This is a genomic window from Methylocystis rosea, from assembly GCF_003855495.1.
Classification (GTDB): Bacteria; Pseudomonadota; Alphaproteobacteria; order Rhizobiales; family Beijerinckiaceae; genus Methylocystis; species Methylocystis rosea_A.
Genome location: NZ_CP034088.1, coordinates 1 through 218,994 on the forward strand (window position 1 = coordinate 1; position 218,994 = coordinate 218,994).

Genomic DNA, 218,994 nt, shown 5'->3' on the forward strand with positions numbered 1-218,994 from the left:
TGCAAATGAGGGACCCGAAGCTTGCATTCGGTCCTGACCTCGTAAAGCTCATCGCGGAAATCGATGAGTTCAAAGGCCGATGGGAGGCGCTCAAAACGCTCTCGCCGGACCGACTCAGCGCGCTCCGCAAGGTCGCAACCATCGAAAGCGTCGGCTCTTCGACGCGCATTGAGGGGGCGAAGCTATCCGACGCCGAGGTGGAGGATCTGCTCTCGCGCGCCATTTCCATAACGGCGTTCAGCACACGAGACGAGCAGGAAGTCGCCGGATATGCCGAGGCGATGGATCTGGTGTTCGAGGCGCATGTCGATATGCGCCTCACCGAGAATCATGTCCGCCAACTGCATCAGACTTTGCTGCGTCACAGCGACAAGGATGCGCGCCATCGCGGCTCCTATAAGACCCTGTCGAACAATGTCGTCGCGTTTGACGCCGATGGACGGCAAATCGGGGTCGTGTTCGAGACGACCGCGCCTTTCGACACTCCGCGGGAAATGGAGGCGCTCGTCGCCTGGACGCGAAAGGCGCTGGATGAAGAATCGCTGCATCCGCTTATCGTCATCGCCGTCTTCGTCGTGACGTTCCTCGCGATCCACCCCTTTCAGGACGCCAACGGACGGCTCTCGCGCGTGCTCACCACGCTGCTCTTGCTGCGCGCGGGCTACGCCTATGTTCCCTATGCCTCGCTCGAGCGCGTGATCGAGGAAAACAAGGACCTGTACTATAAGGCGCTCCGTCGTACGCAGACGACGCTCGAGAACGAAACGCCGGATTGGGAGCCGTGGGTCGGATTCTTCCTGCGCTGCCTCAAGCGGCAGAAGGACAGTCTTGCGGCAAGGCTGGAGCAGGAACGGCTTGCTGAGGGCGCCGACGCCAATCTGCCAGCTCTTTCGCTCGAAGTCCTCAAAGCTCTACAGGCAAACGAGCGCCTGACCATCGCGCAACTTGCATCCATCACGGGCGCAAATCGGAATACGCTAAAAGTGCGTCTGCGCGAGCTGGTCGCGGACGGACGTGTAAAACGGCGCGGCAAAGCGCGCGCCACCTGGTATTCGCTGTGAACCCCGGTAACCGATCAACGACCGTGCCGTCTTCTCACGCAATCGTTTTCCCGCGGGTTCACTGTCACGCGAGCTTCGATCCAACATGGCGCCGAAAAACACCCTCAACGCCCAAAACCTGGAAGCGCTCGGCGCGAAGCGACTGGCCGAACTGCTGATCGACATCAGCAGCGGTGACGCCGCCGCAAAACGACGCTTGCGACTTGCCCTTGCGGGGGCGCAAAGCCCTGCCGACGCAGCGCGCGAAATCCGCAAGCGGCTCACCGCCATTTCTCGCTCTCGAAGCTTCGTCGACTGGCAGAACCGCCGCGCGCTCGTCGAGGACCTTGAAACGCAGCGACGCGCGATTGTCGAACATGTCGGAAAGGCCGATCCGAAAGAAGCGCTCGATCTCATGTGGCGTTTCATGGCGCTCTCCTCCTCGGTGTTCACGCGTTGCGATGACAGCAGCGGAACGGTGATCGAAATCTTCCACGACGGCGTGAGCGATCTCGGGCGGCTGGCCGAAGCCGCCGAAGGCGACTCGCAAGAATTGGCCGATCGAGCATTTGAAGCTTTGATCGCCAATGACTACGGAGAATTCAACGGTCTTATCGCAACTCTGCGTCCTGCGCTCGGCAACGAAGGTCTCCAACATTTGAAGCAGCGCTTCGTCGCCCTGTCCAAGGAGCAGATCAGAAAGGCGCCCGAACAGGAGCGCCGAAAAATCGGTTGGGCGACCAGCGGTCCGATTTATGAAGACGAAATCGCCGACCGTCACCGCGCCCGCGTTATCGAGGGGGCGCTGCGAGACATCGCCGACGCGCTGGGCGACGTCGACGCCTTCATCGCGCAATATGATCCAGAAACCCGAAAGGTCCTGCGCATCGCCGCCGAAATTTCCAGGCGGCTCCTTGCCGCCGGCCGCGCGGCGGAAGCGCTGACGGCGCTCGAAGCGGCGGAACACAGGCGCGCCGGCTGGCCAGAACTCGAGTGGGAAGACGCGCGCATCGCCGCGCTTGACGCCCTCGACCGCCGCGATGATGCGCAGGCGGCGCGCTGGTCGTGCTTCGAACGATTTCTGTCGGCGCGTCACTTGCGCGACTATCTCAAGCGCCTGCCTGACTTCGACGACGTCGAGGCGGAAAGCCGCGCGCTCGATTTCGCAGAGAGTTTCGAGCCTTTCAGCGCGACGCTCTCGTTCCTCGCCGCCTGGCCAGCGCCGGATCGGGCAGCGAAGCTCGTACTCGCGCGCGCCGAAAAATTGGATGGCGATCGATATGAGCTTCTGACGCCTGTCGCGGAAGTGCTGGCAGGCAAGCATCCCTTGGCTGCGACGCTGGCGCTCCGCGCTATGATCGAATTCTCTCTCGATCACGGCAGGTCCAGTCGATACAAGCACACCGCGCGACATTTTCAGGAATGCACGGGTCTTGCTCCTACGATTCCGGATTTCGGACAGCATGAAACGCACGAAGCTTTTGTGGCGCGGATGCGCGGCAAGCACGGCAAGAAAAGTTCGTTCTGGAATCTTCTGCCATGAAAGTTCCCGCGCATCGGACCTCAAAACATAGGTCTGGAATCGGGAGGCAAACCGGTCTTTGCGTGACCCGACTGCTTGTGGGAACGATGCGCCACAACCTGACGTTCGAGAGGGACCGACAAGCGGACATCGCGAACGGTTCGCCCCTGCGCGCCGCCCGCACCGAAACCGCCAGTCCTGGTGATGGGAACAGGTTGCCGCGCCGTCGCATGGCATCAGGCGCCCTCGCCGCGCATCTGATCCGCCGGATCGACAACAACAAGGCTGTTCTTTCGCTCGTGCTCGCCAGTGCGGCAGTCGAGGCCGATCCGATCAAAGGCAAAACGGACTTCGACCTCAAGACTGCCTGCCTGGAGGCGATCGCGGCATTGCGCGCGATCACCGCGAAGCCGTCGCCGCAGCGGCGGCAGCTTGCTAGCCGACCCGTTGCGGGTTGATCGTGAAAGTTCCGGACGCCGGCCAGGGTACGCCGCGGTCGAGACGCATCGCACAGCGTGGCCTTTCCTGCAGGAAGCTCTCGAATTCCTTCCAGTTTGCCGCAGCCCCCACGCCTTCCCGAGTCGACGACGCAGGCGCCCTCCATGGAACTGCTCGATGCCGGCCGGCTGCCCCCAGCCAACCTGAGTCCGGCCGATCTCGCCCGAACAAATGTCGTTGCCGCATGGAAGGAGCGGTCAATCGCTCCGGATGGCTGACAGATAGCGGGGGCGCACCGGATTGGCAGAACCAGGCGCAGCGAAAGTCGACAAGGGAAAAAACACGATTGCGCGATACAAATCGCGGTTGAAAAGTTAACGTGACGTGCCGTTGGGCACGTAGACGGAGACCTGAGAAGAAAAGCCTATGACCACCGCCCGCCACATCGTGACGCTGCTCAAGAGCCATATTGCCGGTGATGAGGATCGCTTCCTCTCGACCGCTATGCAACTCGCTGCGCATGAAGCGCGTCAGGGCCACGGCAAGCTTGCTCAGGAACTAAAGGACCTGATTGACTCGGCGAAAAGCAGGGACGCTGGCATAGCCAAGAGCGCGCGGCCAGTCCCCCTCGCTCAGCCAAAGGGTGAGCTCGCGGGGCTCCTGCATGCCCGCTATCCGGACCTGCGGCTGACCGATATGGTTCTACCTGACAGCTTGCGGCATCGCCTGCAGCGCGTGCTCGACGAGCAGCGCCAGCAAGTCAGCCTACGCGAGCATGGGCTGATGCCTCGCCGCAAGCTTCTCCTCGTCGGTCCGCCCGGCTCTGGCAAGACGATGACGGCTTCGGCGTTGGCCGGCGAGCTCCATCTGCCGCTCTTCACGATCGTCCTCGATGGGCTCATCACAAAATTTATGGGTGAGACCGCCGGCAAGTTGCGCCTCGTGTTCGATGCCATCCAGACGACGCGAGGCATCTACTTCTTCGACGAGTTCGATGCCATCGGCGCACGTCGGGGAGAACGCCAGGATGTCGGCGAAATCCGTCGCGTGCTGAATTCGTTCCTGCAGTTTCTCGAGCAAGACGACAGTCAGAGCCTAATCATCGCGGCAACGAACCACCCCGAGCTCCTCGACAGGGCCCTGTTTCGCCGCTTCGACGACGTCATGGAATACGTCGTCCCTGACCGGCCGCTCATCGAGGCACTTCTGCGGACCCGACTCGATCGCTTCGACACCAGGGGGCTTGCCTGGAACGAGGCGATCACTCAGGCCGAGAAATTGTCCCAGGCGGAGATCACCCGCGCAGCGGACGACGCAGTAAAAACAATCATATTGCGGGGCGGGAAGCGGATCACGACGGAGGCGGTTCTAGACGCGCTGGCGGAACGCCGGCAGGCCTCGCTGTCTGATTAGCGATAGCACAGGTCATAATGGCAGACGACTTTCCGCGCGACCGTCCCCACATCCACCTCCTCAACAATGGCGTCCGAGAAGCGTATCGGCGGCCAAACCAACGCATCGAGCCATCGCCACTCCCTGCGCGTGACCGAGCAGGGCACGCAACCGCGCTTTTGCAATCGATTGAGCAGGCAGTGGAGGGTGCGCGCCAGCAGATTGCCGCGCGCAACGTACAGCTCTCGGTTGGCACCCCCGGCTTCTACCTTGAGATCGATCTGCCATCGTCGGAGCGAGCTGGCCTCGACCAGCTGGCCGATCGTCGGCAGCATATGGAGCTCGTGGCCGTCCATGAGCCGGTGCAACCCGGCGCACCGATCACGGCTTCAGTGTTCGTGCCGCAACGCGCAGAAGCCTACTATCAGCTAAAGGTGGAGGCGTATCGAGACATCGACACAGGCCGCGGCAGACCTCGGAACGAGCCGCTCGTCTCGCGCATTGAGACCGTGCGTCTGGCGACAGCGAGATCATTGTTCACCGATGAAGCGGTCCTGTTTCCTCAAGCCGCCGACGAGCAGGTTTGGTGGGAGGTCTGGCTGCGCGAGCGCGGGCGCGAGAATTTCGAGCGCATTGCCCAGGCGCTGAATCTAACTGTGCGGACGCATGCCGTCAGGTTTCCGGAGCGCATCGTCATGCTGGCCCTCGCCAGCGTGGCGATGCTTGATCGGCTGGTCGCGCACAGCGACGTCGTTGCAGAACTGCGACGCGCCAAGGACACGCCGTCCTTCTTCATGGGGTTGGGCGGCGCCGAGCAACGAGACTGGAGCGACGAGCTTCTCGAGCGCGTGACGCCACCGCAGGCCGACGTCGCGATCTGCGTCCTAGACAGCGGGGTTAGGCGAGCCCATCCGCTGATCGAACCTGCGCTTGCCGCCGAGGACTGGCACACGATTCGACCCGCCTGGGGCAGCGACGACACTCCAGCCTGGAACGGCCACGGCACAAGGATGGCAGGCGTGGGCCTGTATGGCGATCTGGTCCCCGTCCTGGCGGCAGGCGATCCGGTCCCACTGCCCTTTCGCCTCGAAAGCGTTCGCATTCTGCCGCCAGAGGAAGAGGCAAACGATCCGGAGCTCTACGGCGCCATCACCGGCGAAGCGATCGCGCGCGCCGAGATCCAGGCGCCGAACCGACGCCGCGCGATTGCCATGGCTGTGACCAGCGCAAATCCCGCGCGTGGAAGGCCGACCTCATGGTCTGCGGCCGTCGACCAGCTCTGTTTCGAGGAAGAACAGCGGCGCCTGATCATCCTTTCGGCCGGCAACATCGGTGACGACCTCATGCCGGCGGATCATCTGACGCGTAACGACCTTGAGGCTGTGGATGATCCCGCCCAGGCTTGGAACGCGCTGACGGTCGGGGCCTTCACGGAGAAGGTGGACATCGTCGACGCCGCTTATGCCGGCTACGCGCCAATCGCGCCGGCCGGCGAGCTTTCTCCACGCAGTCGGACGTCAGTCGTATGGGACAGGCAGTGGCCGGTGAAACCCGACGTTGTGTTCGAAGGCGGTAATCTCGGCCATGACGGAGCCTTGCCAGGGGAGCCGATCGACGATCTGCAGGTTCTGACGACGTTCTACCGTCCAGACCTTCGCCACTTCACCACCATCGGCGATACCAGCGCCGCGACCGCGCACGCGGCGCGAATGGCTGGACAGATCTTGGCGGCGCGTCCCGAACTGTGGCCTGAAACTGTCCGGGCCCTGATCGTCCACTCAGCCGAGTGGACACCAGCGATGCGCGCACGGATTGACGCATGCAATGGCGCGAAAGGTCAAATCCAGGCGCTGGTGCGGCGCTATGGCTACGGCGTACCAGATCTCCGGCGCGCGCTCCTGTCGACGGTGAATGACCTCACGCTCATCGTGGAAGACGAATTGCAGCCGTTTCACCGCGAGGCCGGGGCGACCGCGAAAACGCGCGACATGAAGTTACATCGCCTGCCATGGCCCAAGGAGCAGCTGGCTGCCCTCGGCGCGGCACATGTGGAGCTCCGCGCGACGCTGTCGTACTACATCGAACCCAACCCCGGCGAACGCGGATGGACCCGTCGGCATCGCTACGCCTCTCACGGCCTGAGATTCCGGGTTAAGTCGGCGACCGAAACCGTCGACGAATTTCGGGCTCGCATCAATCAGGCCGCACGCGACGAAGAGGAGGGAGCCCCGGTTGGAGGTGGAGAGGAATGGCTGCTCGGCACGTTTCGCGATCGTGGCTCCCTGCATAGCGATTTCTGGTCTGGCACCGCTGCCGATCTCGCCGAGCGAGACGCGATCGGCATCTTCCCGGTCGGCGGTTGGTGGAAGGAAAAACCTTACCTGGAACGGTTCGACGCGATCACGCGATACGCATTGATCGTGACCATCAGAGCGCCCGGCGCCGCGGTCGACATATTCACACCGGTGGAAGCGGCCGTCGCTGTGCCGATCGCGATCGAGACCTGACGGCGATGGCGCGGCGGGACATCGGGTCAATAGGCGAGAATAATTTTCTCAGCTGGTGCGAGCCCGAGGGATTTCGCGCGCAGAAATCTCACGTTGACCGGTTAGGTTGGGATTTCTTGCTTGAAAGCGAGCCATTGCGGACGCGGGACCGGCCCCTCGACGCCCAGAACGATCTTCCGAAATTCCTCATTCAGGTGAAGTCGACCGAGACCTCAGGCAGGGCGCCGCGGATCAAACTGTCCGCCCTGAAGCATCTTGTTGACGCCGACCTCCCGGCGGCGGTGGTCACGTTGTTTTACGCGAAGGGCGCCCGGCTACCCACACGCGGCTTGCTCGTTCCCGTCGATGACGCGCTTGTCACGGACACGCTCCGGCGCGTGCGCCGGGAGGAAGCACGGGGAAACCGTTCCATCCACAGAACCACCATTCCGGTCCCGCTGGATCGCGCCATCGAGATCAGCCCGACTGGGGAGGGATTGGCGAGAGCCCTTAACACGATGATCGGCGGCGCAGTGTCGACCTACATCGCGGGAAAAATATCTCATCGCCAGACCTGCGGCTTTGAGGACAAAGCGCTGGTTGGAACCTTTTTTGTCCCCGGCGAACAGGCTGCGAAAAAGCTCAGTCACCTCTTTCTCGGCGGACCGCGCGAGCTGCGAGTATTCGACCTCACGATCGAGCGCCGCCGGTTCGGCATCGCACTCGAAAACGACCGCGATCACTTTCGCCGGGCGGTCCTTGAGGTGGACGCACCGCCCTTGCTGACGTCCACCATCGAGCTCGCGACGATCGAGGGCGAGTGGATTTCGCTGCAGATGGACGGCTTCTTTCCGCCTCCGCTACAGCGAGACGTTAGTGGTCCGCTCCGGTTCGCCAACCGGTATCTCGAATTCGTTCTTAATTTCGACGATGAGCATGCAGGGCTGAGTTTTGATTATAATGGTGACCGAATCGTCCCTTTCGAAGAAGCGGTCAATATGGTCGAAGTCGGCTCAATTCTTGCGCGCCCAGAGAAGACTTTGACCATCCGTTTCAAGGGAGCAAAGCTCGACCTCGCCATGGGTCTGGAGGTGGGGCCATTCGGACGTTGGCTGCACGCCGCACCTACGCTTCGCAGGATCGTGTCGGCTCTCTCACGCTCGAAGCGTCATTACGCTTATCAAGTCGAGCTGAGGTCTTTTTACGAATGGATTGAAGCACACAACGAATATTTGGCGCTTCTGTCGATGCCAGGGGTGCACATGACCTTCCCGCGCTGGTCCGACGATGCCATCGTGGAGCACCAGGACGCAATATTGACGCCGTTCTCTCTCGTATTCGGTGATGCCGAATACACTGCGCTCATCGAGATCCCGATCGCGTCCGTGAAGCGCGGCGAGGACGCGATCACCGTAGTCGGCGGCCAGCCCAACGTCGTAGCAGATGTCGTCCGAAGGGCAGGTGCGGACACAAATGATTTCATTGAGTCCGCGATCGAGCAGTCAAAGCGCCAGAGGAAGAAGTTCGAGCCCGCGCTTGTTGCCGGCGGCTTTGAGAATTGGCGTACGGTGATGCTACCTGTGTCTCAAGTGGCGTGATGACGATCCAGCGGGCAGGACGATGAAAGAGAGACCCTTCACCAGGCCAACAATCGTTGCGGCAAACCAATTTCTAGCCGACGTGATCCGTACCCATACAATAGATCAACAAGATCGCATTGCGATTGTCACTCGAAGACGAGATTCCATCCGACACTGCTTTGGGAATCGAGAAGAAGTGTGACCGCCTTGGGCGCTTGTTCCTAGAGAGATCGCCCGACCCAATCGAAACCGCATCGATCGCCACGCGCCCAACATTCACCAACGGCGGCAATCTTGACCGTGATTCTGGCCGCTGAGAGCGGGAAGCCCGTTGATCTCAGGTGGACTTCGCCGAGACAGGCCGCTTGTCCCGGCGCCTCAGCTGACGCCGAACGGCCCCGCTTGGTGGGTGGGGGGTGGGGTTTTCGGGATCAGTCCGGTTCGGCCGGGACCAGATCAGCTGCAGGTCGATCTCGCCTTCGACCTCGACCAGCGTGGCGTAGATCGGAGCAGGGAAGCTCGGATCGTCTAGCCTCTGCCCGAGGCATAATTGGCCCATGCGTTGAGTGTGCAGGCCCGGTTGAGAACGGGGCGTCGCACCAAAACTGCAGGGGAGTTGCCGCAAAAGCGAACTGCCCAGGAGCGGACATTCGTAACGTCCGGAAGGGGTCAAGGTGAGCCCTCGAGGGAGAGCATCGGGAACGTCTGCTTTCTTCGAACTCCGTCATTGCAAGTGATTAACTAGCTGGCGCAGAAGATGCTCCCGTGTGACGCGCCGCAAATCATCGTTGAAATCCTTTTCTGTTGAAACAAACGTTTGCACTTTGACGCCGTCTGCTTTGGCGTCGTCAGCAAGCTTGTGCGCGGCGTTTTGTCCGGCGCGATCATTGTCTGCGGCGACGATCAGGGTATCCCTTCGGCGTGGGCCGCCTTTCGAATTTTGAGCAGGAACGCGATGCTGCGCAGCTAAGTCGGCTTTATGAGCGAGGCTAACTGCACAGCATGGGTCGGATGACATTGATCACGGGCGTCGAACGGCGCCGACGGTGGAGGGACGAAGATCGGGTTCGGATACTGGCGGCGATTGAGGAGCCCGGCGCGGTGGTCGCCGAGGTGGCGCGTCGCGAGGATGTCTGCACGAGCTTGGTCTACAAGTGGCGCCGAGCGGCGCAACGGAACGGAAGCATCGACGCTTGCGGGTTTTCGCCGGTAGTCATCGAGACGCCGCCGCCGCAATCACCGCCTCTGAACGACATCGACGCGAACGTCATCGAAGTGGACATAAAGGGCGCCCGTGTTCGGATTGGCGCCGGCGCGCCTTCTGCGACGATCGCCGCGACATTGAAAGCGCTGCGCCGATGATCCCGCTGCCGGCGGGCTGCCGGGTCTGGATCGCGACCGGCCATACCGACATGCGGCGTGGCATGCAGGGGCTGGCGCTTCAGGTGCAGGAGCAGTTGAAGCGCGACCCGCACGCGGGCGACCTGTACATCTTCCGCGGTCGCCGCGGTGACCTGGCGAAAATCCTCTGGCACGACGGGGTTGGCCTGTCGCTTTATGCCAAGCGTCTCGACCGAGGAAAGTTCATCTGGCCCTCGGCGAGTGCGGGCGTGGTGTCGATCTCGGCCGGACAGATGGCCTATATGCTGGAAGGAATTGACTGGCGAAACCCGCAACTCACCTACAGGCCGCAAAGCGCGGGGTAAGGCGTGAAAAAAGCTGGGGTCGACTGCATTTTGGGGCGCCACAAATCACTGGAAGTATGATTCACTTCGCGTCATGGACGCTGCGGCCAAAGCTCTTCTCGACGAAAACGCCGTGCTGAAAGCGCAGCTCGCCGTCGCGCTTGCAAAGGCGTCGGAAGACATGGCGCTGATCGCGGCGCAAAAGCTCCAGATCGCCAAATTGCAACGGCAGATCTACGGGCAGAAATCGGAGCGCTCTGCGCGGCTGCTCGATCAGTTGTCGCTCGAGCTGGAGGAGTTGGAGGCGAGCGCGACGGAAGACGAACTCGCCGCGGAGCGCGCCGTCGCGAAGACGACGACGGTCGCCGGCTTCGAACGCAAGCGGCCGGAGCGCAACACCTTCCCCGACCATCTGCCGCGCGAGCGCGTGGTCATCGAGGCGCCGAAGGCCTGCGCCTGTTGCGGCGGTTCGCGCCTGCGCAAGCTCGGCGAGGATGTCACGCGAACGCTGGAGACGATGCCGCGCCAGTGGAAGGTTGTGGAGACTGTGCGAGAGAAGTTCACCTGCCGGGACTGCGAGAAGATCACGCAAGCCCCCGCGCCGTTCCATGTCGTCGCGCGCGGCTGGGCGGGGCCGAGCCTCCTTGCGATGATCGCCTTCGAGAAGTTCGGCCAGCATCAGCCGCTGAACCGCCAGGCCGAGCGCTATGCGCTGGAAGGCGCGCCGATCGCCCTGTCGACCATGGCCGACGCGGTCGGCTCCCTCTGCTCCGTTCTCGATCCGCTGCGGCGTCTTGTCGAGGCGCACGTCCTCGCAGCCGAGCGGCTGCATGGGGACGACACCACGGTTCCCGTGCTGGCCAAGGGCAAGACCGACACAGGACGCTGCTGGATTTATGTGCGCGACGACGCGCCCTTCGGCGGCGCCGGGCCGCCGGCCGCGATGTTCTATTACTCGCGCGATCGGCGCGGGGAACATCCGCAGGGCCATCTGGCGGGATACTCCGGCATCCTGCAAGCGGACGCCTATGACGGCTACAACAAGCTGTATCTTGCAGACCGCGAGCCCGGCCCGATCCGGGAGGCGGCGTGTTGGACCCACGCACGGCGTCCGTTCTTCGCAATGGCGGACATCGACGAAAACGCGCGTCGCAGGGCGGCCGGGAAGAAGGAAATCCCGCTGTCGCCGATCGCCATCGAAATCGTGCGCCGGATCGACGCACTGTTTGCGATCGAGCGCACGATCAACGGCAAGAGCGCGGAGGAACGTCTTGCGGTTCGCCAGGCGTCGAGCCGCCCACTCGTCGACGAGCTCGAAAGCTATCTGCGCGAACAGGTCGCGAAGCTGTCGCGCGGACACGATCTCGCAAAGGCGATCCAGTACATGCTGAAACGCTGGACTGCCTTCACGCTGTTCCTCGGCGACGGACGCGTTTGCTTATCGAACAACGCTGCGGAACGAGGGCTGAGAGGCATTGCACTCGGCAGAAAAAGCTGGTTGTTCTGCGGTTCCGATCGCGGAGGCCAGCGCGCCGCGGCGATGTACAGCCTTATCGTGACCGCGAAGATGAACGGCGTCGATCCGCAGGCCTGGCTCGCCGACGTCCTCGCCCGCATCGCAACCCACCCCGCGCATCGGCTCGACGAGCTGCTCCCGTGGAACTGGCACAAGAACGACGCCGCGTCGGCGCTGGCGGCATAACCGCCGCGGACCTACCCTGCGGCCTACGGCGAAGGCTTACCGATCAGGCGACGCATCCCGGCCGGAATTTTCCACGCCGCGAGATGCCCCGCCGAAAGCGCCGCGACCATTGGGAGATGTTGCATTGCGCTCTTGAGCGAAAGCACGGTTTCGATTCCTTCGCCGATGATCGCGAATTCGTCGATGACTCCAAAGCGCACGCCATTGCCGAGAATGGCGCCGAGCGCGCGGCGCGGCGACGCGACATTTGCTTTTGCGTTCCGCACGGGGTCGAGGAACGTCCGATGAATGCCTGTGATCGCGCCGCTGTTGTCGGTGACGGCGGCGACTAGGGCCGGCAATTTGCGCGACGGCGAATTGCGGCTCTCGCGATAAATCAGCGCCGGGTGATAGCGCAGTGGCGCGTTGCTCAAATCAGCGGTGATTTTTCGCGCGCGCAGATAGGCCTCGGCTTTTGTGCCGATGATCGGCTGCGACGCCGCCCAAATTTTGCGGGCGAACGCGATCGTGTCGCATGCCTCTGAATTCCGATCGCAACTCTCGGTCGTCGTCTCACGCGGCATGCGCAAGAAGTGTCGCGCCTCGTCAAGCGTGTCGCGAAAGGACGTAAGCCCTTCTCGTTCGCGGATGAGATCGAGAAGGTCGCCATGTTGATCCGTCGCGCCATCCGTCCACTTCCCACGCGCGCCCTTGCCGGAGAGCGGACCTTTGAGCCGCACATAGAGACTGCGGCCCGCATTGTTGTTCACGTCGCCGACGATCCAGTAATTGCCGCAGCGACTACCATTCGAGAGATAATGTTTGCAAACGGCCTCGACATGTTCGGCGAGACTGCAAGACAGAGTCCGGGCGGAGCTTTCCATGATCGCCTCCCGCTCTTCACGCGCTGACGCGAGTCGCGGGCGCGACGCGGAGCAGGGGATAGAGGGCGAAAAGCTTCTCGACTATTCTTGAAGCCTCATCGCCCAGCGGCACGAAGAGGCGCAGCTTCCAGGCGATGATTTCGGAAACGAGACCCTGCGCCTTCAGGCGCTCGACCATCGTGTCGGAAAAGCCCGTGAGTTCGAGTCGATGCCGGTTCATCACCAGCGATCGCTTGAGCACCAGTCCCTCCGCCAACACGAGGCTCGCGCCATCCTGCAGGACCGCGGCGATCGCGGCGGCCGGGGCGAGAGTTGGCGCGCCGGCGCCTGTCGCCTCAAGGAGCATGGCGGCGCTTGCCGCCGAAACGAGCCGGCCAATGACGCGTTCGCCCTGATCGGTCTGCAGGCGATAGACCCGCGCGGCCTCGTCCGGGAGGCGGTTCCAGACCGGGAGCAGGAGTCCGGTCACAATATGAAACGTGCTCTCGGTCAGTTCGGGAAGGGAGGCGACCTCAGCTTCCCACGCGCGCTGAAATTCTTCTGATGATGCATCGCGCCAATGCGAGCGCTCCAGCGCGTCGACCGTGATCACATCGGCATGAATGGGCCGCAGCAGACGAACCCGCGGCAAAACCGAACCGTCGTCCTGCATCAATGCTGTTGCTGGCAATTTGACCGCCGCGCGGCCCGACTGGTCGTTGACCATCAGTCCCGATTTTTGTGAAGCCGTCGCATGGTCGAACGCCGCGTCAAGCGTTGTGATCCGCGTCTTGTCCTTGCGCAGGATGGTCAGCAGCTGTGTCTCCGCGCCGCTCCTGCCATGCACGGCGATGGTCTGGCGATTGGTGACGACGAGGCTCTCAGCCATCAGCGTCTCGACGCCGACATCGAAGATGCCGGCTTGAATCGCCGCCTCGACCTGCGCCGCCATTAACCCCTCGAACACGTCGAAGAGGAGATTTTGCAGAGCGATCGGCAGCGCGAGGATTCGGTTGAGGAAAGTCGAGATTGGCGGCAATTCCTCCTTGAGGCTGCCGTCCTGATCGGTAAGATCGAGACCGGTCGCTTCCATAAAGCCCGTCAATGAGCAGCCTTCGACCTTGCCGGCGAAGACGAGCTGATACAGCCGGCGCAGCGCCGCGCGTCCGTAGGGGGATTCGAGATTGTCCTCCGGCCGGAACAAGCCCTGGCCGCCGGTCTGGCGCTGACCGCGCGTGATCGCCCCGAGCGTGTCGAGCCGCCGGGCGATTGTCGAGAGAAAGCGCTTTTCTCCCTTTACATCGGTCGCGACCGGACGGAACAAGGGCGGCTGAGCCTGATTGGTGCGGTTGGTGCGCCCAAGCCCCTGAATGGCGTTGTCCGCCTTCCAGCCGGGTTCGAGCAGATAATGGACGCGGAGCCGCTGGTTTTTGGCGCTGCGCTCGGCGTGATAGGAGCGGCCCGTGCCGCCGGCGTCGGAAAAGACGAGAATGCGCTTCTCGTCATCCATAAAGGCCTGCGTCTCGCCCAAATTGGCGGAGGCCGGCCGGTTCTCGACGCAAAGCCGATCCAAGCCATCGGCATTGGTCTTGCGCACGATCCGCCGCGAGCGGCCAGTGACCTCGGCCACCATCTCCGTCCCAAAGCGCTGAACGATCTGGTCGAGCGCGCCCTGCACGGCGGGCAGCGCAGCGAGATGCTCGATCAGCCGGTCCCGGCGCGCCATCGCCTCGCGCGACTGGACGGGGTTGCCGTGCTCGTCGACCACGGGCCGCGAGTGAAGATCGCCATCCTCGTCGGAATAGACCTCGAAGAGCTGTGTCGGGAAGGAATGGGCGAGATAGTCGAGAACATATTCTGCCACGTTGCCCGATATGCCGAGTGGCCGTGACGACTCCCCGGTTTTGCGGGGGAAAGCTCGATGATTGCGCGGCATAATTTTTCTCCTTCTGTTGTGAAAAACCCCTCGGCTGGGGGCAGCCGAGGGGCGGTGAAGTCGGGCGAGGGTTTGGCGTTACGCGGTGTTTCGGACCTCGCCGAGCATCGCGAGCAATGCATCGGGCGGCGGTCGGAACTTGCCTTTCTGGATCGTGGGCGAAGCGTGCGCCGACAGCACCGCCAATTTCTCGGCGGGATCGGCCCGAAGATAGGCTTCCGTGCTCTGTATGCTCGCGTGGCCGAGCCAAAGCGCGACTTTCCGGATGTCGCCGGTCGCCGCGAGCGTGTGCATGGCGCAACTGTGTCGAAGCACATGCGGCGTCACGTGTTTATCTGCCAAGGGCGGCTGCGTCCGGGTGGCGGCCGCGACATGTAGCGCCAATCGATGCGCGAATCCGTCGCGGCTCATTCGTCCGCCGTTGCGATTGAGAAACAGTTCTGGCGCCTGACCGGACGGGCGAACCGCCAGCCATGCTCTCAACACGGTTTGTGTCTCGCGCCACAACGGCAGCACGCGCTCGCGCCGCCCTTTCCCGAGGATCTTCACCGTCGCAAGCGACGGCTGCGGAAAATCGTCGATGCGAAGCGAGAGCAGTTCAGAGACGCGAAGCCCTGCGGCATAGGTCAGATGCAGCATGGCGCGGTCGCGGGTTCCGCCCAAGCTGCGCGGATCCGGAGCCGCCAGCACCGCCTGGACCTCCTCTTTGGTGAGATGGTCGATGAGCGTCGCGTCGGTGCGCTTGATTGGAAGCGCGCGGATGCGCAGCGCCTGGTCGAGGCAGGCCGGCGCCTGGTATTCGAGGTATCGGAAGAATGTTCGGACAGCGGCGAGACGAGTGTTGCGAGTGCGCGCGCTGTTTCCCCGGTTTTCCTCGACATGATCGAGGAATTCCAGCACGAGCTTCGGGTCGATGTCCTCCACGGCGAGGTCGCTTGGCCTCCGCTTCAGGCGCGCTGCCGCGAAGCGAACCAAAAGCGTGAAGCTGTGAGCATAGGCCGCTACCGTGTGAGGACTGGCGTTTCGTTCGCGCGGCAGATGTTCGCGCAGAAACTTGGCGAGGTAGGGAGCGAGGGCCGTCATGCCGCCTCTCCCTGAAACAGACGTTCGTTCGCTTCGGCGATGTCGCGCATCAGAACGGGCGTCGCTTGCAGATACCAGTAGGTGTTCGCAACGTCCGCGTGACCGAGATAGACGCTGAGCGCCGCCATGTGACGCCTGACCGCTTGCCGGTCGTGCGCGCACGCTTCCAGTGATCGCACGGCAAAGGTGTGACGCAGGTCGTGCAAGCGGGGACCCTTGGTTCCGGTTCCGCCTCGAAATCCGAGTTTGCGCGCAAGCCGCACGAAAATGACGTGGACTCTGGTCTTGGTCGGCGGCCGGCCGGTTTTGACGACGAACAGATCGTCGCCGCTTCCGCCCAACTTGTCGCGGATCGCCAGGTAATCAAGCAATGCTCGGCGCGTGGTCGCATGGAGGGGCACAAGACGGCTCTTGCCGAATTTGCCGCGCCGGATGATCAGACCATCTCCGGTGAAATCTTGCCGTTGCAAGGCCAGAGCTTCGGAAATCCGCAGACCCGTCGCGGCCAACAAGCCGAAGAGGCAATGATAGGTGTGCGGACTGATCGAGTTCTTGGGCGGCAACTCCAGAGCGGCTTGCATGACCGCGCGTATTTGCTCGGGCTCCAGGATGTGCGGAGCCGGTCGCGGGCGCTTGCCGCGCCCGAGGGCGTTTGCGGGCGGGACCTCGTGTTGCGGGTCTTCGGCGTTGAGAAATGCGCAAAAACGCCGAACCGTGTCATACTTGGTTCTCGCCGAGTTCGGCGACGACGCGGACGCGCACCACTCATGGACGCGCCTGGTTTGAACGCAGACGTCTTCATGCGCCTCCGCGTATTCCGCAAAGAGCTCCAGAAGCCGCTCTTGCTCTTTGAACTCCAGCCCAAGACCTCGATGCAGGGCGACATAACGGGCGACATGATTGCTCAGCATGCTTCGCCTCCGAGCCAGGGCTGCGCGACGGCCTCGAGCATCGTGATGTCGACCTTCGCATAGATGGCCGTCGTGCTCGGCGAACGATGACGCAGGATCGTTCCGACCGACTCCAGATTCGCGCCGCCGCGCAACATGGCCGTCGCGAGTGAGTGACGAAACAGATGGGAGCCAGTGGGAACGCCTTCGATCCCTGTTCGAGCCACTGCCCGAGCAACGATGCCCGCGATCTCCGACGCGGACGCGAACGGCCTGAAGGGAGCCTGGACACGCAGGAACACATGCGCTTCACGGGCCGGCGGGCGTGCCTCGGTGAGATACGCCAACAGCGCGTCCCCGGCGTCCTGCGGCAAAGGCAACCGTGTCGGTTGTCGACTTTTGCCGTGGCGCAGGCAGAGGACCGCGTTCGCCCAATCGATATCGGCGAGCCGCAACCGCCAGACATCGCCGGCGCGAAGTCCAAGGCGCGCCAGGAGAAGCAGAATCGCCCGGTCCCGGACGCCGACAGGCGTGGACAGATCGTAGGAGTCGATGATCCGTTCGATCGTTTCCGGGCTGGCGTAGCGTGGAAGCGTCGCGAGACGACGCAATGCCGCGGGCGGCACGGCATGAATGAGCTCGGGTCGGCATTCGCCCTGCGCGGACAGGAATCGCAAATACACGCGCAACACCGTCACTGTCATTCGAACCGATGCACGTGAGCGCGATGGCGCTTGATCGAGCACGATGGCGCGGATTATCGCGGCGTCGAAGGCGGCCGGATCCGGGCCCAACGCCGACGCCCAGCGCGACGCCTCCTGGAGATAGCGCCGTATCGTCTCATCGGTCGTCCCGCGATGACGTTTGAGCCAAATGCGAAACGCAGAAAGGCGCGGGTCTTCGACGAATGTCGGTTCTGTGCTCACTGGCGGAATCGCGTCGCGACGCCGCAAGAAGTCGATGAAGCCACGCGCGCCTCGTCGGCGCCGTGCGAACCCCGTGCCCTCGACCACTTTGCCGCGCTTGCGCTTTATGGGGCAGCGGCAATCGTGCTGGGCGAAACGTTCGATTACGGCGTCGTCCACATCGCGCCACAAAACACGAGACAGGCGAAGCCACACCACGAGATGCTCCGCCTCTGACCGATAGCTGCGCCGACATTCTTGGCTATAACCAAGTGTGTCGAGATGACGCGCGAAATCGGCGAGATGCGTGTCGATGCATTCGACGTCTTTGACAACCTGAATTTGGTCGCGCTCCTCCAAAAAGCAGACGAAGCGACGAACGCGGCCGAGATACGTCGATGTTTTAAGTTGGCGCGCTCTGTAACGACCGCATCGACAGCGATGCCGCGCGAAACGTTCGACGATCGCTTCATCGACGCCACTCAACGGGATGCGGCTCTTGTGGAGCCACGTCGAAAAGTGACGCGCGGCGCTTTGGTCGATTTGCAACGCTCCTGAACGGAAACTTCTGAGGCTCTCAAGAAATGCAGACGCCAGAGCGTAGTCCGGCGCCGGCGCATCCTGCTCGCTGCAACGCTGTTCGGCGAGCGGGCGGTTTTTGGCTGTCATGTTGGTCCCTTCGTTTGAACAAAAACGAAGGACCGTAGCGAGAGGAGAAAAATTATGCCGCGCAATCATCGAGCTTTCCCCCGCAAAACCGGGGAGTCGTCACGGCCACTCGGCATATCGGGCAACGTGGCAGAATATGTCTTATCCCGAGATCGGGATAAGACATATTCGCGCGGGGTGATGTCGCAGGAGAGATCGCCCCATTCCGACGAGGGAATTTCCGCGAGACGGCGCTCCATCAGGGCTTCGCTGGTCGAGACGATCTGGATGACGGCGGCGCGACCCGCCTCCAAATCGCGCTCGATCGCAGCGATGAGGCTTGGGACCTTCATCGCCGTGATCAGATGATTGAAGAAGCGCTGCTTGTTGGATTCGAAGGCCGAGCGCGCCGCGCTCTTGGCGTTGCGATTATACGCCTTGCCGCCTTCGCCGGTGATGTTCGCCGCCTCCAGCGCCGCGGTCAGATTATTGTGAATGATCTCGAAGGCGCCGGCATAACAATCATAGATGCGGATCTGCTCCGCCGAGAGCTGATGCTCCAGCATCTCGACCTCGACTCCGGCGTAGGACAACGCGCGCGACGCATAGAGGCCGAGAGCCTTGAGGTCGCGCGCCAGCACCTCCATGGCGGCGATCCCGCCCGCCTCCATCGCCGCGATAAAATCCGGCCGCGTCGGGAAGGGCATGTCGGTCGAGCCCCAGAGCCCGAGACGCGTCGCATAAGCGAGATTGGCGACCGTCGTCGCCCCGGTCGCCGAGACATAGAGGATGCGGGCGCCGGGCAGGGCGTTCTGCAATCTTAATCCGGCACGTCCCTGTTGCGAGGCGGTCTTCTCGCCGCGCTCGCCCTTGTCGCCAGCCGCGTTTGCGAGCGCATGCGCCTCGTCGAAGACGATGACGCCGTCGAAATCAGGCCCGAGCCAGTCGATAATCTGCGACAGGCGCGAAGCCTTCACCGCGCCGTCTCGGCCCTGCCGCTCATCCGACCGCAGGGTCGAATAGGTCGTAAAGAGTATGCCCTCAGACAGTTTGATCGGCGCGCCCTGCTTGAAGCGGGACTGCGGGACGATCTGCAACTTTTCCTGCCCAAGCGCCGACCAGTCGCGTTGCGCGTCTTCCAGCAGCTTGTCGGATTTGGAGATCCAGAGCGCCTTGCGGCGGCCTTTCAGCCAATTGTCGAGAATGACGCCAGCGACCTGACGTCCCTTACCGGCGCCCGTGCCATCGCCGAGATAATAGCCGCGGCGAAAGCGGACCGCCTTCTCGGCGTCGTCCGGCGCAGCGGAGACCGTGTCGAAGCTTTCATTGACGAGGAAGGAGCCGGCGAGGAGGCTGCTATGGGCTTCGCCGGTATAGACGACGCTCTCGAGCTGCGCGTCGGACAAAAGCCCGGACTCAACAACGCTCTTCGGCAGATGCGGCCGATAGATTGGCTTTGGCGGCGCGACCGACGCCATGGCGGCGGATTGCACGAGCGTCGTCGGGTGCGGCTTCGCGCCCTCGATTACGATCGACTGCACCGCATAGGGCTCGTAGAGCCCGGCGCTGAGCGCGCCGCCCTCGGGCGCTTTCCAGTCGCGAAGCTCATGGGCGACTTCGACGATCTCTGAAGACACGCGCGGGGCAGGGGTCAGAACGCATGCGTTTGGACGCGCAGAATCCGCAAAGGCGAGACGCGGCGCGGCGCGACGCGTTGCAATGATCGGCGTGAGCAGATTGCCGGCCCAACCGACGCCGGCCTGGATAGGCGTATCGCCATTGCCCAGAGCGGTAGCAAGCGACACGCGCGGCGGAATCTCGCGCTGCACGAGCGCGAGCAATTCCGAAAGATCGGCGACCGGACCAAAGCCAACGACAAATGCTTTCGGCTTCTCGGCCGGCATTTTGTCGAAGACCGTCAGCCGGCTTTCGACGCTCGTCCCATGGCGCGCGAAAAATCCGCGCGCGAGCGACGCCGTGAACACGAGCCGGCCCTGTTCCTGCAAGCGCTGGAAACTTCCCCGCCAGCTGTTCGCGGTCGGGGCAAAACTCTCGCCCGTGATGGCGACAAGCCGTCCGCCGGCGCGAAGTCGCGCGAGAGCCGCGCGAACATGGTCGAAAGTTGCCGCGGCATGCCGCCCCTCGATCAAGGGCGACGAGGAGAAAGGCGGGTTCATCAGCACGACGGTTGGAACATGATCGGCGTCGAGACGATCGTGCAGCTGCGCGCCGTCGATGCGGCTGAGCGGCGCTTGGGGATATAGAAGTTTCAGGAGATCGGCGCGCGTCGCACCCCATTCATTGAGCAGGAGTTTTGCGCTGGCGAGCTCGGCGAAGATCGCCAGCATCCCCGTGCCGGCGGAAGGCTCAAGCACGACATCGCCGGCGCCGATCCCCGCCGCGAGGCTCGCGACATAGGCGAATTCCAGCGGCGTCGAGAATTGCTGCAGCGCCTGGCTTTCTTCCGAGCGGCGCGTTTCGCTCGGAAGTAGCGCGCCGACTTTCTTGAGCATGGCGAGAAGGCGCGCCGGATCATTCGCCGCGCGCGCAGCCATTGCCGGCCCATAGCGACGCAGGAACGAAACTTGCGCCGCCTCGACCGCCTCATCGGCGTCCTTCCAGCTCCAGGCCCCTTGCGAGTCGCTTGCGCCAAAAGCGGCTTCCATCGCCACGCGCACGGCTGGGGCGTCGATGACGCGTCCCTTCGCAAGATGCGCGACGAGCGTTTGCGCCGCCATGATCAGCGCATGCGGCTTGTCCGTCGCAACGAAGGAAAGTTCGGATTGTTCGCGGGGCGTAGCGGCGAGGATCGGGCTCATCGATTGTCTCCGGGATTGTGACCGGCCCGGGACGCTCTCTCTTTGCTCCTCCCGGGCTCGCCCTCCCGGCCAAGCCCTTTTCCTCTTCTCTCCCCCCGCCGTCGCGCCGACGATCAGCGCCGTGACGCCGCCGCCAATCCGTCAGAACGACGACGCCGATTTTTGTGATGACTTACTGCGCCGCGCGACGGCGTTCTCGCGACAGCGGGCGCGCCAGGCGATTGCGTAAGGCCGATCCGTCGGCGTCAACAGATCCAGAATGTCCTCGGGGCAGTCGCTCGCGCAGGGCCCCATAGCTTCGGTCATATCTTTGTAGCCGAAGATGAATCCTTCCGGATCACGCGGGTTGTAGTAGGTGAGGCAGACAAGCGCGAAGACCTCACGTGCGCCGTCGCTGCGCTGCTGCTCGAGGGCGGCGTAGTACGTGTCGCCAAGGAGCTTTGAGCACACAGGATCTTAGATCGGCCTTCCGCATTCTCGAAGCTGAATTGCGCGTCGAGATAGTCACGCGGTCCTGCATGACCGCCGAGTGATTGCATATAGAGCCAGCCCATGGCGGCGCCTTTCAAAACAGAGGGAAGATGCGCGCGTCAGGACGCGCGACGGTGTCGGGAGACAGAGATTCAGCGAGTGACGAATGCGCTTCTTGAGCGGGCGACGAAACGTCAGCGTCGACGCGGCAGATGCGGCGAAAGGCGGAACGGCGCGCGCCATCCCGCCGCTGAGCATCATTCCGCGGCCGTGGCGCGCGGCTCCTCTTCCTCGGCGTCGAGCAAAGCCGCGTCGTCGTCATCGCCCAGGAAATCCGGCAAGGCGTCGCTCTCTTGCTTTTGGACGATTGCCGCGTCAGCATCATCCATTGTCGAGCCGCGAAGCGGCTCGGGCAACCAGCCTGTTCCCTGGAGCAGACGCTGGGCCTCGACCGCCATGTCGGATTTTTTCAAATGATTGATCATCTGCGCGGCCGCTTCGCCCTTCGCTTCGCGCACCGCCGCGAGAATTCGCGCCTTGGTCACCTTGCCGAAATAGCTCTCAACAGTCGGCGTCCAGTGCGCGCTCATATCGAGCCCAACATGTTCGGCGAGTCGATCGGCATGATCCAGCGCCTTTGAGCGGCGTTCGTGCGGAAGCTGCAGCGCGTTGACGCTCTGGCCGACGCAGAAGGCGAAAAGCCCGGCTGTCGATTCGCGATCCGCTTTCACCAGCCAGTCCCAAAGATTGTCCGATTTCTTCGGCAGTCGCAACTGCCAATGGCCCTGCGCTTCATCATTCGCCCGCGCCGTAGCGCTATCGGCGAGGCCGGAAGCATAGCCGCCGAGCGGTGCGGATTTGGCGTCGACCTCAATGCAGCCGTCGAAGCGGCCGGAAGAGTAAAAACTCTTCAACGCCAGCGCGTGGGTCGCGGCAAGAAACGCCGCCTCCGGATCATTGGCGAGCGCAACGCGCAGCGCGAGCGTTCGGTGGGCGGTGAGATCGCTCATCAATCGGTCCGATAGTTTTGACGAGACTTCCGTCTCGTCCTGGTCGGCCGCGTCTCCATCGGGACTGCCGGCCGCACCGTCGCCAGCGCGTTTTGGAGCGGCCACCGATCCCGTGCGCTCGCCGGCGGCCGGCGCGCCTGCGGGCTCCTCATCCTCGGGCCGGACAAAGCCGCGCTCGACCTTCTGAGCGCCATCATGGTCGATGCAGACAAATATTCCGGCGCGCGAGATTTCGGTCGGATCGTAGATTGCCGGTCGCTCGTCAACCGCCACCATCTCCTTTTCGAGTTCCGCGAGCCGACGGTCGACCTCTTCTGGAAGATCTTCCGCGCCCTCATGTTCGTCCGACAACGCGTCATATTCGGCGAGCGCAACGTCGTAACGCGCCTGCTGTTCCTCCGAGACCGGCGCGTAGCTCGCCGGCAGCCGCCGCAGCCCATTCGTGTGACCATAGGGAAAATCGATCGCGATCTCCGACCATTTCCAGCCCTCAGTGCGAAGCGCGTCGGCGGCTTCCGCGAGCTTTTCCCGTGCGAGACGGTCGAGCAGCGCCACATCCTGCAGCCAGCCGCCATGATCCTGCTGGAAGAGATCGCGAAGGATGACCCCGCCCGCCGCCTCATAGGCTTCAACGCCGACGAAGACCACGCGCTTGTCGCCTGCCTTCACCGCGCCTTCGGTCAGCAGGCGCCGGATCGTGTAGGGCTCCTTGTTGTAGGAACGGGTGAGAGTCTTCCAAACTTCCTCTTGCCGCGCATGGTCGTCGGTGACGCAAAAGGCCATGAGTTGCTCGAGGCTCAATTCTTCGGCGACGTAAAGGTCGAGCAGCTCCTGGCTCGCCGCTGCGAGTTTCAGTCTCTGTCGCACCACCGGCGCGCCAACGAAAAAGCGCGCGGCGATCTCATCAATCGTGACGCCCTGATCCTGCAAATTCTTGAACGCCCGAAACTGATCGAGCGGATGCAGCGCCTCCCGCATTGTGTTCTCGGCGAGCGAATCCTCCTCCTCGATCCCGTCGGTTTTCACGATGCACGGAACGGGCGCGTTTTTCGCGAGGCGCATCTGCTTGACGAGCGATTTAAGCGCCGCGAGACGTCGCCCGCCCGCGCTGACCGCGAATTGACCCTTTTCGGCGCCCTGTTCGTCCACGATCGGCCGAACGCTCAAGGACTGCAACAATCCCCGCCTTGCGATATCCTCGGCCAGATCCTCGACACTCACCCCAGCCTTGATCCGGCGAACATTCGCGTCCGACGCCACAAGCTTGTCGAGCGCGATATCCCGCGCCGCCGTCAAAACAATCTTCGACATGTCCCTGAACTCCGCGACGGATGGGCGAGAGCCTCTCTCTCACCCTCTGCTCCGTCGAAAAGCCCAAAGGGCTCTCTCGCTCTCAGGTGCCGCCCCCAGCCGCCGCAACCGGGCACGTTCCGCACCTCGGCGCGCGCGCGTAAGCCTCGGCGACCGGGCAAGTGGCGCATAGGACAGCGCGCGCCAGGGCGGCGGATCGGCCGGCTTGCCGATCGCGATCATCGGACCGCGAATCGCGAGGTCCGCGACCTTTCCGAAATCGATCATGCGGCGATCGATCACGGGCAAGCCCGCCGCGATCGCAGCGGCTTTGACCGGCGCGCAGTCATAGCCGCTCAGCCAGCCGCTCCCGAAATGCAATGAAAACCCGCCCCTCCCGATAAAGAGATGCCCGCCTTGGGTGGCGAGGGCCTTGGCGATTGTCTCACCGTAATTGTCGGTCATGAGCGAAATCTTCGCGACGAGCGCGCGGGAGCCTTTCTCTCGCTGTCTGTCCCGTCGTGAAGCGCGCTCACCGCTCTCGCTCTTCGCAAAAGCAGCGGTGAAAGGCCCGGCGCGCGACCGGGGGCGGCATCCTGTCCTGCCTTCCGCGCTTGTCGAGCCACAGCCTTGCTTCGGATGCCGCGCGCAAAGCGCAAGCAGGCAAAGTCTAATAAACTGGCAAAAATTCCCGAATTGCCCTTGGCAGCCGCGCGAGAATCTATGACAGTGCTGGGGCGGTGTCGTGATTTTTCTGGGGCAAAATGATCGGCGGCGAGCCAAAGCGGTCGCGTAAGGCGGGTAAAGCGGGGGGGACGGCTCAGGCGGATCGACGACGCCGGCTCATGGTCGTCACGATCGCTGATCGGCTCGAGTCGCCCTATCTCGCAAACCTCTCGAACCGCCTGATCGCCGAACAGGCGAAGAGCGGCTTGTCGAAGCCGGAATTCGCCGAATTCGTCGGCATGTCAGGGTCGCAATTTCGCTATGTGCGTCGCCGGCTCGGGAACCCGTCCATCACAATGTTGGCGGAAATTTCAAAAAAGCTTCGCGTCCCGCTCTACGAGTTGCTCGAAGCCAAGCCGGTTCGCGATCGTAAGAATCCCTCCGGGGCGAAAATGGTCGAGACGATCGGCGCCGTCGTAAACGAGCGCTTCCGCAATAGCGGCCTGACCAAACAGGAATTTGCAAAATTTCTGAATGTTTCCCTGCCGCAGCTCTATCTCATCACCGACGGCGTATCGAACCCGTCGCTGCTCGCGCTCGTCGAACTCGCAGAACGATTGGACATCAGCTTGTGGCAATTGCTTGGCGTCGAGTCGCTACACAAAGCGGCGAGCGGCGCCAAACGCGCGGCGACCCGAAAAACTTCGCGAGTCGCGCGGCTTCCATCTCAACGAGGAGCGTGAGGAAAGAGCGCAGACGGACCATTCCTAGTTTTCGTTATCTGAGGTAGGTAACAAAATGACCTGAGCGTTAGGTTTAGGGTAAAAATCAGCGAGAACTACCGTGGAACGATTCATCCTGCTGTTGGTCGGCTGTGCCTCGTTGCTCTCCAACATAGCTCCATCATCGCCCCGGTGGCGGGGTTTAGCCGGTTCAGAGTAGTCGCGCGGCCCTGATCCTGTGCAAAGCGGGTACAGGGTAAGAATCCCTTTTAGTCTGTTCGTATATTGTTCTATAGTGCGCACATGGTAAAAACCATAACTCCGAACCAACTGCTTGGGCAGATTGGCGAGACCGCCGTTCAATTGCGATTCCTCACCATGGGCTTTCAGTTCGACGTGCGCTCGCGCCTCGAAACAGGAATCGATGGGATCGCCGAGGTAATGATCGAAGGCCAGCCAACCGCGCGAATGATCGCGGTGCAAGTGAAAGCGACCGACGCGGGTATTTACACGGGCGAAGATGCCAGCGGCTTTACCTACTTGCTGCGGAGTCAAGACCTCGCTTACTGGCGAGGCTCGAACCTTCCCATAATCATCGTCCTTTTTCGCAAGAGCGATGAGACCTATTACTGGAAAGAAATTTCAAGCGGTTCGGGGCCAGGCGAAAGGCGGCTGAGCTTCGACAAGAAACTGGACGTGCTAGACGCGAACGCTGTCGCTCGGCTCGCAGCTCTTACTATTCCGAAGACAGGCTTCGGCTACTACGTTCCGCCACTCGGCGGCGGGGAAGAAGCGCTGGTGAACATCCTTCCCGTAAGCCTGCCCGATGAAGTGTTCGTAGCGACAACGCCGTACACGGCTAAGCAGGCGATCGCGAGAATCCTCGACGCCGATGAACCTGCACGCTTTGATTGGGTGATTAAGGGTAATTCGTTCTGGTCTTTCCACGATCCGCGCACTTCATCGTGCGATCAGATCGTCGATCTGGATCAGGTCGAAGCGATCGAGATCGAGCACTTGGCCTTCCATGAAGACCTCAACGAGCGGAACAACTTTACCTTCCTTCTCAATCAGACGCTCCGTCATCAGGTACGAACCGATCTCGAATGGGACAAGGAAGGACGGCTTCTCTATTTCAGAGCACGCGCCGAGAACGAGTCCCGCGCATTCCACTATCAATCAGCGAAGAAGAAGGCTGAAGCAGACGTCGTCAACGTCGTTCGTAACAAGACGGACCTGACCCGCGTTGAGTTCGTGCGCCACCACGCCTTCGTGCCGAGATTCGAACTCCTGTACGATCAGTGGTTCTTGGTGATCAACCCGACTTATTACTTCACCACCAACGGGTTCATTCCGCACTCCTATCCGAGCGCTCTGTTGGCCGGAAAGAAGCGGTTGGACAAAAGCGCATCGCTTCGCGGTCAGGTGATCATGTGGCATCGCTTCCTCACAGAGGAAGAGCGCAAGGCGGATGATTTGTTCGCCGTTGCCAGCGCTGATCCGCGCCTCACATTCGGCGAGCCTCCAAGCGTCGAACTCCCCAAGAAGGTGCCCGAGGACGTGTGGGGGACGCCGAAGAAGACGGGCGAGGATGCCGATCTCAACCAAGACCTGCTGAGGTTCGCATGAAGTTCGAGACCAAGATCTTCGATGAACCGCTTCTCGAGTTTGGAAGCCAACATTACCATCCCGATCCGCGCCTAGGTCTGTTCGAAGCTGGGCCGCTCCAGATGCCGCTTGGTGATGTCATTAGGATCGCCGTCGTGGGGAGTGCGAAGACCGTCGAGGACGCTCGTGAATTCCTTCAAGCCGCTGCGGCCGGATTCGCAGGAAAATCGGAAAAGCATCCAAATCTGCACCCGCCGTTTCCGGGCCTCGGAAATCAGAACCCTTTCCGCTGCCGGTTTGAGATTCCGGATGGCGCGATTGCCGCGATCCCGCAGGCGCGCATCGAACGCATCAGGAAAGAACCCCATCACGGCAAAGCCGTCGAAATGGCAGTTGATGAAATCATCAAGCAGCTACAGGCGATCGATGAGGGCAGTTCACGGCCGGACGTCGCCATCGTCGCGCTGCCGGTTGAGCTGATCGAGCGCGTCTGGAACGCCAAGGTCGATTCTGACGCGACGGTGGAGCGGGAAGATAGCTCGGGCTCAGATGCCCCCAATTTCCGCGGCATGCTGAAAGCCAAGGCAATGCACTTTCGCTTTCCCATTCAGATCGTCTGGGAAGACGTGCTCGACGAGCGCGCCGTCATCCCTCTGAAGATCAAGGAGAGCAGCGCCCGACAAATTCAGGATCAAGCCGGCCGTACATGGAATCTCCTGACCACCCTTTACTATAAAGGCTCTGGGCGCGTGCCGTGGCGGCGGGCTCCCCAAGAGGGAGAGTTTTCGGCCTGCTACATCGGCGTGAGCTTTTACCGCGAGGCCGGTGGACAACAGGTCTTCACGAGTGCTGCTCAGATGTTCGATGAGCGCGGCAGAGGCTTCATCCTTAAGGGCAAAGGCGCGCAGACCGAAAGTCGTGGCAGACATCCCTTTCTGACCACAGACGATGCGAAGTCCCTGATTGCCGATGCTCTTGCCGCCTACAAGAAGCATCACATGAACTATCCGGCGCGCGTCATAGTGCTGAAAACATCGCGCTTCCGCGACGAAGAAGCGGCCGGGATTTTCGAAGCGCTTGATGAGGTCGGCACCGAACTGCGCGATCTCGTGTGGGTGCAGGAATCGTCGTTCGTGAAGGTGTTCAGGGACGGCAATTATCCCGTCATGCGCGGCACGTTCGTGGAACTTGACGGGAAAGGCTTGCTCTACACCAACGGCAGCATTCCCTATTATGGGACATACCCCGGCATATATGATCCAAAGCCACTGTTGATCTGCCCATATAAAACTAGCGATAGCACGGTCGCGCGGGTTGCGAACGAGATATTCGGTCTTACGAAAATCAACTGGAATTCCACACAGATGAATCAGAAGCTGCCGATCCCCATTCGTGCAGCACGCAAAGTAGGCGAGGTCCTGAAGTACATCACCGATGAGAAGGTGAGTTCCGACTACCGCAGATACATTTGACCGCAACCTGCCGTTGCCCGCCGCTCCGGCAGGCGCAGGCTGGGTCTGTATCATGCTCGACTGTAAACCGCCGGCCGGCATTCCTCCTCTCCATGGTCTCAAACGCAGAAGTCGGCTTTCAGGAAGCTGTAGTACAAAGCTCAAACTACCGATCTTGAGGCGAGAAGCCCAACGTTCGCTATCTGGCAACCGCCAAGCAGCCATTCATTCCTCGATGATGCGTTTCAGGGCTTCGGCGCGATCCCCAGCGACGGTCTTGTAAAGCTCGTCGAAGTCCTGACCCTCCGCGACGCAATAACGGATTCGAACCCCAATTTCAGGATGCGCGGCACGCAGTTCACGCGCGGCCTTGAGGCCGGGCCCATCGTTGTCGGCATAGATCGTGAGCCTCGTCACGTCGTTGGGCCAGTTGACGACGCCGAAACGGTCGGCGCCAAGCGTCGCCCATACAGGCTCGCCGAAAAGCAACTGCGCGGCCCATGCCTTCTCGAAACCCTCGGCGATGCCAAGCGCGGGAGCGGCCGGTGCGAGGCGGAGCATAGACGCGCCCAGCGGGCCGATCGCACGTCGGGGAAATTCAACATTTGCTTTGCGGCGGCCTGCCGGATGCAGGAAGGTGAGTTGGACGCCGACGATCTCGCGCGTCGGCGCCTGGGCGGCGGCGATAAGGCAGGGCAGGGCGCTGCGCGGCCGGCGCCTATGGTAGCGATAGGACGGCAGGAAGCGAATGGACGCCGGCGGCGTGGTCGGCAAGCCGCGCTCGCGCAGGACGTTTTCTCCGATCGTTCCGGGAACGCCGATCGCCGATCGCCAAAGACGACGCGCATAAGCGCTGGTCGTTTTCGGCGCGGGCTTCTCATTGAGCGCGGAGCGATCCGCTATCTCGCTGCGCGTGATGGGGGAGAGACCGTTAATCGCGGCGATCACGTCGCGTGGATCGCAACCGGCGAAGCAATGCAGGATCACGCCCTTGCCGCCGTCATTGACGCTGAGCGATGGGCGCTTGTCGCCGCGCTGCTTACCATGGGTCTTAACCGGGCAATGGCAGAGGTAGCCGCGCCCCTCGCGTCGTCCTCCGAGGATTTGAGCGGCGGCGTGGGCACTCACAAGCATGGCTATTGCGGTCGCGCTCCACGCGCCGCGTTCATGAGGATCCTGGACGGGTGCGGCAAATTGGACGCCGCCCATAGGCCGCGCTTCGCTCTGGACGCTTCGCTCTCGGCGACTGCGTATTCAAATTTCGTCGGCTTACCCGCGGTGTCGGTCGCCGCGAAGGCAAAGCCCTGTGTGATTAGCACGGTGCCGAGGTCGAGTGTGTTGTTCCCAATATGGGCGGCGCAAACCGCGAAAATCATGGGCGGCTCGGCGGCCTGTGCAATCGCGGTACATCGGGGCTTCGCGTCGCGAACAAGCGCAGCGAGATAGGCAACCGACGCTTCGCCGCAATCGGTTAGTTTCTGCGCAGCATTTGTGAAATACGTCCCGCGAATACAGCTCTGAACGCCATAGAGCCGAAAGGTCTGACCGTTGGCGGACCAAGTGTCGCCGGTCTGGAAGGTGACGCCGGCTTGCGGGAAGTTGAAGACGTGAAGCGCAGCTGGCTTCCAAGTCGGGGGCTGCGCGCCGTGCGACTGCCCAATGGCGGGCGCCGGGAGCGCGATCGACGCGGCGGCGATGGCGAGGCTGACGCGCATCGTCAGGCGAGGTTGGGCGGCAATTGCACCGGCGCGTTGCCGGGCGTCGGCGGGATGACGCCATTAGGCGTCGCCCCGCCGCTGGGGCAGTCGGTCCCGCCCTTGTTCGCCGGTGTTGTGCAGGCTTGAGCGAGTAAGGAAGGGTTGTTTTGCACTTGCGCGTCGGCGCGCTGAACGCCGCGCGCCCAGCCGGCTTGTTCGCCGGGACGCGGCGAGCCGTTGTAACGCGCGGACAGGCAGGTATAGTTGGTCGCGCCACAAGCATCGACCACTTGCTTGAGAACAGCCATCCCGCCCTTGATATTCTGCTCGTTGATGTCTCGATTGTAGCCGAGCGTTCGGGCTGTCCTTTGCGTGAGCTGCATCGGGCCTTTAACGCCCGTGTCCGAACCGGCGCACGAATTGAAGCCTTCGGACTCGTGGTAAGAGACGGCAAGGGCCAAGTTCGTAGGCACGCCGGCTTGTTCGGCGGCAGCAACGACCATGGCGACGTTGTTCGGTTGCGCTTGCATGGCTTGCGAAATCGAGCCCGGATTGAATTGCCCGAACCCTTTCGGGCAAAGGTCGGCTAGAGGCGTGTTGTTTTTCAACAGCGCAGCGCCGTTAGGGCAGGAAGCGGCGAACGCCGCCGTGGCCAAACTGGCGGTGAGTAGGGCGAGCAATCGACGACGCATCAGCGGCCTCCGCAAAAGCGGTATTTCACGCCGTTGAGATCAAAGGATCGTGAGGAAGTAACGACGATCTTCTGCGTCACCTGAAAGCGATCCGGCGAGGCGAGTACTTTGGACTCTGTCAGCGTCGAGAAGTCTTGACCCTGCGCCTCAACGCAAGTTGACTTGTAGGTGCTCGACGCGCTCGGCTGCGTGACGCACATCTGGTAGTGACCGGACAGATTCTTGCCGTCGAAGTCGACGGTATTCGCGCCGCCGATGAAGTCGCAACTCGTTTTCTCGGGCAGATAAAGGCCGGGTTGGAGCGAGCCGAGCGAATGGGCCTGCGCCAGCGGATGGGCGAGGGGGACCAGCAGGGCGATCGCGGTTGCGGCGCTCATGACGATTTCCTTCGCATTCCGAGCTAATGCGCTCGATGCGGCGCGACGGCGCGGCGGCGTCAAAGGCGCGAAGCGCCGACAGAAAATCCGAGGGTCGGCTTGCGGAGGCGGATTTTGTGATTGATGCCCATGGCCGCCCGCTCGCGCCATCATTCGCATTGTCGGGGTCAATTGCGAAGGAACGGCGATGTGCTCCATGACGTTGCTCCTTTTGTTCATCAGCCGTTGAGGGCGCGCTACCGCGTCGCATTTTCCGGGTGAAGTGCGACGGATTGAGCGCAACGGTCGATCTCCTGATGCGACACAATGTAGCGCAGGCGAATTGCGCGCGTCGGAATGTCGTAAGCTGCGTAAGTGACGGTCGCGGTCGAGTCCTCGACGGGCGCGCCTGACTCCTTTTCGACGAAGCAGGCAGCGCCGTCGATGACGCTGTAGCTGTTGTTTTCGAAGGTCGCGAGACGCGACGGGCAAATCTTGATTCGGATGCCCTTGGTCGGCGACGGATATTCGTCGGTGCAAAGGTGGGGCGTGCTCAGCACGCTAAGGGCGACAACTTTTGTCTGGAAATTGATCGAAAAGTGCCACTCGCTCGCGCCGCGATTGCCAACAGCGATGCTCGTATTTAGCGGCACGCCAGGATTGCTGGGTTCCGCCTTCTTGTTGCTCTCGTCGAGCCGGTCCTGCCAAAGCGACGCGTATGATTCGGCTTCGCCGCGCGGGAACGTAAGGTCCGAATAGGCGACAGGGCGCCATGTTCCGGGGTCCGCCGTGTAGGTCTGCGCCATTGTGGCGGCGGCGCAACAGCCGGCGAGAACGATGGTGCCACCAGTGCGCAAAAGCCCCCGACAACTCATTGCGGGCGCTTCGGCAGGACACGGCGCAACACGGATAACGCCCCGTTTGCAAGGCGATACAGAACGTAGCCCAGCAAAAGAATAGGAAGAGCTTCAAGCAGAGCGGCGCCGTTCTTTCGAACATGCGTATCAGCGCCGGGGAAAAATACGGCATTCAACGGAAATTCGATCGGAAAGAGAATCCAGCCAAGGACTTGCAAGGGTTGGTCGTCCAGCCACTGCACCTCCGCCATTGCGCCGACGATCATGACAATAATGGTGCCTTCAATGAGGCCTAACGATGGAACGGCAGGCTCGTAATAGTGGTTGTTTGGCTCGCTATTCGACATGAAACGCCCCGCCTGGTGGCTGTCGCGCGTGGTCGCGAAAGCGCGCGCCGCAACGACGCGCCTCGAAAGCTTAATAGCGCATTTTTTGGAGGTTGCCAATTTATTAGATGCACGTTACAGGAGGGCGACTCCAGAGGAGTGTCGCCATGCGGAAACTTTTGCTGCCTGCCGTGTGTTGCGTGTTCCCAGCGTTAAACGCCCACGCACAAGAACACGGCGCGCGCAAAAGCGCGCCGACCGTGGTGATCGCGAGGGCTGAAGGTGTTCATCAGGATGCGCCGACCAAAGTTGTGCCAGAGAGGTTCGGGCGGCTCGTCGCCGTTGACGCGGCGGCACAATCGGACGTCCCCGTCGCTCAGCCGCCCGCCAAGATGCGTCAGGCGTCGATCGACCCCGCGCTGACCGGCGAGGGTGCTCTTCCTGAGCGCTGTGAAAGTGCGGTGGACGACGCGCGCCTGCGTGAGCTCGTCGCGCGCGAGGCGGCAAGCATCGGCGTCGATGAAAACCTCGCCCTCACGATTCTCTCACTCGAATCCAATGACGGAGCGGACCTAAATTCGCGCAGGGGCGCACGCGGCCCCATGCAGCTGATGCCGGACACAGCGGCCCAATATGGCGTTCGCGACATATGCAATCCGGCTGAGAATGTGCACGGGGCGATGCAGTTCCTGAGAGACCTCAGCGCGCAATTTGGCGGGAACCTGATGCTGATCGCCGCCGCCTACAACGCCGGGCCTGAGCGGGTCTATCAGTCGCGCGGCGTGCCGGCGATTGCGGAGACGGTGCGCTACGTCGCGAACGCAACCAACAAGTATTACGGCCTTGAAGGGGCTTCGACGCGGCAAGCCGGGGGCGTGGCCAAGCAATCGAGATTTCACGCGCCGTCCATTCAAGAGACTACGGAGAAGCCAAAGGCTGATTCCAAAGGACCGCAATGGATCGGCGGCTCGGTGCTTTACGTCAGCAGCGACGATCAGGAGAACAGAAATGAACTTTTGGAGTAGGCGCGATTGTCTGTTGCCGAGTTTGACTATCTGCATTTTGATTTTTGCGGCAAGCGACCCGGCGCTAGCCTCCTCCGCAACCTTTCAGCCGCTCAACACCGCGCTGTCGAGCGTCCTCGATTTTATGACGGGGACCTTCGCTACCACAGCCGCAACGGTCGCCGTCGCGGCGGTCGGGTATCTCGCGCTCACATCGCGCATTCCGTGGGGATGGGCGTTCTCCGTCGTCATCGGCGTCGCGCTGATCTTCGGGGCAGCGCAGGTCGTCACGTCACTCACCGGCGGGATGGGGGGGCGCTGATGGCTTTTAGAAGGCCCAAACTAGACCCTCTCGTTGGCGGCCTGACGCGGCCGCCTATGATGCTCGGCGTTCCCTATGTGCTGTTTGTTCTTGAATGCTGCGTTGTCGTGCTGATCTTCATCAACACGAAGAATCTGCTGATGTTCCTGCTGTTTCCGCCGATCCATGCCGTGGCCTATGTGCTCACGGTTCGGGACAATCGCTTTGTCGATGTGATCCTGACGCGCTTCGGCAAGTGCCCGATTACCCGCAATCACCGATTTTGGGGCGGCGACTCCTATCAGCCATAAGGTGGCGACGTGGCGAAACTCGCAAAGCACATTCTGCGGTCTCTAACGTTCGGCGCGATCGAGGCGAAAGAGGCCGCGATTGCGAAGCATATTCCCTATCTGCGCCACATAGAGGAACAGATCGTCAAAACCAAAGACGGTCATTTCCTCATGGTCGTGAAAATCGGCGGTTTTTGCTTCCAGACGGCCGATCAGGCCGACATCGACATGCGGCTCTCTGCGCGCAACACACTCCTGCGCGCGATGAACGATAGCCGCTTCGCCGTCTATTGCCACACGATACGCCGGGAGGTCGTCCCCGAAATCGGCGGCGCTTTCGACAACTGGTTCTGCCGGGAGCTGGATCGCCGCTACATGGCGGGACAAGCGAACAAACGTATGTTTGTCAATGATCTCTATGTGACGATCATCCGGCGCGGCTTCGTCGGCAAGGTCGGTATGGCGGAGAGGGCCGCGACTCTCTTCCGCAAGGGCTTCGGCGTCGACACAAAGGAAATCGAGCGCGAGGCGATCCGCGAGCTGAAGGACACGACGGCGAACTATTGCCGGGAGATGGCGAGCTATGCACCGCGCACCCTCGGCTGTGTGATGCGAAAAGGCGTCGTCTGCTCTGAAATCGCCGAGTTCCTGGCGATGCTTATCAATGGCGGCGCGCCGCTGAGCCTTGCTCTGCCACGCATGCCGCTCGACGCCTATCTCCCGACAAAACGCGTCACCTTCGGCAAAAAGGCGATGGAGCTGCGCGGCGCGTCATCGGCCGATACGCGTTTCGGGGCCCTCCTCTCGGTACGTGAATATCCCGCCTATACGGGGGCCGGGATGCTCGACGGGCTGCTCCGCATTCCCCATGAGCTGATCGTGTCGCAGTCCTTCGCGCTCGAAGACCGGGCGCCGGTGATGACGCATCTTGCGAAGGTCGAGCGCCAGATCAAAGCCTCCGACGAGGCCGGAACGGAAGTCGAGGCGGCGATCACCATCGCCCGCAATGAACTGGTCACCGGCGCGACGGTGCTCGGCTACCATCATCTGACGGTCTGCGCGCTCGGCCGCACGATCCGCGAGATGGAATCCTGCGTGCAGGCCGCGACGCAGGAGCTGCAGAATTTCGGAACGATCAGCGTTCGCGAAGATATGAACGCGGAGCCGTGCTTTTGGGCGCAGTTACCCGGAAATTTCGGTTATATCGCGCGCCGCTCGCTGATTTCTTCGCGTAATTTCGTCGGCTTTGCGTCGCTTCACAATTTCGCTGTCGGTCAGAAGGACCGGAATCGTTGGGGACCGGCAATCTCGGTCCTGGAGACGACGAGCCAGACGCCCTATTGGTTCAACTTCCATCGACGGCAGGTTGGCAATTTTACCGTCGTCGGCCCGACCGGCTCCGGCAAGACCGTCGGGCTCGGCTTTCTGCTCGCGCAAGCGATGCGTGTCACGCCGCGCCCGCGCGTCGCCTTCTTCGACAAGGATCGCGGCGCCGATCCGCTGATCCGGGCGATGGGCGGCTCCTATGAGGTGCTGGCGCCGGGCGTGCCTACCGGCTTCAACCCGCTGCAACTGGCGGGGTTTGCCGAAGACCGCGCCTTTCTCCACGACTTGCTGAGCTTCATGGTCCGGCCACGCGATAGCTCGGACCTGTCGGCGCAGCAAATCAGGATTATCGAATGCGCGGTCGACCAGATTTTCTCGATTCCCGCGCGCGAGCGCCGGTTTTCCGACGTTGCGCAATTGCTGCGCGGCGCCGAACGAATGGGGCAGGACGATCTCGCGTCGCGCTTCGACGTCTGGACCAAGGCGCGCGGCTGGCTGTTCAATAATGACGTCGATCGCTGGTCGGCCACAAACGGCGTCTTCGGCTTCGACATGACGAAAGTGCTCGAAGACGACGATATTCGCACCGCAGCGCTCGGCTACATTTTCCACCGCATTGAAGCGATGATGGATGGCGCACCCATGATGCTGTTCATCGATGAGGGATGGAAAATCCTGACCGACGACAAGTTTGCGTCCTTTCTCAACGACAAGCTGAAAACCATCCGTAAGGCCAACGGCATTGTCGGATTCGGAACGCAGTCGGCGAAAGACATTATCCAGTCGCCCATGGGGCACACGCTCCTCGAACAAACGCCGACGAATATCTTCTTCCCGAATGCGAAAGCGGATCACGCGAGCTATGTCGAAGGCTTCAAGCTGTCGGAACGCGAATTCGAATGGGTTCTCAACACCCATCCCGACTCGCGTCAGTTTTTGATCAAGCATGACCAGGACTCGGTCATCGCGCGTCTCGATCTGTCGGACATGCCGGATTTTGTGAAAGTCCTCTCGGGCAATGTCGAGACCGTCGCCGAATGCGAGGAATTGCGCGCGCGGGTCGGGAATGATCCGCGCAACTGGGTGCCGATCTTCTGCGATTGGACCGAAACCCGAAAGGAGGTCGCCAATGCGGCTTAGTCTTGGCGTCGCCGTGGCCAGCTTCTTGTGCGCCGGCGCGGCGGGCGCGGCCGTGCCTGTGGTGGATCCACCGCGTGAAGGGACGGAAAAGAGCATCGCGGACTGCATGAAAAAGGCGCGGGTCTATAAGGACCAGACGCTCGATCCGGCGAAGGGGATCACGAAGAGTCACAAGACGCCCGGTTCAGCGGCCGGCTCCGTGCCGCCTGCGGGCGGCGCTGATGTATCGGGTTCGCGGGCCGACGCGTCCGGTGGTTCGCTCTCCAATATGGATCTGAGCAATCTGACGCCCGCGCAGCCGGCTAATGGCCCGGCGGCCTATACGCCGCAATCCCTGAATCTGAAGGCGTCGGCGCAAACGGTTTCATCGCTGCAAAATATGGGCTCGGCGCTCGCCTCAAACACGTCGGATCAACGCTATGGGTCGCTGGCGATCGGCGCGCTGCCGCTCGCGCAAGGCGCATGGGACCAAAACAGCCAAGCGAGATCGAATAACGGCGCGCTTTGGAACCAACTGATTATGGCCGGGTTTCTAACCACGCAACTTGTAAATCAGCGCAACGTCAATGTGACAGGCGGCAGCAGTTACGCCGCCAACATTTTTAGCTTCGACCCCGCACGGGCCACATTCGTCGACCCGCGTGTGTCGCCTCAATAGGGGAGTGCAAGCATGAAGACCCCGCTTTTGATTTGCCTCGCGTTGCTCGCCAGCGCGGACGCTGCCCATGCGCAAATGGCGGTGCATGACAATCCGACATTTAGCCAAGCGCAGCAAACCGCGTCGAACACGGCGCAGATCATGAATTCGAATGAGCGCATCCTGAACACGGTGAACGAGACGCTCGCCGCCGTCACCGGAAACCGGTCAACCAGATCGCTATCGTCGATGGGCCTTGGCGGCGGCTTCCAAATGTCAAGCGTGCCGGAGCTTGGTTCGCTTCTTGGCGGCGGCAGCCTGTCGATGAATGGCCTCGGCTCCTATGGCGCGCTGGCGTCGGATATCATCAACGGGCTCAATCTTGTCAAAACGCTTACCGGCGGATCGTCCGCCGCCACGCCGACTGATCAGGCCTATTCAGGCGCGGTCAACACATCCGCTGCGGTCACGGCGGCGGTGGCGGGCGGACAGGCGGCCTCGACCGCCCGCTCATCCGCCTTCCAGGGCGCGCAAGGCCACATCGGCTCGTCCGCCGACATCAAGGCCTCTGTGGATCAAAACTCGCAGATACAGACGCAGACGGGGCTGACGATTAACGAGCTGATCGGCTCCGTGAACCTCACCAACGCGTCGCTCAATGCGCAGCAACAGCAAGATCTGGCGGCGCAGTCGAAACTGTCGAACATGATGTCGTTCGATGCGTCAAAGGCGACGCTGGTCGGGCAATGAGAAAGGCAGGCGATGCGGCGGATATTTAGGAGAGCGGCGCTTCTCGCCGCCCTGGCGGTCGGGACGGTTGCGCTTTCGTCCTGCGCGCACAGGGATTTGATTGCGCCCTGCACGCGCGATAGCAGAATGACGTTCGGCGCCGCCTATGCCGACGATTGCGGGCCGATGCGCCCGGTCAATCGCTGAGGCCGCGCCACCATGGATATGGTGACGCAGCTCTTTCAGAGGGTCGACACGATCGCGGTTAGCGCCATTGAAGTGATCTACGATTCGATCGCGACCGAGCTGCTTCCCGTCTTCACCGTCGCGCTGACGGCTTACATCGCCTATTGGGGCTATGAAATGGTCTACGGCCGCGCGCCGCTAACAGCGGGCGCGTTTCTGTGGCGAATCTTTCGGATCGGCCTGATTTACGCCGTTGGCTTCTACTGGAGCGACTTTTCACAGATCGTCGTCGAGGTGTTTACGAAGACGGCGAACGGAATCGCGACGGCCATTTGCACGGGAACGGGAGGCACATCGTGCGGCGCGCCGGAAACGACCGTCGCGGCCCAGCTCTCGAATTTGTTTTCGACCGCGATGCAAGCGGCAAAGGTGATCGCCGCTTCCGGCGGATGGGGAGCCGCAATCGGACTTTCGCTAATGGCGATTGTCCTGGTTCTGCTCACAGTGATTTTCGTGGCGCTCGCGATCACCTACGTTTTGGTCGGCAAGATTGCGCTCTTCATTCTGCTCGGGCTCGCGCCGCTCTTTATCGCAATGGCGCTATTCGAGTTCTCGTCGGCTCTCTTTTCCGGCTGGCTGCGGACCTGCGCCCAATACGCAATCGTTCCCGCGATTGTCTATGGCGTTCTCGGCTTTCTGCTCACGCTGATGACGGCGACGGTCAACAATCTCAGCGGGATCACAGACGTGAGTTCAGGTCTGACGGTCATCGCGCCGTTTCTGATTTTGTGCCTTGTGGGATCGTTCATCTTGCCGCTCTCCCTGTCGATCGCCGCGTCGATCGCCGGCGGACATGCGTTACACAACGCCTTGCCCGGGACCGCTATGCGCGGCGTGAGAGATTATGCGTATTGGCGTATCGCGCGAGGCTGGCGAAATGGCGGCGGCGCGCGGTCGGAGCCGCCCGCGCTCCCGCCCCCACATGCAACCATAACCCAAGGGGCGGCGACGATTTCGCCCGGGGCGGGCAGTCGCGACTTTTCCGCCGATCCACGCGCCGAGCAAGTGGCGGGCGCGCTGATCGAAGCCCGCGTCGCGCAAGCGCGCGCCCGAAATCGTGAAGGCTGAGGCAGATGCAAATCGAGGCGGGAAACGGGGTCGACCAGCCCCTCGTGAACGAGTCCTACTTTCACGACGGCGCGCGCTGGGAGCGGGATATTTACCGGCGTCTCGAGATTTCAAGAAATGTCTGGCGCGTCGTCGCGGTCGCGGCGCTCGTTTGTCTTGCGATCGGGCTGCTGACCCTGCTGTCGCTGGTTCCACTCAAATCAACCGAAGTCGTGACGTTGCTCGTCGACAAGGCGACGGGTTTTGTCGAGGTCGCCAAACCGCTTGAGGAGGGCGGCCCGATCTCGCAGCGCGAAGCGGTCACGCAAGCGAATATCGTTCGCTACATCCGCGCCCGCGAAACCTACGATCCGCCCGCCCTGCGGGACAATTTCGAGCTGGCGTCGCTGCTCTCAGCCGGACAGGCCAGCAAGGATCTGCAGGAAGCCTTTTCACCGAACAATCTCCATAATCCGGTGAAGCTTTACGGGATCGGCGGCCGCATCCGCGTCATCGTCCATAGCGTGAATTTCCTGTCGCAAGGGTGGATGGAGAACCCCAAATCGCCGGCGACGGCGGCCGTGCGCTTTACCACCGTTCGCACAAGCGACCGCGAGCGGCTCGAAGAGCACTGGGCCGCGAATGTGCGCTTTCGCTACACGGCGGAGCCGATGAAGAACGAATGGCGTTGGGACAATCCGCTCGGCTTTCAGGTCATCGAATATCGGAAGGACCAGGAGACTGTCGCGCCAATCGTCGGCGCGGCCCCGGTCGAAGCGCCGACCGTTGCGCCACCGACGGGAGCGCCCGCGCCATGAGGGCGATCTCCATTCATCTGGTGATGGCTATGTTTGCCGCCGCACCAGCTTTCGCCGAACAGGCGCCGCGCGCGGTCATTCAGGACTCACGTATTCGAACCGTGCCCTTTCAACGCGACAATGTCGTCGTGGTGCATGGCGCGCTCGGCGTCTCGACGATGGTCGCGTTTGGTGACGATGAACGCATCGAAACCGTCGCGATCGGCGATTCCGTCGGATGGCAGGCTGTGCCGGACCAGTCGAAGCGCTTTCTCTTCATCAAGCCGCTCGAACCCCACGCCGTCACCAATATGAACGTCGTGACGCGAAAACGCATCTACAATTTTCTCCTGCGGGCCGTCGATAATCGGGCGTCGGTGGTGTTCAAAGTTCGCTTCACCTATCCCGATGTCGAAGAGGATCAGCGTCTTTTGGCGCTGGCAAAGGCAAAAGCCGCCATGCCCAATTATCGCGCGCTCATGTCGCGCCCCGGCACGAATTTCGACTACAGCTACAAAGGCCAGGTGACGGCAAAGCCCGATTTTGTCTTTGACGACGGGATCAAGACCTATTTCCGGTTCGGCGGAGAGGTCCCGGCGATCTTCCTCGTGAAACCCGATCGCAGCGAAACGCTCGTCAATTACCGCCGCGAAGGCGAGATTATCGTGGTCGACAAGGTCGCCGGGCAATTCACCATGCGTAAGGGCGACGAGACGGCCTGCGTGTTCAATCTCCGCGCCGAGTCCATGCCGGCGCCGGTCACGCAGGAAGCCGACGTGCAGCCGCATTATCAATCCGAACACGCGCCGCAACCGTTCTGGACGCAGATTTTGGCGCCGGCGCAGGCCGCGTCATCGGCGCAATAGACGGAGGGAAACCGACATGGCTGCGGATTTCGATGAGGAGGGACGCCTCGCAGGCGAAACCATCACGCGCCAGTCGTCCAATCCGGGGATGGCGCTGGGCGCGCTTTTCTTCGCCCTCGCCGTGCTTGTCCTCGGCCTGTTCTGGTATGCGTCCGCGCGCAAGCAGAACCGGCCGCAAAACGTCGACGAAGAAACATTCGCGACGGCGAGGTTGCAGCCGGGGCTCGGCTTCAACGCGACGCCGGCGCCCGCGCCGCCTCAAAACAAATTCGTGATCCCGCCGCCGGTCGTTGTGAATGATCCACCGCCCGCGCCGAAGGAGGAACCTTTCGACGATAGCGAAGCGAAGCGCCTCGCCGAACTGGAACGGCTGCGTAAGGAGGCGGAAGCGAAAATACAGGCGCGTCTGCGCTCGCCGATGCTGATCGTCAGCGACAAGGAAGGCTTCACGAATGGCGATCCGTCAAAAGTGACGGCCGAAGACAAGGAGGAAGATCCGCATCGGCGATTTCTTGCGAATTCCGAGCATCAGGTGACGAAGGCTTACGCGGAAGAGGTCAGGCGGCCTGATGCCCTTGTCCCGCAAGGCTACATGATCCGGGCGACGCTGGAGACCGCGATCCAGTCTGATCTAGCGGGCATGGTGCGGGCAATTACAACGGAAGATGTCTATTCCTTTGATGGCCGCCGCGTTCTGATCCCGAAAGGAACGATGCTCACCGGCGAATATAAATCGGGTCTCGCCTATGGGCAGACACGGGTTTTCGTCGTGTGGACGCGCCTGCTTCGCGCCGATGGCGTGTCGCTGATGCTGCAATCGCCGGGAACGGATGCGCTTGGTCGTTCGGGGCTAACCGGCGAGGTCGACACACATTTCCTGCAACGCTTCGGCAGCGCCACATTGCTGACGCTGGCCGGCGGGGCCGCGCAATTCGCGTCGGCGCTCGGCCAAAACTACAATCAGTCTCAGGGCCAGCAATTCGTTCTCGATCCGGCGTCGGGAACGCTGATTCCGCTCAATGCGGTGTCGCAGGGGCAAATCCTGCTGAACGCGCGCCAGATCGGCGCGCAGACGGTCGCGCAGAGCGTCACGCGCATGGCGCAGGAAGCCTTGCGCAACGACATCAAGGTTCCGCCGACAATCCATATCGACCAGGGAACGCCCGTGATCGTGTTTGTAAAACGCGATCTCGATTTCTCCGATCTCTACCCCGATCCTGTGAAAGAGGCGTTGTATGAACTTCGTCACCCCAAGTAAGCCGCAGGCGCTCGACGATGCGACGCGCCCGCTCTGGGAGACGCTGCCGGTCTACTTCCGCGAGGCTGCGCGTCCGATTCAGCGCTGGTTAGAAGATATTGACGTCATCGAAATCTGCGCCAACAAGCCGGGCGAAGTATGGGTAGAAGCGCTCGGCAAGCCGCATATGGAGCGTTTCGACGTTCCTGAACTGACCGAGGAGGCGATCACGCGGCTTGCAACGCATGTCGCGGCCTCGACGCAACAATCGGTCAATTCCTCGACGCCGCTGCTCTCGGCCGCGATGCCGCATGGCGAGCGCTTTCAGGGGGTGCTCGCGCCGGCGACGCCGCATGGCGGCTCCTTCTCGATCCGCAAGCAAGTCATCGCCAATATGACGCTCGCCGACTATCAGGCGCTCGGCGCGTTTGACGGCGTCAAAGTCCGTGGCCCCAGGACGTTTGAGGCCGACGAATACCCGGAAATCGAACGGGAGCTCGCGACTCTCCTCAAGGATCACTCGCTGGATGGCGTTCGCCGCGCGATCGAATTCGCCGTCGTCAATCATGTGACGATGATTATTTCCGGGGGAACGTCCTCGGGTAAAACGACGTTCCTCAATGCGCTGCTCAAACATGTGCCGGAGACGGAGCGCGTCGTATCGATCGAAGACACGCGCGAACTTAAACCGCCGCAGCCGAACTGGCTGCCGCTCGTCGCCTCGAAAGGCGGGCAGGGCCTTGCCGATGTGACAGTCCAGGAGCTGCTCGAAGCGAGCCTTCGTCTTCGGCCCGATCGGCTGTTTCTCGGCGAGATTCGCGGCGCGGAAGCCGCGACCTTTTTGCAGGCCGTGAATACCGGGCATCCCGGCTCGCTGACGACGCTGCACGCCGACAGCGCCTATGGCGCGTTTCAGCGGCTCGCTTTGATGACGCTGCAATCCGATCTGAAACTGACCAAGGCGGAAATCCTCGACTACGTCCGCTCGGTCGTTCCGATGGTGATTCAGCTCCGCCGGCGCCCGACGCGCGGCGTCGCGGAAATCTATTTTCGCGGCTACGGCGCGCAATAGCGGAAAGGGCGAGTCATGCGAGCTCTCGCCTATGGGATCATCGGGCTGATCGCCCTTGCCTGCGCCTTCTTCGCGTGGGAGGCGTCCTTCACGGCGCTAGTCGGCCTGCAAACCAAGTCCTGGGAGCTGTGGCGACGTTTTTCGCTTGGCTTTGAGCTGATCTTGCCCGCGCAAGTGGCTTATCAGCAATGGGCGTCTCCCGTAGTTCATCAGCTCGCGATCAAGGCCGTCCTCGGTGGTCTGATCGCGCTGGCTCTCGTGACGCTCGGATTGGCGCAGGCGTTGGGGTCGCTGGGCGGGGCGCGTAAGCCGTCCGGCGGCGCCCGGCTGGCGACCGAACGCGATTTGCGCAAGGCGGGGCTGCTGAACGGCCGGCCCGGCTATTCCGTCTTCCTCGGCCGCTTCAACGGCAAGGACATACGCTATAGCGGCGCCAGTCACATTTACCTCAACGGCCCGACGCGCTCGGGAAAGGGCGTCGGTTTCGTCCTCCCCAACGCGATCGAATGGCGCGGCTCCTTGATCGGCCTCGATATCAAACGAGAAATGTGGGACCAGATCGGCGCGGCCCGCGCCGCGCTGGGGCAGGACGTCTTCATGTTCTCGCCGGGCTCTGCGCAATCGCATTGCTGGAATCCGCTCGATCTCGTGTCGCCATGGCCGGAACGGGCGACCGATGTCGCGAATATCGCGCACAGCCTGATTCCGCTGCCGCAGTCGGGCGATCCCTATTGGGCGGAAACCGCGCGCGGGCTGTTTGCGGGTCTACTGGCCTATGTCCTTGACGCGCGCGAGCCGCCGATCGAAGGGCGCACGATCAAGGCGGCGCTGAAAATGTTCAGCCGGGGTCGGCCGCTCGTCGCGGAGATGGCGAATATTCTGGCGAATGAGCCCGAACTCAACGCGTTCGTTCAGGACAAGTTTCGCCAGCATATCAGCCGCGAAGAAAAGCAGCGCCAGTCATTCGAGTCGCACATCGTCACGGCGCTGGAGCCATGGAACAATAGCCTGGTCGACGCGGCAACAAGCCGGTCCGATTTCAACATTGCGGAGCTGCGCCGCCGGCCGTTCACGATCCTGATCGGAACGCCCGTTGGAAACTTTGCGGCCGTCGAAGCCGTCGTGCGGCTGCTGGTCCAACAGGTTCACGACGTTCTGCTGCGCAATCTGCCCGGTCTCGATGAGCCGCATAAGCTGCTGCTGATGCTCGATGAATTTTTTCAGTTCGGACGCATGCCTGAAATTGTCGATCGCGCGCCGCTCGTCGCCGGTTACGGCTTTCAGATCGCCGTCATCGCCCAAGGCCTGACGCAGCTCGACGTTCGTTATGGCAAGCCAACGCGCGACATGCTCATCGGCAATATGGACGTGAAACTGCTCATCGGCGTCGGCGATGAGACAACGGCGCGCTATTGCGCCGAGGAACTCGGAAAACACTACGTCCGCCGGGAAGGATGGGGAACGTCGGTTGGGGCCGGTTTCAGCGGATCGCAGGGCAGGGCGACGCGCACCACGCAAGGAAAGTGGGAGCTGGAGCCGCTGATGACGAGCGAGGCGATGCGCCGCCTCGATGTGACGAAGGCGGTGCTGCTGGTGCGCGGCGAATATGGCGCCGTTATCGATAAGGCGCATTTCTTCAAGGAAGCCCGGTTCAAGCGACTGGTCGAGGCCGCCGGGGGGTTCGCGCATCGGATCGCCATTCCTGACGTGACGGACGCGGACGGCGGCGAAATCGAAACGGTCGCCCCGGGCGCGCCGGGCGGGTTCAAGCATCTTGTGGCGAAAGATCGTGTCATGCGCGAAGCGCGGGCGCTCTATCTCGACGCATCGGCCTTCGAGGTGGCGCTTGTGCGCGCGATGACCGAAGCCGGGAACGCCGCTACGGCTGACCTGCTGAATGTGCTGCGGATGGCGCCGACGCGCTTGGGCGAGCTGCGCGCAACCCGAAGGCGGATATTCGCAAAGGCGCCTTCACCCGAAGCCGCGACAGCGGCTCTAAGGCAGGAAGTCTATTCGGCGCGGCGGCTGTTGAATGATGAACGCGCCCAATTGGCGCCAGCGATCGGCGCGGCGGCCACGCCACAAGGGGCAGCTGCTGTCGCTACGGCGCCCCTCGCCAGCCCCGGGCCGATACTCGAAGCGGTGATCGCAAATGGCGCGGCGTCCAGTGACAGCGGCTTGCCTGAGAGCCCGGCGGTTCGCGTTGGCGACGACATGCTGGACCGGTTGAATGAAGTAAAAGGACAATCGGACATCGCGGCTGAAGTCGCGAAGTCGGCCGCGACGCGCGCCGCGAAAGATGACGCGGCCAAACTCGGCGCGCTTGTCGACGCGCTAAGCGTTCAAGCGGAGCTGTTCATTGATACGCCGACGCCCGGCGATCTAGCGGCGCTGACCAGGGCTTTGGAGGCGGAGACCGCTGAGCAATAATCGAATGGTCTACGCCTGCGAGCGCCGCCGCGTTGTCATTCCGCCGATTGTTGATTCGGCGCCCTATGGGCGCTCGCCGACGAGGGACGTCAGATAATTCGCGGCCTGCTGCGCCTTGGAGGCGGCGGTGAAGATCGCCTTCTTGTCGAACTTGAGGACGGTCAGCCAATTGGCGATATAGCTGGCGTGATCGGGGCGAAGCGCCGGCGTGACGCCAAGATCCGCGCAAAGAAACGCCGCGCCAAGTTCGGCGACCAGCTCTTCCATCGCGTAAGCTTCCGAGCCGAAGCGGTTTTTGAGATCGCGCCCGCAGCGTGACGCATGGCCCGTCCAGTGCGTCTTATGCCGATATCGGCATAACGGTCATTATGCCGTAAGCCGGATTATGCCGCATGGCCAAGTTTGGCGGCGATTACGCCTGCTCTTGGCCATGCGGCGGTTCGGCATAATCAGAGCGCTTCGAGGAATGCGAGCAGTTCGTCGCTGGGACGATACCGCCCGGGATGCGTTTCTGGACTGGCGACCTTCGACAGTGCCTTTTGCTTCAGCCGCATGTCGGCGTGGATATAAATCTGGGTTGTTTCCACGGATTCGTGCCCGAGCCATAGCGCGATCACGGATTGATCGACGCCGTGATGGAGCAGCTCCATCGCGGTACTATGGCGCAGGGTGTGTGGCGTGACGCGTTTACCTGCGAGGCGCGGGTAGGCCCGCGATGCCGTGAGGCAATGCTTGCCTACCAGATGTTCCAGAGCATCACGGCTGAGCCGCTCGCCCCGGATCGACGGGAACAGCGGCCCGTCGCTGTCAACGCGTTCGCCTATCCAGACCTGGATCAGTTTGGCCGTATCACTACGAAGAGGCGTGCTGCGTTCTTTTCGTCCCTTGCCGATGCACCGGATGTGAGCCCCGGTGCCGAGGATCACGTCCTTGCAGCGCAGGTTGATCAGTTCGGACGCCCTCAACCCGGTCTGAAGTGCAAGCACCAGCAGGACGTGATCACGCCGCCCCACCCACGTCGTTCGATCCGGCGCAGCCAGCAGCGCCGCTATCTCCTCAGCGTCAAGGAACGTCACGCTTCGCTTCACGTACCGCTTGTTCGGCATTGAGAGAATGCGCTGGCAATGAAGAAGCCAGTTCGGGTTGGTCAATGCCACGTAGCGGAAGAACGAGCGGATGGCGGCAAGACGCGTATTGCGGGTGCGTGCGGTGTTGCCGCGCGCCGTTTCCATATGAGTCAGGAAGTCGGCAACAAGATCGGCATCGAGGTCTTCGATCGTCAGCCTCGTGGGCGGCTTTCCACATCGTGAGCTTGCGTACCGGATCAGCAGCCGGAATGTGTCCCGGTAGCCAGCGACGGTGTGGCGACTCGCTTCCATCTGCGTGCAGAGCCGATCGGTGAAGAAGCGCTGGATCAGCGCGGGGAAGTTGGTCGCTTTCATCGGGTTTCCCCCTCCGTCGCCGCGTCTGTTATCCGAGCGGAGGCCAACTCCAGCAGTTCCGGGACCGCTTCCAGGTACCAATAGGTATGGGCGGGGTTCGCATGACCGAGCCACGTCGTGAGCTTGATCATCTCGCGGCCGACGTCCTTGCCCGACCGATACCAGCTCAGCATGGTACGCACCGCGAAGGTATGGCGAAGATCGTGGATTCGTGGTCCACGGCCGTGCCGAAGATAAGGCTGCCGCTTTCGCAGCCCGATCTGCTGGCATACATGCGCGAAGTTGTAGCGCGCACCGCAATCGCCAAGACGATGCCCCTCGCAGGTCACGAAGAATGCTTCCGGACTACGTCCGAGCAGCCGGTCCCGCTCGCGACCGTAGCTTTCCAGTCGCTGCACGACACTCAGGTCCAGCGGCAGCAACCGCTCCTTGCCGAGCTTCCCCTGACGGACATGAAGCACGCCGGATTCGACATCGAGATCGGTAGGGTCGAGACCAAGAGCTTCGCTGATCCGAAGTCCGGTCACGGCGATCAGGCCGAAGAGCGTCGAGCAGGTCAGGCCACGCATGCCGTAGACCGATGGCAGTGTCAGCGCATGCTCGATAATCGCAACGATTTCGGCTTCACTATAGATATATGGATGCACGCGTTGAACGCGACCGGGCACCAGTCCCCGGGGCGGGGCTTCGTGCTTGGGGTCTATGCCATGCAACCATTCGGCAAATTGGCGAGCTACCCTGAAGCGTGTTGCCCGAGTTCCGGGACTGGCAGAGGGCAAGCTCTCGAGCCAGCGCATGATCAGGTTGGTATTGACGTACTTCACGTCGTCGCGGTCGGCGAAGATGGCGAAGCGACGTAGTATCCGCTCATCCGTGCTCAGATCGGCACCGAGCTGCCTTCTGACGGTCAGGTAGCGGTCGAGTTCGGCAAGGAAGCTCATCGTGCCACCTCCGCGACCGGCCAAGGCTGGGCTATGGAACGCAGGCCATCCGCATCAAGCTTCGCGTAGATCATCGTCGTAGCCCGCGATCGATGCCGCAGCAGATCGCCGATCTCTTCCAACGAGGCGCCGGCGCGAACCATGTTCGTCGCCAGGCTGTGGCGCAGAACATGCGATCCCACGTAGGGTGTCGGCGGCTTCACGCCCGTCGCCGCGAACGCCTCCTTCAAAATGGCGTTGATGACTTGGCCGTCCTTGAACGGACGGTTTGGTGCCCGATGCGTCACGAACAGCGTGCGCGTGGTCGTTGAGGTTCGCTCCTCCTGTAGATACCGGATGATCGCTTCGCCCACGTCTGGCGGGATCGGCAGTCGGTCATGGCGCTGCCCTTTTCCGCGAACCAGCAGTTCACCGGCGCGCCAGTCTATGTCATCCAGCTGGATAGCGATGACCTCTGGCGCGCGCAGGCCAAGGCGTGCCATCAGCAACAGCATTGCGTAGTCCCTGGAGCCATGCCGTGGATTGGTGCGCACCGAGGCCAGAACGGCCTCTACCTCACCCGGCGACAGATAGCGAGGGAGCCTTGCACCCCAAGGTTTGTGAGCCCTGGGGACGCACAGCGATAGATTTGTGGTCGTGAGGCCCTGTGCGAACAGATACTGGAAGAAGCTGCGCAGATGCGTTGCTGGTGTCTTGTCGCGGAACGGGCGCTTGAGAAGGTGCTCCATAAACGCCACGACATCCCGGGCATTCAGCGTCGGCAAATCGAGCATATGGTCGCCGAAGCGATGATGGAGAAAGCGATCCGCGAAGCGGAGTACATGATAGACCGAGCGAGGGCTGAGGCCGCGCTGCCGCAGAAGATAGGTTTCGAAGTTGCCAAGCAGTACGTGGCGTTCGGCCTGCGCGGGCGTAAGTGGTGGTCGTGTCGCCACTCCTATCTCAATGAGGTGCGCAACGAACAGCCTGGCAAGATTGGGAGTCTTGACCTGGCTCTTTGGTGTGGCCGGCAACCGCCGCCCCAACGCGACAGCAAGGTCTGGAGTCAACGCTGACGGCGCAATGCCCTCGGCTTCGAGCAAGCGACCGAAGCGTCGAAGCAGGTAGCGGTAATTCGTCAGGGTCTCGGGTTTGTAGTTTCTGGATGAAAGGCTTTCCTCGAACGATGCGAAGTAGGTATCGAGGCAGGTAGTCTGGTCGGATATTTCCATTTCTTGTGCTCCATGTTGTTTGGAGCGATAATCTTCACGCCAATGCCGTATCTTTTGACCAACTTTCGGCAGCTTGCGACACCGAAGCCGCCGTTCGGGCCGTGTGGGGTCTAATGGGCAACTGGCGCAACCTTCGAGAGGTGCGCCGGGACCGACTTCTCTAGCGTCTTTTCAGTTGCCGGCCGCAACCTTTGCGACGACTCTGCTCGTGCAAAGAATCACCGCTAAGAGGATCGGTCTTGAAGATCGCCGCCGCGCAAACCGTTGTTTCGAGGAATGTGCGCGCCAACGGCGCAACCATTCGCCAGATGATCACCGACGCGGCTGCCGAGGGCGTGCAGCTGATCGTCTTTTGCGAAGGCGCGCTTTCGGGTTACGCTAAGGCGCAGATTGCCAGTCCCGATGACTGGGCGTCGTTCGATTGGGCGGCGCAGGAGGCCGAATTACGCGACATTGCCGCGCTTTGCGGGCAGCGCGGTATCACCGCCGCCGTGGGTGGCGCGCATCGGCTCACCGTCACGCCGCGGCCGCACAACAGCCTATATGTTTTCTCGCCTTCCGGGGCGTTGCTGACGCGCTATGACAAGCGGTTGCTCTCGCACAGCGAGGTCAGCGACTGGTACACGCCGGGCTCGGAGCCAATCACCTTCGCGATCGGCGGCTACCGGTTCGGTTGTGCGATCTGCATCGAGTCGCAGTTTCCGGAGATTTTTGCCGAATACGAAGAGATGGGCGTCGATGCCGTGCTCTTCGCCTCCTACGGCATACCGGAGCATTTCCAGATCGCAATGCGCGCGCATGCGGGATTGAACTGCATCTGGATCGCCGGCGCCACGGCCGCGCGGAAAGCACATGAATGCCCCGCCGGCATTATCGGGCCGGATGGCGTGGTTTCGGCGGCGTGTCCGGCCGTGGCGGAATTTGGTTTTGCCGTGGCGACCCTCGACCGTGATAACCCGGCCTATGATGTGCCGCTAAACAAGGCGCGGCCCTGGCGCGCCAAAGCGCGGGCAGGCAATATCTATCGTGAGCGGTCGGTCGATGATCTGAGAAGCGCGCGCCGAGGCGAGTACTGAGCCGAGCGTGTTCGATTCGCGCTATCGTCTAAACCGCAACGTCCGCTTTCCACCCCCATACTCGCCGTTCCTGATGGCGCGGATTATGCCGAACTGCCGCATGGGCAAAAGCAGGGGTGAAAGCCGCCAGGCTCGGCCATGCGGCATAATCCAGTTCGCGGCATAATGCGTCAGCTCGTGCATGAGCGTCGCATAGAAGGCCTCGCCTGCGGACATGCTCTCGCTGCCGGCGAAGCGGATGCGATCGGGCATGAGGATGTCATCGGTCGAAGGACGGTAACAGGCCTTCGTGCCGGACTCGGTGACGCGGGCGCCGGTAGCGGCAAGGAAGCGCTCGGCCTCATCGATCGGAGAGAAGAGGGGAGTGGCGGGAAGCGTCTCCACGGGCGCCGCGTAGCCCTCCACCTGGTCGGCGTTGAAGACATAGCTCGCGCGCGCGAACAAGCGCTCGGACGTCTCGGACTCGGTAGGGACCTCTCGGTCGGTCTCGACGGTGAAGGTCTTATAGAAGACGACGAGCGAGGATTTCTCGCCCTTCCGGACCTGACAGCCCTTCTCCCGCCACTGGCGATACGTGCCCCAGATGGGCTGGGCGTAGCCCTGATGCAGGGCGGCCACCCAGAGGGCGAGGACATTGACGCCGTTATAGTGCTTGCCTGATGCGATATTGCGCGGGCGGCCGGACGCGCCGCCACGGTTCCACGGGAGCCGGAATTCGCCTGCGCCTTCTTCGATGGCGGCGACGATGCGGCTGGTGATTTCCTGATGGATGTCTAGTTTGGGTTCGCGGGACATGCGGCTTTCCTCTTCGGTTGGTCGGCCGCGACCGCCGCGACCTGATCGGTCGCCGAAGAGGCAGGGGGCAGCACAGTGCCGCACCCGCAGGGCTGAAACGAAGAGGAAGACGGCAACGCCGTTGCGGCGCGGGGATCCGCCTGCCAGGCATAGACCGATGAGTCAGGGCGGACGGCGCGGAGGAGCGCGAAGAGAAAACGGAAGGGCGTCTGCGAGCAGCGCGAGGGCCATGAAGGAAAGACGCGCTATCGGCGCGCGCTCAACGCTCAGCGACACACGAGGAAGACCTTTTTCGCGAAGGGAACCCGGTAGCTTCCGCGCCTGACGGCCCATTCGCGGTTGGTCAGCGTTGCCAAATCTGAAGCGCACGAGCAACGAGTTGCTCGCCGCGTGTGATCACTTCCTGCTCGCTCCACTCTGGCGTCTCGGCAAGGCTCTGATTGATCGGCAGCAAAGAGTGCGCCATCAAAGCGGGGCGCTTTTCGCTCCAGCCGAGATTGGACTGCGCGGCATTCAGGCCTGTGCTCAAGATCGTGAAATTGCCAAGCGTGTGAATGAGCGTTTCGCGCTTGCGCGTGGCAGCGGCTCTGGGGTCCTGCTCGTCTGCCTCGTAAAGCTCGAAAAGGTCCATGCCCTTCGATCCGTCCAACAGAGGCCAGTTAGTGACCCAATTCTGCGGCATGATGTGTTCGACCGAAAGAGTGGTTTGGAACTCGATCGCCTCGGACTTGGACGACATGAAGGTTTGGTTGAGGCGTGAGAACAGGTGTACGAGCTTCGGGTTATTGAGCGGTCCGTAAAGTGGCTTATGAAGCCAGGCCTCGCGGAAGGCTGTGTTGTCCGGCCATACGCCGGATTCGCCTGTCTGGGCCATCAGAAGCTCGCGTAATTTCGCCGCCGAAAACCCGTCTTTTCTGAGGTTCCTAGTAAGGGCGAGAAAGATGCGATTATAGTTTTTCGTGCCGAGATTGCAGACAGCGCGGCGAAGCAAATAAGACTCAAGGGTGCGAGAAATGTCCTGCCATTCCGTGTCCGGCAGGTCGGTGCCCATCAATGCCAGCAGCAATGGATAGGTGGTTCGGATGTCGAAAGCGTCGAGGAATGTGCATAGGTCGTAGATCACGTCGCCCTTTTCAGGGACGATGATGCGCCGGAAGTAACCTCCATGCCTGGAAAGTGCGTCCAGTTCAGCCGCAACATTGGGGAACGGCTTGGCGGTTTCGATCCAGTGCCTGTATTCGAGATAAAGATGCTTGATAGGAATGTCCTGCCCTTGGTAGCAGGCAAGAAAATGCTGCATAAAAAGGTCGCTGCGCGGTCGGTTCAAGCGACCTTGTTTAACCTCTTCGCGCCAGAACTCATCGTCGAAGCTCGCCCAATATTTTTTATAGGCATCCTCGACGTTCATGCCCTCGCGGGACGCACGGAAGAAAATGTAGTTTCGTAGCAAATCGGCGGGAAGCAGTGGCTCGCCGCGTGCGTTCAAGGTCTCGAAAATGACCTGCGGGTCATCGTCTTTTTGCAGGTCGATTACGACGACCATAAGCGCATTGCGGAGCGTCTGGAAGCATTCATCTATCCTGCTACTCAAGGGGAAGTCTGCGGCAAGGGGCGGCTCTCCGTCCTCGCCAAGAAAGAACTCCTTCAGCGCATCGAAAAAGAACAGATATGCCTCGACCATACGCGGCCTCGGATCGGGCTTCCGCGCATAGGGACGGCGACGAAGGGGATGGTGCTTTAATAGTTCGGCACGGGAGCGTGATGCGATAACGTCGATGAATTGCGGGCGGTCGAGTTGAGTGGGCCAGACTTTGAAGCAATCAACGGCCTCGTCTGCCATCATTCCGGTGTTGAAGAGAAACTTGTCGCACTCTTCTGCAAGTTTTTCGCACTCCTGTTCGCGGCAAAGATCGCGATAAGCAGAGAGGAAAATTTGAAGTGTTGTGAGCCGTTGCTGACCGTCGATCACTTGCCTAAGCACGACATGGCCGGTCGGGGTTTGCTTCTGATCCAGAACCATTGCGCCGAGGAAATGATTGGGCGCATCCTTTCGACCTTCGAGCGCTTCGGTGAATTTGCGTTCGATGTCTTCCCAAAGAGGAAGCCACTTGTCTTCTCCCCACACATATTGCCTCTGGAATAACGGCACTTCGAGGCGTTGCTTGGCGTCGAAAACAGCGAGCAGAGAAGACTTATGAACGTCCATGAGCAATCCCATGAAAAAGGGTAGCCTTGGCGGAGAGGATAGCTTCGCCGGAGAAGCGGTCAATCGGAAAAGGCAAGTTTCTGACGGGTCGTGCCGTTACGCGTTGACGCTAGAGTGCGCGTACACCGAAATCCCCTCAGCAAATTCGCTCGAACCTCTCATGCGCTCGCCCCGGCTGCGAAGCAGAAAGGGAACCGGGGGGTACGGTAGTCACGCCATCATCCGCTCCAGTCGGTCCTTTCGTTTGCGCCAATCAGGCAGAGTTCGATCCAGAAGAGCAAAAAAAGCCTGGCCATGGTGAGGCTCGGCCATGTGGCAAAGCTCATGGGTGATGACGTAATCGATCGCATCGATTGGGGCGTGAACCAGGCGACGATTCAGTATCAGCCGACCCGCCGTCGTCATCGAACCCCAGCGCTGCGGCAAGTGCCTGACGACAAGCGCGATAGGGGTAAAGGTTTCCGGCACCGGAAAGCGGTCGACTGAGACGGCGAGACGCTCGGCAAACTTGACCTTCGCACGCTCACGAAACCAACTCTCTACGATCTCCTGTGTCACCTGCGAATTCTTGGGACGAGGGGAATGCACAAGAAGGGAGCCTCGTGTAACGGAAACGCGCTGCTGGATATTTTCGATTATTTTCAGGCGGTATTGACGACCAAGATAGAGGTGGGTTTCTCCCGCGACATAGAGGCGCTCAGGCGTCCTGGGGATAAACTGCATGAAATATCGCTTTTGCCGCAGTATCCAGGCAGCGCGCTTGCGCAGCCTTGTTTCGACAGCCTCGATTGACGCATCGAGCGGAGCCACAACAGAAACGGTCATATCCGGCTCGACGGCGATTTCGAGCGTTCTTCTGGGCCGCCGTTCGAGGGTGCATATAATCCGGTGCTCCCCATACTCGATGAAAATTTGCTCGCGCATCATCCTGGGAACCGTGCGCGAGCAAGATCCATGATTTTCTGCTCAAGCTCGTCCATTGTCTCTACCGTCAGAGTGATGCCCATCTCGTCGCGCAGCACATCGAAGAAGTAATCGTCGATGGCGTTTCGCATGGCGTTCTGAGCCATTTCGTTCGACCAGACATCGACGATGTGGTGCTGCTTGACGATCTCGATGATGGCGAGGGCCACTTGCGCCGTGTGCTCTTCGTCGAGCGGCGTGCCGCCGGCGAATGTGAGCCGACCATTGAGAAGCCCGTGGAAGGCTTGACCGTCTTCATCGCCTTTGAGGATTTCGGGAACGCGTTGCCCGCGATCTTTGCGAGCGATTTTGCTCGCCAAGTCGATCACCCTTTGCAGGTAGTCCTTCTCCGATAGTCGCTTGGCGCGATACTCGCGGATGGTCTCTTCCAGCAATTCAGAGAACCGCCGGTAAAAGGACGGGTCTTCCTCCATTTTCTCGGTGATGACGCGGCGGGTCGCGCTGGCAATACGATCCGCCTTTGACGCCTGGGAAACGCCCTGTTCCTCTACAACGGCTTGAAGCGCGCCGGGATCATTGATATTCACCAGTTCGATGATCGTTTCAGCGGGCATGGCGACGACGTGATCGTCGAGCAATTTCTGGATTTTTGGCTCGAACTCCTTCACGTCTACGGTTTCCTGATAGCGCAGCTGGACGGATCGCTTCAGCTCCGTGAACTGTTTCCAATCCCGCTTCAGGGCGTCGATCTTCTGCTGATCGGACACGTCAAGCAATTTATCGGACGACAGCGAGATATGAAGGCAGCGACTGAATGCACGCAGACGGGCGTAGAAGTCTTGGCGAATAGCCTTGTCGGAGAGGAATTGCTCGAACTGCTCCATGTCCTTCTTGTTGCGCACGGGCTTGAAGAGGTCCCACAGCTGTTCGTGAAGCTGGGGGAGCTTCCTGATTTCCTCACGCACGTCATGCACGGTGCCGGCAAGATCGGCCGCGTCATACCCGTCGAAGGCACTGTAAGTAGAGAGAGCGCTGTCGAGCTCACCAAGGAGTCCCTCGTAGTCGATAATGAAACCGAACTCCTTCTCGGTTCCTTCCTCCTCGAAGAGACGATTCACGCGGGCGATGGCTTGTAAGAGATTGTGTTCCCGAAGCGATTTGCAGACATAAAGTACGGTGTTTCGGGGCGCGTCAAAACCCGTGAGGAGCTTCGATACGACAATCAGGATTTCTGGATCGCCCGATCCATTAAAAGCGTCGATTATCTGTCGATTATACTCGTCCTCGGTCTTGTAGCGCGCCATCATTCGGCCCCAGAAAGCCTTGACGAGGTCGCGCGATTCCTTGTCGATGTCCTCATTGCCTTCATTATCATCGGGCGGCGAGATGATGATCTCGCTGGTGACGTGGCCGATTTCGTCAAGGACCTCTTTGAAGCGAACAGCCGCCGCTTTGGACGGGGCAACTAGCTGGGCCTTGAAACCCGTGCCCTGCCAATGCTGACGAAAATGCTCAGATATGTCGAAGGCCTTGGCGCGGATCGCCTGTCCCGTCTTGGCCAGCACGTCCATGCGTGAGAACTTGCGCTTGAGGTCGGCCTTCTGCTGGTTGGACAGCCCTTCGCTGATTTTCTCGAACCAGCGGTCGATCACATCGCCCGTGATCTGCTGTTCGACGAGGCGGCCCTCATAAAGCAACGGGACAACCGCCCCGTCTGCAACAGCTTCGTCGATCGCGTATTTGTGGATCAGCCCGCCGAAGGTCGAAAGGGTGTTTTTGTCCTTCTTCATAAGCGGGGTGCCGGTGAAGCCTAGATAGCAAGCCTTGGGCAAAAGGCGGCGCATTTTCGTGGCGAACTGGCTGTGGCCGCCATAGCGCCCCGTCTGGGTGCGATGGCTTTCATCAACGAGCACAAACACATTGGCGTCGGTGTCGGGTATCTCTGGACCACGCAGCGCCGTGTCGAATTTGTTGATGATCGTCGTGACGAGGCTAGCGCGGTTTCGGATCAACCCAACTAGGTGCGAACCACTCGTTGCGCGGACCGGCTCAAGTTCGCAGGACTTGAACGTGTCCTTGATCTGCTTGTCCAGGTCGTCGCGGTCCGTGACAATGACGATCCGAGGATTGGAAATGGCCGGATCGAGCGCGAGGGCGCGGCCGAGCATCACCATGGTGAGCGACTTACCCGAACCCTGCGTATGCCAGATGACGCCCCCCTTGCGGACACCGTTCATATCGAACTGCTTGACCCGCTCGACCGCCTTACGGATGCCGAAGAATTGCTGGTGACGAGCAACCTTGCGCATCCCCCCGTCAAAGACGGTGAAGCGGCGGATGAGGTCGAGCAACCGCTCGGGACGGCACAGCGCATAGATGGCGCGGTCCTGGGCTGTGACTGCCCGCTCGCCCTCGCTCGCCAGGGCCTCGAAAAAGGGCCGCGCGTTCGCGAAATCTCCCGAAAAGACCTTGTCCTTTTCGGCGCATGAAAGGCCGCGGTTGGCAACCAAGGCGATCTGCGCGTCAGTGTCTTCGTCCTCGCGCCAGGACTGCCCGAACTTCTGGGGCGTGCCGACGGTCGCGTAGCGGGCCTCCCCCCGGTTCATCGTCATCAGGAGCTGCGCGAAATGAAACAGCTGCGGGATGTTGTCCTCGTTCTGGTATCCGATGAGCTGGCTCGTCGCCCTTTTCAGGCTTTCCGTGGGGCGCTTGTTCTCGATCACCAGAAAGGGGATGCCGTTGACGAAGGCAACGATGTCGCAGCGCTTCGTCTGGGTGCTCGCGGTGCGTTCGACCGCATATTCGGCCGTCACATGGAAGCTGTTGTTGGCTGGATTCTCCCAGTCGATAAAGCGGAAGGAATAGCTTTTCGAGTCGCCGTCGATGGTCTTGGTGATCGTGGTGCCGAGCACCAGCGTGTCATAGATGTCCTGATTGGTTCCGCGCAGGCCCTTGAGCCGGTCGGGCGTCGGCTTCAGGCGGCGCAGGGCCTCATGTGCGTCTTCCAGATCGAAGCCATATTCGCGGCCCCGGTGCGTGAAGCTGTTGAGCCGCAACAGACATTCGACGAGCACGTCGTCGAGCACCACATTGCGCTGGCGTCCGCCGCGTAAGCCAAGCGCTTCCGCCTGGCTCAACGGGGTGAAGCCGAGCGCTACAAGAAGCTGAAGCGCTGGAATCTGGGATTGATGTTTCTCCGCCGCCTCGAAGGTCATTTTGCCCCCTTTGCGTAGAAGGCCTCGACCCCGGAGCGCGCCACGACAGCGTCGATCTGCGCCTTTACGATTTTGTCGAGGTCCCCTCCTTCCGAGTAATTCGCGGGCGCGACACAATGGACGCGGCCATCTGCGATATAACCGTCGGCCTTGCCCCGAGCGCCCTTGGTGCTCGGCTTGTAAACGGCGATCGAGAGGCCGCCTTGCTCCTTGATTAATCGGAAGCAGGGGATGTCGGTGGACCCATCGCCAATGAAAATCATGTTTTCGAAGGGGATCGGCCGCTCGGATTTGGCGACGAATTTATTGACCGCGCTGTTATCGCTGAGGTCATGCGCGCCCTTATTGATGCGGAAAAGATATTGCGTCTTGGTCGTGTAGTTGACGGCGAGCGCCGGCCACTCCGCTACCCCGTTTTCGTCGAACATGAATTTCGACGCATAGGTATGGGCGAACTTGGGGGCGATCGCCGTGCCGGCGAAAATCTCGGCGTTGCCGGATGAAACCAGCACATGTTCGAGCTTCACGCACTTCGAGCGGGCATAGTCATTGATGCGGTCGAACCAGCCTTCGACACCCTCAAATAGAGCGATGGTTCTGCCGCGATCCTTGAAGTCCTTGCGGCGTACTGGAACGCTCGCCCCCCGGGCTTTCTTTAGCATCAGGTTCATATAGACGAGTACCTCGTCCGCCTGATGCTCCTTGGTGAGCCGCTTCACTTCCGCCCAAAAAGCCTTGGGCTTCATGCCGATGTCCGGCAGGAACTGGTGTTCCTGCATATTCCCGTCGGCAAGCGTGCCGTCGAAGTCATAGGCGATTGCCATTTCCATGTGTTTCTTAGGCATTGCCATCGCCCTTCGGTTCTTCAAATTTAGCTGGCTCGTCGACAGCCCGCAGGAAAACACCGAGCTGCTTGAGCTTTTCGAGCAGCTCGTCGAACGTCACGATCTCGACGTCCTTTGAGTTGCGCCGAAACAGTTCGAAAGATTTCTTCTGGTCGTCGCCGTCGGGCGTCCTGCCGATGACAAGGCAGCAATGCACGGCGTACGATTCGATGTCGTAGAGCCGTGAGTTGTCTTTGATCTGCGCAATCTGCCTCTGAAACTGATACTTCTGATCCAGCGCCTGATTGATCGACCCCGAAAGATCAGCGGATGGCGTAAAAACGCCGTCCCGGAATGGGGTCTTGTTGAGGATCGCGGTCTGTGGCGTCTTGATTTCGAAGATCGCAGTGTTGTTGGTCAAACTGTTCTTGACCAGAAAATCAGTGATCTTTTCTCCATCACCTGACAGCTTCCTACCGCCAACCGAGGCCTGGTCGCGAACCTTGATGACAGGATAACCGAAGGCCATGTTCAGGATGAAAGGATTCTCATTGAAGAACGCCTGCCAGCGACCCTCGACAAGCTTTTCACCGAGCATCTCGTCATATCGCTTGATCAACGCTTCGAGCGTCACAAGCTCGATGTCGCCGCGCAGTTTTGCAAGCTTTTCCGGCTGGACTTCGGCAATGCCGGCGACGTTCTTGCTGAGAGCGCCGATCACGGCGTTCTGGTCCTCCTCCGACAGCTCCTCCTTGCCCTGCGCCACTGCGGTAAAGAGCCTTCGATAGGGGTGCCGGCCCGCCTTTGGATCGAGCTTCGGCATGCCGAGTCGCTCTGCCAAAATGTTGTAGGCCGTAGTCTCCTTGACGGCACGGGCGGCGGACTGGGAGAGGTTGTCGATGCTATTCATGGCCCGACGCGCCTGCTCGAAATCCTTCTTAGCAATGTAGAATAGTTTATTGTCCTCGGAGTCGGGACCAGTGGCGTGTTCGCTGGTGACGACGAGCTCGGTGCAGTCTGACAGCTCTTCCACGGCATCGATGATGAATCGATACGGCTTCGCCAGGCCGAGGCCGTAGGCGTAATCTTTCGTAAAAGCAGAAGGCAGTCCTTCGAGAAGTTCCAGCACGCCTTCCGGCGTCGTCGGCACGCCACCATCGTCGCTGCCACGAAAGACGATGTCCATATCAGCCAGCGTGATCCGCTCGATCTGGTCATACTTCGGCTTCAGGAAATCGTCATTGTCTCCGAACGTGCTGATTGGATGGATTGTCAGAAATTTGCACTGGCCGTTGATGTCCAGCAGCTTTGTGCGGTAGCTCTTTGCCCGCGTCGGATCGAGCCCTGCCGCGAGCAAGCTGTGCTCCGGGGGCACGAAGTATACCTCCACGAAGTTCGGATGAACCTCCTCGATTTCGAGGGTGCCATCACGATCTGGGTCATGCTGACGAAAAACGGGCGCCATCAGTCGGCCTCCGCCTTCACTCGCCATTCGCCCGTCAACAGCTTCTGCATCAAGCCGCGTTTTTGACGGGCTATGACATCGAGCATTCGTTCCGTCGCCGCGATTTCGGCCTTGGCGGAGTTGAGCACGGCGATGATGGCGGCTTGTTCGTTCGGCTCGGGGAGCGGAAGATGCAGTGCCGCGAGATCGTCGTAATAGGTTCGCTGGCGAACGCTGCCGGTTCCGCCGCTGTTGACGTGGTGCAACCACCAGCGTGTTTGACGAATGTGGTCGAGGTAATCAGCTTCAATTCCGCCGGCATTGCAGGCGAACACCACATAATCCGGGCTGACGAGCACGGTTTGCTCGTCTCCGTTCATGGCGATGGAACCGACATTGATACGCATCGGATTGTACGCGAAGGCGCGGGGCGGCAAGAGTTTGTATCGCGAGATGTCGTCGGCGATCGTTTGCTCGCGCATCGGAACGATTCCGCGCGAATTGGTTATGCCCATGACGAGCTCTCGGGCGAGAACCATGTCATTGTTGCGCGTCGTCAATTCGCAAGTAACGTCACCGAGACGACGTAGAGGCCAGTCAGCGCTACGCCTCGCATTGCCCCTCGCTCCGAACAAGAGTTCGTCGCGAAACGCTTCTAGCCGGCGCGCTTTGAGGGCGCGCAGCACCTCCAGCTTTTCAATGGTCTCGTCCCATGTGCGCAGGATTTCGGCGATCTTGCGCTGCTGTGAAACGGGAGGTATGAAGACTTCAATGCCCTCAAGATCAGGTCGGTTGATCTTTGGCAACCCTGTTCGAAATGAGCGGGACGTAGCGTCGGCGACAAAACGTTCTGAGTTCATCACATAGAAGACGAAATCTCGAACCGCCTGCTGAGCATCGCGCACCCATATTGGGTACATATCTGCACTGCAGATACCATCGAAGTCGACTAGTGCAATTTTGTTGAGATTCGGCCTGATCTTTGAATAAAGGATTGCATCCTTATCAAATTCATACTTTCCAGAAATCTGTTCAAGCTGTCCTGCTGTTCTCAGACTCAGCTTGTCCAAACCTCCGCCCGAGCGAAGGTTCTCGGGCCCCACACTGAATTTATTAGCAACATCAGTATCCTTGGGGTCGACTTGGCCGGACGCGATACGCACAAGATCGCCAAGAGGCTTGAGTTTCCAGCCGTCAATCATCCAACGCCCCCTTCTTCCCCTTCTTCGTCGACCGCTCCATGTCCTCCAGCTCGGCAATATCCACCTCATCCGCCGCCAGCGCATCGGCCGCGCGTCGCTTGGCGTCGAAGGCCTCGAAGCGCTCGGCGGCGAGCTTCTGCGCCACGTCCATGCGCAGCCGTCCCGCATGGGTCAGCACGTCGCGTTCATTAAAGGAGAGAAAGGCGTCGAGCTTCTCTGACCATTCGGCCATGGTCACGGGCCTGCGACGCTTGGCCTGATCCTCGGCGTAGTCGAGATACATTACGACAATGCGGTTGAGTTCCTCGATCTCCTCGGCCGCGAGATAATTCTTGGCGGTGCCGACATCGCCCTTGCGGACGATGGCGCCTTTCCAGCTGGTCAGGCCCATGTTCGGCGCGTCCGCGTTGCTGCGGCTCTCGATCAGCTCGGCGGCCGTCTTTCCGGTGACGACCCAGAGCATTTTGTTCTGGACCTTTTTGAAGAAGAGCTGCGCTTCGTTCGAGCTTTTGTCGTAGTCGATGGCGGTAGTGTAGAGGTCCCGCACCTTCTGATAAAAGCGCTTTTCCGAGGCGCGAATGTCCCGGATGCGGGCAAGCCATTCGTCGAAATAATCCCACTGCTCGGCCTGTTTCAGCCGGGCGTCGTCCATGGCGAATCCCTTGACGAGATATTCACGCAGGACGGTCGTGGCCCAACGCCGGAACTGAGCGCCGCGCGACGAACGGACCCGGTAGCCCACGGCGAGAATAATATCGAGATTATAATGCTTTAGCTGGCGAGATACCTCTCGTGCCCCCTCCTTGCGAACTTGTAAGATTTGCTTACAAGTTGCCGCCTCGTCGGCTTCGCCGTCCTCATACACGGCGGCGATCAACTGCGTGATCGCCTGGGGCGAGGTTTGAAACAGCTCCGCCATCTGGGCCTGCGTCACCCACGCGGTGCCCTCGGCCGCACGCAGCTCGATTCGCGCGAGGCCGTCCTCGGTATTGTAGAGAATCAGCTCACCTTCAGACATCGACGCCAAGCTCCTTGAGATAACCGGCCATGCGGGCGCGGACCTCCGCCAGCTCGGCCTCGATACGCACGATGTCCTTTTGCAGGGCCGCGACGTCGATTTCTTCCTCCGGTTCGAAGGTGTCGACATAGCGAGGGATGTTCAGGTTGAAGTCGTTCTCGGCGATCTCTTCCGGGCTGGCGAGGTGAGAATATTTTTCGATCGCCTTGCGGGCGCGGTAGGTGTCGAGCACCTTGCCGATATGCGGCTCGCTCATGACGTTCTGGGTCTTGCCCGGCGTGAACTCCTTGCTGGCGTCGATGAACAGCACGTCGCGGCGCTTCTCGTTGGCGCCGCCCTGTTCGCGCGAGCGGTCGAAGACGAGGATGGCGACGGGAATGCCCGTGGTGGTGAAGAGATTGGCGGGCAAGCCGACAACGGCGTCGAGAAGGTTTTCCTCGATCAAGGCCTGCCGGATGCGCCCCTCCGCGCCGCCCCTGAAAAGAACCCCGTGCGGGACGATGACCGCGACACGGCCGCTCTGGCGTTTTGCGATCTCGATCATGTGGGTGATGAAGGCGTAATCGCCTTTGGATTTGGGGGGAACGCCCCGCCAGAAGCGCTTGTATTGGTCGCTATCGGCCGATTCCGCGCCCCATTTGTCGAGGCTGAAGGGCGGATTGGCGACGACCACGTCGAAGCGCATGAGGTGATCGCCCTCCACAAGCGCGGGGCTGTTGAGGGTATCGCACCATTCGATCCGCGCGGCGTCCTTGGCGTGCAGGAACATATTCATGCGGGCGAGCGCCCATGTCGCGCCGTTCACTTCCTGGCCGTAGAGCGCGAAATTCTCGGAGCCGACTTCCTGCGCGGCCTGAATCAACAGCGAGCCGGACCCGCAGGCCGGATCGCAGATGGTGTCGCCCGCTTTCGGAGCGGCGAGCTTGGCGAGCAAGGTCGAGACGGCGGAGGGCGTGTAGAACTCTCCAGCCTTCTTTCCTGCGTCGGAGGCGAAGCGCGAAATCAGGTAAATGTAGCATTCGCCGATGATGTCTTCGGTGACGCGCGAGGGCCGCAGGTCGAGCGCGGGTTTCGCGAAATCCTCCAGCATGTTCTTGAGCCGGCGGTTGCGGTCCTTTACCCGGCCAAGATTCGCTTCCGAATTGAAGTCGATATTGCGAAACACGCCTTCGAGCTTCGCGCGATTGGCGTCTTCGATCTTCTCCAGCGCGGTATTGATCAGCTCGCCGATATTAGCTTCGTTGCGGCGCTCATAGAGGTCGTAAAAGCTCGCGCCTTCGGGAAGGATAAAGCGTTCGCGCTCCAGCCGGCGCCGGATGCGCGCCTCGTCGCCCCCATATTGCTTGCGGTAGCTTTCGACGTGATCGTTCCAGAGGTCCGAAATGTATTTCAGAAATAGCATCACAAGGATGTAATCCTTGTACTGCCCCGCATCGACGACGCCCCGGAAGGTGTCGCAGGCCGCCCATGCGGTCTGGTTGACTTGCTGTTGCGTGATCTGATCGTTCATCGGGCGTTCCTTTCAATATTGGACTGGCCGGCGCGGTGCGCGCAGGCTGAAAGCACGAGATTGGTGAGGGCGCGACGCTTCTCGGCGAGCGCGAGCAGAAGGCGGCGCTCCCGCGCGGCAAGGCGGTCGATGGCCATCATGCGCCGCTGCGTTTCAAGGTCGGGGACTGCGATATGCAGGGCGTCGAGGCCGGCCTTGGGCACCATGCGAATGCCAGTGCCGCAAGCGATCGCATCGATTTGCCGCTGGGCTTCGGGCTGATTGAGGGACCAGGCCAAATAATCAGCCGTGATGACCCCTGGATTCGGCCGCAGGACGAATAGCGGTGAAATGGCTATCGCCGGCTCAGCGAACCCAGTTTCAAGGGCAATCGCAATGTTGCGATCCCCGCGAGAGCGAAAAACAACATCCCCGGCGGCGACGAGATAGCGGTCGGCAGGATCACTGATTGTGACCCGCTCCAGTTTCTCGATGTCGATCTCGCCCTCGGCACCGATGTCTCGCAACTGAACCACGCGAACACCCTCGGGCGCTGGCTCAAGCCGGGCGCGAGCGGTGTAGCCGGTCTGTATCTCGCAACACTCAGCGAGTGGGGCTGTCGATAGGGTTTTTTCTGCTGTATCCATGCTACAGCGCATAAACCGAGCGAGCCTGGGCCGTCAACAGACTTTTTGCTGTATACGAGTTACAGCATTTTTTATTGCCGGCTCGGTGGCCGCCTCGTAAGCCCCGGGTTCCGTCTCTGCCTCACGGCCTCACGGCACGGCGGCCGGGGTAAATTTTTGTGGCGCCGCTCCTCCCTCAGTACTCGCTGGGGAGGAGGATGACGCCTCCGGTCTCATAGAAGCGGATGCCCGGCTCAGGGAAGTCGGTGAAGGCGATGCGCTTGCGGTAGACGCTGCGCCCGTCGCCGTCCTCGCAGACAAGCTCGGCGGTGACGCCCGTATCGCACAAACTATCGACTCTCACCTTCGCCTTCCGGCCGCCGAGGCTGCGCCAGCTCGCGATTGATGCGCGCCGCGTTCTCTTGGTCGACGCGCCGCTGTTCTTCGTCCTGTTTCAGCACGCGCGACTGCTGCTCGCGAAGGTTCTGCATCTGCTCGCTCTGGCGGGGATCGGCGGGCATTTCGCGGCGGTTGTTGTCCTCCATGGATCGATCGGCTTCGCGCGCGCTCGCGGCCTCGGCGTGCGCGCGATAGGGCCTCTGCTCGTTCGTTTGCGCGTCATGGGCTTCTTTCGCTTCCCTGGCGCGGTAAGCCTGTTCCGTTTCGCGCGCCGCTTCGCGATCTACCCGCCCCCGAATCTCCTGTAGACGAATATCGCGCTCGGCCGCCGTCGAGGTGGGACCTTCGGCGCGGGCAGGCTCGTCTCGTTTGTCTCGCCGCTCCATCGGCGCGGCCTCGTGCCTTTCATCGGGCTGCGCCTGGCCTTCGGCAATCCGCGCGCGGTTTATTTCGATCTCGGCGCGCAGTTCGCGAATGCGATCCTGCATCTCGGGATTTGTGACTTTATAGCCATGCTCGGCGGCGAGCCGCGCAACAGTCTCCTTATAAGCGTCGCTCCCGGTGATGTTGAGCGTTTCCCACTTTTCGGACGCCACTTTGAGCGCGGCGTTGACGGAATCCGCGTTATTCCAGTCGCGAATATCGAGCTGCTTCCCATTGTCGACAAAGGCAAGGGTTTGCAGCGCGCCGGTCTCATCGTGTCGGTGGTAATGGATCTCGTCGCCCTTACGCTCGAACGTGATAATCGGCCCGAGGTCACGCGCGGGCTCCGGCTTCACGTAGCGGTCGCTCTGCACATCCGCCTTTTGCTGTTCGAGATTGGTTTGCGCGGCGATGGCTTCGTCGGCCTTGTCGAGCAGCCGACGCGACTGTTCGGCGAATTGCGCGCGCGCCTCATCGTCGGGAAGCGCCTTGTCGATTTTCGTAATCGTATCGGCCATGCCGTCGCGCGCGGCGATCATCGTTTCGGTTGTTCGCATGGGGCCTTTCTCCTCTGTGTCGGTCAACGGCGCGCGACCGCTTAGAGCGCTCTCGACGCGGTGCTGAAAATGCGCGATAGCGGCGCTCGGCGCGCTGTCCAATGGTTGGGTTAGAGCGCTGATGGCGCGGGGCACGACAAAAACCTTGCCGGGCTGCGTTCGCGAGGATTTCAGCTCGGTTACTCGAGCGGCCGGCACGTCCACATAAATTATCCGCGCGGCGACACCTGGCTTCGCATAAGCCGCAGCCGTCTCCATATCGGCGGCAAACAGCGCGCCGCGTCGATCGCCGCCGCTGTCGAGACGATAAAGGCGCACGGCGCCCGGCGCTGGCGGCGGCGATCGAGGCGGCGACAGGGCGGCGACGTTCCGCCATTGGCGGGCGGCATCCTGCGCGCGCCGCCGGCCTTCCTCGCGCGTCGGTCTGTGAATTTCACGGTTCTTCACACGCTCGACGCGCCGGCGAACAGTCGCCGGCGCAATCCCGCGCTCCATCATCTTCACGTCTTTGAGCTTGTAGGCTGGCGCGTGCGCCTGGTCGAACCGCCGGACATTCTCCATGGCGATCCCGCGGGCGCGGGCTTCGGCCGCGAGCGTGTCGCGCCAGCGCGCAAAATCCTGAATTTTTGGGTCGAGCCGCTTGCCGTCGTCCCGGACAAGTCGAACCGCCGCATGCACATGAATATGCTCTCGGTTCGTATGCATCACGAAAACATACTCATGTCCGGCAAACGCGCGCGCCAGGGTCGCCCGCGCGGCGTCCATAAACGCCGCTTTGTCCGTGCCGGGCTTGGCGCTCAAAATGACATGCGCAAAGTCGCGCGGCGCGCTCGATCGCATATGCGGCCGCCAGGATTTGGCGATTTCCAGGCTGACATTGGCCTCACGCGACGCGGCGCGCGGTGGGCGGTTCGGCAGCTCGCGCGCGAGGCGCTCGGCTTCATCTTTGAGCACACGGCCGTCCGGCCCAAATACCTCGATCTCACCGCCGCGGGTAAGTCGAGCCAGCGCCGTCGTGGCGCCCTCGACCCCATGCGCCCATTTCGGGTCGGTAAATTCGGCGTCCCGGCCGAATGCGCCCTCCAACCGATCGCGCAAACCGTCAATCGACCGCTGATTGTCGTAGATCCGGTGAAGCCGGCCGCCCGCATTGCGCTCGCGACTCGCGGCCGTCATGACGATGTCGACGCGGCTATGCGCGCCATGCTGCGAAAGCCGCCATGCATAGTGATGGCCGCGAAGAGCCTCCGTAAGCGCGTCTTGCGCCTGCGTTGCCTCCAGCCTGCGGTCGAACCGCATTGCGAACTGCAGCACGTCGTTGGACGGCGCGCGGCCATCTTCGGCGCGCCACGTGGCGGCGAAGTCGGCGACGGAGCGCTGCCCGGTGATCATCAACCCATCATGGCGCTCCAGCGTCAGTTCGCCCTTGTCGCTCTGATAGTTCAGAAGCGATTTCGCCCGTGCCGCGCCAGAACCGAAACTCGCGATCTTGACGACCGCCGCCTGCGAGCCGGCCGCAAGATTAGCCTTCGCGATCAAGGCGGACCGCACGGATGCGATCGCTGCGCCCGTCGCCGGCGCGCGGCCGCCCAGTGCCGGCGATGAGGGTCGCGCCGTTTGCGCAACCGCGGCGGGCGCACGCGCCGAGACGTCGGTCTGCGAAACGCTGCCCTTCGCTGCGACCGCGCGCTTCACGCGCAATTCATCGTCGGCCCGGGACTTCTCGCCTGGCGCCGGCGCGCGCGGCCCTGTGTCCGGCCGCTCGTCGTGTCGGGGCCGGGGCGCCGCGCGCGAGCTGTTGGCTGTTTGCGCGCGGTAACGCTCAGCCGATTGCACCGCAGCCGCAAGATCGTCCAGCGCCGCCCGATTCTTCGCCGCAAGACGACGCTGCAAGCCTTCCGTCAGAATCGAAAGATCAAGCGCCGCGAGAGTCGTCATGAGGCGCAGTCCTTCTCGATCGCCGTCTCGGCGCGTCTCCGCGCTCGATACGTCAATGACGCGTAGAGCGCGTCGAGCGTCCGCATGATCCCATGCGCTTCGATAAGCCACGCGCGCACATTCTCTCCCGGGAAAGCGTTGCCCGCGTTCATATGATGAACGGCTTGATTGAGATTAACGCCGATCGCGCGCAGCTGTCGCGTCAATTCGACGACTTCGACGCGTCCTTCGCCGTCAAACGTCGGCCCCATGTCGCTGGCCGCGCGAACCATGCGACGCAGCGCTTCTGTTGTCGTCAGATTCCTCGCTTCGCAGAATGACAGAAACGCCGCCGCCTCCGTCTCATCGACGCGGAAACCGATAAATCGCGTCTTGCGCCGATCGTAATGTCGCTTGTCCGCCATTCGTCGATCGTCCTTAGCGTCCGGTTTGCCTTTGGCAAACTGCCGGACGCGAACATGGCCGGCGCGGCGAGCGCACATACAGATTTTGTTTCACAAAATCCCTATCCTGCCACTCATCACCACTCTTCGCTTTGTATACGGCAAAACCCTCATTTTCTCAACGTTTTTCGAGGCTTTGTGCGGTTTTCAAAGCAGTCTCGGAACACTCTCAGCGCACTATCAAGAGAGTCTCACGAGGCTCTTAGATCAACATCGAAAGCGTCTCACACACAGAGACCCAGCGGACTCGCATAAAATTCTCACCGTCGCATCAGGCGCATATTAGCTCGATCTCCAAGATGCTCTCGCATCGTTGTCATAAAGGTCTTGCGTAAGGAAGGGAGTGGGTCTAAATAGTTGCCATTTTATTAGAGGCTCGCATGAAGCTCACCGGTGAGGACCTGCAGCGTCTGAAGGAGGGGATTAACGCGCTGAAGCCGAACCGTCGGCTCACGCTGCGCGAACAAATTGGCGCGATCTATGGGCCTTTGATGAAGGCGAAAGGCCGCGGACTGACGAATGCTCAACTTCTCGATTACCTCAGAGAGCAGGGCATTATGATTTCGGCTCCCTCGCTATTTCGGGTGCTGAGACAGCTTGCCGAACAAAAGGCCCGGCGCGGCTCTAAGCGGGGAAGCCATCCCTTCCGCGCGAATGGGAAAATGCGGGTGCCTACGTCATCGGAAATTACAAGGCCCGTATCCACCGGGACCATCGAGTCTGAACCTGTGCCGCGCGCGTCGTCCTTCCGCGTGCGTCGCGACCGCGATGAAATCTAGGAGATCGGCGAATGGATAAGGCGATTTACATGATCGGCGGCAGCAAGGGCGGTGTCGGCAAGTCCATGGTGACAATGGCGCTCATCCATTTTCTCACGGCGCGCGGCGAGGCGGTTGTCGTGGTCGATGCCGACACGTCAAATCCTGACGTCATGCAGAACTATGAGAAAGAGATCCCGTGCGAGGGTGTCAATCTGGACGATGCCGACGGCTGGATTCGGCTCGTCAATCTCTGTGACGAAAACGCGGACAAGACCGTTATCGTCAATACGGCGGCGCGCAACAACCAGGGGGTAGGGGCCTACGGCGTCACGCTGAGCGGCACCCTCGATGAACTGAAGCGGCGCCTGGTGACCTTGTGGGTCGTCAATCGTCAACGGGACTCCTTGGAGCTATTGCAGGATTTTCTCGAAGCGATCCCCAATTCGACCGTTCACGTCGTCAAGAACGGCTACTTCGGCGCGGATGAGAAGTTCGAGCTCTATAACGGCTCGAAGACGCGCAAAGCGATCGAGGGGAGGGGCGGCAAGAGCATCCTCTTTCCAGATATGGCGGACCGTGTGAGCGATGACCTCTACAGCAAGCGCCTCAGCATTCGAAAGGCGCTCGCCGATATGCCGATCGGCAATCGCGCCGAATTGAAACGTTGGCTCGCGCAGGTCGATGGCGTCTTTTCGGCGGTCGTGCCGAATGGCTGATGGCATGGAAGCCCACGACGCGACCGGCTTTGAAAAGCTGATCGGCCGGACGGCGACGGAAACAGAACGCCGACAGCTTCGTCGTGTGAAGGAAGTTCTCGGGCTTCGCGACAATGACGCGCTGTGGCTCGTCATCTTCGCGCTTCAATATTACGACAGCCTCTATCGCCAGTTCCCGAAGGCGATTGCCACCGAGGCGGCGGCCATCATGACGCGCACGCGCGAGACGGCGGACGCGCAAATGCGCGCCGGGGTCGAACAGGCCAAGGCCGACCTCGCCCGCGCCGTCGCGCTCGCGGCGCAAGACGTCGCGCGAGACGTGGCGCGACGGCAGGCGACGCAGTGGCTCGCCTATGGGATGGCGGTTGGCGCGGCCCTCGTCGTCACCGGAATCGCGATTGGGCGCGCGCTGGCGCCGTAAGAGGCGCCCCGGCTGTCATCGACAACGGGTTGCAGGGATGCGAACTCGACAGGGATGATGACCGAGGCCAGTCCGTACACCGTCGCTATTTTCCCGCCGCCGGCCTCCAGCCTGCCGCTGTCGCTTCCGCCACGGAGCAGAACATACGTTCTTCGGCGCCCGTGATGGTGACGCGGGCGTAGTCGCGACTGCCGGGTACGTGGAAGATTTTCTTGCCCTTGCGGTTGACGTTGCCCTTGATGGCGCAGTCCTTGGACGGCGTCGGCGCGTCCTTTGACGCCGGCTCGGCGTAAGCGGCAGAGTTGGGAAGCGGCCGGGAAACATTCCATAGCTGCTGGAAGCGCGCCTCGAAGGACTTCGCCGCAGACGGGTCGTGTAGAACGACGAGATCATTATCCTGCTGCCTGAGCCCGGAGGCCGACAGGTTGGCCGATCCCGACCGAAGAAGGCGCCCATCGACGGCATAGGACTTCAGGTGCATGTATGCGCCCGCCGGTTTCATCCGGACATCGTCGGCAATGGAGCGAAGCCGGTCGAGCGCGTGCTGCTGGCCTGGGTCTAGGACGATGCGGAGGGCGACCCCGCGCCGGCGCGCCTCGATCAACGCGTCGACGACGGCCCAGTCCGTGAGCGAGTAGACCGCCATGTCGATCTTCGCGCGCGCCAAGCGGATCAGGTCGACGTCGATGCGCTCAAGGTTTTCATCAGGCGCGTAGTGGATTTCCACATCGCCGGCGCGCACGGGCAAGAAGCCGATGCCGCAGAGGAGGGAAGCGCCAACAACGATCCGAAACCAGCGCCGGTGGATCACTGCCACTGGCTCCAGATGATAAAAATGAGGACGACGATGGCCGAGCCGATCGATGTGAATACAACCCGCCAGTTATAGCGCTCGCGGAATGGAAGCTGCCGCCAGCGCGCTTCCTCGTCGTCTTCTCGGTTTTGTTGTCCTCGCCAATCCATTGACGTATCCTTTGACGAGCAGATCCCGACCCGCCTCCACACGACGAAGTCACAATGGCAGGCGTGTTGTGGGAGCGGCAAGTCAGGACGACGGCTCCAATTTGTCACCGAAATCCAAAATATTTTCGCTGCACGCGGTCAACCATCTTCATCGCCTTCTTGCTCAACCGACGCAGCGCCACCCAGCGCGTCATAGCGACGCGACGCCAACCACTGAAGACGCAAGGCCTGTGTCAGCAATACGCGTCGTAATCCACCCTGGACCTTTCGCTCGGAGATCACCTGAGCAAGCCGCGAAATAATGAGCGCTCTTCGAGCGATCCGAAAATCGGGATGTGATCGGAGCTCGTAAACGCGATCGGAAACGATTCTCGCGCGCAAAGATCGGGGCGCTTCGACGACGAGCGACCCAGGCGGTGGATCCTTCTCGTTCAGGATCGCTTTGAACTCTGACCGATCAACCGCGCGCTGCGTGATCAATCGCTCCAAAGCATCCAGGTGCTTGCGCGCGTCAGCATCCTTGCCACTTGTCTCCTGATATTGTGGCAGCGGCCAGACCTCGATTTCGAGCACTTCGAACGGGTCAAGCACTGACATGGCAACAGCATCAGTGCGTTGATTGGTCAGGTGACGACGAATGCGCGTGCGTAGCATCTCATTCGTCTGCCCAACATAGATCGGTTCGCCGTCATAATCGAAGAAGGCGTAGACGCCCCATTTGTAATTCCCGACACGGCGAGTCTGCCCCACGGCCTCTTCGAACGATGTATCCAGAAACCTCGCCAGATTGGCTCGCAGATCCTCAGTCTCGAACGGTGGAAAGTTTATGAAATCGGGATCGCGACGAGGAGCGGGCTCGTTCGGATTAGGCATGTCGGATCGCCGTCATGTCGGAGGAATGCTCCACCACGCCTCCTCGTTCGATCGTCGTGCGCCGCATCGTCTCATCGCCGAGCGAGGCGATTTCGAAGCTGACATGATTAATCTCGTTATCGCGACCTCCAAAGCAGGAATGGAATGCAGCGAGGAGTTCGACGGTCAGCAGTGATTGCGCGCCGACTTTCGGCGCCTCAGCAGAGGGTATGGAAGACGGGAAAAGATAGATGCACGGCGGCGGCGCACAGAAAGGACCGATCACTGTCGTTCTGGCATCGCTCTCACCCAACAGCTTCGGACAGGCGCGTCCGATCGTTCCACACACCATATCCCAGATGACGAGGCCATCGACGCGCTGATTGCGCGCGATGATCTGAGCGCTTATGCGCGTATGAACCCCGGACCAGGCGTTGCGCCGCGGGTCGGCGCCGACATTGGTGCACAGGCTCCAAATGATAAATTCATCTGCGCCTTCCGGGCGCTCGAAAATTTTCGAGTTGTCGCCATCCAAACAGCCTTTCAGGTCGATGATTGCCGTTCGTCTGCTTGGTAGCGTCACAACATAGTCATGCAACACGCCGCGCTTGGCGCGGTCCCAGCCCGCGATGAAGCCTCGGTCCTCCATGTGATTGAGAACATGCTGGACGAACTCCCGCTTACCTCGCATCGCTGCGGCAAACTCTCCGCGCACCTGTTGAATAGCGCCGCGGAAAATCGGCGAGGCGTAGAAGTCTTTTTCCGCAAGCCCGTGGTCGCCGAGTTTATGCGCTTGGGTCTTGAGCACTTCAGCAAATTCTGCGATCTGCTGGCGCACGCTTGGGTCCTGCTCGCAAGGAATAACGCTCACGCGGCCTTCTCCGCCGGAGCGCACACGTCGAGAAGCGGTTCAAGCAGATAGCGCGCTAAATGCCGAACGACATCGACAGCGACGCCGTCGCCCGTCAAATGGTAAGCCTCGTTGTAATTTTTTGGCAGCTTATACGCGTCATCAAGTCCCATTAATCGGGCGGTCTCCCGCGACGAAATCAGGCGCGAACGAATCTTGTTTCCATCGACGACGACGATCGTCTGGCGGCTTGAACCGCCTGCGGGCGTCCGCAGACATCCCAAGATATCGTCAAACCGAATTTCCGCCCGTTGGACCTTGACGCCATTTTCGTCGAGGCGGGTGCGCTTATAGACCCCGCCCACCATCCGACGCCCCGAACGCTTGGCGGCTTCAACCTTCGCCTTGTTGACAGGCGACATCATCGCCAAAATTTGCTTGGTTTCAGCGGCGGTATGCCAGTCGACGCTCAAAGGATTTTCTTCGATGATATCGGCGAAAGAATTCTTGCGACGCGGCGGCGTCGGTAAATTCCACCACAGCATGTTCTTCCGGGCGCGGGAGGAAACGCTGTCAACGGCTCTGCGCAATCCCAGCGTATGAAATGGCTCGATTGGCTCCGGCGACAGGAGCGACGGGTCTATCGTCACATCGTCTCTTACGCCGATCACAAACAATCGTGGCCGGGATTGCGGCACGAACAGAGAGGCGTTGATGATCAAGGCGCCGTATCGATATCCGGCTTCGCCAAAGGTCTTGCAGATCGCTTCGAAATCTCGTCCGCCGTGGGAGGTCAGCGTGCCGCAAACATTCTCGATCGCGATAATCTTCGGCGCGCGATTGTCGTCGATCAGCCCCGTGATGACATCCCAGAACGGATAGAAGGTTCCAGAGCGCTCTCCCTTCAACCCGGCTCCGCCTCCGGCCAATGATAAATCCTGGCAGGGAAACGACCCCCAAATCAGGTCGGCGTATCCTGACAGCTCATCCACGGTGACCTGGCGAACATCGCCGACCTTGAGTTCTGCGCCCGTACCCCAGTTGGCTTGATAGGCGAGACCTTTTTTGTGATCGAAATCATTCGCGAACAGACATGTCCAATCGGACCCAAGCCCTGCCCGGGCCATCCCGCCACCGGCAAAAAACTCATAAAAATTAGGCATGACGCTTCCGCTCAATGGCTTGGTCGTCGACCAGAGCATCGTCCCGTTCGAGCTTTTCCTTGATGGCCTCGGCAATCCAGGTGTTTCTGGAGACATTGCCGGGACGCGCGCTCCGCGCTTGATCGATCGCCTCGAAGGTCTCGGGTGACAACCGAAGATTGATGCGATCCAGCGGACGAATCGCCTGATTTTTTGAAGAATCGAGCATGCAGCGAAGCTGGCGCCTTTTTGGCGCCATGTCCAGCATGTTCTATATATGTTCCGAACCGACGAGATAGCATATCGAGCCCATCTCACTTTAAATTTTCTCGTTTCCAGGTGACCTCCATGCGTTGGGCTCCGCGCTCGTTCCCCGTAAAGATCCATCGCCACCTCAATGTCGCGGACTTGGCCGACATATCGCCCGAGGAGCTCGATCAAGCGGAAGAGGAGGGCGCGCTCGCAGGCAATCGCTCCTACTGCGATCTGCGGGGCTGCGGCTGGGGCGTCGTTAGCACAGCCCTCGATATCGAGACGAAAGTGATTGACCGCCTGAAGATGGCGGATGACGTCGAAGCGGAAATGTCGGCCTTCGAAGAGGAGCGCGCGACCGCATTCGACGACGAACCCGCACTCTGGGGGCTGGATGTCGGGGTCGCCTCCGCGACAATCGCGATTTCGGCCTACGGCTCAGTCCCTGTGTCCAGCTGCAACGCAGGCGCTTTTGGCGGATGCCACTCAGCGCGCTATCCTTACGTTGCCTTTTTTCTTCCAAAGGAGTTGGCGCCTGAAATCATGCGTTGCGCCGAGGCCGCCGACATTGGGCTGCTCTGCGATGAAAGCGGACTCGCGCAAATTTATGGCCAAGGAGAAATGGATCTCGTCCGTTTCGCGCAAACTGCCTGGCAAAGAAGCGCGGCTGGCGAAGAAGAGGCCCGATGATGAATGTATTTGAGCGATCAGCGGCGCGTTAGCCTTTTTCGTGATCAAGGTGGCGACACGCCGCGCCAAGCTGATGCCGACAGAGTCTCTTGCGGCGAGCAGATCGCCGCGCCGATCAATGCGCGCCAGGCTTGGGCGCCGTCTGCTGATCGCCCCGACGAGCAATCTGAAGTTGTAAATTAGTCTGCATGTGATCGAGGGGCCGCGCGCGGCCCCTCGATCGCGTTTCAGCGGGACTTCTTGCCCTGCGGCTTCGCGGCGGGCGCTTCCGTCTTCTTCGCCGGCTTGTCGGCAAGGTGCTGAATATCCTCTACCGCGAAAGTGTAGCCGAACCGGCGCTCGCCATTAGCCGCTTTCCATTCGGTCTGCTTCGGGCGCGACGTCACTTGAACCAGGTCGCCGGATTCGAGTTTTTCGCGCGCCCATTTGATGCGCGAGTCCTGCCGGGCAAAGATCGTATGTTCGATCCACTCGGGATTGTCGATCCACTCGCCATTGCCGTTCTTATAGGGGTTGTTCGAGCAGACGGTGATAACGAGATTGGCGCCGACTTCCTTGAGCTGACCGACCCGACCGACCTGAATGTGCGTGTTGAGCTGCGACATTTCTCTCTCCTATCGTTGGGCCTCGGCCCGATGCGATGGCGGTCTGAAAGCGCCGGGGTAAGGAGACCACAGAGCCGCAAGGCCGTAAGGCTGCAGCGGGCAAGCAAAGCGCTGCGCGCCGGCCGCGACGGAGAATTTTGAAAGGGCGCGCAGCGCCCATGCGCGAGGAATTGCCGCATAGCGGCAAGGGGAAAATTCTTCGGCGCAGGCGCCGACGTGGCTCCGCCGGCGCTAGACAAGCCAGTAAAGAGCAACGGGCGAAGGCCCGACATGGCAAGAGAGATCTGTGCAAAGTTCGACACACAATCAGGTCAGTCGAATTGTCCGCCGAGCCTCGGGCCTCTTCGTTCTCACACCATCGCGCAATGCCGAGAATTGGCTTGGCCATGATCGATCCCGCGTGGCCGTATCAATAATGCCATGACGCGTCGTTCAAATGGGCTGATTATGAGAAGCCCGGCGCCTATTGAGTGACGGCCCCTACGCCGCGCAAACAGTCGACGCGGCTTGGGCGCGTGCACATCCGAAGCGTAAGGAAGCGAGTAAGAGACGAAGCCATGTCGCCGCGGGATGCGCCTGTTGCGCGCAATCGAAGAATGGGCGACGTTGCGCTTTGTCCGCGACGCGGGGGCAGGCGGCTATCCAAATATTGGTCGATCTTATGCATGGTGTTGCGATGAACGAGATTGTTTTAGCGGACGCCGATAGAGAAGGTGAAACGATGACGGCGCGCGTCATACGCTATGATCGGGAGCAACGTCGCCTCGAACTGGTGGTGCCCAACACGACTGTTGTTTTTACACTTTACGGCGATGGCGAACGCTTCACGGGAGCGCTCGGCGGCCGAAGCTTCTACTGGGATGCGCCGCGCGCCGAGCCTGCGAAAAAGCGGGTGAAGCGTTAGCCCCGGGGCGCATCCCAATTGTCGTCACGAATTCGGCATTTTCAGCAGCTCCTTATAGCCCTGCTGCGTCATCCATCGTGCGCGGGCATAATGGCTGTGATAGACGCGCCGCGCACGTTCACGGTCGACGTCGGGATCAATGTTGAGGACGATCCGGCTCGCCTCCTCCCAGCCGGCGCCATCGCGCGCCGCATCGAGCAGGCGGAGATATACGATCATATGCGAGAGATCGTAGTCGGTCAGCTCGAGCGTCGTCGGCGCTACCTCTGCGACCGTGTTGGACTGATTGGGGATCACGGTTGGCCTCCGTTAAAGCGCAGCCTATGCTTTGATCGCTCATCGTAAGGCTACAGCCGCAAGGTAGCCGATAGCGCCGATATGTGGCGGCATTCAGGGTGCGCGGAGCGACAAGCGCAGCCACGCGTCGCGACGCTATGCAGCGGCTGGCGAGCGATCGGGGCAAGCTGTGCGAACGACACGCGGCTCCTGTCGCGTACAGTAATCGAACCGCGACAGAGCGCCAGGATGGATAGCGCGACCGACTTGGTGGTCGCGAGGGGAGGTTCACGTGACAGGGAGCGAAAAGCGGAATGGGTGTTGGTCTCGTCCCGGCCGGAAATCTACGCGAGCGCATGAATGGCCATAGTCCCCGATGCGAGCGTAGAGACGCCAAAGGGCTATTACCCGGCCCGCCTTTCGGAAAATTGCGACCTCTGGTCCGAGTGAGCATAGCGACGGCGCGCCGCGCGCCGACACGAGGCCAGTGCGAGCCCGACAGGCGGGCGCTGTGATCGGCGCCGTAGCCGAGCCAACACGGATAGTGCTTGAATTCGCGCACACAATCATGCAGGCGTATCTCGTCGCACGTGAATTACGAAAATTAAACAACGATCAATGCCGGCTTTTCACCTGAACAGCAAGCGTTTGGCGAAAGATATCAACGACGCCTTGTTCGATACTCTTCTCGAAGGTCTGGTGCTTTGCAGCCGCTGTGCGACCGTCCTCAACGGAATGGTTCATGGCGCGCAACGCAATCTCCAAGCCTTCCCGTTTTGAGGTCGCCTGGATGCCCGACGTGTCGGCCGCAGCTGATTACGCGGCGTTTTCTTCACCCCCATCAGTCCGGCTTAAGAGGTCGAAAACGTTGGCGACGACGTCCACGCCGTAAATCGTCTTGCCGTCCTTCTCATAGGATGTTTCAGCAACGCGACATTCGGCGTAGATCGGCGCGCCCTTCCTGACATTCTTCAACACGAAAGCCGAGTCGCGCTCATTCAAGACGGTGACCGTAACCCAGTCGGTCTTCTCAATGCGCTCGCGCGATTTCTTGTCGGTCCAACTCCGGTTCGTCGCCACGCTGATCTTGGCGATTTTGCCATCATCGAACCCCTTGGGCTCTTGCCCAACATAGCCTCGTAGGATGAAAAGATTGGTTGTTCTCATTGCGTCTCTCCAATCATGCGAACTGATCATCGTCCGATTTCCACGACGGAAATGCCGCGCGCCGGTTAGCATTTTATTAGAAGCATGGCGATAATGTGATTGTCTCGAACAGGGATTTTGGCATTAACATAAAGCCGCGCGCAGCGGCAGGCTTCGTGCGCTCAGCCTGCGGGAAGTCAAACACGAACCCTTTGCCTCGACGCCGCCGCAAGGTCGGTCAAGAGGAAAGGCGCCGCCGGCGCCGATGCGAGGATGCTCGGTCGATCAGGGCTCGGCCCAAACGCGGCACGATCAAGCTGAGAAGGGACACGGCCGTTTGAAGGAACGGATTGATACGCTCGATGAATTGCGGGCTTTGGCGATCGGCGCTGTGATGCTGTCGCATTTCGCGCTCGCCTTCGGCTCGCAATCGATCGTCGCATTTTGGCTCAACCTTCCTGATCTCAGCGTCGGCGTCGATCTGTTCTTTGTGATTTCAGGTTTCCTGATCTTCCAGAATCTCGCCGATCTGGCAGAATCGGCCAACACTTTCACGCGAGTTGTCGGGGCCTTCTATGCGCGCCGGGTGACCCGGGTCGCGCTTCCGGCGTGGACGATCCTCGCAGTGATCGCGCTGGCCGATCTTGAACCCCCAGCGTCGAGCGCCAACGACTTTTGGGCGGCGTCGGCGTTCGTTGCCAACGTCCATTGGGCGCGATGTGAGATCGACGCCCGCTGCGGCGACGCGCTCGCGACATCTCACTTCTGGTCGCTGGCGAGCGAAGCACAATTCTATTTCCTGGCGCCAGCGCTTCTGCTAGCGCGAGCGCGCGCGCCGCTCTACGTGGTTATCACAGCCATTCTGCTTCTCGCGCTTATTCCCCACCCGCACGGCTCCCTGCTCTGGGCGCTGCGCCCGGAAGCGCTTTTGCTTGGCGCGGCGCTCGCCAGCGAGGTGCGGCGGCGCGCCACCTGGCTGGTGAAGGCGCCGCCGGTGACCGCTGGAGTGGCTGCATGGTGGAGTCTGGTCGCGTCCATGATGGCGCGAATTGCAATTGGCCCCTTCTCGGGGTTGGCGTGGGCGCTGGTCGCGCTGATCAGCGCCGGCGTTGTTCTGGGACGCCTTAAAGGCCCGCCCATCGCGGGCCCTGTCGGCAATGCCGTTCGTAGGGCCGGCCGGGTGTCGTTTTCGGTCTATCTCGTCCACCTGCCGCTGATCGGCGTCGCGGCGGAATCATTTGCCGCCAAGATCGGTGTAACGCCTGCTGTCTTTGGCGCTCTGGCCGCGATCGCCGCCGCGACGATCGTGGTCGAGTTCGCGATCGTACAGCCGGCGGCGCAGCTCGGCCGAGCCTGGAGCGCGCGCATCGCTCTTAAAGAAGCGCCAATGAGAAGCAGCCGCGCAAAAATTCGGTCGAGCGCCATGTGAGGGCGAACGCTCTTCTGCGGCAACGGCGCTTGCGAAAGTACCGCTGCAATGCGATCGCCACGGCTCAACAAATCTCGACGGAATGCGTTGCCGGTGAAGCGTACTCCCAGAATTTCAATTTGAGCCGCATGTCGCTCATCAGCACGACGGGCGTCCACGCATGTCGACAATCGCGTTCGACCGCAGATTTGTTCCACAGCTTCGAACACGTAGCCGCAGGCGCGCCGCCTTAGGGGCCTGGCATCGAACAATTGCCGAATTATCGCCTTAACAATTCGCAACGCTTGCAGCGCTTCCTGTAGCATACCGATCACGCGCTCAGAGCACGAGACGACCGGACATTTGGTTTGATGCGGCACAATGTGAGTTTGCGAAAGAGAAGGACTGACCATGGACGCGTCTGGTGTCCGTCGTTGCGCCTGTACTTCCCACGAATTTTCCGAGTTTCGCGGAAGGCCGCCAAAGGAGCGCGCCAAAAGGACCCGCAAACGCTCCAACATATCGCTTACACGCTTGATCCGAGCGCCATGGCGGCAATCCGTGGGTGCGTTGTCGATGAAATCGATCACCTCCACCACGAAGTATCGCATTCGCTAATCCTCCGATATCACTGGTCAAGATCGCTCGCCAGTTCTTATCTTGAGGGCGTCGAAGACGTCATGGACCCATGCAACAGCTCAGAACTTTTCGAAGTCGATGACGCGATATTCACGCTCACCGAGCGGCCGACGCGCGTGGACTGGCCAGCGCCGATGATCATCTATGTCGCAGAGATTTACGACACACAAAGTGAGATCTGCGCCGAACATTTTGAAGTTATCGTTGGTCCGGATGGACGGCCCGAGCCCCGAGAATTGCTCGGGGCATAATCGGCGTCTTCGCTACGATCTCAGCGAGCGCTGGCGAGGCGATCGAAGCGTCTTGGACATCGATGTGGACGGGGCTCGACGAGAGCGAGCTAATCCGATAATGCGGTTTTGGAATTATCCCAGTTGGGATATTCGACTTAACTAGATGCGCGGCTCGAAGCCGTTAAAAGTTTCTTCAGCCGAACTCCGTCTAAATCATCGAACCAATGGCCTGGGACGAGAGCATGAGCGAGAAGGCGGATCTTGAGAAAAAAGCCGTCGGGACGCTGCAGCGCTATCGCGAAGCATATGCCAGGGCCGAGGCGCTGGAACAGGAGGCGGCGGCGGCGCGCCAGGACGTTTTTACAAGGCTCAATCGCTTGGAAATCGCGAAGGCCAAGGAAGTGGCTGTGCGCGTGAGACCCGAAATCGTCGCTGCCGACCAGGCCGCCATTTGCAGGCTGACTGAAATCCGCATCGCCTTGAGCGAAGCGACCGCGGAGCTAGATTCGGCCTTCCGGACCCTCGCCGCCTTGGATGAGCAGTTGGGCTATATCCCTGGTGTCAGCGTCGCGAAACCTAATGGGAGCTACGTTGGAGGCAGTGCCGAAGAAAACGGCGAACTCCCTTGACCCACGGCTCTCGCGCTGCCTGCGATGCGGTGGGCTAGAGTCATTCTTGCATCCCCTAGGGGTTCCCGAAATTCTGCGCCCCTACAGGTCGCGGCGCCTTCCTCTTCGATGCGCCTTCGAATCCGCGTCCGTCCACACACGAAGACGCCCGCCTAGGCCGATGGCGGCACGGATCGAATATACACTCTTGCTAACCTGCGCGCGGCGTGGCGTCACGGATACGTCAATCCTGAAGCTGTTGCCTCGCCCCATACCGATCCGCCAAACGTTAGCCCTGCGGCGTGAACGCATCCGATCGGATGTCTTTCATGCTGGCTCCGCGCATGAAGAAATCACGCTTCAGCCGTTTCACCAGATTTTCGCCGCCACACAGAAAAATTGCGCTGTCCTTGACGTTTTGCTCTGCGTGCAGGGCTGTCGCCGCAACGTCTCCTCCGGCCGGAGCATTTGGATCAAGCAGGCATGGTCGGTAGTCGACATGCGCCCGCGTCCGGCTCAGCGCTTTCAGCTCTTCATCAAGATAGAGGCCATCACGGCTGCGTGCGCCGTGGTAAAGACGAATTGGACCGAGATGGCCCCGCTTCAGAGCGTCTCGCAACACGCCATAGAGTGGCGCAAGACCCGTCCCGGCGCCGATCAGCAGCAGGCGCTGCTCCTCGTGGACGCCTTCGTAAAAGCATGTCCCGGACGGACCCGCGACATGCAAGCGGTCGCCCGGCTTGAATTCTCCCAGCCGTCGGCTCATTCGGCCATTTTCATACAGTCGGATATGCATCTCGAGAAATGGATCGTCCTCGGGATGGCTCGCGAGCGAGTAATGACGTCTTAAATCGCCATCCGCGACAAGTTCGAGGAACTGCCCTGGCCGATACGCAAAATCATCTGCATCGACACGCAGTCGGATCACATCCGGCGCGAGCGGGTCAATCGCTCGAATGACTGCATCCCGACGCGCTCCGACGTCCTCCGGCCGCGTAATCGTCAGCGGCGACGTCGGCAAACAGACACAGGGCAGAAAAAAGCCGAGCGCCTTCTGACCCTCTGTCAAGCCAACTTGCGACTCTGGCGGAGGGACGCCTTCGACCGCGCGATGCAGACAAGTCTGACAATTGCCGGACCGGCACGACGAAGGCGCGTCGATGCCGGCGCGCTCCAGCGCTTCAAGCACAGTTTCACCTAGCCTGAGTTCGACCGAACGATCCTCGAACTTCAGCATCGGATCAACGGTTCAGTACGTCATCACGAACGGAATTTGCAATCGCCGCGACTTCCTTAACCTCTTTTTCTGGCACGCCAAGGTCACGGAGCGTGTAGTTCAGATTTTCGATTACCGCATCGACATGCGAATCATTGAGACCCTTCGCAACGAGACGCTTGTGCGCATTGCGCATGTCGGCTCCCGTGTAATTATTTGGACCCCCAAACGCCATGGTCAGGAATGATTTCTGTTTGGCGATTTGCTGATCGATGTCGACGCCGTCAAAAAACTGCGCGATGCGACCGTCCGCGAGAACCTTGCGATAAAAAAGCTCAACTGCGGCATTAACGGCGTTCTCGCCCCCGAGGCGCTCGTAGAGATTTGACATGCCTTGCGTTCTCCCTGTTGCCGACCTTAGCGAGCCAACTTTTTCGGCTCGGACGTCACTTAGACGCCGCGGCGCGGAGAATCTTACCTCGACCGGCGAGATTTTTTCGCTCGGAGAATGCCTCCCGCAGGAAATTCAATCATATAAGAAAAGCGTGACGAAATTCGTAATGTCGCCGCTGACTCGATCGATAAGCCCCGGGACGAGCGCGCCGGCTCACCCGCGATCGGCCGCCTTTTCGGCGCGCACAAGCGCCAGCAATCCGAGATACACCTCTTCGCATTCGGGACATTGATGCATGTGGTGACGAACCTCGGGGAGGGTGGCGGCGGCGTCCAAGCCGGAGGCTTCCAACTCGGCGTAGCGCGGTAGACTATCGAAATAATCCGTACACGACATCTCTTCCCCGCTTTTGGCGGCGAAGATCGTATCAAGCAGGCGGGCAAATTCCTTTTGTTTCATTCCTAGCTTCCGGACTCAACCGCATTTGAGACGCTCTGAGACGGGAAAATCTTACCATCATCGCTGAGATAAGTTTTGCGCTGGGGCGAGTCGAACGTAGCTATGATATCCTGATGCGTAACGCCTTCGGAAAGTAGCGCGGCCTTGAGGCGTTTTCGTGCATCATGAATAAGCTTGTATATGCTATTGCGATTGCCGCCGAGCCACTCGGCGACAAGATCAAGCGGCATGCACTGAAAAGCGTGAGCGACAAGCGCTTTTCGCTGGAGTGGCGTCAAAGAGTTCTCGATAAGGCGGACCAACAAAGCCCACGCTTGTCGCCGTTCCAGACTACGCTCGGGTTCTGGAGCATCGGTCGGCCAGACCGGCATATCTTCGCCAAGACGCGCGCTATTCACGACCGCCTTCCGCCAGCGTCGTCGTCGAAGCTCCCCAAGAGTGACGCGAACCGCGATCGAATAGGCCCATGTCGTAAATTTGCTCTCGCCACGAAATTGATCGAGCTTCGACTGAATGAGGATAATGGCCTCCTGGGCGCAGTCCTCCGCCGTTTGATGCAAATCGTGGCCGAGCGACCAACCTCCAGGCGTTTCATTTCGCGAGAGAAATTTGATGATCGCACCAAGCACGAGCTCACGCAGCTCAGCCAGCGCGACAGCCTGATTCTGATCGCCTGCCCGTAGGGCCAATAACCACTCGGCGTTTGATCGTTGTCTCATTTCGCAGTACGGATGACAGACAGGAAAACGGCTTGCGCGCAAAGGTTAGCATCAACATCGAAGCGACGCTATCCATAGGTCCTCCGACGCTTGGAGAGCCCTCTCCGGTCGGAAGAGATTTGGATCGGCGCTCGAGAAAAATCGCCCAGCGGTTGACGCGGTCCCGCACGCCGAGCGGATGAGCCCGTCTGAACTCACGATCAGATCGGGAGGCCTCCCCCCGACCGACCCGGGGCGCGCGTTATATTTGGCTCGGGACGCGGCCGGCGCCAACCCGACGAATGGCTGAAGACCAAGTGAGCTTGCAGAGTTCGACTGCCGGCGCGAAGTTTCAAACCTCCGGCCGGCAGTTAGTTGCTAAGCGCTTGAAGCAGCCCCAATTGGCCGGCACTGATCCAAGGAACGAGCAAGCACGCCGATTTGCCTCAACAGTTCTCGCGCTGGAATTCCCTCGGCGTCGATCGCTGCCTACTGCAGCCTCTCTGCAAAGGCGGTTCGGTTGAACAGTTTTTTTCTCGGTTTTTTCCGCGTGCTCAAATTTTTTTCTCATTATCGGGGCGTGGCGGCGGTCACGCCCTCGCTGGTTGCACGAATGGAATCCTGTTATAAGGGTCTTACCGGAAGCACGGCGATCATGCCCGGTATCAGGGCGTGCCGGTGAGATTGGCGGACACCGGCAAGCGGGGGCGGCGGCGACCTGGCTTTTTCGTGCGGAGCAGCTGGAGAACGGCGCGACCGTGGATGAACCGGCGGGGAGTCTTGCTCCTTATTTCTGCGCCGCTTCCAAATGGGTCAACGCCTCTATGGCGTGTCCGATTGCGGTGGTGGCGTTCTCTTTCTTGCCTTCCACAATCGATGCCTTCAACTGCATTATTCCTTCCTTAATGTGCGGATTGTTCATCGCCTTTTCGGCAGCTTCAGCATGCTTGAGCGCGGCTTCGGCGTGCGTCACCAACACATCCGCGTGACCTCGTTTACCATGGTCGATCGCTTCCTCGGTGTAGCTGATCGCCTCGGTCAAATGATCTTCGGCGAGCGCGAGGCGGGGCGCGAAGAATGCCGAGAAACCAAGACCCAGCGCGAGTGCGAAAATTCTGCGTTTCATTGGAAGTGTCTCCGTGAACATTCCGGAAGGGAATCATACTATTGATGACTGGCGCATGAATTCGAGATTGGGTAAGGGCTCCATCTCGCCGTCCTGGCCGCGCTTTGGCGGGGTGCCTGCCGCAGGTGACGAATGGATGGCCCGCGGGACCGATCGGGCAAGCCGGAAGGCCGTATCGATACCTTATGCTGAGCCTATCCGAATTTTGTCAGTCTTCCCGAAACCGCGACGCTACCTAAGAGCCGTGGAACGAGCGCCGTTCACATATTGGAGCGCAGGCTACCCGCGCCGCAGAAAGGGCCCAGAGATAGCGGCCAGGTAGATCTCATAGAATTGCATCGGATTGATCAAATCGTGCATGAGATCGAGCGGCTGCTTTCGCAGAGGGAAACTTCGGGGGCACGCGGAAGATCAAGCACCTATTAGGAGATGCGGGCTGCGTGGAAGCCTGGCCGGCCTTATTCAGAACTTTCTGAAAAAGCCCTCCGGCCCCCTCGAGGGTTGCTTTCCGTTTTGGAAAATCCACGAAATCTGACGCGCTCCTGCGGCGTCGCCGCGAAGACCCGACCGTGGATGCAACGGCGCGCAACGTTTTCCGCTTTAAGGAAGAGGAATCGTGTGGCAGTCGCATTGTTTCAATAAAACACGAAAAAATAGAGCGCTATCATAACCGAGTCTGGAACCGAGTTGACCCGCGACGAGCGGAGTTGAAAAAAGCCCGCGACCGTGAAGCCGCGGGCAAGAGGACTTACAGGAGCCGCTCGATACTGAACACGCCAAGCGACGCCGACCAAATAGGGCAGAAGCGCCTCTAGGCAAGCGTGGCAGGCCAGGCACCCGCAAGGACCCAACGATGACCAAAGCTGAGAAGCTAATACGAGGAATAGAATCGTTGCGTGAGACTATCCGGCGCGCGTGGTTAAGATCAGGCTGGCTGCTCTGACGCATGATGACCGACTTGCAATTTGAGAGTATATCGAACGCTGTCTCGCCGATCTGATCGGCGGAGCCCCTACGAGGAACTCCCCCCGGAGGCGCATGGCGAGTTGTGGGTATCGTGCGTCGCGCGGGGCGGCGGGGGCACCCGATGGCGGGGCGCGCTCAGGCGAAGAGCGTCTTTCAAGTGCACGGCATAGCGTCAGAAGCCAAAGCGGTCTCAGATCCCTCGGTCGCCGAATGAAATTTTTTGCAATCATCGTCTTGGCCCGGGGCTTAGCCACCAGAGGGGTTCGTCGATCCATTACGTTGTTGATGGTCAGATGGGATCGTGTTTCGTCCTGGCTCCTATGGCGTTTTGTCTCAGGCCGCAGTTGCGGCCAAAGCCTTTGCCGCCTGCAATTTTCCGCTGGCGCGTAAGAGCAAGGTAGCGTCGACGCTCGACGACTTCTTAATTCTGGCTTCCGCAAAGACGGAGAAGTCGGAACCGGACGAGGCCGACGCGGCTCAAAGGCATCCAGAAGAAGGCCACATGGGTTGGGCCTCTGCTAGCGCCCAGATCGTTCCAGCAATTAAGGGGCGTGAGACGCGTCGAAAGCTTCCAGCTCAGGGTGTTTTCTAGGGCCTGCTATTATGTCCTCACCCTAAGCTTAGCCTAGCTGAAATCTAATCCAGTAGATTCCGAATTTTTCGTATAGAAACAGTCGTTGCTCAATCTGGAATGAAGAGACATCGTCATCCTTGGGAGGAGGAGCTCAATGGCAACGAAACCCGCGGCTGTCCGGACGCGCGGCGTGTTGGGGCGCGAACGGGACAGTCAAAACCGTGTCTCAGACGATCAACTCCAGGAACTCCTTCAGGCATTGCAAGCCTTAAAGGAGGGCGACTTTGCCACTCGGTTACCGGGCCACTGGGATGGAGTGATCGGAAAAATTGCCGATAGCCTCAATGAGGTAAGCGCCACCAACTGCAGGATGGCGGTCGAACTTGAACGGGTCCGCCAAGCCGTGGGGCGTGAGGGGAAGACGCGCCAGCGAGTAAAATTCGCAAATCACGCCGGGGCATGGGGAGGAATGGAGTCGTCCGTTAACGCCCTGATCGACGATCTCCTTTGGCCGACCAACGAAATGACTCGCGTCATAGGCGCCGTGGCGCAGGGGGACCTTCTGCAATCAGTGCAACTGGAGCTTGAGGGACGCCCCCTGATGGGCGAATTCCTGCGTTCCGCGAAGATCGTCAACACCATGATCCGCCAGCTTCGCGAATTCACTTCAGAAGTGACACGGGTCGCGCGCGAGGTCGGAACCGAAGGAAAACTCGGCGGCCAGGCGCAGGTTCGCGAGGTAACGGGCGTATGGAAAGAGCTGACAGAATCTGTGAATTTTATGGCCGACAACCTCACTAGCCAGGTGAGAAATATCGCAGAGGTGACGATCGCCGTGGCTAACGGCGATCTTTCCAAGAAGATCACGGTCGATGTGCGCGGCGAGATCCTGCAGCTCAAAGAAGCCATCAACACAATGGTGGATCAACTTCGCTCATTTGCCTCAGAAGTCACGCGCGTGGCGCGCGAAGTTGGCAGCGATGGCAAACTGGGGGGCCAGGCGATCGTGCCGGGTGTCGCCGGTACTTGGAAAGACCTCACCGATTCGGTGAATGCAATGTGCGGCAATCTGACGGATCAGGTGCGCAACATCGCCCAAGTGACGACCGCGGTCGCCCGAGGCGACCTATCGCGAAAAATCACCGTGGATGTGAAAGGAGAAATCCTCGAGCTCAAGCAGACCATCAATACCATGGTCGACCAGCTGAACTCGTTCGCTTCCGAAGTCACAAGAGTTGCGCGAGAAGTCGGCACCGAAGGAAAGCTTGGCGGTCAAGCGGTCGTCGCCGGGGTCGGCGGCACTTGGAAGGATCTCACTGACAGCGTCAATTTTATGGCTGGCAATTTGACGGCGCAGGTTCGAAACATCGCCGAAGTGTCGACTGCTATCGCTAACGGAAATCTTTCGAAGAAGATCACCGTAAACGTGTCCGGAGAAATTCTGGAGCTCAAAGAAACAATTAACACGATGGTCGACCAATTGAACGCCTTCGCCTCTGAAGTGACGCGTGTGGCGCGCGAAGTCGGGACGGAGGGTCGTTTAGGAGGCCAGGCGCAAGTGATGGGAGTAGCCGGCACATGGAAAGATCTGACGGACTCGGTCAATTCGATGGCCGGAAATCTTACCGCGCAAGTTCGAAATATTGCTGAAGTGACTACCGCGGTTGCGCGCGGAGATTTGAGCCGAAAGATCACCGTCGACGTAAAAGGCGAGATTCTGCAGCTCAAGGAAACCATCAACACGATGGTCGACCAGTTGAACGCTTTTGCGTCTGAAGTGACACGCGTCGCGCGCGAGGTCGGCACGGAGGGCAAGCTCGGCGGACAGGCTCAGGTGCCGGGCGTCGCGGGGACATGGAAGGATCTCACGGACAATGTGAACTTTATGGCCGGCAATTTGACGGCTCAGGTACGAAACATCGCCGAGGTGGCGACCGCGATTGCCGATGGCGATCTTTCGAAAAAAATCACGGTCGACGTGCGCGGCGAAATCCTTTTGCTCAAGGAGACGCTGAACACGATGGTGGATCAGTTAAACGCCTTTGCGGGCGAGGTCACGCGCGTCGCGCGCGAGGTCGGCACGGACGGACGTCTCGGCGGCCAGGCTGTCGTGCCCGGTGTTGGCGGCACGTGGAAGGACCTGACCGAAAATGTAAACCTACTAGCCGCCAACCTGACCACGCAGGTCCGTAATATCGCGGAGGTGACGACTGCGGTCGCTCGCGGAGACCTGAGCCGGAAAATCACCGTTGATGTGAAAGGCGAGATTCTGCAGCTCAAGGAAACCATCAACACGATGGTCGACCAGTTGAACGCCTTCGCGTCAGAAGTAACGCGCGTGGCGCGCGAGGTCGGCACGGAGGGCAAGCTCGGCGGTCAGGCTCAGGTGCCGGGCGTAGCAGGCACATGGAAGGACCTAACGGACACGGTGAACGTAATGGCCGCAAACCTGACCGAGCAGGTGCGCGGAATCGTCAAAGTCGTGACGGCGGTCGCCGAAGGGGATCTCAGTCAAAGTCTTACCGTAAAATCCAAAGGCGAAGTAGCTGCGCTGGCGGACACCATCAATAGTATGACGCGAACTCTCGCGACCTTCGCCGTTCAGGTGACGACAGTGGCGCGTGAGGTCGGCGTTGAGGGCCGGCTTGGTGGCCAGGCAAATGTGCCGGGAGCAGCCGGCACATGGAAGGACCTGACGGGGAATGTGAATCTTCTTGCAGCGAATCTCACGACACAGGTGAGATCAATCGCTGACGTCGCGACTGCGGTGACGAAAGGCGACCTTACACGACTCATCCAAGTCGATGCGCGTGGAGAGGTCGCGGAGCTCAAAGATAATATCAATACGATGATCGACAATCTCAGGCTCACCACGGATCGCAATACCGAACAAGATTGGCTAAAAACCAATCTTGCCAAGTTTACCGCCATGCTACAAGGACAGCGTGATCTGAGCTTGGTGGGTCGCTTATTGCTTTCCGAGCTCGCGCCACTCGTCGGCGCGCAGCAGGGCGTCATCTATCAAATGCACTGCGGCGACGGTCCGCCAATTCTTAGTCTCCTCTCCGCCTACGCCGATGACCGAGAGAGGAGCCACCAGCTCCGCCTTAGTATCGGAGAAGGACTCGTGGGCCAGTGCGCGACTGACAAGCGACGAATCCTGATCAATGACCTACCCGCCGATGTGGCCCCCATACGGTCGGCGTTGTTCAGTTCGGCGCCCCGTAATATCGTCGTGCTCCCGGTGTTGTTCGAAGGACAGGTCAAAGCGGTGATTGAACTCGCAACTGTCGGCAACTTTAGTGAGCTGCAGACAATGTTCCTGGAACAACTCACCGCGTCGATAGGCATAGTTCTCAACTCGATTGAAGCGACGATGCAGACGGAAGCGCTCTTGGGGCAGTCGCAGCAACTCGCCGCCGAGCTTCAGGCCCAGCAGAGTGAACTACAAAAAACCAATGAGCAGCTTGAGCTGAAGGCTCAACAGGTAGCCGAGCGAAACGTTGAGGTCGAGCGAAAGAATGAAGAGCTGGAGCAAGCGCGCCGCGCCCTCGAGGAAAAAGCCGCCGAGTTGGCGCTCACCTCCAGATATAAATCTGAATTTCTGGCGAATATGAGCCATGAGCTCCGCACGCCACTGAATTCGATTCTTATTCTTGGCCAACAGCTCGGTGAGAACCCCCAGGGAAATCTGACCGAGAGGCAGGTAGAATTCGCACGAACGATTCATGGCGCAGGCACTGACCTGTTGAACCTGATTTCCGACATTCTAGATCTATCAAAAATCGAATCTGGCACGGTCACGGTCGAAGCGGAGGAGCTAGACTTCAAGAGTCTTATCGAGCGGGTAGCGCGACCCTTCCGGCACGAGGCTGAGAATCGCGGCTTATCATTCCAGGTAAACGTCAACGCCAACGTTGGCCGCAGCATCGTGACCGATTCCAAGCGGCTTCAGCAAATATTAAAAAACCTTTTGTCGAACGCATTCAAGTTTACTCCGGCGGGCGCTGTTTGGTTCGATGTGCGAGCCGCGACGAAAGGCTGGAGCGCGCAACACCCTTCGCTCTCGCAAGCGCATCTTGTCGTCGCCTTCAGCGTCCGCGATACCGGAATCGGCATACCTCAAGAAAAGCAGCCCATCATCTTCGAGGCGTTCCAACAGGCTGACGCTTCAACGAGTCGTCGATTTGGCGGCACTGGGCTTGGTCTTGCCATTAGCCGGGAGCTTGCCACTCTTTTGGGGGGTGAAATTCACCTGCGGTCAACCCCGGGAGAAGGCTCAACATTCACGCTTTGTTTGCCGATTGCCTATGCTGGTGCGGGCGCGTCGCGATCAGTCGATCCACAGCCCTTGATGCAAATGCCACAAGCGCCGTTTGGCAGCAGTTTCAGCATTGCACCACAAAAGGATGATCGCGAAAATATCACCGAAGACGACGGCGTCTTGCTGATCATAGAGGACGACCCGGATTACCGACGCATCCTCGCCGACCTAGCGCGGGACAAGGGTCTCAAAGTCATTATGGCTGCCACTGGTTCTGAGGCAGTAGCTTTGGCCCGTTCCTTCAAGCCAACGGCGATCTCGCTCGATGTTTATCTGCCCGATCTGTCCGGTTGGACAGTGCTCTCACGACTCAAACAGGATCCTTCATTGCGCCACATTCCGGTGCAGATGCTGACGATAGATCATGACCGTAAGCAAGGGCTGGCGCGCGGGGCCTATAGTTTTATTTCGAAGTCTGTTACAGCAAGCGAGCTAAGTTCGGCTATCGAACGTATTGTCGATTTCTCAAAGCCACGCCAGCGAAGGCTTCTCTTGATCGAGGACAGCGTGGTCGAACAATCAGCGATTCGCGCCCTTCTTGAATACGACGATGTGGAGATCGTCGTGGCCCAATCGGGTCAAGAAGCCTTGCACGCCTTAAGCAGCCAAAACTGGGATTGCGTCGTGCTGGATTTAGGCCTTCCGGACATGTCCGGTTTTGACGTCCTTCAGCAATTAAATGCCGAGAACGCAAGCGCGACCGTTCCGTGCGTGATCTTCACGGGCAAGAAGCTATCGGCTGAAGAAGATGCGCGCCTTCATACGATGGCGCAAAGCATAGTGGTGAAGGATGTTGAGTCGCCCGAGCGTCTGCTCGATGAAACCGCGCTTTTCTTGCATCGGGTGATCGGCGACTTGCCGCCCGAAAAACAAATTATGTTGGAGCGACTCCATAGTTCCGATGAAGACATGTCCGGCCGGACGATTTTGCTGGTTGACGACGATGCTCGGAACCTTTTCGCCCTGTCGAGTTTGCTCGAACGTCGAGGGATTAATGTACTTACAGCTGCCAATGGCGGCGACGCCCTCGACCTGCTTGAGAAACAAAGCTCGATCTCGCTCGTGCTTATGGATATCATGATGCCCGGAATGGACGGCTATCAGACAATCAAGGCAGTGCGCGAGAATCCGCGTTTCGAGCGTCTTCCGATTATTGCGCTAACCGCAAAGGCCATGAACGAAGATCGCGAGAGGTGCCTTGAAGCCGGCGCGTCCGATTATCTCGCCAAACCCGTAAACACTGAGCAGCTCTTGTCTACGCTGCGATTATGGTTCGCCAATGACGGAAGCTGATAGTTTCGCTGATGAAGGCAAAGTCAATATCCTCCTCGTCGATGATCAACCGGCGAAGCTATTGAGCTATGAAATAATCCTGAATGAGCTAGGTCACAATTTGTTGAAGGCGAATTCGGCGACTGAAGCATTTAAATTATTGCTGGAAAATCAGGTCGCCGTCATCTTGGTTGACGTCTGCATGCCGGATCTTGATGGTTTCGAGCTTGCGCAAATGATCAGGGATCATCCGCGCTTCACCGATACTGCTATCATATTCGTATCTGCAATAAACGTAACGGAAATGGACAGCCTGAGAGGCTACGAGCTAGGCGCGGTGGACTATGTTTCGGTACCCGTAGTTCCAAACATATTGCGTGCAAAGGTTCGGGTTTTCGTTGATCTCCACATCAAGACACAAGCGTTGGCTCGCATGAACAGCGAACTTGAACAGCGAGTGGCCGAACGGACAGCGGAGCTGGAAACGGCGATCGCACGTCAAGAGTTGCTAGCTCACGAAGTAGATCATCGGGCACGTAATGCTCTCGCGGTAATTCAATCGATAGTAGCGTTAACGCCAGCCGACGACGGTCTCTATTTTGCTAGTGCAGTAAGAGGCCGTATCCACGCCATGGCCACGGCGCACAACCTGCTTTCAGAGAGCCGCTGGAGTGGCGCCAATTTACTTAATCTCGTGAAGGAAGAACTCGCTCCATACGCTCAAAGCAGCATCAAGATTGCAGGGGAGGCGGTTTCGATCGCGCCATCGATAGCGCAGAGCCTAGCGCTTGTGCTGCACGAGTTGGCGACGAATGCAGCGAAATATGGCGCTCTGAAAGATTCTGAAGGCTCCCTGTCCGTCAGTTGGCAGTTGAGCGACGAGCGCTTGGAACTCAAGTGGCGCGAAGAAGGGAACGCGGATGTCGTCCCCCCATCTCGCGCGGGATTCGGCTCCAAGGTCATCGAAACGAGTATCACGGGACAACTGCAAGGTCAGATCGAGCGCGAGTGGAAGGCGAGTGGTTTGGTATGTTTGATCCGAATTCCGAGCGAGCACTTTCTGGTGTCCGGGCCTAGCAGGGGCGCGTCTGAAGATAAGCGCCGCCGTCAAGGTGACGCCCCACATGTCCGCGGGCGCAGCATTCTCGTGGTGGAAGATGAAGCCATGGTCGCCATGATGACATGTCACGTCATCGAGGATCTCGGCGCCAAGGTGATTGGTCCTTTTGGGCGAGTGGAGGAAGCTCGGAAGGCGCTATCCGAATATCTCGACGCGGCGGTGCTCGATGTAAATCTCGACGGCGAACTCGTGTATGAGCTAGCGGATGAATTAAGAAATCGCGGCAAGCCGATCATCTTCGTCACAGGTTATCATGCCGCCGCGATCGCTCAGGAGTTCGGCGATGTGCCGGTGCTAACAAAGCCGATAGAGCCAGACGAACTTGCCGCGGCGTTGGCGGAACTATTCGTGGAGTAATATCGGGCTTCGGACGGAATTCGGCCGCGTCGCTCGACGACTGGCGCCTCGCCGATTGCGTCTATCGTCTGCGGCGGCTGATGGAGGCGCGCATGGGGAACAGCGGGCACCGCGAGTTCATCCAGGTGCTGCGGCTGATGGAGGACTTCCATCAACATCTCGTCGAACAGGCCATCGCGGAGGCGCTGCGTCTTGGCGCAATCAGTTTTGACGCGGTGAAGATGCTCCTGCTCGCCAAATTGGAGAACCGGCTAGCCTGGCTCGATCTGACATTCTACCCCTATCTGCAGTGGCGACGGTCGGCGCGACAGACCCGCGCGCCTATCTCGGGCTCGTCCCCAACGCAGCCGCTATCGAGCCAAGTGTGCGAGTTTCGGCATGAGCGCCTCGCAGGAGTCGACCTCCCAAATGATCGTCGCGCCGCAGGTGCTGCTGGGCAATCACCTCAAGGCGTTGAAGCTTCCCACCTTCGCGCGAATATGAGAAAGTGGCGCTGGAATCGGCGCAAGATCGCGCCGATTATCCGCGCTATTTGCTGCGCCTGTGCGAACTGGAGCGCATCGATTGCGAGCGGCGCAATGTCGAGCGTCGCATTCGCTTGGCGCGCTTTACGCAGATCAAGAGCCTCGACACATTCGACTTCGCCGCGCAGCCGTCACTCAACAAGCCGCTGGTTCTGGAGCTGGCGCGGTGCGAACGGATAGAGAAGCGACAGAACTGCATCGCGCTGGGTCCATCCGGAACCGGCAAGACTCACCGCGCTCGCCCGTGGGCTCGCCGCTTGCTAAAAGGCCTTCAGCGTCGCTTTCACCTCGGCCGCCGCCCTCGTGCACGAACTCATGGAAGCGCGCGACGAGCGCCGCCTGCGGGCGCTGCAAGGGCATCTCAACACCATCAAATTGCTGATCGTCGAAGAGCTGGGCTACGTGCCGTTCACGGCGGTTGGTTCTGAACTGCTCTTCGAGGTCTTCAGCCAGCGCTATGAACGTGGCGCCACGCTGGTGACCAGCAGTCTGCCATTCGATGAATGGACGTCGGTGTTCGGGTGGAACGGCTCACCGGCGCGCTGCTCGATAGGCTCACCCATCATGTCCACATTCTGGAGATGAACGGCGACAGCTATCGTCTCGCGACAGCCAGATATCCGACGCTAACCGGACGCCGTCTCTGGCGGGAGATCAAGGAACGCGGATATGCCGGCGGCTACACTGCGGTCACCGACCTCCTGCGCGAACTTCGGCCCCCGCGCGCGAAAGGCTTCGAGGAGGCGCCGATCACGAAATCGTCTGATCGCCATCCCGCCAGACTGGGGAATTTTACTTCGGCGCTTCTGGGGAAATCGAAATCGGCATTTACACAGCGTTAACTACAGAACCAAGGGAGAAGCCGACGCAGCCATTTAACCGCCGTTGACAATCGTCTCGCTGGAGGCAAAATTCTTCCAAGGCCTCCTTTCGGCGCACAAGGCGCCGCGTCGATTGAGGGAAGTCACACCTTATGTCGCACACTAACCGTGCAACGCGCGATCCCACACGCGAATTGAATCCATCCCGCTGGTGGATGCGCAGCGCGGCGCTTCGCCGGAAGTCGGAGCGAGCAGCAGGTAGCCGCCGTCTCGATTGCTCTTGCACACGAACAGCTCGGGAATTGGACGCCACTATGTTCAATGTGGTACAAGAGCTACGCTGCTCAACGCTTTGAACCCCTCGAGAATGGCGCTAATCCAGCAACCAGAGCGATACAGTTTGATGCGTCCTAGCCCCAGCTTGTCTCAGGTTCACTTACACGAGCCGTTGTTGGCTGCGCTGGTGGACAATGCCTTGGACGGCATCATCACGATCGACGAAGCTGGAACGATCCTGTCATTTAATCCTGCCGCGGTCGCATTGTTTGGATATGCGGCTGACGAAGTTATCGGGCGAAATATCCGCGTGCTGATGCCCGAGCCATATCGCAGTCGGCATGATGACTACCTGAGCCATTACCTCCGCACCGGCGAAGCCAAGATTATTGGCATCGGTCGGCAGGTCGAAGGACAACGCCGAGACGGGTCGGTCTTTCCCATAGAGCTTGGAGTTGCCGCAGTAGAAGCCGAGGGCGAACGCTACTTTGTCGGATTCATACATGATTTAAGCGAGCGGCGCAGATTTGAAGCTCGAATGCATGATCTGCACGCGGACCGTCTCGACATTATCGAGAATATGACAGTCGGACTCGCCCATGAACTCAAACAGCCGCTCTCGGGGATCAACGCCTATCTCCACATTGCAAGCAGGCTCCTTAAGAAGGGGGATTTAACAGAAATAGAGCAGGTCCTCGACAACGCCTCCAAGCAGGTATTTCGTGTTTCCGAAATAGTAGACAATCTGCGCCAATTTATCGCGCGGGGCGAAACGATCAAAAGCCTCCACCATTTAAACGAAGTCGTCCGAACCTCGTGTGAATTTACCGACTCCATCGCCAAGGAATGCGGCGTCGCGACAGCGGTGAATTTGGATGCGCAAACGGACCAGGTGCTCATCAACAGAATTCAAATCCAGCAGGTCGTCGTCAATCTGAAACGAAATGCGATCGACGCGATGGAAAATTGCGAGAGGCGCGAATTAGTCGTGTCGACGCGACTGATCGACGATAATGAGATTCGGGTCGATGTCGCTGATACTGGTTCAGGCATTTCGGAGGCGATCAAAGCCAAATTGTTCGAAGTGTTTACGACCACGAAGCCCCATGGACTGGGCGTTGGATTGTCTATCTCACGCTCGATTATCAACGCGCATCACGGACGGTTGTGGGTCGAGCCCAATCCTGGCGGCGGTACGATCTTCAGTTTCGTATTGCCGTTGGCGAAACAACATCAAAAGCTCGCGGAAGCCTAACGTGTCTCGAAAGCGACCGAAAGAGCACCACCAGCGTTTGATTGAGGCCGCATAAATGGGTTGGCGAGGCAACACAACAGTGACAAGGACGAAGCGCGCGAGTGCGCAAGCGCCCTCTGTCAGGCACCGTGATCGGGCGGGCATAGCAATTTTGTCATTCTATTGGGTAACGTTTATTTATTTTTGCGTCGCGCTTCTTTTACTCTTGGCTCGCTGCCGAACATCCTCTTTTGCCGCGTCGCGTAGTTCGGCGCGAAACTGATCGCGTTTTTCGTGGACGGAAGCGATAACGTATCCTGCTGGAATGCCCAAACCTACCAGCGCGGCCTCCGAGATTTGAAGACTGGCCTCGACCGTCTCGGGCACGGCATCAGTTACTCCAATTGCGTAGAGGTGCCGTGCGTGTTCGGTATCCCTAGCACGCGCGACGATCAGGACGTCAGCCCTGAGTTTACGGACGCCAAGAACGATCGCGTCTACATTCGAGTGCGAACCGACGGTCACAATGACAGCGGCGGCCTCCATTATTCCACACGCTTTCATAAACGCGGCATGTGTCGCGTCCCCGAAGTACACTTCATGCCCGTTCTTTCGTTCTTCTGTCACCGAGGCTGCATCTCTGTCAGTGGCGATATAAGGAATATTATGTTCCTTCAGGAAGGACGTGACGACCTTGCCGACGCGCCCATGACCGACGACGATTGCATGCTTATGCTGTTCGCGGGGCGCCGCCTTCAGCGTCGCATCAATCTTCTTTGGCGGTTCCATTCGAGAATTAATTTGTCGTGCGGCAGCGGACAATGCCGGAATGAGAACCATCGTAAGCGACGTGACCGCAAGAACGAATGAGGACAGTACAGGATCGATAAGCCCCAAACTTTTCGCCAGTCCTATCGCGACGAAGGCAAACTCCCCGCCGGGGCCAAGCAGGAAACCCGTTTCGATAGCGACGCGCCACGATTGGCCGAATGCCTTCGACAGCGCAATGATGATCGCCGCCTTGAAGGCGATGAGGCCGGATACGAGCGCCAAGATGGTGAGCGGATCGCGTGCGATCTCCCTCACGTCAATGGTCATCCCCACCGTGAAAAAGAAGATACCCAGCAACAGGCCCTTGAACGGCTCGACGATAGCTTCCACGGCCTTACGATATTCAGTTTCGGCCAGAAGTAGGCCCGCGACGAACGCTCCAAGCGCCATGGACAGACCCTCGACGGCGGCCAGCACGCCCGTGCCAATGATGACGAACAGAACCGCCGCCGTAAGTAGTTCAAGAGATTCCATGGATCCAACAAGACGGAAAAGAGGTCGCAGCACTACTCTTCCAACCAGAACGATGAGCGCAATGGCCATCGCCGCATGGGCCAGTGTTATGCCAATGTTCGTCGCAAGCGAACCTTCAGTGTTCGAGCCGATGATCGAAACGAATATAAGTATCGGAATCACCGCCAGGTCCTGCGCCAGCAGGATAGAAAAGCTCGCTCTGCCTGCCCCTGTGGGCAGCTCGCCGTGTGCCGCAAGAATTTCAAGAACGATCGCGGTCGAGGATAACGCGAGGCAGGCTCCAAGGATGACTGCGACTGATGGCGCTTGTCCAGTCCAGGCGATGATGAGGGAAAGCAAACATGATGTGATAACGACCTGCGATCCGCCAAGCCCGAAAACGAGTCGCCGCATTGAAAGCAGCCGATCGTAGGAAAGCTCCAGTCCGATAAGAAACAAAAGAAAAACGACGCCAAGTTCGGCGATACCGCTAACATTTTTTGCATCGACGACGGTGAACCAATAGAGAAACGGCAGCTTGTCGATGAATGAACCTAGCCCGAGGGGACCAAGGAGCGCGCCCGCTCCCAAATAGCCCAGTACCGGGTTCAACCCGAGATAGCGTACCAGGGGAATGACGACGCCGGCAGTCCCTAGAACGACGAGCGCATCGCTATAGACCGGTATGTTGATTGTCGGAGCCAAATTACCTCCAGAGTTGCACGGTGAAGGAGTACGAAACTCCTTAAGCTTCATATACCGCAGTTGGGCCTTCGATCGGCAATCTCAGGGCTCGCGGCCAGAGTCGCGAGCGCTAGACCTTAGCGATGACCAAGCCCTTCGGCTTTCGACCCCCCCGGGGGCCGCAAGCCTGCTTGCAGGAGTCTCGATCGTTGGGCTCCAAGGACGAGCCATGCTGGCATGGCTCCAAGGCAAAACGATCGGTCAGAACCGCACGCGTTTCAGCGAACTCGCCTGCGTCATGCTTAGCATCTCAGCGTAGTCCTAGGCACTCACATTTTTATGGCGCAGCCCATTATCGTCGTTCTAATATGCCACAAACGCCGACGTTGCGTCTCGACCTGCGCTGAACAAAAAATCCCCTTTGATGGCAGGATCGAAGTCTGCGTTCGCCGAGCTAGAATGCAGGCACATTCGGGCTTTCGGATGCGTCAAGGGGGCTTCTATTCTAATGCCTGGCGAGCGAGTTGCGCACTTCAATTCAATCTTGCGCGAGCACATTTCTTCCGCACGGGCTCGCGCGGCAGCGAGCGCCTGCATATGATCGTTACGTCCGTCGGGACTTCCGTAGCCGTTCAGGCCTGCTCGTCAACTTGCCGGCGTCGCTGAAAGCAAAGCCTGCATTGCCAACCCTGTAGCATACATACATGCGATACTTGTCGCGTGTGATCTTCTCGCGGTATCGAGAGTTTGCTTCTCTCTTTGGCGAGACAGATCTGCCGCGTCCTGGAGCTGGGTTATTCCGACCTCGGGCAGGAAGTAATGGTTGTGCATGTCGACACGAAGGCTGTGAGAGGTGCAACATGGGATTTGTCGGTGATTTTATTTTAATGAACGAATTGCGTGCGACGAAGATCGCGTTTGCAAACCTTCCTCCCTATTCACAGCAGATAGCACTTCGGGAATTTCGCCAACTCACATCTAAAAGTGAATCGTGCGACTCGAAAGAGACGCTTTCGGCGAGGGTGTTCGAAGCGGCACTTCGCCGCCAAGAGCTTGGTCATACTGCAAACGCAATACCTGAGTGGGTTGGAGCTTGCTTAGCCGAAAGTCATTTGCTTATGCGGCAAAAGGCCTGGAGCAGCAATTCCAAATGGCAGTCCAAACTCGCTGAGGTTGAAGCGTGGATTGAGCAAGCAACCTCTGGCGTCCCAAAAACTGATGGATGACACGATTGGAAACACATACATTTTCAACGGAATTCTTGCTCCAGCGGGCCTGCGGGGCCGTTCGAGGGCGTCTGAATTGGTGTTATCGGACTTGCTACCTTCCCAAGAGCAATGCCGGCGATTTTGCGGTGACGATGGCGCCGGCGCCGTTGGCGTTTGGGGCGGCGAGAAGATCATCGTTGGTGCCGATGTGGAAGCTGCGGCGCTGACGCGGGTGATCAAGGCGTTGCGGCGATGACCCCGATCTCGCCGGACGCGCGGGTCTGGATCGGCACCGGGCCACACCGACATGCGCAAGGGCTATGCGAGCCTCCGTAGCCTGAGTGCTATGTCCGCGCGAGCATGCCGAATGGCCGGTCCACCGGCGGAGACATAGAAAAAATGAATATTTCGCATAGCCGGCTGCAGTTGGCGGGAGCATGTCCTATTTTCTTCTGGTCCTATATGGGGGCGGTCCTTGCCGTAGAATATAGAAGGAGCGTGGTGTGAATCGCTTAAACTACCAGCACCTCTACTATTTTTGGGTCGTTGCTAAACATGGGGGCATAACTCGCGCATCCGAACGATTGGGGCTCGCACAGCCTACCATCAGCAGTCAACTGTCAACCTTTGAAAGAAATATGGGGTCTCGTCTTTTCCAAAGGGACGGACGCAGGATGTCCCTGACATATGTCGGCGAGCGCCTCTTTCGCTATGCCGACCAAATCTTCAAGCTCGGAGAAGAGATCCATTTGTCGTTGCAAGAGGCACGAGCGCTGAGCGTTAGACGCCTGATTATCGGCGTTGTAGCCTCGCTTCCGAAGTTGGTGGTTTATCGCTTGTTGAGCCCGGCATTCGAGGTGGGTTCTCCGGTGCAAGTGGTCTGTCATGAAGATAAACTCGAACGGCTTATGCCAGAACTCGCATTGCACGACATCGATTTGGTAATTTCGGATGTGCCAGCAACGACCGCGGCCGGCACCCGGGTATACAATCATCTTCTCGGACAATCCCAGATTGCGGTGTTCGGCTCGAAGAAGTTGGGGCCTTCATACTGCGAGAACTTTCCAGTATCCCTGAACGGCGCGCCCCTGCTATTGCAGACAACGAATATCGCGCTCCGGGTATCGCTCGACGAATGGTTCGAGGAACACAACATCCGACCTAATATAGTAGCCGAAATTGAAGACAGCGCGCTGCTAAAAACGTTCGCCGCTGAAGGGGTTGGGCTGGCAATCGCGCCATCGATCCTGGCCAACGCGCTGCAGCGCCAACATGACTTGAATGTCATCGGCGAGCTCGAGGGTCTATCCGAGCAATTCTATGCGATCACAACGCAGAAAAAGTTCAGAAACCCCATGATTTCAGCCATTATCAAAGGGCCGGACCGAACCGACAGCGATTGCGCCACGGAAGATTTGGAGCGTCAGAATGGATATTCCAGACCTTGGCTCATGAAGCTCTTGTCCCTAAGTTACATCTGGCTAAATCTCCCCGAAGCCTGCGAAGCAACCGCCTTGTTGTGCCTCTGACGTCACACGAAAGTTGAACAGCGTGCCGAGTCGGCGACGCGAGGTCGCGGAGGTGCCGCATCTCGAGACGCTGCTCGATATTGGCACGGATACGCAGCCCGGCGTCATCATCGACGACAAGGGCTATTTCAGCAAGGACGATCGCCGCATATGCAAGATCGCTCGGCGATGCGCCCCCGTCCCGTAGGTCAATGAAAAAGACCCCCTTTTTTCTTCGCGCACGCTCTATAAGGCGCGTTCGCGCGCCGAGCAGGGCTTCGGTCGGCTCAAATGAATTCAAAGTGCGTCGCTCTACGCTGCGAGACGGCCGCCTCTCTGTTTGATCAAATTACCTCTCCTTGAGAAATGAAATATATTGCCATTGAGGGGCGTTGGCACCGACTCGCCGATGCTCCTCCCGTTGGCGGAGGGCGTTCTTGTGCTCGCCGACAACATGCTCGGTAAATAGACCGCCCATTCGGCATTCGTCGAAGAGCATCGATGCGATCTTCAACATTGAGCGCGAGATCAGGACTGTCTCGGAAAGGAGCATCTGACCAATTGTCCTCTTGAACGTAAGCGCTGTTTTGACCGCACCTTTTCTGGGGCTAGGGACGGGGCGATATTCGGAGCGTTGAGGAGCTCCGACACATGTCGATTTTAGAGCATAAGCACGTGTCGGAGATTGAGGCGGCTCCGCCACGACGTGTCGAGATTTTTACTGGGGCCGGTCGCCGCCGCACGTGGACGGCGGAAGAAAAGGCGTCGATCGTTGCGGAGAGTTATGAGGAAGGCGTCCACGCCTGCCAAGTTGCTCGCCGACATGGTTTGACGCCACAGCAATTGTTCACGTGGCGGCGCGCGGCGCGGGAAAGTTTGAAGGCTGTTGACGCCGAAACTCCCTCAGCATTTGTTCCTGCGGTTGTTGAAGCGACAGCTGTGAAAGCAACGCCTGCCGAGCCGGCCGACGCCCAAGCGGCCTCTGTTCGGCCGCCGATTATCGAACTTGAGATCGGCGGTTCGCGCGTATGGATATGGCGCGGGGCGGAGGCGGCGCTGGTGACCGCGATCGTCGGCGCGTTGAAGGACGATAAAAGATCGGACTGCGCGTGATCGGCCCGACGGGCGCGGTCCGCGTCATGGTGGCGACGAAGCCCGTCGACTTCCGTAAGGGCGCGGAGGGTCTCGCGGCGCTGGTGCGCGAGACGATGCAGGCCAATCCCTTCGACGGCGCGATTTACGTTTTCCGCGCCAAGCGCGCGGATCGGATTAAACTCGTGTTCTGGGACGGCACGGGCGTATGCCTCTTCGCCAAGCGACTGGAGGACGGCGAGTTCCGCTGGCCCAAGATCGATGACGGCGTCATGCGATTGTCGGCGGCGCAATTGTCGGCGCTGCTCGAAGGACTCGATTGGCGGCGCGTGCGCGCGGCGAAAGAGACGCCGGCCCCCGCGTTGCCGGGATGAGCTGCGACACAGTGAATCAGGGCCTCGAAGAGCGTCGAAAGACGGCAGAAAATATGGTGTTCTGCGGCTATGGCGCAGGCGATCGAGAGGCTTCCCGACGATCCGAACGAACTGAAGGCGATGCTTCTCGCCGAGCGCGCGCGCAACGAGCGCCTGGTTCAGATCATCAAGGAGATGCAGCGCCATCGCTTCGGGCGGCGCGCCGAGACGCTTCCCGAAGACCAGATGCTGCTCGCGCTTGAAGAGGTCGACCAGACGGAAGCCGGCGCGGCGGCGGCGGCGGAAGCCAAATCCGCCGCCGAACGTGAGAAGGCGGCCAGAAAGCGCCGCACGAACCGTGGCGCGCTGCCTGCCCATCTGCCGCGCATCGAGACCATCGTCGACATCGACGAGAAGGCCTGTCCCTGCTGCAAGGGCGCGCTTCACCGGATCGGCGAGGATGTCTCCGAGCGGCTCGACATTGTGCCGGCGCAGTTCCGGGTGCTGGTGACTCGGCGTCCCAAATACGCCTGTCGCGCCTGCGAGGGCGCGGTCGTGCAGGCGCCGGCCCCGGCGCGGCTGATCGAAGGCGGACTGCCGACCGAGGCGACCGTCGCCCACGTGCTCGTTTCCAAATATGCAGATCACCTTCCGCTCTATCGGCAGGCCCAGATCTACGCCCGGCAGGGCATCGCGCTCGACCGTTCGACGCTCGCCGACTGGGTTGGACGCGCCGCCTGGCATTTGCGGCCCGTGCATGAGCGACTTCTGGAACACATAAGATTGTCGACGAAAATCTTCGCCGACGAGACAAAGGCGCCGGTGCTCGACCCCGGACGGGGGCGCACCAAGACCGGCCAGCTCTGGGCTTATGCGCGCGACGACCGGCCTTTCGGCGGCGCAGATCCGCCGATCGCCGTCTATGTCTATGCGCAAAACCGAAAATCCGAGCAGCCGCTCACGCATCTTGCCGGCTTCACGGGCGTCGTGCAGGTTGACGGTTACGCCGGCTATCGTGCGCTGGCGCAGAAGAACAGCGTGTCGCTCGCCTTCTGCTGGTCGCATGTCCGCAGGCGATTTTACGAACTCGCCGCCGCCGGCCCTGCGCCGATCGCCAGCGAGGCGCTCGAGCGCATCGGCGCGCTCTACGCGGTCGAGAGCAATATCCGGGGTCAGAACCCGGATGACCGGCGCGCGGCGCGACAGGAAAAATCCCGCCCCATCCTCGACGCCCTCGAGCCATGGCTGCGTGAAAAGCTCACGCTGATCAGCCAGAAGACCAAGCTCGCCGAGGCGATCCGCTACGCGCTCTCGCGCTGGGACGGCCTAACGCGCTTCGTCGACGACGGGCGCATCGAGATCGACTCCAACATCGTCGAGCGCGCCATCCGCCCCATTGCCCTTAATAGGAAGAACGCTCTCTTCGCGGGTTCCGATGGCGGGGCTGAGAACTGGGCGATCGTCGCATCGCTTATCGAGACCTGCAAGATCAACGGCGTCGATCCGCAAGCCTATATGACCGACGTCCTCACGAAGATCGTCGACGGCCATCTCGCCAGCAAACTCGACGAACTCATGCCCTGGGCCTACGCGCAGCCGGTCGCACTCAAAGACGTGGCCTGAAAACAGCGGTTACTCTTGAACCGACCATGCTGTTGCTCATTCGTCAATCTCTGCTTCCCTTGTTCAGGAGACGGATACAGTAAGAGGTAGGCGTCTCGGCCTTGTCAGGAGACGCGCTAGAGATTTGATGTCCCTTCTCGATCGCATTGAGGATATGTGTCTGACATGTCAGAAATTTGCGTTGGCAGGCGGTCTCGACCGGCGGCGGCAACTCTCAGGCTTTGTCCATGCCAAAGAAGAAAGGGATCGTGTCCCTTGGCGTGGTGTAGCTGGTTGGCGTGATCGCCACGTTCGCCGGGAAGCCGGGTTGATCAGGCGGCTACAACGGGCAGCCCGACGATGGGATCATCGCTCAAGGGCGCGATTGTTTCCAGTGTCATGTATCGGCTGCGCTGGACGGCCCATTCGTCATTCTGTTCGAGCAGGATCGCGCCGACGAGGCGGATGATGGCGGCCTCGTTGGGGAAGATGCCGACGACCTCGGTGCGCCGCTTGATTTCGCCGTTCAGCCGTTCGATCGGATTTGTGCTGTGCAGCTTGGCCCGGTGCGCGGCCGGGAAGCTCATATAGGCGAGCACGTCGGTCTCGGCGTCGTCCATGAGGTTCGCAAGTTTCGGCAGCTTGGGCCGCAACTGGTCGGCGACCTTGCGCCGTTGGCCTTTCGCCGCTTCGGCGTCGTCCTGCGCGAAGGCGGTGGCGATGAAGGCGGAGACGACGCGCCGTCCGCTCCTTCCGGCATGAGCGAGCGCATTGCGCATAAAGTGGACGCGGCAGCGCTGCCATGTCGATTGCAGAACCTTGGCGACTGCGGCCTTCAGCCCTTCATGCGCATCGGACACAACGAGCTTGACGCCACGCAGCCCTCTCCGGCGCAGTTTGCGCAAAAACTCGGTCCAGAAGGTCTCGGCCTCCGAAGGGCCGATATCCATGCCGAGCACTTCGCGCCTGCCGTCGTCGTTGACGCCCACCGCGATGATCGTCGCCAGCGAGACGACGCGGCCGTTCTGGCGCGCCTTCACATAGGTCGCGTCGATCCAAAGATAGGGCCAGTCGCCTTCGATCGGCCGCTCGAGGAAGGCCGTCACCCGCTCGTCGATCTCCTCGCACAGCCGGCTCACTTGGCTCTTGGAGACGCCGCTCATGCCCATGGCCTTGACGAGATCGTCGACCGAGCGCGTCGAGACGCCCTGGATATAGGCCTCCTGAATGACGGCGGTCAGCGCCTTCTCGGCCATCCGCCGCGGCTCCAGAAAACCGGGAAAGTAACTGCCCTTGCGCAGCTTGGGGATACGCAGCTCCACGGCGCCGGCGCGCGTTTCCAGGTCCGCTCGCGATAGCCGTTGCGCTGGGCGAGGCGCTCCGCGCTTTTCTCGCCATAGGCGACGCCGGTCAGAGCGCCGACCTCAATCTCCATCAGCCGCTCGGCGGCAAAGCCGATCATCTCGCGCAAAATATCCGCGTCGGGGGCCTTCTCAACAAGCGCGCGCAGGGTCATCATCTCGTCGGTCATCGGCAGTTCCTCGGTTGCGTTGGATGTTTCGCAACCCGATCCTACCGGCGAATCGTCGATGACCACCGCAAGCCGATCGCTCGCTACGGCGCTAGCAAAAGCGCGCGTCGCGAGCGGCTTGCTCCCACTGAGCTACACCATCACTGGGGGCACGACCAAGAAAGGCTTCCGCTGCCGCATATCAGCGCATAAGCGCTGCGACGCACCTAAGAGCTTCGAGGTCTCGCCGGGATTGGTGAACAACTTGTTCCCGGGAGTTCGATTCTGGAAACATTGACAAATCAACACCGAGACCTAGCTCCACGCTATGCTGCCGCTATTAAAGGAAAAATTACTGGAGGTGCTCAAGGCCGTCGCGCCGCTGTTCATTATGGTGTGCGTGCTCCAACTGACGCTGGTCAGCGCGCCAACGACAATTTTCATCGATTTTATCGGGGGATTGGTGTTCATCGTCGCAGGGATGCTGTTTCTTTTCGCCGGCGTGGACTACGGCATCCTACCGATGGGAAAATACATCGGTTCCGCCTTGCCGGAGAAAGGATCCATTGTACTCGTCGTCGCGGTCGCCTTCGCCTTCGGCTTCGCGACGACGGTCGCCGAACCCGATGTGCTCGTCCTCGCCAATCAGGTGAACCGCGTCACGAATGCGATTTCCCGGCAGGCCGTGCTCTATGCGATCGCTTTGGGCGTGGCGGTCTTTACCGCTATCGCAATGTCTCGCATCGTTTTCGGATTTTCGCTGCGCGGCCTGCTGACGGTCACCTATGGGGCTATGATCGTCCTCTCTTTCTTCGCGCCGGCGCAATTCGTCCCCCTCTCTTATGACGCCGGTAGCGTGACCACGGGCGTTTTGACAGCTCCGGTGGTCATTTCCATCGCTATAGGCTTAAGTTCCGTTCTCGCCGGCCGCTCGGCCATCTCCGACGGCTTTGGGCTCCTAGGATTCGCCTCGGTCGGTCCAATCTTCGTCATGATGGTCATAGGGATGTTTCTGCGGTGAAACTAGCTTCGCTGCTCGACGAATTCCGCGTCGTCGCGGAAAGCGTCACCGAGGCGGTGCTGCCGCTCCTCGCGCTCTTCCTTGTCTTCCAGGCGTTATTTCTAAAGCTGCCCCGCCGGAGCGTGTTGGATATTCTAACCGGTACACTCATGGCCGCGGCGGGGCTGCTTCTTTTCCTCGTCGGCGTTGAGATGAGTTTCATGCCCTTCGGCCGCTCAATCGGTGAGGCGATCGGCGCAATGCCGGAAAAGTGGCTGCTTGCGCCAATCGGCTTCTTGCTCGGCTTTGTCACCACCTGGAGCGAGCCGGCGGTGCGTATCTTCGCCGATCAGGTTGAGGAAGCTTCGACCGGCTCGATTTCGGCGCCGACCGTGCTCTATACGGTCAGCATCGGGGTTGCGCTGTCGGTCGCCCTCGGGCTTTTTCGGATTGCCTACGGCATTCCGCTGCTCTTTCTACTTGCGCCTGGCTATGTGCTGGTCATCGTAATCATGTGGCTATGCGAAAAGGACTTCGTGGCGATCGCGGTCGATGCCGGCGGCGTCGCCACGGGCCCGATGGCGAATACGTTTCTTCTGGCGCTTGCGCTCGGTGCGGCAGATTTGGCCAATGGGAATACGATCGTCGAGGGCTTGGGGCTCGTGTCGCTGATTGCGCTCGCGCCCATGGTTTCAGTCATGACATTGGGACTTCTTGTCCGCTGGACCGGACCACGACAGGAGTAGGTACGATGTTATTGAACGCATCACTGATCGTGACCATCGTGCGGAAAGGATGGGGCAACACCGTCCTGGAAGCTTCGGTCAAAGCTGGCGCTCGCGGGGGCACGGTCGTTTATGGACGCGGCATCGGCGTCAACGAACATGAAACAATCTTTGGCATTTCTATCGAACCAGAAAAGGAGATCGTCCTCACCGTCGTCTATACGGATCAAAGCGATGCGATCCTCCAGGAGATCGTCCGCGCGGCCGAGCTGACGAAGCCCAATCACGGGCTCGCTTTCGTCATGCCGCTCGAAAAGGTGGTTGGCGTCCCTCATCTTCACAATGAACCACTCTGTCCAGGAGATCCATCGAAATCTAAAAAGCGTCAATCGTGACCTCGACGCGTTCAATTAAACGCGTGAAAATTGCTTCGGCATCGTCGGCTTCTTGCAGCCACGTTCTACACAGCACACAAAGCCTTAGAGCCGGGTTGGGACGAGGCGTCGATCAAAATTCTGCTTGCAACAAACCGAAGCGCTCGTTGCAACCGAACGCTAGGCTCTGTGGCGAGCGTCTTCCAGCGCCCTGATTTTGTTTCACTGACTTGCGTTACCGGTTAAGCGCTGTCGGCTCCTTTGGTGCGTAGCCATCCGGCGTAGGCCGCCGGCATGGAGTGTTTGGTGCTCTCAACGCTTCAGAAGCGTGGGGTCGTCTTTGTGGATTTTGATCAGGTCGACGAGCGTCTCGATGCCGAAGTTCGTGAACGCCATGAGCTGTTCGTCGCCAAGTCCGTAGACCCAGATCACGCCGTCCTCGGTATCCATTTCCATGGCGACGTCGTGCAGCCAGTCGATGCTCTCGCCGAGATCGGCAGCGACGCGATCGATGGTCATCACACGGTGAACTTTGTTGACGTGCATGGTCAGGCCGCAATCGCCGGGTCTGCCGCTGCTGCTCGGCGCCAGTTCCACGGAAGCAGTTCATCAAGCCGGTGCGCGGGATACCCGGCGATGCGAGCCAGGACGTCGGCCAACCAAGCCTGCGGATCAAGGCCGTTCATTTTCGCCGTCACGATGAGGCCGTACATGGCCGCAGCGCGCTGCCCGCCGCGATCGGATCCGCAGAACAACCACGATTTTCTTCCCAAAGCGATGCCGCGCAGGCCGCGCTCGGCGGCATTGTTGGACATGCACACACGTCCGTCATTAAGGAACAGCGTGAAGGCCGCCCAGCGCTTCAGCATGTACTGGATCGCCTTTGCCAGGTCGTGCCCGCGCGACAACTTGGTCGCCTGCTCTCGCATGTAGACGTGGAGATCGTCGACCAGAGGCCGGCTCGAGGCATGTCGAACCGCAACGCGCTCCTCCGGGCTCTTGCCGTTGATGGAGCGTTCGATTGCAAACAGCGCGTCGATGCGACGAACGACCTCAATCGCGATCGGCGAGAGAGGTATCTCCTTCTTGCCCGAAGCCTTGCGACGCGCGTTCTCCTCAAGATCGGCCATGGCGAAGAACGGTCGGCGAGCGTGCACCCAACACGCGGCCTCGCGAACGGGTCCCGGTTTTCGGTCCGCCAGATAGAGCTTGTTGTAACCGTCGTAGGCGTCGGCCTGCAGGATGCCGGCGTATCCCGCCAGATGGGTTTGTGGATGCTCGCCCTTCCGATCGCGCGAGTAGTAAAACATCGCTGCGGGCGGCCCGGCGCCGCCAAACGGTCTGTCATCGCGAACATAAACCCAGCAGCGCCCAGTGTCGGTCTTGCCCTTCGCCAGCACCGGCACTGTCGTGTCGTCCCCATGCAAACGCTCGGCCGCCATCACATGGGCTTCGATCAAGCGGCGGAGAGGATCGAGCGCCGCGCAGACCGCGCCCACTGCATCGGCCATCGTCGACAGCGCGATCGGCGCGCCTTCCAATGCATAGCGCTCGGCCTGACGATTCAGCGGCTGGTGTTGTCCGAACTTCTCGAACACGATCATCGCCAGCAGGCTCGGGCCCGCCCACGCGCGTGGTATCGGATGGAACGGCGCCGGCGCTTGCGTGATCTTCTCGCAGTCCCGGCAGGTGAACTTCTCCCGCACAGTCTCGATCACTTTCCATTGACGCGGCGTCGTCTCCAGCGTCTGCGTCACATCCTCGCCGAGCTTGCGCAGGCGCGAACCGCCGCAGCAGGCGCAGGTCTTGGGCGTCTCGATCACGACGCGTTCGCGCGGCAGATGCTCCGGGAATGTGTTGCGCTCCGGCCGCTTGCGCTCGAAGCCGGCGACTGTCGTCATTTTGGCGACAGCGCGCTCCGCGGCGAGTTCGTCTTCCGTCGCGCTCGCTTCCAGTTCTTCGAGTTCGAGCGACAATTGATCGAGCAGCCGCGCCGAGCGCTCCGACTTCTGCCCGTGAATCTGACGCTGCAACTTTGCGATCCGCAGCGTCTGCTGCGCGATCAGCGCCGCATCTTCCGACGCCTTCGCCCGCGCGACGGCCAGCTCCGCTTTCAGCACAGCGTTTTCGTCGAAAAGGGCTTTGGCCGCAGCGTCCATGAGCCGAAGTGAATCACAAAACGCGTGATTTGTGGCGCCCCAAAATGCACGCATCGCTACATTTTTTCGCCCCGCCCCGCCCAGATACCCGGCGCAGATTAGCCAGCGCTCTTGGGTCGCCACGTCAGCTGTGGGTTTCTCCAATCTATCCCTTCAAGCATATAGGCCATCTGAGCGGCCGAAATCGACACCGCGCCCGCCGTCGCCGAGGGCCAGATGAACTTTCCGCGGTCGAGCCGCTTGGCATAGAGCGACAGACCGATCCCGTCGTGCCAGAGGATTTTGGCGAGATCGCCGCGGCGTCCGCGGAAAATGTAGAGATCGCCCGCATGAGGGTCGCGTTTCAATTGCTCTTGAACCTGAAGCGCGAGGCCCTGCATGCCGCGCCGCATGTCGGTGTGGCCCGTTGCAATCCATACCCGAACGCCGCTCGGAATCGGGATCATCGCCGCGACAGCGCCTTCAGGACACGCGTGAGCGCCGCCGCCTCGACGTCCGCCCACACGATGATCCGATCGCCTTCAGAAAGCACAATCTCCATTTGGCAGGTCGGCGCGGGGCCGGAATACTCCGCCGCTGTCTCCGGCGTGATCGTCACTGGCAGAATCGGCGCGAGGTCACTCAACCCGGCGGGCTCAACGGCAAGCTGCCGCCGCCAAGTGAAAAGTTGATTAGCGTTGAGATCGTAGCGTCTCGCCACCTCGGCTATCGAGGCGCCTTCCGCAAGGCTCTCGTCGACGACCCGACGCTTCTCATCAAGGGTCCAGGATCGACGCCTGCGCCCGGGCGCCGCTCCACCATCGTCCTTGCCGTCCGACATCCGCGATAGTGTCCACTTGTATTAGAAATGGACACGATCACCGCGCCATTCATGCGCAATCTATCCAAGCGCAGCGCGCTCAGCGCCAGACGGTTCTCGCCGGCTTTCAATTACCCACATCTCCGGAGGGGCTTGCCCGATCTGAATCGGGCGTGATTTTGTCCGTGACGCCGAATCACTGGGGCGTCATGGATGCAGGTTGGATCAGAAACCGGCCAGGCCGGCTGGCAAGATGCCGAGGTGGCCGCGGCGAGTATTCCGGATAAACGTCTGCAACGTCGTTTGCGGCGGTTGTTGGAGCAACTTTCAGCCGCCCCTGGTAAGCCGGTTCCTGCGGCATGTGGCGATTGGGCTGCGACGAAGGCGGCCTATCGATTTTTCGATAATCCCCGCGTCACTGAGCATGGCGTGTTGTCGGGACACTTCGCCGCGACCGCGGCGCGATCCAAGGCTAGCGAAGGTCCAATCCTGATTCTGCAGGACACGACCGAATTCATTTATAGTCGCGAGTCGCCTGGCAAGATTGGCTTCACGAAGACCATCAACGCCGGGCGCTACAAAGCCGGCCAACCCAATACGCGGACATTATGCGGCGTTTTGATGCATTCGAGTCTAGCCGTCACTACCAGCGGGACGCCGCTCGGCTTGGCGGCGGTGAAGTTCTGGACGCGCAGCAAGTTCAAAGGAACGGCCGCGATCAAGCGCCTCGTGAACCAAACGCGCGTACCGATAGAGACGAAGGAAAGCTATCGCTGGCTTGAGAATCTGCGCCAATCCATCGCGCTTATGGGTTCGCCCGAGCGCTGCGTGCACGTCGGCGATCGGGAAAGTGACATTTACGAACTCTTCTGCCTCGCACAGGATCTCGGAACGCGATTTCTCGTGCGCGTTCAGACCAACCGGCTGGCCGAGCCACCGACAGAAGCAGCGCCGACGGATGCGGCCCATCGCGTCTTCGCCCAACTCGCCGCGGTCCCTTGGTCTGGTCGCCATCAGGTCGCGATTGGCGGCGAGGATCACGAAATCGCTTTCTTGCAGATCAAGTTTGCCTCGGTGAAGACATTGCCGCCCATCGGCAAACAAAAGCGATACGCGCCACAAACCCTTTTCTACATTCACGCCCTCGAAGTCGACCCGCCTTCGGATCGCGACCCGATCGACTGGAGGCTCGTGACCAATCTGCCTGTCGACGATCTCGCAGCCGCCATCGAAAAGCTCGACTGGTACGCACTGCGCTGGAAAATCGAGGTGTTCCACAAGGTCATGAAATCTGGTTGCCGCGCCGAAGATGCGAAATTGCAGACTGCCGAACGGCTGGTGAAATTGCTCGCCCTCATCACAGTCGTCAGCTGGCGCATCTTTTGGATCACCATGTCTGCGCGGGCTCAACCACTCGCGAAACCCGAGACTGTCCTCACACCTGCCGAGATTGAAACACTCGACCGCATCGATGCGGCGCGCTCCAGACCGCGCATCATGCGCCGAACGGTCGCAACCTACTTGTTACAGATCACCATGCTCGGCGGCTATCTCGCTCGCACGCGCGATCCTCCCCCAGGAAACATGGTCGTCTGGCGTGGCCTGACCAAATTGCAAGATATCGCTTTCGGCATCGCTATCGGTTCAACACGCAGATGTGGGTAATTGAAAGTCTCGCCGGAGGCTTACTTTGGTGCAGGCTCTCGCCGAAGAGCTCGTTTCACGTGATGGTCGATGACGCGCCACCCGGAACCGGACGGGAATTCGGCGGCGTCATCAATCTATGGTCGTTGCCCATAGCGATCTGGAAAGGCGTTCCCATGGACGCCCATCGGCCGGCGGCGCTGCTTGGCTTACTGACGATTAACTCGATATTCGCCTGGCGGCGAGCCGCCCCACCTAGGCTTGCATTCCTGCCCGCGCCACTGACGGGCGTCGGACTGGCAACCTTCGCGGCCTGGCATTTCAACGTGGACATCAAATATGTTCCGGCGCCGGACGATCTTCTGGGCGCTATAAACATGCCGACACTTCATGCGCTCGGGAGGTTGGGCGAGGTAGCGCTATGGGCGGCGGGCCTGTCGCTTGCCTTCGTCGCCGGCGCGGAGTCGCTGCTGACGGCGACTGCAGTCGATGTAATACAGCGTCGCACGGCGCGCCCAAAATACAACAAAGAGCTTGTGGCACAAGGCGTCGGCAATCTGCTGTGCGGCATGCTCGGCGTGCTGCCCGTTTCTGGCGTCATCGTGCGCAGCGCCGCCAATTGTGAACGCCGGCGGCCGGACGCGGCTCTCCACCATGCTGCATGGCGTGTGGATTTTGCTGCTCATCACCATGGCACCGAAACGTCCTGCGCATTATTCCCGTCGTCAGCCTCGCGGCAGTGCTCGTTTACGCCGGCCTCAATCTGATCAACTACGGCTTCGTGCGCTTTCTCTGGAGTCAGGAACGCGTCGAAACGGCCGTCTATGCTGCAACCTTCGCTGCAGTGGTGATAACCGACGTGCTGACCGGCATTGCAGTCGGCGTGGGACTTGCCATCGTCCGCCTGCTCTACACCTTCTCCCATCTCAGCATTCGCCGTGAAGAGAGTGACGGCGTGATCTATATACATCTCGAAGGCGCTGCGACATTCATCCGCCTTCCGCAGCTCGCCGCCGCTCTAGAAGGATTACCCCCAGGCACGCGCGTGCATGTGCATCTCAGTGAGTTGAGCTATATCGATCACGCCTGCCTCGACCTTTTTCTAAGCCGGGAGTGGCAGCTTCAAAGCTCCGGCGGAGAGCTCGTGCTCGACTGGGACGCGCTCCATGGATTGTTCCGTAAGGGCGATGGACGATCGAGCGCCAAGCGTGCGAAGGCGAACGAAACTCGTGTTGGAAGCGTTCAGAGGAACAAAGTTGCGCGAGAATAATCTACCTTTATCAGTATGCATAGCGCTGGCAAGCGGCACCTCAAAAGTCGAGATCGAAAAACTGACCAGAAGGAAATATTATGTTCAAGAGAATCCTCCTCCCGGTTGATCTCGAGCAACCCCAGCTGACACGACAAGCGATCGAAGCGGCTATAGGGATCGCCGATCCTGACGCCAGATTGCGCCTTGTTAATGTGCAAACGATGCTACCCACGATGTTCATCGAATACGGACCTCCCGATTATGAAGACGAGGTTCGACTTGAGGCTCAAAAACAAATCGCGAAAACCACAGTGAAGATTGATTACCCGCGTAAGCGCATTTCGACCATTGTGAGAATCGGCGCGATCTATGACGAGGCCCTGACCGAGGCCGGAGAGTGGAATGCCGATCTCATCGTTATCTGCTCAAACCGGCCAACCTTGGCGACGTATCTTCTTGGCTCAAATGCCGCAAAAATCGTACGACATGCCACATGCTCAGTACTGGTGGTGCGTTGATAGCATTATACCAAAGGTCAGACTTCCTCGACCGGGTTCAGCTTCGGCACCCGCGCGACGAAGACCTTGGCTTTGCTTTGGGCTACTGTCGTCATCGGTCCGATGTTTTGTTGAAACGCCGCATCAAAGGGCTCCAGAAGAAAAAGAAGATTCAGATTGGCACGGTCCATGAAAACAACGTGACGATTCACGACTGTTAAAGTGGCCCAGCGTATTTTTTGACTTTTTATGGCCTCCGGCGCTTGGGCACAATTGGGCTCGACGTGCGCTGCAAGCACCTGCTTTCGACCGTCGGAATCACCAAGGATACGGAGGCGGCGAAGGAGACGGCCCGAAATGGTGCTCGCCAACGACAACTCCGCGTCGATCGTGGACGTTGTACGCGAAGGCCGGGTCAGTTATGGCAACTTGAAAAAGCACTATATGTAATTGCTCCGCATCAGCGGCGGCCAGGCATTTCTGAACGGGACGAGCCTCGTCAATCCTGCCCCCGTAACGCCGATCGTTCCGTAACAGCGCGGTGGAAATGTCGCGATTTGATCAGTCGGCTTCGCATGCAGACAGATTCTTTTCTTTCCTTCAGCGTGGGATCGAGTGTTGTCGTGTCGCCCTTGTCGGCTTCGTGAATCGGCGCCGCCACGATCACGCCGGTGTCGAGATCGACCGCATGTTCGGGCTCGTAGGCGAGATGCGTCGTGCCGTCCTTCATCTTGGCGATCTTCGCCTCTCGATCGGTCTTGCTCGTCCAATCCTCGTTCGAGAGCTTCTTACCTTTGCGCTTACGGTCGAGTCGGATCAGATCGTCGACGTCGGCGTCTCGACACCGCTTTCCTTGGCCATCCGAGTCAGCATCTCGCGATAGCTTTCGCCATTGTCACGGCGCACGGTCGTCCGCAGCGCCGCGTTGGCTTCCATCGTCGACCCGTCGACGCCGATCCGCTCGCCCTTCACCAGACCATGTTCGGCGACGAGCTTCAGGACGAAGGCGAACACCTTCTCGTGCACTTCGTGCGGCAGACGGCTTCGCGTCTTCGACAACCAGGAATGATCGGGAACCTTGTCGCGCTTGCCGTGCCGAGTGAAATCTCCCAGCGATCTCGAATCCGAGCAGCCCCAGACAATGCAGCGCTCGCTGTCGAGCCCTTCGAAATAGCGAGTCGCAGAGGCGGCCAACCACAAACACGAGCTCGCAGCTCAACGTACGAGAACGGCCTGCCTACACTTTCATGCTCCCGGCACCTCAGTCCCGGATGGTCGCACCATACGCCTTGTTCTCGATGAACGCAGCTGGGCATTGGCACCGGATATCTTCATACTGGTTACAAACCCCATCGAAAGCGCATTCGCGACGGTTCGGCATCGCACGGTGCGCATGAAAGGCGCGCTCTCGCCGGACACCGCTGTCAGGACACATCAGAAATTGAGAAATCGGCCTGTTGAATTTCAATGCGTTACGAAACGCTGCTGATTTACGCGTATACATTTGAATTGAGAAAACGCCCGAATGATGTACAGTTGAATTGAGAATTTGCGGCTCAACCATTTCTCATGGACGCGGCCGAAAAATGAACAGCAATAATGAGAACGCGCCCTGCCCTGATGACGCCGACACGACGGGGTCCGACGACCCGCAGTGGTTAGAGGCATGTCGACGCGAGGAGGCCATCAGAGAATTGTTAGGCCGCTCCGCGGGCGACCGGCTACGAACAAGCGACGTCGAAGATGTTGCTTTGGACCTCGGGATCAGTCGCGCGACACTTTATCGCCTCGTCGCGATCTATCGCGAAACGCCCACCGTTGAGGCGCTTCAGCCGAAGCCGCGAGGCCGATCGAAAGGGGCGCTCGCTCTCGACAAATCGCGTCATAAGTTGATCCGCCAGACGATCCGGGAAGTCTATCTGAAGCCGCAGCGTCCAACGCTGACCCACCTCGTCGAACAAATCCATTTGCGTTTCGTCCAGCACGGATGGCCATTGCCAGATCGTCGAACGATCAAGACGCGCGTCGATGACATCGAGAGGCGATTGGTCGCGCGTAAACGGAAGGACAAACGCGCGATCAAAGCGACAACGCCAGTTCCGGGCGAATACAAAGCCTCCCGGCCGCTCGAGGTGGTTCAGATCGATCACACGCTCGTCGATCTCATCGTCGTTCACGAAGAGACGCGCGAACCGCTCGCACGCCCTTGGCTGACGCTGGCGATCGATGTGTTTACGCGAATGATTACGGGCTTTCATCTTTCGATGGATCCCCCTTCACGGCTTTCCGTGAGCCTCTGCGTTCTCCATGGCGTTTACGACAAGACAGCCTGGTTGCAGGAACGTGAGATCGACGCGACATGGCCAGTCGCCGGCTTGCCAGAGGCCTTTCACGTCGACAATGGCGCAGATTTCAGAAGCAAGGCTTTCATTCGCGGTTGTCGCAACGAAGGCGTCGATATCATTTGGCGCCCGCCTGGCGAACCGCATTACGGCGGTCATATCGAACGGCTGATCGGAACGATGATGGGTCAGATGCATCTTCTGCCCGGCACTTCATTTGGAAATCCGATCGAACGAGGGTCCTACGATCCGAAAAAGAATTCAGCCATGTCGTTGCGAGAGCTCGAATGCTTTCTCGGCTGGGAGATTGCGGGCGGCTATCACGACCGAATACACAGCACCTTGATGCGCTCACCATTGGCAGTCTGGCGCGAACATGAGGCGCGGATCAATCTGCGCATGCCGCATGATCGAATGGCCTTCTGGGTTTCGTTATTGCCCGAGGCGTATCGAACACTCAGGCCAGACGGCGTCTGGTTGCATGGATTGCCATACTGGTCGAACGTTTTAAGCGCCGATCTCGGAGGCGCCAAACGCGAGCTTTTAGTCAAATATGATCCCCGAGATATTTCAAGAATTTTTGTTCAGCGTCCTTCCGGGCGTTTCGTCGAAGCCCGGAGCCGCGATCTTACGTGCCCATCAATAAGTCTCCGCGAATGGAAACTACGTCGGCGCGAAACGCGAGCGCAAGCGCGCGCGGAACGCGAACCGAACCAGTGGATCACTACTGCAAAGGCCAAGCGTCGCATTGTTGACGATGCAATAAGGAAGACGGCGCAGGCCCGCCGCGACCCGCAGCCCAAAAACAAGATTTCGGTGGATGACGAAGGATTCGGCTCGCTCAAGGGCATCGACTCGCGCACTCCTTCCATTCTGGAAATCGCGGAGAAGCAGCGTGATCGATAGGGCCGCCCACGTCACGGACGAAGTTGCAAGTCTTCTCGACGCATCTAATGACGCGCGGATCCAATTTATTCGATCAAAGCCGTGGGTCCACTATCCAAAAGCAAAACATATCGTCGATTTGATTCAGGGTCTCCCGACTCACCCGCGCACGACGCGAATGCCGTCAATCGCCGTCTATGGCGACAGCGGCATGGGAAAATCGATGATCGTCGGGCGCTTCAAGCACGACCAGATGCTCGCTTTCGATGCAGCAACAGCCGACGCACGACGTAAATTTCTCGTTGTGGAGTTGGCGGGCGGGCCGGGCGAGCGGCGCCTTTATGCACAAATTCTCTCTGCACTTGGCGCCCCTTCCAATCCGCGCGCGACAATTGTCGCATTAGAGCAGACGACAATTCGACTATTGCGAGCCGTGGGCGTTCAAGTCCTGCTGATAGATGAAATTCATAATATCATCGCCGGTTCATGGCGCGAGCAGCGTGTCGTTCTGAACACGCTTCGTTTCTTGAGTAACGAGCTTCAGCTTTCGCTTGTCTGCTTCGGCATCACGGAAGCACGTGAGGCGATCAACGGCGACGTACAGCTTGCCAGACGCTTTGATGTTGTCACGTTGCCGCGCTGGAAAGCCGATGACGAGTTTCAGCAACTCGTCCTTGCCATTCTCCGCAATCTCCCGCTTCGTCAGCCGAGCATTCTGACGGCGCGCGGTCTCAAACGAATTCTTCGAGTGACTGAAGGCGTAACGTCAAAAATATTCCGCCTTGTGAATGAAGTCGCGATCCAGGCTATCGAGACAGGAACGGAACGACTAACCGACGAAGCCATTGATGATTGGAGGCCTATCAGCGAGGAGGAAGCCGCGTTCCAATGACGATGCTGATCAACGCCGCTCGGCGGCCCTTGCCGGTCGTCCTCGACCCGACGCCCGACGAACTTCTTTCATCGTGGCTTCATCGTCATGCAGCTTTCTATGGGCTCACGGAGCCCATGCTCATCTCGTGGCTAAAGCTCGAATCGAAGAAGCTGCGTAGCCTCGACTTCCGCCCAGGTCTCGGCCAGATCGCACGCATCGTAGATTCGTTTCGCACTGATCCAATGGATGTTGTCGCCATGACGCATACAGCGCTTCCAATCGAGGTCGCGGCACTGGTTGGAAGAGGCAAGCCGATTCAATTCTGTCGGACATGCTGCGAGCGACATCGCGCGGCTGACACTCCGGGAGCGGTTCTAAAAAGCTGGCTTGAGGCGTGGCGCGTTACTTGTCCTCTATGCGGTTCGCCGCTCTCAGAAATCGAGGGACCTCGTGCCGGCTGCGATACCGTCCGAAACACGAGCCCATTTGGGGACCATTGGGACGCCGCCAAAATCGGAGAGGAGCTTGTCAATCGTCACTTGCGGGGCGAGCCGACGCCGCTAGCATCCCCTATTGCGATGATGCGGCTTTTGCTGATCTTAAATCGCCCGCAGACGACGCAGCCCCCCGAAGGCTACAATAAGAGCTGGTTGCTCAACGAGATCGTTCCAGGATTTGACGCCGAAGCATTACGCATAGCGCCGTCCATCAGCAAAGGCGCAAACGCTATGGTGCCGCTCTATTTACGCATCGCGCTACTCGCCGGTCTCGCAGTCGCCGCGAAAAACGCGGCGGATACGATTCAGCGCCTGCGCCCCTTCTGTCGCCCCGTCTATCGAAAGCGATTCGACGAGCTCGCCTACGCCGCGCTCGGGATGCCGCTGGAGTTCTCAATTTAAGCGTCAAAGCTCGAAAATGCGCGCCGAAATTCTCAAATATGATGTCAACGCGCCGCGCGAACAGGGATTTTCTAATCAAAGGATGTATCCTGACAACGTCCTCCATCGCCGCGACGAAGCTGGCGTCGGCCTGCGGGGGAATCACCCACTGCTGCTTGCGATGGGGTTTGAGAATGTTTTTTTAAGACACGACCGATCGTGCTGTCGCTCGCCGTCTCGACGATTTCGAGCTCGACGACTTTCTTTTCCAGCAGCCGCAACGTCCAGCGCGCATAGCCTTTCGGCGGCGTCGAGCAGGACAGGGCGATCAGCCTGGCTTCCTTCTCGCCGTCAAAAATCCGCGGCACGGAGGGACGCGTGTGCGGCTTGCGCGTCAAGACCGCGGCGAAGCCCTCCTCTATGAGCTGCTTGCGCACCCGATAGACCATCGACGCGCTCGTCTCCAATTGTTCGATGATCTCGCCGTCGCTCAAGCCTTCGCCCGCCTCGGAAACGTCCGCCTTCAGCAAAATTTGAGCCTTTATCAGCGTCTTCGCCCCATACTTGCCCTTGCGCAGCATGGCTTCCAGATGCGCCCGCTCCTCGCCGCTCAAGCGCACCACATACCGCTTCACGCCGACTGCTTCCCGCGCCATCTTCGCCTCCTGAAGGTCGAATCAATGGCAGTAGCGAATCAGGGATAGCCAGCCGGGGGAAGCGCCCTATTCAAATTCGCTGAAGCGACCCACTAGCAGGACCGGTACACTTTTGCGCCGCCGTAAAAATAACAGAGCAAAGCCGGTTTAGTGGTACACTTTGCGTCCGCCATTTAGAGCTGTAGGACCTTGCCACGCGACGATTATTTGCTCGTTCGCCGTCAGCACAAGTCGATAAAGGTCTGCATCGGCATCTTTCGTGAAACATCAGCGGCCTTGATGCGTAAACCACTGATTATAGGTACAAAACTCTATGGAGCGTAACCGAACGCTTGGTTGAGCCGCGAGATTGCGACGCCAACGTTGATCGCGGCGTTCGCCTGCATACGCTGGGCCTCGAGTTGGATCTGCCGCACGCGATAGAGGTCGAACGCGCTTACCTCGCCAATTCGATATGATTTGCGCGACAGTTCGAATTGTTCATCGGCGACTGAGAGTCGGTTGTTGGCGATTTCAGCGGCGCGCCGCGTAGCAGCGAGCATCACGCGCGCCGCCTTTATCTCCGCCGTTACGACGCGCTTGGCGCGATCATATTCGGCCCGGGCGCGATCCATTTCGGCTCGCGCTTCTGCGCGTCTCGGCGCATTGCGACCAGGTGTTGGCAATGGAATGCGAATGCGAACGCCAATAGTGGTCGAATCCGTGCGTTGGTTCGAGACGATTTGCGAAGGGTCGGTCGAATACTGATTGTTGTATTCGCGCCGTCCGAACACGCCGATATCGGGACTGGCGATGGGTGTCGCGTCGACGAGCCGCAGCTGGGCTTCAGCTCGTACGAGCGCTGCCCGCGGCGTTCGCAAAGCTGGATGATCTTCTATATCAGTTGCGGGACGCACCGATTCGAGCGTGCCCTCCGGGGGCGCGCCGCCAGTCAGCGCCATGTAGTTCACCCGAGCAACCTTCATGGCGCCTTCCGCCTGGGCGAGCTCCGTTTCGGCGGCGAGTGTCTCGTTCGTCGCGAGCAGCGCGTCGCTCTGGGCGGCGTCGCCGAGTTCGACGCGGCGGGTCATATCCCGGCCGATATCATGGGCTGTCATCACGCGCGTCCGGGCAACGGCGACATTTCGCGCCGCGCGACTCGCATTCCACCAGGCGTCACGCAATAGGCCCGCGACATCCAGCCGACGTAACGCGAAGCGTTGCTCAACTTCGCGAATCCCGGTCGTCACCGTCGCCTCAAAGGCGTCGCGCTGCCCCGGCAGCCATAGGGGCATGCCGGCTTCCATTTCCAGTTCATTGTAGTTGCGTAAGTTTCCGGATAGCGCACTACGCTGCGAGCCGCCGACATATGGCGATCCTGGCGTGATCGAATTCGCGGTGGCGTAGCGCGCGGAGATCGCGCGATATTGCGCTTCAAGCGACTTGCTTTGCGCATCGATAGCGACGGCCATGTCGAGATGTTGGGCTAGCACTTGATTGGATGCAGGCTTGCGGACGCGCGGCCTCTTGTCGACACGTAACGACTTGGCGCGTTTGACCCGGACCTTCTTCTTGCCCTCGAAAAGGACTTCAACGCGCAGCATTTCTTGTGCTGGCATTAATGGGGGTGTCGCCTTAGTTTCGGCGCGTAACGCGGAAGACGTATAGGCGAGAAATATTGCCGCGACAAGGATCAACCAAGAGCTCATAAACGCGCGTCCTCGCGCCAGCGAGCCGTTGGCGATCGAGTTCCACGGGCGCTCAGCTTCTGGCGTAGAAAAAGACTAAGATTAGCGGAGCGATCGTAAAGAATCGGCAGCAGCACGAGCGTCAGCACGGTCGCTGAAATCAGTCCGCCGATGACCACGACCGCGAGGGGCCGCTGGATCTCGGCGCCCGGCCCATGTGCAAACAAAAAGGGTATTAGACCGAAGGCTGCAATGGCCGCGGTGAGCATCACCGGCCGCATGCGCCGGCGCGCGCCCTCGACGACAGCTTCGCGCGTCGTGCGCGTGCCTTCCGCGACTAGCTTGTTAATGTACGAGATCAGCACAACGCCGTTGAGCACGGCGATGCCGATAAGGGCAATGAAACCGACAGACGACGGCACAGACATGAATTCTCCCGAAAGCCACAGGGCCAGAATGCCTCCAATCGCCGCAAAGGGCACATTGCAAAATACCAGCGTCGCCTGCAGCATCGAACTGAAGGTCAGATAGAGCAGGAGAAAGATCAACGCCAGCGCGATGGGCACGACGATGGCAAGACGCGCTGAGGCGCGCTGTTGGTTCTCAAACTGCCCGCCCCATTGGTAACGATAGCCCGGCGGCGTCTTCACATTTTGCCCGACCGCCTTTTTCGCCTCGTCAACGAAGCCGACGAGATCACGTTCCGACACGTTGGCGAGCACAGTCGCGAATCGGCGACCTTGTTCACGAATCACTTGGATGGGGCCGTCCTCCGCCTGCACCTGGGCAATTTGCGACAGTTCGACAACTTTTCCTTCCGAAGACACCACCGGCAGCCGCGCGAAGTCCACCGAAGAGCGGCGCGAAGTTTCGGATCCACGAATGACAAGCGGCGTGCGTATCGGTCCTTCGAGAACAATGCCAACTTGTTGTCCGTCGACCCAGACGCGCAGCGCATCCTGGATCTCCTCAGCATTGAGACCGAAGCGTCCGGCGGCAAGCCGGTCGACGCGCGCGGTGAGATAACGCATGCCATCGTTCTGCAGGCCGAAGACGTCGCGCGCGCCTTTGATCTTACGCAGAATCTCCTCCACGTCGCGTGTGAGGCGATTGAGCTCGTTGATGTCGTCACCAAAGATTTTGACAACGACATCGCCGCGCGCGCCGATGATCATCTCCTGCACGCGCATGTCGATCGGCTGCGAAAAGGCGTAAGAAATGCCTGGCGTGGAGTCGAGCACCGCGCGGATTTCGCCCATCAACCAGGCCATGCCCTTGCCGCGCCATTCGTTTGGCGGCGCGAGTGAGAGGAAGTTGTCGGTATCGTTGAGTCCGACAGGGTCGATGCCGAGTTCGTCAGCGCCGGCGCGCGCCATCATGCCCTTGACTTCGGGCACCCGACTCATGATTTCGCGTTGAATGCGCATGTCGGTCTCGGCGGTTTCTTTGACACTAACCGTTGGATGTTTGCGCACAGTGATGACTGGCGTTCCCTCGTCCATCACCGGCATGAATGTCTGGCCGATGCGGGAATAGGCGACGCCGGCGACAATAAGGCCGAAGAAGGCGATGGCGGCGACCCACGACGGCTTCGAGAGCGCGCGCAGGAGCAAGGGCTCGTAGATCGCGGCGATCTTGCGCACGAGCCAGGGCTCGTCGGAATGACCGGGCCTGAGCAGCGTGGCGCTCAGCGCTGGCACCACGGTTAGCGACAGGACGAGCGCAGAGCCGAGGGCGAATGCGATGGTGAGCGCGACGGGCGAAAACAAACGACCTTCCAACCCTTCGAGCGAGAGCAACGGAAGGAAGACGGTGACGATGATGATAACGCCAGAGACAAGCGGCGTTGCGACCTCTTTCGTCGCCTCCAGAGTCATGAAAATGCGGTCAGAGAGAGTCGCGTCATGCGCATTCGCCATGCGATGCTCGACATTCTCGACGACGACAACGGCGCAGTCGACGAGCAGGCCGATGGCGATAGCGAGGCCGCCGAGAGACATGATATTGGCGGAGAGGCCCGACAGCCGCATGATGCCGAAGGTCGCGAGCGCGGCGAGCGGCAGGATGACCGAGACGACGATCGCCGCGCGCAGATTGCCCAAGAATAGTGCAAGCAGAACCACGACGAGGACGATCGCTTCGAGTAGAACCTTTTGCACCGTCCACACCGCCTTGCCGATCAGTTCGCTGCGGTCGTAGAAGATTTCGAATCTGGCGCCCTTTGGTAGGGTCGGCTCGAGTTCGGCGAGTTTCGCCTTGACGCCACTTACGACGGTGCGCGCATCGGCGCCGCGCAGGCCAAGCACGAGGCCCCATACCGCCTCGTCCTCGCCATTGCGGACGACGACGCCGTTGCGCGCCAATGAGCCATAGCGCACTTCTGCCACGTCGCCGACACGCACGATGCCGGAGTCGTGCGCCGCGATGACGACCGAGCGAATATCGTCGAGAGAACGTAACCTCCCTTCGGCGCGCACCAGCAGCGCCTCCTCGCCGTCCCGTACGCGGCCGGCGCCGTCATTTCTGTTATTGTTTCGAAGGCTCGAATCGAGCATCTTTACTGTAACGCCGCGCGCCGCCATGGCGGAAGGCGATGGCGCGACTTCGAATGTGCGCACGAAACCGCCAAGTCTATTGAGATCAGCGACGCCAGGCAGGCCGCGGAGGGCGGGACGAATCGTCCAGTCGAAAAGCGTGCGCTGTTCCGACGGGGATAAATCACCGCCCACGATTGTGAACATCAGCATCTCGCCGAGCGGCGTCACGATCGGCGCAAGCCCGCCACTGACGCCATCGGGTAACTGATCCTGGGCTAAGGCAAGCCGCTCATTGACTTGTACGCGCGCCCAATAAATGTCGGTTCCCTCCTCGAATTCGAAAGTCAGCAACGCCACCGAATAGCGCGTGATGGAGCGCATCCGGACAAGATGAGGAATACCTTTAGCGGCGAGTTCGATCGGCGCTGTGACGCGAGCTTCCAGCTCCTCAGGCGTGAGGCCCGGCGCACGCATGGCGACCAGCACCTGTGCTGGAGCGACGTCAGGGAAAGCGTCGATTGGGAGTTTGAAATAGCTGACGGCGCCCCAGACCGCGAGTCCGAGCGCGGCGATGAGAACCAGGAGCCGTTGTCCAAGCGCAAGGCGGATCAGTTTTTCGAGCATTGTTTCCTGATTACTTCGCGGCCGCGGCGAGTTCCGCCAGCAGGGTCAATAGACCGCCTGTCGCGACGCGTTCTTCAGCTTTCAAAGACCCCTGCACGGAGGCGAATTGCGGCGTTTCGGAAACAAGGGTCACGGGTCGTGCGACGAAACCGTCCGCTGTACGCACGAACACCCAATTGTGATTCTGGTGGCTGACGACCGCATCCGCTGGAACACGCCATTGAGTGCGTGAATTGCCATTGATGTGTAGGATTGCTTGCACAGCCTGGCCAGGGCGCAGCGGGCGGCGACCAGGACGAAATTCGGCTACGGCATTTACCGATTGCGTGGGAGTATCGACTGAGCGGCCAATTCGAATGAGTTTGCCGTCGAGGCCGGCGATCGGCAGGTGCACACGGTCGACACTTTCAAGTGCTGCAGCGCGAATAATCGGTATTTGCAAATTAACCCAAATCGGATCAAGGCACGCGATCGTAACAAGGGGCGTCGAGGCTTGAACGCGCTCGCCCGTTTTGCCATGGCGCTGCAGAATGGTGCCGGCAATCGGCGCGCGCACTTGGAGGGAACTCGCGAGTGTTCGTTCGCGCTGCAATGAGGCGACGTCCTCGTCTGACATTCCGACGAGCGACAATATTTGCTTACGTTCCTCTAGCGCTGAGCGCGCCTGGATAGCTTCGGCTCGTGTGACGATTAGACGTCGCTCCGCAATGATATGTTCTTTGAACAGTTGTTCGTCGCGCCGCAGTTTCTCGGCTGCTAGATTCGCAGCTGAAAGCGCATGGAGAAAGCTTCTCTGCGCTTCGATCAGGTCCCAAGATTTCAGCGTGGCGATAGGCGCGCCCTGCTTCACATCTTCGTCAGGTACGACAAGCAATGTTTCGACGAGGCCTGCAGCCGGCGCAGCGACAACACGCATTTGCTGCGGGGGGACGGTGACGACCCCCGGCACGACTAGTTCGCCCAAACTCGACTCATGCACTACTAGCTGAGTCTCGATCCCACCCGCACGGATCTGCGCTTCGTTGAACTGAAGAACGACTTCGTGACCTGCGCCAGCGTTCGTTTCCGAACTCGCCCGGACGGGAATGGCCATTGTAAGGGCCAGGAGCAAGCGCTGAGCGCCAAGGTATCGGGCGTGATGCATTAGACCTTCTGGGGAATTAACGGATTCTGGCCATTAGGGGCAGCGAGCTGCGGCGTGTTCCGAGGGAGGTTGATTGCTGCTTACTGCATCATTCTCGATGCCAGCATGTCGGCTCGGGAGTTGCGTTATTGTCCGTTCCAGGAACGTCGGCGGATAGCGTGCGCATGCGCCATGATGACGCGTCCAACTAAGCGATTCGCTTAATTACGTCGATCAACCGTGGCGTCGAAGCTGCTGTGCGCATAGGGCTTTCACCTTATTGGGTCTGCTGTCCACATGTTCAACTCAATTGCGTCGTGCTTGGGCTCCACCGTCTGGATTGAGCCCCAAGAGTGACCGTTGCATTCATTTTTCGCAAACGCAAAATTGTTGAAAATAGAACAAAAGAAATTTATATGTAAAATATGGACGTCAATCTAGCGAAGACCTTCTTGGAAGTGGTTGCGAGTGGAAGCTTCATTGCTGCTGCGGATCGTCTACACCTGACGCAAGCAGCGGTGAGCGCCAGAATTCGAACTCTAGAAAGTCAGCTCAAGCGACCACTCTTCGTTCGCAATAAAGCGGGCGCGCGTCTGACGTCGGCGGGCGAACGCTTCGCGCGCTACGCGACGACGATGGTTCAGTTATGGGAGGGCGCTTGTCGACAAGTGGCTCTGCCCGTGGGGCGAGCGAGTGGTTTCAGCATAGGTGGAGAATTCAGTCTCTGGTATCCGCTCCTAGCAGATTGGCTCATATGGATGCATGCGGAATCGTATGAAACAGCGATAACAGCGGACGTTGACACCCCTGCGCGACTTCTCGAGCGCGTGCAGGAGGGCTCGCTTGACCTCGCCGTTCTCCATAATCCGCCGCAACGGTCTGATCTTGTCTGCGAACTGCTCATTGAAGAGAAATTGATTCAGGTAACAACCGACCCAAAGGGTAGAATCGATCCAAATGAGTATGTTTTCGTCGATTGGGGGCCAGAATTCGCTGTCAATCACCAGGCCGCTTTTCCCAAGCTGAGCATTGCGCCCTTGTCAATATCGCTGGGTCCGCTCGCGTTGACCTTTATACTGAGCGTCGGCGGAGCGGGGTATTTTCGTATTGGCGGTGCGCAGCCATTTTTGGCCGACGGACGGTTGCATCGTGTAAGTCGAGCTCCTGAGTTCTCATATTCCACGTACGCCATCTACGCCACGGGGCGCGAGGATGATGTCATGCAACGCGTCCTTAAGGGATTACGGTTGGTGGCGTCAGGTCACGAGAGGGCGGGAATACCGCCGGCGATCGGTGCGAGAGCGTTGTCGCGAAATTTATCGCAACGATCTCCGTCGAAGAAACGGAGAAAGTCAGCAAGAGGTACTGGTAGCGCAATCGTCGCTCAGAACGACTAGCACGCTGTTGAAACGGCTCTGATGGGGTGGACGCCCCCCGACGGCCTCGATGTGCCAGAGTGGAGGTGTTGAATCTCACTCGAGGGAGGCGTCCATGAAAAAAGTTAGCACTATCGGATTGGATTTGGGGAAGCCAGCCGCGCGCTAATTGCGCCTGCACCCAATTGCGCTGACGACGTCGAATGAATGCGCCGACGCCCACGCCAACCAGGCTGGCGGCCATACCAGCGCCAATGCCCGCAACGATCGCCTCGGCGAAACTGCCGTAGATGGTCCAAACGGCGATCGCGCCAGCAATGGCGCCAACATAGAAGAGCAGGCCGATGAGCGCAGCTTTGCCTTCATTAAGCGACTCGGCTTCGATGTAGGAAATGCGAGGAGCTTCATCGCTGTCCTCGATCTCGACCGAGCGTTTCGATCCAATCTTTTCGCGCGTCTTCGCGTCTTCGGTGAGCAGGCTGATTTCGGATCGATCGAATCCATGAGTCATCAAATAGTCAATGGCGGACTGCAGCTTATCAAGCGAGTCGAACAGGCCTACGGCTTCGGAAAATTCGCGAGACTGTTCGAGCGCAGTCGTTTCATTCGATTCCATGGAGTTCCTCCCGAAGCTCATTACTCTTGAATCGAAGCCGGCCTCTGTGTGCGCCCTTGCCCATCTGAGCGGTCATTTGCCCTGTGATCGGCGTATCAAATATCAGCATGCCCCCGCTTGAAGCCTTCGACAAGGCCAAGCGCTAACGGAGCCCCGGAGAAAAGCTCTTCCCAGGACAGATGCTGCATGAAGCGTCCGCACATAGGCGGGACGATAGCGCCAAGGCCACGCAAAACCAAAAAAGCCTCGCGAGCGCACGTCCGCACGGCGGCTGAGCAGCTGGATCCCGGCTGAAGTTGAAAAAAGGCCCGCGGCCGTGAACCGCGGGCAAAGGAGATTGGAGCGTCGCGATGAAGGCGACGCCGGCCAAATTGCGCCGAGGCGCGCTGAGGCAAGCGTGGCAGTCAGATCATAAGGGTCACGCTTGGCCATTGATGGCGCGACCCCACGCAATGCGCGCATAGGAGCGCATATGCTGAACCAGTCCGATTTTCGCCAACCCTTCAGGAAGCGCGGTTTGACGCCGACGCTGCAGATCGAGCGTGGCGCGTTATGCCGACTATCCGCGGGCCAAACAGGCCCTCGACCGTTTGGGGCTCCTGCTCGACCATCCTCGGGGAAGGAGGAGGCCTTCCGTTGCGATTTATGGCGACAGCGGCATGGGCAAAACCATGATCATGAAGCGATTCCGTGATGAACACCCGCCGGGCTTCAATGCGGTCACGGGAGCGCTCCGAACGCCTGCGCTCGCGATGGAGATGACCAGTCGACCTGGAGAACGCCGCTTCTATGCTGAACTGCTCACGCTTCTTGGCGGGCCGCAGCGTCCGCGCGCAGACATTGCGCAGATGGTGCAGTCCGCATTGCGGATCTCGGTGTTCAAGTTCTTGTTATCGACGAAGTCCACAATATTCTCGCCGGTTCCTATCGCGAACAGAGAGTCGTGCTGAACACCCTTCGATTCTTGAGCAATCGCCTTCAAATCTCGCTTGTTTGCTTTGGCGTCAACGAAGCGCGCGAAGCCATCAGCGGTGACGTTCAACTTGCCCGCCGGTTTGAACAGTTCACGCTGAACCGTTGGGCGGCGGATGAAATTTGAATCGCTCGTCGCGTCCACTCTGCGTAACACGCCGCTACGTAATCCTTCCGTGCTCAGCACGAAATCATTGCGTTGGATGCTGCAGCAACGGGCGCGAACTGGCGCATTCTTACAATTAAGCGCAGCGTGACAGACGGGCTCGCATCGCGGTCAGCGCGTTCCCGGTCGATCATCAGCGCCACGTCGTGGATGGTCTCGAACAGAAAACGGCGCATGAAGCGGCGAAACCACCAGTAGATGGTTTGCCAGGGCGGAAAATCCTTGGGCAGCATGCGCCAGCCGCAGCCGGCGCGGGCGATGTAGCGGATGGCGTTCAAAACCTCGCGTGGGTCGACCGAAGGCTTGCGCCCTCTGCGCGCAGGTGAGGGAAGGAACGGCTCAACGCGCTCCCACTCCTCATCGGTCTAATCCGTCGGGTAACGTTTGGTTTTCTTCTCAATGGCGGCCATCTTGGCGCGATTCGCTCGGGTCCACATCCCTAGCTTGAATCACGCCCCTATCTCCGTCGCAACCATTCTCAAACGGTCTCTCAGGGCTGCTCCATCAGTTCCTCGGCGGAAAGCCGTGCGAGCGATTGTTTGCGCTTCTTGGACGCGTAGCTTGGATAGGCGAGCCAGACGACTCCCGAGAGCAGGATGAACGCCATTGCGCCGAACAGAAAGACGTCGTTGAGCGCGAGGATCGACGCCTGCTGTCGAATGAGCTGCGCCGCGCGGCTCTGCGCGGCGGTGGGCGACATGCCCATCGCCTGCATGCGATCCAGGAAAGTGGCGAGCAGGTCGAGCGAGGCGAAGCGCCGTCCGCCGAAATGATCGGCGAGATCGAGCTGATGGAACGGCGTTCGGCGGAAGAAGAGAACGCCGAGCAGCGAGATGCCCAGGGCGCCGGCCACGGTGCGCAGCATCGCGAGCTCTTCCGCCGCGCGGATCAGTCGTTCGCCGACGAGCCCGGTCATGGCGAGGGTCGCGAGCGGCGCAAAGAACATCGCGAGCGAGAAGCCGAAAAAGAACATCGGCGTCTTGACGTCATCGAAATAGGCGTTCTTGTCGTATTGTCCGAGCCAGACAAAGGTCACTGCGAGACCGATGAAGTTGAGGAACACGATCAGTCGCGCGTCGACGTTCCTCGTGATTTCATGCACGACGGCCGCGGCCGCCATCGCCAGAAAAATCATGATCAGATAGACCATGCCGGCGAGCGAGGACGTGTAGCCGAGCAGCACCTGCAATTGCACGATGAACACCGAGAGCAGGCCCTGAATCACCAGGAAGCCGACGATCGAGCAGAAAGTCGCGATGGCGAAGTTGCGATGCAGAAACAGACGCAGGTCTAGCGCGGGCCGTCGTTCGCCGAACTCCCAAAAGATGAACATCGGCAGCGCCAGCAGCACGACGAGCAGCAGCCATCCGAGGAGAGGCTCCGCGAACCAGTCGAAATCATTGCCCATGTTGAGAATCGTCTGCACGCCGAGCAGCACCGCGGCGAGCAGAATGAAGCCGATCGTATCGAAGCGCGTCATGCGGCGCTGAAAGCCGCGCCGGTAGAACAGCGCGGCAATGATCGCCGCGACGGGCATCACGACCAAGACGTTGGAATAAAATAGCCAGCGCCAGTCGAAATATTCGGCCCAGAAGCCGCCCATGAATACGCCGATGGTGAAGGGCGCCATGCTCATGACGCCCCAGAAGCCGACGCCGAGCGTGCGCTGGTGATCCGGATATTGCGCAAGCGTCACGGATTGGGCGAGCGGAAGGGCGACGCCGCCGGCAAGGCCGAGGAGAAATCGCATCGGCGCGAAAAACCAGATGGTTTCGCTCGCCGCGCACATCAGCGAGAAGATGGCGTAGAACATGAGCGCGCCGATCAGCACGCGATAGTCGCCGAAGCGCCCGGAGAACCACCGCGACAGTGGCAGGCCGAGCGCGATTCCCACCATGTGGTCGGTGGTCGCCCAGGTGCCGAAGCTCGGCGTCACGCCCTGCAGACTGCCGGCGGCATAGGGCGCGAGCACCGTGTAGCCCGGAACGTTCGAGAGCATGACGACATTCGCCGCCCCCGCCGCGCCATTCAGCAGCAGGAATCGCCAGCCTATCATTCGGGCCGGCCTATCCATGATCGCCACCCTCGCTCCGTTCTATAATCGCTACTGGGCGGTATTACGCGACATCATCCGCGGTTGTCGACTAGAGCAACGACGGACTCCGACACAATGTAGAGCAGGGGTCATCAGCCGCAGGCGGTTGAGCGCGAACTCGATCGCCGGGACAAGGATAACTGAATCGGACCTAAGCCTGTCAATGGTGAAAGTAGCAGGAAGAACATCAGACAGGACGCCATCCTTGGGTGAAAGACAGAAAATTGCTCACCGATCACGCAAGCTGCATCTTTGCCGTCTTCATCGGCTAATTGCGTGCCCGTTGTTGGATTCAAAATTGGCGGGTTGATACAAAGGCTTGGCAAAATGGTAACGTGGCTGTTTGCTATCAGTATCAGCCTCAGCATGGCAATTTCCGTAGCGTGAACCTGTCCCATTCAGCAGTCATCTTCGTCCCCGCCGTCGTCATCTGCTGTTTCTTGGTCGGCAAGTCGTTCTGGATCGTATTCCAGACGGTCTGACGCGGCAATCGATCGACGACGTGGAGCGCGGCGCAATGGATTCAGATTGGGTGCCCGGGAAATCCCCTTTGCAAAGGATCGCGCTGTGTCCGATGGGTGCGCTGCGGCAGGCATTCACCATTCGCGAGGCCAGCAGCAATCAGGGCGTTGTGCTGCCTTCCAACGTCCGGGTTACCCAAGCGCCTCGCTCAGCCAGTTGTGCGACATGGTCCGTACGCGCTCATGCTCGGGCTAGACACCTACACCGCCGCGAGTGGTGGAAGCGTCCAGGGCTATCCGGTTTTTCACCATCTTGAGCGTGTGGTGGACGGAGGGATCATCTGGGCGCCCGCCATTGAAGGCGGCGTCGTGCGCACGACCTGCAGCGGTGACTTCGAGTTAGATATCGGTCGGGACATATCCGTTGGTTACACGAGCTATTCCAGCACGGCCGTCGAACTGAATTTTCTGGAGACCTTCACCTTCCGGCTGCCGACGACCTAGGCTTCCGTGGTGCTGGCGCCGGGCATAGACTTCGGATCCATCTGTTTGGGAGAAGCGCTTCTTGGAACCGGGAGGACGCGGCGATGGCAAGGAAGTTTAAGATCGGCGATCATGTGAGCTGGAACTCCGAGGCCGGACGCGTGTCGGGGACTATCATCGCCATTCACATTAGAGATTTCGATTATAAAGGCCACACGCATCACGCGTCGAAAGACGATCCCCAGTACGAAATCAAAAGCGACAAGACAGATCACATCGCAGCGCATAAGGGCGGCGCGCTCGACTATGCATAACGAAGGCCGCGCGTGAAGCTTCCGTTTTTCACCATCGGCCATTCCAACCGAACCCTCGAGGCTTTCATCGGTCTACTGCGCGAAGCCGATATCGCTCTTGTCGCGGACATCAGAACGATTCCGAAGTCACGAACCAATCCACAGTTCGACAAGAACACGCTTCCCGGCGCCTTGGCGGCCGTCGCCATCTCTTATGAACATATGGCTGCCCTCGGTGGCCTTCGTGGAAGGTCACGCGGCATATCTCCGACTGTCAACGCCTTCTGGACGAACGAGAGTTTCCACAACTACGCCGATTATGCGCTTACTGCACAGTTTCAGGCAGGCCTCCAACACCTCTTGGACAGAGGACGCAAGCGGCGCTGTACCATCATGTGTTCGGAAGCCGTATGGTGGCGATGCCACCGCCGCATCGTCGCCGATTATCTTATCGCCAGCGGGGAGACCGTTTTCCACATTATGGGGGAAGGTCGTCTGGAGCCGGCCCATCTCACTCCAGGCGCGGTCATTCAACCTGACGGCGCCGTGATCTATCCGTAGTCCGCCGCTCGCAGCATTGGCAGCGCTTCGACGCCAGAGCTTCGAGCAACGCCTCGATGCTCGCGCCCAAGCGAACAAACCCGGCCACACGCCTAAAGCTAAAAATATTTCTGCATCGGGAACGCAGCACGGAATGGTCGCATCTAATATACAGGGCGCAAGTGCGGAGAAAAACTGAGCGGCAGCTACCGCTCTGCACAGAAATATCGTACCGTCGGGAACCCCCGTAAAATCACGCTGGTGCGATAGCGGAGGCGCTATGAGTTTTAGCGCCTCCGCAGCCCGTTTACGAAGTAATGAGAGCCTATCCAGCGCTTGTGTTGTCGCAGGATGTTTTAGAGCTGACCGTACTCTGCCGCTCGACGTGCTCGGAAGCTTTCTCTTTTCCCCCAAAAAAATCTCGTGCAACGGGAACGCAGCGCGAAAGGGTCGCATCGAATATACGGGGCCGCATCGAGTCGATCACACCGGCCGCTACGCAAACTGATCGACCAAGGAGAACCGTCATGACACGCGTGCAGATGTTCCACCGGGCCGTTAATCGCCGCCTCGCCCTTGCGGGCTTCGCCGCCGCACTTATGGCTACTCCCGTTTTCCGCCCGACCGCCGCCTATTCCGTTAACACCTCGCACACCGAAGCCGCGCAGATCATTCGCAGCCCGAGCGGACTCGCGCTCAATAATGCGATGCGTGAATTGTGGGCTCAGCATATGGAATGGACCTATGCGGCAGTCACGGCCTTGGCCAACGGCTCGCCATCTTTCGACGCCACCGCAGCGCGGCTGATGCAGAACCAGGCCGATATCGGCGACGCTATCAAGCCCTTCTATGGCGATGCAGCTGGTAACGCGCTCACCAAGCTGCTTCAGGAGCATATCGGCGCAGCCGTCGAGGTCGTGAAAGCCGCCAAGGCCGGCGACAAGCCGGCCACCGACAAGGCCGTCGCAGCCGCCTACGCAAACGCGCAGGAAATTGCCGATTTTCTCGCCAAGGCGAACAAGAACTGGCCGCAAACCACGGTACGCGACATGCTCAAGGGGCATATCGACACAACTGTGGTCTACGCCACGGGGCTTTTGCAGGGCAAATATGCCGACGGCATCGCCGAATATGGAAAGGCCGAAGCTCATATGATGATGCTGGCCGATGCCCTGACCAACGGTTTGATCGCCGCCTTCCCAACGAAGTTCGAGAATTAGTCGGACAACGCCAAGGGCGACGACGGAACGGCGCCCCGCCATTGCCCGTACGCCCGGAAAGGAGCCGTGATACTCATCGACGCGTTGATCGCTTTCGCGATGGTCGCGGGCATGATGGAATTGCTGCGCGATCCGGAAGACGCGGCGCGCGCGATCCCTATAGCGGCAGCGCCGGCAAAGGCACGCCGGTAGCCTACCTGTTCAATGAATGGAGGCGAAAATGCAATCACTTCAGCGTCAGGCGGCAAATAGCTTCTCGAAAACCACGCCGGAGGCAGAGCTGATCTCGCGCGCCGCTGACGGTGACGGAGTGGCGTTCGAAGCCATCATGCGACGGCACAACCAGCTTCTGTTCCGTACGGCGCGTAGCATCGTGCACAATGATGCGGAGGCGGAGGATGTCGTCCAGGACGCCTATCTGCGGGCGTGGCGCGCGCTTGGAAACTATCGCGCCGAGAGCAAGCTCTCTACCTGGCTTGTGCGGATCACGACCAATGAAGCGCTCGGCCGCTTGCGGCGAAAGAGTGCCCAGATCATTCCTTTGGAAGCTGCCATGACGCCCCATGAATCTGAAGCCCAGACAGCGCTGAACGATGAGCCTGAGCGTAGCCCAGAACAATCGATGATGCGGGTTCAGATGCGCAAGCTCTTGGAGGCGCGCATCGACCTTCTGCCGGAGGCCTTCCGGACGGTGTTCATGCTGCGCGCGATCGAGGAGATGAGCGTCGAAGAAATCGCCGAGGCGCTGGAGATCCCCGAGGCGACGGTGCGTACGCGCTTCTTCCGAGCTCGCAGCCTGTTGCGCGAAAGCCTTGCCCAGGAGATGGACGCGGGCTTAAGCGACGTTTTCGCCTTCGCCGGCGAGCGGTGCGACCGCATCGTGACCGGTGTCCTCGAACGCTGTAAAGCGGAAGGGCTGGCCAGCGAAGAGTAGCGGCGGGTCGAGAGCCCCGTACCTCAGCCGCATAAGCCTGCTTGATGGAACTATTCGGAAGGGAAGATATGAGGTGGGATAGCCGGACGCTGAATAGGGCATAAGAGGGCCGGAGGCGGTAGACGCAGCCTAAAAACCGGGCGCGCCAACCGTCGCTAGGGGATTTGCGCTGGCGTTGGCAAAAATGGGACCGAGGAATCCGTCCAGATTGAAGGGAAGGGGCGTCCTGCTTATCACGCGTTCCCAAAAGGCGCGCAGGCGCTCGACGCGCTTTTCCAGATGATTGCCGCAAATGATCACGACGTTGATCGCGCCGATCGAAATGCCGGCGAGCCCCTTCGGACAATATCCCCGCCGCGAGCGCCCCGAACGGGCCCGCCTAATAGGCGCCGAGCGCGCCGCCGCCTTGAAAAACCAGCGCGACAACTTCTTTATTCGTCATGCGCTCATGCGCCGCCGCTCCGCATCTTCCGCGCGCGTCGCCCCTGGATCCTCCCATTCCACCGTCGGCGTGTTGCGGCCTTTGCCTTCCACAACTCTGAGCCTATTTTGGACAACGTCGGAAAAGCGCTCCAGATCCGAATTGACCCTTTTTTCTGAACCAGCCTGCCGAGGCAGTGGGAAATCGGATATTCGGCATCTATGTGGCGATGATGGCTCTCTCGGGCCATCTCGACTCGTCCGTGCCGGCCTGCGCGATCGCCGACGTGCCGACCGCTTCCGCGACATGTGGACAGGGCGGATCTGCGCGCTGGCGCCGAGACGATGGATCCATTCGACTACTTCAAATTCCGTTACTACGAGAAGTGGCTCAGCGGCATCCCCATTCCTCGTCGACAAGGGATACCTGCGCGAGGACGAATTAGCCTCGCGGACAAGCGAACTGCGTGGCGAAGCGGCCAGGCCGGACGGCGCTCGGCCAGGGGGACCCGATCGGGCTGAAGCCATCGACGAGCAGATCATCGCATATCTACGCAGCGGCGACAGCCCGCGGCGCGACGTCGCGCATCCGAAGTTCGCCGTCGGGCAGCGGGTCCGGATCGCAAATGTCCCAGCTGGCGCGCACACTCGCCTGCCCGGCTATCTGCGGGGGCGGAGCGGCACGGTGGCGCAGGTGCTCGAAGGCGACTACGCCTACTTCTGGCACACTGGCGACGGCATCGGCGATCCAATGCCCGTCTACATCGTCGAGTTCACGCCGACCGAATTGTGGGGTCCCGCGCGCGGAACCCGGCGCGCAGACGCTTTACGCCGAACTGTTCGAGGCATACTTGGAGGAACCTGCATGAGCGGCCAGTTCAAGTATCCGCAGGACCGCGAGAAGTCCAGCGCGGCCAAAGTCGCTGCGCTGAAATCGCTTCTGATCGAAAACGGCGTCATCACGCCCCAGACCGTCGATAAGGTGCTGGCCTACTTCGAATCGGAGATGACGCCGCTCAACGGCAAGAAGATCGTCGTGCGGGCGTGGACCGACGCGGGCTTCTTGGCCCGGCTGCTGGCCGACACCCCGGCCGCAATTGCCGAACTCGACCTGCCCGAGGGAATGGCCGGCGCCGAGGCGAGCACCTGCGGGCGGTCGCCAACGCGCCCGGGGTGCACAATCTGATCATCTGCTCGCTCTGCTCGTGCTTTCCATGGCCGGTGCTGGGGTTACCGCCGTACTGGTACAAGGATCCGGTATTTCGCGCCCGCGCGGCCCGCGAGCCGCGGAAAGTGCTCGCCGAGGTTGGCGTCCACCTGCCCGAGGAAACGGAGATCGGGGTGTGGGACAGCAGCGGGACGGCGCGGTGGTTCGTAATTCCTGAAAGGCCAGCAGCGACAGAGGATTTTACTGAGGCGCAGCTGATGGAGCTCGTGACGACCGAGTCGATGATGGGCGTCGCGCTGGCCGGAGCGCCATCATGAGGTTGCACGGATCCTGCACCACTGATCAAGGAGCGCCGCGGTTTGACCACGAGTGGCAGTGACGCGAGTTCGGCTTGGCCATCGCGTTATCGAATTCGGCCACTATCGCTCAGCTGCCCGCGGCGGTTCGCGGAAGAAGTCGTCGATATCTATATCGTCGCGGTCACAAGGGCGAAAAACCCCAGCGCAGCCCACACCCGTGGCGCGCGACGCTTTCCCTGCAACGCCTTCGCGATCTGCGGGGAATCCGCGTAGAAGAAGGAATGGTGTCGCAAGAGAAGGCCTATTGATCTTCCCCTCCCCTCTGTGACATTCCGCTTGGTTTCTAACGAGAGGCTCGCGACCTGCGCGCTCGATGTGTGCGTTGGTGACCGAGCGCCAGCCCATCATCAATTCCAAAGGGGAAGTCAACGATGCCTCCAATTCCGCGATATCGCGCTCAGGCGAGTCAAAACCCTGTGGCGATCTTTCTTTCCGCGGGTTTCCGCCCCTTCTTCCTTTTTGCCGCGCTCTGGGCCGCTGTCGGGCTGCCGCTCTCCATCGCCTATCTGGAGGCGGCGGCCGAACTGCCGACACGCTTCGCGCCCTCTCTCTGGCACGCGCATGAAATGGCCTTCGGTTTTGGCGGCGCCGTCGTCGCGGGATTCTTGCTGACGGCCATTCCAAACTGGACCGGTCGGCTGCCCCTGCAAGGCGCGCCGCTCGCCGGCCTCGTCGCCCTTTGGCTTCTCGGCCGCATCGCCGTCCTGACTTCGAATAGTGCGCCTGCGCTTGTCTCCGCGGCGCTCGACCTCGCTTTCCCGGCGGTCTTTATCTTCGTTGTCGCGCGCGAGATCGCCACGGGGCGAAACTGGCGCAACTTGCCCATGGTCGCCGCTCTCGCGCTTCTGTTCTTCGGGAATCTGCTCACGCATCTCGAAGCGATGGACCTTGCCGCGACGGGCGCCATCGGGGCCCGCGTCGGCGTCGCGACCCTCATCATGCTCATCGCCATCATCGGGGGGCGCATCGCGCCGAGCTTCACCCGCAACTGGCTGGCGAAGAATTCGCCAGCTGAAGTGGAGCCCGCGCCTTTCGGCGCGCTCGATCGTTTCGCGCTCGCGGCGACGCTCGTGGCGCTCGTCGCCTGGGTCGCGTTTCCCGACGCCGGACTTACCGCGGCTCCGCTCATTATCGCCGGCGCGGCGCTCTTTCTACGTCTTATCCGCTGGCGCGGCGTCAGCACGCGCGCGGAACCGATGCTCTTCGTGCTGCATCTGGGCTATGGCTGGGTGCCCTTGGGCTTCCTGCTCATCGGCGGCAATGAACTATGGGGAGTCGCGGGTCCTGCCGCGCCTCTGCATGCCCTCACCGTCGGCGCCATCGGAACAATGACGCTCGCGGTGATGACCCGCGCAACGCGCGGCCACACCGGTCGCCCGCTCCTCGCAGATCGGTGGACGGCCGCGATCTACGTCGCCATAACTTTGGCGGCCATCCTGCGCATCGGCGCGCCTTTCATGGGCGAGCACTACTTCGCAGCCCTCGCGGTCGCCGGCGGGATGTGGAGCCTGGCCTACGGCCTCTTCGTGGTGCTCTATTTCGGGATGGTGACGACGAGGCGCTTGCATCAAACCGCCTAAAGGCCAGTTCCCGGAAAGGTCGACCAAGCTTGCCGACGTTTCTCACCCGAGGGCAAACATGCCAAGCGGGCTATGCTTGCGTGCGATGCTATAAATGAAAAGAAAAGCTGCGATCGCGCCGGCCATCGCCGCCAACCGCAACTTGAACGCCTTGGCTCGGAGCGCCCAGTAACCCAGAAAAATATAGAGCGGCAGCATGACCACGACCTTCATGGTCAGCCAAGTGTCAACAAACGGGTATTGACGCGTGACGGCCGTCAGCATGAGGGCAGCCGTGAAGAGCACGGTGTCGATAGCGTAGGAGGCAAGCCGCGCGAGCAGCGACGGTGGCCATGACGCCGCGAGCAAGTTCAAAGCGAGCGCCCGCATAAGGCAGAAGCCGCCGCTCGCCAGCGCCGCCGCGACGTGGACGGCGCGAATCTCGAAGTAATAGGCTTCCATGCAAGTGGCGGATCACGCCGCACGCTTCGCCGGTCCCGCCTCCAGTTCCCTGTCCTCCTGCTCCACTTCATGAGGCTGGCGGCGCGGCCGGAGCCACAGGCTGACAACGAACCAGGCGAAGGCCAATGCGCCTATCGAGAAGACCGTGTCGCCCGGCACGCGCATCCATACCAAAAGATCGACGATCGGCTGCTGCATGAACTGCTCAGAGCGGGCGTACCAATAACCTTCATTGATCGCGGCAAGGAGTTGCAGCGTGCCGAGCGGCAGGAGCGTGAACAACGCCATCATCGCCAGCCCCACGTTGAAGCACCAGAAGCTGATGCTGAGGATCTTCTCGTTCCAGACGAGTTCGGGCATCATTCCGCGCAGGCAGAACAACACGAGGCCGATGCCGAGCATCCCATAGACGCCGAACAGCGCCGTGTGGCCGTGCAGCGGTGTCAGGTTGAGCCCCTGCATGTAATAGAGCGAGAGCGGCGGGTTGATCAGGAAACCGAACAGACCGGCTCCCACGAGATTCCAGAAGGAGACAGCGATGAAGAACAGCACGGGCCATTTATAGCGCTGCATCCATGGCGTGGCGCCGCAAAACCGCCAATGCTCATAGGCCTCGAAGCCGATGTAGGCGAGCGGCACGACTTCCAGCGCGGAGAAACTGGCGCCAAGCGCCAGCACCGACGTCGGAGTGCCGGCGAAATAGAGATGATGCAGTGTGCCGATCACGCCGCCGGCCATAAAGACAATCGTCGCGAACAGCACCGCCGAAGTTGCCGGCTTGACTGCGACCAGGCCGAGGCGGGTGAACAGGAAGGCGACGACGGCGGTGGCGAACACCTCGAAAAACCCTTCGACCCACAAGTGCACCAGCCACCACCGCCAATACTCGACCATCGACAGATGCGTATGCTCGTTCCACATCAGCCCCGCGCCGTAGAACAGGCCGATCGCAACGGTCGAGAGGAAGAAAAGAGCGACGATGGAGTGTGACTCATTTTTTACCAGCAGCGCCGGCCACAAGGCGCGGCCGACGAGGATGAGCCACAGCAGCAGTCCGATAAAGAGGAACCACTGCCAGAAACGCCCGATATCGGCATACTCCCAGCCCTGATGCCCGAACCAGAAATTGTGTTCCAATCCCAGCCGTTGCATGACCGCGAGCCATTGGCCCGCGAAGGCGCCGACGACAATGATCAGCAAGCAGATCCAGAGCACATTCACCCCGAGCGCCTGGAACTTCGGCTCGTAGCCGGAAATCGCCGGCGCCATGTAGAGCCCAGTGCCCAGCCAGGCCGTGGCGATCCACAGCACGGCCAATTGCGTGTGCCAGGTGCGGGTGATCGAATAGGGAAGGATCTCCGCCATCGGGTAGCCGTAAAACAGCTGCCCCTCGACCTGGTAATGGGCGCTTATGGCGCCAAACAGGATCTGGACGAGAAACAGGGCAAGAAGCACCCAAAAATACTTGGCGGTCGCGCGCATGGACGGCGTGACCCTCACGTTGCGCATCGGATCACGCGCGGGCACGTCGCACGTCTCGCCGCCGCGCGCATGACTGACGGCGCGGTGCCAGCCGAGAAGCCCGATGCCGGCAAGCAGAAAAACCACGCTGAACGCAGACCAGATGAAGGTGGTTGCAGGCGGGCGGTTGTCGATCAACGGCTAGCTCGGCCAGTTGTTGGTGTAGGTGACGTGGCTTCCCGGCCGCTCCGTGGTCGCGGCCCACGCGGTCCACCAGAAGAAGGCGCATAGCGCCCGTCGATGCTCGGCGTCGGCGACAGTGCCGTTCTTCATTGCGTAGTTCTCGCGAAGCTCCGCGCTGCGCGGATCGTCGCCGAATAGGCTCTCATAGTGGCTAGAGACGAGGACGATCGCCTGAGCCCGCTCCTCAGACACAGTGATTGTCCCAGTTTTCGGATCGAACGTGTTTCGCCTCATCATCGGGCGCAGCCGTCCCCGCAGAGAACTCTGCTGCTCCTCGCTGAGATCAGCGTAGCGGCCGGCCGCGAACTCGCGGCGCGCCCAGGCGTCCAGGATGGCGACGAGTTCCCGGTGCTGCCAGTCGGCGGTCCAGTCCGGCGCGACGTAGCCGCCATGGCCCCAGACGGAGCCGAGTTGCATACCGCCGATCGACTGCCATACCTGCCGGCCGCGCTGGATGTCGTCGATTGTATAGACCGTTCGGCCTCTTTCCGTAACGACGCGCTCCGGCAATGGCGGCGCCTTGACGCTGATTTCGCGGCCAATGAGCAAAAGCACGGCGAAGGAAAGCGCCAACAGGGCGACGAGCGAGATCCAGAGTTTACGCGCGCTTTCCAGCTTTCCACGACGCCCTCCTAGAACTCAACAGCGAAACGGCCGGCGCGGCGCATCGTAAAGGAAAGCGCCCAGTGCGAGTTCAAGAGTCGCCGCTACCTTCCAAACAGACGCTCTCGGTTCACGTCCTAGGGAGCTTCGCGGAATCGCCAATACAGGACAAGGCGCTTCGTGTATGACGCGCTCGGTTGTGCTCCCGATGATCGAGTCCAAAGCGCTATCGCGACCATCGGTCTGCATAACGATCAGGTCAGCGCGCATTTCTACCGCACAGGCAACTATCGTTCCAACGAGACTCACCGTTGCGGATCTCCAGATTTGGAAACCCCCCGTCTTCCAGATTCAAGGCTCGAGCTATTATCGGCGACAACGCTCGTGCAACGGTCTCCATCTAGAGCCGGTCCCTCAGGTCGAGGCAAAATTACAAGCGGGAGAACTTAGAGAATGCCATCTTCCATGGCGTTCCGCTCCCAATGCTTCTTTCGTCAGCCGCTGGTCCAAATTCTAGGCTCGGCGCACCATGCCGAGGAATTCCTCTCGTGAGCGGGCGTCGTCGCGGATTACGCCGAGTAACCGGCTAGTGGTCAATGTGGATCCGAGCGTGTTCACGCCACGCAAGGTCATGCAACTGTGTTCGGCCTCGACGACCACTCCTACTCCTTGCGGCTCGAGAATTTCCTGGATGGCTTCGGCGATCTCAGCGGTTAGCTTCTCCTGAATCTGTAATCGACGCGCGAATCCGTGCACGACCCGCGCCAGTTTGGAGATTCCCACGACCCTGTTTGTCGGCAGGTAACCGACATGCGCGCGTCCGATCACCGGCAGCATGTGATGTTCGCAAAAAGTAACGACGCGGATGTTCTTCAATACGACCAGCTCGTCATAACCGCCCACTTCTTCGAACGTGCGCTTGAGATATTCGCGAGGATCGGCGGCGTAGCCAGCGAACAATTCGCGATAAGAACGCGCCACCCGCTCAGGCGTATCGATCAAACCTTCGCGGTTCGGATCGTCGCCTGCCCATTCGATAAGAACCCGCACAGCCGCTTCAGCTTCAGCCTGGGTACGCTTCGACCTTCGGACTCCGCTAAAGTTGTTGTCCAAACCCATTAAACGACTCGGGCCGTCACGAAATCGATCTGCATGGGCCGAAACTAGATATTCAGTTTGTTGGCTTGACGCTCGATCATTCGCGCATCTCCTAACATTATTCGGCGGGTGCTGCGTCTGTTGCGGTAACAACTGATCACCCCGATGGAAGCCCTGCTTGGGGCTATCCATCGGAGCTGACTTGCAGTGGCTCAGTTGCCGCGTTGCTCCTTGTTCAAAAGCTTGAGCCATCCCTCGACTTCGGCGCTCAACTTGCCCGTTCCCGCGAGTTTTAGCGTGGGCGCCAGCATGCCACGCTCGACGATCGGCAAGGGCAGCACGCCCTGTCCGCCCATGCCGTTATGCGCGGTGATCTGACCGTCCTTCGAATCCGCGAGCAGAATGCGGCCTACGACTTCGAGCTTATCCATGTCGATAACGATCAAGTCATTGGCGAATTTGCTCGCCACATAGGCGTAATAGCCGCCCCCCTTCTTATGTCCGAAGTTGACGCCGTGGCAGCCTGCTTCGCAGGGCAGGCTTTTCACCACCTTGTCGGTCTTCACGTCGACAATCGTGACTGTGGCGCTCAATGTGTTCGCCGTGACGACGTATTTGCCGTCCGGGCTGACCGGGGTCTGGATCGGAAGCAGGCCATAAGCCTCGCCCTTGTGCGCGCCGCTGATCGGGTCGTAATCGGCAGCGAGGTCGATGTCTTTGACCTTCTTCTTGTTGTCAATGTCGATGACCGTCAATGAGGAGAGCATGGCGGGGGGCGTGCCGAGCAGATTGGCGGCATAGCCCTTATGGTTCATGTCGCTCCAGATCGCGATCGGAATAACGCCGCCGGTCGGAATTTCCGTCGCTTTCTCGGTCGCGAGATCGACGACGGTAACGCTTCCCGCCAGCGCGTTCGGCGTCATCATATATTTGCCGTCGTCGGTGATGTGATGGCCGTGGGGGCCGGAATGCGGGCCGACATTAATGTTGCCCATCGCCGAAGGGAATTCGCCAGGCGACAGTTTCGCCACGCGGTCCTCGCCATTGATGGCGACATAGAGCATGCCGTTTACCGGGCTCGTCATCACATGAGACGGATTTTGTCCAACGACCTGCGTGTTAAGAACCTTTCCGCTCTCGCGGTCGAAGGTGGTCAGCCGTTTGTCGAACCATTCCGTCTGATAAATGTATTTATATGTCGGATCGGGCCACATATTGTGAGGGTTGTTCATATTCTGCTCGACGCCCTTGACTTTTTTCTTGAGCGTCCAATCCGCCGCGTCGATTTGCGTCGCCGTTCCGAACTTCGTCTTGCCGCTCACCCCTTCAAACTGCGTGTTGACCCAGACCTCGCCGACGCCGGGCGTCTTGGGCGTCAGCAGCGTGTTCGGCGCCGAAAGGCTGAGCGCGCTCAGATTGATCTGCGCGCCGCCGAGATTGAGTCCGAGATCGGGAAGCTTCACCTCCCACTTCGGCTGCCGATAGTCGCGCCATAGCGCCGGCGTCGTGGCGACGAAGAAGGTGCGGAGCAGCTTCTTGGCGATGTCGCTTGTCGTCGGAACTTTGGCGCCGGTCACGAGCTGCAATTCGCCGCCGATGTCCAGCCCTTCCGTCTTCGGATCGTCGACGACAACGGCGCCGAACATGTAGGGATGGACCTTGCAAGTGAAGACATAGAGCCCCGGTTTGTCGAAGGTCTGCGTAACGCTGGCGTTCGACGGCTTCTCCTGATCGACCGGGAATTTGTCCGCGCCAGGCTGCCAGGCAAGACTGGTGATGGTGTGATCCGTATTGGTGTCCGTCATCTTGATGAGCACCGCCTCGCCAGGCTTCACCACAACGAGCGAGCCGCCGCTCTTGGGATCCTTGAACCATTTGCCGGGCTCGTCGGTCATCTCCAGCACGGCCGACGGTAGGACCCCGGGGCGGCTGATGATGACGTCGTCAGATTTCACGGCGTCTTTCGCCTGCGCCGCCAGCGGCGCAGCAAGCGAGGTCGTCGCCACGGCCAACGTCAGAAAGGATACGCGGTTCATGATTGTTGCGTGGTTCATGCCTTTAACTCCCCCGTTCCGCCATTGATCATTCGATGACGCGGAAATCACCCATCATTCCAGACTGCATGTGTTGGATAACGTGACAGTGGTAGTGCCAGTCGCCGGGGCCAACACCCTCGCCGGCCTTCACGATGAACGAGGTGCGGCTGATTGGACCGATGTTGACGGTGTCAACGCCGGCGGTTGCTCCGGGCTCGATCCAGCGATGCGCATGGAGATGGAAAGTATGGAACGCGGTGCCAATCCCCATGACGTGGAAGCGAACCTTTTCGCCCAGGCGCGCGCCGACGGTCGGATTAGTCCATAACGGAATCTCCTTGCCGCCCTCGATGATATGATTGAGCTCCTGACCCCAAAAGGTCGTTTCATGCATCCAGATGATGAATTCGCGTTTCACATCGGCAAGATCAACGTCGACGATCTTGCCGTCGATGAGCGCAGGAACCTTCCCGCTCGCCGGATTGATGATGAGCGTACCGAACAGCCCCTTGTCCTCGGCTCCGAGCATCGGATTGCCGAATGCATGATCGTGATAGGCCCACGTGCCTGCCGTTCCAGGCGCGGCCGTCCATTTGTATGTGTAAGGTTTGTCTGGGAACGCAGCTTCGTCGGCGACGCCATTCAAAACCTTCATGGTGCCATCGCTGTCGATCTTGAAGTGCACGCCGTGGACATGGATGCTGACCGGCAACGCCGAGTCGGCGATGCCATGTTGAAGAGTCACCTCGGCGACGTCCCCCTCTTTCATGACGAGCGTGGGACCAGGGATGGTAGGACCGCTCGCATACCGATCCGTAAGGTCGCTTTCTTTTCCCGTGGAAGATTTGACCTTGTGACTGACCATCTCATAGGCCAGCTGACCCGACGGCATTGCGCTTGCTTTGAGCGTGATCAAATGTTGGTCGGCGGCAGAGGCTGCGCTAGCGGCGAGAAGCGCGGCTGGCCACATGAGCAAAAACGCGAACGAACGTGAAATCCCCAACTGCGCCCAGGTTCTTAGCATCGCATCACACTCCTTCGAGCGGAGAACCGGGGACAATGCCGGCGATCGATCCGATCGCGCGCGCCAACCAGTTCGATCCGATACGACTTAGATGCGACGGAACGCTGAGGTCTTACCTCGAAGGAAAAGTTTTTTCTGCGTTCACGAGTCTCAGAAGGGCGAGATAAACCTCTTCGCACTCGGGGCACTGATGCATATGGTGTTTAACCTCGGGCAATAAGGCTCCGGCGTCCTGACCGGATGCCTCAATGTCGACGTAACGTGGAAGTTCATCAAAATATTCCGTGCACAGCATCTCCTCTCCGCTCTTAGCGGCGAAGACGGTGTCAATGAGGCGGGTAAAGTCTTTGTGTTTCATGTCGGGTTCCGGCACGACTGACTATAAGATGCGTTGAACGGAGGAAGTCTTACCCTCCGAATGGAGATGGGTTCCCGATTTTGGCTCGTCAAACACGGCAATAAGATCTTTGTGCGTCACGCCTTCTTCGAGCAAAGCCTGCTTGAGCCGTTTACGCGCATCGTGGATGAGTTTGTAAAGATTATTCCGATTAGAACCCAACCATTCGGCGACCTCGTCCAAGGGCATCCCCTGAAAAGCGTGAGCGACAAGTGCGGTCCGTTGCAAGGGAGTAAGCTTGGCGCCGATAAGTCGCGCAAGTAGAGTCCACGCTTCGCGCTGCTGTAGACTGCGCTCCGGCCCCGGTTCTTGAATCGGCCAAGCCGGCAAAGTCTGTCCAAGCTGAGCGCGCTCGATCGTAGCTTCTCGCCAGCGACGGCGGCGCAGCTCTCCGAGCACGACTCTGATTGCGATTGAATAAGCCCAAGTCATAAAGCGGCTTTCGCCGCGAAAGTCTCCAAGTTTTGATTGTATAATGAGAATGGCCTCTTGTGCGCAGTCTTCAGCAAGGTGCTGCGCTTCATCTGAACGCGTTGATTCTTGCGTGGCGTAGCCTTTCGCCAAATAGGCCCGAATTGCCGCAAGCAGTCGTGCTCGAAGGTCCGCAAGCGCCAACTGTTGGTCTCGACCGCTCTCCTGAAGCGCCGTCAGCCACTCTGCATTGGATCGTTGCATAATTTCCATCACGGCTCAGGAGAAATTAACGCGGGTGCGTGACAAACGCGTACCGCAGCCAAATGTAGCAACACTTTAGGGAAATGCCATCCTCATGAACGGCTGGGATTTTTTGCGGCGCAACTAAGTCTCTGATCCGCTGCGGGCAGGGAAAGCTGCTAAACGGCGCCCGCGGCATGGACGATAGTCCTTGGAATTTCGAAGCGCCGTTATAGCTAAAGAGAACAAGACTGATTCGGGCAGTCTGGCGCCATTGAATTGCGAGCGTCTCCCCCGTTTCGCAAAAAAGATGCTATTCAACGCCGGACCGCAACGCCTTCAGGCGCTGTCGGAACGAAGATTGTCTTCACAATCTCATCCGTCTGCGTGTCGAAGATCGAGAGGCTGTTGGCTCCCGTATTGGTGATGAGGAGCCAGCGACCGTCGCCGGCGAAGCCGACGCCGTGACTACCCGCGTCCGGCGCTATGGAGATCGTTTTGATGACTTTGTTCACGGCAAGGTCGATTTTCTGCACCGTGCCCGCCCCGTCATTAGCGACATAAGCGAAGGTCTGATTTGGCGCGACCGTGACTTGCACCGGTCCCGCATCGGTCTCGATATCCGCGATCCGCCGAAGGCTTTCGGCGTCGATCACGGCGACGAGATTGGCGTTGTGACAGGCGACATAAACGCGCTTGCCGTCCTTGGTCGCGCCTTGGCCCAGCGGCCCTGTTCCGACAGCGATCGTCGCGAGCGCCTGGCGTTTTGCGCGTGAGAGCACCGTCACGTCGCCGCCGCCGAAATTGGAGACGAAAAGCCTGTCGCCTGAAGCGAGCGCGAAATGCGGCATCGCGCCGACCTTGACGACGCCAAGCGATGCACCCGCCTGCGCGTCAAAAATTTCGACCCGGTCGTCGAACTCGTTCGTAACGTATGCTTCCTTGCCATCGGCGCTGAAAAAGATGTGTCGCGGACCCTTTCCTGTTGGCAGCGCTTTGATCACGCTGTTTGCTTGCGTATCGATGATGGATAAGGTCCCCGCGTTGTTGTTCGTGACCCAAGCTTGTTTCTGATCGGGACGCAGCGTGACGTTATGATTGTGGATGCCGACTGGGATTTTCTTCTTCAGTGCGCCTGATGCGAGATCTATAACGGAAACGACGCCGCCGAACCACGAGGTCACATAGGCGGTCCCCTTGATGGGCGTCGCAGGTTCGGCGCGCAGCTGCGGCGCGCCTATTGCAAGCGCCAGGGCGCTCGTTAAGAGAACAATGCGAATGATCGCGGAAACCAAGTGCTTTCTCCTTTTGATTTTGGATGGATTCGAAGCGCCCGCCGGCCTGCGTTCAAGGCGAGGCGCAATGAGAAAGCCGCCGCGTGCTGCGCGCGCAGCTTTGCTGGCGCGACAACAGACGCTCCGGGGCACGCCGCCAAATGTAGAGCCGAGCGGTCAAGTCCATAGACAGACGTCGATATAAAGACGGCATCCGGAATCCTCGGCTTTGAAGAGCCGTCCGCGATGCTTGGGCATACCGCCTGGAATAGGGATCGCCACCCTCGCAGGCGCGATGATCCACCAATTTCCTTCGTTGTCAACGAAAGCTGCGACACGCAAGCCGCTCGGTGCGGTAATAGCAAGCAACGCCCGCTATAAAAGGGTGACGTGATTGGCGCGTGTGAGTGAACGTCGCGGCTGAGAACGGATTGCCTTTCCCGCGTGACTGTCGATGCTAAGGGGGCACCACACCGCTCGCTTCCGCAATAGCGCGAGCGAGGCTTGCGGTCCTCCGAAATCGATACCTTGGAATTCATCCTCGCGCACGGCGTTGGTCGAACGAACGCTCGCTTGGCTCAATCGCCGCTAAGGCTCTCCAGAGATCGGAGGCATCCATCGACGCATCGCCCTGGATAATCGAGATGTGAATTTGAGTCCGACTCTAAGTAAGATTTCGTCTTTTCATCACATCTAAGAGGCGTCATGCATTCGGCACGATGGGCGATCTCCGAGTCGGCGAATAACTCCAAGTAGCAGGACCCAATGGCATGAACCACGTTTTCTACCTACTTGCGCTCGCCACTTTCCTACTCACGCCTCCGCCGGCGGCAAACGCCATTGAACTACCTTGGCGATCCGACGACGTGTTCCTTAGCCGCCCCGGGGTTCCGCCTTCCGCAAATCAAGTGAACGGAACTGGCGCGAAAAGTGTTGAAAATGGCGGAATGCAAGTCGGCGTGTTTCGGTGCGGAGAGCTTGTCGGAGATGATGCACAAAATAGCGCTGCAGAAACAAAAAATGAAAGCAACCGCACTTCTGGAGCCGATTTATATGCCTGGGCGAAGAATCCCCCTGCGCAAATGATCGTGCTATCTTTGTTTTTTGCCTTTCTAGGCCTCATCATTGACATTGGAGCGATGCCGCCCTTCCAAGGGTTGATGCCCGAAGAAGCGCTCGCAAACTACAGGACGACGTGGATAGCGATCATGATCGTAGCCATACTTGGAGGAGCGCTACTGTTGCCTGTCACAACCAGTATCATACGGTATTCGATGACTCGTCTGGATCACCGAGACGTTCCGCAAGGCGCCATGTGAGGCATTCTGCGTTTCGCTAATAGTTGCCAATTGAGATTTCTTTGCATCCGACGACCCACGCGGCTTTCCGCGCTGGGACCATTAAATTATGGCGCCGAAGATCGCCGTCGGGGACGGGGCGGTTGGGCAGATCGAACAGCGTCGCATGGGCCTGCGCCAAGACGATTTCATGCTTCTTCATCGCCGGCTCCTTTGGTGCGCAATAGGGCCTTCGCGCAGCGGTCCGGCTTATCTGCGCAACTCCATCCCGAGATACCAGCGAACCTCCATCAGCGCTTTAGCGTAAGATTATGGAATGGCTCCCCCCTTTTTCGGCATAGTTGAGTTGCCGCATCAGAAATGAACGGAGGGGAATGATGAAGAATATTGCAACCCGCCGCCTCTGCCCTCCGGCGCGCCTCCCTTCGCCAGGTGAACAGTTGCTGTGGCGTAGCGCCATGTCGACGCGCGACCTGCGAGACGACCGCGTCAGGAGCCAGCGACTCCCTTCGACTGCCAGCGCCTTCTCCCCTTCGGACCACCGGCGCCGACCACCAGCTCCAGTGATCACCTCGATGCGCCGTAACCCGGAGCCGTTCGGCTCAAGCGAAAGATCAAGTCTAGACATAAGCCTTATCTCCAAATCAGGAGATCAGACTCGCCGCTTTCATCGTTCGTTTGAAGGTGGGGCCGTAACAGCACTGACCGCTGATCAGCTCCTATCGCTCTGTGATTGTGCAAGTTCCCGACTTGATATCCTGCTCCAAGGGTCCAGCTAATTGTCAGGTTGGAGAAACGATGAATAAGGCCAATCACATAGCCGCCGGCGCTAATGCAGTCGCCGTTTTTCAACAGGAGTGCGGCACTGTCGAGGCGCATGCTATTGCGGACTTGATATGTGATCTCGGTCACTTGGCGGACGACCGCGGTCTCGATTTTCTTAGCAAGGTTAAACGGGGCGTTGGACATTGGTTCGCGGAGCGCCATGCCCAAAGTTGTAACAGCCTCGGGGCGGAGGCCATCGTCGAAATAGCCATCAGTCCACTGTCAACGAATTCGGTAGCTCGATCCTCTCCGCCTTAGATGCTACTCTGCTTTGGTTCGACGCGACTGAGCGCGTCATCAGATTTGTACCTTTCTGCAAGGGCTTATTGCCTTCATGATGCCGTGCTCGAACTGTGATTGGCGGCATACGTCCGCGTTATGGCCGCTGCTCGAGAGATCCTCTACTCGTCTTGTATGAGGGGCATCGGTGTAAAAGGACGATACGCTCGCGCCAGAACGAAACCCGATGCTTAAATGGCACGCAACTAACGGCAGCGTCCTGGTTGAGCCGGGGCTGGATCGATTTTCTGAAGTCGTGGCAGCCCGGCGAGTCGAAGATGAGCGTTACCAAGGCGCTATCAGACTTATCGACCTAATTCTGGAAGCTGGACGACCATGAACGGGTCGGCGTCTGGTGATTTAATGCGCCATTGGTAGACGAGGAAATGGTTCAAATTCGACCGCTTGGTCTGCGCATTATGTTTGACGACATTGACGCCTTTTTCTAACCTGACGGTGAGCCGTCCGTCGATTTCTGCATCTGTTCCGGAAAGTTGACATGGGGCGTTAGCGTCTGGTCGAGAGCCGCCAATCACGATAGCGCCGTCGGCTTGCGGCTGAATGCAAAACACCTTCATCTCGCGTGATGGGAAACAGGACGATTGGCCTCTAGCGACCGATCGCTCCAAGAATACTGCGTAACGTCCTCGGGCAAGATATTGGGCATATCGAAAGCCTTCGTCGCGCAATTGCGCAGCGGCATGTTTAAGTCGGGCCTCCAGGCGTGCTTCCAGGAAACCCGCTCGGCAGGCCTGAATAAGAGCGGGCACGAAAATAAGAATGCCGTCGTACGAATAAAAATAGCTTCCGTCGGCGCGGATTGCGACGCTCGCATCGAATTGCTCGGGCGCAAGTGTTCGAAAAAAGTTGCGCATTCTAGCTCCGGAGGGAAGGCTTTCTTCGCGCAACTGGCAAGTTGGCGGCATCGGCCGTAGCGCTTTGGTCCCGGCGAAATGTCGGCGACCCTAATCTCGCAACTCTGTAAAGCGTTGCGATATGAAAAGGTAGCCACAAAGATCAAGATAGAGCTTGGTTATGGGGGCGGTTACGCTAATGGGGCCCTATATCCCACGTCTCCGATCGCTCGATTAAGATCTCGCTGAACCAGAAAACCTGATCGCCGTCTGGGCAGCTCAGCCATGGCGTCCCCTTTTTTCCAGCCAACGCTCTATGGAGAGGATCAATGCCACGGTTCTCCGCTTGTTCCGCTCAGCGGAAAAGTGAGTAATCAGCTCCCGCTCGCCGCGCTCCTAACGTATCCAACTCTACTTAAGCGCGACGCCACGGGAGAGGAAGGCCTGTCCCTTGACAACGCAGTCGGCTAACCAATAATAGTAATTGCTTACTATTATCCGAGCCAAGCCGCAGCATGCAGTCCAAGTATCTTCCGGCCGAGGAGCGCCGATCACTCACCGTCGAAGCAGTTGTCGTACTTTCCGGCGCGCAGAACCCCAGCGAGATCACGACAGCAGCGATCGCTAAGCACATGAACGTGACGCAGGGCGCCTTGTTTCGTCACTTCCCCACGAAGGATGCGATCTGGGAGGCGGTGATGGAGTGGGTGACCAATCGTTTGCTGGATCGCATTGATCATGCGGCAGAAGGCGCATGCTCGCCGATGGACGGATTGCGAGCGATGTTCATGAGTCATATCGAGTTCGTGATCGAATATCCTGGCGTGCCTCGAATGATGTTCGGTGAATTGCAGCGCGCCGAAGCCGCACCCGCCACGAAAATCGCACGGATGCTCATCAAGCGCTATGCCGAGCGGCTTGCAAAAAAGCTTGAGGAGGCCAAGGCGGCTGGAGAAGCAGCCAATGATCTGGACACGCATGCGGCGGCGATCCTGTTCATCGGGATGATCCAGGGTCTGGTGATGCAATCATTGCTGTCGGGCGACATCAAAGGCGTTCGCACCCATGCTCATGGAGTTCTCGGCATCTACCTCCGTGGCGTGAAGTCAGGCGCCTCCGATGCTGAGACGCTGAATGCAAGAACTCCAAGAGGAAAGATCAGGCGATGATGCGCGCAAGTTCATGGCAAGCGGGAACGAACTTGGGAGCCGCGCTGGCGTTCTAGCTCGGCATGTCGGGAGGCTCCGACGCGACATGGCGAAAACACTACCGATCAGGCCAATCGGGCTCGATCCATGCTCAACGTGACAAGGAAGTGGGAGAGCGACGCGCCACTGCCGGCCGGCATGGAACGCATTCGCACGCTGGCCGAGGGCTGGAGGATCTCCGACGTGGCGGCAATGAATGAACGATAGTCCCTCATTGGAGCGGAACTCTATGCGACCGGGAGACTGATCATGAATGAGTCCTCCGAACGATCGGCCAGGGGGCCTGACACGTCTATTGGCGAAAAGACCGGAGCCAGCCTCTTGTATGCCGCAGCGCTTCGCGGGCGTATCGCTAGATACGCCCTGGCGACCTCCGGCGTACTGTTTGCCATCGCCGTGGCTCTAATCGTTTACGCGAACCGTCCGATCGCCGTCGAGGTCGCGTCAATTGAAAAGAACGTGCCGATCCGAGTCTTTGGGCTTGGCACGGTCGAGGCCCGTGTGATGTCGAAAATCGGTTTCGAAGTGGGGGCCACGCTGGTCGAACTGCACGCGGACCACGGCGACCGCGTGACGAAGGGCCAGGTCCTCGCGCGCCTCGCCAGTAGCGAACAAGAGGCCAAGGTCGCAAAGGCGCGCGCTGCGCTCTTGATCGCCGAGACGAACATCAACCGGGCGGATGCCAATCTCGAGAGGGCGCGGGCGGTGATGGCGCAAAGACAGGAAGCCAATCGGCGCAAGCAGGCGCTTGTTGCGCGAAGCATCGTCACAAAGCAAGTCGCAGAGGAGGCTTTCAGAGACGAGGCCGTAGCCCGCGCCGATGTTGCCGTTGCAGATAGCGAGATTGCCAGCGCGAAGGCGCAACTGGCCGATGCGCGAGCTCAGTATCAGTTCGAAGAAACGATGTTGCGCCATAGGACGCTCACGGCTCCCTACGACGCCGTGATTATGGAGCGCCACAAGGAACTGGGCTCTGTCGTCAAGGCTGGCGATCCAATTTTCACGCTCATTGCGGCTGACACGTACTGGGGTCTCGCTCATGTCGACGAAGCGCGCGCGGGATTTATCCAGGAAGGGCAACATGTCGATGCACGCCTTCGCTCGCGTCCGCAGGATGCGTTCACAGGACGGGTCGCCCGCATTGGCCTCGAAAGCGATCGCATTACGGAGGAACGGCGCGTTCTCATTAAGGGCGACAATCCGCCATTCCGAGTCTATCTCGGCGAGCAGGTGGAGGTCTGGATCACCGTCGCTCAGCTTGATAGAGCGATCCTCGTTCCAGAGGCCGTCGTGCAGGGCTACGACGGACGGCAAGGCCGGGTATGGACGGTCGAGTCCGGCCGGTTGCGGAGGCGTCTGGTAAAATTCCGACATCGCACGGAGGACGCGCGTCTTGAGATCGTGGATGGCCTGCCCGGAGATGCGCGTGTCGTGGCGAACCTGGAGAGCGGCTTACGCGAAGGCCGCTTTATTTGGACGATCGAGGCCAGCAAGAAATGAACCTTGCATATCGCGACATTATGCACAATCTCGGTCGGTTCCTATTGACCTGCCTGGGACTTGGCCTCCTGCTCGGAGTCGTGCTCGCAATGATCGGCATCTATCGCGGGCTCGTCGTTGAGGCGCTGACCATCGCCCGAGCGCCGGCTGTCGATTTGTGGGTTGTGGAATCCAGTACGCGCGGTCCCTTCGCGGAGATATCTCGCATTCCAGGAGACACGCGGGAGGCGATCGCCCGCATCGCGGGCGTGGACGCCGCCGGAAGCGTCACGTATCAGACGGTAGAGAGTGAGCACATGGGCAACAAGCTCCGGCTCTACGTCATCGGTTACGAGCCGACGCGACCAGGCGGTCCGCCAGTAATCATCGAAGGTCGCGGAGTTGCTCGCAGCCACTATGAGATAGTCGCCGACCGCGCTGCCGGTCTTGTCCTCGGCGATCGGGTCGCGCTCGGCCGAAGCATGTTCACGGTGGTTGGTCTCACGCAGCACCAGGTCAGTTCGGGAGGCGACCCGGCCGTCTACGTCACGCTGCAGGACGCGCAGAAACTGCAGTTCGATCTCGCGCCGTCGGCGGCGCGACTCAAACTCGCTCGTGGCGAGGGCGGATCAACTCGGGACACCGTCAATGCGGTCGTGGCGCGTCTGCATCCGAACTCTTCTTCGGAGGCCGTCGCTAGCACAATCAAGCGGTGGAAGCATCTCGCGGCCATTACCCAGGAAGCTCAAGAGAACATTCTGACACTTTCGCTCGTTGACCGTGCGCGCCGACAAATCGCGCTTTTTACAGGCCTGCTGCTGGTCGTCTCCGCGGTGATCATCGCGCTTATTATCTACACGATGACCATGGAGAAACTGAAGCAGATCGCCACCTTGAAATTGATTGGAGCGCCCGACAGAACGATCATCGGGATGATCGTGCAGCAAGCCATGGCGCTCGGCTTCATCGGATTTGCAATCGGTGGCGCACTTATCGTCAATATTCAGGACTACTTTCCACGACGTGTGGTGCTGGAGCCGGATAATGTTGTCATTCTGGGAGCCATTGTCTTCGTAGTATGCCTTCTATCGAGCGTCCTTGGCGTCCGCGCCGCGCTCAGGGTCGATCCGGCGACCGCGCTTGGGGGCTGAGATGCAAACCACAAGCTCTGGCGCGCCGCTTGTTCGGCTGGATCGCATCTCAAAACACTTTGGCGAGGGAGAAACCCGCGTCGATGCAGTGCGCGATGTTTCGCTAGAGGTTTACCCCCGACAGGTCGTAGCGCTGCTTGGCCCCTCCGGTTCCGGCAAGACCACCCTCCTTAACATCATCGGCTGCATTTTGGATCCGTCCTCGGGGTGCATGGAGCTCGACGGCGAACTGGTCGTCCGCGATGGCCGCCGGCTTCGGGGTGATTTGCGGCGTCTCAGGCTCGACAAGATCGGGTTCATCTTCCAGTTCCACAACCTGCTGCCGTTCCTCGATGTGACCGATAACGTGGCGATCGTGTTGCAATTGGCCGGCGTCGACATTGCTAATGCGCGCAAGCGGGCCGTGGCTTTGCTCGATTATCTCGAGATCGGCCACCGCGCAAAAGCGATGCCGGCCAAGCTCTCCGGTGGCGAAGCGCAGCGGGTGGCCATCGCGCGGGCGCTAGCGAACAGCCCTCGCATCATTCTCGCGGACGAACCAACGGCCGCCCTCGACTCCAAGCGCGCCGGCATCGTCATGGACCTCTTGCGCAAGCTCGCGGTCGAGCACGACGCCGCGATCATCGCCGTAACGCATGACGAGAAGATTTTCGATCGCTTCGATCACATCCATCAGCTACGGGACGGCAGGCTGTTCGGGATGCACGACGAGCAGATCGACGTCTCAAGACTGGACTCGCCTTTGTGAGAGGCTGAGCTCTTTTGTCTCAAGCGGAGCATCCAAAACAACAACGCGTGTCGAAGCTGCGATGACACCCATCATGGTGCGTGCGTAGTAAAATACTGGAAGCGTCTTCTCGTTGGCGATGCGATACGGGCGCCCTTTTCGAGCCCCGCCATTTCATCGGTCCTGTTAACACGGATTTGTTACGCACTGCGGAAACAACCTGCCGCGGGCGAAAATAGCCAGCCTTGCTAAGATGGCTCAACCTATCTTTCATTATGCTCGACGCCTGAGCCGCCTCGGTCATCGTCAGCCATTCTGAAGATTATAGGCTTGGATACCGCGCGCGACGCACGGGAGCGCACTTGAGGTTTGCCCTTGCCGGAGGGATGACCATTCGATTGAGCGCCCCGGCGAAACGTTCGTCTGACCAGCGCCCAACCCAGTCCCTTATAATCGCCAAGGTGTTCCTGTTCATGAGATAAGCCCTCTGAGTGAGTTTTGATGAGGTCTGAGATTTCGAAGAGGAGCAGAGCCATGCTATTCTCACGTTCCGCCGATTTCATTCCAACCTGCTCCCAGGAGTCATCTTCACTCCAAGGCAGGACGCGGTGATCGCTGAGCGTATCGGCGTCTGCGGCGCGCTTTGGAGCCCAAGGCCGCGGCGCGTGCGCAGGAAAAGAGCGGAGAAGCGCATTCTGCGGCGCTCACGCGCGCCGTTAGCACGCAAGATCGCGCGGCTGTTCAGCCGGACGGCACGTGGCGGCGATTGAGCGGCGATGAGATGTAGGTCCAGCGAAAATCGACCTCCTTTAAGCTCAGGTCAGCCCCATTGTTGCCGAAGCCGAGCCTAAAGGCGTTTTGATGAACCGCTGAATCGAAGCACGCCTCTTTCGCCGCGACACGACCCTGCCTCGTCGGCTATAAAGCAACGGCACTTGATTTTGGGTGCCGGCCTTGACCCGGCGAGCGGAGGACAGGATGGCCAATCCCAGATGTGCGGACATTGTCCGTGACGGCGAAGACTTCGTTGTGGACGCGACTTTCGTTGCGCCAAAATTCGGACTCTCCGTCGAAGCCTTTCGCACGGAACTGCAGCGGGGAACAATCGTGGCGACCTGCGAGCGGGGAGAAGGCGAGGATTATGGCAAAACTCGCCTCACCTTCCGGCGCGGAATATTGCTTTGGCGCTTCGTCCTGGATGGGGACGGCGCGGTCCACGAAGACCCGCTCCTGGCCAAACGCGCCAGCTCTTCGCGACCACAATCCCGTCCATGAGCTATGGCTGCGCCGGCGCTCTTGCCAATAAATCACATCGACTCGTCTGGGCGCCTTGCAAGTACCGCCGCCGGCGCGGCGCTAATTTCCACAACTTGCTAGGCGCAGCGCTCGCCTCCCCTGCACCATGGCAAGGAATTCCTTGCGGGTGCGCGAGTGGTCGCGGTTCACGCCGAGCAGCCGGCTCATCGTCAGGAGCGAGTCCGTCGTGTTGACCCCCACAGCGTCGTGCAGCTGTGCTCCGCCTCGATGACGACGCCGACGCCCTGCGGCCGACGTGGCGAGGGCGTAGCATTGACGCGTTGCCGCGCGAGCTGCGGCCTATGGGCTCGGGCCAACGAAAAGCTGTCTGCAAACCTCTGAGGGGTCCGACTCGCCGACCTCTTCTAATTTACAGCACGAGGCGCTGCTGCTTACCATCGACCATTCCCGCCGGCTCGCAATGCGCACCACAAAAAGGACCGCGATCCTGGCCGTGCCCCGGATTCGTTCAGAATGGCGAATCTGAATTTAGCGTGTGAGATAGAGGAGAGTTTCATATAAAAAACCGATGCATTCGTCTGATTGAGAACTCAACGCGTCTTTCTTGAAATTCCACCAACACGACAGGGTCTCAATATTTGACAGGCACCTGCGATCAGAGACGTCCTTCATAAGCAGCACCTTAATGTCGACAATGCCGATTACGTCGCTCGCGCTTGCAGCGCAATTTGGACGGCTTTCAATTCTTTTGACCAGCTCCGGATTGGCTTGGAGGCAAGCTAATGTGAGGGCTTTCAATTTGTCCTCGTAAGAAACTCGGGGGTTGACCCACATCGAAAGAACCCTTTCTGTCATAGGCAGAGCCTAAGCGTCTTTGGCATCTTCTCTCGAGCCGCGCTACCCAAGTGCATCATCGATAGGCGTAGGATGGGCGATGTGAGGGACTAGGTGCGGACAAAAAAAGAGAGCGAGATGCCTTTTTCGAAAACTCTGGGCTACAGATTCATCACGCTTGTACTGCGCGTGCAAAAACGGGGCTGGCGTCGTATGTCGTCGCCAGCCGGCGGGCCGCCCATCCATCCTCGACCGACAGCGAACGGATTCGGCAATACCATCTTACTCGAGTCGGGAAAGCCGTTCGGTGGACAAGCAACGATCGATTTTAACCCAAACGGGTTGATCTTCGAACTTCGGCTTCCTCTTAAGGCTATTACTGAACGCGCATCTTCTCTGATAAATCACAAGGACGTCGGCGAGCCGAGCTAACCAAGGAAGCTCTGTCGCTGGATTTGGAACATGAACACGGCCGATTCGCGTGCGCGGGGGCAGGAACTCAGGGGACCGCGTTTGAGAAAGGACGCCGAGGGCGCATTCCAGGCAAACACCGCAACTGCCCTTCCTTCGCCTTCGGTCGATCTCGGGCGCTTTCTTCTCGCCCTTCTTATGGGCATCGCCTATCGCTCCGATTTGGGTCGTTGTCACGGCCAGACAAGCGACGATGGTCTTTGCGCCGGTATCTGGCATGCGCATGAAACAACTTTGCGCCAAAAGTTCTTCAACAATCTCATCGCACGATAGGTCGACAGTCGACGGTATGAGCACGAAATCATGCCGCTCCGAAGTTTTAGTTCAGCACCTTCACGCTTTAGTACGCTTTTCAAGTCCAATCCTATTCCGGCCAGCCACTGGCGAGAGACAATCTAGCGGAGTCCAGCTATCCGGGCGCACACCGTCCGTAGCCGACCTTCGCCGGATCAGAAAATGGTTTGGGCGTGGCGCTTGCCATGGTAGTTTGCGGCTGACAGAGTAGAGAAATGCTTCGCTGCCTTCGCCTTTTGATCTCTGTGGTTATTCTCGCTACAGCTTTAGCTGGGGCGGGCGGAGCTTTTGCCGCGAAGATGAACCATGCTTGCATCGAAATGAGCATGGACGATTGTCCCGACCACAACGGCCATGACGGCGCAGCACTCCCCGTGTGCGCTGAGATCCTCTGCGGGCCCAGTCAAGCAGCGCTTCCGCAGTTTCAACCATTCGTTGATGCCGTTCTTTGGGTGTGTGCGCCGCCGCTAATTCCCTCCGACGACATTGAGCTCGGTGGATTGCGAAGCCCGCCCGCTCTTCGGCCTCCAATCGTCTAAAGCCGAAAGTCCAATCTCGCTCACGGTTGCGCCCGGAGCAGATTTGGCGCGACCTCAAGCGGTCGCTGCGGCTAGCCGAGGGGGATCGTTATCCACGATCCCATTCCCGCAGGAACCAGCGCCGTTGTCGCATCGACGCGTGAGGCGCGATGACGTCCCTCGTCGGGATTGAGCGCGGCTGCAATCCGCCCGACGACCATGCGCATTAATGGGATACGGAGAGAATCTGATGATGCTCGTGACCTCGAGCAAGGCGCGCTTATTCGCGCTGGTCGCGCTTGCCATCCTAGGCCTAGCGCCGTTCGCCCGCGCCAATATCAACGACTACGAATTCCGACTCGTCGCAGCGCAATTCAAGACGGGGCAAGCGATCGTATCGGTACGTCTCGTCCATAAGCCCGACGACAAGCCGGCGCCAGACGCGGTGATCTTCGCGATGCGTCTCGATATGGCTCCAGATGGCATGGAGACGATGACCAGCATGATCGAACCGGCGCAAAGCCCCGATCCCGGAATTTATCGATTCAAGGTCGATCTGACTGATGCGGGAACGTGGCGGATATCACTCGCTGCAAAGGTGCAGGGCGAGAGCGGCACGGTCCAAGGCCGACTAATTCTAAAGGTGGCGCCATGAGTCGAGGACGGCGCCTTCGCGCCATCTCATTTGTGGAATCGGCGGCGGTATTGATGTGCTCAACATCGCTTTCGGCAACCGAGCGAAACTTGCCCGGCGCCAACGTCGAAAGCGTCGTCGCCCTTGCAAATCAGCTAAGCCCTGAACTAGCGGCGGCCGCGCTGGATGCCGATGCGGCAGCGCATAAAGTGGGCGCGGCAGGCGTGCTGGCCGATCCGACGGTAACGCTGCAAGCATGGGATGTGAATGGACGCGGCATCGGCCAGCGTTGGATCGGCTTCGAGCAGGAATTCAAACTTTGGGGCAAACTCGATCTGGAGCGCGGCGTCGCAGAGGCCGACGCCGAGGCTGCGAGGCATCAGAGTCGCGCCGTCGCCACAGATTTGATCGCCCGCGTCAAAGCCGCCTATGCGCAATACGGCGCCGCGCATCGGGCGATCGACCTTTCGCTTGGATTAAAGCGCCGGCTCGACGAAATTCTCGCGCTCCTGCGCTTGCGTTATGGCGCGAGCTCGGTCGACCAGCAGGAAGTGATCAAAGCCGAGATCGAGGCGGCGACGGCTGAAACAGAGGTCGCGCGCCGTCAAGGCGAGGCAAAGGCCGCCGCCGCTCGCTTAAATGCCTTGGTCGGTCGCGGCTCGCAAGAGCCACTCGCTATGCCCAAAGGCTTTCGGCCGCTGAAAACAAAGCTGACGCTCGCCGGCGTTCAGGAGCTCGCGAGAGTCGCCAATCCAGCCCTCGCCACGACCGGCGCGCAGGTCCGCGCAGCGATCGGAACTAAAGAACTCACGGACCTGAATTACTATCCGAACGTCACCGTTGGCGCGAATTTCGTGCAGCGTCCCACCGGCGACAATAGCGGCATGTTCATGCTCGGATTCAAGGTGCCGCTGCAATATGAAGCGAAAGACGCCGAACAGCGCGCCGCCAGTTCGCGGCTCGGCGCCGCGCAGATGCGCTACGACGCCATCCGAATCCGGCTCGACGGCGATGTGGCCGAAGCATGGTTCGGGCTGGAGGCGGTGCGCAAGGCGATCCGGATCGTCGAACAACGCCAGCTCAGTCCGGCGCGGCTGTCGGTGGAGACGGCGCGAAGCGGCTTTGCGGCCGGAGCCGCCGACTTGGCGACGTCTCTGGAAGCCGAACGACGCCTGCGAGCGATCGAACTCGAAATCCTTAAGCTCAAAGTCGAAGAGCAAGCCAGATACGCGGAGCTTGAACGTCTGGCGGGAGGCTCTCTATGACTCGCCGTCACTTCGCAATTCTTTTGGGCTTTGTCGTCGTCGCGGCCAGCCTCGCTTGGCTGGCCGAGGGACGTTTCAAATGGGTCACACCTACAGGAACGCTGGGTGACGCCGGGCCTAGTATCTCGGGTAAGCCGCCTGCAACGACAGGCCCGATCATTTACTACAGGGATCCCGACGGTCGCCCAGCCTATTCCTCGACGCCCAAGAAGACATCGGCAGGCAAAGATTATCTGCCGGTGCGCGCCAGCGAGGATGTGAGTTTCGAGGACAAGCCTCCTGCAGGCTCCGCCAAGATTGGTGGCGAACGACGCGTGCGCTTCTATCGCCATCCAATGGGCCTGCCCGACACATCGCCCGTTCCCAAGAAAGACGAGATGGGAATGGATTACGTACCCGTCTACGAGGACGAGGCGGAGAACGGCACGACCATCACGATCAGCCCCGGAAAGCTGCAAAAGACCGGCGTTCGCTCCGAACCCGTCCAACGCCGGACGCTGAGCGTCCCTGTTCGAGCGACGGGCAGGATCGACTTCGACCCGCGACGTATCTCGATCGTCTCCCTGCGCTTCGAAGGCTTCATCGAATCGGTCGGGAAGTTTGCGGAGGGCGATTATGTTCGCAAGGGCCAGACGCTGATGCGCGTGTATGGGCCGAATCTTTCGAGCGCAGCCGCCGAATATGTCGCCGTCCTCAACATGCGGCGTGGCGGCGGGATCGACGCCCAGCGTCTGGAGGGAGCCAAGCGGCGGCTCGTCAATCTCGGCCTCGACGAAAGCGCCATCGCCGCGATCGGGCGCGCCCGCAGCGTTCCACGTGTGATTGCATGGCCCGCGCCGCAAGACGGCCATGTCTTGGAGCGAGCGGCAATTAACGGCATGCGCGCCGCGCCGGGCGACATGCTGTTTCGCATCGTCGATCATTCCCTAGTTTGGGTGCTGGCGGACATCGCCGAGCGGGACATCGCCTTGATCAAGCCCGGACAAAAGGTCGATGTGCGGCCACGGGCTTACCCAGATCGAGCCTTTAAGGGGCAAGTCGCTCTGATTTATCCCCATCTCAATATGGAGACACGAACGGCGCGCGTCAGAATCGAACTGCCGAACCCCGACGGGTTGCTGCGGGGAGATATGTATGCGGAGGTCGAGATCGCAGCCGGTGGAAACGAGAAGGTGCTAACGGCGCCAGAAAGCGCCATCATCGACACCGGTAAACGGCAAGTGGCGATTGTCGACAAGGGCGAAGGGCGCTTCGAGCCGCGAGAAGTAAAGATCGGCCGGCGCGGCGAAGGCTTCGTCGAAATCAAGAGCGGCGTGAGCGAAAACGAACGCGTAGTTACGACCGCGAACTTCCTCATCGACGCCGAAAGCAATTTGAAGGCGGCGTTACGAGCTCTCGACCAAGGGGAGGCGGGCAAGTGATCGCCCGTCTCATCGCCTGGTCGGCGCGCAACCTATTGCTCATATTCGTGGGCGCTGCCTTCGCGGTCGCAGGGGGCGTCTATGCCGTGCGCACACTGCCACTCGACGCCATTCCCGATCTCTCCGATGTGCAAGCGATCGTTTATACGGAATATCCGGGCCAGGCGCCGCAAGTCGTCGAGGATCAAGTCACTTATCCGCTCACCACTTCGATGTTGACCGTTCCGCGCTCCAAAGTGGTGCGCGGATTTTCATTCTTCGGCGTATCCTTCGTCTACGTCATCTTCGACGATGGCGTCGATATTTATTGGGCGCGCGCGCGCGTCCTCGAATATTTGAGCGCGGCGAGTAAGAGATTGCCGGCGGGCGTGACGCCAGTTCTCGGTCCCGATGCGACGGGCGTCGGCTGGGTCTATCAATATGCGCTCATCGCCAAGGATATGACGCTCGCCGAATTGCGCTCGATCCAGGACTGGACGATCCGCTACGGCCTCGCCAAGGCTGAAGGCGTCGCTGAGATCGCGAGCGTCGGCGGCTTCGTCAAGCAGTATAATGTCGTTGTCGATCCTAACCGACTACGCGCGCTCGGCCTTCCACTGTCGAAAGTGCGTGGCGCCATCCGCGCCAGCAATACCGATGTAGGCGGTCGCACGGTCGAACTTTCCGAATTTGAATTCATTGTGCGTGGACGAGGCTATCTGCGCAGCGTGAACGACCTGAAAAGTATTGTCCTGCGCGTCGAAAACGGCACACCACTTCTCCTGAAGGATGTCGCGCGCGTCGAGCTCGGCCCCGACGAGCGGCGTGGCGTCACCGAACTCAATGGTGAGGGCGAGGTTGCGAGCGGCATCGCGCTACAGCGTTATGGCGCCAATGCGCTCACAGTGATCGACAATGTCAAATCGACCCTTGCGCAGATGGCGACAAGCTTGCCCAAGGGCGTTGAGATCGTCTCGGTTTACGACCGCTCCCAGCTCATTCATGCAGCCGTCGAGACGCTCAGGAGCACACTCGTCGAAGAAGGCGTCATTGTTGCTCTCGTCTGCGTCGTCTTTCTAATGCATGTGCGCAGCGCACTCGTCGCCATCATCATGCTTCCCGTTGGCGTACTCATGGCGTTCGCCGCGATGAAGGCGCTGGGAATCGGCTCCAACATCATGAGTTTGGGCGGCATAGCCATCGCTATCGGCGCAATGGTGGACGCCGCCATCGTCATGATTGAGAACGCGCATAAGCATCTAGAGCGCGCACCGCCCAATAAGCGGCGCGTCGAGATTATAATCGACGCTGCGACCGAGGTTGGCCCCGCACTGTTCTTCAGCCTGTTGATCATTACGGTTTCGTTCCTGCCGATCTTCACGCTCGAAGCGCAAGAGGGACGTTTATTCAGTCCGCTCGCCTTCACCAAGACGTTCGCCATGGCGGCGGCGGCGCTTCTTTCCGTGACGCTCGTGCCGGCGCTGATGGTCGTCTTCGTGCGCGGAAAAATTATTCCCGAGACGAGGAACCCCATCAATCGCGCGCTCATTTGGCTCTATCGGCCGATCATACGTCTGGTGCTCAAAGCGAAAGTCGCCACTATTCTGCTGGCGCTGGGCGCGCTAGCGCTGACCATCATTCCGGCCCGCCAGCTCGGTAGCGAATTCATGCCCACTCTCAATGAGGGTGCGCTCCTTTACATGCCGACGACGCTGCCCGGGCTCTCGGTCACCAAGGCCGCCGAGCTCCTGCAAAGGCAGGACCGTATCATCAAATCCTTCCCCGAAGTTCACACCGCGTATGGCAAGGCTGGGCGCGCCTCCACGGCGACCGATCCGGCGCCGCTCGAAATGTCAGAGACCGTCATCCAGTTGAAGCCGAAGGATCAGTGGCGTTCTGGAATAACGATCGACAAGCTCATTGGCGAAATGGACGCGGCGCTGCAATTCCCCGGCGTGTCGAATGCCTGGACCATGCCGATCCGAAACAGGATTGACATGCTGGCGACCGGGATCAGAACGCCGATCGGCGTCAAGATTTTTGGCCGCGACCTGTCGCAAATGGAGGGGCTCGCGCGCCAAGTCGAGGCCGTCTTGAAGCGCGTGCCCGGAACTTCGAGCGCCTACGCCGAACGCGTCATCGGCGGCTATTATCTCGATATTGTTCCTGATCGCGCGATGCTCGCGCGCTACGGCCTCATGATCGGCGACATGCAAGCGATAATCGCCACGGCGCTCGGCGGCGAGACCGTCACAACGACGGTTGAAGGACGCGAACGCTACGGCGTCAACATCCGCTATCCGCGCGACTTCCGCTCCGATCCGAGAGCGATCGCCAGCGAAGTGCTGATTCCCCTACCTGGCGGCGGGACGGTTCCGCTCGGCGAAGTGGCGAGTGTCGGACTCGTTCGTGGCCCGACCTCGATTCGCACCGAGAACGGCCAGCTCACAGTCTACATCTTCGTTGATATCCGCGACCGCGATCTCGGCGGCTTTGTCGAAGAAGCGCGCCAGGCGGTCGTCGATGCGATCGAGTTCCCGGCAGGCGCTTATGTCGTCTGGAGCGGTCAGTTCGAATATCTGGAGCGCGCACGAGGGCGCATGCGGATCGTCGTGCCCCTGACGCTGCTCGTCATTTTCCTGCTGCTCTACCTGAATTTCCGCCGCTTGACCGAGACATTGATTGTCATGCTGTCGCTGCCCTTCGCGCTGGTCGGCGGCGTGTGGCTGATGTGGTGGTTGAACTTCAACATGTCCGTCGCGGTGGCGGTGGGATTCATCGCGCTTGCTGGCGTCGCCGCCGAGACCGGCGTCGTGATGCTGATCTATCTCGATGCGGCAATGCGCGAGGTCGCGGCCAAGCGCGTGGCCAAAGGGAAGATCTTCACTCGCGCCGATTTGCGAGAAGCGATTATGCTCGGCGCGGTCGAGCGCGTGCGGCCGAAGATGATGACGGTCGTCGCAATCATGGCGGGGCTTGTGCCGATCCTCTGGAGCACTGGCGCAGGGTCAGAAGTTATGCAGCGCATCGCCGTTCCGATGATTGGCGGGATGGTGTCTTCGACGGCTCTGACGCTCGTTGTCATTCCGGCGATCTATGCGCTGATCAAGGGGTTTGGCCTGCCTCAAAAAGGAGAGGTCAAACAGGAGTTGGGGGGAACTATCCACGCAGCTCCATAGAACAATGCACAACAATCTTCACAGGAGGAAAGACTAATGCTTAGACTCTCTATTGCCTTAGCGACGATGCTGGCCCTATCCGTTCCCGCGATGGCCCAAGAGCTCCAGGAGCACGACCCGCAGACTCACGGAATGGTCCCCGGCGGGCATGGCCGTCACATGCATCGTGATTGGAGCACTCCTGGCCAACACAGACATAATGTGTGCTGGCACCGCCATCATGGAAAATGGGTGTGGGTCTGTCGCTGATGGAGAGAGCTTCGTGATTGAACGCATATTCGATGCGAAGCTGACGTACGGTAATTGTCGTCGACAATAATGGAACGGTCCGACCATCGATTTGCTGTCGGGCCGTGTTCCTTAGGCAACAGTACGAGGCGCGGAAGGTCTCATCGGCGTGATATCATCCAAGGAGTCCGCGCCCCTCATAAACCGTCGAGCAAAATGGCGGACCGCATCCAGTGACTTGCAGTTCCGCCGTTAAACTTTGCGTTGTTGATCTTTTCGAGCGACGATACACGACGACATCGGTCGAGCGGGAGCCTCCGCAGCCAATGGTGTCGAGGCCGTGACTGAAGGAACCGCCATTTCTGGAAGCGGGGCGGCCGTATTGCCGAGTGAGCAACGACGATCGACCTTGCGCAAAGGACGCCTAGATCAATTACGATGCCGCTTCTGACGGCGCAAGGAAGGATGAACCGAGTGGCCCACGAGCATCGGCATGATCGCGCCTCGCATGAGGAATCGAAGACGGCCCGTGGCGGTGTCACAATCGAGGATGCGCATCAAGACCCATCCCATGTAGCGGACGTTATCTACACATGCCCGATGCATCCGCAGATTCGTCAGATCGGGCCCGGAAATTGTCCAATCTGCGGCATGACGCTTGAGCCACTCGTCGCTTCGACCGAAGCCGAACCGAACGCCGAACTCGTCGACATGACTAGGCGGTTCTGGATCGGGCTGGCGTTGGCGGCGCCGGTGCTCGTCTTGGAGATGGGCGGACATTTATTCAATCTCCATCACTTGCTAGCGCCGCAGGCGTCGAACTGGCTTCAGCTTATTTTGGCGACGCCGGTCGTGATTTGGGCTGGCTGGCCGTTTTTGGTTCGAGGCGCGCAATCGCTCGTGACACGTAATCTGAATATGTTCACGCTCATCGCCATGGGAACGGGCATCGCCTGGATTTACAGCGTCATCGCAACATTGGCGCCGTCGCTCTTCCCGCCGGCATTCCGCAACCTCGATGGCTCTGTCCCGATCTATTTCGAGGCGGCGGCGGTTATCACCGTCCTTGTTCTGCTTGGACAAGTTCTTGAATTGCGCGCGCGGGAACAGACCGGCGGCGCCATACGCGCGCTCCTCGATCTCGCGCCAAAAATGGCGACTCGGATTAACGCTGACGGATCCGACGAAGAAGTTGTGCTGGATCTTGTGAAGGTCGGCGAGCGCCTGCGCGTCCGTCCAGGAGAAAAGGTTCCTGTGGACGGCGAACTCGTCGAGGGCCGCAGTTCGGTCGATGAGTCCATGGTCACCGGCGAATCCATGCCGGTGACGAAGATTGCAGGCGACAGAGTCATCGGCGGCACGCTTAATCAGACTGGCGGCTTTGTGATGCGCGCGGAGAAGGTTGGCCGCGACACCGTGCTCTCAAGGATTGTCGAGATGGTCGCATCCGCGCAGAGAAGCCGCGCGCCAATACAGCGCCTCGCCGATCAAGTGGCGGGATGGTTCGTGCCCGCCGTCATTCTCATCGCCGTTATTGCATTTCTTGCCTGGGCAATCTGGGGACCGGAACCACGCATGACGTATGGCCTTGTTGCAGCGGTCTCCGTTCTCATCATCGCTTGCCCTTGCGCGCTCGGTCTTGCGACGCCGATGTCGATCATGGTCGGCGTGGGACGCGGCGCGCAGTCGGGCGTGCTGATAAAAAGCGCCGAGGCGCTGGAGCGCTTGGAAAAAATAGACACGCTGGTGGTGGACAAGACCGGGACGCTCACCGAAGGCAAGCCGCGCGTCACGGCCATCCTCGCCGTCACCGGGATCTCCGAGGAAGATCTGTTGGCGACGGCGGCGAGTCTTGAACGCGCCAGCGAGCATCCCCTGGCGTTCGCAATCGTTCAGGCCGCAGCCGAGCGCGGGCTCGCGCTCAAAGGTGCGACGGATTTCGATTCCCCCGTGGGCAAGGGCGTCATCGGTCGGGTCGAAGGCAATGTGGTCGCGATCGGCAATCGTCGATACCTTGTGGAGCTCGGCGTCGATGCGACGCCGCTCGATAGCGACGCTGAACGCCTGCGGGAAGACGGCGCGACTGCTATCTTTGTCGCCATAGACGGAAGAATTTCCGGCGTCATCGGCATCGCTGACCCAATCAAAGCGACGACGGACGCCGCGCTGAAATCGCTGCGCGAAGATGGCGTCGATGTCGTGATGCTAACCGGCGATAACTGGACAACGGCGCGGGCCGTCGCCAAACGCTTGGGAATCGGCGAGATCGAAGCTGAGATCCTCCCTGAGGACAAGAGCAAAGTCGTGACCAGCTTGCGCGAGGCGGGTCGAATCGTCGCCATGGCGGGAGACGGCGTGAATGATGCCCCTGCACTGGCCGCTGCCGATGTCGGAATCGCCATGGGAACCGGAACCGATGTCGCGATCGAAAGCGCGGGGGTGACTTTGCTGAAGGGCGATCTCGGGGGCATCGTGCGTGGTCGACGCCTCTCCAAGACGACGATGCGCAACATCCGCGAGAATCTGTTCTTTGCGTTCATTTATAATGCCGCGGGCGTGCCCATTGCCGCTGGCGCGCTCTATCCGATCTTCGGGCTACTCTTATCACCAACGATCGCCGCCGCAGCGATGACGCTGTCATCTGTAAGCGTCGTCGTCAATTCCCTGCGACTGAAGCAAGCCAGGTTGGACCCCGAGCGAAAAATTGAGATGCCGCCATATACGACCTAAGCAGAGGGCTATAGGACTATTCGGTGCGGGGGCAGTCACCACTCCCACAGCGCCGGCTGTTCTCTCACCACTTTGCCACACTCACAGCATCTGTCATTGGCGGAACTCTCGCCCGCGTTATGAGAGCAAACATTTTGGCCCGCACTCGCCGGATGAACTCTGATTTCACTGTACAATTCGTCATTTATAGCAATTTTTAGAAGGTTAGGCTCGTTGAGTGAGGCGGCGATGACGAACGCGGCGGGTGAATCGGATGGAGAGGCTCTCAGGCTCGATTTTGACCGCCGTCTAAAAGATGCAATTGGGGGTTCGGTCGTGACCTCTGATGTTGGCGTGGTCGCCTTATCGAGAACTCGACGACGCGCTTGGCCTGAGCGGCATGGCGGGCGAGACTCTTGCCGGCGCCTGCACCGGCAAGAGCATGCTCTTGGTTGGCAATTTACGGCGGTCTGGGTTAGGTCGGCTCGCCGGCTACCAGGACGTGAACGACGTGAGCGGCTTCGGCGGGCCCTGGCGTTCTGGGCGTCGGCGCCGGCGTGGTACAATTCCAAGTTCTATCCGGCGATCGACAATTTCGTCGTGGTGCCCGTTTACGCGCGCGTGGACGGCGCCTTGTTCATCAGGTTGAGCGAGAATGTCTCGGGATAGCTCAACGTCGAGAATCTGGCTGGCGCGCGGTACTATGAATCGTAGATCTGCCAGCGCGTCGCTCCGTATCGGCGAGCGATATCGGCCACGATGGCGTTCGGCGTCAGACTCTCGGCGGCGATCCGAGCTTTCTCCGCCTCAGAGCGTCGCCGACGGCCCGTGGGGCCGGCAACCACCTCAATCCGTCCCGCGTAGCCTTCTTTCGAGACGCCCATTTGGGCGTCCATTTTGACGTCTCTGGTCATTACAGCCACCCTCGAAAGCAGGGGCTTCTTCGCATGATCAGAACATTTTCGGCAGAAGGGGATCGGCTAAGCGCTTACGTACTATGTCTTCGAGCATAACAACAACAACACGCCAGGCACCCCGCGCTCGGCCTATGTGACGCTGAACGCGCGAGTTTAAGCGAGTGCCGGCCGTGCACGCGCCGACTGGATGAGCCGTAGGCATCGATAGCCAGTCATTCTCGCCTGATGTATCGGCGCAGGCTCGAAAGACCCTGCGCCGGCTCGCCGGCTCAGCCCCGACTAGAACAAAAACCCTAAGCAGCTCCGCCAACGAGCTTCACGACAACCGCAGCGATTGTGTTCTAAGGGCCGCCAAGACCTGCATAGCAAGACCACCAATAACGCCCCCGCCCACCCAGCGAACATGTGGGCGCGGGTCGTCATTCGTCTCTCATAGCGGCTCCTCTAGTTTCCGCGAGCTGCCCCCTTGCCGTCTGTCCCGGAGCTTGATGCGCTCGCACGTGTTCGGATAGGCGTGGTTTGGCTCCCGGAGTTGCAGCGTTGCTGATTCCGCTTGATGGCGCCCCCTAAAACGAGATGAAGGCGCCCACCCGTTACGGAATGATGGCGCCCCCCGATTCCGAGATGATCCCGCCCCCTGCAACGGAATGATCCCGCCCGGGTGATTTCGTGCAGTGGCTCACCGCCGCCGTTGGCCTGATCAAGTCGCTCCTTTGGCAATCCAAGGGGGAGCGATTCATGCCAGCGGAGCGGATTACGATGCGCCAGGCGCGCGAGATTATTCGGCTGAAGACCGCGTCGGTTTCAGCGCACGAGATTTCCCGGCGTCTCGGCATGCCGCGTTCGACGGTTCGGGAAGCGCTCGAACGCGCGGAGGGCGCCGGGCTCTCCTGGCCGCTGCCGGAGGGAATGAACGACGACGCGCTGGAGGCGGCGCTTTACGCCAACCGGCGCAGCAAGCGCGGTCACCGGCGCGTCGAAGAGCCGGACTGGGCAAACGTGCATCGCGAGCTGAAGCGCAAGCACGTCACCCTGACGATCCTGTGGGACGAATACATCGCCGAGAACCCCGGCGGCTATCGCTATTCGCGCTTTTGCGAGCTGTATCGCGCCTTCGAGAAAACGCTGTCGGTGACCATGCGGCAGACCCACGCCGCCGGCGAGCGCCTGTTCGTCGATTACGCCGGCGACGGCGTTCCCGTCGTCGTCGACAGGCTCACCGGCGAAGTGCGCATGGGGCAGATATTCGTCGCGGTGCTGGGCGCGTCGAGCCTCACATTCGCGAGAGCGAGCTGGACGCAGACGCTTCCTGACTGGATCGACGCCCATGTCGGCGCGCTTGAGGCGATCGGCGGCGTTCCGCAGCTCATCGTGCCGGACAACGCCAAGACCGCCATCGTCAAAGCCTGCTTCTACGATCCACAGGTCAACCGCACCTACGCCGACATGGCGGCGCATTACGGCGCCGCGCTTTTGCCGGCCCGGCCCAGAAAACCGCGCGACAAGGCGAAGGTGGAATCGGCGGTGCTGATCGTCGAACGCTGGCTGCTCGGCAGGCTGCGTCGCAAAACCTTCTACAGCCTCGCGGAGGTCAACGCCGCCATCGACGGGATGCTGAAAACTCTCAACGAGGAGCGCCCCATCCGCCGGCTCGGTGTCACCCGTCGCCAATTGTTCGACGAGATCGACCGCCCGGCATTGAAGGCGCTTCCAGTCGAGCCTTACGAATATTGCGAATGGCGCTTGCGCCGCGTCGGCATCGACTATCACGTCGAGATCGACGCGCATTATTACTCCGTGCCTTATCGCTTCGCCCGGGCGGAGGTCGAAGCGCGCCTGACCGTCCGCGGCGTCGAGATTTTCTGCAAGAGCGAGCGCATCGCCGTCCATCTGCGGATGAGCGGCAACCGCAAGCACACGACCATTCCCGAGCACATGCCGTCGAGCCACCGGCGCTATGCCGGCTGGACCGTTGAACGCATCCGCGAGGACGCCCGCAAGATCGGCCCGGCGACGGCGGCGCTCTGCGAGCAGATTCTGGAGGCGCGGCCTCATCCCGAACAGGGCTATCGCGCTTGTCTGGGCATCGTCCGCCTTGTCGGCCCCTACGGGTCCGAGCGCGTCGAGGCCGCGGCGGAGCGCGCCATCGAGATCGGCGCGAAGACCTACGGCTCGGTCAAATCCATCCTCGACAACAAGCTCGATCGGAAGCCGGCGGCAAAGCGCGCCGCGGACGCGGCTCCGATCCTTCACCCCAATATCCGCGGCCCGCGCTACTATCATTAGGAGACAGCGACTTGCTTAAACATCCCACCCTCGACCAGCTTCACGCCCTCGGCCTTTACGGAATGGCCAAGGCTTTCGCCGAACTCGCAGAGACAGATGAGGCGAAAGGGATCGACCGCAACGACTGGCTCGCGCTGCTGCTTGATCGAGAAGCGTCTCTTCGACGCGACAAGCGGCTGACGGCCAGGCTGCGCGCCGCAAAACTCCGCCAGCAGGCCAGCATCGAAGATGTCGACTACCGCGCCGCGCGCGGGCTCGACCGCGCCCTGTTCCAGAAGCTAGCCGAGGGCCAATGGATCGACGCCCACGACAATCTCGCCCTCGTCGGTCCGTCCGGCGTCGGCAAGAGCTGGCTCGCCTGCGCCATCGGCCAGAAGGCTTGCCGGGACAATCGCTCGGTCGTCTATCATCGCTGGCCGAAGCTCTGCGAAGACCTTGCACTCGCGCGCGGCGATGGGCGCCACCGCGTCTTATCAAATCCCTCGGCCGCGCCGATCTCCTGATCCTCGACGACTTCGGCCTCGAGCCGCTCGACGCCGGCGCCCGCCACGATCTCCTGGAAATCCTCGAAGAGCGCTATGGGCGACGATCGACGATCGTCACATCCCAACTTCCCGTGACCTCATGGCATGAGGTCATCGGCGATCCCACCTACGCCGACGCGATCTTGGACCGCCTCGTGCACAACGCGCATCGCGTAGAACTCGTCGGCGAGAGCCTGCGCCGCGCCCGCGCCAAAGGACCCAAAACGACTTGACCAAAAACAATCGGAGGTGAGACAAATCTCGTCGGTCAACGAACGCGGCGCCCGGGCGGGATCATCTCGTAAAAGGGGGGCGCCATTATCCCGGAATCCCCGGGCGGCATTATCCCGTTACAGACGGGCGCCTTCGTCGGAATCGTCAGGCAACCCGCCGACTCAAGTCTTTGTCGGCTCTTCAGCGGCGTAGGCGCATCCTTCGGCGAGCGCAGCGGCAAAGAAACACGCCCAGGCAATCGCCAGTCGCGCGCAAGACGCGTGACCAAAATTCATGCGCTAACCGACGCGTAACGCTGCCTCTCGCCTTCTGACAACCGGCGGTCAAGTCGCTGTTTACCCGGCGGGCGCGGACATTCTGGCGAAACTGCCGCCTTATGGCGTTGCGCGGGCGACGACGGTTATCGCAGCGCCATTCACCGCCACACGCGCGCCCTAACCCGAAGGGACAAACTTGCCTCCGTCTGCGTCGCTGCGATCGCCGCCAAGGGTTAGGCGAGGCGATGTTGCGTCTGGCAAATCCAACTTGGGGATAGCGTATCGTTGGTTGAGCAAGGGCATGTAGTTGGACGCTGACGGCGCGGGCATGCCCGTGACGAACGCGGCCGCTGCCAGGAGAAACTGGACGCCGCGATCCGCTTTTGGTTTGCGGAAGAAGACGAACTGGCGATCCATACCGTGGCGGCCGCAGCCTACCGCTCTCTCCGCGACCTTATGGCGCGACGCGGATTGCAGCCTTTTGGCGAATTTGTGCGCGCTGGATTTTTTTCGGCGGAGCTGCGCGACGCGCTGCCGATCGAGGCGGTCATAGACGACTGCCGCCGGCGGCAAGCTGTCTTCGGTACGGAGTGGCGTCGTGCTTAGCATACTGCGCGCGCCTGGGTTGGACGCCGGCCCGAGCAACCTGGCCTTGACCGGGCCGAACATGGCGCGAATCCGACTGTTAAGAAATCATGGAACAAAGCCACCGCAGAAAAGTTGCGGCCTCGGGCGGGCCGTGATGACAGAAAAAAACAACCAAAGAAGCGACCCGCTCGCTCGCGAACTCCAGGAATTGCCCTTCGCCGGTCTCCAGCAAATCGGCAAGGAGCTACGGATTAAGCTCACAGAGATCATCGGGGAACCGCTGCCCGACGAGTTACAAGCGCTATTGGAGAAATTGGAACAGGAGCTTGACCAAAAGTAGACGCGCAGCGGCGTGCTGACGATTGTCGTCCATCAATGGTGGCGAGCACGTAGCCTACATAGAATCCCGTCGAGTGCCGACGCCAAGGGCGTACTAACGGAGCCTAACTCCTCTGAGTTCCATGGTTCTCCTCCGAGGCCGTGCCGTCGCGACGCATCATCACGACCATGTCAGGCGCCGCCGCGATGATGGCCTCGTCCGCCATCGGCTTGTCACCCTCGATCGCCCCCGCCGCGTTGACTCCTCCCCCCAATTCGATGATCGCTTCGGCGGAAGTGCCGCGCCCGCCGATCACGGGCCGTTGGTTCTGCAGCGAGAGCTCGAAAAGGACGCGGCGCGGCGTTTCCGTCTTGGCGACGACGCCGGCCGGCGTTGGGATGTCCGGCACGGATTCACTGATGAACGGCCGGTAGCACATCCCACGCCATTAAGCCTGCTAGGATGAGATTCGGGAAAAATGCAGTTACGATATGAGCAATAATGAAGCAGTTTCGAGTCATAACCGGATGGATCGACTATTGGCCGCCTATCATCTGGTGACCTGACTTCCATGGACTCCCGCAGCGGTAGCCTGCCCTCGGGTAGAACCTTCATCTCCTCGCCCGTCAGCATCTCGAACTCGAGCACCCCATTCGCGAGCGTATCGAGTTGCCTGTGTTTTTCGGTCAAGATGCGCTTGGCCTCATCATAGGCTTCCTGCACCAGCCGCCGCACTTCGGCGTCGATCGTCTGCTACGTCGCTTTGGAGATCGTCTGGTGCCGGATCGAATAGCCGAGGAAATGTTCCTGGTGCGTATCGGCATAGGCGACCGTGCCGAGTTTGTCCGCCGGCCTTGGCGGCGGCAATGACGCGCACACACGACGCGCCGACGCCGACGAACATTTCGACGAGGTCGGAGCCCGAGATCGAGAAGAAGGGCATGCCAGCCTCGACCGCCTCGGCTACGTGCTGGCGGCCGGCGCGACGCCCATGCGGCAGGGAGCGGCTTTGGCCTTCGAGGAGCCGGGCACAGCGTCGACATAGATGCACGCCGTTTTTGGAATGCAAAGACCGTCATTGCGAGGAGCGTAAGCGACGAAGCAATCCAGGAGTCGCACTAAAAAGTGGATTGCTTCGTTGCGCTCGCGATACGATCCAGCGCGAAGACCGTTCGCTCCAAGGGAGCAAACGGTCGCCATCACGCGTGGCGGAGCTTGGTCTTTTTCGACGATCGCTTGCCGAAGACATGCGCGTACCAGCCCGCGCCCAGAGCGAGCGCTACGACGGTAGCGACGGCGACCGCAGTCCAATCGCGTAGAAACGCTTCCCCGACCGAGAAGGGGAAACGGGCGTTGTATTCCTTGCGCCCATCTTCGCTGCGCGCCCGCACGAGCGCCACATAGTCGCCTTGCTTCCTGAAGTCGTGTTCGAGCTGGATAACGCCGGTCTGGAACTGCGCGGGCGGCAGGTAGGCTTCGTTCGGCGCAGCCTCGTCGTCCCCCTTCGGGTCCGCCTCAACGATGCGGATCTCCACCATCATGTCCCGCAATTCGTCCTGCATCGTGTCGACCACGATGGTCGTCGGTCCTGTCTCAGGAATGTCCTCGCAGAACTGGCTTCGCGATTGCGTCGGCTGATAGAAGCTGAAGGTTATGATGTTAGGCCCCATCTGGGTCGCGCATTCGCGAACTTTCTGGAAAGCCTTGGCGGAATCCCTGCGCACCGCCTGTGCGTCCGCGCGGGCGATCAAGCCGATCGCCGCGAGGAGAATCAATAGGAGCCTCATCATGAGCATGCCTCCACTCGTCTTCCGGCACCGCGTCTCTAGATTCGAGAATGCCGCAATTTTTGGTCTGACGTCCATCGCCTCCCGCCGCAGAAGGCGGCGAGAGGCGACGAAATGAGCTCGATTCTGGGAGTTTTTCGCATTCCCTCCCGCGCCGCGCCGTCGTTCGTCAGGAGGTCCAAACGCGGCCGCGGCGCGAGAATCTTGAGCCTTACGCGCCGGTCAGCAGTTCGACGCCTTCCTTGCCGATGACACGATGGATGTTCAGCAGGAGTTGGATCACGACCCCGAACACGCCGAGCGCCATCCAGCCGAAGAACACGAAGCCCCAATGCAGCGGCGCAACGAACAGCTCTTCCATAAACCAGAACGTGTGGCCCCACTCATTCAGGCCAACGTTCGGAATGATCATGAAGGGTCCGATCGAGACGATCAGATAGGCAATCGAATAGCCCTTCGAGAAGTAGGGGATTCGCGTCTTCGCATGGAAGAAGCAGCCGATCGCCATGATCGAGTAGATCGGATAGCTCATGTAGAACTCGATGATGTGCGACGGGGTGAAGTCCGTGTCGCGAATCACCGTCATGTGCCACGTGCCGTCCTGCTCGGTGAAGAAAGACGCGCCCCAATAGATCGCCGCCGCATAGACGACGAGCCAGGCTGCATTGTCGGCGATGGCCTTCATCTCCTGACGCGGCGTCACGGTCGACATGTCACGCACGCGCGTCTTCCAGAGCCAGCCGGCGAGGCCGATGCCTGAGATGAGCTCCAGCGGAATTTCCGTCCACAGAATGCTCATCCAATAGGTCTGGAACTCCGGCGCGAATGAATCGAGGCCAGCCCGCCAGCCGTAAATCTGCTCGTATATGCGCACGATCAGATAGAACCCGTTCAGAACGGCGAGCCCGATCCACATTCCCCTTAGGTCGACAACTTTTTCCACTTCTGCACGGGACCGGCCCGCAACTTCTGTTGTCACACTCATTTTTCATCCTCCGATTGATCCGGGCGGTCTTGGTTCCTCCCGTGAGGGAAATGTGCTCGACCTTGAGATCGATTACAGCTAGTCTCGTTTGACAATAAGAATACCGGGCTTGCCATCGAGTTTGCCAAACTCGAGACAAAGTCTGCCAAACGTCAGGGCGTCGCAATGGATGTTGTTGTCCTTGGCTATCGCGATTGCATCGGGTCTGCGTTTCTGGGTCCCTATGACATGCTTACGATGAGTCTTCGGATGCTCACGAAGCCAGGTAGACCGCTGCCGTTTGAACTCGTTACCGCGAGCTTTAATGGCGCGCCTTTTGATGACGGAAACCGTAGGCGGCAGGAGGTAGATAAGGGCCTTGATTCGATCAAGTCTTGCAGCGCTGTCATCGTCCCAGCTTACATATGTGATGGTAATAATCGTCTGTCACTCTCTATCGAAATTGGTGCAATCGCGGCCTGGTTGAGGCATCAACATGCGCTTGGCGCAATTGTGTGCGCCTCCTGCAACGGGGTCTTCATTCTTGGCGAGGCTGGGCTACTTGATGGTCGCCGTTGCACAACAACGTGGTGGCGGCACGATGATTTGAAGGCCAATTATCCACGCGCACAGGTCGCGTGGGGTGCGTCTCTTATTGAAGAAAATCGTGTTGTAACTGCGGGCGGGCCGCTTTCATGGATCGACCTTTCGCTCCACGTCATTCGCTCTCTTTGCGGTGGTGACGCCGCGAAAGAGGCTGCAGATTTCACGGTTGTTGACACGACGCCATCAACTCAAACCATTTATGTCCCTCCCGGACATTTGGCAGCGTCCAACCGGTTCTTGCTTGAAGCTGAGAGGGTGGTTCGCCAGGCCGGTGATGCACCGCTAACAGCCCGGCAACTCGCAGTTGCGCTCAATTCCTCAGAGAGGACGCTCCACAGACGCCTTAAAGAAACCTCAGGAGAAACTCCGAAAGGCTTCATCGATCGAGTACGTTTTGAAATCACTCGAACGCTGCTCGAGACGACTGCACATTCCGTTAAAGAGTTGTCGCAGACCTCAGGATACTCAGATCAAACTAGCTTTCGCCGCGCATTTCAGCGTTATTCTGGAATGACCCCAGGTGCCTATAGGGCATGGATAAAAGCGCGCCGAGGGACTGCGTGAAACGTGTACTCGTGATTCATTCGGTGAGGTTTGTAGTGATGATGACAGGCCCCTCTCGCCTCCCGCCGAGAGATATGACCTTATTTGCACGCGAACAAAGCAGACCGGAGCGCCCACGTCGCTAAACGAGCCCCTCTCAGCGGGCACATTGTGCTCGAGCGGAAGAAGTTCGAACATAGGCGTGGCTCATGCTGGAGGGTGACTGTGGCAGCACACGCATTCGACGCTTACGGAACTGTCTTTGACGTGCGTTCCGTGACAGTCAAGCCAGAAAAAATTGCGAATCATTAGCTGCCTCCCTCTCCGAAGCCCCGAGTCAGAAATTCGAACCGATGGGACTCTTTATGGGTCCGGAGCCTAAGTTTGTCGATTGCGACTCTGGGTACGGTAAGCCCCAGGCGTCATGCCGGAGTATCGATAAAATGCTCGTCGAAAGCTCGCTGCATCCGAATACCCAGAGCTTGCAGCCAGTTGCTTCAGCGAGCATTTTGTCGTCTCAAGTAGCATTCGAGCGGTTTCGAAGCGCACGCGATCAATAAATTGCTTTGGCGTCTCGCTGGTCGCCTCTTTTAGCCGCCGATTCAAAGTCCGACTCGACATGCCAAGTGCGCGTGCGAGGTCTTGAGCTGTCATAGGGTCCTCTCCAGCTAGCCGGACGACGTGCTCCGCTTCAAGCAAGAAGGCGTTCGCCGCAGCAAAATGACTAAGTGGAGCATATACCGAGCGCGTCGAGGGGGCCGTGTCGACGACCGCGAAATCAGCAGCTATCTTTGCAGCATCTCCACCACACAGCGAACGAATGACATGCAAACACAAGTCAACCCACGATAAAGGCCCGCCCGACGTTACTATCCTCTCGTCCTCGATGAGCGGAGCGCCCCATATAGCGTCGGCTCGCGGATAGCGGCTTTTCAATTCATCGTGACGCCACCACGTGGTTGTGCAACGGCGACCATCAAGTAACCCAGCTTCGCCAAGAATAAACACGCCGCTACACGAAGCGCATACCAAAGCACCAAGTGCATGTTGACGGCGAAGCCACGCGGCCAATGTACCAATCTGCGGCGTTGACAGGAAGTCAGCATTGTCGTCGCATAGATAGCCAGGTACCACTATCGCGCTTGACGCCTTGATCGCAGTGACGCTCTTTTCTACACTTAGAGCGCGCCCGCTACTATCTTCAAATGGCTTGCCATTAAAACTCGCCGTCAAAGTCTTGAAAGGCTGACGGTTGTCCTCTTTGCTGATCATTAGCGAGCTGAGCTTCAGCATATCGACTGAGCCAACGAATCCGGCTCCTAGGCAGCCGTTGAAGCCGAGCACGACAATTTCCATAGCCAGCCTGCTTGGGGTCAGCACAGCGCCGCCCCCGACACCAATTCCGCCTCCGGTTTACTGGTCCGGCGTTGACGCTCGTTCATTTGGTCATCGGTTGGGGAGTTTTTCAACCAAGATCTCAATTTTTTCTATTGATGGAGGCTTCTCCAGGAGATCCGGAGCGTTCGCCATTAGTGCTTTGGCTACTCCTCCAGAGAGATGGGCCTCGCGCCCCTTCTCGTCCGGAAAGGTATCGAAAATACCAAACCTTGACAGGCTCATCTGGATTGCAAACCAGCTGGCGGTATTTGGTTCTGCCTCGACGAGTGGCAGCGCGTCTCTCAAGAAGGTAGCTAATTGCTTCTCTTTTCCCACCTTGGCTTCAAGAGCAACAAACAATCCTGGCTTAGTCATTGGACTTTCTCCTTAGCTTGATCTGGATTACAGCGGTCAGCGCCGACAGGACGTGAAGCCTCCGTCACGTGACATTGCCTGTACGCCCCAAGAAACTCCCGAATCGAAAAGAAAGTGAGGACCCCGGCTGTCGCCATGGTAGAGCCAAGTAGAAAGCTATTGCCTCCGACACCGGCGCTTTCATCTGCTATAGCTGCACTTGCAACGTAAAATGCGGTGACCCATATCGCCACGATCCAGATTGCAACAGCTATCGCGTATAGGACATTTCCATTGAGCCGCTGGCTCTTAGCGCCTGTTTGCATAGTAATACTCTCACCCGCTCTCGCTCGTGATGAGCTATGTTGCACAGATTTAACGAAGGCTTGATCACCCACAGGGGGCCAAGTTTGCCAAAATTGGCTTCAAGTGTGCCATGCGCCCATGCTTGTGTTGAGCCGCCCTCTTCTGCCTCGTCATCCATAACAATCGAGGGTATGAGCGCCTTTAAGCGCCAGGCCCATGAATACTTGTCCGAGCCTTCGGGCTCGTCGAGCGAGAAGATGCGGCGAGCGTCGGTGTGCGGTTCAGGTGGGCTGACTTTTCAAAGGTCAAACAGACCGACAGCTAGGCTCAGGACCTATCAATTTTGATTGAGGCGCGATTCAAAGTCTCCGAGATGGAGGCTTTGATGAATGATTTGTTTTTTGCTCAGCGCGCGCCAGATGGCACGGATATCGCCGTATTTTCCGTTGGCGCACGGAGTGCGGCGGGTTGACGATCGTCGGGTAGTCAGCTGAATCGTCTATGTGATCAAGCATGGTCTGCAACGGATGGATGCGCCCAAAGACTGTGGGCCGCACAAGACTCTCTTCAACCGGTTCATCCGCTAGCGGCTCGGGGTCTTCGACCGCATCTTCGCGGCGGTCGTCGGCGAACGCCCCAAGTCCAAGCGCATCATGATCGACTCGACGCATCTGAAGGCGCATCGCTCCCCCGCAAGCCTTTTAAAAAAGGGTTCTTTCCCGTTGGGAAGATCAGCTTGATGCTCTGTGGACAGACCTTCTGATGTTTTGGAACGCCGACGGCACAATTGAGGCTGCGCGTGTCGAGCCCATGCCGGAACGGGGCGATGGCCTATGTCGCGCGGGACCCGTTGCAGGTGTTGCAGGCTTCCGCGCATGGCGTCGCTAATGTCGTCGCCTTCCTCGCCGATATCACCATTAACGGCGTGAACGTGCTCGCCTCTTAATGGACGAGAAGGACGTGCCTTCGATCGATCTTTACTGAGCGCCTTCGGGCGCTCCTTTTTTGTCTGCTGTGCGCGCGGCTTCTGACGCCTTGACTCGTTAGCAAAGCCGCGCTTCCCTTCCCCGATATTTGAGGGGGATCACACGCGGATCATCGCCGTTTTATTTGCGCTTCTTCCGTCGCTAGCTTTTGCCGATGACATCACGCCGGACAGCTTCGCTAACCGGCTCAAGGCCGACGCGCTGAAGCTCACCGTCAACAGCATGCTGGCGCAAAGCAATACGCTCTACATTCAAGGGACGCCCACAGGCGATCCAATTCCTATTGCCGCTCGCATTGCATACACTATTGAAAATAATTCAGGCATGCCTCTGAGCTTGGCCGTTAAGCGCAGGGGCATCTCAGCTGGTCCTTGCTCAGAGGTCGAAAGCGGCTCGGGGCTCGAACTATTCGATGACGCACTGGCGATCCAGTTGCAGCGCAACAAATCGTATCGCGATCGTGTCATGCGCTTCGTTCCCGACAAGGCGCGCGTGTCAGGAACGATCGTGATGGAAAACACGAGCTGCAAGCCGAGTGACGTTTCGGGCATGACGACCGTGCCCGTTACGATCACCGTCATGGTCGCGAACGAAAACAATTTTCTCGCGGTCCCATTGCAGACGGATGCGCGCCTAACCGTGCGCGGCAATTAGAAACGTTTCCCACCGTCGGTAGCATGACGAGCACCGATCCATACAGTATCCTCGGCGTCGCGCGATCTGCGACGGCCGTGGAGATCAAGGCGGCGTATCGGCTGCTCGCGCACGAGCGACACCCCGACAAGAAGAGCGGATCGCACGAAGCATTCGTCCAACTGACCGCAGCCTATGAGTACGCGCTCGCCCGATGCGGACGGCCGGCGGGCTCTTCCGCGAGCACTTCCCCACCGCCACGGCAGGAATCCTTTGACGAGTTCATGGCGCGCACGTATCGGCACTGGGAGCGCTCCTCCCAGGAGCGAGAGGAATATTTTCGGCGAACGCATGCACATGCGCCATTCCGGCTTTTGTGGTGGCGTCTATCTCACGACTTGCTCGCCGCCGCGCACGACCTGGCAAAGCTTCTCCGTCGTAAATCATAATAGAACGCACCGCGTCTGATCGCGACGATCCTCGACGAGGCGCGACAGGCCCCGACGAGCCATCACATGTCGTGACCTGTCGCTCACCGCTGGTTTAAAGAGGATAGTCGCGCGCAGGATCGATCCCGGCGTCCGTCAGGAATTTGCGCAGGGCGGCAATTTCGTCTTTTGGAAGGCTATGATGGACGTCGTGGAATCCATGGGAAAAGCCGCTCAGCGTCACCAATAAATGGTTGTGCCGAGTACGAGTTATTTCAGCTCCCAGCTCTTCCAACATTGACTTGACGATCTTTGGATCGATGTTGCTACTCATTGGATGCGCGAACAAGGCGTGCAGAATTGTCCGATGCTTATGGTTCATTTATTGAACTTCCCGCTCATCTCAAAGGTCTATCATTTCGCACGGTGCACGCAGCTGCGACAACGAGACTTGCCCTTTGCATCTGAACCATCCCGGGGTTCTGGTTTATTTCGCCGGAACCGGGATCGCCGAACCTTTGCCTTCCGGCGCGCTGGCGGGCAGCAGTTCGAAGGTCAGAAGTTCGACCGGAGCTGCGCCAGTGTTGCTCGATTCATGGGCGACCGAGCCGGTCTCTGCGAAACAATCGCCCGCCCTGTAAATGGTCGGCGTTCCGCCGAGCGTATAGGTCATCTCCCCGGAAAGGACGCAGCGCAGCCCCGGCCCGAGGTGAAGATGCGCATGCATGTAGCCCCCTGGGTCGATGGTCGTCTGCGTCACGCGGATACGGTACTTGCCGTTGAGCTCGGCGAGTTGGCCAAGGTCCGAGAGTTCAGCTTTGATTTTCTGGTGAAAGCCTTTGATCTCTACTTCGTCCGCCTTGGCGCTGGCCGAGGCGGCAAGGAACAAGATGGCGAAAGCGACGACGAAGTTCAACATAGACGCCTCCAAATGCGCGCGCCACAATCGTCGCGCAAAGCTCTCCTCGGTTTCAGTCTTCGGCAGCTTAACGTTGGTCGTCGCTAAGTCCGCGGCGGGCGCGTGGCTTGAAACAGCGACTGGCGGGCAGCGCCGCATCATAATTGTGGAGTCTTCGTTTTCAACACTTCAGCTTGAGCTCCGCCTTCGCAGCAATCACCCACAACGCCGTGCTTTGCTAGTCTAGATGCCCATACCCGCAGCCAATTTGTCATAAATTTTAAAAATCGGCGCTCACTTACACGCCACTGTCACTTCTTCATATTGTGGCCGCAACCCGAGCTGACCCTGAGTCTGTCATTTATGTCGCCTAAAGGTGTCAGATGGGTCAACCTCGCTTGCTCCCCCAAAAGGTCGAAGACCTAATCGGCGAACAGCTCCGCGCCATGTACGGTGACATCCTTGGTGAGCCGCTTCCAGATCGGTTTCTTGATCTCCTGGAGAGGCTAGAAACGGACAGGGTCTTGGTTTTCGGCGTCCCGGACCGCCAAAAAAAGCGCGACGCCTCAATAAATAGTCCAAAGGAGCGGGGTTTATTCAGCCGATTCGTCCGTCAACAGCTGAGGGCGGGCTAAGCGGAAAATCATGAAAGCGCTTCAGGCATAGGCCCTTTAGGCGAAAAATCGCCAGCAGAATCGACGCCGCCGAAATTCATGTGTCCGCCGAGTGTCGCTTACCGCGGCGGCGTCAATCCAGCGCCTGCTACTCGCGGGGACCTCAGAGGAGTTGCAAACTGTGCGGGTGGCGCAATCCTGCTTGTCGCAAGAAGGAATCACGACGCAGTTGCCTGAGCGCACGCGAGATTTACTCGCGTGCGAGTATTTGTCTTGCGCCCTCCAATCAGGATTGCTTCGGAGGCTGGCCGGCCTGGATTTCGATTGTCTTGGCGGCGCTAGCGGCTTCGGCAGGTTTCTTGACGGTGACGTGGAGAACGCCCTTGTCTAAATGCGCCTCCACGGCTCCGTCAGCGGGAGTGAATGGCAAGGACATTGAGCGATAGAACGAGCCGTAGCTGCGCTCCTCGACGTGCCACTCCTTCTCGTCCCTTTGGCTTTCTTCTTTTTTCTCGCCGGCGATGGTGAGCCGGTTGCCTTCTAAGCCTACTTTAATGTCTTTTTCTTCGACGCCGGGAAGTTCGGCCGTCACCTCGATGGCGTTAACCGTTTCGGCGACGTTAATCGCAGGCGCTTTCGCTCCGACACTCAGGGTCGGAAGACCGGTATCGAAGATACGAAACGCATCTTCCATCTCGCGTCGGAGCGAACGAAAGGGGTCTATGTCCTGACGGGACCACAGGCTCGGCAATCTCATTGTGCTCTCCTAGGATATGCGAACGCCAATGCCCGCTCCCAAGCTGTCAATCAGCATTGAACCGGGACCCCAGATCGGCGCCGAAAAGGGACCCCTTTTCAGGCGTGCGTTTTGTGCCGTAGTCGGCGTGACGGAGGGAGGGCGTAGCCCGACCGGAGTTACGCCGACTACGGCAGCGGCCTGGGCGGCGCGTCGGCCTCAGGCGCGGTTTTCGAAGCGCCAGCTTTCGTTGCCGGTTTCGACGATGTCGCAGTGATGGGTGAGGCGGTCGAGGAGAGCGGTCGTCATCTTGGCGTCGCCGAAGACGCTGGGCCATTCGCCGAAGGCGAGATTGGTTGTGACGATCACTGAGGTGCGCTCATAGAGCCGGCTGACGAGGTGGAAGAGGAGTTGGCCAGAGCGTCGGCGGCTCCTGTCGGGAATGGTTCGCCAAGGCGCTGTCCTCCGAATGGAAGAAGGCCAAGGCGTCTCGCCTGCGCGAGGAAAGCAACGTCGGCCTTCCGGTCCGTTCCTGCGTTGCCGACCGGCCTGCGCCGCGCATGCCCCTATGCCGCCTCTACACCACGCATTCCGGCCGCCTCGCCGGATCATTCGCGGCCTGAACTTCAAGAGGGACCGCATGATAAGCGGCCGGGAAGAGATCTCGCGAACCCCACTCCCGGCCTGACCACAACGCAAACGGAGCTTCACATCATGGCTAAACTGTCTCATACACCATCGCGGCGGGCCATGCTCGCCGGCCTCGCCGCTGCGCCCGTCGCAGGGCTTCCTGCCATTGCTGGCGTCGTCGCGGACGATGATCCGCTGCTTGAGGCTCTCGCAGAATACGAGCGCCTGCACGCGATCGAACGGACTGCTTGGGAAGCCGTGGCGGACGCCGCGCCCACGAGCAATAGGCTCCCGGAAGTTGTCTTTAATGGCAATCGCGTCTTCAGCATTCTCCATCTCGAAACCATGCGCGAAAGCAGCATGGGAATGACAGACGAAGAAATAGACGACACGATTGCGCGCCTCCGCAAAGGCAACGCCACAATGCGTGCTGAAGCCGCCGGCCTTGAGCCAGAATACCAGAACGCGCGCGCCGTTCTAGAAGCCCACAACGCATATGCGCAGAATGCCGAGACGAGCGAGGTATTAGATGCGGAGTCGGCCGCGCAGAAGGCGCAAGATAATGCGAACTGAAGCGCAGCGGGCGGTCTTCGAATCCACACCGACGACGCTCGCGGGCGCCTTACGGCTGCTCCGTCGCCTCGCTGACTTTCTCGACGAAGACGACGTGGTCAATGACATGCTTGTCGGCGACATGATCGGCGACTCCGTCCGCAACGCCGTCGCGGTGTTAGAGCGGGAAGCGCAGTCATGAGCTTCGACAACGACAACGCCTCCGCGGCGCCGCTCTTTATCGAATTGCGCCCCGGCATGCGCAAGGCGCTCGCCGACGCCGTGGACGCGTTCTTGAACCTGTTGGACCAGATCGACGCCGTCCGGACCAGGCGCACTGGGCCGAAGGAGCTAGCGACGACCGCGAGGACGAAAGCGAGCTGCTTGAGCCGACCGGCGATGAGGAGCCAACGCTCGGCGCGACGACCGCCGTCAATCAGCAACATGCTTGGGCCGCGTCTCGCGTGGCCGATGCGGTCGACGAAGCCGAGCCGTCGCTCGGCTGGACGGGCCATGGGAGCGGCCATCCCGAGATGGCGCTGCGCGGCTATGACGACGATCGGGAGAGGACTACAGGGCCGCGCGACGAAGAAGAGGACGACAGCGACAAAGGAGAGCTGGACGGCGACTATATGGACTCTTGGTTCAATTCGCCGCACCTGCCAGGCGGCAATGGCACGGTGCGGAGACCATGCCGATGACTGACCTGAGCAACGTCAAGGCGCGGCCATGCGAACGTCTCGGCGCATCGTCGAGAGCGCCGAGCGCTGCGCCATCAAGGCGGACGATTTGCGGAGAAGGCTGAGGCCGTGACTTACGACCGCACCGCGATCATGCGGGACGCCCACAAGCGATTCCGAGACGGCAAGCGCCTCGGGCTCGGCTGGACGTTCGGGGCAATGCTTGGCCACGGCATGGGCGGCTTCGAAAGATCGGCGCAAGGCTCATGCCCGGGGATTTGCGGCGTAGGCTTCGAGCCCTACATCATCCCGAGCGCCGAAATTCGTCGTCGGCGCAACAGAACGCCCCGCCGTGGATGAAACGGCGGGTTTTGCTGTTTGGGTTATTTCTGCGCCGCTTCCAGATGCGTCAACGCCTCTTCGGCGTGTCCGGTCGCAGCTTTGGCGTCCTTTTTATTGCCTTCCGTAATTGACGCCTTCAGATGGGTAATTCCTTCCTTGGTGTGCTCATTCTTCTTCGCTTTTTCCGCCGCTTCAGCGTGTTTAAGCGCGGCTTCGGCGTGCGTCACCAACACATCCGCATGACCTTGTTTGCCGTGGTCGATCGCTTCCTTGGTGTGGCTAATCGCCTCGGCCAAATGATCCTCGGCGAGCGCGACGCGGGGCGCTACGAAGGCCGCGACTCCAAGACCCAGCGCGAGTACAAAAATTCTGCGGTTCATTGAAATATCCTCCCACTAGCCATTCCTCGGAAGGGAATGCCGGCAGGATCATAATCCACAATTTGCGGGAGTCGATTGTGGCGATTGACGCGGCGGCAAGATACGCGAAGGAGTATTAGAGTTCGGCATCTAGCTGCCTTAAAGGGTCAGCCAGGGAGGCGATGATGTTCAAAAATATTCTTGTCGCGATCGATCTCACCGAATCTGAGATGACCAAGCAGGCGATCGACAAAGCGGCAGCGCTCGCCAGGGCTTTCAATAGCGAACTCAGGCTGGTCAATGTGCAGACGCTTATTCCCATTGCCTTCCTCGACTACGTCAAGGGAAATTTCGACAAGGATATTCGGCAAGGCCTTGAGAAGGAGATCGCGGCCCTAGCGGCTAGCATCGATCATCCGACCGGCCGAATCTCGACCGTTGTGCTGTTCGGTCCCGTCTATCAAAAGGTTCTGGCGGAGGCCGAGGAGTGGGGCGCCGAAGTCATCGTCGTAGGCTCCCACCGGCCAGGAATGGATCGGTTTCTCATTGGCTCCAACGCCGGCGCCATCGTACACCACGCAAAGTGCTCAGTGCTCGTCGTGCGGCAGTAGCGTCTTCGCCCCAACCGTCTTGGCGCGGGCGTTTTAATGTCGCCGGCAGCTCGTTGAGCGGACTCTTCCACTAAAGAGGCAACAAGGCCCCAGCGCATCGGGACAAGCTCATTGCCGCCAGCCGCTGGCCGGATGACTTCAATCTGCGTCGTAGGGCGATGTTGTAGCGCGGCTGGCCGATTAGGTCGGCGATGCGCTGGAACTCTTCCCAGGAGAGAGTAGACCGCTAGGGTGTGTCACCCCCGCGCCCGATATGGCGGCCAATCTGGCATCAGATGAACGTCCGGGAGCCGCAGACGGAGCAGACAAAGCGGCGCACCTCGCCAGGGCAACGAACGGCGTTCCCGGCGCCGTCCGCATGGCATCGAAGGCGACCTTGCCGTGATGGGCGCGCCTGCACAGGGACCCGCTGTCGGACCCCGTCACCGTCGCGCTAAACCTTGTATCGGAAACCGCCGCTGCCATTAGGCAGTCCGAAGAGCAAATCGGCCCATGCGCTCCAGCACTTGCCGTGCGGGAAGCGGAATTGGCCACATCGACAGGCCGCGCGGATGAAGCCGAGGCGGGCATGCAAAAAGTCGTCGACGCGATCGGTGCGTTTTTGTGTTGTCAGCCCAGCTTTGCCGCCAGCACGTCAACCTTCCCGATTTTGGGTGGCTGCGAGAAAAGCTCCGGCGCTTTCGCCATGAGCGCTTTCGCGACTTCCCCAGCAAGATGAGCGTCTCTGCCGGCTTCGTCATTGAAAACGTCGAAAATGGCGAAAGTGGTGGGTGACACTCGGATCGCGAACCACGACACTGTGCCGGGCTCTGCTTCCACGAGCGGCAGCGCCGATTTCAAGAACGCTGCAACCTCGTGCTCCTTGCCGATCTTCGCCTCCAGCGTCGCCAAGATGCCAAATTTCACCATTGCGACCTCCTCAAGACCGACGGTTTCAGGCCGTCAGTTTGCACCAAGCGTCCGCAGATGGCGGCAGCATAGCATTAACTATGGCGGCTGGTCGCGGTTGCCTGCATCGCTCCGCGCGTACGAACCGGCCCGCGCCGAGCCAAAAGTGCTCGGCGACTGGCCTTCCCACCGCACCTCCAGCCGGCCGGCGACGACCGGGCTTTTTCGTGGGCGGAGGGACGGAATCCGCTGACGTTCGCCGACGCTTATCCGGCAAATGTTGGCACGAAGCGGCGCTCGACGCAGTCTATTATCACAACTTATTGTGAGCGACCTGAGAGATGGGTGACAGTTTGTTCCGGACACATGGGTGACACCTCCCGCCAGTCTAGGCGGGAGGTGTCGAATGCCCTGGAAGGGGTGTTCGGTTATGGAAGAGCGTCTTCGGTTCGTCGCGCGTCTGCTCGACGGCGAGGCGATGAGCGATGTGTGCCGGGAGTTCGGCATCTCGCGCAAGACGGGATACAAAATCTTCGATCGTTACAAGGAGCACGGCCTCGAGGCGCTCACCGACCGCTCGCGGCGGCCGGTGCGCTACGCCAACCAGCTGCCCGAGCAGATTGAAAGCCTCATCCTGCGCTGCAAGCGTGAAAAGCCCCATTGGGGCGCGCGCAAGAATCGCGAGCTGCTGCTGCGCAAGCTCGACGGCGATTTCCGCGTCCCCGCCAACAGCACGATCCATGCGGTCTTGTGCCGGCACGGCCTCGTCAAGGCGCTCGGACGCCGCCGCCCGCGGGCGCAGGGCACGGAGCTTTCGCCCGGCCTTGCTCCCAATGATCTCTGGTGTGTGGACTTCAAGGGCGAGTTCAAGCTCGGCTCCGGACGCTACTGCTATCCGCTCACCGTCACCGATCACGCCTCGCGCTTCCTGCTGCTCTGCGAGGCGCTGGAATCGACCAGAGAGGACCCGGCGATCACCGCCTTCGGCCGGCTGTTTCGTGAGCGCGGCCTCCCCGGCGCCATCCGCTCCGACAATGGCGTTCCCTTCGCCAGCCCCAACGGCCTCTTCGGCCTCTCCAAGCTCTCCGTCTGGTGGCTGCGCCTGGGCGTCGAGATCGAGCGCATCAAGCCCGGCCATCCTCAGCAGAACGGCCGCCACGAGCGCATGCACCTGACCTTGAAGAAGGAGGCGACCCGTCCGCCCGGCATGAACAGCTTGCAGCAACAGGCCCGCTTCGACGCGTTCATCAAGGAGTTCAACGACGAAAGGCCGCACGAAGCGCTCGACATGAAGCGCCCGGCCGATGTCTATCGCCCGTCCGCCAAGCCCTATGACGGGAAATTACCGGAAATCGACTATCCGCTGCACGATCGCGACGTGATGGTCACCTCATGCGGGCGCATCTGCATGTATCGAAAGCGCGTCAACATCTCGTCCGTGCTCGCCGGTCAGCGCCTCGGAATCAAGGAAATCGACGACGGCATTTGGCTCGTCAGCTTCATGAGCTACGATCTCGGCTTCATCGATCTGGAGCAGAAAACCTTGCAACCCCTCGACAACCCCTTCGGCCCGAGGTTGTCACCCATGTCTTAGGAACAGACTGTTACCTATGTCTTCAGTCCGGACAATTGATTTTCTTGGCGCGCCAAAGGGGATTCGAACCCCTGTTTTCGCCGTGAAAGGACGACGAGCAGGCAGGGAGTTGCGAACCCTATCACCGGTCATTCCCAATGCTCTTCGAGATCCTCCTCTTCCGCGAAAAGAAGGGCGTCAAGATCGGCCTCCGGCTGCGGCCTCTCCAAAAGTCCCTCGTCTTCGAGCCGTTCGATGTCGGGGAGATCGCGCAGCGACGCGAGTCCGAAGACCTCTAGGAACTTCCTCGTCGTCACGTAGGCGAACGGCGCGCCGGGCTCCGGCGCGCGCAATGCGGCGTCGATCAGCCGATGGCGCTTGAGCGCTCCAATGACGTCGCGGCTGATTTCTCGCCCTGCAAACTGCGACAGCTCCGCGCGCGTCGCTGGCTGCAGATAGGCGATCGCCGTCACGGTGAGGAGTTCGGTCGGCGTCAGCGCTGGCGGTCCGGCGGCGTGGGCGCCGTTGTTCAGGACGCGAATGGCGTCGGCGTAGCGCGGTTTGGTGCGCAGTTGATAGCCGCCGGCGACGAGAACGAGGTCATAGGGCCTTGCCCGCAAATCTTCGCGAATGTCGCAAATCAAATCATCAAAATTGCAATCGCGCCCGACCAGTTTGGTGAGCGCGTCGCGCGTGACCGGCGACGGCGCGGCGAAGATCGCCGCTTCGACGCGCCCCATCCATTCGCGCCAGCGCATCGCCTGTGGCAGATCGGAAAGATCGGCGTCGAACAGCAAATCCCCATCGCGCCGCGGCACACGACGGTTTGGCGGCGGCGCACTGTCCTGTCGATGCGCCTTCATCGACGGCATGTCGGCATCCTTTTCATGTCACAGTCCGTAAAGTCGAAAATTGGCGCGACCGGAGAGTTCGCGCACGGCGCCAAGCGCCATCAACCGATCGAACAAACGCCGCGTGGCGCGATCGGAAAGGCCGGCCGACGTCGCCGCCCGCGTCGGCGAAACGCAATCGTCGGCGAGCAACAAATCGACGACGCGCGCCGCCTTTTTGGCGCGCAATTTTGGCGCAACGCTCAACAGTATATTGGAACGCCGCGACAGTTCTGTCGCCAGCGCGTAAGACTCTTGCGCCGCGCGCGCCATGGCGCGCGCGGCGCTCAAATCCCAATCGGCATCGCTCGGCCGTGGTCGGCGTCCGGTCGCCGTGCGCATCGATGGATGCGTGATCGTCGTCGCCAACAGCGGCAGCGGCGCCTGCCACGCGAGGCGCCGCGCCAACACAAGATCGGCGAACCACAGCGCAAAAATTTCGGCGTCGAATTGCGCCGCGTCACCGATGACGCCCAGCGCTAGCGCGCTCACGCGGGCCGCAGCATTGAGCGGATTCTCAGCTGTCGACCGCTCATCCACAAGGGCGGCGAGCGCTTCGCAATCGATGGCCGGCGGTAAATCGAGACAATCGGCCGCGACTCTCACGACGCGCGCATCGAGCCGCACAGAAGGCGTTGTGAACAGGCGCCACAGCCGATGCAGGCGGCCGCCGGGCGTCGGCGCCGCGTCGAAGCCGGCGAGATGTTCGGCGTCGCGCAGGGCGCCTTCGTCTTCGCGCAGACGCGCTATCGCGGCGCAGGCGGTTGCGGCGCGCAAGGCGAGGCGCTGCCGCAGGGCGCCGGCAAAAACGGGTTCGAGGCCTCCTTCCCCGAAGTTTTTGCCGGGGCTCGAAGCATCGGCGGCTCTTCCGTCGGCGCGCGAAACATCGGCGGAGCCGATTCCGGCGCGCGAAATATCGCCTCCGGGGCAACGCAAAAGCTGGTCGAGGCGGGCAAGACTGGCGCCGGCGGCGAAGAAGTGCGCGCTGGCCGCGTCGTGTTGAACGCCGCCGACCTTCGCCCACTGCGTGTCAGGACACATCAGAAATTGAGAAATCGGCCTGTTGAATTTCAATGCGTTACGAAACGCTGCTGATTTACGCGTATACATTTGAATTGAGAAAACGCCCGAATGATGTACAGTTGAATTGAGAATTTGCGGCTCAACCATTTCTCATGGACGCGGCCGAAAAATGAACAGCAATAATGAGAACGCGCCCTGCCCTGATGACGCCGACACGACGGGGTCCGACGACCCGCAGTGGTTAGAGGCATGTCGACGCGAGGAGGCCATCAGAGAATTGTTAGGCCGCTCCGCGGGCGACCGGCTACGAACAAGCGACGTCGAAGATGTTGCTTTGGACCTCGGGATCAGTCGCGCGACACTTTATCGCCTCGTCGCGATCTATCGCGAAACGCCCACCGTTGAGGCGCTTCAGCCGAAGCCGCGAGGCCGATCGAAAGGGGCGCTCGCTCTCGACAAATCGCGTCATAAGTTGATCCGCCAGACGATCCGGGAAGTCTATCTGAAGCCGCAGCGTCCAACGCTGACCCACCTCGTCGAACAAATCCATTTGCGTTTCGTCCAGCACGGATGGCCATTGCCAGATCGTCGAACGATCAAGACGCGCGTCGATGACATCGAGAGGCGATTGGTCGCGCGTAAACGGAAGGACAAACGCGCGATCAAAGCGACAACGCCAGTTCCGGGCGAATACAAAGCCTCCCGGCCGCTCGAGGTGGTTCAGATCGATCACACGCTCGTCGATCTCATCGTCGTTCACGAAGAGACGCGCGAACCGCTCGCACGCCCTTGGCTGACGCTGGCGATCGATGTGTTTACGCGAATGATTACGGGCTTTCATCTTTCGATGGATCCCCTTCACGGCTTTCCGTGAGCCTCTGCGTTCTCCATGGCGTTTACGACAAGACAGCCTGGTTGCAGGAACGTGAGATCGACGCGACATGGCCAGTCGCCGGCTTGCCAGAGGCCTTTCACGTCGACAATGGCGCAGATTTCAGAAGCAAGGCTTTCATTCGCGGTTGTCGCAACGAAGGCGTCGATATCATTTGGCGCCCGCCTGGCGAACCGCATTACGGCGGTCATATCGAACGGCTGATCGGAACGATGATGGGTCAGATGCATCTTCTGCCCGGCACTTCATTTGGAAATCCGATCGAACGAGGGTCCTACGATCCGAAAAAGAATTCAGCCATGTCGTTGCGAGAGCTCGAATGCTTTCTCGGCTGGGAGATTGCGGGCGGCTATCACGACCGAATACACAGCACCTTGATGCGCTCACCATTGGCAGTCTGGCGCGAACATGAGGCGCGGATCAATCTGCGCATGCCGCATGATCGAATGGCCTTCTGGGTTTCGTTATTGCCCGAGGCGTATCGAACACTCAGGCCAGACGGCGTCTGGTTGCATGGATTGCCATACTGGTCGAACGTTTTAAGCGCCGATCTCGGAGGCGCCAAACGCGAGCTTTTAGTCAAATATGATCCCCGAGATATTTCAAGAATTTTTGTTCAGCGTCCTTCCGGGCGTTTCGTCGAAGCCCGGAGCCGCGATCTTACGTGCCCATCAATAAGTCTCCGCGAATGGAAACTACGTCGGCGCGAAACGCGAGCGCAAGCGCGCGCGGAACGCGAACCGAACCAGTGGATCACTACTGCAAAGGCCAAGCGTCGCATTGTTGACGATGCAATAAGGAAGACGGCGCAGGCCCGCCGCGACCCGCAGCCCAAAAACAAGATTTCGGTGGATGACGAAGGATTCGGCTCGCTCAAGGGCATCGACTCGCGCACTCCTTCCATTCTGGAAATCGCGGAGAAGCAGCGTGATCGATAGGGCCGCCCACGTCACGGACGAAGTTGCAAGTCTTCTCGACGCATCTAATGACGCGCGGATCCAATTTATTCGATCAAAGCCGTGGGTCCACTATCCAAAAGCAAAACATATCGTCGATTTGATTCAGGGTCTCCCGACTCACCCGCGCACGACGCGAATGCCGTCAATCGCCGTCTATGGCGACAGCGGCATGGGAAAATCGATGATCGTCGGGCGCTTCAAGCACGACCAGATGCTCGCTTTCGATGCAGCAACAGCCGACGCACGACGTAAATTTCTCGTTGTGGAGTTGGCGGGCGGGCCGGGCGAGCGGCGCCTTTATGCACAAATTCTCTCTGCACTTGGCGCCCCTTCCAATCCGCGCGCGACAATTGTCGCATTAGAGCAGACGACAATTCGACTATTGCGAGCCGTGGGCGTTCAAGTCCTGCTGATAGATGAAATTCATAATATCATCGCCGGTTCATGGCGCGAGCAGCGTGTCGTTCTGAACACGCTTCGTTTCTTGAGTAACGAGCTTCAGCTTTCGCTTGTCTGCTTCGGCATCACGGAAGCACGTGAGGCGATCAACGGCGACGTACAGCTTGCCAGACGCTTTGATGTTGTCACGTTGCCGCGCTGGAAAGCCGATGACGAGTTTCAGCAACTCGTCCTTGCCATTCTCCGCAATCTCCCGCTTCGTCAGCCGAGCATTCTGACGGCGCGCGGTCTCAAACGAATTCTTCGAGTGACTGAAGGCGTAACGTCAAAAATATTCCGCCTTGTGAATGAAGTCGCGATCCAGGCTATCGAGACAGGAACGGAACGACTAACCGACGAAGCCATTGATGATTGGAGGCCTATCAGCGAGGAGGAAGCCGCGTTCCAATGACGATGCTGATCAACGCCGCTCGGCGGCCCTTGCCGGTCGTCCTCGACCCGACGCCCGACGAACTTCTTTCATCGTGGCTTCATCGTCATGCAGCTTTCTATGGGCTCACGGAGCCCATGCTCATCTCGTGGCTAAAGCTCGAATCGAAGAAGCTGCGTAGCCTCGACTTCCGCCCAGGTCTCGGCCAGATCGCACGCATCGTAGATTCGTTTCGCACTGATCCAATGGATGTTGTCGCCATGACGCATACAGCGCTTCCAATCGAGGTCGCGGCACTGGTTGGAAGAGGCAAGCCGATTCAATTCTGTCGGACATGCTGCGAGCGACATCGCGCGGCTGACACTCCGGGAGCGGTTCTAAAAAGCTGGCTTGAGGCGTGGCGCGTTACTTGTCCTCTATGCGGTTCGCCGCTCTCAGAAATCGAGGGACCTCGTGCCGGCTGCGATACCGTCCGAAACACGAGCCCATTTGGGGACCATTGGGACGCCGCCAAAATCGGAGAGGAGCTTGTCAATCGTCACTTGCGGGGCGAGCCGACGCCGCTAGCATCCCCTATTGCGATGATGCGGCTTTTGCTGATCTTAAATCGCCCGCAGACGACGCAGCCCCCCGAAGGCTACAATAAGAGCTGGTTGCTCAACGAGATCGTTCCAGGATTTGACGCCGAAGCATTACGCATAGCGCCGTCCATCAGCAAAGGCGCAAACGCTATGGTGCCGCTCTATTTACGCATCGCGCTACTCGCCGGTCTCGCAGTCGCCGCGAAAAACGCGGCGGATACGATTCAGCGCCTGCGCCCCTTCTGTCGCCCCGTCTATCGAAAGCGATTCGACGAGCTCGCCTACGCCGCGCTCGGGATGCCGCTGGAGTTCTCAATTTAAGCGTCAAAGCTCGAAAATGCGCGCCGAAATTCTCAAATATGATGTCAACGCGCCGCGCGAACAGGGATTTTCTAATCAAAGGATGTATCCTGACAACCGCGCGCCTCATGGTTTTTCAAGCTGGTGATGGCTGCAGCGAAAAGCTGGCGACGGCTGCAAGGACAAAATCAATTGCCGAAGGTCCTCAGCGGTGTAACATAACATTCCGCGACGGAATCGAAATCGCGTCCGAGAAGAAATCCGCCGCTTGATTCTCGCCGTCACCCAAAATCCAACATAGCTTAGCTCCAACGCATCGGGAAGCGGGCAAGGTCAGCCTTTCTTGAAGCGGACGGCTTCTTCCGATCCGCTGGTTGCGTCGCCTGCGCTATATGAATGCGCCCCCGCGCCCGCGAGCTTCCCCGCGCTAACGATGAGGTATTCATCGCGGATCGGGCGATTTTCGAACCAGCATTCGAGAGTCTGCGCCGTCAGACTGGTGCCAGAAATATGCGGCGTCATGCCATGGTGCGGCATACTTCTCCAAGGATGGTCGACCGGTGCTGGTTGAGGAAACCAGACATCGCCCGCATAGCCGGCCAATTGTCCGCTTTCGAGGGCACGCACGATGGCATCGCGATCGCAGATCTTGCCGCGCGCGGTGTTAACGATGTAGGAGCCGCGCTTCATTTTGGCAATTAGTGCGTCATTGAACAAATGTTCGGTCTCCGGGTGCAGCGGACAATTTATAGTGACGACGTCACAAACCTCGACCATGCTTTCCACGCTGGGGTGATACGTCACATTCAGTTCTCGTTCGACCGACTCCGGAAGGCGATGCCGGTCGAAATAGTGAAGGCCGACATCGAATGGCTTCAACCGCCGCAGTACTGCCGAGCCGATGCGGCCGGCGGCGACAGTGCCGACCTGCATGGCTTCAAGATCGTAGGAACGCGCTACGCAGTCCGCTATATTCCAGCCGCCTGTCACGACCCATTCGTACGAAGGGATGTAATTGCGTACCAGCGCGAGGATCATCATCACCACGTGCTCGGATACGCTGATGCTATTGCAGTATGTGACTTCCGCGACGGTGATGTTGCGATCGATCGCTGCTTGCAGATCGATGTGATCGGATCCAATGCCCGCGGTCACGATGAGCCTGAGCTTGGACGCCTTCGCAATCCGCTCGCGGGTCATATAAGCCGGCCAAAAAGGCTGCGAAATAACAATGTCGGCGTCAGGAAGCTCTTGGTCGAGTACGCTGTCCGCGCCGTCCTTGCTGGATGTCACCATTAGTTGATGATCGTTCGACTCTAGGAATTTGCGTAGTCCTAGTTCGCCGGAAACGCTGCCGAGGAGCGTACCCGGCTTGAAATCGATTGCTTTTGGGGAGGGCAGCGTTTGTCCGTCGGGATAGCGTTTGGGCTGAGCCACCTCATCGCGCGCATAGGCTTTCGGATAACCGTCGACCGGATCATCATACAGCACGCATACGATCTTGGCCATGTTTCGCTCCCTCTCTCGCTGGGATGCAGGGCGTTAGCTTTCGTGGCTCTACCTATCAGCAGCGCCAAGCGAACTGGCCTCGCTCATGGATACGCGCTAGCGCCGCCTGACCACCCTCAACATAGTTATCGACGCAGATAGCGCAGATTGTTTCATAGGCGATGCGTTTTGGATTATTTGTCGATTTCACCGAAGACGATATCCCGCGAGCGACGACAGCCGATATGTCGTCTACCAGCTGACAATGCGATCAAGAGCGGCGGTCGCTCCCATCCGCCCGGAATTGCCCTGCCTGCACTATAACGAGCCCGAGAAGAAAGAGTAGTTTGCGGCCCAAGGTCGCTCTTGTCTCCAACCAACATCGCCATCGGAATCGGCCTGCGCCACGATGATGCAGGCCGCTGTGAATGGGATCCTGAGTCTTTTTGGCCTTGGCTCAGGCGCTCGCCAACGAGCGGTAGCATGGCGGCATCGGCGAAATGGAACAAGGTTATCGCCGCCGTAAAAGTGAGCAGCGGTTTGCAATAGAAAATCACGCTCAATGCGCTCGGGCGTTTTCGATACTCGTGGCCGCGATCGTTGTCGTCCAAGCCACGCGCCAACGAATGATCAATCTCGCTCGCACTGACGCGAGTACCGCGTGTGCGCTGGCGGCGCCAAGCAACGCGATGAGCCACAGCGCGGCGGCCGGCGCGATCAGATAGCCGGCGACTCCCGCTATGAGCGCTGTGAATACATTCCGTGTGTGGTTGCTTCGTTGCTGCCGACCCGTCTTGTGAACGCCTGTCTGCCGAAGATGCCTAAACTTATTGCCGCAATCATCGGGGGAGCACCGCATCGGGCGCAACCACGGATAAAGCGAAAGGATCGAAGGCGAGCACGCGCGACGCTCCGTCACGATCCTGAACGTCGGCTTCATTCACGACGAGGCCTACGAGGTTTCCTTGCGTATCGGTGACGATGTGACGCTTGCGGCCCTTGATCTTCTTGCCAGCATCAAGCCCACGCGGGCCGCCGCTTTCCGTGGTCTTCACCGATTGGCTATCAATGACGCCCGCCGTCGGGCTTGCCTTGCGGCCGGCCTGACCAAAGCGTGATTGATGTTCGCGAACACGCCGCAGCGCGACCAGGCATAGAAATAGCTCTGCACAGTCGAATAGGGCGGAAACTCCTTCGGCAACTGCCGCCACCGGCAGCCCGTGGAAGCCATATACAAGATCGCGTTCACCACCGCCCGCAGTTTTGTATCGCCTGGACGGCCAAGAGGTGAAGCGGGCGGCAACAGGGGCTCGATCAACGCCCAGTCCGCGTCCGTTAAATGACTTGCGTAACGCAATCCGTCGCGGCGATACTTGCGTCGGGTGATTTCAGTCCAGGCCATCTTACATCCCTCTCGAATCTCGTAAATCCGGAGGAATCACAACCTCCTGAAATCACTCAACTACTTTTTTAGTCAGCCTCTCAGACTGCAGGAAATCCTCTCCGCCAAAGAGACGGCGGATTGGCTCAGCAGCACCCCAAAATCGAAGCCGTCAGCCGCGACCGCCGCGGGCTTTACGCCCAAGGCGTCCGGCAAGGGGTGCCGCAAGCTCGACAAATTACTCACCACTTTCATTTGCTGCAGAACTGGCGCGAGAGCATCGAACGACACATGACCCGAGCTAGCCATTTCGCGGGTCGCCCCAATTTCCGCCCGTCCCCGAAGATCGTCAAGCAGCGCCCAATGGCGAGCGCGCCCGCGAAGCCGCAGACAAGTAACTTAGGCAAGAAGATTACAGTCGCTTCGCGGGACGCGACGTCGGCTAAATAGCTCGGCGCCGCTATGGCAAGCCTAGCTGGCGCGCGCGCAGACCGCAAAGTGGTGGGCGAATTGCGGCGCAAGCTGTGACGCCCATACATGCTTGCAAGCGCCAGTTTCCTTTTTTCTCGGCGCAACATAACGCTCCGCTGTGGATGTGCGGCGGCGGTTTTATGCAGACCGGCATGGCTTGCCAATGCACGCGTTCACCCCAGGTAGGCTAATTCCAATATGGCTTGAGAGGGGCTCTCAGACGCCACACCGCGTTGGTTCAGGAGCTCGCCATGGAGAAACTTCTCGTCATCATCGTAAGCCTCGCCACTGCCTTTTTGGCGTCGCCGATTGCGTTTGGACAAGACCAAGGAGAGACATCAGGGCCGATGACTGGCAAGCCGGTCAAGCCTTCTGGAGCGGTGCAAAAGGAAAATCCCAGCATCCCACACACGCAGAAAAAGAACATCGCGACACCAAGCGCAACCTCCGCCGGTGAACCAGGAGTCGAAGGTAAAAAGGGCACGCAGAGCGGCAAGGAAGCGACTCCGCCGCAGTAAAGGCAGCGCCGCTAGCGTTTGGGGGCGCCGACCCGCTCCATCCGATTGCGCGGCGGCCTCGCTTGGCAATGAGCTGATCACCTCATATCGCTGGCGCCGCTGATACTGCGGCGTGGCTGTATGCATGCACGAAAGGAGCAGTAGATATGCTGAATCAAGCTCATGTTAGACATTGGACCGATCCGCGGCGCGCAGCGTCGCGGCCGAAACGAGACGATGATGAGATAGACGCAATCTTCGCCGAAATCCGGACGGTCGCGGTCGACTTCCCCTTTCGCGAGCAAATAACGGCTGAAGACAAGGCGCTTTCCTTAGAGCTGCTCATTGAAATGAATCGGATCAAGCTGCTCGTGCGCGCGATTGAGCGCGAGCTTTCGGCATGAAGCCCTTCCCGGGGGAAGCGCCGTCGTTCCAGGTTCCTCACAGCCCAGCCGGCGACGAACGGGCTTTTTCGTGCGGGAGCGCCTATCTCTTCGAAGGACACGACTCCATAATGCTGCCAGGTGCGGCTTAAACACCATATGTGGACATCCGATAATCGCGATCGGCGCTTGATCGTCCGACAGTGCCGCGATCCGGGCGGCTTCCCGCGGTGATTCGCATCATCGGAGGTTCATATGATCAATTTGGTGGACTGGACGGAAGCGCGATTAGAGAACGCCCGAGACACCTTGCGATGAGTTGGCGGCTGGCGCATGGCGGCTTTTTTATCCGCATGACTTCTCGGCAATGCATGTCCGTATATTGGACAAATATTGGACACACCCGAATTTTTGGCTCGCAAACTGGCATGACAAATTTATTTTAAATTGGCGTGCCGGTCAGGACAAAGATGCGAACACGTATGTGCTTGAAATATCGCCGTGAATTTGGAGCGTCTGCAAACAAGGCGTCCGCTCTACCTCTGGCTGCAACCATATGGCGGCATCCCCCGGATCATCCAGCGCCCGCCGGGATGCGCCCACATCGGACTTCCGCGCCGGCGAACACGCAGCAGACTCCCACGCAGGCTTTGAACATCCACGTATTCCGCATCTTCCTATTTCACTATGGAGCTTGGATTGCATTCTCGAAACTCACCAATTTCGAAGAGGCGAGGGGGCGAGAGGGCTCCGCCACTGCGTTCCGTGACTCAAACGAAATTGCCTCCAGCAACCCCAAGGCGGTTCACTATGAGGCCTCAAGCACCTTCCGCCCAATCGGCGACCGCTTCGACCCCGTGTTCTGTGCGCATGGCTAGGGCGAAGTCTTGTGCCGTGCGCAGATAGCGGTTGTCGCAAAGCTCGGCGAGGGCGTGGGTCGCGTTGTGCAGATTATAGCTGGAGAGTTTCAACGCGAGACCGAGGCGCAGGCGCTGGACGCGTTCACCATGGTCGGGCTGGTCGCCGAAGAATGGGACGATCAATTGCGGCCTACCCGCTCGCACGGCTTGAGCGGTTGTACCGATCCCGCCGTGATGCACCACGCACAAAGCGAAGGGGAAGAGTTCGTTGTGCGGCGCGTCGCAGCAAACGAATTCGTCGGGGCCGACCGAGGACGAGAGCCTCCCGGCGTCTTTTGGCCCAGCAAGCAAGACCGCTCGACGCCCGAGGGCGCGAGCCGCGCTTATACTGATGTCATAGAAGTCGCCCGACACTTGAGGAGCGAAGGACCCCAAGGTGAAAACGATTGGTGCGCTCCCCGAGGAAAGGAAGGTTTTCAATGGCTCGCTGAGACCGCGCCTCCCCTCGTCTTGAGGTTCGTAAAAGGGAAAGCCCGGAACCTCCATATTGACTGGTCCATCCGACGGGCGCGACGCGAAATAGGGCGAATAGAGGCCAAAGAGTTGCGTTGCGCCGTTCTTCCCGCCAAAATTGAGGAAAAAGTCTTGGCGTGAGTGTGGTAGTCCCAGCTTACTTCGAAAGGCGTGGAAGCGCTTCATCCGCATGTTCACGCCGATCCGTATGAGGGAACGGACCAATTTGTTAAACGCGATCGCCGTTCGCGACCTGGGCTGAAGGATGTAGGGCGCCGGTGGGGTCAGAGACGGGGCCGCAGCCGACTGCACGTATAATGGCGCAAGGGCGACTCTCGCTCGTCGGGAGGCCGCAGGCTTCAGCGGCCAAATTTGCGCCAACGAGCAGATTATGCGTGACGATGGCGTCCACTCCTTCTGCCACGGCCAGGGTGTCGTCGTAGGTTTCAGAGAGGAAGCGAAGATAGATTTCGTCCAAGATGAAATACGGATTCTTCAACATGATCCGGAAGGCGCCGGAAAGATCGACGCCGAGCGCGCCGACAATGTCGTTCTCGTGCGGGCGCAAGCGAGCATATGCGACGCCCTCGCGCTCGATCGATCCTCGATGCATTTCGGGCGCGGCGATGACGACGTCGAGATCGCGCCGACGCATTGCGTGAGCGATGGCGATGAAGGGATATATGTCGCCGAGAGTGCCGAAGGTTACGAGCAAAACCCGCTTGCGCTGATCCATTCGCCTTTCCTAAATCAATTCGAAGCACAAACTCACACACCAGAAGTAGGAAGCGCGGCGCCGAAGGAAAGATGGCGAATCCGTCGCCGATCTTGCACGAGGACCTTGAACATCATAACGACGTCGAACGGCGGGCCCCCGCCCTGCGCGCCATCGGAATAGCCAAGCGCTGCGACGAGATCAGCGCGGAACTTCTCGAAATCGACCGCCGCCGCGAACGCTTTCAGATGATCCCCGAGCCCGCTCAGCCGTTTCAGCCGCTCGTCTACGTCGAAAAAGCCCGGCTGGCCACGCATCCATCCGCCTCCGATCCTCTCACGGCCAGAGAATCAGAAATGCTCCGATTTGGCGAGGTTCTTAGAAGCGTCAAACTTCGTTGCAGTTGTTGGACGCAAATGTTACCTTACGGATTATGACAAGCGCTCCGACGACTTCCCTGAAGTGGTGGCGCTCCTTCTAGGAGCGGCACGGACGTTTGTTCAAAGACGAACCAAGCCGCCGGTTGAGGCGGGCTCGGTTGTCACCAAAACCCCACTTCGCACTGGCGGCTCTAATCAAGACGAGACCGCCATGCCTCATTGCGAAAACTTTGCCCCAATCATCCTGACCGGCGACCGTCCGACCGGGCCTCTGCATCTAGGTCACTATGTCGGCACTCTCAAAAATCGCGTCGCGATGCAACGAAGCCACCGGCAGTTTGTGCTGATAGCTGACGCGCAAGGACTCACAGACAACGCCGACAATCCCGACCGGATTCGGCGTAACGTTATCGAGGTGTGCCTCGATTACCTCGCCGTTGGCGTTGATCCTGCCTACACGACCATCTGCCTGCAATCTTCGCTCTCCGCATTGAATGAGTTGACACTGTTTTATTTGAATTACGTCACCGTTGCCCGTTTGGAACGGAATCCGACGATCAAGGATGAAATTCGAACGCGTGGCTTTGGCCGCGATATCCCGGCCGGATTCCTATGTTATCCCGTCGCGCAAGCTGCCGACATCACGGCATTTAAGGCCACTGTTGTGCCCGTGGGCGACGACCAAGTCCCGATTATTGAACAAACCAACGAAATCGTACGGCGTATCAACCGGCAGGCCGCTCGCGAGGTCTTGCCTGAGGCAAAGGCGGTGGTGCCCAAGATTGGCCGCCTACCGGGCATCGATGGCGAGCGAAAGATGAGTAAGTCGCAAGGCAATGCCATCTACCTCTCAGCTTCCCGCGACGAGATCGGCACTGCCGTGCGCCGAATGTATACTGACCCAGGCCATTTACGCGTATCTGACCCCGGTAAAATCGAGGGCAACATCGTTTTCACCTACCTCGACGCTTTCGACCCCGACGTAGATGCCGTGGCCGATTTGAAGGCGAGCTACCGACATGGTGGCTTGGGCGATATCGCTCTAAAGCAGAGATTGGAGCAAGTGCTTGAGACTTTGATCGCGCCTATCCGCGAGCGGCGAGCTGAACTGGCCCGACGTCCGGATGATGTGATTGATGTCCTCCGGCAAGGTACAAAGACGTCACGATTCGTGACGCAGCAAACTCTTTCTGAAGTACGGGAAGCGCTGGGGCTGTTTATCTTGGCCTGATGCCGTATTTGTGCAGAAGTCAAGAATTTCGGAACAGGGATTTCGCTCGGAAAATCGCACCTTTTTGAGAGACGCGTCGGAACGCGCAAAAGCCCGCCGGAGCGGCGGACTCGAGGTTCCATATTGGCGGCTTATGCGCGAGGCGCGGAATGTCCCGCGCCTTTCAGAATCACCACGCTTCCGAAAATAAGTTCATTTTTTCCCACTTTCGCAGTCCCGCCATATTCGGCGTCGACACTCGTGAGCAAGTCAAACCACTTTTCAAAGGTGTGCCATGGCGCGGCGTGACGAATACAGCGATGGCCCTGGTCGGCTTCCCACCACGTTGATGACGCGACGGGATGGTATGCGGACTATCAATTCCAAGGCTATGGAAGAGCTTATCTGCCAGCACGTTTACGGCCAGTATCTCACCGTTCGTGTCCGCGGAGTTGTCGACGCGCTGATCCACGCTCAGGCGAAATACCAGTGCCACGTGACGGCAGAGAAGCTTAACGAAGTGGCCCGGGAGCTGATCGAGTGTAAGTCACGGCCGACGGTCCGCCGCGCGATCAAGCGTGCGGTGGATCTGGGCCTGTTCTCAGAAGAGAAGGAAGGTCGCCAGATTTATTACTACTTCGCGCCCGCGCAGTCGGCCCTCGTGCACCGGGTCCTTGCTTTGAAGGTCCTCATTCCGTCCGTTGTCGTAGCTCAGCTGAGCGACGAATTAAACCCGACGGCTGGGAGCGACCTCATCCCGGAAGGATGCTACTATAACGTCATTGAGTGGTACCCGGAGAACAAGAAGAACAACGGAGAGACGGAATGATCCTGATACGCCGCATTATCGCACTAGCCATCGCCGCCTCGGTGATGGCCATTCTGCCTTTGCAGGTGAAGACGTCTCGGGTTTCGCCTGTCGCTATTAACGTTCAATCCGCGGCGGCTGGGTACGCCAGTGGCGGCTCTAAATAAGGCAAGCGGGTTTCCATTTGCCGCTTTGCTGCCGTGGGGATGATAGAGCGTCAGGGTGGCCTCCAGAGGTTCAGCCACAGGGGCTGGGCCGCGAAACTGGAGAAGTCAAATGAATACCCTTGATTTCAAGCGCACCATTAGCGCTTTCGCCGTGGCGGCCGGTGTGGTCGCGACCGCCCCCACGCTGGTGATGGCGCAGCAGACCTCGCTTCAGCTGGAGAACGCGCCCGGCGCCCGTCCGAAGTCGTCCGTCACGGTCACCGCCAACGTTGTCAACCGGTCGCGAACCGACTCGACCGGCGGCACTGTTGTGTTCGACAACGAGTACTCCCAGTGCACCGTAACTTTCGGCCCGATCCGCGCCCTCGGTGGATCGGCTTCCGGTAGCTGCGTTCTGGACGGCTATGCGCTGATGGCGAAGTCGCAGTTTAATGCCGCCAACGGCACGCACTGGGTCGGCTGGGCCGGTAACGGTCAGGCGTTCAGCGTTATCGACATCAACCTAAACGACGCAAAGTAACATCGAGGCCACGGCTTAGGCTGTGGGAATTATGGCCGCCGAGGTGGGATACTCCTCGGCGGTTTTTTGCATCCTTGGGGTCGTTTGCGGCAACGTCGGCATCGGTCCCGCCGCTTCTGCCGAAAAGCTGGACGTGAACGGCGTGGTAATGGTGGCAGGCACCGGCAGCCTTCTTTGGCACCCCCGCGTGTTCCTGTGTTCTGGTTCCGGCGCAGGCTCCGACTCCTACTTAACGCCAGGGTCGTGCTTAGGGTTCACACATTGGCCGGTGGAGGTTTCTCCCGGCGCATAACGAGCTCCTGTCGACACACTTGGTCGACGCGACTCGAACTCAACTTGCAGAGATTCTTGCCGACGCGCCCTCGCTACGCCCTTTGACGTCGCGGGTGCCCGCTGGAAAGCGGTAAACCAGGTCGTCACCATCAAGAGCGCGGGACAGGCACCGTCAGCTTGCAGGCATTGCTGGCGCGCTATGGCGTTACTCAGACGCGACGAATGCGCATCGGCTCGGATCGATGGAGTTCACCGGCCATATCGTCGAACTCGGTGTCGAGTTCTAACTCTCCGATGTCTCCATCATCGTAAGCGCTGTTTTGACCGCACCTTTTCTGGGGCTAGGGACGGGGCGATATTCGGAGCGTTGAGGAGCTCCGACACATGTCGATTTTAGAGCATAAGCACGTGTCGGAGATTGAGGCGGCTCCGCCACGACGTGTCGAGATTTTTACTGGGGCCGGTCGCCGCCGCACGTGGACGGCGGAAGAAAAGGCGTCGATCGTTGCGGAGAGTTATGAGGAAGGCGTCCACGCCTGCCAAGTTGCTCGCCGACATGGTTTGACGCCACAGCAATTGTTCACGTGGCGGCGCGCGGCGCGGGAAAGTTTGAAGGCTGTTGACGCCGAAACTCCCTCAGCATTTGTTCCTGCGGTTGTTGAAGCGACAGCTGTGAAAGCAACGCCTGCCGAGCCGGCCGACGCCCAAGCGGCCTCTGTTCGGCCGCCGATTATCGAACTTGAGATCGGCGGTTCGCGCGTATGGATATGGCGCGGGGCGGAGGCGGCGCTGGTGACCGCGATCGTCGGCGCGTTGAAGGACGATAAAAGATCGGACTGCGCGTGATCGGCCCGACGGGCGCGGTCCGCGTCATGGTGGCGACGAAGCCCGTCGACTTCCGTAAGGGCGCGGAGGGTCTCGCGGCGCTGGTGCGCGAGACGATGCAGGCCAATCCCTTCGACGGCGCGATTTACGTTTTCCGCGCCAAGCGCGCGGATCGGATTAAACTCGTGTTCTGGGACGGCACGGGCGTATGCCTCTTCGCCAAGCGACTGGAGGACGGCGAGTTCCGCTGGCCCAAGATCGATGACGGCGTCATGCGATTGTCGGCGGCGCAATTGTCGGCGCTGCTCGAAGGACTCGATTGGCGGCGCGTGCGCGCGGCGAAAGAGACGCCGGCCCCCGCGTTGCCGGGATGAGCTGCGACACAGTGAATCAGGGCCTCGAAGAGCGTCGAAAGACGGCAGAAAATATGGTGTTCTGCGGCTATGGCGCAGGCGATCGAGAGGCTTCCCGACGATCCGAACGAACTGAAGGCGATGCTTCTCGCCGAGCGCGCGCGCAACGAGCGCCTGGTTCAGATCATCAAGGAGATGCAGCGCCATCGCTTCGGGCGGCGCGCCGAGACGCTTCCCGAAGACCAGATGCTGCTCGCGCTTGAAGAGGTCGACCAGACGGAAGCCGGCGCGGCGGCGGCGGCGGAAGCCAAATCCGCCGCCGAACGTGAGAAGGCGGCCAGAAAGCGCCGCACGAACCGTGGCGCGCTGCCTGCCCATCTGCCGCGCATCGAGACCATCGTCGACATCGACGAGAAGGCCTGTCCCTGCTGCAAGGGCGCGCTTCACCGGATCGGCGAGGATGTCTCCGAGCGGCTCGACATTGTGCCGGCGCAGTTCCGGGTGCTGGTGACTCGGCGTCCCAAATACGCCTGTCGCGCCTGCGAGGGCGCGGTCGTGCAGGCGCCGGCCCCGGCGCGGCTGATCGAAGGCGGACTGCCGACCGAGGCGACCGTCGCCCACGTGCTCGTTTCCAAATATGCAGATCACCTTCCGCTCTATCGGCAGGCCCAGATCTACGCCCGGCAGGGCATCGCGCTCGACCGTTCGACGCTCGCCGACTGGGTTGGACGCGCCGCCTGGCATTTGCGGCCCGTGCATGAGCGACTTCTGGAACACATAAGATTGTCGACGAAAATCTTCGCCGACGAGACAAAGGCGCCGGTGCTCGACCCCGGACGGGGGCGCACCAAGACCGGCCAGCTCTGGGCTTATGCGCGCGACGACCGGCCTTTCGGCGGCGCAGATCCGCCGATCGCCGTCTATGTCTATGCGCAAAACCGAAAATCCGAGCAGCCGCTCACGCATCTTGCCGGCTTCACGGGCGTCGTGCAGGTTGACGGTTACGCCGGCTATCGTGCGCTGGCGCAGAAGAACAGCGTGTCGCTCGCCTTCTGCTGGTCGCATGTCCGCAGGCGATTTTACGAACTCGCCGCCGCCGGCCCTGCGCCGATCGCCAGCGAGGCGCTCGAGCGCATCGGCGCGCTCTACGCGGTCGAGAGCAATATCCGGGTCAGAACCCGGATGACCGGCGCGCGGCGCGACAGGAAAAATCCCGCCCCATCCTCGACGCCCTCGAGCCATGGCTGCGTGAAAAGCTCACGCTGATCAGCCAGAAGACCAAGCTCGCCGAGGCGATCCGCTACGCGCTCTCGCGCTGGGACGGCCTAACGCGCTTCGTCGACGACGGGCGCATCGAGATCGACTCCAACATCGTCGAGCGCGCCATCCGCCCCATTGCCCTTAATAGGAAGAACGCTCTCTTCGCGGGTTCCGATGGCGGGGCTGAGAACTGGGCGATCGTCGCATCGCTTATCGAGACCTGCAAGATCAACGGCGTCGATCCGCAAGCCTATATGACCGACGTCCTCACGAAGATCGTCGACGGCCATCTCGCCAGCAAACTCGACGAACTCATGCCCTGGGCCTACGCGCAGCCGGTCGCACTCAAAGACGTGGCCTGAAAACAGCGGTTACCCATCATCGGCGGACAGACCTAAAGCGCCGTCGAGATCGGCCTCCGGTTGCGGCCTCTCCAAAAGCCCTTCGTCTTCGAGCCGTTCGATATCGGGAAGCTCGCGCAATGTCGCGAGTCCGAAGACCTCCAGGAATTTCTTGGTCGTCACATAGGCGAACGGCGCGCCGGGCCGAGGCGCGCGCAAGGCGCCGTCGATCAGGCCATGGCGCTTGAGCGCGCCGATGACGTCGCGGCTGATCTCTTTGCCGGCGACCGACGAGAGTTCGGCGCGGGTGGCGGGTTGCAGATAGGCGATCGCGGTCACCGCCAAAATCTCGGTCGGCGTCAATTCGGGCGCGCCCGCAATGCGCAGATCGCCGCCGGCCGCCGCGCGGATCGCCGGCGCGAAACGCGGCCTGGTGCGCAGCTGATAGCCGCCGGCGACAAAGACGAGTTCATAGGGTCTCGCGCGTAAATCGTCGCGGATGTCGGCGATCAGGTCGTCGAGATTGCAGGTCGCGCCAACCAGCCTGGCGAGCGTCTCGCGCGATACCGGGGTCCGCGCGGCGAAAATCACCGCTTCGACGCGCCCCATCCACTCGCGCCAGCGCACGGCTTCCGGCAACTCCATAAGCGCGGGATCGAATGACTCGTGCAGCTCGCTTTTTTGGGGGCGGCCCATGTTTGCGCCTCACATTGGTTCTTGCCGCGTTTGCTTCATCAAAGCCGCTTGCTCTTTGCTCGACAACGCATTTTTAAAACGTGTTTCCCGCGCCGAACCGGCGTCCACTTCGACTGGAAACGCTTCAGAGCCCATAAAGCCGGAAGCTCGCGCGCCCCGAGAGCTCTCGCACGGCGCGAAGTTCAATGAGCCGATCAAACAGACGCCGCGCGCCGCGGTCGGAGAGCCTTGCCGTTTTCGCCGCGCGCGCCGGCGTCACGCAATCATCGGCGAGCAGCATCTCGATGACCGGCGCCGCGCTCTTGGCCCGCAATTTCGGCGCGGCGTCGAGAAGTTTTTGCGTTTGGCGCGACAAGGCGCCAGCGACATCGATCGCCTCACCCGCCGCAAGCGCGTAGGCGCCGGCGAGCGCGGTCGACCAGTCGCTGTCGCGTGGACGCGCTCGACGGCCGTTTTGACCGCGGCGCAATGCGGGATGCGCGACCACCGTGGCCAGCAGCGGAATTGGCGCCTTCCAGCCGAGTTTTTGCGCCAGCGCGACATCGGCGAGCCAGAGGACAAAGATTTCCGCATCGATTGCAGGGACGGCCGCGAGACAATGCATCGCCGCTTCGCTCACGCGCGCGGCCGCGGCGAGCGGCTCGTCGGCCTTTATCATGGCGTCACGCAACGCGCCGGCGAGACCCTGCGCGTCCATGGCGCTCGGCGCCCCAACATGTTCAGCGGCGATCGCCAATGTCGCTGCGTCAAATTTCACGGAGCGCGACGCAAACAGCCGAAATAGGCGATGCAGGCGGCCGGCCGGGCTGGTCTCGCCGCCGTAGCCGGTGAGATGCTCGGCGTCGCGGAGCGCCGCTTCGTCCTCGCGCAGCCGCGCGAGACGCGCGCAGGCCGCGGCGGCTGTGAGCGCCAGGCGCTGGCGCAGCGCGCCCGAAAAAACCGGCTCGACGCCGAAGTTTTTGCCGGCATTAGAAACATCGACGGAGTCTCTGCCGGCGCTCGAAACATCGGCGCCGGCGCGCAAAATCTGATCGAGATGGGCGATCCCGGCGCCGGCGAGAAACATCGCGTTTCTGACGCCGCCGGCGCCGCCGTTGAGCCTCGCCCAACGCGGAAGCGGCTGGATTTCCGGAAGATTTGGGGGGCGCGACGGGTTTAGAGGACGGCTTCGCACGACGCGCCGCGGGCGCGCCATCGGCGCGGGTTCAAGGCTCAACGGGTGGGGCGAATCGCTTTCCAACATGCGCGGAATCGTAGGCGCGGAACGGGTCCAGCGGCAAGCCACGGCGGCGCTTTATCGTTAAATTTAGCGCCATATCCGCCCTGCTTGTCGGCTCTCCCACATGTCCGATAATGTGCGCTTATCGGACATGATTCGAAAGGCTTGGAAAATCGGGAAAAATTTCGCGTTTGATCGCTGGACAGCCTTCTGACGCGTCGGATTCTTCCGGCCAAGGCTCCGCTTGAATGACCGGACTCCCCCGTGGGAAATGTCGGAGAGCCGCAATTTTATGGGATCCGAGTGTCGGACAGCCATAATTTGTGGGATTGGGCGCTCGGCGCGGCGGGACCGCGCATAATTTCGCAATGCCGATTCACAATTCATGGGACAAGCCGCGCCGAAATTTGTGGGACTCGCGCATAATTTATGGAACTGCGCTGCAATCGACGCCGTCGCGGAGCCTTTCCAGCCGGCTGCGCGTCGGTCAGGCGTCGTAACTCGACGCCGATGCGACGGCGCGTCGCAGACGGCCAGGTCCTCAAAATACGACGCAGGTTCGTCTCCCCCTCGGCGTCGGCCGCCGCCAGCGCCGCCGCCGCGTGTTCGACGGGATTTTCGGTCAGGCGCGCCACGCCGACGGCCAAAGCGTAGTTCTGTAAGAGCGAGCCGCACGCGAGCGCGGCGAGCCCCGGGCGAACTGGCTTGGCGAGCACGGGCGCGAAGCGATCATATTCCGGCGCGGCGACAAGCAGGGCCTGGCGGACGATCGGCCGGGTCAGAAACGCGTGGTTGGCGCGGCGCGCCTCCAGTGAGAGTCGCGGCTGCTCCGCCAGGGATGGCGGCGACGGGCGACGGTAGGGTGTGGTCAGGAACCGCAGCAGCTCCGGAACCGGCGGGTCGATCTCGCCCACGGCGTCGCGCTCCTCGGCCCAGGCCGCCAAGCGGGCGACGCCGCGGCGCGCCAGCGGATCGAGGCGTTCGAGAACGCTTTCGGGCAGAAAGCTCTGCATCGGCCGCTTGTCGCGCCCCCGCAGCCGAACGCCGTGCACGGAACACCAAAAGGTCCAGGGCAGCGCCGCATCCTTGCGGCCGATCGCGGGAGTTTGAGCGCAAAGCGGGCAAAAATATCTGGCGCTCGGCGCGATCATGACACGGGCGTGCGGCGCCAGGGTCGCGAATGTCATCGCGTCGATCGTGGACGCGCTCAGCCCGGCGCGCGCCGCGATCAAGGCCCCCTGCCCCGCCGACAGGTCCTGTTCCAGCGTCAGCGGCGAAACTCCCGCGAGCCCGAAATGGTCGAGCAGCGCGCTCGCCGATAAGCCGTATATCCCGGCGACCCGCGACAGCCACGACGACAGGCGCTCTTCCGCCGCCGGTCGCGGCGCGACAGGCAAGAGCGAGGCGAGCGCCGCCGCGTTCACACCGCCTCCCCGAGCAACGAGGTCGTCCTGGCGACCTCGAAATCCGATCCCATGATCCGCTCCTCGCCGCTGACGATGGCGGCGACGGCAAGCCGCGTCATCAAGGAGAAGATCGCAGCGGTGACGCCGCCCGTCGTCTCAAGGATGCTTTTGAGCGCCCGCTCGCCGATCTCGCTTTGCCGGCGCAACGGCAGCGTGCGCTGCAAACTTCCGATCAACGCCGCGAAATCCTGGTCGTTCCGCCAGGGCGGGAGCGCGATGGCCTCGAAGCGGCGCACGAGTTGCTCGTCGGTCTTGAGCGCATTGCGGGCCTGCTGGGTGCCGACGCAAACGAGCGGGATGCGCAGCTCGTTGCCCAAAAACCGCAGCATGTTGAGGAACCGCGCCTGCTCGCGCACCGTGCCCGCGTGGAGGCTGTGCACCTCGTCGATGACCAGCATGCCCGGCTGCGCCTGCTCCAGCACACGCAACGCCACATTCTCCAAAGCGCCGAGCGTCGGCCGGGTCGGCTCCGGCGCGCCGATCGCCGCGAGCAGCCGCTTGTAAAACCGCGCTTCATCCGGCCCCGAGACCATCTGGACGAGCACGACCGGCATGCGCTTGAGCCCATTGACGGCGTCGAAATAGGCGGGGTGATCGCGCGCGAACTTTTCGACGATCATCGTCTTGCCCATGCCGGACTCGCCGACGATCAGCAGATTGGGCATGCGGGCGCGTCGGGGAAACGAGATCAGCTCCTCGAGCATCGCCAGCGCCTGCTGCGCCCGCGGGTAATTGATCCAGCGGTCGGCGCGAATCCGCCGCAACCGCTCTTCCGAGCTCAGCGCGGCGATTGGACGGATCGTGGCGAACAAATGCTCAAAATCCTCAGTCATCCCATTCCTCCACCTCGAAATAGGGCAGCACCAGCGGCGGGTCCGCCGCGCGCGGCGCGGCGGCCTGCGGGACCTCAATCGTCTTCGGCGGCGGCGATCTGGGACGCCGCGCCGCGTCGCGCCGCATTGCCTTGGTGGCGCGCACCGCCTCGTCCACCAAAGCGCGCTGAGCAAGGATCGTCGAAAAGATCTGTTCCTCGTCGACCGCCCGGCGGCCCGCCGCGCGCAAGGCCCGCAACGCCGCCCGCTGCTCCCACAGCGCGATGGAAGGGCGCGTTCGATCGGCCGGGCGCGCTTCGAGATACCCCTCCCCCACCCGCACGAAGACCACCGAGAGGTCGCGCGGATCGTATTTCACCGTGAGCTTTTCCGCGCCCCGCCCCATGAGCCAGCGCAGCTCGTCAGACCAGTAGCGGATGTGATGGAGATGCAGGCCGTCACGTTGCAAAACGCGCCGCTCGGCGGGAAGGAAATCGATCAGGAACCGCCTGACGTCGCAGGGCATGCGCACAGCGACCTCGTCGATGCGCGCCCGCCAGACCGCCGCCGGCGGCGCCCCGAGCGCCTTATGGATCCGCGCGTGATAGGCCCCGACGATTTCCAGGGCGAAATAGGTCTCGAGCTCGCGCAAGGTCATCACCGCCTGCCGCTCCGGATCGAGATCGCCGCGCGCGCGGATGTTGGAAAAATGCGACCCCGGAATGAGATGGACCGCCCCCATCATCGTCCCGATCAGCCGCTCGATGTGGCCGCCGAAACGAGGCGTTCCCGGCGGCCGATAAACGAGATCCACGCCGTGTTCGGCGCAGGCGCGCTCAAAAGCCAGCGCATGGAATTCGGCGCCATTGTCGACATGGATGACGCGGGGTATTCCCCGCGCCGGCCATTCCGCCGCGATCCCGCGCGCCGCCAGCCAACGCGTCTTGTCCATCACCGCATGGGTCAGACACAGCGCGACCGCCGTCAGCGAGGGCGGATCGAGCGACAGATGGAAGCCCATCGCCATCCGTGTGGCGACGTCGATCGCCAGCGTCAGCGTCGGCCGGCCAATGGGAAGCCGGGTGATGGGATCCACGACGGTCACATCAACCTTGGTGTGGTCCATCTGCACGATCGCCAGCGGCGCACTCGCCTCCAACGATCCCGGCGTCGCCAGAAAAATCGGCTCCGACTTGCCCTTGCCTTCCCGCCGTCGGAGCAGTTCGGCCTCGTCCTGGCGATCGAGCCAGCGACGCAGACGGCGAATGGACGGAACGGGGAATCCCTGGCGCCGACAATCGGCGGCGACCTCGGCCCAGAACCGCGTCAACGTAGGACGCCGCCGCGTCGCGTAGAACTCCCGGAAGTGTTTCTCGACAACGGCGAGAACATCAGGCGTCAGCGGACGCATCCCGGATTGGGGGCCGCGACGACGCGGCGCCAGCGCGCTGGTCCGGGCGCTCTCTCGAAACCGCTTCAACCAGCGAAACAGCGTCGTCCGGCCGACCCCGAGCGCCGCCATGGCGTCGCGGATTTGCTCGCCCGAAGGCCGCTCGGGCAGCTTGGAGAGAACCTCCGCGCGCCGTTGCGCCGCCGCCCATTCTTGCGGGTCGATGTCGCCAATATCCATGGACAGCCTTGCCGTCTCGCAGCAATCTGGTTCCACAAATTACGAATCAAACTCGACGCCGGTCCCTGAAATTCTGAATCGATCCCAAAATTATGCAACAGCGAAGTCCAAAGATTCCAATGCCCCGGAGTCCCAGAAATTGCGACAATCCGACAGAGATGGCCAATTTAGAGGACGATCCGCAAGGCGATGGCGGGCAACTCGCCGAACGGCCGTCGTCGCCCCATCTTGAGGCGCTCTCGCAAAAAGCCCGGGATTATGCCCGCAACGCGCGCTCGGAAAACACAAGGCGCGCCTATGACGCCGACTGGCGGCAGTTCGCCGCCTGGCTGCGCCGGCAGGGGCTCGATCCCCTCCCCCCGGACCCGCAAACCGTCGGCCTCTATCTCGCCGCCTGTGTCGAGGGTTCCCCGGGCCGCGATCCTTTGAGCGTCGCGTCGCTGGAGCGCCGGCTCGCCGGCATTTGCTGGCGTTACCGCCAGCGCGGCGCGCCGCTCGATACGAGTGAGAGGCATATTTCGACGGTGCTCGCCGGCATTCGCCGCGCCCATGGTCGCCCGCCGCTCCAAAAGGAGGCGATCTTCGCCGATGAACTTCTGGCGATGCTGGCGACGCTCGAGATGGATCTGCGCGGGATTCGCGACCGCGCCATTCTGGCGATCGGCTTTGCCGGCGGCCTGCGCCGCTCCGAGATCGTCGGCCTCGATTGCGGGCCCGATCAGACCGAGGACGGAACCGGCTGGATCGAGATTTTTCCTGCTGGCGAGGATATATCCAGCGCCAGCAACAACGACGGCGGCGCGGTGCTGCAGATTTCTGGCAAGACCGGCTGGCGCGAGGTCGAAATCGGCCGCGGCACCCGCCCCGAGACCTGTCCCGTGGCGCTACTCGAGACCTGGATGCGGCTCGGGCGGATCAGCCACGGCCCGCTCTTCCGCCCGGTCGCGCGCAAAAATGGCGGCGTTTCGCCCGAGCGGCTCACCGACAAACATGTCGCCCGGCTGGTGCAGAAAACCGCGCTTGCCGCCGGCATTCGCGGCGATCTCACCGAGGGCGAGCGGCGGCGCGCCTTTGGCGGGCATTCACTCCGCGCCGGCCTCGCCTCCTCGGCGCAGATCGAGGAAGCGCATGTGCAAAAGCATCTCGGCCACGCCTCCGCCGAAATGACGCGTCGCTACCAGCGGAAACGCGACAGGTTCCGGGTCAATCTCACCAAAGCGGCGGGCTTATAGCTACGCCAGTCACGCGCGGTCATCTTCGGTTGATCGAGGATCCAAAGGATTCGCAAATGGCGGTAACGCGCCGTAGGTGGCGGCGGCCGTCAGCGCCTGCGCAGCAATGTCCCCTGCCCGGCTCAGGAGATCAGTCGGCGCCGCTTTCCCCGAATCCGCCAACGGACCAAGTCGATGATCTTGACCAGCGCGTCGGACAAGATGGCGAGTTGGATCATCGTATCGGTCATGGCGTCCGTGCTCCCTCGATGGGCAACGATAATCGCCAAATCCACGGCAGCGAAGCCCTCGTAAAAAGTCCAATCACCCCGCCTTCTTTCGGTCACGCGCGGCCTTTGCCGCCTTGCCGCGCAGCAGCGCCATCAGCACCGGGCCGAGCGAAAACTCCCCTTCCCGGGCCTTTCCGGTCAGCACCCGCAAATAGCCCCCGGCGGATTTGATTTCCTCGCCCCGTTGCAGGATCGCGGCGATGACGATCGAGGCGTCATGCTCGCCCAAGACATCGAGCGCCTGTTTCCAGGCGTCGGGCGAGACGCCGAGCGCCGAGCGGACAATCGCCGCGGCGTCGATGAGATCGCGCCAGCAGGCAATCTCGCCGCGTTTGCCGTAGTCGACGATGTCGGGACAGGCTTGCAACACCATGCCCAGCGGATAGGTTCGCGTCGACGATAGTTGCCGTTCCCCGAGTCCTGAGCCAGACCCCTCAGCTTCGGCGCCCCCTGCCCTTTCGGCTTCCGGGGCTTCCGGCATTGACCCGGGCGGTTCGGCCCTGCCTTCTCGAAGGCTAGGTTCAAGATCAGGAATGTTTGTGATTTGATTCTGTATATGGCGCTCAGTCTGAGACTCATTGGCGCTTCTTTTTTGCTGTTTTACGTGCGCCTCCAATAGATTCTGGATTTCGGCTGCGAGTGCCGTCAATTCCCCCGCCAAAGCCTCCAGCGCGCTTCGGTCGAGACTGCGCGAGTAACGCGCCGAAAGGGCCTGCGAACATCCGTAAAGGCCTTCCCAGTCGCCGATCGCCCGCCCATCGATCGACACCGGCGCGACGCGAACGCCCTCCTCCATGCCGGTCTCGATCATCTTGGCGATGTCGCGTCTAAGCAGCGTGATCTTCTCGCGCAACAGAGCGATGGCGCGGTTCTCGACGCGCACTTCTTCGGCGAGGTTTTCGATCTCGGCAGCGCGCGCGATGAGCGGCGCCAGATCAAAGCCGAAGGCTTCTGCGATCTCGCCCCCCTGCCCGCGCCGCGCGAAACGTTTACCGTTTGGTGAGTCGCGCCGGATGATCAATCCCGCCTCGACAAGCGAGGCGAGGTGACGACGTAGCGTCGCCGGCGCCATGCCATGGGCGCGGATCGAGAGTTCCCGGTTCGATGGAAACACCACGATCCCGGGCGAATCGCTCTCCTCCCCTTCCCTGGCTTCGGCCTCCGGCAACGTCAGCGCCGTTTCCTGGTGGAAGCTCAGCAAAGCGTGGAGGACCGACAGCGCCCGGTCGGTGACGCCGAGCGGGCCCTTGGCTTCTGTGAGCGCCCGAAACAGTCGCCATTTATGAACGACGGTCTCGGAGGCGTCCGGTTTTTCCGCGAAATCGCGCGTCGCCGCTTGCGTCGCCACCATGGCAAGCGACAGCGATCGCCGCCCGAAGGGCGTCGTTGAATGTGTGCGCATAGGCTTTTGCCTCGTTCAGGCAAAAGAAATCCGCTCGCCGAAACGGCGCCGACTCTTGACAGCGATTCGCGGAAGTGTGATTCTCTAGGTGCTAACTACGAGAAGGGCTTCCGGGGCGACGTTTCGGGGGCCTTTTTCTTTTGCCAGTTTCTCCTGCTTTCATACTTCTTGACGCTACGCGAAACTCTCGCCGTCATTGACGGGATTTGAATTCCTCATAGAGCGACTGCAATCGCCCGAGGATGAAATCTCCGAATTCGGGAACGACCTTTCTGTCGATCGTCACCGAAATTTTTTCCGCGCTCTGGACAATCTTGGCGAACTTCGCGCCGTCAGTCGTAGTCCAGCTTTCAAACCGGGGTTGGTCAACGCTCGGCTTAGCAATCGCGTGCGCTCGCCGAAACCGAAGGTCGCTTTCGAGCGCCAAGAAGTCCGGCGTCGAAATCAAGTCTCCCACCGACGTTGCCACGACCGGATCTGAAAAGCGCTCCGCGAGGTCGATCCATCCGCGTCGCCCGATCCCAAGCGCGGGACCGATTGCGTCGATGACATCTTCTGGAATTCTGGAGACGACCGAAAGCATGTTGGAAAGATCGCTCTTGTAGACAGAAAGCGCGGTCATAATCGTATCGCGCTTGAACCCTCTTTCTTCTAAGCCACGTGCGAATCTTGCCTTCTCGATGAACGACAAATCTTGTCGTTCATTGTTCTCCTGCCCTTGGGCAATAACGAGTTCGTCATCGGAGAGCGCCCTGACGACGGCCCGAACTGTTCGCTGAAGCTCCAATGCGGCACGAAGCCGCCGATGGCCGTACGCGACCTGGTACCGCCCGTTTTTGCTGGGATGCGGACGGACTAGAATTGGCACTTGCTGTCCATGATCTCGAATCGCGTCGACCAGACGCGCGTGCGCCTCCTTCGTCGTCGGCATGCGATCGTTGACAAAGGACGGATCAACAAGACTTGGATCAAGTTCAACGACCGCCTGCCCTTCGGCGAGTTGACGCTCAATTGCGAGGGCGCGCTCGGATTGCGCTTTAAACTCGCTGAGGGACTGTCCGAGCGCACCAACGGGCGCTGCGGTTGTTCTAATCAGTTCCGGCGCACCGAGAATCGGCCGGGACCTAAATCTTGCCGCTCTGACCGGATCAACCGGAGGCTTATCGTCCGCTGCACGATTTTCGGAATCGTCGATAGCTGCGACCTCCGTTGCGGATGCGGAAGCAGGCTTCAAATTCGCGAAAAGAGCTTTCCGGCTCATGCTGCTCTCCCCCAAGCTCCACGGATCAATCCTTCGATCTCTCCGTTGACCTGGTTCATTGATTCGATCGCTCGATCGTACGTCGATCTAGTAAACTGCTGTCTTTCAACCTCATACAGCGTCTGGTTCGTGATCGATGCGTCTGAGATCGCTGTGCTTTTCAGCATGGGATGTATAAGCACGTGCTGTCCAAAGATTGACCTGAGAAAGGCGACCATCTGATTTTGCGGGCCATCGCTCGGTTCGAACCTTGTTACGAGATAATTCATCCAGTCGTAGTTGGTTGTCCCTCCCGCATCGGCGACAACTTCCAACAAATCTCCTGTCATCGTTAGAAATTGTGACATCGACAACACGTCGAGCATCTGCGGATGAACCGTAATCAGCACCGCCGTTGCGGCGCTCAACGCAGAAAGAGTCAGGTAGCCGAGCTGCGGAGGACAATCGATAACGACAATGTCGTAGAGATTTTGCGCTTCCGCTATTGCCTGAGCGATGCGCCCAAAAAACATCAGATCACCCGGGGCGCGCTGCATCAGCGCTCGGGGTGTTTCATGCTCAAATTCCATCAGTTCCAGATGCGCCGGGATCAAATGCAGACTGGGGATGTAGGTTCCCCTGACAACCTCGCTGATAGATCGACGATGCTCGTCGTAACGTATCGCGCCATACAACGTCTCGTTCGGACCAACGTCGAGTTCCGGTTGTGATCCAAAAAGTGCAGAGAGGCTGGCTTGAGGATCGAGATCGATCGCAAGAACGCGGTACCCATGCAAAGCCAAATACTGCGATAAATGCGCCGAAGTCGTTGTCTTCCCCGACCCGCCCTTAAAATTCATCACGGTGATGATCTGCAGATGCTCACCTTCGATACGATGGGGCAGATAGCGGCGATCTCCTCTGGCGCTCTGGTCGAGAATCCGCCGGATATTTTGAATGTCTTCTACAGAGTAGGACCGCCTACCGTTCGTCACGGTGGCGGCGATCCCCCGCCCTTCTGACGCAATCTGTCGCAAATAGCCTTCATGAATGCCAACCAGTTTCGCGGCTTCGGCCGGCGAAAAAAGGCGGATACTTTTTTCCGCAGACGGGGGAAAATTGTTTCGCTGATGCGCCTGCAGTTGCTCAGATAGATCGTGCGCGTGCCGCTGGATCAACGTCCTTAGCTCGGTCGCTTGCGGTGTGGTTGCTGCAGGTTTGCGTGCCATGCGGAGGAAGGCTCTCACCAAATCAAAGCTGCGGAGTTTTTCAAAGTTTCGCACTTCAAGCGCGTCTTTACGCAATAGTGCCGATTCTCGCGCGTGGCGCAACGTTTTTAGTACTAACAAAGCGTTAAGAGCCGGCTGATCTGGCTACGAACAAAGTCGATGCTTCTTACGAGCGCTTGTCCTTGGGGGGGGGGGGGGGGTTAGCCGCGGCTAACTTTTGGTACTTTAAGAACCTCGCTTCAAGAGTTAGCCGCGGCTAACTTCAGAGCGCTTCCTCTCTCTATATGCGTGGGTGTCGTCGCGGACACTCCCTAAACAATCTGGTCGTGCTGAGATACGCTTCAGCGTAACCCCCACACAGGAACGCCCATCTTGCGCGCCTTGTCGGCGAGATTCTCGACGATGCCGGAACCAGGAAAGACGATCAGGCCGATCGGCAATGTCTCAAGCATCACATCGTTTCGCTTGAAGGGCGCGGCATTCTTGTGACGGCTCCAGTCGGGTTTGAAAGCGACCTGGGGAACCTTGCGATGATCCGCCCAGCAGGATGCGATCCGCTCGGCCCCCTTTGCGCCACCGCTATGCAGAAGAACCATGTCGGGATGTTTCGCATGGACCTTGTCGAGAGCGTCCCAAATCCGCTGATGATCGTTGCAATCGACGCCGCCCGCGAAAGCGATACGAGGGCCGGGCGGCAAGAGCACTTGCATCTCGGCCAGCTTCTTGGCGTTCAGGAAATCTCGGCTGTCGATTAACGCCGCCGTCAGCGCGCGGTGATTGACCTTCGAGCCCGAGCGCGGACGCCAGACGGACCCCGTCTCGGTGGCATAGAGTTCGGCGAGATGGTCGCGAAAGAATTCGAAGGCGTTGCGCCGTTCGGTCAGCGTCAGGCCTAGCGCGATCAACCGCTCCAGTTCGACCGAGCGGATTTCCGAGCCGTCCTGTTCAGCCTGGGCGCGACGCTGCGCGGTTTCATTGTCGTCGAGCTCGCGGTCGATCCGATCCACCTTGCGATGAAAGAGATTGACGAAGGACCAGAGCAGATCGGGAAAATCGGCTTCGAGCCGGGTGTCGAGAAAGAGACCGGAAAGGGCCTCGACCGCGGCTTCGAGTGCGAGCGATGCGGCGTCAGAAGAGGGTAGGGGACGCGGATCTGGTTCGTCGTCGAGCGGGCGATAGCCGTGCAAGGCGAGTTCATCGAGAAGATGAGGAGAGGGCGACTGGACGTCACGATCCGGCGCACGTGTATCGAAGGGCAAGGAGGCAAATGCATCGTTCATCGCTTGGCGCTTTCACTTGAGGCCGCGCCGATCGCGGCCTGACAGCGATCCCGAGCCGCGGGCGACGCGCGGCGCACCCAAAGGGCGCAACGCAGTGGAGGACGCTTCCCGCCGACTTCTTTGAGGTGCGAGGAATGCCCGAAGCGCCAGCGCAGGGCACGGGAAAGAAGTCGGCGGGGAGGGTTGCGGCAAGCGCGCCGCTTGTGGCGCTATCGCTGCTCTCGCAGGCCGGCGGGCGGCCCTCTAGGAATGCCGAAGCCGAAGAGAATGAATAAACTGCCTCCCGCGCGAACGCCGCGGCGGAGCTCAGGCCCTTCGGAAAGCTCACATCCCGATGACGACTAAGCCAGACTCCCAAGGGGGACCGAAGACGTGCAGCCTTAAGCGAAGCCTGCAGCGGTGACCGAAGAGTGCGCCCGCAAACAATCTACGCCGACAGCGTGCCAATCTCTTCAGAATACCGACTGCCGCATTCTTTGGACGAGAACGCCCGTCAAAAGCGGCTTGAAAAATCGCGTAGGAAATCGGGTCTAATCGGGTATTATCGGGCATGCAATCGGATATGAGCGCA

General features: G+C 60.1%; 193 protein-coding genes, 25 pseudogenes and 1 riboswitch. Of the genes and pseudogenes, 112 read left to right on the plus strand and 106 right to left on the minus strand.

Annotated features, from left to right (window positions below):
* The first annotated feature begins 5 nt into the window (after positions 1–5).
* The 6 genes from EHO51_RS19380 to EHO51_RS19405 all read left to right on the plus strand — a co-directional run bounded on the left by EHO51_RS19380 (position 6) and on the right by EHO51_RS19405 (position 8,476).
* A complete protein-coding gene (locus EHO51_RS19380) occupies positions 6–1,061 on the plus strand; it encodes a Fic family protein (protein ID WP_124740595.1) in 1,056 nt (351 codons plus the stop codon).
* 85 nt (positions 1,062–1,146) lie between these two features.
* Entirely contained in the window at positions 1,147–2,583 is a 1,437-nt protein-coding gene (locus EHO51_RS19385) for a DUF6880 family protein (protein ID WP_124740489.1), read from the plus strand.
* 86 nt (positions 2,584–2,669) lie between these two features.
* Positions 2,670–3,020, plus strand: coding sequence for a hypothetical protein (locus EHO51_RS19390; protein ID WP_124740490.1), 351 nt, complete (start codon positions 2,670–2,672; stop codon positions 3,018–3,020).
* A gap of 406 nt (positions 3,021–3,426) precedes the next feature.
* A complete protein-coding gene (locus tag EHO51_RS19395; RefSeq protein WP_124740491.1) occupies positions 3,427–4,413 on the plus strand; it encodes an AAA family ATPase in 987 nt (328 codons plus the stop codon).
* Positions 4,414–4,430: 17 nt separating this feature from the next.
* A complete protein-coding gene (locus EHO51_RS19400) occupies positions 4,431–6,899 on the plus strand; it encodes a S8 family peptidase (protein WP_124740492.1) in 2,469 nt (822 codons plus the stop codon).
* 5 nt (positions 6,900–6,904) lie between these two features.
* On the plus strand, positions 6,905–8,476 hold the full coding sequence (locus tag EHO51_RS19405) for a hypothetical protein (RefSeq protein WP_124740493.1): 1,572 nt from the start codon (positions 6,905–6,907) through the stop codon (positions 8,474–8,476).
* Positions 8,477–8,894: 418 nt separating this feature from the next.
* Here the strand turns inward: EHO51_RS19405 and EHO51_RS19410 are convergent.
* Positions 8,895–8,996 (minus strand): annotated as a pseudogene (locus tag EHO51_RS19410) (DUF736 family protein); the annotation flags it as partial.
* Between the two features lie 186 nt (positions 8,997–9,182).
* Positions 9,183–9,476 (minus strand): toprim domain-containing protein, encoded by a 294-nt coding sequence (locus tag EHO51_RS19415; protein ID WP_124740494.1) that lies wholly within the window; start codon positions 9,474–9,476, stop codon positions 9,183–9,185.
* Here EHO51_RS19415 and tnpA (EHO51_RS19420) point away from each other — a divergent pair.
* From tnpA (EHO51_RS19420) to tnpC (EHO51_RS19430), 3 genes are all read left to right on the plus strand, one after another.
* Positions 9,470–9,820, plus strand: a complete 351-nt coding sequence (tnpA, locus tag EHO51_RS19420) for an IS66-like element accessory protein TnpA (protein ID WP_205788970.1) — start codon at positions 9,470–9,472, stop codon at positions 9,818–9,820. The genes EHO51_RS19415 and tnpA (EHO51_RS19420) overlap by 7 nt on opposite strands.
* Positions 9,817–10,164, plus strand: coding sequence for an IS66 family insertion sequence element accessory protein TnpB (gene tnpB, locus EHO51_RS19425; RefSeq protein ID WP_124737200.1), 348 nt, complete (start codon positions 9,817–9,819; stop codon positions 10,162–10,164). The genes tnpA (EHO51_RS19420) and tnpB (EHO51_RS19425) overlap by 4 nt, the downstream gene beginning before the upstream one ends.
* 73 nt (positions 10,165–10,237) lie before the next feature.
* Positions 10,238–11,845 (plus strand): IS66 family transposase, encoded by a 1,608-nt coding sequence (gene tnpC, locus EHO51_RS19430; RefSeq protein ID WP_124737199.1) that lies wholly within the window; start codon positions 10,238–10,240, stop codon positions 11,843–11,845.
* 23 nt (positions 11,846–11,868) lie between these two features.
* Here tnpC (EHO51_RS19430) and EHO51_RS19435 read toward each other — a convergent pair whose 3' ends face one another.
* The 5 genes and pseudogenes from EHO51_RS19435 to EHO51_RS21065 form a co-directional block, all read right to left on the minus strand.
* Entirely contained in the window at positions 11,869–12,708 is an 840-nt protein-coding gene (locus EHO51_RS19435; RefSeq protein WP_124740495.1) for a DUF7146 domain-containing protein, read from the minus strand.
* 16 nt (positions 12,709–12,724) lie between these two features.
* Positions 12,725–14,545: pseudogene (locus EHO51_RS19440) on the minus strand (strawberry notch C-terminal domain-containing protein); the annotation flags it as partial.
* Positions 14,546–14,701: 156 nt separating this feature from the next.
* Positions 14,702–15,706: a tyrosine-type recombinase/integrase gene (locus tag EHO51_RS19445; protein ID WP_124740497.1), complete on the minus strand. Its 1,005-nt coding sequence runs from the start codon at positions 15,704–15,706 to the stop codon at positions 14,702–14,704.
* The gene (locus EHO51_RS19450) at positions 15,703–16,617 is read right to left on the minus strand and encodes a tyrosine-type recombinase/integrase (protein WP_124740498.1); all 915 of its coding nucleotides are present in this window, start codon (positions 16,615–16,617) and stop codon (positions 15,703–15,705) included. The genes EHO51_RS19445 and EHO51_RS19450 overlap by 4 nt, the downstream gene beginning before the upstream one ends.
* Positions 16,611–17,294 carry a tyrosine-type recombinase/integrase gene (locus tag EHO51_RS21065; RefSeq protein ID WP_245435110.1) on the minus strand — a complete coding sequence of 228 codons (684 nt, stop codon included), beginning with the start codon at positions 17,292–17,294 and terminating at the stop codon, positions 16,611–16,613. Before EHO51_RS21065 ends, EHO51_RS19450 begins: the two co-directional genes overlap by 7 nt.
* Positions 17,295–17,330: 36 nt before the next feature.
* Between EHO51_RS21065 and EHO51_RS21070 the strand changes: the two genes are divergently transcribed.
* Both EHO51_RS21070 and EHO51_RS21075 read left to right on the plus strand, forming a co-directional pair.
* Positions 17,331–17,738, plus strand: coding sequence for a hypothetical protein (locus tag EHO51_RS21070; RefSeq protein WP_245435112.1), 408 nt, complete (start codon positions 17,331–17,333; stop codon positions 17,736–17,738).
* A gap of 45 nt (positions 17,739–17,783) precedes the next feature.
* On the plus strand, positions 17,784–18,059 hold the full coding sequence (locus EHO51_RS21075; RefSeq protein WP_245435113.1) for a hypothetical protein: 276 nt from the start codon (positions 17,784–17,786) through the stop codon (positions 18,057–18,059).
* A gap of 269 nt (positions 18,060–18,328) precedes the next feature.
* Here EHO51_RS21075 and EHO51_RS19460 read toward each other — a convergent pair.
* The 4 genes and pseudogenes from EHO51_RS19460 to EHO51_RS19475 all read right to left on the minus strand — a co-directional run.
* Positions 18,329–20,968: pseudogene (locus EHO51_RS19460) on the minus strand (strawberry notch-like NTP hydrolase domain-containing protein); the annotation flags it as partial.
* A 141-nt stretch (positions 20,969–21,109) separates the two neighbouring features.
* Positions 21,110–21,418: a hypothetical protein gene (locus EHO51_RS19465; RefSeq protein WP_124740500.1), complete on the minus strand. Its 309-nt coding sequence runs from the start codon at positions 21,416–21,418 to the stop codon at positions 21,110–21,112.
* 278 nt (positions 21,419–21,696) lie between these two features.
* Entirely contained in the window at positions 21,697–23,760 is a 2,064-nt protein-coding gene (locus EHO51_RS19470; protein WP_124740501.1) for a ParB/RepB/Spo0J family partition protein, read from the minus strand.
* 39 nt (positions 23,761–23,799) lie between these two features.
* A complete protein-coding gene (locus EHO51_RS19475) occupies positions 23,800–24,204 on the minus strand; it encodes a hypothetical protein (RefSeq protein WP_124740502.1) in 405 nt (134 codons plus the stop codon).
* Between the two features lie 380 nt (positions 24,205–24,584).
* On the opposite strand from EHO51_RS19475, the gene EHO51_RS19480 reads away from it, so the two are divergent.
* From EHO51_RS19480 to EHO51_RS19490, 3 genes are all read left to right on the plus strand, one after another.
* Positions 24,585–25,148, plus strand: a complete 564-nt coding sequence (locus EHO51_RS19480) for a helix-turn-helix domain-containing protein (protein WP_164479489.1) — start codon at positions 24,585–24,587, stop codon at positions 25,146–25,148.
* Between the two features lie 282 nt (positions 25,149–25,430).
* Positions 25,431–26,756, plus strand: a complete 1,326-nt coding sequence (locus tag EHO51_RS19485; RefSeq protein ID WP_124740504.1) for a DUF4365 domain-containing protein — start codon at positions 25,431–25,433, stop codon at positions 26,754–26,756.
* Positions 26,753–28,207 carry an argonaute/piwi family protein gene (locus tag EHO51_RS19490; protein WP_124740505.1) on the plus strand — a complete coding sequence of 485 codons (1,455 nt, stop codon included), beginning with the start codon at positions 26,753–26,755 and terminating at the stop codon, positions 28,205–28,207. Before EHO51_RS19485 ends, EHO51_RS19490 begins: the two co-directional genes overlap by 4 nt.
* 204 nt (positions 28,208–28,411) lie before the next feature.
* Here EHO51_RS19490 and EHO51_RS19495 read toward each other — a convergent pair whose 3' ends face one another.
* From EHO51_RS19495 to EHO51_RS19515, 6 genes are all read right to left on the minus strand, one after another.
* Positions 28,412–29,320 (minus strand): DUF7146 domain-containing protein, encoded by a 909-nt coding sequence (locus EHO51_RS19495; RefSeq protein WP_164479490.1) that lies wholly within the window; start codon positions 29,318–29,320, stop codon positions 28,412–28,414.
* A gap of 2 nt (positions 29,321–29,322) precedes the next feature.
* Entirely contained in the window at positions 29,323–29,901 is a 579-nt protein-coding gene (locus EHO51_RS20645; RefSeq protein WP_164479491.1) for a thermonuclease family protein, read from the minus strand.
* A gap of 2 nt (positions 29,902–29,903) precedes the next feature.
* Positions 29,904–30,539, minus strand: a complete 636-nt coding sequence (locus EHO51_RS19500; protein WP_164479492.1) for a transglycosylase SLT domain-containing protein — start codon at positions 30,537–30,539, stop codon at positions 29,904–29,906.
* A 35-nt stretch (positions 30,540–30,574) separates the two neighbouring features.
* On the minus strand, positions 30,575–31,015 hold the full coding sequence (locus EHO51_RS19505) for a hypothetical protein (protein WP_124740508.1): 441 nt from the start codon (positions 31,013–31,015) through the stop codon (positions 30,575–30,577).
* A gap of 173 nt (positions 31,016–31,188) precedes the next feature.
* Positions 31,189–31,806, minus strand: a complete 618-nt coding sequence (locus EHO51_RS19510; RefSeq protein ID WP_124740509.1) for a hypothetical protein — start codon at positions 31,804–31,806, stop codon at positions 31,189–31,191.
* Positions 31,803–32,135, minus strand: coding sequence for a hypothetical protein (locus tag EHO51_RS19515; protein WP_124740510.1), 333 nt, complete (start codon positions 32,133–32,135; stop codon positions 31,803–31,805). Before EHO51_RS19515 ends, EHO51_RS19510 begins: the two co-directional genes overlap by 4 nt.
* Before the next feature lie 146 nt (positions 32,136–32,281).
* Between EHO51_RS19515 and EHO51_RS19520 the strand changes: the two genes are divergently transcribed.
* The 12 genes from EHO51_RS19520 (at position 32,282) to EHO51_RS19575 (ending at position 45,236) form a co-directional block, all read left to right on the plus strand.
* A complete protein-coding gene (locus EHO51_RS19520; protein ID WP_245435125.1) occupies positions 32,282–33,139 on the plus strand; it encodes a lytic transglycosylase domain-containing protein in 858 nt (285 codons plus the stop codon).
* The gene (locus EHO51_RS19525; protein ID WP_124740511.1) at positions 33,123–33,440 is read left to right on the plus strand and encodes a TrbC/VirB2 family protein; all 318 of its coding nucleotides are present in this window, start codon (positions 33,123–33,125) and stop codon (positions 33,438–33,440) included. The genes EHO51_RS19520 and EHO51_RS19525 overlap by 17 nt, the downstream gene beginning before the upstream one ends.
* A complete protein-coding gene (locus EHO51_RS19530) occupies positions 33,440–33,730 on the plus strand; it encodes a type IV secretion system protein VirB3 (RefSeq protein ID WP_109027240.1) in 291 nt (96 codons plus the stop codon). The genes EHO51_RS19525 and EHO51_RS19530 overlap by 1 nt, the downstream gene beginning before the upstream one ends.
* A gap of 9 nt (positions 33,731–33,739) precedes the next feature.
* On the plus strand, positions 33,740–36,175 hold the full coding sequence (locus EHO51_RS19535) for a VirB4 family type IV secretion system protein (RefSeq protein WP_124740512.1): 2,436 nt from the start codon (positions 33,740–33,742) through the stop codon (positions 36,173–36,175).
* Entirely contained in the window at positions 36,165–36,833 is a 669-nt protein-coding gene (locus EHO51_RS19540; protein WP_124740513.1) for a hypothetical protein, read from the plus strand. The genes EHO51_RS19535 and EHO51_RS19540 overlap by 11 nt, the downstream gene beginning before the upstream one ends.
* A gap of 12 nt (positions 36,834–36,845) precedes the next feature.
* The gene (locus EHO51_RS19545) at positions 36,846–37,562 is read left to right on the plus strand and encodes a type VI secretion protein (protein ID WP_124740514.1); all 717 of its coding nucleotides are present in this window, start codon (positions 36,846–36,848) and stop codon (positions 37,560–37,562) included.
* A gap of 198 nt (positions 37,563–37,760) precedes the next feature.
* Positions 37,761–38,855: a type IV secretion system protein gene (locus EHO51_RS19550; protein WP_124740515.1), complete on the plus strand. Its 1,095-nt coding sequence runs from the start codon at positions 37,761–37,763 to the stop codon at positions 38,853–38,855.
* A gap of 5 nt (positions 38,856–38,860) precedes the next feature.
* A complete protein-coding gene (locus EHO51_RS19555) occupies positions 38,861–39,652 on the plus strand; it encodes a virB8 family protein (RefSeq protein WP_124740516.1) in 792 nt (263 codons plus the stop codon).
* The gene (gene virB9, locus EHO51_RS19560; protein ID WP_245435127.1) at positions 39,649–40,497 is read left to right on the plus strand and encodes a P-type conjugative transfer protein VirB9; all 849 of its coding nucleotides are present in this window, start codon (positions 39,649–39,651) and stop codon (positions 40,495–40,497) included. Before EHO51_RS19555 ends, virB9 begins: the two co-directional genes overlap by 4 nt.
* 16 nt (positions 40,498–40,513) lie before the next feature.
* Positions 40,514–41,755 (plus strand): type IV secretion system protein VirB10, encoded by a 1,242-nt coding sequence (gene virB10 / locus EHO51_RS19565; RefSeq protein WP_124740517.1) that lies wholly within the window; start codon positions 40,514–40,516, stop codon positions 41,753–41,755.
* Entirely contained in the window at positions 41,733–42,806 is a 1,074-nt protein-coding gene (gene virB11, locus EHO51_RS19570) for a P-type DNA transfer ATPase VirB11 (RefSeq protein WP_124740518.1), read from the plus strand. Before virB10 ends, virB11 begins: the two co-directional genes overlap by 23 nt.
* 15 nt (positions 42,807–42,821) lie before the next feature.
* Entirely contained in the window at positions 42,822–45,236 is a 2,415-nt protein-coding gene (locus EHO51_RS19575) for a type IV secretory system conjugative DNA transfer family protein (protein ID WP_124740519.1), read from the plus strand.
* A 63-nt stretch (positions 45,237–45,299) separates the two neighbouring features.
* On the opposite strand, the pseudogene EHO51_RS19580 reads toward EHO51_RS19575, so the two are convergent.
* The 4 genes and pseudogenes from EHO51_RS19580 to EHO51_RS19595 all read right to left on the minus strand — a co-directional run.
* Positions 45,300–45,575, minus strand: a pseudogene (locus tag EHO51_RS19580) (zincin-like metallopeptidase domain-containing protein); the annotation flags it as partial.
* 110 nt (positions 45,576–45,685) lie between these two features.
* Entirely contained in the window at positions 45,686–46,678 is a 993-nt protein-coding gene (locus EHO51_RS19585; protein WP_124740520.1) for a tyrosine-type recombinase/integrase, read from the minus strand.
* Positions 46,675–47,619, minus strand: coding sequence for a tyrosine-type recombinase/integrase (locus EHO51_RS19590; protein ID WP_124740521.1), 945 nt, complete (start codon positions 47,617–47,619; stop codon positions 46,675–46,677). Before EHO51_RS19590 ends, EHO51_RS19585 begins: the two co-directional genes overlap by 4 nt.
* Complete coding sequence (locus EHO51_RS19595; protein WP_124740522.1) at positions 47,616–48,830, minus strand: site-specific integrase; 1,215 nt, start codon at positions 48,828–48,830, stop codon at positions 47,616–47,618. Before EHO51_RS19595 ends, EHO51_RS19590 begins: the two co-directional genes overlap by 4 nt.
* 278 nt (positions 48,831–49,108) lie before the next feature.
* Here EHO51_RS19595 and EHO51_RS19600 point away from each other — a divergent pair, with 278 nt between their 5' ends.
* The gene (locus tag EHO51_RS19600; protein ID WP_245435130.1) at positions 49,109–49,906 is read left to right on the plus strand and encodes a carbon-nitrogen hydrolase family protein; all 798 of its coding nucleotides are present in this window, start codon (positions 49,109–49,111) and stop codon (positions 49,904–49,906) included.
* Between the two features lie 21 nt (positions 49,907–49,927).
* Here EHO51_RS19600 and EHO51_RS19605 read toward each other — a convergent pair whose 3' ends face one another.
* The 13 genes from EHO51_RS19605 to mobC form a co-directional block, all read right to left on the minus strand.
* Positions 49,928–50,701, minus strand: a complete 774-nt coding sequence (locus EHO51_RS19605; RefSeq protein ID WP_124740524.1) for an ArdC family protein — start codon at positions 50,699–50,701, stop codon at positions 49,928–49,930.
* A gap of 343 nt (positions 50,702–51,044) precedes the next feature.
* A complete protein-coding gene (locus tag EHO51_RS19610) occupies positions 51,045–52,907 on the minus strand; it encodes a DUF262 domain-containing protein (RefSeq protein ID WP_124740525.1) in 1,863 nt (620 codons plus the stop codon).
* Between the two features lie 210 nt (positions 52,908–53,117).
* Positions 53,118–53,834, minus strand: a complete 717-nt coding sequence (locus tag EHO51_RS19615) for a M48 family metallopeptidase (protein ID WP_124740526.1) — start codon at positions 53,832–53,834, stop codon at positions 53,118–53,120.
* Positions 53,831–57,046 (minus strand): type I restriction endonuclease subunit R, encoded by a 3,216-nt coding sequence (locus EHO51_RS19620; protein ID WP_124740527.1) that lies wholly within the window; start codon positions 57,044–57,046, stop codon positions 53,831–53,833. The genes EHO51_RS19615 and EHO51_RS19620 overlap by 4 nt, the downstream gene beginning before the upstream one ends.
* Positions 57,043–57,891, minus strand: a complete 849-nt coding sequence (locus EHO51_RS19625; RefSeq protein WP_124740528.1) for an HAD family hydrolase — start codon at positions 57,889–57,891, stop codon at positions 57,043–57,045. Before EHO51_RS19625 ends, EHO51_RS19620 begins: the two co-directional genes overlap by 4 nt.
* Positions 57,884–59,335 carry a Shedu immune nuclease family protein gene (locus EHO51_RS19630; protein ID WP_124740529.1) on the minus strand — a complete coding sequence of 484 codons (1,452 nt, stop codon included), beginning with the start codon at positions 59,333–59,335 and terminating at the stop codon, positions 57,884–57,886. Before EHO51_RS19630 ends, EHO51_RS19625 begins: the two co-directional genes overlap by 8 nt.
* Positions 59,335–60,516: a restriction endonuclease subunit S gene (locus EHO51_RS19635; RefSeq protein ID WP_164479493.1), complete on the minus strand. Its 1,182-nt coding sequence runs from the start codon at positions 60,514–60,516 to the stop codon at positions 59,335–59,337. The genes EHO51_RS19630 and EHO51_RS19635 overlap by 1 nt, the downstream gene beginning before the upstream one ends.
* Positions 60,509–61,534, minus strand: a complete 1,026-nt coding sequence (locus EHO51_RS19640) for a virulence RhuM family protein (RefSeq protein WP_124740531.1) — start codon at positions 61,532–61,534, stop codon at positions 60,509–60,511. Before EHO51_RS19640 ends, EHO51_RS19635 begins: the two co-directional genes overlap by 8 nt.
* Complete coding sequence (locus EHO51_RS19645; protein WP_124740532.1) at positions 61,527–63,044, minus strand: type I restriction-modification system subunit M; 1,518 nt, start codon at positions 63,042–63,044, stop codon at positions 61,527–61,529. Before EHO51_RS19645 ends, EHO51_RS19640 begins: the two co-directional genes overlap by 8 nt.
* A complete protein-coding gene (locus EHO51_RS19650; protein ID WP_245435133.1) occupies positions 63,041–63,670 on the minus strand; it encodes a restriction endonuclease subunit S in 630 nt (209 codons plus the stop codon). The genes EHO51_RS19645 and EHO51_RS19650 overlap by 4 nt, the downstream gene beginning before the upstream one ends.
* 175 nt (positions 63,671–63,845) lie before the next feature.
* On the minus strand, positions 63,846–64,013 hold the full coding sequence (locus tag EHO51_RS20650) for a DUF6876 family protein (RefSeq protein WP_164479494.1): 168 nt from the start codon (positions 64,011–64,013) through the stop codon (positions 63,846–63,848).
* Positions 64,000–66,966, minus strand: coding sequence for an LPD7 domain-containing protein (locus EHO51_RS19655; RefSeq protein ID WP_124740533.1), 2,967 nt, complete (start codon positions 66,964–66,966; stop codon positions 64,000–64,002). Before EHO51_RS19655 ends, EHO51_RS20650 begins: the two co-directional genes overlap by 14 nt.
* Positions 66,963–67,370 carry a plasmid mobilization relaxosome protein MobC gene (gene mobC / locus EHO51_RS19660; RefSeq protein WP_164479495.1) on the minus strand — a complete coding sequence of 136 codons (408 nt, stop codon included), beginning with the start codon at positions 67,368–67,370 and terminating at the stop codon, positions 66,963–66,965. The genes EHO51_RS19655 and mobC overlap by 4 nt, the downstream gene beginning before the upstream one ends.
* Positions 67,371–67,789: 419 nt before the next feature.
* On the opposite strand from mobC, the gene EHO51_RS19665 reads away from it, so the two are divergent.
* From EHO51_RS19665 to EHO51_RS19675, 3 genes are read left to right on the plus strand one after another with little or no spacing between them, the layout of a single operon-like run.
* Complete coding sequence (locus tag EHO51_RS19665) at positions 67,790–68,188, plus strand: hypothetical protein (protein ID WP_124740535.1); 399 nt, start codon at positions 67,790–67,792, stop codon at positions 68,186–68,188.
* 11 nt (positions 68,189–68,199) lie between these two features.
* Positions 68,200–68,886, plus strand: a complete 687-nt coding sequence (locus EHO51_RS19670; protein WP_124740536.1) for a P-loop NTPase — start codon at positions 68,200–68,202, stop codon at positions 68,884–68,886.
* 4 nt (positions 68,887–68,890) lie between these two features.
* Entirely contained in the window at positions 68,891–69,307 is a 417-nt protein-coding gene (locus tag EHO51_RS19675) for a hypothetical protein (RefSeq protein ID WP_124740537.1), read from the plus strand.
* Between the two features lie 85 nt (positions 69,308–69,392).
* Here the strand turns inward: EHO51_RS19675 and EHO51_RS19680 are convergent, their stop codons facing one another.
* The 6 genes from EHO51_RS19680 to EHO51_RS19700 form a co-directional block, all read right to left on the minus strand.
* Positions 69,393–70,124 (minus strand): phospholipase D-like domain-containing protein, encoded by a 732-nt coding sequence (locus tag EHO51_RS19680; RefSeq protein ID WP_245435135.1) that lies wholly within the window; start codon positions 70,122–70,124, stop codon positions 69,393–69,395.
* Positions 70,115–70,270 (minus strand): hypothetical protein, encoded by a 156-nt coding sequence (locus EHO51_RS20655; RefSeq protein WP_164479496.1) that lies wholly within the window; start codon positions 70,268–70,270, stop codon positions 70,115–70,117. Before EHO51_RS20655 ends, EHO51_RS19680 begins: the two co-directional genes overlap by 10 nt.
* A 138-nt stretch (positions 70,271–70,408) precedes the next feature.
* A complete protein-coding gene (locus EHO51_RS19685; RefSeq protein WP_124740538.1) occupies positions 70,409–71,143 on the minus strand; it encodes a GIY-YIG nuclease family protein in 735 nt (244 codons plus the stop codon).
* On the minus strand, positions 71,136–71,993 hold the full coding sequence (locus tag EHO51_RS19690) for a hypothetical protein (RefSeq protein ID WP_124740539.1): 858 nt from the start codon (positions 71,991–71,993) through the stop codon (positions 71,136–71,138). The genes EHO51_RS19685 and EHO51_RS19690 overlap by 8 nt, the downstream gene beginning before the upstream one ends.
* Complete coding sequence (locus tag EHO51_RS19695; RefSeq protein ID WP_124740540.1) at positions 71,990–73,135, minus strand: DNA cytosine methyltransferase; 1,146 nt, start codon at positions 73,133–73,135, stop codon at positions 71,990–71,992. Before EHO51_RS19695 ends, EHO51_RS19690 begins: the two co-directional genes overlap by 4 nt.
* A complete protein-coding gene (locus tag EHO51_RS19700) occupies positions 73,128–73,382 on the minus strand; it encodes a hypothetical protein (RefSeq protein ID WP_348629953.1) in 255 nt (84 codons plus the stop codon). Before EHO51_RS19700 ends, EHO51_RS19695 begins: the two co-directional genes overlap by 8 nt.
* Before the next feature lie 80 nt (positions 73,383–73,462).
* Between EHO51_RS19700 and EHO51_RS19705 the strand changes: the two genes are divergently transcribed.
* Positions 73,463–74,056: a hypothetical protein gene (locus EHO51_RS19705; protein WP_124740541.1), complete on the plus strand. Its 594-nt coding sequence runs from the start codon at positions 73,463–73,465 to the stop codon at positions 74,054–74,056.
* A gap of 227 nt (positions 74,057–74,283) precedes the next feature.
* On the opposite strand, the gene EHO51_RS19710 is transcribed toward EHO51_RS19705, so the two are convergent.
* Positions 74,284–74,661: a single-stranded DNA-binding protein gene (locus tag EHO51_RS19710; RefSeq protein WP_124740542.1), complete on the minus strand. Its 378-nt coding sequence runs from the start codon at positions 74,659–74,661 to the stop codon at positions 74,284–74,286.
* Positions 74,662–75,310: 649 nt separating this feature from the next.
* On the opposite strand from EHO51_RS19710, the gene EHO51_RS19715 reads away from it, so the two are divergent.
* Positions 75,311–75,565 (plus strand): hypothetical protein, encoded by a 255-nt coding sequence (locus EHO51_RS19715; RefSeq protein ID WP_124740543.1) that lies wholly within the window; start codon positions 75,311–75,313, stop codon positions 75,563–75,565.
* Between the two features lie 24 nt (positions 75,566–75,589).
* Here the strand turns inward: EHO51_RS19715 and EHO51_RS19720 are convergent, their stop codons facing one another.
* Positions 75,590–75,862: a DNA -binding domain-containing protein gene (locus tag EHO51_RS19720; RefSeq protein ID WP_124740544.1), complete on the minus strand. Its 273-nt coding sequence runs from the start codon at positions 75,860–75,862 to the stop codon at positions 75,590–75,592.
* Positions 75,863–76,459: 597 nt separating this feature from the next.
* Between EHO51_RS19720 and EHO51_RS20660 the strand changes: the two genes are divergently transcribed.
* Positions 76,460–76,621 carry a hypothetical protein gene (locus tag EHO51_RS20660; protein ID WP_154454021.1) on the plus strand — a complete coding sequence of 54 codons (162 nt, stop codon included), beginning with the start codon at positions 76,460–76,462 and terminating at the stop codon, positions 76,619–76,621.
* A gap of 36 nt (positions 76,622–76,657) precedes the next feature.
* Here EHO51_RS20660 and EHO51_RS19725 read toward each other — a convergent pair whose 3' ends face one another.
* Positions 76,658–77,008, minus strand: coding sequence for a single-stranded DNA-binding protein (locus tag EHO51_RS19725; RefSeq protein WP_124740545.1), 351 nt, complete (start codon positions 77,006–77,008; stop codon positions 76,658–76,660).
* Between the two features lie 316 nt (positions 77,009–77,324).
* Between EHO51_RS19725 and EHO51_RS19730 the strand changes: the two genes are divergently transcribed.
* The 3 genes from EHO51_RS19730 (at position 77,325) to EHO51_RS19740 (ending at position 79,896) form a co-directional block, all read left to right on the plus strand.
* A complete protein-coding gene (locus EHO51_RS19730; RefSeq protein ID WP_164479497.1) occupies positions 77,325–78,416 on the plus strand; it encodes an acyltransferase family protein in 1,092 nt (363 codons plus the stop codon).
* 527 nt (positions 78,417–78,943) lie between these two features.
* Complete coding sequence (locus EHO51_RS20665) at positions 78,944–79,285, plus strand: hypothetical protein (RefSeq protein ID WP_164479498.1); 342 nt, start codon at positions 78,944–78,946, stop codon at positions 79,283–79,285.
* A gap of 224 nt (positions 79,286–79,509) precedes the next feature.
* The gene (locus EHO51_RS19740; RefSeq protein ID WP_124740548.1) at positions 79,510–79,896 is read left to right on the plus strand and encodes a hypothetical protein; all 387 of its coding nucleotides are present in this window, start codon (positions 79,510–79,512) and stop codon (positions 79,894–79,896) included.
* Between the two features lie 268 nt (positions 79,897–80,164).
* On the opposite strand, the gene EHO51_RS19745 is transcribed toward EHO51_RS19740, so the two are convergent.
* The 5 genes from EHO51_RS19745 to smbP (EHO51_RS19765) form a co-directional block, all read right to left on the minus strand.
* Entirely contained in the window at positions 80,165–81,112 is a 948-nt protein-coding gene (locus tag EHO51_RS19745) for an FAD-binding oxidoreductase (RefSeq protein ID WP_124740549.1), read from the minus strand.
* 4 nt (positions 81,113–81,116) lie between these two features.
* On the minus strand, positions 81,117–81,482 hold the full coding sequence (locus EHO51_RS19750; protein WP_124740550.1) for a group I truncated hemoglobin: 366 nt from the start codon (positions 81,480–81,482) through the stop codon (positions 81,117–81,119).
* Between the two features lie 216 nt (positions 81,483–81,698).
* Positions 81,699–81,944, minus strand: coding sequence for a hypothetical protein (locus tag EHO51_RS19755; protein ID WP_018409358.1), 246 nt, complete (start codon positions 81,942–81,944; stop codon positions 81,699–81,701).
* Between the two features lie 2 nt (positions 81,945–81,946).
* Positions 81,947–82,663: an RNA polymerase sigma factor gene (locus EHO51_RS19760; RefSeq protein WP_245435137.1), complete on the minus strand. Its 717-nt coding sequence runs from the start codon at positions 82,661–82,663 to the stop codon at positions 81,947–81,949.
* Positions 82,664–83,429: 766 nt separating this feature from the next.
* Positions 83,430–83,768, minus strand: coding sequence for a small metal-binding protein SmbP (gene smbP, locus EHO51_RS19765; protein ID WP_124740551.1), 339 nt, complete (start codon positions 83,766–83,768; stop codon positions 83,430–83,432).
* A gap of 1,694 nt (positions 83,769–85,462) precedes the next feature.
* On the opposite strand from smbP (EHO51_RS19765), the gene EHO51_RS19770 reads away from it, so the two are divergent.
* The 6 genes and pseudogenes from EHO51_RS19770 to EHO51_RS19785 all read left to right on the plus strand — a co-directional run bounded on the left by EHO51_RS19770 (position 85,463) and on the right by EHO51_RS19785 (position 95,257).
* The gene (locus EHO51_RS19770) at positions 85,463–90,925 is read left to right on the plus strand and encodes a HAMP domain-containing protein (RefSeq protein ID WP_124740552.1); all 5,463 of its coding nucleotides are present in this window, start codon (positions 85,463–85,465) and stop codon (positions 90,923–90,925) included.
* A complete protein-coding gene (locus tag EHO51_RS19775) occupies positions 90,912–92,381 on the plus strand; it encodes a response regulator (RefSeq protein ID WP_124740553.1) in 1,470 nt (489 codons plus the stop codon). Before EHO51_RS19770 ends, EHO51_RS19775 begins: the two co-directional genes overlap by 14 nt.
* A gap of 17 nt (positions 92,382–92,398) precedes the next feature.
* A pseudogene (locus EHO51_RS21080) lies at positions 92,399–92,763 on the plus strand (IS21-like element ISFlsp1 family transposase); the annotation flags it as partial.
* Between the two features lie 26 nt (positions 92,764–92,789).
* Positions 92,790–93,522, plus strand: a pseudogene (istB, locus tag EHO51_RS19780) (IS21-like element helper ATPase IstB); the annotation flags it as partial.
* Positions 93,517–93,654: pseudogene (locus EHO51_RS21495) on the plus strand (IS21 family transposase); the annotation flags it as partial. The pseudogenes istB (EHO51_RS19780) and EHO51_RS21495, both read left to right, overlap by 6 nt.
* A gap of 523 nt (positions 93,655–94,177) precedes the next feature.
* Positions 94,178–95,257 carry a two-component system sensor histidine kinase NtrB gene (locus EHO51_RS19785; RefSeq protein ID WP_245435139.1) on the plus strand — a complete coding sequence of 360 codons (1,080 nt, stop codon included), beginning with the start codon at positions 94,178–94,180 and terminating at the stop codon, positions 95,255–95,257.
* A 177-nt stretch (positions 95,258–95,434) separates the two neighbouring features.
* On the opposite strand, the gene EHO51_RS19790 is transcribed toward EHO51_RS19785, so the two are convergent.
* Positions 95,435–97,225, minus strand: a complete 1,791-nt coding sequence (locus EHO51_RS19790) for a cation:proton antiporter (protein WP_124740555.1) — start codon at positions 97,223–97,225, stop codon at positions 95,435–95,437.
* Positions 97,226–98,064: 839 nt separating this feature from the next.
* On the opposite strand from EHO51_RS19790, the gene EHO51_RS19800 reads away from it, so the two are divergent.
* The 7 genes from EHO51_RS19800 to tnpC (EHO51_RS19825) all read left to right on the plus strand — a co-directional run bounded on the left by EHO51_RS19800 (position 98,065) and on the right by tnpC (EHO51_RS19825) (position 102,988).
* Positions 98,065–98,430 carry a hypothetical protein gene (locus EHO51_RS19800; protein ID WP_124740557.1) on the plus strand — a complete coding sequence of 122 codons (366 nt, stop codon included), beginning with the start codon at positions 98,065–98,067 and terminating at the stop codon, positions 98,428–98,430.
* Positions 98,423–98,668, plus strand: coding sequence for a hypothetical protein (locus EHO51_RS19805; protein WP_124740558.1), 246 nt, complete (start codon positions 98,423–98,425; stop codon positions 98,666–98,668). The genes EHO51_RS19800 and EHO51_RS19805 overlap by 8 nt, the downstream gene beginning before the upstream one ends.
* A gap of 247 nt (positions 98,669–98,915) precedes the next feature.
* A complete protein-coding gene (locus EHO51_RS19810) occupies positions 98,916–99,941 on the plus strand; it encodes a LysR family transcriptional regulator (RefSeq protein ID WP_124740559.1) in 1,026 nt (341 codons plus the stop codon).
* A 52-nt stretch (positions 99,942–99,993) separates the two neighbouring features.
* Positions 99,994–100,128 carry a hypothetical protein gene (locus EHO51_RS21290; RefSeq protein WP_275548832.1) on the plus strand — a complete coding sequence of 45 codons (135 nt, stop codon included), beginning with the start codon at positions 99,994–99,996 and terminating at the stop codon, positions 100,126–100,128.
* 443 nt (positions 100,129–100,571) lie between these two features.
* A complete protein-coding gene (tnpA, locus tag EHO51_RS19815; RefSeq protein ID WP_109027271.1) occupies positions 100,572–101,033 on the plus strand; it encodes an IS66-like element accessory protein TnpA in 462 nt (153 codons plus the stop codon).
* 26 nt (positions 101,034–101,059) lie between these two features.
* A complete protein-coding gene (tnpB, locus tag EHO51_RS19820; protein ID WP_210330407.1) occupies positions 101,060–101,386 on the plus strand; it encodes an IS66 family insertion sequence element accessory protein TnpB in 327 nt (108 codons plus the stop codon).
* 69 nt (positions 101,387–101,455) lie between these two features.
* Complete coding sequence (tnpC, locus tag EHO51_RS19825; protein WP_124737198.1) at positions 101,456–102,988, plus strand: IS66 family transposase; 1,533 nt, start codon at positions 101,456–101,458, stop codon at positions 102,986–102,988.
* A gap of 311 nt (positions 102,989–103,299) precedes the next feature.
* Here the strand turns inward: tnpC (EHO51_RS19825) and EHO51_RS19830 are convergent.
* Positions 103,300–104,498: pseudogene (locus EHO51_RS19830) on the minus strand (IS256 family transposase).
* Between the two features lie 307 nt (positions 104,499–104,805).
* Here EHO51_RS19830 and EHO51_RS19835 point away from each other — a divergent pair.
* The 3 genes from EHO51_RS19835 to EHO51_RS19845 are packed head-to-tail and all read left to right on the plus strand — an operon-like array spanning position 104,806 to position 106,597.
* The gene (locus tag EHO51_RS19835) at positions 104,806–105,498 is read left to right on the plus strand and encodes a DUF1538 domain-containing protein (RefSeq protein WP_124740560.1); all 693 of its coding nucleotides are present in this window, start codon (positions 104,806–104,808) and stop codon (positions 105,496–105,498) included.
* Positions 105,495–106,223 carry a DUF1538 domain-containing protein gene (locus EHO51_RS19840; protein WP_124740561.1) on the plus strand — a complete coding sequence of 243 codons (729 nt, stop codon included), beginning with the start codon at positions 105,495–105,497 and terminating at the stop codon, positions 106,221–106,223. Before EHO51_RS19835 ends, EHO51_RS19840 begins: the two co-directional genes overlap by 4 nt.
* Before the next feature lie 5 nt (positions 106,224–106,228).
* Positions 106,229–106,597 carry a P-II family nitrogen regulator gene (locus EHO51_RS19845; protein WP_124740562.1) on the plus strand — a complete coding sequence of 123 codons (369 nt, stop codon included), beginning with the start codon at positions 106,229–106,231 and terminating at the stop codon, positions 106,595–106,597.
* 291 nt (positions 106,598–106,888) lie between these two features.
* Here the strand turns inward: EHO51_RS19845 and EHO51_RS19850 are convergent, their stop codons facing one another.
* The 4 genes from EHO51_RS19850 to tnpA (EHO51_RS19865) all read right to left on the minus strand — a co-directional run bounded on the left by EHO51_RS19850 (position 106,889) and on the right by tnpA (EHO51_RS19865) (position 109,555).
* A complete protein-coding gene (locus EHO51_RS19850) occupies positions 106,889–107,122 on the minus strand; it encodes a hypothetical protein (protein WP_124740603.1) in 234 nt (77 codons plus the stop codon).
* A 2-nt stretch (positions 107,123–107,124) separates the two neighbouring features.
* Complete coding sequence (gene tnpC / locus EHO51_RS19855; RefSeq protein ID WP_124740563.1) at positions 107,125–108,735, minus strand: IS66 family transposase; 1,611 nt, start codon at positions 108,733–108,735, stop codon at positions 107,125–107,127.
* Between the two features lie 98 nt (positions 108,736–108,833).
* Entirely contained in the window at positions 108,834–109,181 is a 348-nt protein-coding gene (tnpB, locus tag EHO51_RS19860) for an IS66 family insertion sequence element accessory protein TnpB (protein WP_124740564.1), read from the minus strand.
* Positions 109,178–109,555 (minus strand): IS66-like element accessory protein TnpA, encoded by a 378-nt coding sequence (gene tnpA, locus EHO51_RS19865; protein WP_124740565.1) that lies wholly within the window; start codon positions 109,553–109,555, stop codon positions 109,178–109,180. Before tnpA (EHO51_RS19865) ends, tnpB (EHO51_RS19860) begins: the two co-directional genes overlap by 4 nt.
* Positions 109,556–109,747: 192 nt before the next feature.
* Here tnpA (EHO51_RS19865) and EHO51_RS19870 point away from each other — a divergent pair, with 192 nt between their 5' ends.
* The 4 genes from EHO51_RS19870 to EHO51_RS19880 all read left to right on the plus strand — a co-directional run bounded on the left by EHO51_RS19870 (position 109,748) and on the right by EHO51_RS19880 (position 112,948).
* Positions 109,748–111,199 carry an IS4 family transposase gene (locus tag EHO51_RS19870; RefSeq protein WP_124740566.1) on the plus strand — a complete coding sequence of 484 codons (1,452 nt, stop codon included), beginning with the start codon at positions 109,748–109,750 and terminating at the stop codon, positions 111,197–111,199.
* A gap of 62 nt (positions 111,200–111,261) precedes the next feature.
* Positions 111,262–111,945, plus strand: a complete 684-nt coding sequence (locus EHO51_RS21085) for a SulP family inorganic anion transporter (RefSeq protein ID WP_245435081.1) — start codon at positions 111,262–111,264, stop codon at positions 111,943–111,945.
* Positions 111,918–112,448: an STAS domain-containing protein gene (locus EHO51_RS21090; RefSeq protein ID WP_245435083.1), complete on the plus strand. Its 531-nt coding sequence runs from the start codon at positions 111,918–111,920 to the stop codon at positions 112,446–112,448. The genes EHO51_RS21085 and EHO51_RS21090 overlap by 28 nt, the downstream gene beginning before the upstream one ends.
* Before the next feature lie 80 nt (positions 112,449–112,528).
* Entirely contained in the window at positions 112,529–112,948 is a 420-nt protein-coding gene (locus EHO51_RS19880) for a universal stress protein (RefSeq protein WP_124740567.1), read from the plus strand.
* 17 nt (positions 112,949–112,965) lie between these two features.
* On the opposite strand, the gene EHO51_RS19885 is transcribed toward EHO51_RS19880, so the two are convergent.
* Together EHO51_RS19885 and EHO51_RS21500 are read right to left on the minus strand one after the other, a co-directional pair.
* Positions 112,966–113,298, minus strand: coding sequence for a hypothetical protein (locus tag EHO51_RS19885; protein ID WP_124740568.1), 333 nt, complete (start codon positions 113,296–113,298; stop codon positions 112,966–112,968).
* 227 nt (positions 113,299–113,525) lie between these two features.
* Positions 113,526–114,100 (minus strand): annotated as a pseudogene (locus EHO51_RS21500) (transposase); the annotation flags it as partial.
* A gap of 413 nt (positions 114,101–114,513) precedes the next feature.
* Between EHO51_RS21500 and EHO51_RS19895 the strand changes: the two are divergent.
* The 4 genes and pseudogenes from EHO51_RS19895 to EHO51_RS21105 all read left to right on the plus strand — a co-directional run bounded on the left by EHO51_RS19895 (position 114,514) and on the right by EHO51_RS21105 (position 117,927).
* Positions 114,514–116,175: a Mu transposase C-terminal domain-containing protein gene (locus tag EHO51_RS19895; protein WP_124740569.1), complete on the plus strand. Its 1,662-nt coding sequence runs from the start codon at positions 114,514–114,516 to the stop codon at positions 116,173–116,175.
* On the plus strand, positions 116,165–117,046 hold the full coding sequence (locus tag EHO51_RS19900; protein ID WP_124740570.1) for a TniB family NTP-binding protein: 882 nt from the start codon (positions 116,165–116,167) through the stop codon (positions 117,044–117,046). Before EHO51_RS19895 ends, EHO51_RS19900 begins: the two co-directional genes overlap by 11 nt.
* 2 nt (positions 117,047–117,048) lie before the next feature.
* Positions 117,049–117,429: pseudogene (locus EHO51_RS21505) on the plus strand (TniQ family protein); the annotation flags it as partial.
* Between the two features lie 189 nt (positions 117,430–117,618).
* Positions 117,619–117,927, plus strand: coding sequence for a hypothetical protein (locus tag EHO51_RS21105; protein ID WP_196391677.1), 309 nt, complete (start codon positions 117,619–117,621; stop codon positions 117,925–117,927).
* Positions 117,928–117,998: 71 nt separating this feature from the next.
* Here EHO51_RS21105 and EHO51_RS19910 read toward each other — a convergent pair whose 3' ends face one another.
* The 4 genes from EHO51_RS19910 to EHO51_RS19925 all read right to left on the minus strand — a co-directional run bounded on the left by EHO51_RS19910 (position 117,999) and on the right by EHO51_RS19925 (position 124,483).
* Positions 117,999–118,562, minus strand: coding sequence for a helix-turn-helix domain-containing protein (locus EHO51_RS19910; RefSeq protein WP_109026882.1), 564 nt, complete (start codon positions 118,560–118,562; stop codon positions 117,999–118,001).
* Positions 118,563–118,873: 311 nt separating this feature from the next.
* Positions 118,874–120,160 (minus strand): TolC family protein, encoded by a 1,287-nt coding sequence (locus EHO51_RS19915; RefSeq protein ID WP_109026883.1) that lies wholly within the window; start codon positions 120,158–120,160, stop codon positions 118,874–118,876.
* Between the two features lie 86 nt (positions 120,161–120,246).
* A complete protein-coding gene (locus EHO51_RS19920) occupies positions 120,247–123,390 on the minus strand; it encodes an efflux RND transporter permease subunit (RefSeq protein WP_109026884.1) in 3,144 nt (1,047 codons plus the stop codon).
* A gap of 10 nt (positions 123,391–123,400) precedes the next feature.
* Positions 123,401–124,483 (minus strand): efflux RND transporter periplasmic adaptor subunit, encoded by a 1,083-nt coding sequence (locus EHO51_RS19925; protein ID WP_245435086.1) that lies wholly within the window; start codon positions 124,481–124,483, stop codon positions 123,401–123,403.
* 455 nt (positions 124,484–124,938) lie between these two features.
* Between EHO51_RS19925 and EHO51_RS21510 the strand changes: the two are divergent.
* A pseudogene (locus tag EHO51_RS21510) lies at positions 124,939–125,772 on the plus strand (LysR family transcriptional regulator); the annotation flags it as partial.
* On the opposite strand, the gene EHO51_RS21110 reads toward EHO51_RS21510, so the two are convergent.
* Positions 125,747–126,505, minus strand: coding sequence for a DUF3600 domain-containing protein (locus EHO51_RS21110; protein ID WP_245435143.1), 759 nt, complete (start codon positions 126,503–126,505; stop codon positions 125,747–125,749). The pseudogene EHO51_RS21510 and the gene EHO51_RS21110 overlap by 26 nt on opposite strands.
* A gap of 548 nt (positions 126,506–127,053) precedes the next feature.
* On the opposite strand from EHO51_RS21110, the pseudogene EHO51_RS19940 reads away from it, so the two are divergent.
* Positions 127,054–127,689 (plus strand): annotated as a pseudogene (locus EHO51_RS19940) (TniB family NTP-binding protein); the annotation flags it as partial.
* Between the two features lie 46 nt (positions 127,690–127,735).
* Here the strand turns inward: EHO51_RS19940 and EHO51_RS19945 are convergent.
* Both EHO51_RS19945 and EHO51_RS19950 read right to left on the minus strand, forming a co-directional pair.
* Positions 127,736–128,080, minus strand: a pseudogene (locus EHO51_RS19945) (transposase); the annotation flags it as partial.
* A 53-nt stretch (positions 128,081–128,133) separates the two neighbouring features.
* Positions 128,134–129,699 carry an MFS transporter gene (locus tag EHO51_RS19950; protein WP_245435089.1) on the minus strand — a complete coding sequence of 522 codons (1,566 nt, stop codon included), beginning with the start codon at positions 129,697–129,699 and terminating at the stop codon, positions 128,134–128,136.
* Positions 129,700–129,814: 115 nt separating this feature from the next.
* Positions 129,815–129,874, minus strand: a riboswitch (Fluoride riboswitch).
* 544 nt (positions 129,875–130,418) lie between these two features.
* Here EHO51_RS19950 and EHO51_RS21115 point away from each other — a divergent pair.
* The 8 genes and pseudogenes from EHO51_RS21115 (at position 130,419) to EHO51_RS19995 (ending at position 137,196) form a co-directional block, all read left to right on the plus strand.
* Entirely contained in the window at positions 130,419–130,703 is a 285-nt protein-coding gene (locus EHO51_RS21115; protein ID WP_245435091.1) for an encapsulin, read from the plus strand.
* An 83-nt stretch (positions 130,704–130,786) separates the two neighbouring features.
* On the plus strand, positions 130,787–130,996 hold the full coding sequence (locus EHO51_RS19960) for a DUF2945 domain-containing protein (protein ID WP_109026888.1): 210 nt from the start codon (positions 130,787–130,789) through the stop codon (positions 130,994–130,996).
* Positions 130,997–131,008: 12 nt separating this feature from the next.
* Positions 131,009–131,536, plus strand: a complete 528-nt coding sequence (locus EHO51_RS19965; RefSeq protein WP_109026889.1) for a DUF488 domain-containing protein — start codon at positions 131,009–131,011, stop codon at positions 131,534–131,536.
* Positions 131,537–132,042: 506 nt separating this feature from the next.
* The gene (locus EHO51_RS19970) at positions 132,043–132,735 is read left to right on the plus strand and encodes a hypothetical protein (protein ID WP_109026890.1); all 693 of its coding nucleotides are present in this window, start codon (positions 132,043–132,045) and stop codon (positions 132,733–132,735) included.
* A 220-nt stretch (positions 132,736–132,955) separates the two neighbouring features.
* Positions 132,956–133,669 (plus strand): RNA polymerase sigma factor, encoded by a 714-nt coding sequence (locus EHO51_RS19975; RefSeq protein WP_109026971.1) that lies wholly within the window; start codon positions 132,956–132,958, stop codon positions 133,667–133,669.
* A gap of 626 nt (positions 133,670–134,295) precedes the next feature.
* Positions 134,296–134,958: pseudogene (nthB, locus tag EHO51_RS19980) on the plus strand (nitrile hydratase subunit beta); the annotation flags it as partial.
* Positions 134,955–135,574 (plus strand): annotated as a pseudogene (gene nthA, locus EHO51_RS19985) (nitrile hydratase subunit alpha). The pseudogenes nthB and nthA, both read left to right, overlap by 4 nt.
* Positions 135,575–135,987: 413 nt before the next feature.
* On the plus strand, positions 135,988–137,196 hold the full coding sequence (locus tag EHO51_RS19995; protein WP_109026892.1) for an NnrS family protein: 1,209 nt from the start codon (positions 135,988–135,990) through the stop codon (positions 137,194–137,196).
* 42 nt (positions 137,197–137,238) lie between these two features.
* Here EHO51_RS19995 and EHO51_RS20000 read toward each other — a convergent pair whose 3' ends face one another.
* The 9 genes and pseudogenes from EHO51_RS20000 to EHO51_RS20040 form a co-directional block, all read right to left on the minus strand.
* Positions 137,239–137,637: a SirB2 family protein gene (locus EHO51_RS20000; protein WP_109026893.1), complete on the minus strand. Its 399-nt coding sequence runs from the start codon at positions 137,635–137,637 to the stop codon at positions 137,239–137,241.
* Between the two features lie 12 nt (positions 137,638–137,649).
* Positions 137,650–139,956, minus strand: a pseudogene (locus EHO51_RS20005) (nitric-oxide reductase large subunit).
* A 24-nt stretch (positions 139,957–139,980) separates the two neighbouring features.
* A complete protein-coding gene (locus EHO51_RS21515; protein WP_124740572.1) occupies positions 139,981–140,214 on the minus strand; it encodes a universal stress protein in 234 nt (77 codons plus the stop codon).
* 243 nt (positions 140,215–140,457) lie between these two features.
* Positions 140,458–141,063 (minus strand): GTP cyclohydrolase I FolE, encoded by a 606-nt coding sequence (gene folE, locus EHO51_RS20015; protein WP_109026895.1) that lies wholly within the window; start codon positions 141,061–141,063, stop codon positions 140,458–140,460.
* Positions 141,064–141,254: 191 nt separating this feature from the next.
* Positions 141,255–143,096, minus strand: coding sequence for a hypothetical protein (locus EHO51_RS20020; RefSeq protein WP_245435095.1), 1,842 nt, complete (start codon positions 143,094–143,096; stop codon positions 141,255–141,257).
* Positions 143,097–143,124: 28 nt separating this feature from the next.
* Positions 143,125–144,138: a multicopper oxidase domain-containing protein gene (locus EHO51_RS20025; RefSeq protein WP_210327161.1), complete on the minus strand. Its 1,014-nt coding sequence runs from the start codon at positions 144,136–144,138 to the stop codon at positions 143,125–143,127.
* Between the two features lie 76 nt (positions 144,139–144,214).
* Positions 144,215–144,460: a hypothetical protein gene (locus EHO51_RS20030; RefSeq protein ID WP_109026897.1), complete on the minus strand. Its 246-nt coding sequence runs from the start codon at positions 144,458–144,460 to the stop codon at positions 144,215–144,217.
* Positions 144,461–144,481: 21 nt separating this feature from the next.
* Positions 144,482–145,183 (minus strand): RNA polymerase sigma factor, encoded by a 702-nt coding sequence (locus EHO51_RS20035; protein WP_245435097.1) that lies wholly within the window; start codon positions 145,181–145,183, stop codon positions 144,482–144,484.
* Between the two features lie 287 nt (positions 145,184–145,470).
* Positions 145,471–146,448: a YncE family protein gene (locus EHO51_RS20040; protein WP_158273654.1), complete on the minus strand. Its 978-nt coding sequence runs from the start codon at positions 146,446–146,448 to the stop codon at positions 145,471–145,473.
* Between the two features lie 749 nt (positions 146,449–147,197).
* Here EHO51_RS20040 and EHO51_RS20045 point away from each other — a divergent pair.
* Complete coding sequence (locus EHO51_RS20045) at positions 147,198–147,746, plus strand: hypothetical protein (RefSeq protein WP_124740573.1); 549 nt, start codon at positions 147,198–147,200, stop codon at positions 147,744–147,746.
* A 16-nt stretch (positions 147,747–147,762) separates the two neighbouring features.
* On the opposite strand, the gene EHO51_RS20670 is transcribed toward EHO51_RS20045, so the two are convergent.
* From EHO51_RS20670 to EHO51_RS20055, 3 genes are all read right to left on the minus strand, one after another.
* Positions 147,763–147,927 (minus strand): hypothetical protein, encoded by a 165-nt coding sequence (locus EHO51_RS20670; protein ID WP_154454016.1) that lies wholly within the window; start codon positions 147,925–147,927, stop codon positions 147,763–147,765.
* An 88-nt stretch (positions 147,928–148,015) separates the two neighbouring features.
* Positions 148,016–148,267 carry a transposase gene (locus tag EHO51_RS21345; RefSeq protein ID WP_246695852.1) on the minus strand — a complete coding sequence of 84 codons (252 nt, stop codon included), beginning with the start codon at positions 148,265–148,267 and terminating at the stop codon, positions 148,016–148,018.
* Between the two features lie 867 nt (positions 148,268–149,134).
* Positions 149,135–149,704 carry a hypothetical protein gene (locus EHO51_RS20055; protein WP_109026901.1) on the minus strand — a complete coding sequence of 190 codons (570 nt, stop codon included), beginning with the start codon at positions 149,702–149,704 and terminating at the stop codon, positions 149,135–149,137.
* 494 nt (positions 149,705–150,198) lie between these two features.
* Between EHO51_RS20055 and EHO51_RS20060 the strand changes: the two genes are divergently transcribed.
* The 11 genes and pseudogenes from EHO51_RS20060 to EHO51_RS21125 form a co-directional block, all read left to right on the plus strand.
* The gene (locus EHO51_RS20060) at positions 150,199–150,852 is read left to right on the plus strand and encodes a TetR/AcrR family transcriptional regulator (protein ID WP_109026902.1); all 654 of its coding nucleotides are present in this window, start codon (positions 150,199–150,201) and stop codon (positions 150,850–150,852) included.
* Between the two features lie 288 nt (positions 150,853–151,140).
* On the plus strand, positions 151,141–152,391 hold the full coding sequence (locus EHO51_RS20065; protein ID WP_109026903.1) for an efflux RND transporter periplasmic adaptor subunit: 1,251 nt from the start codon (positions 151,141–151,143) through the stop codon (positions 152,389–152,391).
* Positions 152,388–153,521 carry an ABC transporter permease gene (locus tag EHO51_RS20070; RefSeq protein ID WP_109026904.1) on the plus strand — a complete coding sequence of 378 codons (1,134 nt, stop codon included), beginning with the start codon at positions 152,388–152,390 and terminating at the stop codon, positions 153,519–153,521. The genes EHO51_RS20065 and EHO51_RS20070 overlap by 4 nt, the downstream gene beginning before the upstream one ends.
* A gap of 1 nt (position 153,522) precedes the next feature.
* Complete coding sequence (locus EHO51_RS20075; protein WP_109026905.1) at positions 153,523–154,269, plus strand: ABC transporter ATP-binding protein; 747 nt, start codon at positions 153,523–153,525, stop codon at positions 154,267–154,269.
* A 957-nt stretch (positions 154,270–155,226) separates the two neighbouring features.
* Positions 155,227–155,523: a DUF6522 family protein gene (locus EHO51_RS21120; RefSeq protein WP_109026906.1), complete on the plus strand. Its 297-nt coding sequence runs from the start codon at positions 155,227–155,229 to the stop codon at positions 155,521–155,523.
* Between the two features lie 2,352 nt (positions 155,524–157,875).
* Entirely contained in the window at positions 157,876–158,277 is a 402-nt protein-coding gene (locus EHO51_RS20090; RefSeq protein ID WP_245435141.1) for a FixH family protein, read from the plus strand.
* Between the two features lie 89 nt (positions 158,278–158,366).
* Positions 158,367–159,521: a TolC family protein gene (locus EHO51_RS20095; RefSeq protein WP_245435099.1), complete on the plus strand. Its 1,155-nt coding sequence runs from the start codon at positions 158,367–158,369 to the stop codon at positions 159,519–159,521.
* A complete protein-coding gene (locus tag EHO51_RS20100) occupies positions 159,518–160,942 on the plus strand; it encodes an efflux RND transporter periplasmic adaptor subunit (protein WP_124740575.1) in 1,425 nt (474 codons plus the stop codon). Before EHO51_RS20095 ends, EHO51_RS20100 begins: the two co-directional genes overlap by 4 nt.
* Positions 160,939–164,100 (plus strand): efflux RND transporter permease subunit, encoded by a 3,162-nt coding sequence (locus EHO51_RS20105; RefSeq protein ID WP_124740576.1) that lies wholly within the window; start codon positions 160,939–160,941, stop codon positions 164,098–164,100. Before EHO51_RS20100 ends, EHO51_RS20105 begins: the two co-directional genes overlap by 4 nt.
* 693 nt (positions 164,101–164,793) lie before the next feature.
* Positions 164,794–167,058: a copper-transporting P-type ATPase gene (locus EHO51_RS20110; protein WP_164479499.1), complete on the plus strand. Its 2,265-nt coding sequence runs from the start codon at positions 164,794–164,796 to the stop codon at positions 167,056–167,058.
* A 228-nt stretch (positions 167,059–167,286) separates the two neighbouring features.
* Positions 167,287–167,548 (plus strand): annotated as a pseudogene (locus tag EHO51_RS21125) (IS1380-like element ISCARN79 family transposase); the annotation flags it as partial.
* A gap of 190 nt (positions 167,549–167,738) precedes the next feature.
* On the opposite strand, the gene EHO51_RS20115 reads toward EHO51_RS21125, so the two are convergent.
* Positions 167,739–167,951 carry a transposase gene (locus EHO51_RS20115; protein ID WP_109026914.1) on the minus strand — a complete coding sequence of 71 codons (213 nt, stop codon included), beginning with the start codon at positions 167,949–167,951 and terminating at the stop codon, positions 167,739–167,741.
* Between the two features lie 762 nt (positions 167,952–168,713).
* Between EHO51_RS20115 and istA the strand changes: the two genes are divergently transcribed.
* Positions 168,714–170,240: an IS21 family transposase gene (istA, locus tag EHO51_RS20120; RefSeq protein ID WP_432431939.1), complete on the plus strand. Its 1,527-nt coding sequence runs from the start codon at positions 168,714–168,716 to the stop codon at positions 170,238–170,240.
* Between the two features lie 11 nt (positions 170,241–170,251).
* A pseudogene (gene istB, locus EHO51_RS20125) lies at positions 170,252–170,997 on the plus strand (IS21-like element helper ATPase IstB).
* Positions 170,998–171,432: 435 nt separating this feature from the next.
* Here istB (EHO51_RS20125) and EHO51_RS20130 read toward each other — a convergent pair.
* A complete protein-coding gene (locus EHO51_RS20130) occupies positions 171,433–171,924 on the minus strand; it encodes a hypothetical protein (RefSeq protein ID WP_124740578.1) in 492 nt (163 codons plus the stop codon).
* A 73-nt stretch (positions 171,925–171,997) separates the two neighbouring features.
* Here EHO51_RS20130 and EHO51_RS20135 point away from each other — a divergent pair, with 73 nt between their 5' ends.
* Entirely contained in the window at positions 171,998–172,183 is a 186-nt protein-coding gene (locus EHO51_RS20135) for a hypothetical protein (protein WP_109026916.1), read from the plus strand.
* Positions 172,184–172,286: 103 nt separating this feature from the next.
* Here the strand turns inward: EHO51_RS20135 and EHO51_RS21130 are convergent, their stop codons facing one another.
* On the minus strand, positions 172,287–172,601 hold the full coding sequence (locus EHO51_RS21130) for a hypothetical protein (protein ID WP_245435146.1): 315 nt from the start codon (positions 172,599–172,601) through the stop codon (positions 172,287–172,289).
* A 230-nt stretch (positions 172,602–172,831) separates the two neighbouring features.
* Positions 172,832–172,897, minus strand: a pseudogene (locus EHO51_RS21135) (hypothetical protein); the annotation flags it as partial.
* 97 nt (positions 172,898–172,994) lie between these two features.
* On the opposite strand from EHO51_RS21135, the gene EHO51_RS21140 reads away from it, so the two are divergent.
* The gene (locus EHO51_RS21140; RefSeq protein ID WP_245435149.1) at positions 172,995–173,207 is read left to right on the plus strand and encodes a hypothetical protein; all 213 of its coding nucleotides are present in this window, start codon (positions 172,995–172,997) and stop codon (positions 173,205–173,207) included.
* A 154-nt stretch (positions 173,208–173,361) separates the two neighbouring features.
* On the opposite strand, the gene EHO51_RS20150 is transcribed toward EHO51_RS21140, so the two are convergent.
* Together EHO51_RS20150 and amoC are read right to left on the minus strand one after the other, a co-directional pair.
* The gene (locus EHO51_RS20150) at positions 173,362–173,952 is read right to left on the minus strand and encodes a hypothetical protein (RefSeq protein WP_245435102.1); all 591 of its coding nucleotides are present in this window, start codon (positions 173,950–173,952) and stop codon (positions 173,362–173,364) included.
* A 208-nt stretch (positions 173,953–174,160) separates the two neighbouring features.
* The gene (amoC, locus tag EHO51_RS20155; protein WP_109026919.1) at positions 174,161–174,934 is read right to left on the minus strand and encodes a bacterial ammonia monooxygenase, subunit AmoC; all 774 of its coding nucleotides are present in this window, start codon (positions 174,932–174,934) and stop codon (positions 174,161–174,163) included.
* Between the two features lie 165 nt (positions 174,935–175,099).
* Between amoC and EHO51_RS20160 the strand changes: the two genes are divergently transcribed.
* Positions 175,100–176,083, plus strand: a complete 984-nt coding sequence (locus EHO51_RS20160; protein ID WP_124740579.1) for a GlxA family transcriptional regulator — start codon at positions 175,100–175,102, stop codon at positions 176,081–176,083.
* A 357-nt stretch (positions 176,084–176,440) separates the two neighbouring features.
* Here the strand turns inward: EHO51_RS20160 and EHO51_RS20165 are convergent, their stop codons facing one another.
* Entirely contained in the window at positions 176,441–177,418 is a 978-nt protein-coding gene (locus tag EHO51_RS20165; RefSeq protein ID WP_109026921.1) for a GlxA family transcriptional regulator, read from the minus strand.
* A gap of 90 nt (positions 177,419–177,508) precedes the next feature.
* Positions 177,509–177,814, minus strand: a complete 306-nt coding sequence (locus EHO51_RS20170) for a putative quinol monooxygenase (RefSeq protein ID WP_109026922.1) — start codon at positions 177,812–177,814, stop codon at positions 177,509–177,511.
* Positions 177,815–179,307: 1,493 nt separating this feature from the next.
* On the opposite strand from EHO51_RS20170, the gene EHO51_RS20175 reads away from it, so the two are divergent.
* Complete coding sequence (locus EHO51_RS20175) at positions 179,308–179,739, plus strand: hypothetical protein (RefSeq protein WP_109026923.1); 432 nt, start codon at positions 179,308–179,310, stop codon at positions 179,737–179,739.
* 23 nt (positions 179,740–179,762) lie between these two features.
* A complete protein-coding gene (locus tag EHO51_RS21295) occupies positions 179,763–180,167 on the plus strand; it encodes a J domain-containing protein (protein WP_192879626.1) in 405 nt (134 codons plus the stop codon).
* Between the two features lie 94 nt (positions 180,168–180,261).
* On the opposite strand, the gene EHO51_RS20185 is transcribed toward EHO51_RS21295, so the two are convergent.
* Both EHO51_RS20185 and EHO51_RS20190 read right to left on the minus strand, forming a co-directional pair.
* The gene (locus tag EHO51_RS20185) at positions 180,262–180,528 is read right to left on the minus strand and encodes a hypothetical protein (protein ID WP_109026924.1); all 267 of its coding nucleotides are present in this window, start codon (positions 180,526–180,528) and stop codon (positions 180,262–180,264) included.
* Positions 180,529–180,633: 105 nt separating this feature from the next.
* Complete coding sequence (locus EHO51_RS20190) at positions 180,634–181,065, minus strand: cupin domain-containing protein (RefSeq protein ID WP_158273655.1); 432 nt, start codon at positions 181,063–181,065, stop codon at positions 180,634–180,636.
* A gap of 425 nt (positions 181,066–181,490) precedes the next feature.
* Between EHO51_RS20190 and EHO51_RS20195 the strand changes: the two genes are divergently transcribed.
* Positions 181,491–181,679, plus strand: coding sequence for a NepR family anti-sigma factor (locus tag EHO51_RS20195; RefSeq protein ID WP_245435103.1), 189 nt, complete (start codon positions 181,491–181,493; stop codon positions 181,677–181,679).
* 265 nt (positions 181,680–181,944) lie between these two features.
* Here EHO51_RS20195 and EHO51_RS20200 read toward each other — a convergent pair whose 3' ends face one another.
* Both EHO51_RS20200 and EHO51_RS20205 read right to left on the minus strand, forming a co-directional pair.
* Positions 181,945–182,415: an Hsp20/alpha crystallin family protein gene (locus tag EHO51_RS20200; protein WP_109026938.1), complete on the minus strand. Its 471-nt coding sequence runs from the start codon at positions 182,413–182,415 to the stop codon at positions 181,945–181,947.
* A gap of 198 nt (positions 182,416–182,613) precedes the next feature.
* Positions 182,614–182,811, minus strand: a pseudogene (locus EHO51_RS20205) (ATP-binding protein); the annotation flags it as partial.
* Positions 182,812–183,144: 333 nt separating this feature from the next.
* Here EHO51_RS20205 and EHO51_RS20210 point away from each other — a divergent pair.
* The 4 genes from EHO51_RS20210 (at position 183,145) to EHO51_RS20225 (ending at position 184,616) form a co-directional block, all read left to right on the plus strand.
* Positions 183,145–183,597, plus strand: coding sequence for a hypothetical protein (locus EHO51_RS20210; protein ID WP_109026941.1), 453 nt, complete (start codon positions 183,145–183,147; stop codon positions 183,595–183,597).
* Positions 183,587–183,778, plus strand: coding sequence for a hypothetical protein (locus EHO51_RS20215; protein WP_109026945.1), 192 nt, complete (start codon positions 183,587–183,589; stop codon positions 183,776–183,778). Before EHO51_RS20210 ends, EHO51_RS20215 begins: the two co-directional genes overlap by 11 nt.
* 262 nt (positions 183,779–184,040) lie before the next feature.
* A complete protein-coding gene (locus EHO51_RS20220; protein ID WP_124740580.1) occupies positions 184,041–184,277 on the plus strand; it encodes a hypothetical protein in 237 nt (78 codons plus the stop codon).
* Between the two features lie 108 nt (positions 184,278–184,385).
* Positions 184,386–184,616, plus strand: coding sequence for a hypothetical protein (locus EHO51_RS20225; protein ID WP_124740581.1), 231 nt, complete (start codon positions 184,386–184,388; stop codon positions 184,614–184,616).
* Positions 184,617–184,639: 23 nt separating this feature from the next.
* On the opposite strand, the gene smbP (EHO51_RS20230) is transcribed toward EHO51_RS20225, so the two are convergent.
* On the minus strand, positions 184,640–184,978 hold the full coding sequence (gene smbP, locus EHO51_RS20230; RefSeq protein WP_109026958.1) for a small metal-binding protein SmbP: 339 nt from the start codon (positions 184,976–184,978) through the stop codon (positions 184,640–184,642).
* 164 nt (positions 184,979–185,142) lie between these two features.
* Here smbP (EHO51_RS20230) and EHO51_RS20235 point away from each other — a divergent pair, with 164 nt between their 5' ends.
* The gene (locus EHO51_RS20235; protein WP_109026984.1) at positions 185,143–185,568 is read left to right on the plus strand and encodes a universal stress protein; all 426 of its coding nucleotides are present in this window, start codon (positions 185,143–185,145) and stop codon (positions 185,566–185,568) included.
* A 609-nt stretch (positions 185,569–186,177) separates the two neighbouring features.
* On the opposite strand, the gene EHO51_RS20245 is transcribed toward EHO51_RS20235, so the two are convergent.
* Positions 186,178–186,477: a putative quinol monooxygenase gene (locus tag EHO51_RS20245; protein WP_109026961.1), complete on the minus strand. Its 300-nt coding sequence runs from the start codon at positions 186,475–186,477 to the stop codon at positions 186,178–186,180.
* A 385-nt stretch (positions 186,478–186,862) separates the two neighbouring features.
* Here EHO51_RS20245 and EHO51_RS20250 point away from each other — a divergent pair, with 385 nt between their 5' ends.
* On the plus strand, positions 186,863–188,050 hold the full coding sequence (locus tag EHO51_RS20250) for an integrase core domain-containing protein (protein WP_109026963.1): 1,188 nt from the start codon (positions 186,863–186,865) through the stop codon (positions 188,048–188,050).
* Positions 188,051–188,178: 128 nt separating this feature from the next.
* Here the strand turns inward: EHO51_RS20250 and scpB (EHO51_RS20255) are convergent, their stop codons facing one another.
* Both scpB (EHO51_RS20255) and EHO51_RS20260 read right to left on the minus strand, forming a co-directional pair.
* The gene (gene scpB, locus EHO51_RS20255) at positions 188,179–188,901 is read right to left on the minus strand and encodes an SMC-Scp complex subunit ScpB (RefSeq protein WP_109026966.1); all 723 of its coding nucleotides are present in this window, start codon (positions 188,899–188,901) and stop codon (positions 188,179–188,181) included.
* Positions 188,902–188,919: 18 nt separating this feature from the next.
* The gene (locus EHO51_RS20260) at positions 188,920–189,960 is read right to left on the minus strand and encodes a DUF1403 family protein (RefSeq protein WP_164479500.1); all 1,041 of its coding nucleotides are present in this window, start codon (positions 189,958–189,960) and stop codon (positions 188,920–188,922) included.
* A 151-nt stretch (positions 189,961–190,111) separates the two neighbouring features.
* Here EHO51_RS20260 and EHO51_RS21150 point away from each other — a divergent pair, with 151 nt between their 5' ends.
* The 6 genes and pseudogenes from EHO51_RS21150 to EHO51_RS21525 form a co-directional block, all read left to right on the plus strand.
* Positions 190,112–190,816, plus strand: a complete 705-nt coding sequence (locus EHO51_RS21150; RefSeq protein WP_245435105.1) for a DNA-binding domain-containing protein — start codon at positions 190,112–190,114, stop codon at positions 190,814–190,816.
* 242 nt (positions 190,817–191,058) lie between these two features.
* Positions 191,059–191,772 (plus strand): Mu transposase C-terminal domain-containing protein, encoded by a 714-nt coding sequence (locus tag EHO51_RS21155; RefSeq protein WP_245435106.1) that lies wholly within the window; start codon positions 191,059–191,061, stop codon positions 191,770–191,772.
* Positions 191,762–192,643, plus strand: a complete 882-nt coding sequence (locus tag EHO51_RS20270) for a TniB family NTP-binding protein (RefSeq protein WP_124740570.1) — start codon at positions 191,762–191,764, stop codon at positions 192,641–192,643. Before EHO51_RS21155 ends, EHO51_RS20270 begins: the two co-directional genes overlap by 11 nt.
* A 2-nt stretch (positions 192,644–192,645) precedes the next feature.
* Positions 192,646–193,026: pseudogene (locus tag EHO51_RS21520) on the plus strand (TniQ family protein); the annotation flags it as partial.
* A 189-nt stretch (positions 193,027–193,215) separates the two neighbouring features.
* Positions 193,216–193,524: a hypothetical protein gene (locus tag EHO51_RS21160; protein ID WP_196391677.1), complete on the plus strand. Its 309-nt coding sequence runs from the start codon at positions 193,216–193,218 to the stop codon at positions 193,522–193,524.
* Positions 193,525–193,610: 86 nt separating this feature from the next.
* A pseudogene (locus EHO51_RS21525) lies at positions 193,611–193,775 on the plus strand (IS256 family transposase); the annotation flags it as partial.
* Between the two features lie 61 nt (positions 193,776–193,836).
* On the opposite strand, the gene EHO51_RS20280 reads toward EHO51_RS21525, so the two are convergent.
* The 3 genes and pseudogenes from EHO51_RS20280 to EHO51_RS20290 all read right to left on the minus strand — a co-directional run.
* Complete coding sequence (locus tag EHO51_RS20280; RefSeq protein ID WP_124740583.1) at positions 193,837–195,012, minus strand: NAD-dependent formate dehydrogenase; 1,176 nt, start codon at positions 195,010–195,012, stop codon at positions 193,837–193,839.
* Between the two features lie 173 nt (positions 195,013–195,185).
* Positions 195,186–195,602, minus strand: a complete 417-nt coding sequence (locus EHO51_RS20285; RefSeq protein ID WP_124740584.1) for a hypothetical protein — start codon at positions 195,600–195,602, stop codon at positions 195,186–195,188.
* A 209-nt stretch (positions 195,603–195,811) separates the two neighbouring features.
* Positions 195,812–196,393: pseudogene (locus EHO51_RS20290) on the minus strand (IS5 family transposase); the annotation flags it as partial.
* Between the two features lie 120 nt (positions 196,394–196,513).
* On the opposite strand from EHO51_RS20290, the gene EHO51_RS20740 reads away from it, so the two are divergent.
* The 3 genes from EHO51_RS20740 to EHO51_RS20305 all read left to right on the plus strand — a co-directional run bounded on the left by EHO51_RS20740 (position 196,514) and on the right by EHO51_RS20305 (position 197,744).
* Entirely contained in the window at positions 196,514–196,822 is a 309-nt protein-coding gene (locus tag EHO51_RS20740) for a transposase (protein ID WP_195838312.1), read from the plus strand.
* Between the two features lie 272 nt (positions 196,823–197,094).
* The gene (locus EHO51_RS20300) at positions 197,095–197,361 is read left to right on the plus strand and encodes a hypothetical protein (protein ID WP_124740585.1); all 267 of its coding nucleotides are present in this window, start codon (positions 197,095–197,097) and stop codon (positions 197,359–197,361) included.
* A 146-nt stretch (positions 197,362–197,507) separates the two neighbouring features.
* On the plus strand, positions 197,508–197,744 hold the full coding sequence (locus EHO51_RS20305) for a hypothetical protein (protein WP_124740586.1): 237 nt from the start codon (positions 197,508–197,510) through the stop codon (positions 197,742–197,744).
* A gap of 797 nt (positions 197,745–198,541) precedes the next feature.
* On the opposite strand, the gene EHO51_RS21165 is transcribed toward EHO51_RS20305, so the two are convergent.
* The 3 genes and pseudogenes from EHO51_RS21165 to EHO51_RS21175 form a co-directional block, all read right to left on the minus strand.
* Positions 198,542–199,288, minus strand: a complete 747-nt coding sequence (locus EHO51_RS21165; protein WP_245435108.1) for a glycosyltransferase — start codon at positions 199,286–199,288, stop codon at positions 198,542–198,544.
* Positions 199,289–199,325: 37 nt separating this feature from the next.
* A complete protein-coding gene (locus EHO51_RS21170) occupies positions 199,326–199,832 on the minus strand; it encodes a glycosyltransferase (protein WP_245435109.1) in 507 nt (168 codons plus the stop codon).
* A gap of 95 nt (positions 199,833–199,927) precedes the next feature.
* Positions 199,928–200,128, minus strand: a pseudogene (locus EHO51_RS21175) (IS5/IS1182 family transposase); the annotation flags it as partial.
* Between the two features lie 274 nt (positions 200,129–200,402).
* Between EHO51_RS21175 and trpS the strand changes: the two are divergent.
* The 6 genes and pseudogenes from trpS (at position 200,403) to tnpC (EHO51_RS20345) (ending at position 205,969) form a co-directional block, all read left to right on the plus strand.
* Positions 200,403–201,422, plus strand: a complete 1,020-nt coding sequence (trpS, locus tag EHO51_RS20320; RefSeq protein ID WP_124740587.1) for a tryptophan--tRNA ligase — start codon at positions 200,403–200,405, stop codon at positions 201,420–201,422.
* A gap of 274 nt (positions 201,423–201,696) precedes the next feature.
* Entirely contained in the window at positions 201,697–202,230 is a 534-nt protein-coding gene (locus EHO51_RS20325) for a hypothetical protein (RefSeq protein ID WP_124740588.1), read from the plus strand.
* A gap of 255 nt (positions 202,231–202,485) precedes the next feature.
* A complete protein-coding gene (locus EHO51_RS20330) occupies positions 202,486–202,896 on the plus strand; it encodes a hypothetical protein (RefSeq protein ID WP_124740589.1) in 411 nt (136 codons plus the stop codon).
* Between the two features lie 657 nt (positions 202,897–203,553).
* Positions 203,554–204,015 carry an IS66-like element accessory protein TnpA gene (gene tnpA, locus EHO51_RS20335; protein WP_109027271.1) on the plus strand — a complete coding sequence of 154 codons (462 nt, stop codon included), beginning with the start codon at positions 203,554–203,556 and terminating at the stop codon, positions 204,013–204,015.
* Between the two features lie 26 nt (positions 204,016–204,041).
* Complete coding sequence (gene tnpB, locus EHO51_RS20340; RefSeq protein WP_210330407.1) at positions 204,042–204,368, plus strand: IS66 family insertion sequence element accessory protein TnpB; 327 nt, start codon at positions 204,042–204,044, stop codon at positions 204,366–204,368.
* Positions 204,369–204,437: 69 nt separating this feature from the next.
* A pseudogene (gene tnpC / locus EHO51_RS20345) lies at positions 204,438–205,969 on the plus strand (IS66 family transposase).
* A 9-nt stretch (positions 205,970–205,978) separates the two neighbouring features.
* Here the strand turns inward: tnpC (EHO51_RS20345) and scpB (EHO51_RS20350) are convergent.
* From scpB (EHO51_RS20350) to EHO51_RS20370, 5 genes are all read right to left on the minus strand, one after another.
* Positions 205,979–206,644 (minus strand): SMC-Scp complex subunit ScpB, encoded by a 666-nt coding sequence (gene scpB / locus EHO51_RS20350; RefSeq protein ID WP_109027268.1) that lies wholly within the window; start codon positions 206,642–206,644, stop codon positions 205,979–205,981.
* A gap of 124 nt (positions 206,645–206,768) precedes the next feature.
* The gene (locus tag EHO51_RS20355) at positions 206,769–207,887 is read right to left on the minus strand and encodes a DUF1403 family protein (protein ID WP_124740590.1); all 1,119 of its coding nucleotides are present in this window, start codon (positions 207,885–207,887) and stop codon (positions 206,769–206,771) included.
* 359 nt (positions 207,888–208,246) lie between these two features.
* Positions 208,247–209,287, minus strand: coding sequence for a TniQ family protein (locus tag EHO51_RS20360; RefSeq protein WP_164479471.1), 1,041 nt, complete (start codon positions 209,285–209,287; stop codon positions 208,247–208,249).
* Positions 209,284–210,162, minus strand: a complete 879-nt coding sequence (locus EHO51_RS20365; protein ID WP_124740305.1) for a TniB family NTP-binding protein — start codon at positions 210,160–210,162, stop codon at positions 209,284–209,286. The genes EHO51_RS20360 and EHO51_RS20365 overlap by 4 nt, the downstream gene beginning before the upstream one ends.
* The gene (locus EHO51_RS20370; protein ID WP_124740304.1) at positions 210,155–211,771 is read right to left on the minus strand and encodes a Mu transposase C-terminal domain-containing protein; all 1,617 of its coding nucleotides are present in this window, start codon (positions 211,769–211,771) and stop codon (positions 210,155–210,157) included. Before EHO51_RS20370 ends, EHO51_RS20365 begins: the two co-directional genes overlap by 8 nt.
* Positions 211,772–211,929: 158 nt before the next feature.
* Here EHO51_RS20370 and EHO51_RS20375 point away from each other — a divergent pair, with 158 nt between their 5' ends.
* A complete protein-coding gene (locus tag EHO51_RS20375) occupies positions 211,930–213,003 on the plus strand; it encodes a tyrosine-type recombinase/integrase (protein WP_124740591.1) in 1,074 nt (357 codons plus the stop codon).
* Between the two features lie 303 nt (positions 213,004–213,306).
* Here EHO51_RS20375 and repC read toward each other — a convergent pair whose 3' ends face one another.
* The 4 genes from repC to EHO51_RS20395 all read right to left on the minus strand — a co-directional run bounded on the left by repC (position 213,307) and on the right by EHO51_RS20395 (position 218,423).
* Entirely contained in the window at positions 213,307–214,674 is a 1,368-nt protein-coding gene (gene repC / locus EHO51_RS20380; RefSeq protein ID WP_124740592.1) for a plasmid replication protein RepC, read from the minus strand.
* A gap of 193 nt (positions 214,675–214,867) precedes the next feature.
* Positions 214,868–215,935, minus strand: coding sequence for a plasmid partitioning protein RepB (gene repB / locus EHO51_RS20385; protein ID WP_124740593.1), 1,068 nt, complete (start codon positions 215,933–215,935; stop codon positions 214,868–214,870).
* Positions 215,932–217,143: a plasmid partitioning protein RepA gene (gene repA / locus EHO51_RS20390; protein WP_124740604.1), complete on the minus strand. Its 1,212-nt coding sequence runs from the start codon at positions 217,141–217,143 to the stop codon at positions 215,932–215,934. The genes repB and repA overlap by 4 nt, the downstream gene beginning before the upstream one ends.
* 341 nt (positions 217,144–217,484) lie before the next feature.
* Positions 217,485–218,423, minus strand: a complete 939-nt coding sequence (locus tag EHO51_RS20395) for a DUF2493 domain-containing protein (protein WP_124740594.1) — start codon at positions 218,421–218,423, stop codon at positions 217,485–217,487.
* Positions 218,424–218,994 lie beyond the last annotated feature (571 nt).

What these genes read in the sequence shown, in the direction of transcription:
- EHO51_RS19380 (WP_124740595.1), top strand. Translation starts at nt 6, where the DNA reads ATGAGGGACCCGAAGCTTGCATTCGGTCCTGACCTCGTAAAGCTCATC.
- EHO51_RS21075 (WP_245435113.1), top strand. Translation starts at nt 17,784, where the DNA reads ATGACGCGCGAAATCGGCGAGATGCGTGTCGATGCATTCGACGTCTTT.
- folE (WP_109026895.1), bottom strand. Translation starts at nt 141,063, where the DNA reads ATGGGTTTGGACAACAACTTTAGCGGAGTCCGAAGGTCGAAGCGTACC.
- EHO51_RS19520 (WP_245435125.1), top strand. Translation starts at nt 32,282, where the DNA reads ATGCGGAAACTTTTGCTGCCTGCCGTGTGTTGCGTGTTCCCAGCGTTA.
- EHO51_RS19910 (WP_109026882.1), bottom strand. Translation starts at nt 118,562, where the DNA reads ATGGCGCGGGAAGCAGTCGGCGTGAAGCGGTATGTGGTGCGCTTGAGC.
- EHO51_RS19805 (WP_124740558.1), top strand. Translation starts at nt 98,423, where the DNA reads ATGGATGACACGATTGGAAACACATACATTTTCAACGGAATTCTTGCT.
- EHO51_RS19470 (WP_124740501.1), bottom strand. Translation starts at nt 23,760, where the DNA reads ATGTCGAAGATTGTTTTGACGGCGGCGCGGGATATCGCGCTCGACAAG.
- EHO51_RS20110 (WP_164479499.1), top strand. Translation starts at nt 164,794, where the DNA reads ATGAACCGAGTGGCCCACGAGCATCGGCATGATCGCGCCTCGCATGAG.
- EHO51_RS19385 (WP_124740489.1), top strand. Translation starts at nt 1,147, where the DNA reads ATGGCGCCGAAAAACACCCTCAACGCCCAAAACCTGGAAGCGCTCGGC.
- EHO51_RS19610 (WP_124740525.1), bottom strand. Translation starts at nt 52,907, where the DNA reads ATGGACGTTCATAAGTCTTCTCTGCTCGCTGTTTTCGACGCCAAGCAA.
- EHO51_RS20305 (WP_124740586.1), top strand. Translation starts at nt 197,508, where the DNA reads ATGCTGAATCAAGCTCATGTTAGACATTGGACCGATCCGCGGCGCGCA.
- tnpA (WP_109027271.1), top strand. Translation starts at nt 203,554, where the DNA reads ATGTCGATTTTAGAGCATAAGCACGTGTCGGAGATTGAGGCGGCTCCG.
- EHO51_RS20655 (WP_164479496.1), bottom strand. Translation starts at nt 70,270, where the DNA reads ATGGATTGGCGAGGACAACAAAACCGAGAAGACGACGAGGAAGCGCGC.
- EHO51_RS20210 (WP_109026941.1), top strand. Translation starts at nt 183,145, where the DNA reads ATGCTCGCCGGCCTCGCCGCTGCGCCCGTCGCAGGGCTTCCTGCCATT.
- EHO51_RS19625 (WP_124740528.1), bottom strand. Translation starts at nt 57,891, where the DNA reads ATGCCTAAGAAACACATGGAAATGGCAATCGCCTATGACTTCGACGGC.
- EHO51_RS19745 (WP_124740549.1), bottom strand. Translation starts at nt 81,112, where the DNA reads ATGCTGAAGTTCGAGGATCGTTCGGTCGAACTCAGGCTAGGTGAAACT.
- EHO51_RS21155 (WP_245435106.1), top strand. Translation starts at nt 191,059, where the DNA reads ATGCATCTTCTGCCCGGCACTTCATTTGGAAATCCGATCGAACGAGGG.
- EHO51_RS19975 (WP_109026971.1), top strand. Translation starts at nt 132,956, where the DNA reads ATGCAATCACTTCAGCGTCAGGCGGCAAATAGCTTCTCGAAAACCACG.
- EHO51_RS19435 (WP_124740495.1), bottom strand. Translation starts at nt 12,708, where the DNA reads ATGGAAAGCTCCGCCCGGACTCTGTCTTGCAGTCTCGCCGAACATGTC.
- EHO51_RS19405 (WP_124740493.1), top strand. Translation starts at nt 6,905, where the DNA reads ATGGCGCGGCGGGACATCGGGTCAATAGGCGAGAATAATTTTCTCAGC.
- EHO51_RS19630 (WP_124740529.1), bottom strand. Translation starts at nt 59,335, where the DNA reads ATGGCGCCCGTTTTTCGTCAGCATGACCCAGATCGTGATGGCACCCTC.
- scpB (WP_109026966.1), bottom strand. Translation starts at nt 188,901, where the DNA reads ATGCCGTCGATGAAGGCGCATCGACAGGACAGTGCGCCGCCGCCAAAC.
- EHO51_RS20185 (WP_109026924.1), bottom strand. Translation starts at nt 180,528, where the DNA reads ATGAACCATAAGCATCGGACAATTCTGCACGCCTTGTTCGCGCATCCA.
- EHO51_RS19870 (WP_124740566.1), top strand. Translation starts at nt 109,748, where the DNA reads ATGCAGGTTGGATCAGAAACCGGCCAGGCCGGCTGGCAAGATGCCGAG.
- EHO51_RS20300 (WP_124740585.1), top strand. Translation starts at nt 197,095, where the DNA reads ATGGAGAAACTTCTCGTCATCATCGTAAGCCTCGCCACTGCCTTTTTG.
- EHO51_RS20200 (WP_109026938.1), bottom strand. Translation starts at nt 182,415, where the DNA reads ATGAGATTGCCGAGCCTGTGGTCCCGTCAGGACATAGACCCCTTTCGT.
- EHO51_RS19845 (WP_124740562.1), top strand. Translation starts at nt 106,229, where the DNA reads ATGTTATTGAACGCATCACTGATCGTGACCATCGTGCGGAAAGGATGG.
- EHO51_RS19775 (WP_124740553.1), top strand. Translation starts at nt 90,912, where the DNA reads ATGACGGAAGCTGATAGTTTCGCTGATGAAGGCAAAGTCAATATCCTC.
- virB9 (WP_245435127.1), top strand. Translation starts at nt 39,649, where the DNA reads ATGAGGGCGATCTCCATTCATCTGGTGATGGCTATGTTTGCCGCCGCA.
- EHO51_RS21110 (WP_245435143.1), bottom strand. Translation starts at nt 126,505, where the DNA reads ATGGAATCGAATGAAACGACTGCGCTCGAACAGTCTCGCGAATTTTCC.
- EHO51_RS20130 (WP_124740578.1), bottom strand. Translation starts at nt 171,924, where the DNA reads ATGTTCGGCCCGGTCAAGGCCAGGTTGCTCGGGCCGGCGTCCAACCCA.
- scpB (WP_109027268.1), bottom strand. Translation starts at nt 206,644, where the DNA reads ATGGGCCGCCCCCAAAAAAGCGAGCTGCACGAGTCATTCGATCCCGCG.
- EHO51_RS19635 (WP_164479493.1), bottom strand. Translation starts at nt 60,516, where the DNA reads ATGATTGACGGCTGGAAACTCAAGCCTCTTGGCGATCTTGTGCGTATC.
- EHO51_RS19525 (WP_124740511.1), top strand. Translation starts at nt 33,123, where the DNA reads ATGAACTTTTGGAGTAGGCGCGATTGTCTGTTGCCGAGTTTGACTATC.
- tnpC (WP_124737198.1), top strand. Translation starts at nt 101,456, where the DNA reads ATGGCGCAGGCGATCGAGAGGCTTCCCGACGATCCGAACGAACTGAAG.
- repC (WP_124740592.1), bottom strand. Translation starts at nt 214,674, where the DNA reads ATGCGCACACATTCAACGACGCCCTTCGGGCGGCGATCGCTGTCGCTT.
- EHO51_RS21165 (WP_245435108.1), bottom strand. Translation starts at nt 199,288, where the DNA reads ATGCGGATGAAGCGCTTCCACGCCTTTCGAAGTAAGCTGGGACTACCA.
- EHO51_RS20045 (WP_124740573.1), top strand. Translation starts at nt 147,198, where the DNA reads ATGAACCACGTTTTCTACCTACTTGCGCTCGCCACTTTCCTACTCACG.
- EHO51_RS19490 (WP_124740505.1), top strand. Translation starts at nt 26,753, where the DNA reads ATGAAGTTCGAGACCAAGATCTTCGATGAACCGCTTCTCGAGTTTGGA.
- EHO51_RS21515 (WP_124740572.1), bottom strand. Translation starts at nt 140,214, where the DNA reads ATGCGCGCTGACCTGATCGTTATGCAGACCGATGGTCGCGATAGCGCT.
- smbP (WP_109026958.1), bottom strand. Translation starts at nt 184,978, where the DNA reads ATGAACCGCAGAATTTTTGTACTCGCGCTGGGTCTTGGAGTCGCGGCC.
- EHO51_RS19925 (WP_245435086.1), bottom strand. Translation starts at nt 124,483, where the DNA reads ATGGCCATTCCCGTCCGGGCGAGTTCGGAAACGAACGCTGGCGCAGGT.
- tnpB (WP_210330407.1), top strand. Translation starts at nt 101,060, where the DNA reads ATGGTGGCGACGAAGCCCGTCGACTTCCGTAAGGGCGCGGAGGGTCTC.
- EHO51_RS20645 (WP_164479491.1), bottom strand. Translation starts at nt 29,901, where the DNA reads ATGCGCGTCAGCCTCGCCATCGCCGCCGCGTCGATCGCGCTCCCGGCG.
- EHO51_RS19540 (WP_124740513.1), top strand. Translation starts at nt 36,165, where the DNA reads ATGCGGCTTAGTCTTGGCGTCGCCGTGGCCAGCTTCTTGTGCGCCGGC.
- EHO51_RS20175 (WP_109026923.1), top strand. Translation starts at nt 179,308, where the DNA reads ATGCTGGCGCAAAGCAATACGCTCTACATTCAAGGGACGCCCACAGGC.
- EHO51_RS19880 (WP_124740567.1), top strand. Translation starts at nt 112,529, where the DNA reads ATGTTCAAGAGAATCCTCCTCCCGGTTGATCTCGAGCAACCCCAGCTG.
- EHO51_RS19390 (WP_124740490.1), top strand. Translation starts at nt 2,670, where the DNA reads ATGCGCCACAACCTGACGTTCGAGAGGGACCGACAAGCGGACATCGCG.
- EHO51_RS19480 (WP_164479489.1), top strand. Translation starts at nt 24,585, where the DNA reads ATGGTCGTCACGATCGCTGATCGGCTCGAGTCGCCCTATCTCGCAAAC.
- EHO51_RS19415 (WP_124740494.1), bottom strand. Translation starts at nt 9,476, where the DNA reads ATGTCATCCGACCCATGCTGTGCAGTTAGCCTCGCTCATAAAGCCGAC.
- EHO51_RS19685 (WP_124740538.1), bottom strand. Translation starts at nt 71,143, where the DNA reads ATGCCTAATCCGAACGAGCCCGCTCCTCGTCGCGATCCCGATTTCATA.
- EHO51_RS20330 (WP_124740589.1), top strand. Translation starts at nt 202,486, where the DNA reads ATGAATACCCTTGATTTCAAGCGCACCATTAGCGCTTTCGCCGTGGCG.
- repB (WP_124740593.1), bottom strand. Translation starts at nt 215,935, where the DNA reads ATGAGCCGGAAAGCTCTTTTCGCGAATTTGAAGCCTGCTTCCGCATCC.
- EHO51_RS19710 (WP_124740542.1), bottom strand. Translation starts at nt 74,661, where the DNA reads ATGTCGCAGCTCAACACGCACATTCAGGTCGGTCGGGTCGGTCAGCTC.
- EHO51_RS21150 (WP_245435105.1), top strand. Translation starts at nt 190,112, where the DNA reads ATGAACAGCAATAATGAGAACGCGCCCTGCCCTGATGACGCCGACACG.
- EHO51_RS19575 (WP_124740519.1), top strand. Translation starts at nt 42,822, where the DNA reads ATGCGAGCTCTCGCCTATGGGATCATCGGGCTGATCGCCCTTGCCTGC.
- trpS (WP_124740587.1), top strand. Translation starts at nt 200,403, where the DNA reads ATGCCTCATTGCGAAAACTTTGCCCCAATCATCCTGACCGGCGACCGT.
- EHO51_RS19960 (WP_109026888.1), top strand. Translation starts at nt 130,787, where the DNA reads ATGGCAAGGAAGTTTAAGATCGGCGATCATGTGAGCTGGAACTCCGAG.
- EHO51_RS20660 (WP_154454021.1), top strand. Translation starts at nt 76,460, where the DNA reads ATGCCGGCTTTTCACCTGAACAGCAAGCGTTTGGCGAAAGATATCAAC.
- EHO51_RS20075 (WP_109026905.1), top strand. Translation starts at nt 153,523, where the DNA reads ATGCAAACCACAAGCTCTGGCGCGCCGCTTGTTCGGCTGGATCGCATC.
- EHO51_RS19895 (WP_124740569.1), top strand. Translation starts at nt 114,514, where the DNA reads ATGAACAGCAATAATGAGAACGCGCCCTGCCCTGATGACGCCGACACG.
- EHO51_RS19920 (WP_109026884.1), bottom strand. Translation starts at nt 123,390, where the DNA reads ATGCTCGAAAAACTGATCCGCCTTGCGCTTGGACAACGGCTCCTGGTT.
- amoC (WP_109026919.1), bottom strand. Translation starts at nt 174,934, where the DNA reads ATGAGTGTGACAACAGAAGTTGCGGGCCGGTCCCGTGCAGAAGTGGAA.
- EHO51_RS20280 (WP_124740583.1), bottom strand. Translation starts at nt 195,012, where the DNA reads ATGGCCAAGATCGTATGCGTGCTGTATGATGATCCGGTCGACGGTTAT.
- EHO51_RS19450 (WP_124740498.1), bottom strand. Translation starts at nt 16,617, where the DNA reads ATGCTGAGCAATCATGTCGCCCGTTATGTCGCCCTGCATCGAGGTCTT.
- EHO51_RS19595 (WP_124740522.1), bottom strand. Translation starts at nt 48,830, where the DNA reads ATGGAAATATCCGACCAGACTACCTGCCTCGATACCTACTTCGCATCG.
- EHO51_RS20260 (WP_164479500.1), bottom strand. Translation starts at nt 189,960, where the DNA reads ATGTGTCCTGACACGCAGTGGGCGAAGGTCGGCGGCGTTCAACACGAC.
- EHO51_RS19705 (WP_124740541.1), top strand. Translation starts at nt 73,463, where the DNA reads ATGCGTTGGGCTCCGCGCTCGTTCCCCGTAAAGATCCATCGCCACCTC.
- EHO51_RS20030 (WP_109026897.1), bottom strand. Translation starts at nt 144,460, where the DNA reads ATGAAACACAAAGACTTTACCCGCCTCATTGACACCGTCTTCGCCGCT.
- tnpA (WP_109027271.1), top strand. Translation starts at nt 100,572, where the DNA reads ATGTCGATTTTAGAGCATAAGCACGTGTCGGAGATTGAGGCGGCTCCG.
- tnpA (WP_124740565.1), bottom strand. Translation starts at nt 109,555, where the DNA reads ATGTCGGACGGCAAGGACGATGGTGGAGCGGCGCCCGGGCGCAGGCGT.
- EHO51_RS20325 (WP_124740588.1), top strand. Translation starts at nt 201,697, where the DNA reads ATGGCGCGGCGTGACGAATACAGCGATGGCCCTGGTCGGCTTCCCACC.
- EHO51_RS19725 (WP_124740545.1), bottom strand. Translation starts at nt 77,008, where the DNA reads ATGAGAACAACCAATCTTTTCATCCTACGAGGCTATGTTGGGCAAGAG.
- EHO51_RS20135 (WP_109026916.1), top strand. Translation starts at nt 171,998, where the DNA reads ATGACAGAAAAAAACAACCAAAGAAGCGACCCGCTCGCTCGCGAACTC.
- EHO51_RS19915 (WP_109026883.1), bottom strand. Translation starts at nt 120,160, where the DNA reads ATGCCAGCACAAGAAATGCTGCGCGTTGAAGTCCTTTTCGAGGGCAAG.
- EHO51_RS19515 (WP_124740510.1), bottom strand. Translation starts at nt 32,135, where the DNA reads ATGTCGAATAGCGAGCCAAACAACCACTATTACGAGCCTGCCGTTCCA.
- EHO51_RS21295 (WP_192879626.1), top strand. Translation starts at nt 179,763, where the DNA reads ATGACGAGCACCGATCCATACAGTATCCTCGGCGTCGCGCGATCTGCG.
- EHO51_RS19640 (WP_124740531.1), bottom strand. Translation starts at nt 61,534, where the DNA reads ATGTCTGAAGGTGAGCTGATTCTCTACAATACCGAGGACGGCCTCGCG.
- EHO51_RS20250 (WP_109026963.1), top strand. Translation starts at nt 186,863, where the DNA reads ATGCCCTGGAAGGGGTGTTCGGTTATGGAAGAGCGTCTTCGGTTCGTC.
- EHO51_RS19605 (WP_124740524.1), bottom strand. Translation starts at nt 50,701, where the DNA reads ATGTCCCGCGAACCCAAACTAGACATCCATCAGGAAATCACCAGCCGC.
- EHO51_RS19545 (WP_124740514.1), top strand. Translation starts at nt 36,846, where the DNA reads ATGAAGACCCCGCTTTTGATTTGCCTCGCGTTGCTCGCCAGCGCGGAC.
- EHO51_RS19620 (WP_124740527.1), bottom strand. Translation starts at nt 57,046, where the DNA reads ATGACCTTCGAGGCGGCGGAGAAACATCAATCCCAGATTCCAGCGCTT.
- EHO51_RS19695 (WP_124740540.1), bottom strand. Translation starts at nt 73,135, where the DNA reads ATGCCTAATTTTTATGAGTTTTTTGCCGGTGGCGGGATGGCCCGGGCA.
- EHO51_RS19970 (WP_109026890.1), top strand. Translation starts at nt 132,043, where the DNA reads ATGACACGCGTGCAGATGTTCCACCGGGCCGTTAATCGCCGCCTCGCC.
- EHO51_RS19835 (WP_124740560.1), top strand. Translation starts at nt 104,806, where the DNA reads ATGCTGCCGCTATTAAAGGAAAAATTACTGGAGGTGCTCAAGGCCGTC.
- EHO51_RS19670 (WP_124740536.1), top strand. Translation starts at nt 68,200, where the DNA reads ATGGATAAGGCGATTTACATGATCGGCGGCAGCAAGGGCGGTGTCGGC.
- EHO51_RS19770 (WP_124740552.1), top strand. Translation starts at nt 85,463, where the DNA reads ATGGCAACGAAACCCGCGGCTGTCCGGACGCGCGGCGTGTTGGGGCGC.
- EHO51_RS21085 (WP_245435081.1), top strand. Translation starts at nt 111,262, where the DNA reads ATGGTCGATGACGCGCCACCCGGAACCGGACGGGAATTCGGCGGCGTC.
- EHO51_RS20070 (WP_109026904.1), top strand. Translation starts at nt 152,388, where the DNA reads ATGAACCTTGCATATCGCGACATTATGCACAATCTCGGTCGGTTCCTA.
- EHO51_RS19850 (WP_124740603.1), bottom strand. Translation starts at nt 107,122, where the DNA reads ATGCACGTCAACAAAGTTCACCGTGTGATGACCATCGATCGCGTCGCT.
- EHO51_RS21130 (WP_245435146.1), bottom strand. Translation starts at nt 172,601, where the DNA reads ATGTGCTACCGGCCGTTCATCAGTGAATCCGTGCCGGACATCCCAACG.
- EHO51_RS20060 (WP_109026902.1), top strand. Translation starts at nt 150,199, where the DNA reads ATGCAGTCCAAGTATCTTCCGGCCGAGGAGCGCCGATCACTCACCGTC.
- tnpC (WP_124740563.1), bottom strand. Translation starts at nt 108,735, where the DNA reads ATGGACGCTGCGGCCAAAGCCCTTTTCGACGAAAACGCTGTGCTGAAA.
- EHO51_RS19655 (WP_124740533.1), bottom strand. Translation starts at nt 66,966, where the DNA reads ATGACGACTCTCGCGGCGCTTGATCTTTCGATTCTGACGGAAGGCTTG.
- EHO51_RS21170 (WP_245435109.1), bottom strand. Translation starts at nt 199,832, where the DNA reads ATGGATCAGCGCAAGCGGGTTTTGCTCGTAACCTTCGGCACTCTCGGC.
- EHO51_RS19555 (WP_124740516.1), top strand. Translation starts at nt 38,861, where the DNA reads ATGCAAATCGAGGCGGGAAACGGGGTCGACCAGCCCCTCGTGAACGAG.
- EHO51_RS20215 (WP_109026945.1), top strand. Translation starts at nt 183,587, where the DNA reads ATGCGAACTGAAGCGCAGCGGGCGGTCTTCGAATCCACACCGACGACG.
- EHO51_RS20150 (WP_245435102.1), bottom strand. Translation starts at nt 173,952, where the DNA reads ATGATGAGGCTCCTATTGATTCTCCTCGCGGCGATCGGCTTGATCGCC.
- EHO51_RS19445 (WP_124740497.1), bottom strand. Translation starts at nt 15,706, where the DNA reads ATGACGGCCCTCGCTCCCTACCTCGCCAAGTTTCTGCGCGAACATCTG.
- EHO51_RS21120 (WP_109026906.1), top strand. Translation starts at nt 155,227, where the DNA reads ATGGCCAATCCCAGATGTGCGGACATTGTCCGTGACGGCGAAGACTTC.
- EHO51_RS19485 (WP_124740504.1), top strand. Translation starts at nt 25,431, where the DNA reads ATGGTAAAAACCATAACTCCGAACCAACTGCTTGGGCAGATTGGCGAG.
- EHO51_RS19475 (WP_124740502.1), bottom strand. Translation starts at nt 24,204, where the DNA reads ATGACCGACAATTACGGTGAGACAATCGCCAAGGCCCTCGCCACCCAA.
- tnpB (WP_210330407.1), top strand. Translation starts at nt 204,042, where the DNA reads ATGGTGGCGACGAAGCCCGTCGACTTCCGTAAGGGCGCGGAGGGTCTC.
- EHO51_RS19530 (WP_109027240.1), top strand. Translation starts at nt 33,440, where the DNA reads ATGGCTTTTAGAAGGCCCAAACTAGACCCTCTCGTTGGCGGCCTGACG.
- EHO51_RS19590 (WP_124740521.1), bottom strand. Translation starts at nt 47,619, where the DNA reads ATGAGCTTCCTTGCCGAACTCGACCGCTACCTGACCGTCAGAAGGCAG.
- EHO51_RS20235 (WP_109026984.1), top strand. Translation starts at nt 185,143, where the DNA reads ATGTTCAAAAATATTCTTGTCGCGATCGATCTCACCGAATCTGAGATG.
- EHO51_RS19645 (WP_124740532.1), bottom strand. Translation starts at nt 63,044, where the DNA reads ATGAACGATCAGATCACGCAACAGCAAGTCAACCAGACCGCATGGGCG.
- EHO51_RS19740 (WP_124740548.1), top strand. Translation starts at nt 79,510, where the DNA reads ATGAGCGAGAAGGCGGATCTTGAGAAAAAAGCCGTCGGGACGCTGCAG.
- smbP (WP_124740551.1), bottom strand. Translation starts at nt 83,768, where the DNA reads ATGAAACGCAGAATTTTCGCACTCGCGCTGGGTCTTGGTTTCTCGGCA.
- EHO51_RS20670 (WP_154454016.1), bottom strand. Translation starts at nt 147,927, where the DNA reads ATGAAGAAGCATGAAATCGTCTTGGCGCAGGCCCATGCGACGCTGTTC.
- EHO51_RS20370 (WP_124740304.1), bottom strand. Translation starts at nt 211,771, where the DNA reads ATGGATATTGGCGACATCGACCCGCAAGAATGGGCGGCGGCGCAACGG.
- EHO51_RS20365 (WP_124740305.1), bottom strand. Translation starts at nt 210,162, where the DNA reads ATGACTGAGGATTTTGAGCATTTGTTCGCCACGATCCGTCCAATCGCC.
- tnpA (WP_205788970.1), top strand. Translation starts at nt 9,470, where the DNA reads ATGACATTGATCACGGGCGTCGAACGGCGCCGACGGTGGAGGGACGAA.
- EHO51_RS20065 (WP_109026903.1), top strand. Translation starts at nt 151,141, where the DNA reads ATGAATGAGTCCTCCGAACGATCGGCCAGGGGGCCTGACACGTCTATT.
- tnpB (WP_124740564.1), bottom strand. Translation starts at nt 109,181, where the DNA reads ATGATCCCGATTCCGAGCGGCGTTCGGGTATGGATTGCAACGGGCCAC.
- tnpB (WP_124737200.1), top strand. Translation starts at nt 9,817, where the DNA reads ATGATCCCGCTGCCGGCGGGCTGCCGGGTCTGGATCGCGACCGGCCAT.
- EHO51_RS20245 (WP_109026961.1), bottom strand. Translation starts at nt 186,477, where the DNA reads ATGGTGAAATTTGGCATCTTGGCGACGCTGGAGGCGAAGATCGGCAAG.
- EHO51_RS19665 (WP_124740535.1), top strand. Translation starts at nt 67,790, where the DNA reads ATGAAGCTCACCGGTGAGGACCTGCAGCGTCTGAAGGAGGGGATTAAC.
- EHO51_RS19585 (WP_124740520.1), bottom strand. Translation starts at nt 46,678, where the DNA reads ATGAAAGCGACCAACTTCCCCGCGCTGATCCAGCGCTTCTTCACCGAT.
- EHO51_RS20375 (WP_124740591.1), top strand. Translation starts at nt 211,930, where the DNA reads ATGGCCAATTTAGAGGACGATCCGCAAGGCGATGGCGGGCAACTCGCC.
- tnpC (WP_124737199.1), top strand. Translation starts at nt 10,238, where the DNA reads ATGGACGCTGCGGCCAAAGCTCTTCTCGACGAAAACGCCGTGCTGAAA.
- istA (WP_432431939.1), top strand. Translation starts at nt 168,714, where the DNA reads ATGCGCCAGGCGCGCGAGATTATTCGGCTGAAGACCGCGTCGGTTTCA.
- EHO51_RS20055 (WP_109026901.1), bottom strand. Translation starts at nt 149,704, where the DNA reads ATGCGCAACTTTTTTCGAACACTTGCGCCCGAGCAATTCGATGCGAGC.
- EHO51_RS20395 (WP_124740594.1), bottom strand. Translation starts at nt 218,423, where the DNA reads ATGAACGATGCATTTGCCTCCTTGCCCTTCGATACACGTGCGCCGGAT.
- EHO51_RS19950 (WP_245435089.1), bottom strand. Translation starts at nt 129,699, where the DNA reads ATGATAGGCTGGCGATTCCTGCTGCTGAATGGCGCGGCGGGGGCGGCG.
- EHO51_RS19995 (WP_109026892.1), top strand. Translation starts at nt 135,988, where the DNA reads ATGCCTCCAATTCCGCGATATCGCGCTCAGGCGAGTCAAAACCCTGTG.
- EHO51_RS19615 (WP_124740526.1), bottom strand. Translation starts at nt 53,834, where the DNA reads ATGATGCGCGAGCAAATTTTCATCGAGTATGGGGAGCACCGGATTATA.
- EHO51_RS20665 (WP_164479498.1), top strand. Translation starts at nt 78,944, where the DNA reads ATGGCGGCAATCCGTGGGTGCGTTGTCGATGAAATCGATCACCTCCAC.
- virB10 (WP_124740517.1), top strand. Translation starts at nt 40,514, where the DNA reads ATGGCTGCGGATTTCGATGAGGAGGGACGCCTCGCAGGCGAAACCATC.
- EHO51_RS19650 (WP_245435133.1), bottom strand. Translation starts at nt 63,670, where the DNA reads ATGGATACAGCAGAAAAAACCCTATCGACAGCCCCACTCGCTGAGTGT.
- EHO51_RS20355 (WP_124740590.1), bottom strand. Translation starts at nt 207,887, where the DNA reads ATGTTGGAAAGCGATTCGCCCCACCCGTTGAGCCTTGAACCCGCGCCG.
- EHO51_RS19750 (WP_124740550.1), bottom strand. Translation starts at nt 81,482, where the DNA reads ATGTCAAATCTCTACGAGCGCCTCGGGGGCGAGAACGCCGTTAATGCC.
- EHO51_RS19800 (WP_124740557.1), top strand. Translation starts at nt 98,065, where the DNA reads ATGGGATTTGTCGGTGATTTTATTTTAATGAACGAATTGCGTGCGACG.
- EHO51_RS19550 (WP_124740515.1), top strand. Translation starts at nt 37,761, where the DNA reads ATGGATATGGTGACGCAGCTCTTTCAGAGGGTCGACACGATCGCGGTT.
- EHO51_RS19510 (WP_124740509.1), bottom strand. Translation starts at nt 31,806, where the DNA reads ATGAGTTGTCGGGGGCTTTTGCGCACTGGTGGCACCATCGTTCTCGCC.
- EHO51_RS20160 (WP_124740579.1), top strand. Translation starts at nt 175,100, where the DNA reads ATGGATGTTGTTGTCCTTGGCTATCGCGATTGCATCGGGTCTGCGTTT.
- EHO51_RS19675 (WP_124740537.1), top strand. Translation starts at nt 68,891, where the DNA reads ATGGAAGCCCACGACGCGACCGGCTTTGAAAAGCTGATCGGCCGGACG.
- EHO51_RS19395 (WP_124740491.1), top strand. Translation starts at nt 3,427, where the DNA reads ATGACCACCGCCCGCCACATCGTGACGCTGCTCAAGAGCCATATTGCC.
- EHO51_RS19400 (WP_124740492.1), top strand. Translation starts at nt 4,431, where the DNA reads ATGGCAGACGACTTTCCGCGCGACCGTCCCCACATCCACCTCCTCAAC.
- EHO51_RS20000 (WP_109026893.1), bottom strand. Translation starts at nt 137,637, where the DNA reads ATGGAAGCCTATTACTTCGAGATTCGCGCCGTCCACGTCGCGGCGGCG.
- EHO51_RS19760 (WP_245435137.1), bottom strand. Translation starts at nt 82,663, where the DNA reads ATGAGACAACGATCAAACGCCGAGTGGTTATTGGCCCTACGGGCAGGC.
- EHO51_RS20165 (WP_109026921.1), bottom strand. Translation starts at nt 177,418, where the DNA reads ATGGAAATTGTCGTGCTCGGCTTCAACGGCTGCCTAGGAGCCGGATTC.
- EHO51_RS20090 (WP_245435141.1), top strand. Translation starts at nt 157,876, where the DNA reads ATGCTCGTGACCTCGAGCAAGGCGCGCTTATTCGCGCTGGTCGCGCTT.
- EHO51_RS19495 (WP_164479490.1), bottom strand. Translation starts at nt 29,320, where the DNA reads ATGCTTGTGAGTGCCCACGCCGCCGCTCAAATCCTCGGAGGACGACGC.
- EHO51_RS19755 (WP_018409358.1), bottom strand. Translation starts at nt 81,944, where the DNA reads ATGAAACAAAAGGAATTTGCCCGCCTGCTTGATACGATCTTCGCCGCC.
- EHO51_RS19700 (WP_348629953.1), bottom strand. Translation starts at nt 73,382, where the DNA reads ATGCTGGACATGGCGCCAAAAAGGCGCCAGCTTCGCTGCATGCTCGAT.
- EHO51_RS20020 (WP_245435095.1), bottom strand. Translation starts at nt 143,096, where the DNA reads ATGAACCACGCAACAATCATGAACCGCGTATCCTTTCTGACGTTGGCC.
- mobC (WP_164479495.1), bottom strand. Translation starts at nt 67,370, where the DNA reads ATGGCGGACAAGCGACATTACGATCGGCGCAAGACGCGATTTATCGGT.
- virB11 (WP_124740518.1), top strand. Translation starts at nt 41,733, where the DNA reads ATGAACTTCGTCACCCCAAGTAAGCCGCAGGCGCTCGACGATGCGACG.
- repA (WP_124740604.1), bottom strand. Translation starts at nt 217,143, where the DNA reads ATGGCACGCAAACCTGCAGCAACCACACCGCAAGCGACCGAGCTAAGG.
- EHO51_RS20170 (WP_109026922.1), bottom strand. Translation starts at nt 177,814, where the DNA reads ATGACTAAGCCAGGATTGTTTGTTGCTCTTGAAGCCAAGGTGGGAAAA.
- EHO51_RS20035 (WP_245435097.1), bottom strand. Translation starts at nt 145,183, where the DNA reads ATGGAAATTATGCAACGATCCAATGCAGAGTGGCTGACGGCGCTTCAG.
- EHO51_RS20100 (WP_124740575.1), top strand. Translation starts at nt 159,518, where the DNA reads ATGACTCGCCGTCACTTCGCAATTCTTTTGGGCTTTGTCGTCGTCGCG.
- EHO51_RS20115 (WP_109026914.1), bottom strand. Translation starts at nt 167,951, where the DNA reads ATGACCAGAGACGTCAAAATGGACGCCCAAATGGGCGTCTCGAAAGAA.
- EHO51_RS20190 (WP_158273655.1), bottom strand. Translation starts at nt 181,065, where the DNA reads ATGTTGAACTTCGTCGTCGCTTTCGCCATCTTGTTCCTTGCCGCCTCG.
- EHO51_RS20195 (WP_245435103.1), top strand. Translation starts at nt 181,491, where the DNA reads ATGTACGGTGACATCCTTGGTGAGCCGCTTCCAGATCGGTTTCTTGAT.